Annotated in this window: 217 protein-coding genes, 2 tRNA genes and 1 pseudogene (2 of these 220 cut by a window edge); 98 read left to right on the top strand and 122 right to left on the bottom strand. The window is 54.6% G+C overall.

Features of this window, described 5'->3' with window-relative positions; genetic code table 11:
* Nucleotides 1-120 carry the end of a hypothetical protein gene (locus A3841_RS07750; RefSeq protein WP_073851721.1) on the top strand. The gene continues 543 nt to the left of window position 1, outside the view, so 120 of the gene's 663 nt are visible here — the last part of the coding sequence; the start codon falls outside the window, past its left edge; its stop codon occupies nt 118-120.
* Between the two features lie 29 nt (nt 121-149).
* Here A3841_RS07750 and A3841_RS07745 read toward each other — a convergent pair whose 3' ends face one another.
* The 5 genes from A3841_RS07745 to A3841_RS07725 form a co-directional block, all read right to left on the bottom strand.
* Nucleotides 150-710: a DUF4142 domain-containing protein gene (locus A3841_RS07745; protein ID WP_073851720.1), complete on the bottom strand. Its 561-nt coding sequence runs from the start codon at nt 708-710 to the stop codon at nt 150-152.
* A gap of 208 nt (nt 711-918) precedes the next feature.
* On the bottom strand, nt 919-1446 hold the full coding sequence (locus tag A3841_RS07740; RefSeq protein ID WP_073851719.1) for a GNAT family N-acetyltransferase: 528 nt from the start codon (nt 1444-1446) through the stop codon (nt 919-921).
* Nucleotides 1447-1469: 23 nt separating this feature from the next.
* On the bottom strand, nt 1470-3788 hold the full coding sequence (locus A3841_RS07735) for a M20/M25/M40 family metallo-hydrolase (protein WP_073851718.1): 2319 nt from the start codon (nt 3786-3788) through the stop codon (nt 1470-1472).
* An 864-nt stretch (nt 3789-4652) separates the two neighbouring features.
* Nucleotides 4653-5438 carry a TerC family protein gene (locus A3841_RS07730; protein ID WP_073851717.1) on the bottom strand — a complete coding sequence of 262 codons (786 nt, stop codon included), beginning with the start codon at nt 5436-5438 and terminating at the stop codon, nt 4653-4655.
* Nucleotides 5439-5614: 176 nt separating this feature from the next.
* Nucleotides 5615-6112, bottom strand: a complete 498-nt coding sequence (locus tag A3841_RS07725; RefSeq protein ID WP_073851716.1) for a YajQ family cyclic di-GMP-binding protein — start codon at nt 6110-6112, stop codon at nt 5615-5617.
* A 228-nt stretch (nt 6113-6340) separates the two neighbouring features.
* Between A3841_RS07725 and A3841_RS07720 the strand changes: the two genes are divergently transcribed.
* The 10 genes from A3841_RS07720 (at nt 6341) to A3841_RS07670 (ending at nt 12673) form a co-directional block, all read left to right on the top strand.
* Nucleotides 6341-6772 carry a GNAT family N-acetyltransferase gene (locus A3841_RS07720; protein ID WP_073851715.1) on the top strand — a complete coding sequence of 144 codons (432 nt, stop codon included), beginning with the start codon at nt 6341-6343 and terminating at the stop codon, nt 6770-6772.
* Nucleotides 6773-6781: 9 nt separating this feature from the next.
* Nucleotides 6782-7339 (top strand): lipocalin family protein, encoded by a 558-nt coding sequence (locus A3841_RS07715; RefSeq protein ID WP_073851714.1) that lies wholly within the window; start codon nt 6782-6784, stop codon nt 7337-7339.
* A 189-nt stretch (nt 7340-7528) separates the two neighbouring features.
* Nucleotides 7529-7741: a hypothetical protein gene (locus tag A3841_RS07710; RefSeq protein WP_073851713.1), complete on the top strand. Its 213-nt coding sequence runs from the start codon at nt 7529-7531 to the stop codon at nt 7739-7741.
* Between the two features lie 569 nt (nt 7742-8310).
* Nucleotides 8311-9654 carry an IS110 family RNA-guided transposase gene (locus tag A3841_RS07700; protein WP_073851711.1) on the top strand — a complete coding sequence of 448 codons (1344 nt, stop codon included), beginning with the start codon at nt 8311-8313 and terminating at the stop codon, nt 9652-9654.
* A 58-nt stretch (nt 9655-9712) separates the two neighbouring features.
* Nucleotides 9713-10129 carry a hypothetical protein gene (locus A3841_RS07695; protein ID WP_073851710.1) on the top strand — a complete coding sequence of 139 codons (417 nt, stop codon included), beginning with the start codon at nt 9713-9715 and terminating at the stop codon, nt 10127-10129.
* Between the two features lie 107 nt (nt 10130-10236).
* Complete coding sequence (locus A3841_RS07690) at nt 10237-10680, top strand: nuclear transport factor 2 family protein (RefSeq protein ID WP_235861323.1); 444 nt, start codon at nt 10237-10239, stop codon at nt 10678-10680.
* Nucleotides 10681-10749: 69 nt separating this feature from the next.
* Entirely contained in the window at nt 10750-10971 is a 222-nt protein-coding gene (locus A3841_RS07685) for a hypothetical protein (protein WP_073851708.1), read from the top strand.
* Between the two features lie 14 nt (nt 10972-10985).
* Nucleotides 10986-11432: a GNAT family N-acetyltransferase gene (locus A3841_RS07680; protein WP_073851707.1), complete on the top strand. Its 447-nt coding sequence runs from the start codon at nt 10986-10988 to the stop codon at nt 11430-11432.
* 60 nt (nt 11433-11492) lie between these two features.
* Entirely contained in the window at nt 11493-11960 is a 468-nt protein-coding gene (locus A3841_RS07675; protein ID WP_073851706.1) for a membrane lipoprotein lipid attachment site-containing protein, read from the top strand.
* Nucleotides 11961-12031: 71 nt separating this feature from the next.
* The gene (locus A3841_RS07670) at nt 12032-12673 is read left to right on the top strand and encodes a hypothetical protein (RefSeq protein WP_073851705.1); all 642 of its coding nucleotides are present in this window, start codon (nt 12032-12034) and stop codon (nt 12671-12673) included.
* A 111-nt stretch (nt 12674-12784) separates the two neighbouring features.
* Here the strand turns inward: A3841_RS07670 and A3841_RS07665 are convergent, their stop codons facing one another.
* On the bottom strand, nt 12785-13750 hold the full coding sequence (locus A3841_RS07665; RefSeq protein ID WP_073851704.1) for a sterol desaturase family protein: 966 nt from the start codon (nt 13748-13750) through the stop codon (nt 12785-12787).
* A 210-nt stretch (nt 13751-13960) separates the two neighbouring features.
* Between A3841_RS07665 and A3841_RS07660 the strand changes: the two genes are divergently transcribed.
* Nucleotides 13961-14287 carry a hypothetical protein gene (locus tag A3841_RS07660; protein ID WP_073851703.1) on the top strand — a complete coding sequence of 109 codons (327 nt, stop codon included), beginning with the start codon at nt 13961-13963 and terminating at the stop codon, nt 14285-14287.
* Nucleotides 14288-14337: 50 nt separating this feature from the next.
* Nucleotides 14338-15264, top strand: coding sequence for a glutamate--tRNA ligase family protein (locus tag A3841_RS07655; RefSeq protein WP_073851702.1), 927 nt, complete (start codon nt 14338-14340; stop codon nt 15262-15264).
* Nucleotides 15265-15501: 237 nt separating this feature from the next.
* On the opposite strand, the gene A3841_RS07650 is transcribed toward A3841_RS07655, so the two are convergent.
* The 4 genes from A3841_RS07650 to A3841_RS07635 form a co-directional block, all read right to left on the bottom strand.
* Entirely contained in the window at nt 15502-15999 is a 498-nt protein-coding gene (locus A3841_RS07650; protein ID WP_073851896.1) for a GDYXXLXY domain-containing protein, read from the bottom strand.
* On the bottom strand, nt 15989-17065 hold the full coding sequence (locus A3841_RS07645) for a DUF4401 domain-containing protein (RefSeq protein ID WP_073851701.1): 1077 nt from the start codon (nt 17063-17065) through the stop codon (nt 15989-15991). The genes A3841_RS07650 and A3841_RS07645 overlap by 11 nt, the downstream gene beginning before the upstream one ends.
* A complete protein-coding gene (locus A3841_RS07640; protein ID WP_073851700.1) occupies nt 17058-18029 on the bottom strand; it encodes a DUF2157 domain-containing protein in 972 nt (323 codons plus the stop codon). Before A3841_RS07640 ends, A3841_RS07645 begins: the two co-directional genes overlap by 8 nt.
* A 777-nt stretch (nt 18030-18806) precedes the next feature.
* Nucleotides 18807-19331, bottom strand: coding sequence for a DUF2911 domain-containing protein (locus A3841_RS07635; protein ID WP_235861322.1), 525 nt, complete (start codon nt 19329-19331; stop codon nt 18807-18809).
* A 219-nt stretch (nt 19332-19550) separates the two neighbouring features.
* Between A3841_RS07635 and A3841_RS07630 the strand changes: the two genes are divergently transcribed.
* From A3841_RS07630 to A3841_RS07605, 6 genes are all read left to right on the top strand, one after another.
* Nucleotides 19551-20954, top strand: coding sequence for a mechanosensitive ion channel family protein (locus tag A3841_RS07630; RefSeq protein ID WP_083610254.1), 1404 nt, complete (start codon nt 19551-19553; stop codon nt 20952-20954).
* Between the two features lie 105 nt (nt 20955-21059).
* On the top strand, nt 21060-21506 hold the full coding sequence (locus A3841_RS07625; RefSeq protein WP_073851894.1) for a PepSY-like domain-containing protein: 447 nt from the start codon (nt 21060-21062) through the stop codon (nt 21504-21506).
* A gap of 174 nt (nt 21507-21680) precedes the next feature.
* Nucleotides 21681-23438, top strand: a complete 1758-nt coding sequence (locus A3841_RS07620) for an ABC transporter ATP-binding protein (protein WP_073851698.1) — start codon at nt 21681-21683, stop codon at nt 23436-23438.
* A gap of 122 nt (nt 23439-23560) precedes the next feature.
* Nucleotides 23561-24187: a hypothetical protein gene (locus tag A3841_RS07615; protein ID WP_073851697.1), complete on the top strand. Its 627-nt coding sequence runs from the start codon at nt 23561-23563 to the stop codon at nt 24185-24187.
* 79 nt (nt 24188-24266) lie between these two features.
* Nucleotides 24267-25337, top strand: coding sequence for a hypothetical protein (locus tag A3841_RS07610; protein WP_073851696.1), 1071 nt, complete (start codon nt 24267-24269; stop codon nt 25335-25337).
* Between the two features lie 124 nt (nt 25338-25461).
* Entirely contained in the window at nt 25462-26007 is a 546-nt protein-coding gene (locus A3841_RS07605; protein WP_073851695.1) for an REP-associated tyrosine transposase, read from the top strand.
* 122 nt (nt 26008-26129) lie between these two features.
* Here A3841_RS07605 and A3841_RS07600 read toward each other — a convergent pair whose 3' ends face one another.
* Nucleotides 26130-26540: a hypothetical protein gene (locus A3841_RS07600; RefSeq protein ID WP_073851694.1), complete on the bottom strand. Its 411-nt coding sequence runs from the start codon at nt 26538-26540 to the stop codon at nt 26130-26132.
* Between the two features lie 263 nt (nt 26541-26803).
* Here A3841_RS07600 and mfd point away from each other — a divergent pair, with 263 nt between their 5' ends.
* From mfd to A3841_RS07560, 8 genes are all read left to right on the top strand, one after another.
* Nucleotides 26804-30181 carry a transcription-repair coupling factor gene (gene mfd, locus A3841_RS07595; protein ID WP_073851693.1) on the top strand — a complete coding sequence of 1126 codons (3378 nt, stop codon included), beginning with the start codon at nt 26804-26806 and terminating at the stop codon, nt 30179-30181.
* Between the two features lie 145 nt (nt 30182-30326).
* Entirely contained in the window at nt 30327-31943 is a 1617-nt protein-coding gene (locus A3841_RS07590) for a PAS domain-containing protein (RefSeq protein ID WP_073851692.1), read from the top strand.
* Between the two features lie 357 nt (nt 31944-32300).
* The gene (locus A3841_RS07585; protein ID WP_073851691.1) at nt 32301-32708 is read left to right on the top strand and encodes a response regulator; all 408 of its coding nucleotides are present in this window, start codon (nt 32301-32303) and stop codon (nt 32706-32708) included.
* 163 nt (nt 32709-32871) lie between these two features.
* On the top strand, nt 32872-33699 hold the full coding sequence (locus A3841_RS07580; protein ID WP_073851690.1) for a hypothetical protein: 828 nt from the start codon (nt 32872-32874) through the stop codon (nt 33697-33699).
* A 199-nt stretch (nt 33700-33898) separates the two neighbouring features.
* Nucleotides 33899-34327 (top strand): hypothetical protein, encoded by a 429-nt coding sequence (locus A3841_RS07575; protein WP_073851689.1) that lies wholly within the window; start codon nt 33899-33901, stop codon nt 34325-34327.
* Nucleotides 34328-34466: 139 nt separating this feature from the next.
* Nucleotides 34467-35045 carry a uracil-DNA glycosylase family protein gene (locus A3841_RS07570; protein WP_073851688.1) on the top strand — a complete coding sequence of 193 codons (579 nt, stop codon included), beginning with the start codon at nt 34467-34469 and terminating at the stop codon, nt 35043-35045.
* Nucleotides 35046-35101: 56 nt separating this feature from the next.
* Nucleotides 35102-36250: a pyridoxal phosphate-dependent aminotransferase gene (locus A3841_RS07565; RefSeq protein ID WP_073851687.1), complete on the top strand. Its 1149-nt coding sequence runs from the start codon at nt 35102-35104 to the stop codon at nt 36248-36250.
* A gap of 111 nt (nt 36251-36361) precedes the next feature.
* Nucleotides 36362-37138, top strand: a complete 777-nt coding sequence (locus A3841_RS07560; RefSeq protein ID WP_073851686.1) for an amidohydrolase — start codon at nt 36362-36364, stop codon at nt 37136-37138.
* 755 nt (nt 37139-37893) lie between these two features.
* Here A3841_RS07560 and A3841_RS07555 read toward each other — a convergent pair.
* Entirely contained in the window at nt 37894-38280 is a 387-nt protein-coding gene (locus A3841_RS07555) for a hypothetical protein (protein ID WP_073851685.1), read from the bottom strand.
* Nucleotides 38280-40511 (bottom strand): T9SS type A sorting domain-containing protein, encoded by a 2232-nt coding sequence (locus A3841_RS07550; protein WP_073851684.1) that lies wholly within the window; start codon nt 40509-40511, stop codon nt 38280-38282. The genes A3841_RS07555 and A3841_RS07550 overlap by 1 nt, the downstream gene beginning before the upstream one ends.
* A gap of 160 nt (nt 40512-40671) precedes the next feature.
* On the opposite strand from A3841_RS07550, the gene A3841_RS07545 reads away from it, so the two are divergent.
* Entirely contained in the window at nt 40672-41970 is a 1299-nt protein-coding gene (locus A3841_RS07545; RefSeq protein WP_073851683.1) for a UDP-N-acetylmuramoyl-tripeptide--D-alanyl-D-alanine ligase, read from the top strand.
* Nucleotides 41971-42198: 228 nt separating this feature from the next.
* Here the strand turns inward: A3841_RS07545 and rfbC are convergent, their stop codons facing one another.
* On the bottom strand, nt 42199-42741 hold the full coding sequence (rfbC, locus tag A3841_RS07540; protein ID WP_073851682.1) for a dTDP-4-dehydrorhamnose 3,5-epimerase: 543 nt from the start codon (nt 42739-42741) through the stop codon (nt 42199-42201).
* A gap of 140 nt (nt 42742-42881) precedes the next feature.
* Between rfbC and A3841_RS07535 the strand changes: the two genes are divergently transcribed.
* From A3841_RS07535 to ppk1, 4 genes are all read left to right on the top strand, one after another.
* Nucleotides 42882-43610, top strand: coding sequence for a SirB2 family protein (locus A3841_RS07535; RefSeq protein WP_073851681.1), 729 nt, complete (start codon nt 42882-42884; stop codon nt 43608-43610).
* A 3-nt stretch (nt 43611-43613) separates the two neighbouring features.
* Nucleotides 43614-44801 (top strand): GTPase HflX, encoded by a 1188-nt coding sequence (gene hflX / locus A3841_RS07530; RefSeq protein WP_073851680.1) that lies wholly within the window; start codon nt 43614-43616, stop codon nt 44799-44801.
* 193 nt (nt 44802-44994) lie between these two features.
* Complete coding sequence (locus A3841_RS07525) at nt 44995-45489, top strand: SixA phosphatase family protein (protein ID WP_073851679.1); 495 nt, start codon at nt 44995-44997, stop codon at nt 45487-45489.
* A 63-nt stretch (nt 45490-45552) separates the two neighbouring features.
* On the top strand, nt 45553-47670 hold the full coding sequence (ppk1, locus tag A3841_RS07520; protein ID WP_073851678.1) for a polyphosphate kinase 1: 2118 nt from the start codon (nt 45553-45555) through the stop codon (nt 47668-47670).
* Between the two features lie 869 nt (nt 47671-48539).
* On the opposite strand, the gene A3841_RS07515 is transcribed toward ppk1, so the two are convergent.
* A complete protein-coding gene (locus A3841_RS07515) occupies nt 48540-49556 on the bottom strand; it encodes a DUF6268 family outer membrane beta-barrel protein (protein ID WP_139307908.1) in 1017 nt (338 codons plus the stop codon).
* A 78-nt stretch (nt 49557-49634) separates the two neighbouring features.
* Complete coding sequence (locus tag A3841_RS07510; RefSeq protein ID WP_073851676.1) at nt 49635-53453, bottom strand: metallophosphoesterase; 3819 nt, start codon at nt 53451-53453, stop codon at nt 49635-49637.
* 387 nt (nt 53454-53840) lie between these two features.
* Between A3841_RS07510 and A3841_RS07505 the strand changes: the two genes are divergently transcribed.
* A complete protein-coding gene (locus A3841_RS07505; RefSeq protein ID WP_073851675.1) occupies nt 53841-55043 on the top strand; it encodes a Pycsar system effector family protein in 1203 nt (400 codons plus the stop codon).
* A gap of 77 nt (nt 55044-55120) precedes the next feature.
* On the opposite strand, the gene A3841_RS07500 is transcribed toward A3841_RS07505, so the two are convergent.
* Entirely contained in the window at nt 55121-55762 is a 642-nt protein-coding gene (locus A3841_RS07500; RefSeq protein ID WP_073851674.1) for a trimeric intracellular cation channel family protein, read from the bottom strand.
* A gap of 192 nt (nt 55763-55954) precedes the next feature.
* Between A3841_RS07500 and A3841_RS19980 the strand changes: the two genes are divergently transcribed.
* From A3841_RS19980 to A3841_RS07480, 5 genes are all read left to right on the top strand, one after another.
* Nucleotides 55955-56254, top strand: coding sequence for a DUF6660 family protein (locus A3841_RS19980; RefSeq protein ID WP_139307907.1), 300 nt, complete (start codon nt 55955-55957; stop codon nt 56252-56254).
* 81 nt (nt 56255-56335) lie between these two features.
* A complete protein-coding gene (locus A3841_RS07495; protein WP_073851673.1) occupies nt 56336-58522 on the top strand; it encodes a TonB-dependent receptor in 2187 nt (728 codons plus the stop codon).
* 295 nt (nt 58523-58817) lie between these two features.
* Nucleotides 58818-58889, top strand: a tRNA-Arg gene (locus tag A3841_RS07490).
* A gap of 140 nt (nt 58890-59029) precedes the next feature.
* Nucleotides 59030-60085: an ArsO family NAD(P)H-dependent flavin-containing monooxygenase gene (locus A3841_RS07485; RefSeq protein ID WP_073851893.1), complete on the top strand. Its 1056-nt coding sequence runs from the start codon at nt 59030-59032 to the stop codon at nt 60083-60085.
* Between the two features lie 163 nt (nt 60086-60248).
* On the top strand, nt 60249-60593 hold the full coding sequence (locus tag A3841_RS07480) for a hypothetical protein (protein WP_073851672.1): 345 nt from the start codon (nt 60249-60251) through the stop codon (nt 60591-60593).
* Nucleotides 60594-60667: 74 nt separating this feature from the next.
* On the opposite strand, the gene A3841_RS07475 is transcribed toward A3841_RS07480, so the two are convergent.
* Entirely contained in the window at nt 60668-61051 is a 384-nt protein-coding gene (locus A3841_RS07475) for a T9SS type A sorting domain-containing protein (RefSeq protein ID WP_073851671.1), read from the bottom strand.
* 170 nt (nt 61052-61221) lie between these two features.
* On the opposite strand from A3841_RS07475, the gene A3841_RS07470 reads away from it, so the two are divergent.
* From A3841_RS07470 to A3841_RS07450, 5 genes are all read left to right on the top strand, one after another.
* Complete coding sequence (locus A3841_RS07470; protein ID WP_073851670.1) at nt 61222-62340, top strand: NAD(P)/FAD-dependent oxidoreductase; 1119 nt, start codon at nt 61222-61224, stop codon at nt 62338-62340.
* Nucleotides 62341-62469: 129 nt separating this feature from the next.
* Nucleotides 62470-63597, top strand: coding sequence for a type III polyketide synthase (locus A3841_RS07465; RefSeq protein ID WP_073851669.1), 1128 nt, complete (start codon nt 62470-62472; stop codon nt 63595-63597).
* Complete coding sequence (locus A3841_RS07460) at nt 63572-64279, top strand: methyltransferase domain-containing protein (RefSeq protein ID WP_073851668.1); 708 nt, start codon at nt 63572-63574, stop codon at nt 64277-64279. Before A3841_RS07465 ends, A3841_RS07460 begins: the two co-directional genes overlap by 26 nt.
* 212 nt (nt 64280-64491) lie before the next feature.
* A complete protein-coding gene (locus A3841_RS20700; protein WP_262502560.1) occupies nt 64492-64617 on the top strand; it encodes a hypothetical protein in 126 nt (41 codons plus the stop codon).
* 19 nt (nt 64618-64636) lie between these two features.
* Nucleotides 64637-64843, top strand: a complete 207-nt coding sequence (locus tag A3841_RS07450; RefSeq protein ID WP_073851666.1) for a hypothetical protein — start codon at nt 64637-64639, stop codon at nt 64841-64843.
* Between the two features lie 125 nt (nt 64844-64968).
* Here A3841_RS07450 and A3841_RS07445 read toward each other — a convergent pair whose 3' ends face one another.
* Nucleotides 64969-65871: a histone deacetylase family protein gene (locus tag A3841_RS07445; RefSeq protein WP_073851665.1), complete on the bottom strand. Its 903-nt coding sequence runs from the start codon at nt 65869-65871 to the stop codon at nt 64969-64971.
* 526 nt (nt 65872-66397) lie between these two features.
* On the opposite strand from A3841_RS07445, the gene A3841_RS07440 reads away from it, so the two are divergent.
* The 3 genes from A3841_RS07440 (at nt 66398) to A3841_RS07430 (ending at nt 68580) form a co-directional block, all read left to right on the top strand.
* Entirely contained in the window at nt 66398-67030 is a 633-nt protein-coding gene (locus tag A3841_RS07440; RefSeq protein WP_073851664.1) for a porin family protein, read from the top strand.
* 170 nt (nt 67031-67200) lie between these two features.
* The gene (locus A3841_RS07435) at nt 67201-67917 is read left to right on the top strand and encodes a YceI family protein (RefSeq protein ID WP_073851663.1); all 717 of its coding nucleotides are present in this window, start codon (nt 67201-67203) and stop codon (nt 67915-67917) included.
* Nucleotides 67918-68037: 120 nt separating this feature from the next.
* Complete coding sequence (locus A3841_RS07430) at nt 68038-68580, top strand: DUF6992 family protein (RefSeq protein ID WP_073851662.1); 543 nt, start codon at nt 68038-68040, stop codon at nt 68578-68580.
* Nucleotides 68581-69452: 872 nt separating this feature from the next.
* On the opposite strand, the gene A3841_RS07420 is transcribed toward A3841_RS07430, so the two are convergent.
* On the bottom strand, nt 69453-70010 hold the full coding sequence (locus A3841_RS07420) for a type 1 glutamine amidotransferase domain-containing protein (protein ID WP_073851660.1): 558 nt from the start codon (nt 70008-70010) through the stop codon (nt 69453-69455).
* 249 nt (nt 70011-70259) lie between these two features.
* Here A3841_RS07420 and A3841_RS07415 point away from each other — a divergent pair, with 249 nt between their 5' ends.
* From A3841_RS07415 to A3841_RS07390, 6 genes are all read left to right on the top strand, one after another.
* The gene (locus tag A3841_RS07415) at nt 70260-72695 is read left to right on the top strand and encodes a TonB-dependent receptor (RefSeq protein ID WP_073851659.1); all 2436 of its coding nucleotides are present in this window, start codon (nt 70260-70262) and stop codon (nt 72693-72695) included.
* 86 nt (nt 72696-72781) lie between these two features.
* Nucleotides 72782-73966: a PepSY-associated TM helix domain-containing protein gene (locus A3841_RS07410; protein ID WP_073851658.1), complete on the top strand. Its 1185-nt coding sequence runs from the start codon at nt 72782-72784 to the stop codon at nt 73964-73966.
* 844 nt (nt 73967-74810) lie between these two features.
* Entirely contained in the window at nt 74811-75872 is a 1062-nt protein-coding gene (locus A3841_RS07405; protein WP_073851657.1) for a hypothetical protein, read from the top strand.
* A 69-nt stretch (nt 75873-75941) separates the two neighbouring features.
* Nucleotides 75942-76496, top strand: a complete 555-nt coding sequence (locus tag A3841_RS07400; RefSeq protein ID WP_139307906.1) for a hypothetical protein — start codon at nt 75942-75944, stop codon at nt 76494-76496.
* A 79-nt stretch (nt 76497-76575) separates the two neighbouring features.
* Nucleotides 76576-76854 (top strand): YciI-like protein, encoded by a 279-nt coding sequence (locus A3841_RS07395; RefSeq protein ID WP_073851655.1) that lies wholly within the window; start codon nt 76576-76578, stop codon nt 76852-76854.
* Nucleotides 76855-76935: 81 nt separating this feature from the next.
* On the top strand, nt 76936-77778 hold the full coding sequence (locus A3841_RS07390) for a sulfurtransferase (protein ID WP_073851654.1): 843 nt from the start codon (nt 76936-76938) through the stop codon (nt 77776-77778).
* A gap of 52 nt (nt 77779-77830) precedes the next feature.
* On the opposite strand, the gene A3841_RS07385 is transcribed toward A3841_RS07390, so the two are convergent.
* Nucleotides 77831-78208, bottom strand: a complete 378-nt coding sequence (locus A3841_RS07385) for a hypothetical protein (protein WP_073851653.1) — start codon at nt 78206-78208, stop codon at nt 77831-77833.
* A 269-nt stretch (nt 78209-78477) separates the two neighbouring features.
* On the opposite strand from A3841_RS07385, the gene A3841_RS07380 reads away from it, so the two are divergent.
* The 4 genes from A3841_RS07380 (at nt 78478) to A3841_RS07365 (ending at nt 81111) form a co-directional block, all read left to right on the top strand.
* A complete protein-coding gene (locus A3841_RS07380) occupies nt 78478-79092 on the top strand; it encodes a C40 family peptidase (protein ID WP_073851892.1) in 615 nt (204 codons plus the stop codon).
* Between the two features lie 252 nt (nt 79093-79344).
* Complete coding sequence (locus A3841_RS07375) at nt 79345-79899, top strand: YkvA family protein (protein WP_073851652.1); 555 nt, start codon at nt 79345-79347, stop codon at nt 79897-79899.
* A 15-nt stretch (nt 79900-79914) separates the two neighbouring features.
* Entirely contained in the window at nt 79915-80112 is a 198-nt protein-coding gene (locus A3841_RS07370; protein ID WP_073851651.1) for a hypothetical protein, read from the top strand.
* Nucleotides 80113-80370: 258 nt separating this feature from the next.
* Nucleotides 80371-81111: a M48 family metallopeptidase gene (locus A3841_RS07365; protein ID WP_073851650.1), complete on the top strand. Its 741-nt coding sequence runs from the start codon at nt 80371-80373 to the stop codon at nt 81109-81111.
* Nucleotides 81112-82084: 973 nt separating this feature from the next.
* On the opposite strand, the gene A3841_RS07360 is transcribed toward A3841_RS07365, so the two are convergent.
* The 8 genes from A3841_RS07360 to A3841_RS07325 form a co-directional block, all read right to left on the bottom strand.
* Entirely contained in the window at nt 82085-82336 is a 252-nt protein-coding gene (locus A3841_RS07360; protein WP_073851649.1) for an acyl carrier protein, read from the bottom strand.
* Between the two features lie 4 nt (nt 82337-82340).
* On the bottom strand, nt 82341-85757 hold the full coding sequence (locus tag A3841_RS07355; protein WP_073851648.1) for an efflux RND transporter permease subunit: 3417 nt from the start codon (nt 85755-85757) through the stop codon (nt 82341-82343).
* Between the two features lie 50 nt (nt 85758-85807).
* On the bottom strand, nt 85808-86959 hold the full coding sequence (locus A3841_RS07350) for an efflux RND transporter periplasmic adaptor subunit (RefSeq protein WP_073851647.1): 1152 nt from the start codon (nt 86957-86959) through the stop codon (nt 85808-85810).
* A gap of 34 nt (nt 86960-86993) precedes the next feature.
* Nucleotides 86994-88367 carry a TolC family protein gene (locus A3841_RS07345; RefSeq protein ID WP_083610251.1) on the bottom strand — a complete coding sequence of 458 codons (1374 nt, stop codon included), beginning with the start codon at nt 88365-88367 and terminating at the stop codon, nt 86994-86996.
* Between the two features lie 29 nt (nt 88368-88396).
* Entirely contained in the window at nt 88397-89029 is a 633-nt protein-coding gene (locus A3841_RS07340; protein ID WP_073851646.1) for a TetR/AcrR family transcriptional regulator, read from the bottom strand.
* Nucleotides 89030-89298: 269 nt separating this feature from the next.
* Nucleotides 89299-90042 (bottom strand): LytR/AlgR family response regulator transcription factor, encoded by a 744-nt coding sequence (locus A3841_RS07335; protein WP_073851645.1) that lies wholly within the window; start codon nt 90040-90042, stop codon nt 89299-89301.
* Nucleotides 90035-91063 (bottom strand): sensor histidine kinase, encoded by a 1029-nt coding sequence (locus A3841_RS07330; protein ID WP_235861321.1) that lies wholly within the window; start codon nt 91061-91063, stop codon nt 90035-90037. Before A3841_RS07330 ends, A3841_RS07335 begins: the two co-directional genes overlap by 8 nt.
* Nucleotides 91064-91171: 108 nt before the next feature.
* Nucleotides 91172-92014, bottom strand: coding sequence for a LiaF transmembrane domain-containing protein (locus tag A3841_RS07325; RefSeq protein WP_073851643.1), 843 nt, complete (start codon nt 92012-92014; stop codon nt 91172-91174).
* A gap of 925 nt (nt 92015-92939) precedes the next feature.
* On the opposite strand from A3841_RS07325, the gene pheS reads away from it, so the two are divergent.
* From pheS to A3841_RS07305, 4 genes are all read left to right on the top strand, one after another.
* Nucleotides 92940-93965: a phenylalanine--tRNA ligase subunit alpha gene (gene pheS / locus A3841_RS07320; protein WP_073851890.1), complete on the top strand. Its 1026-nt coding sequence runs from the start codon at nt 92940-92942 to the stop codon at nt 93963-93965.
* A gap of 121 nt (nt 93966-94086) precedes the next feature.
* Complete coding sequence (locus tag A3841_RS07315; protein WP_073851642.1) at nt 94087-94947, top strand: 3-hydroxyacyl-CoA dehydrogenase NAD-binding domain-containing protein; 861 nt, start codon at nt 94087-94089, stop codon at nt 94945-94947.
* Complete coding sequence (locus A3841_RS07310) at nt 94937-95359, top strand: QcrA and Rieske domain-containing protein (RefSeq protein WP_073851641.1); 423 nt, start codon at nt 94937-94939, stop codon at nt 95357-95359. Before A3841_RS07315 ends, A3841_RS07310 begins: the two co-directional genes overlap by 11 nt.
* Before the next feature lie 133 nt (nt 95360-95492).
* Nucleotides 95493-95566 (top strand) — tRNA-Asn (locus A3841_RS07305).
* 132 nt (nt 95567-95698) lie between these two features.
* Here the strand turns inward: A3841_RS07305 and A3841_RS07300 are convergent.
* The 3 genes from A3841_RS07300 to A3841_RS07290 form a co-directional block, all read right to left on the bottom strand.
* Entirely contained in the window at nt 95699-97414 is a 1716-nt protein-coding gene (locus A3841_RS07300) for a GNAT family N-acetyltransferase (RefSeq protein WP_073851640.1), read from the bottom strand.
* A gap of 207 nt (nt 97415-97621) precedes the next feature.
* A complete protein-coding gene (locus tag A3841_RS07295; protein ID WP_073851639.1) occupies nt 97622-98140 on the bottom strand; it encodes a hypothetical protein in 519 nt (172 codons plus the stop codon).
* Nucleotides 98141-98261: 121 nt separating this feature from the next.
* Nucleotides 98262-98636 (bottom strand): hypothetical protein, encoded by a 375-nt coding sequence (locus A3841_RS07290; RefSeq protein ID WP_073851638.1) that lies wholly within the window; start codon nt 98634-98636, stop codon nt 98262-98264.
* Nucleotides 98637-98937: 301 nt separating this feature from the next.
* On the opposite strand from A3841_RS07290, the gene A3841_RS07285 reads away from it, so the two are divergent.
* Both A3841_RS07285 and A3841_RS20260 read left to right on the top strand, forming a co-directional pair.
* A complete protein-coding gene (locus A3841_RS07285) occupies nt 98938-99552 on the top strand; it encodes a hypothetical protein (protein ID WP_073851637.1) in 615 nt (204 codons plus the stop codon).
* 200 nt (nt 99553-99752) lie between these two features.
* Nucleotides 99753-99923 carry a hypothetical protein gene (locus tag A3841_RS20260; RefSeq protein WP_170866157.1) on the top strand — a complete coding sequence of 57 codons (171 nt, stop codon included), beginning with the start codon at nt 99753-99755 and terminating at the stop codon, nt 99921-99923.
* Nucleotides 99924-99998: 75 nt separating this feature from the next.
* Here A3841_RS20260 and A3841_RS07280 read toward each other — a convergent pair whose 3' ends face one another.
* The 5 genes from A3841_RS07280 to A3841_RS07260 all read right to left on the bottom strand — a co-directional run bounded on the left by A3841_RS07280 (nt 99999) and on the right by A3841_RS07260 (nt 103770).
* A complete protein-coding gene (locus A3841_RS07280; protein ID WP_073851636.1) occupies nt 99999-100610 on the bottom strand; it encodes a sterol desaturase family protein in 612 nt (203 codons plus the stop codon).
* Nucleotides 100611-100718: 108 nt separating this feature from the next.
* Complete coding sequence (locus A3841_RS07275) at nt 100719-101225, bottom strand: shikimate kinase (protein WP_073851635.1); 507 nt, start codon at nt 101223-101225, stop codon at nt 100719-100721.
* 46 nt (nt 101226-101271) lie between these two features.
* Entirely contained in the window at nt 101272-101970 is a 699-nt protein-coding gene (locus tag A3841_RS07270) for a hypothetical protein (RefSeq protein ID WP_073851634.1), read from the bottom strand.
* Between the two features lie 28 nt (nt 101971-101998).
* Nucleotides 101999-103105: a BT_3928 family protein gene (locus tag A3841_RS07265; protein ID WP_073851633.1), complete on the bottom strand. Its 1107-nt coding sequence runs from the start codon at nt 103103-103105 to the stop codon at nt 101999-102001.
* Nucleotides 103106-103215: 110 nt separating this feature from the next.
* Complete coding sequence (locus A3841_RS07260) at nt 103216-103770, bottom strand: DUF1599 domain-containing protein (RefSeq protein WP_073851632.1); 555 nt, start codon at nt 103768-103770, stop codon at nt 103216-103218.
* 35 nt (nt 103771-103805) lie between these two features.
* On the opposite strand from A3841_RS07260, the gene folP reads away from it, so the two are divergent.
* Nucleotides 103806-104672 (top strand): dihydropteroate synthase, encoded by an 867-nt coding sequence (gene folP / locus A3841_RS07255; protein WP_073851631.1) that lies wholly within the window; start codon nt 103806-103808, stop codon nt 104670-104672.
* On the top strand, nt 104669-105511 hold the full coding sequence (cdaA, locus tag A3841_RS07250; protein WP_073851630.1) for a diadenylate cyclase CdaA: 843 nt from the start codon (nt 104669-104671) through the stop codon (nt 105509-105511). Before folP ends, cdaA begins: the two co-directional genes overlap by 4 nt.
* Nucleotides 105512-105776: 265 nt before the next feature.
* Here cdaA and A3841_RS07245 read toward each other — a convergent pair whose 3' ends face one another.
* The 4 genes from A3841_RS07245 to A3841_RS07230 form a co-directional block, all read right to left on the bottom strand.
* Nucleotides 105777-105983 carry a PLDc N-terminal domain-containing protein gene (locus tag A3841_RS07245; RefSeq protein ID WP_073851629.1) on the bottom strand — a complete coding sequence of 69 codons (207 nt, stop codon included), beginning with the start codon at nt 105981-105983 and terminating at the stop codon, nt 105777-105779.
* Nucleotides 105984-105986: 3 nt separating this feature from the next.
* Nucleotides 105987-106274, bottom strand: coding sequence for a hypothetical protein (locus A3841_RS07240; protein ID WP_073851628.1), 288 nt, complete (start codon nt 106272-106274; stop codon nt 105987-105989).
* 97 nt (nt 106275-106371) lie between these two features.
* Complete coding sequence (gene kbl, locus A3841_RS07235) at nt 106372-107568, bottom strand: glycine C-acetyltransferase (protein WP_073851627.1); 1197 nt, start codon at nt 107566-107568, stop codon at nt 106372-106374.
* A gap of 53 nt (nt 107569-107621) precedes the next feature.
* Nucleotides 107622-108683 (bottom strand): hypothetical protein, encoded by a 1062-nt coding sequence (locus A3841_RS07230; RefSeq protein ID WP_073851626.1) that lies wholly within the window; start codon nt 108681-108683, stop codon nt 107622-107624.
* A gap of 371 nt (nt 108684-109054) precedes the next feature.
* Between A3841_RS07230 and A3841_RS07225 the strand changes: the two genes are divergently transcribed.
* The 4 genes from A3841_RS07225 to A3841_RS07210 all read left to right on the top strand — a co-directional run bounded on the left by A3841_RS07225 (nt 109055) and on the right by A3841_RS07210 (nt 113477).
* The gene (locus A3841_RS07225; RefSeq protein WP_073851625.1) at nt 109055-110029 is read left to right on the top strand and encodes an NAD-dependent epimerase/dehydratase family protein; all 975 of its coding nucleotides are present in this window, start codon (nt 109055-109057) and stop codon (nt 110027-110029) included.
* Nucleotides 110030-110776: 747 nt separating this feature from the next.
* A complete protein-coding gene (locus A3841_RS07220) occupies nt 110777-111502 on the top strand; it encodes a DUF3891 family protein (RefSeq protein WP_073851624.1) in 726 nt (241 codons plus the stop codon).
* A 108-nt stretch (nt 111503-111610) separates the two neighbouring features.
* On the top strand, nt 111611-111934 hold the full coding sequence (locus A3841_RS07215; protein ID WP_073851623.1) for a thioredoxin family protein: 324 nt from the start codon (nt 111611-111613) through the stop codon (nt 111932-111934).
* Nucleotides 111935-112022: 88 nt separating this feature from the next.
* Nucleotides 112023-113477, top strand: a complete 1455-nt coding sequence (locus A3841_RS07210) for a DUF4403 family protein (RefSeq protein WP_083610250.1) — start codon at nt 112023-112025, stop codon at nt 113475-113477.
* A gap of 74 nt (nt 113478-113551) precedes the next feature.
* On the opposite strand, the gene A3841_RS07205 is transcribed toward A3841_RS07210, so the two are convergent.
* Nucleotides 113552-114313 (bottom strand): hypothetical protein, encoded by a 762-nt coding sequence (locus tag A3841_RS07205; RefSeq protein WP_083610249.1) that lies wholly within the window; start codon nt 114311-114313, stop codon nt 113552-113554.
* On the opposite strand from A3841_RS07205, the gene A3841_RS07200 reads away from it, so the two are divergent.
* Entirely contained in the window at nt 114312-115391 is a 1080-nt protein-coding gene (locus tag A3841_RS07200) for a YihY/virulence factor BrkB family protein (protein WP_235861320.1), read from the top strand. The two genes, A3841_RS07205 and A3841_RS07200, sit on opposite strands and share 2 nt — an antisense overlap.
* A gap of 822 nt (nt 115392-116213) precedes the next feature.
* Here the strand turns inward: A3841_RS07200 and rlmN are convergent.
* From rlmN to A3841_RS07185, 3 genes are all read right to left on the bottom strand, one after another.
* Nucleotides 116214-117287 (bottom strand): 23S rRNA (adenine(2503)-C(2))-methyltransferase RlmN, encoded by a 1074-nt coding sequence (gene rlmN, locus A3841_RS07195; protein WP_073851622.1) that lies wholly within the window; start codon nt 117285-117287, stop codon nt 116214-116216.
* A gap of 75 nt (nt 117288-117362) precedes the next feature.
* Complete coding sequence (locus A3841_RS07190) at nt 117363-117995, bottom strand: hypothetical protein (protein ID WP_073851621.1); 633 nt, start codon at nt 117993-117995, stop codon at nt 117363-117365.
* A gap of 108 nt (nt 117996-118103) precedes the next feature.
* Nucleotides 118104-118532, bottom strand: coding sequence for an acyl-CoA thioesterase (locus A3841_RS07185; protein WP_073851620.1), 429 nt, complete (start codon nt 118530-118532; stop codon nt 118104-118106).
* A 129-nt stretch (nt 118533-118661) separates the two neighbouring features.
* On the opposite strand from A3841_RS07185, the gene mnmD reads away from it, so the two are divergent.
* Nucleotides 118662-119348 (top strand): tRNA (5-methylaminomethyl-2-thiouridine)(34)-methyltransferase MnmD, encoded by a 687-nt coding sequence (mnmD, locus tag A3841_RS07180; RefSeq protein ID WP_073851886.1) that lies wholly within the window; start codon nt 118662-118664, stop codon nt 119346-119348.
* 251 nt (nt 119349-119599) lie between these two features.
* Complete coding sequence (locus A3841_RS07175) at nt 119600-119908, top strand: hypothetical protein (protein ID WP_073851619.1); 309 nt, start codon at nt 119600-119602, stop codon at nt 119906-119908.
* 83 nt (nt 119909-119991) lie between these two features.
* On the opposite strand, the gene A3841_RS07170 is transcribed toward A3841_RS07175, so the two are convergent.
* The 3 genes from A3841_RS07170 to bshC all read right to left on the bottom strand — a co-directional run bounded on the left by A3841_RS07170 (nt 119992) and on the right by bshC (nt 122838).
* Nucleotides 119992-120531 (bottom strand): TetR/AcrR family transcriptional regulator, encoded by a 540-nt coding sequence (locus A3841_RS07170; protein ID WP_073851618.1) that lies wholly within the window; start codon nt 120529-120531, stop codon nt 119992-119994.
* 166 nt (nt 120532-120697) lie between these two features.
* Complete coding sequence (locus A3841_RS07165; RefSeq protein ID WP_073851617.1) at nt 120698-121276, bottom strand: 5-formyltetrahydrofolate cyclo-ligase; 579 nt, start codon at nt 121274-121276, stop codon at nt 120698-120700.
* Complete coding sequence (gene bshC / locus A3841_RS07160; RefSeq protein WP_073851885.1) at nt 121276-122838, bottom strand: bacillithiol biosynthesis cysteine-adding enzyme BshC; 1563 nt, start codon at nt 122836-122838, stop codon at nt 121276-121278. Before bshC ends, A3841_RS07165 begins: the two co-directional genes overlap by 1 nt.
* Nucleotides 122839-123101: 263 nt before the next feature.
* Between bshC and A3841_RS07155 the strand changes: the two genes are divergently transcribed.
* On the top strand, nt 123102-123482 hold the full coding sequence (locus A3841_RS07155; protein ID WP_073851616.1) for a PH domain-containing protein: 381 nt from the start codon (nt 123102-123104) through the stop codon (nt 123480-123482).
* A 38-nt stretch (nt 123483-123520) separates the two neighbouring features.
* On the opposite strand, the gene A3841_RS07150 is transcribed toward A3841_RS07155, so the two are convergent.
* The 9 genes from A3841_RS07150 to A3841_RS20255 all read right to left on the bottom strand — a co-directional run bounded on the left by A3841_RS07150 (nt 123521) and on the right by A3841_RS20255 (nt 128981).
* The gene (locus A3841_RS07150) at nt 123521-123889 is read right to left on the bottom strand and encodes an endonuclease domain-containing protein (protein WP_073851615.1); all 369 of its coding nucleotides are present in this window, start codon (nt 123887-123889) and stop codon (nt 123521-123523) included.
* Nucleotides 123890-124029: 140 nt separating this feature from the next.
* A complete protein-coding gene (gene rimO, locus A3841_RS07145) occupies nt 124030-125343 on the bottom strand; it encodes a 30S ribosomal protein S12 methylthiotransferase RimO (RefSeq protein ID WP_073851614.1) in 1314 nt (437 codons plus the stop codon).
* Between the two features lie 246 nt (nt 125344-125589).
* Nucleotides 125590-126009 carry a hypothetical protein gene (locus tag A3841_RS07140; protein WP_139307904.1) on the bottom strand — a complete coding sequence of 140 codons (420 nt, stop codon included), beginning with the start codon at nt 126007-126009 and terminating at the stop codon, nt 125590-125592.
* Nucleotides 126010-126193: 184 nt separating this feature from the next.
* Nucleotides 126194-126700 (bottom strand): carboxypeptidase-like regulatory domain-containing protein, encoded by a 507-nt coding sequence (locus A3841_RS07135; protein WP_073851612.1) that lies wholly within the window; start codon nt 126698-126700, stop codon nt 126194-126196.
* A 9-nt stretch (nt 126701-126709) separates the two neighbouring features.
* Nucleotides 126710-127669, bottom strand: coding sequence for a signal recognition particle-docking protein FtsY (ftsY, locus tag A3841_RS07130; protein WP_073851611.1), 960 nt, complete (start codon nt 127667-127669; stop codon nt 126710-126712).
* A gap of 115 nt (nt 127670-127784) precedes the next feature.
* Complete coding sequence (locus tag A3841_RS07125) at nt 127785-127940, bottom strand: DUF4295 domain-containing protein (RefSeq protein WP_073851610.1); 156 nt, start codon at nt 127938-127940, stop codon at nt 127785-127787.
* 2 nt (nt 127941-127942) lie between these two features.
* Nucleotides 127943-128131 (bottom strand): 50S ribosomal protein L33, encoded by a 189-nt coding sequence (gene rpmG / locus A3841_RS07120; RefSeq protein ID WP_073851609.1) that lies wholly within the window; start codon nt 128129-128131, stop codon nt 127943-127945.
* Between the two features lie 309 nt (nt 128132-128440).
* Complete coding sequence (gene rpmB / locus A3841_RS07115; protein ID WP_073851608.1) at nt 128441-128680, bottom strand: 50S ribosomal protein L28; 240 nt, start codon at nt 128678-128680, stop codon at nt 128441-128443.
* A gap of 133 nt (nt 128681-128813) precedes the next feature.
* A complete protein-coding gene (locus tag A3841_RS20255; RefSeq protein ID WP_170866156.1) occupies nt 128814-128981 on the bottom strand; it encodes a DUF5522 domain-containing protein in 168 nt (55 codons plus the stop codon).
* Nucleotides 128982-129193: 212 nt separating this feature from the next.
* Between A3841_RS20255 and rocD the strand changes: the two genes are divergently transcribed.
* Nucleotides 129194-130435, top strand: coding sequence for an ornithine--oxo-acid transaminase (rocD, locus tag A3841_RS07110; RefSeq protein ID WP_073851607.1), 1242 nt, complete (start codon nt 129194-129196; stop codon nt 130433-130435).
* 321 nt (nt 130436-130756) lie between these two features.
* Here rocD and A3841_RS07105 read toward each other — a convergent pair whose 3' ends face one another.
* Nucleotides 130757-131713 (bottom strand): asparagine synthetase A, encoded by a 957-nt coding sequence (locus tag A3841_RS07105; protein ID WP_073851606.1) that lies wholly within the window; start codon nt 131711-131713, stop codon nt 130757-130759.
* A 164-nt stretch (nt 131714-131877) separates the two neighbouring features.
* On the opposite strand from A3841_RS07105, the gene A3841_RS07100 reads away from it, so the two are divergent.
* The gene (locus A3841_RS07100; RefSeq protein WP_073851605.1) at nt 131878-132336 is read left to right on the top strand and encodes an Lrp/AsnC ligand binding domain-containing protein; all 459 of its coding nucleotides are present in this window, start codon (nt 131878-131880) and stop codon (nt 132334-132336) included.
* Nucleotides 132337-132400: 64 nt separating this feature from the next.
* Here A3841_RS07100 and A3841_RS07095 read toward each other — a convergent pair whose 3' ends face one another.
* The 3 genes from A3841_RS07095 to A3841_RS07085 form a co-directional block, all read right to left on the bottom strand.
* Nucleotides 132401-133657 (bottom strand): pyridoxal phosphate-dependent aminotransferase, encoded by a 1257-nt coding sequence (locus A3841_RS07095; protein ID WP_073851604.1) that lies wholly within the window; start codon nt 133655-133657, stop codon nt 132401-132403.
* A gap of 192 nt (nt 133658-133849) precedes the next feature.
* A complete protein-coding gene (locus A3841_RS07090) occupies nt 133850-136270 on the bottom strand; it encodes a DUF5686 and carboxypeptidase-like regulatory domain-containing protein (RefSeq protein WP_083610246.1) in 2421 nt (806 codons plus the stop codon).
* A 64-nt stretch (nt 136271-136334) separates the two neighbouring features.
* On the bottom strand, nt 136335-137225 hold the full coding sequence (locus tag A3841_RS07085; protein WP_073851602.1) for a phosphatase PAP2 family protein: 891 nt from the start codon (nt 137223-137225) through the stop codon (nt 136335-136337).
* Nucleotides 137226-137421: 196 nt separating this feature from the next.
* Here A3841_RS07085 and A3841_RS07080 point away from each other — a divergent pair, with 196 nt between their 5' ends.
* Complete coding sequence (locus A3841_RS07080; protein ID WP_073851601.1) at nt 137422-138939, top strand: bifunctional ADP-dependent NAD(P)H-hydrate dehydratase/NAD(P)H-hydrate epimerase; 1518 nt, start codon at nt 137422-137424, stop codon at nt 138937-138939.
* Here A3841_RS07080 and A3841_RS07075 read toward each other — a convergent pair.
* The 11 genes from A3841_RS07075 to A3841_RS07025 all read right to left on the bottom strand — a co-directional run bounded on the left by A3841_RS07075 (nt 138920) and on the right by A3841_RS07025 (nt 148335).
* Complete coding sequence (locus tag A3841_RS07075; RefSeq protein ID WP_073851600.1) at nt 138920-139822, bottom strand: UbiA prenyltransferase family protein; 903 nt, start codon at nt 139820-139822, stop codon at nt 138920-138922. The two genes, A3841_RS07080 and A3841_RS07075, sit on opposite strands and share 20 nt — an antisense overlap.
* Nucleotides 139823-139976: 154 nt before the next feature.
* Complete coding sequence (locus tag A3841_RS07070; protein ID WP_073851599.1) at nt 139977-140552, bottom strand: inorganic diphosphatase; 576 nt, start codon at nt 140550-140552, stop codon at nt 139977-139979.
* Nucleotides 140553-140611: 59 nt separating this feature from the next.
* Complete coding sequence (gene pafA / locus A3841_RS07065; protein WP_073851598.1) at nt 140612-142324, bottom strand: alkaline phosphatase PafA; 1713 nt, start codon at nt 142322-142324, stop codon at nt 140612-140614.
* A gap of 173 nt (nt 142325-142497) precedes the next feature.
* Entirely contained in the window at nt 142498-143391 is an 894-nt protein-coding gene (gene atpG, locus A3841_RS07060; RefSeq protein ID WP_073851597.1) for an ATP synthase F1 subunit gamma, read from the bottom strand.
* Between the two features lie 72 nt (nt 143392-143463).
* On the bottom strand, nt 143464-145044 hold the full coding sequence (gene atpA / locus A3841_RS07055) for a F0F1 ATP synthase subunit alpha (RefSeq protein ID WP_073851596.1): 1581 nt from the start codon (nt 145042-145044) through the stop codon (nt 143464-143466).
* A gap of 2 nt (nt 145045-145046) precedes the next feature.
* Nucleotides 145047-145604 carry an ATP synthase F1 subunit delta gene (gene atpH, locus A3841_RS07050; protein ID WP_073851595.1) on the bottom strand — a complete coding sequence of 186 codons (558 nt, stop codon included), beginning with the start codon at nt 145602-145604 and terminating at the stop codon, nt 145047-145049.
* Nucleotides 145605-145657: 53 nt separating this feature from the next.
* Entirely contained in the window at nt 145658-146152 is a 495-nt protein-coding gene (locus A3841_RS07045; RefSeq protein ID WP_073851594.1) for a F0F1 ATP synthase subunit B, read from the bottom strand.
* A 152-nt stretch (nt 146153-146304) separates the two neighbouring features.
* Nucleotides 146305-146562 carry an ATP synthase F0 subunit C gene (gene atpE, locus A3841_RS07040; protein WP_073851593.1) on the bottom strand — a complete coding sequence of 86 codons (258 nt, stop codon included), beginning with the start codon at nt 146560-146562 and terminating at the stop codon, nt 146305-146307.
* A 38-nt stretch (nt 146563-146600) separates the two neighbouring features.
* Complete coding sequence (atpB, locus tag A3841_RS07035; protein ID WP_073851592.1) at nt 146601-147659, bottom strand: F0F1 ATP synthase subunit A; 1059 nt, start codon at nt 147657-147659, stop codon at nt 146601-146603.
* Between the two features lie 43 nt (nt 147660-147702).
* Nucleotides 147703-148086 (bottom strand): hypothetical protein, encoded by a 384-nt coding sequence (locus A3841_RS07030; protein WP_073851591.1) that lies wholly within the window; start codon nt 148084-148086, stop codon nt 147703-147705.
* Between the two features lie 6 nt (nt 148087-148092).
* Nucleotides 148093-148335, bottom strand: coding sequence for an AtpZ/AtpI family protein (locus A3841_RS07025; RefSeq protein WP_073851884.1), 243 nt, complete (start codon nt 148333-148335; stop codon nt 148093-148095).
* Nucleotides 148336-148641: 306 nt separating this feature from the next.
* Here A3841_RS07025 and porW point away from each other — a divergent pair, with 306 nt between their 5' ends.
* From porW to uvrC, 3 genes are read left to right on the top strand one after another with little or no spacing between them, the layout of a single operon-like run.
* Nucleotides 148642-151470, top strand: coding sequence for a type IX secretion system periplasmic lipoprotein PorW/SprE (gene porW / locus A3841_RS07020; protein WP_235861318.1), 2829 nt, complete (start codon nt 148642-148644; stop codon nt 151468-151470).
* A gap of 4 nt (nt 151471-151474) precedes the next feature.
* Nucleotides 151475-153790 (top strand): penicillin-binding protein 1A, encoded by a 2316-nt coding sequence (locus A3841_RS07015; protein WP_073851589.1) that lies wholly within the window; start codon nt 151475-151477, stop codon nt 153788-153790.
* A gap of 11 nt (nt 153791-153801) precedes the next feature.
* A complete protein-coding gene (gene uvrC / locus A3841_RS07010) occupies nt 153802-155625 on the top strand; it encodes an excinuclease ABC subunit UvrC (RefSeq protein WP_073851588.1) in 1824 nt (607 codons plus the stop codon).
* 110 nt (nt 155626-155735) lie between these two features.
* On the opposite strand, the gene porN is transcribed toward uvrC, so the two are convergent.
* The 10 genes from porN to A3841_RS06960 form a co-directional block, all read right to left on the bottom strand.
* Nucleotides 155736-156596, bottom strand: coding sequence for a type IX secretion system ring subunit PorN/GldN (gene porN / locus A3841_RS07005; protein WP_073851587.1), 861 nt, complete (start codon nt 156594-156596; stop codon nt 155736-155738).
* Nucleotides 156597-156618: 22 nt separating this feature from the next.
* Nucleotides 156619-158217 (bottom strand): type IX secretion system motor protein PorM/GldM, encoded by a 1599-nt coding sequence (porM, locus tag A3841_RS07000; RefSeq protein ID WP_073851586.1) that lies wholly within the window; start codon nt 158215-158217, stop codon nt 156619-156621.
* 53 nt (nt 158218-158270) lie between these two features.
* Complete coding sequence (porL, locus tag A3841_RS06995; RefSeq protein WP_073851585.1) at nt 158271-159074, bottom strand: type IX secretion system motor protein PorL/GldL; 804 nt, start codon at nt 159072-159074, stop codon at nt 158271-158273.
* 81 nt (nt 159075-159155) lie between these two features.
* Nucleotides 159156-160172 (bottom strand): T9SS ring complex lipoprotein PorK/GldK, encoded by a 1017-nt coding sequence (porK, locus tag A3841_RS06990; protein ID WP_073851584.1) that lies wholly within the window; start codon nt 160170-160172, stop codon nt 159156-159158.
* 229 nt (nt 160173-160401) lie between these two features.
* On the bottom strand, nt 160402-161367 hold the full coding sequence (locus tag A3841_RS06985) for a PorP/SprF family type IX secretion system membrane protein (protein ID WP_073851583.1): 966 nt from the start codon (nt 161365-161367) through the stop codon (nt 160402-160404).
* A gap of 161 nt (nt 161368-161528) precedes the next feature.
* Nucleotides 161529-162332 (bottom strand): uroporphyrinogen-III synthase, encoded by an 804-nt coding sequence (locus A3841_RS06980; RefSeq protein ID WP_073851582.1) that lies wholly within the window; start codon nt 162330-162332, stop codon nt 161529-161531.
* Between the two features lie 54 nt (nt 162333-162386).
* On the bottom strand, nt 162387-163553 hold the full coding sequence (locus tag A3841_RS06975; protein ID WP_235861317.1) for a DUF4271 domain-containing protein: 1167 nt from the start codon (nt 163551-163553) through the stop codon (nt 162387-162389).
* Nucleotides 163554-163652: 99 nt separating this feature from the next.
* Nucleotides 163653-164060, bottom strand: coding sequence for a hypothetical protein (locus tag A3841_RS06970; protein ID WP_073851581.1), 408 nt, complete (start codon nt 164058-164060; stop codon nt 163653-163655).
* The gene (gene lipB / locus A3841_RS06965; RefSeq protein WP_073851580.1) at nt 164044-164778 is read right to left on the bottom strand and encodes a lipoyl(octanoyl) transferase LipB; all 735 of its coding nucleotides are present in this window, start codon (nt 164776-164778) and stop codon (nt 164044-164046) included. The genes A3841_RS06970 and lipB overlap by 17 nt, the downstream gene beginning before the upstream one ends.
* Nucleotides 164779-164786: 8 nt before the next feature.
* Entirely contained in the window at nt 164787-165782 is a 996-nt protein-coding gene (locus tag A3841_RS06960) for a bifunctional phosphoglucose/phosphomannose isomerase (protein WP_073851579.1), read from the bottom strand.
* Between the two features lie 53 nt (nt 165783-165835).
* Between A3841_RS06960 and A3841_RS06955 the strand changes: the two genes are divergently transcribed.
* On the top strand, nt 165836-166198 hold the full coding sequence (locus tag A3841_RS06955) for a YraN family protein (protein ID WP_073851578.1): 363 nt from the start codon (nt 165836-165838) through the stop codon (nt 166196-166198).
* A 619-nt stretch (nt 166199-166817) separates the two neighbouring features.
* On the opposite strand, the gene A3841_RS06950 is transcribed toward A3841_RS06955, so the two are convergent.
* Nucleotides 166818-167714 carry a toxin-antitoxin system YwqK family antitoxin gene (locus A3841_RS06950; RefSeq protein WP_235861315.1) on the bottom strand — a complete coding sequence of 299 codons (897 nt, stop codon included), beginning with the start codon at nt 167712-167714 and terminating at the stop codon, nt 166818-166820.
* A gap of 279 nt (nt 167715-167993) precedes the next feature.
* Complete coding sequence (htpG, locus tag A3841_RS06945; RefSeq protein ID WP_073851576.1) at nt 167994-169814, bottom strand: molecular chaperone HtpG; 1821 nt, start codon at nt 169812-169814, stop codon at nt 167994-167996.
* Between the two features lie 316 nt (nt 169815-170130).
* Between htpG and A3841_RS06940 the strand changes: the two genes are divergently transcribed.
* The 3 genes from A3841_RS06940 to A3841_RS06930 all read left to right on the top strand — a co-directional run bounded on the left by A3841_RS06940 (nt 170131) and on the right by A3841_RS06930 (nt 173615).
* A complete protein-coding gene (locus tag A3841_RS06940; protein ID WP_073851575.1) occupies nt 170131-170454 on the top strand; it encodes a hypothetical protein in 324 nt (107 codons plus the stop codon).
* A gap of 178 nt (nt 170455-170632) precedes the next feature.
* Nucleotides 170633-173026 carry a TonB-dependent receptor gene (locus A3841_RS06935; RefSeq protein WP_083610245.1) on the top strand — a complete coding sequence of 798 codons (2394 nt, stop codon included), beginning with the start codon at nt 170633-170635 and terminating at the stop codon, nt 173024-173026.
* 55 nt (nt 173027-173081) lie between these two features.
* Nucleotides 173082-173615: a hypothetical protein gene (locus A3841_RS06930; RefSeq protein ID WP_073851574.1), complete on the top strand. Its 534-nt coding sequence runs from the start codon at nt 173082-173084 to the stop codon at nt 173613-173615.
* A 219-nt stretch (nt 173616-173834) separates the two neighbouring features.
* Here the strand turns inward: A3841_RS06930 and A3841_RS06925 are convergent, their stop codons facing one another.
* The gene (locus A3841_RS06925; protein WP_073851573.1) at nt 173835-174464 is read right to left on the bottom strand and encodes a YdeI/OmpD-associated family protein; all 630 of its coding nucleotides are present in this window, start codon (nt 174462-174464) and stop codon (nt 173835-173837) included.
* Nucleotides 174465-174799: 335 nt separating this feature from the next.
* On the opposite strand from A3841_RS06925, the gene A3841_RS06920 reads away from it, so the two are divergent.
* Nucleotides 174800-175312, top strand: a complete 513-nt coding sequence (locus tag A3841_RS06920) for a hypothetical protein (protein ID WP_073851572.1) — start codon at nt 174800-174802, stop codon at nt 175310-175312.
* Between the two features lie 104 nt (nt 175313-175416).
* Nucleotides 175417-175749, top strand: coding sequence for a DUF4286 family protein (locus A3841_RS06915; RefSeq protein ID WP_073851571.1), 333 nt, complete (start codon nt 175417-175419; stop codon nt 175747-175749).
* An 80-nt stretch (nt 175750-175829) separates the two neighbouring features.
* Here the strand turns inward: A3841_RS06915 and A3841_RS06910 are convergent, their stop codons facing one another.
* The 3 genes from A3841_RS06910 to A3841_RS06900 all read right to left on the bottom strand — a co-directional run bounded on the left by A3841_RS06910 (nt 175830) and on the right by A3841_RS06900 (nt 177734).
* The gene (locus A3841_RS06910; RefSeq protein WP_073851570.1) at nt 175830-176303 is read right to left on the bottom strand and encodes a GNAT family N-acetyltransferase; all 474 of its coding nucleotides are present in this window, start codon (nt 176301-176303) and stop codon (nt 175830-175832) included.
* 111 nt (nt 176304-176414) lie between these two features.
* Nucleotides 176415-177158 carry an acyl-[acyl-carrier-protein] thioesterase gene (locus A3841_RS06905; protein ID WP_073851569.1) on the bottom strand — a complete coding sequence of 248 codons (744 nt, stop codon included), beginning with the start codon at nt 177156-177158 and terminating at the stop codon, nt 176415-176417.
* A gap of 117 nt (nt 177159-177275) precedes the next feature.
* Nucleotides 177276-177734 carry a hypothetical protein gene (locus A3841_RS06900; protein WP_073851568.1) on the bottom strand — a complete coding sequence of 153 codons (459 nt, stop codon included), beginning with the start codon at nt 177732-177734 and terminating at the stop codon, nt 177276-177278.
* Nucleotides 177735-178156: 422 nt separating this feature from the next.
* Between A3841_RS06900 and A3841_RS20250 the strand changes: the two genes are divergently transcribed.
* Nucleotides 178157-178303: a hypothetical protein gene (locus tag A3841_RS20250; RefSeq protein ID WP_170866154.1), complete on the top strand. Its 147-nt coding sequence runs from the start codon at nt 178157-178159 to the stop codon at nt 178301-178303.
* 244 nt (nt 178304-178547) lie between these two features.
* Here the strand turns inward: A3841_RS20250 and A3841_RS06895 are convergent, their stop codons facing one another.
* Nucleotides 178548-180728, bottom strand: a complete 2181-nt coding sequence (locus A3841_RS06895; RefSeq protein ID WP_073851567.1) for a prolyl oligopeptidase family serine peptidase — start codon at nt 180726-180728, stop codon at nt 178548-178550.
* Between the two features lie 222 nt (nt 180729-180950).
* Between A3841_RS06895 and A3841_RS06890 the strand changes: the two genes are divergently transcribed.
* Nucleotides 180951-181607, top strand: coding sequence for a 2OG-Fe(II) oxygenase (locus A3841_RS06890; protein ID WP_073851566.1), 657 nt, complete (start codon nt 180951-180953; stop codon nt 181605-181607).
* A 108-nt stretch (nt 181608-181715) separates the two neighbouring features.
* On the opposite strand, the gene A3841_RS06885 is transcribed toward A3841_RS06890, so the two are convergent.
* Nucleotides 181716-182573, bottom strand: a complete 858-nt coding sequence (locus tag A3841_RS06885; protein ID WP_073851565.1) for a hypothetical protein — start codon at nt 182571-182573, stop codon at nt 181716-181718.
* 73 nt (nt 182574-182646) lie between these two features.
* Nucleotides 182647-183648 carry a sugar phosphate nucleotidyltransferase gene (locus A3841_RS06880; protein WP_073851564.1) on the bottom strand — a complete coding sequence of 334 codons (1002 nt, stop codon included), beginning with the start codon at nt 183646-183648 and terminating at the stop codon, nt 182647-182649.
* Nucleotides 183649-183889: 241 nt separating this feature from the next.
* On the opposite strand from A3841_RS06880, the gene A3841_RS06875 reads away from it, so the two are divergent.
* The 3 genes from A3841_RS06875 (at nt 183890) to A3841_RS06865 (ending at nt 185757) form a co-directional block, all read left to right on the top strand.
* Nucleotides 183890-184468: a LemA family protein gene (locus A3841_RS06875; RefSeq protein WP_073851563.1), complete on the top strand. Its 579-nt coding sequence runs from the start codon at nt 183890-183892 to the stop codon at nt 184466-184468.
* Between the two features lie 69 nt (nt 184469-184537).
* Entirely contained in the window at nt 184538-184975 is a 438-nt protein-coding gene (locus A3841_RS06870; protein ID WP_073851562.1) for a TPM domain-containing protein, read from the top strand.
* Between the two features lie 8 nt (nt 184976-184983).
* On the top strand, nt 184984-185757 hold the full coding sequence (locus A3841_RS06865; RefSeq protein ID WP_073851881.1) for a TPM domain-containing protein: 774 nt from the start codon (nt 184984-184986) through the stop codon (nt 185755-185757).
* Nucleotides 185758-186472: 715 nt separating this feature from the next.
* Here A3841_RS06865 and A3841_RS20245 read toward each other — a convergent pair.
* A complete protein-coding gene (locus A3841_RS20245) occupies nt 186473-186613 on the bottom strand; it encodes a hypothetical protein (RefSeq protein WP_170866153.1) in 141 nt (46 codons plus the stop codon).
* A 119-nt stretch (nt 186614-186732) separates the two neighbouring features.
* Here A3841_RS20245 and A3841_RS06860 point away from each other — a divergent pair, with 119 nt between their 5' ends.
* A complete protein-coding gene (locus A3841_RS06860) occupies nt 186733-189348 on the top strand; it encodes an ATP-binding protein (protein WP_073851561.1) in 2616 nt (871 codons plus the stop codon).
* 8 nt (nt 189349-189356) lie between these two features.
* Here A3841_RS06860 and A3841_RS06855 read toward each other — a convergent pair whose 3' ends face one another.
* The 3 genes from A3841_RS06855 to A3841_RS06845 form a co-directional block, all read right to left on the bottom strand.
* Entirely contained in the window at nt 189357-190727 is a 1371-nt protein-coding gene (locus A3841_RS06855) for a sigma-54-dependent transcriptional regulator (RefSeq protein ID WP_073851560.1), read from the bottom strand.
* A gap of 190 nt (nt 190728-190917) precedes the next feature.
* A complete protein-coding gene (locus A3841_RS06850) occupies nt 190918-191250 on the bottom strand; it encodes a hypothetical protein (RefSeq protein WP_073851559.1) in 333 nt (110 codons plus the stop codon).
* Between the two features lie 38 nt (nt 191251-191288).
* Nucleotides 191289-191684 (bottom strand): hypothetical protein, encoded by a 396-nt coding sequence (locus A3841_RS06845; protein WP_073851558.1) that lies wholly within the window; start codon nt 191682-191684, stop codon nt 191289-191291.
* A 302-nt stretch (nt 191685-191986) separates the two neighbouring features.
* Between A3841_RS06845 and polA the strand changes: the two genes are divergently transcribed.
* A complete protein-coding gene (gene polA, locus A3841_RS06840; protein ID WP_073851557.1) occupies nt 191987-194836 on the top strand; it encodes a DNA polymerase I in 2850 nt (949 codons plus the stop codon).
* A 172-nt stretch (nt 194837-195008) separates the two neighbouring features.
* Here the strand turns inward: polA and A3841_RS06835 are convergent, their stop codons facing one another.
* From A3841_RS06835 to A3841_RS20485, 3 genes are all read right to left on the bottom strand, one after another.
* A complete protein-coding gene (locus tag A3841_RS06835; protein ID WP_073851556.1) occupies nt 195009-196343 on the bottom strand; it encodes an SGNH/GDSL hydrolase family protein in 1335 nt (444 codons plus the stop codon).
* Nucleotides 196344-196358: 15 nt separating this feature from the next.
* Nucleotides 196359-197597, bottom strand: a complete 1239-nt coding sequence (locus tag A3841_RS06830) for an OmpP1/FadL family transporter (RefSeq protein ID WP_073851555.1) — start codon at nt 197595-197597, stop codon at nt 196359-196361.
* A 135-nt stretch (nt 197598-197732) separates the two neighbouring features.
* Nucleotides 197733-197888 (bottom strand): hypothetical protein, encoded by a 156-nt coding sequence (locus A3841_RS20485; RefSeq protein WP_206073067.1) that lies wholly within the window; start codon nt 197886-197888, stop codon nt 197733-197735.
* A 71-nt stretch (nt 197889-197959) separates the two neighbouring features.
* Between A3841_RS20485 and A3841_RS06825 the strand changes: the two genes are divergently transcribed.
* Nucleotides 197960-198853, top strand: a complete 894-nt coding sequence (locus A3841_RS06825) for an NAD(P)/FAD-dependent oxidoreductase (protein ID WP_073851554.1) — start codon at nt 197960-197962, stop codon at nt 198851-198853.
* 153 nt (nt 198854-199006) lie between these two features.
* Here the strand turns inward: A3841_RS06825 and A3841_RS06820 are convergent, their stop codons facing one another.
* Entirely contained in the window at nt 199007-199837 is an 831-nt protein-coding gene (locus A3841_RS06820) for a cyanophycinase (protein ID WP_073851553.1), read from the bottom strand.
* A 534-nt stretch (nt 199838-200371) separates the two neighbouring features.
* Between A3841_RS06820 and A3841_RS20240 the strand changes: the two genes are divergently transcribed.
* The 3 genes from A3841_RS20240 to A3841_RS20230 are packed head-to-tail and all read left to right on the top strand — an operon-like array spanning nt 200372 to nt 200961.
* Nucleotides 200372-200539: a hypothetical protein gene (locus tag A3841_RS20240; protein ID WP_170866152.1), complete on the top strand. Its 168-nt coding sequence runs from the start codon at nt 200372-200374 to the stop codon at nt 200537-200539.
* 58 nt (nt 200540-200597) lie between these two features.
* Complete coding sequence (locus tag A3841_RS20235; protein WP_170866151.1) at nt 200598-200762, top strand: hypothetical protein; 165 nt, start codon at nt 200598-200600, stop codon at nt 200760-200762.
* A gap of 31 nt (nt 200763-200793) precedes the next feature.
* Nucleotides 200794-200961: a hypothetical protein gene (locus tag A3841_RS20230; protein WP_170866150.1), complete on the top strand. Its 168-nt coding sequence runs from the start codon at nt 200794-200796 to the stop codon at nt 200959-200961.
* 68 nt (nt 200962-201029) lie between these two features.
* Here A3841_RS20230 and A3841_RS06815 read toward each other — a convergent pair whose 3' ends face one another.
* Together A3841_RS06815 and arfB are read right to left on the bottom strand one after the other, a co-directional pair.
* A complete protein-coding gene (locus tag A3841_RS06815; protein ID WP_235861313.1) occupies nt 201030-201614 on the bottom strand; it encodes a hypothetical protein in 585 nt (194 codons plus the stop codon).
* Between the two features lie 80 nt (nt 201615-201694).
* The gene (gene arfB / locus A3841_RS06810; RefSeq protein WP_073851551.1) at nt 201695-202108 is read right to left on the bottom strand and encodes an alternative ribosome rescue aminoacyl-tRNA hydrolase ArfB; all 414 of its coding nucleotides are present in this window, start codon (nt 202106-202108) and stop codon (nt 201695-201697) included.
* A gap of 193 nt (nt 202109-202301) precedes the next feature.
* On the opposite strand from arfB, the gene A3841_RS06805 reads away from it, so the two are divergent.
* On the top strand, nt 202302-203381 hold the full coding sequence (locus tag A3841_RS06805; RefSeq protein ID WP_073851550.1) for a site-2 protease family protein: 1080 nt from the start codon (nt 202302-202304) through the stop codon (nt 203379-203381).
* Nucleotides 203382-203443: 62 nt separating this feature from the next.
* Here A3841_RS06805 and A3841_RS06800 read toward each other — a convergent pair whose 3' ends face one another.
* The 14 genes from A3841_RS06800 to A3841_RS06735 all read right to left on the bottom strand — a co-directional run bounded on the left by A3841_RS06800 (nt 203444) and on the right by A3841_RS06735 (nt 218562).
* On the bottom strand, nt 203444-205222 hold the full coding sequence (locus tag A3841_RS06800) for a hypothetical protein (protein ID WP_073851549.1): 1779 nt from the start codon (nt 205220-205222) through the stop codon (nt 203444-203446).
* Nucleotides 205223-205231: 9 nt separating this feature from the next.
* On the bottom strand, nt 205232-205732 hold the full coding sequence (locus A3841_RS06795; RefSeq protein WP_073851880.1) for a DUF1905 domain-containing protein: 501 nt from the start codon (nt 205730-205732) through the stop codon (nt 205232-205234).
* A gap of 623 nt (nt 205733-206355) precedes the next feature.
* A complete protein-coding gene (locus tag A3841_RS06790; protein WP_073851548.1) occupies nt 206356-208509 on the bottom strand; it encodes a DUF4175 family protein in 2154 nt (717 codons plus the stop codon).
* Nucleotides 208510-210003 carry a BatA domain-containing protein gene (locus A3841_RS06785; protein WP_073851547.1) on the bottom strand — a complete coding sequence of 498 codons (1494 nt, stop codon included), beginning with the start codon at nt 210001-210003 and terminating at the stop codon, nt 208510-208512.
* A 188-nt stretch (nt 210004-210191) separates the two neighbouring features.
* Complete coding sequence (locus tag A3841_RS06780; protein ID WP_073851546.1) at nt 210192-211085, bottom strand: DUF58 domain-containing protein; 894 nt, start codon at nt 211083-211085, stop codon at nt 210192-210194.
* Nucleotides 211086-211124: 39 nt separating this feature from the next.
* Nucleotides 211125-211727, bottom strand: a complete 603-nt coding sequence (locus A3841_RS06775) for a helix-turn-helix domain-containing protein (protein WP_073851545.1) — start codon at nt 211725-211727, stop codon at nt 211125-211127.
* A gap of 110 nt (nt 211728-211837) precedes the next feature.
* A complete protein-coding gene (locus tag A3841_RS06770) occupies nt 211838-212377 on the bottom strand; it encodes a hypothetical protein (protein ID WP_073851544.1) in 540 nt (179 codons plus the stop codon).
* 79 nt (nt 212378-212456) lie between these two features.
* Nucleotides 212457-213452 carry an AAA family ATPase gene (locus tag A3841_RS06765; protein WP_073851543.1) on the bottom strand — a complete coding sequence of 332 codons (996 nt, stop codon included), beginning with the start codon at nt 213450-213452 and terminating at the stop codon, nt 212457-212459.
* Nucleotides 213453-213548: 96 nt separating this feature from the next.
* Complete coding sequence (locus A3841_RS06760) at nt 213549-214166, bottom strand: DUF4159 domain-containing protein (RefSeq protein ID WP_073851542.1); 618 nt, start codon at nt 214164-214166, stop codon at nt 213549-213551.
* Nucleotides 214167-214193: 27 nt separating this feature from the next.
* On the bottom strand, nt 214194-214442 hold the full coding sequence (locus A3841_RS06755) for a DUF2442 domain-containing protein (protein ID WP_235861312.1): 249 nt from the start codon (nt 214440-214442) through the stop codon (nt 214194-214196).
* Complete coding sequence (locus A3841_RS06750) at nt 214411-214644, bottom strand: DUF4160 domain-containing protein (RefSeq protein ID WP_073851540.1); 234 nt, start codon at nt 214642-214644, stop codon at nt 214411-214413. Before A3841_RS06750 ends, A3841_RS06755 begins: the two co-directional genes overlap by 32 nt.
* A gap of 77 nt (nt 214645-214721) precedes the next feature.
* A complete protein-coding gene (locus A3841_RS06745; protein ID WP_073851539.1) occupies nt 214722-216038 on the bottom strand; it encodes a TldD/PmbA family protein in 1317 nt (438 codons plus the stop codon).
* Nucleotides 216039-216186: 148 nt separating this feature from the next.
* A complete protein-coding gene (locus tag A3841_RS06740) occupies nt 216187-217833 on the bottom strand; it encodes a TldD/PmbA family protein (RefSeq protein ID WP_073851538.1) in 1647 nt (548 codons plus the stop codon).
* Between the two features lie 228 nt (nt 217834-218061).
* Nucleotides 218062-218562: a septal ring lytic transglycosylase RlpA family protein gene (locus A3841_RS06735; protein ID WP_083610244.1), complete on the bottom strand. Its 501-nt coding sequence runs from the start codon at nt 218560-218562 to the stop codon at nt 218062-218064.
* A gap of 348 nt (nt 218563-218910) precedes the next feature.
* Here A3841_RS06735 and A3841_RS06730 point away from each other — a divergent pair, with 348 nt between their 5' ends.
* The gene (locus tag A3841_RS06730; protein ID WP_073851537.1) at nt 218911-219819 is read left to right on the top strand and encodes a DUF72 domain-containing protein; all 909 of its coding nucleotides are present in this window, start codon (nt 218911-218913) and stop codon (nt 219817-219819) included.
* A 902-nt stretch (nt 219820-220721) separates the two neighbouring features.
* Here the strand turns inward: A3841_RS06730 and A3841_RS06725 are convergent.
* From A3841_RS06725 to A3841_RS06705, 6 genes and pseudogenes are all read right to left on the bottom strand, one after another.
* Nucleotides 220722-222272, bottom strand: a complete 1551-nt coding sequence (locus A3841_RS06725) for a M16 family metallopeptidase (RefSeq protein WP_394332889.1) — start codon at nt 222270-222272, stop codon at nt 220722-220724.
* A gap of 30 nt (nt 222273-222302) precedes the next feature.
* Nucleotides 222303-222539: pseudogene (locus tag A3841_RS20825) on the bottom strand (insulinase family protein); the annotation flags it as partial.
* Nucleotides 222540-222937: 398 nt separating this feature from the next.
* The gene (locus tag A3841_RS06720; RefSeq protein ID WP_073851536.1) at nt 222938-224275 is read right to left on the bottom strand and encodes a M16 family metallopeptidase; all 1338 of its coding nucleotides are present in this window, start codon (nt 224273-224275) and stop codon (nt 222938-222940) included.
* Between the two features lie 192 nt (nt 224276-224467).
* A complete protein-coding gene (locus tag A3841_RS06715; RefSeq protein ID WP_073851535.1) occupies nt 224468-225049 on the bottom strand; it encodes a CDP-alcohol phosphatidyltransferase family protein in 582 nt (193 codons plus the stop codon).
* Nucleotides 225050-225102: 53 nt separating this feature from the next.
* Nucleotides 225103-226476 (bottom strand): dGTP triphosphohydrolase, encoded by a 1374-nt coding sequence (gene dgt / locus A3841_RS06710; RefSeq protein WP_073851534.1) that lies wholly within the window; start codon nt 226474-226476, stop codon nt 225103-225105.
* Nucleotides 226477-226491: 15 nt separating this feature from the next.
* Nucleotides 226492-227364, bottom strand: a complete 873-nt coding sequence (locus tag A3841_RS06705; protein WP_083610242.1) for a DUF3667 domain-containing protein — start codon at nt 227362-227364, stop codon at nt 226492-226494.
* A gap of 728 nt (nt 227365-228092) precedes the next feature.
* On the opposite strand from A3841_RS06705, the gene A3841_RS06700 reads away from it, so the two are divergent.
* Nucleotides 228093-228551, top strand: coding sequence for an Hsp20/alpha crystallin family protein (locus A3841_RS06700; protein WP_206073066.1), 459 nt, complete (start codon nt 228093-228095; stop codon nt 228549-228551).
* A gap of 70 nt (nt 228552-228621) precedes the next feature.
* Here A3841_RS06700 and A3841_RS06695 read toward each other — a convergent pair whose 3' ends face one another.
* Nucleotides 228622-230686 carry the 3' portion of an IPT/TIG domain-containing protein gene (locus tag A3841_RS06695; RefSeq protein ID WP_073851532.1) on the bottom strand. 62 nt of this gene lie beyond the right edge of the window, so only the last 2065 of its 2127 coding nucleotides appear in the window; its start codon lies off the right edge, out of view; it ends in the stop codon at nt 228622-228624.

Genomic DNA, 230686 nt, shown 5'->3' with positions numbered 1-230686 from the left:
TACGACTACCTGAACGCGGTGGAGAACGGCTACTCCGAGTGCGAGGCGCGGCAGGTGGCGGGGCTGGAACGCGAACTCTTCTTCCGGATGGCCCGCAAAGCCTCCGACCTCTGGAAGTAACATCCCATACTTATACTTATACTTATACTTTACTCCCCGGCAGTTTCTGTTGAGTCTGCTTCTGCCAGCAGGTGGATTTCCTGACGCAGGTGCGCCCGCATGTCCATCAGCCAGTCACGGGTCTTGGCATCATCAGCCTTTAAAAGTGCCTCTTCATACCTGTCCAGCTGGGCATGGTGGGTGCTGATCACGAACTCCCGGAAATGTGTGTCCAGTTCCTCCCCTTCCAGCAGCTTAAACTCCAGCACCAGTCCGGTATCGGCGGCGCCCAGACTGTCGGGCAAGGGTATGTTTTCGTGTTGTTGCGCCAGCGCCTTCAGTTCCTCCAGCGCCTGTGTGTGAAATTCCATAGCCTCGGCGGCTATACTTCTGATGCGCTCGGTGGAGCTGGTTGCGGCCGCTACCCTGGCCACCTCTACCTGCAGCATGTTACTGCTGGCGGCATAATCCCAGAAGGCGGGCTCGTGTAGCAGGGTTCTTTTCTGCGGGATGCTTTCGGTAGCGGTTTCATTTGCCGAGGGCCCCTCGCAGGAGAGGGCAATCAGGAAAACGGCGGCAAGGGCAAGGGTGATGATCTTATCTAGGAGCATGTCGTGTCGGGTGCAAGTATGATCGTTGTTATACCCTATACTGCAGGCGCCGCCCCTTTAGTTTAACTCAGACCGAGATTCCTCTAAAAGTATAAACCAGGCTGGAAGGTTTGCTACATAAACCCACGGAAGGCAGGTCAAAGCATCAGCCTGAGGAAGGGCAAAAGCGCCATAGATGAAGATGCAGTGCTGCCAGCCTTTGGTCTCTCTACCCGTCTTTCAGGGACCGCTTCATCATAATGTCTGTCTGCTCATCCTGGCCCAACCTGAAAGTGTGCTTGCCGAACGCCACAAAGCCATTCTTCCTGTAGAAATTTATCGCTCTTGGATTTTCCTCCCAAACACCCAGCCATACATAGTCCAGGTTCTTCTGCCGTGCTGTTTGTATGGCTTGCTCAAAAAGCCGCTGCCCTACTCTGCTTCCATGGAATTCCTTTAGCACGTAAATCCGTTCGATCTCAAGGGCGCTGTCGTCTTTCAGTTCCGTCTGCGATTGCCCAACATTTAGTTTCAGGTAGCCGATCACGTCCGTGCCGAGCAGCGCAAAGTAAAACGCAGAACCCGGGTCACGAAGTTCAGCAGCCAGTTTTTCGGCAGAAAACCCTTCCTGCAGGTACTGTTTTAAATTCTCCTCCGTGTTTGCTGCTGAAAAGGTCTCGGAAAAAGTTTGCCTGCCAATTTTTTGCAGGAGGTCGAGGTCGCTTTCGGTTGCTTTTCTTATATCGATATTTCCCATGTTCTTGTAGCCTGACTAACCGCTTAGAAAGTATAGCTCTTGCGTACTACCGTCAGGTTACTGTCGCGGCCCTGGTCGGGGATAACGTGAGCGGGGCGGGGCGTTTTTACGAGTTGCTGCGGCAGGCCTATACTTTGGTCGAGGAGGTGCAGCGTGAGCGGCGTGTCCGGGCGCAGGCGCAGCTCCAGCGTTATCTCCTTGCTTACGGGGAGGCCATGGAAGCGGGTAAAGTATACTTCTCCCTCAGCTGTCTCGATAGGGTTTAGTTGCAGGTCCTCGCCTGCCAGTCTTATACTTCCTATCGCTCCCGGAGCTTCTGCCTGCAGCGCCAGTTCCAGGTGGGCGGCGCCACGCGGCGAATGTAGTCTCAGGACAAGGATGCGCTCCCCGCCAGCTACGGAATCCTGCAGCACCTCGGCCTGCGGGACAGGTAAATCCAGTGGTTCAGCTTTATTTTTCAGGTACTGGATGGAGGCGTGCGGGTACATCTCCGTGAGTGGCGCGGTGGTGGCGTTGGGGAAGAACTGCCGGTTCCAATCATCGGTGGCGTGGAAGCGGGAGGCCCACCAGGCGTTGCCAGAATCGGCATCCAGGTAATAGCTTACGTGGCTGTGCAGCGGCTTTTCGGCAGAAGGTTTCTCCCCGGCGATGCCCGCAAATACCAGCCCCCCGCCCAGCAGCAGGAAGAGCAGCGACAGCAGCGGTATACTTTTACGGCTGAGGGCGCGGGCCACAAAGACCAGCAGCGGCAGCAACAGCCCGGCCAGCAACAGCACCAGCAGCACGGTACCATAGGGCAGCTGCAGCGAAAAAGCCATGAACACCTGCTGCGCCATGGGCAGCAGCATAAACACGGCCGGCACGTTTGCCAGCAGCAGGATGAAAGTATACTTCGGCACCATCTCCGGGCCGCCTTTCCAGCCCAGCAGCAGCAGCGCCAACGCTCCGCCCAAACTAAACAGCAGCGGGAACAGGAGCAGGTAAGAGCCGTTGGGCATGAGCAGGTACATGGCCATCAAAAGAATGAACTGAAGTATGAACACGCCCAGCAGCAGCGAGACCATCCGTATCCAACGCAAGGCCAACCGGCCCAGGAGCAGAAAAAGCCCCAGCGCCAGAAACAGGTACGCCGCAAAAAAGGCATCGGAGCTATACAAGCCATTATGCCGGTGCGAAAAGGGCAGCTGCGCCCACACCAGCTCGTTTATCGGGTAAAAAAGAATGGTGATGGCGACCAGCAGCAGCAGGTACAGCAAAAAGCCCATCACGATGCCGCGCACTTTTACCACGCCCTGCTGCAGCGCCACGCGCACCGTTACAAACAGCAGCAGCGTAGCCAAAGCTACCCAGAGCAGGTTCAGGATGGGTTTGTAGTTAACCACCCAGGAGCCGATGGCGTTAAAAAACACCCTGTCGGGGCCCTTGGTTTGCTCCAGGGAAGCATGGGCGAAGTGGCGGGTAAGGGCCAGCAGGTTGCTGCCATGGTGCTGCAGGCTGCGCAGGCTCAGGTTCTCGGGCGCATCGGTGGCCTTGTGGTAGTGCACAAAACCATCTATAAACGCAGAGTTCAGGCCGCTGTAGCCGGCGTCCTTAAAAACCGTGAAATCGGTATCGTTGGGCATGCGGCTGTAGATCTCGTAGCCCAGGGAGCTTACGAAGGGATAGGGTGCGGCCTGCGTGTAGTGTTTGGCCACCCACCCGTTTTGCGGGCTCATCTCGAAGGTCATGCTCGGTCCCTTGTTGCCGCGGCCCTCCAGGTTCAGCACCAGCGCCGCTTCCTGTGCCCAGGGGTGCTTCAGAAAAGCGCGGGCACCGTACAGGCCATACTCTTCGCCATCGGTGAGCAGGACGATCACGTCGTGCTGCAGTGGCTTATCCTGCTCCAGGGCGCGGATAGTCTCGAGTATGGCGGCCACGCCGGCGCCATCGTCGCCGGCGCCGCGGGCGTTGGGCTGCGAGTCGTAATGGGCCATCAGCAGGATGGCCTTGCCTGTTTCACCAGTGCCTTTTAAGCGCCCGATCAGGTTGTATACATATCCCACTGTGGCGGCCCCGCCCGCTCCGTTCACGGCAGTGGTCTCCTGCACCTGCGGCTCCAGGCCCAGTTGCTCCAGTTGTTGCTGCAGGTAGTCTCGTACCCTGGCGTGCTCCACTGTGCCCATAGCGTGCGGCTGCTGCGCGATCTGCCGTACGTGCGTCATAGCCCGCTCTGCGGAGAACTCGGTGGCAGGGGCATCGGCAGGCACGGGCGCTGGCGGGGTCAGCAGCCAGAGGCTCAGCACGGACAGCCCCATCAGCGTGAACAGCAGCAGAACAGCAACAGCGGTATGGCGGTGGCGCATAGCGGGAGTAGTATAGTATGTAGCTAATATACCTAAATTCTGCAGATAAGCTGTTTTGAAGTTTAAGGTTTTGCCGCTCTTGCTCCCCTTCCCTGCTGCAAAGTATGGATCCTGTATAAGTAGAAGCTTGTAGTTGCAGCCGCCGGTGCGTGCCTTTTTATACTTTGCTTATACTTCCTCCTTCTGGCGCAAGTCTTCAGACTTGTGTCTTTTCATGATGTTGAGTCTCTGACTCAACTGGCTCGAAGAGCCATATTTTATACTTGAGTTATACTTTTATACTTCTCTGGCGCAAGCTGAAAGTCCCGGAGCATTTCGGGGCGTCCGCTTGTGCCTTGAGCCACCGCTTCCTGCTTTTTGATACAAGCTATACTTACTAGCTGCCCCTGATCCTCCAGACTTACTCACCTATAGTTGCATAGTATACTTTGGTGCTCTCAAGCCCGAGAGGGCTCGTCCTTGGGGATCGCGCTGTGTTCCCTCCTGCGCCAGGGCGCTGCCACTAGCGTGGCACCGGATCTCACAAGGCGCTCAACCCAAGGACTGGGTTCAGATTCGATAGCCGCTGCTTATTTGTCAACTCGAATGAAATGAGAGATCTCCTCAGAATTCCCGATATATCTCTCGCCCTGCTCGAGATGACAATAAAGTATAATAAGTGCAGAATTCCCCGCCTTAGACTACCGAGAACGCGAGTTCGAAGGTAGCGAGCGTAGCTCTGAGGGGTAGGGGTGGTTGGACCCGGCACTGCAAAAGCTCCCTTGTTTTTAGGAGGGTTGGGGAGGGGTGAAACAAAGTATAAAGCAGCACCGGCACCGCCTGTTGCTGGGGTGCCGGTGCTGCTTTATACTTCTCAGGGGTTGTTTACTTTACAACTTCTTCCTCCTCGGGTTCCACTATCTCGTTCTGGCGCAGGTGTACCGGTGTGGTTTTCTTGCGCAGGCGCAGGTTCAGCATTTCCACCAGCAGCGAGAAGAACATGGCAAAGTAGATGTAGCCTTTCGGGATGTGCTGGTGCAGCGCCTCTACCACCAGCATAAAGCCGATCAGGAGCAGGAAGGACAGGGCCAGCATCTTCACCGTCGGGTGCTTGTTCACAAAGTCGCTCACGTACTTGGCGAAGACCAGCATGATGCCCATGGCCAGCACCACAGCGATGATCATGATGATCACCTCCTGCGCCAGCCCCACGGCCGTCAGGATAGAATCGAAGGAGAACACGATATCGATGAGGATGATCTGGACGAGCACCTGCCCCATCGTGGCGTATGCCTTGCCTTCGGTATGGACCTCTTCCTCGCCCTCCAGCTTGTTGTGAATCTCGGTAACGGACTTAGCCAGCAAGAACAGACCACCGGCGAAAAGTATGATATCGCGCCAGGAGACGGCAAAATCCTCCTCGGTAAACGGCAGGTTGATCGAGAAGATCGGGTCGGAGGCGCTCACGATCCAGGAAATGAACAAGAGCAGGATCACGCGGAACACCAGCGCCAGCATTAGGCCGATGTTGCGCCCTTTCGCCTGCTGCTCCTTCGGCAGACGGCTCACGATGATCGAGATAAAAACGATGTTATCGATACCCAGCACCACCTCCATAAAGGTCAGCGTGAGCAGGCTTATCCAAGTATCCGGATTGGCGAAGATTTCCATAGTTTACTTAATTGCTAGTTGCTAATTGTCTATTGCTGTGGCTATACTTGTATAGGTAGTTAGCTGTTCTTCGGAGGGTTAAAAACAGTTCTGATTCGCCGCCCTAAGCGTTTTTAACGAAGCAACTTACTAAAATAAATTCCCCAACAAGCAACAAGCAACAACCAGCAATTAAATTAGCTTTTCATGTTCACGTACTGCAGCGGCATGCCTATTTCCTCGGCGTTGGTGCGCAGCAGGGCAATTACCTCCTGCAGGTCGTCGATCTTCTTGGCGGTCACGCGTATGGTCTCGTCCATCATGGCGGCCGATACTTTCAGCTTGCTGTCCTTGATGAGCTTCATGATCTTCTTGGAGGTCTCCTTGTCGATGCCGGCCTTCACCTTGATGTCCTTCTTCAGCATGGCGCCCGATTGGTAGGGCTCTTTTGTGAAGTCGAGGGCAGTGGCGTCGAGGCCCTGTTTCACCATTTTGCCGATAAGCACGTCCTCGGTGTGCTGCACGCGCATCTCGTTTTCCATGGCGATGTTGACCATGTTGTTTTTCTTGTCGAACTCGATGCTGCCCTTGGTGTCGCGGAAGTCGTAGCGGTTCAGGATCTCCTTGCGGGCCACGTTCACGGCGTTGTCCATGGTCTGCGGGTCTACCTTGCTTACAATGTCGAAAGATGCCATAGTTTTATACTTATACTTTAGAAACTGATTTACTTGATTAAGCCGACAAAGTTATTCCTTAATTGCTAATTGTTGAAGGCTGCGTGGCGGCATTGTTAAATTGTTGTATGTTGATGGAAGAATTGCTAAACTGATCTATGGTATCCGCTAAAGCCGCAACCCTTGCTGTAAAGTATAAACCGGAACCCAAACGCAGCTAACAGATCTGAAACAATCTAACGATCAGCCATGAAAATAATAGAACCCGCCACGCCCGGGCAGTTTGAGCAGTACTACCGCCTGCGCTACCAGACGCTGCGCCAGCCCTGGGGCCAGCCCGAGGGCAGCGAGCGCGCCGACGACGATGCCACCGCCATCCACGCCATGCTGGTGAGCGAGGACGGAGAGGCCCTGGGCGTGTGCCGCCTGCACCTGAGCGCGCCGCAGGAGGGGCAGCTGCGGTTCATGGGCATCCGCAGCGACCAGCAGGGCAAGCGCCTCGGCGACCTGCTGCTGCAGTATGTGGAGGCCCGCGCCCGCGCCCTGGGAGCCGAGCGCCTAACGCTGCAGGCCCGCGAAAATGCCGTGAACTTTTACCGCCGCAACGGGTATGAACTACTAGAGAAAACACACCTGCTGTTCGGCACCATTCAGCACTTCCTGATGGCCAAGCGGCTTTAACCACAAACTATGAAAAAGGAGACCAAACTACTGCTAACCGCCGGAGCCGTGCTGGCTGGCGCGGCCATACTTAGCACACGAAGCCGCAACCATGCCCCGCTCAAAACCGTGCCCCGCGTGGACCTGAACCGCTACATGGGCCGTTGGTATGAAATTGCGCGCCTGCCACAACGCTACGAAAAAGCCTGCCACTGCGTGTACGCCGAGTACAGCCTGCACCCTGGCGGGGGTTATGTGGAGGTGCAGAACGCCTGCCGCAAAGGCGGACCGAACGGAAGACTGAAGATGGCCGAGGGCAAGGGCTTTCCGGTGGAGGGCAGCAATAACAGCAAGCTGCGGGTAGAGTTCTTCTGGCCTTTCCGGGGCGATTACTGGGTGCTGGAGCTGGACCCCGACTATGCCTATGCCCTGGTAGGAGCCCCCGACCGCGAAAGCCTCTGGATCCTTTCCCGCACCCCCACCCTGGACCAGGACGTGCTGGAGCGGCTGGTGCAGCTGGCCGAACTAAAGGGGTTTCCGGTGGAGCACCTGCTGCTAACCGACCAGAGCTGCTTTACGCAAGGGTAGCTATACTTATTGATTTATACTTTAGAGCAGCTGCCAGGGTAATTATACGTTGGCAGCTGTTTTTATTTGTGCGCGGGCATCTGCAAAGTATAACGCAAGTATAAAATCTTGCAATGGCGCTACAGTAGTATTGAAAATTTCTTATATTGTTTTGCCACTATACTACTGCATCATAACCGAGAAAAGCCCATGGCACTAACCTTCCGAGCTATCTGGATGACGATCAACAAAGCACTGACCGCCATCAACTCCCTGCTGTTTATACTTGTTATGGGAAGCAGTTTGTACGACTCCAAGAAGAAGAGACATGTAAAAATCCCGCTCATAGCCAACATTATCCTGTTGCTGGTGCTGGCTACCGCAGCAGGCGCCTACCTCTGTCAGTTCTTTATAGCCAAGTAAAAGAGGATGCGCAAAGACACAGGCCCAACCGCCTTTCTTTCTCTTTTTATAACCTACCTGCTTGTTAAGGTTATGCACCACCTGATCGGGTTTGAGTATGATTTGTTCAGCGAAGGTTTACTCAACATGAAGTTTATAATTGATATTGCCTCCTGGGGTATTGTATACGCGGCAGTTTATTTCCTGCTAAGGAAGTTGCTGCCTCGAAAAGGCGCTACAACTGATTAAAAGTATGAGAAGGCAGTTTCTGATGAGAAGTATACCTCCGCACATAGTGCAGATAAGCGTATGTTTTCGTTTATCCGGTAGTGCCTGTATTGACTTGGTCAATGTTTCGCTCATCATAACTTGAGCCGCCTGTTTAAGCCTAAAAGTTGGGGAAAGAGTAAAACCAGTTACAGGAGCTTTTGCAGCAAGACCTTTCCTAACATTGAGTGGGTGAACTCTACCGGTAGTGTGGTTCTGCTGCCCCGTTAGGTTTCAAACTGGGCGATGGAGCCCGCATAGAAGAGTAAGCTGGCTGGGCGGCAGGCAAGGGCTTTTGTATTTACCCCAAAACACGAAAGCCTATGAAAAAGACCTTCACCAAAAAGAGCGTAGTCAGCCTGCCACTGGTCAATCCCAATGCGGCAGGTATCGACGTGGGAGACACCATTCATGCCGTAGCCGTGCCAGAAGGCAGGGACCTGGAATCAGTCAGGTGCTTTGGGACGATGACTTGCGATTTGGAAGCTATCGCCGCCTGGCTGCTCAAATGCGGAGTGGCCACGGTGGCCATGGAGAGCACGGGCGTGTACTGGAAACCCTTGTTCAACCTGCTCACACAGCAGGGGCTGGAGGTGTACCTGGTCAATGCCAAACAGGTCAAGAACGTATGTGGCAGGAAGAACGACGAGGATGATGCGCGCTGGATCCAGAAGCTGCACAGCTGCGGACTGCTTCGGAGCAGCTATTTGCCTGATGACGAGCAGGAAGCCCTGCGCACGCTGGTGCGCCACCGCAAAACGCTCACCCAGGACAGGAGCCGGTGCGTGTTCCGGATGCAGAAGGCCCTCGAGCTGATGAACGTCAAGCTGCACACGCTCCTGCGTGACATTACCGGCAAGTCGGGCATTGCCATTATTGAGACCATCCTGCGGGGGGAGCGAACAGCGGAGAGCTTCCTTGCCTGCGTCCACTTCAAAGTGAAGGCAGACAGGGCCACCATCCTCAAGTCCCTTGAGGGGAACTGGCGAGAAGAGCAGCTCTATCTGCTGGAGGACTGTTACATGAGCTATCAGTACCTGACCCAGCGCATCGCCGCCTGCGACGCGGCCATCGAACGGCAGCTCGAACACTACCACAAGGAGAGTTGCCCTGCGCCAATGCCTGCGTCTGAGTTCATCTCCACCAAGAAGGCCAACAGGAACAAGCCCTCGTTCAACACCTGCTCCTACCTGAAAAAAGTGCTGGGAGTAGACGTGATGGCCATCTACGGCATTAGCGACATAGCCGGCCTGGAGATCCTCTCCGAGACGGGCACGGACATGGGCAAGTGGCCGACGGCCAAGCACTTTGTCAGCTGGCTTAACCTGTGCCCCAACAACAAAATATCAGGTGGAAAGCTGATCAGCAGTACCCTAATGAAAAAGAAGCCCAACCCGGCCAGTCAGGCCTTTCGGAATGCTGCCAATGCCGTGCAGCGCAGCGACAACTGGCTCGGTGACTACTTCAGGCGGATGAAAGCAAAGGGCGGTAACAAGTATGCCACCGTGGCCACGGCTAACAAGATTGCCACCATTTACTACAAAATGGTATCTTGCCGGCAGGAGTTCAGCCCCGTGGAGTTAGCGGCATACCAGGAGAAGTATAAGCAAGTAAAGATTATGTACCTGGAGCGAAGGCTTCATGAACTCAAAAAAGAAGCTGCTTAGCAGTTATATAGAAGTTAGGTGTAATGCCGATCACTTAAAACCAAATAAAGGAAAGAACATGGTATTGACAGCATTAAGAATAAAACCAATTTTGATATTCATTATTGTTAACTCTTTACTGTTGTTAATCATCAGCAATCTATACGACTGGCAGGGGGAATATTTTATATGGGGTTCTATAGGAGTGATTATTCCTAACTTGATTTCTTTAGCGTTAGGAACTATGGCAGTCAATACATTTAAAGAATTGGTAAATAAACCTCTTTGGTTGGTTTTTATACTTGTTCTTATAAATGAAGTAGCTTTTGCTATCTATGAACGAAGAATAGTGTTTTTTGACTTAATTGAATATAAGACGCCCAAAAATATAATAGCGGTCGACAGCAACTACTATCTTATTATTTCTGCTTGTGGACTGGCATCAGCAATTGTTACTATGTTATATTCTCAAAAGTGGAAGAAGCAAAACACCTAACAAAACCTAAAGCACACCAAGACGTGCTTTAGCCCAGCACGTTGTGTGCCAGCTGGAATAGCGGAGAACAATAAAATTTCCATATAATAGTCTAAGCTGAATGATCAGTGAAAAGAAACCTTCTATTTTTAGCCATCTTCATAGCAATGATTTCCTGTAACAACCAAAACAAACCAACAATGGACACGGAAAATGTGAATTTAGTAAATCAGTACTTTGAGCATTTCAACAACCACGAGTGGGAGAAGATGGCAGGAATGTACACTGAAACAGCAGCGTTCAAAGACCCATCGCTCGGTCAGGGAATTGTGACACAGACACGCAAGCAGACTATCCAGAAGTACAGTGAGTTAAATGAAGCCTTTCCTGATTTAAAAGACAAAGTCATTCAGATATACCCTTCAGGAGAAAAGCACGTCATCGTGGAATTCGTATCGAGCGGAACAGCACCAGATGGGTCTGAATTTGAACTTCCAATCTGCACCATCTTCACAATCGAAGATGGTAAAATTATTCAAGACTTCACCTACTACGACAACTTTGAAGAATAGAAATACCCTTCCTTTAACCAGTTCTACACCGCCGGTTTCCAAAGGCTGAGCGACGGGAAGTATGAACAGGTGCGCCCCATTGCAAACAGCCTCCCGCAGGCACTGCTGGAGACAAAAAGTGGCTTTATTGGCACAACAGATACTAACTGGAGCGGCTATTACATCGAATTCGCCCGGAACGGGGAGAAGAAGTTCTGGATCTTTGATGAGAAAAGAAGGGACGTGCCGGCAGAATTCCTCCCGCTACTGGATGAGATCCAGAAACCCATCAGGCTGCTAAACGCGCAGTAGCATTTATACTTTCTATGATCCGGCCCTATACCCCCGCAGACAAACAGCAGCTTTTATACTTGCTGCGCCTCAACACCCCCACCTACTTCGCGGCGGAAGAAGAGCGCGACTTTGCCGGGTACCTGGAAAAGCACGTGGAGGATTACTTTGTTGTGGAAGAAGGCAACAGGTTAGTCGGCGCGGGCGGCATCAACTACTTCCCCGAAGATGGCCTGGCGCGAATTTCCTGGGATGTGATCCACCCCAACTTCCAGGGCAAGGGCATCGGCAGGCGGCTCCTGCAGCACCGGCTCCAGGTTATCAGAAACAAACCAAGTATAAACGCAGTCATCGTCCGGACCACCCAACTGGTGTACAGGTTTTATGAGAAAACGGGCTTTGCACTCGAAAAAACAGAGAAAGACTTCTGGGCCAAAGGCTTCGACCTGTACCAGCTGCGCATGCCGCTGGCCAAAGTATAAAGTATAAAGTATAAAGTATAAAGTATAAAAACATCACCTTAAACCATAACCTACCCCCACATGAAGAAACTTATACTTGCCCTAAGCGCCATGGCTGTGCTCACCGCCTGCGCCACCCAAAAACAGGCCACCGGCAGCAACCAGGCCATCGGCGACACCAGAACCGCCGCTGTGGCGCACCTCGACGACAGAACCTACAGGCTAACGGCGCAGACTGATGATAAAACCTATGGCTATGAACAGCAGAATGCGATAAAAGTGGGCGGCGCGCGCGAGCAGAGCGGCCCCCTGAACGAAAGGCGCTTCCTGAACGCCCTGCTGGGCCCCAACGGCGAGGCCGTGGGCTATTACCGCGAGGGCAGTTGCTGCGCCTTCGACACCCCGAACGGCCTGTTCGGCAACGCCGGCATGCTGGACCTGTACAAAGTATACTGGGAGGGCGGCACCGATACCCTGAGCCTGTACCTGAACATGTACGACGAGGGCGACCTGCTGATTCCAGTGGGGTTTACGGCCAGGAAGGAGTAGCGGGCTTGCATCTATAAACTTTTCGCTATACTTTAGGGTATACTTCCGAAAACCCTAACCCCCTGCTAATCATGACGAAAACAGCACTACCCCTGCTGGCGCTCTGCCTCCTGCTGCTCTCCGGCTGCGCCACTACCTACACCACCACGGCCAAGGTCGAAAAGCCGCAGAAGCATTACATCGGCATGCTGTCGCTGGTGGTGAACACCACCGCCGAGATCAGCCAGCTGGACTCGCTCACCTACGAGCAGCACATCCGGGGCAAGTTCAACAACCTGGAAAACCACCGGCACCGCAGGCAGCTCGAAAAAACGCTGGCCCGCAACATCGAGCAACCCAGCGCGCAGACCAGGCTGGTAAAGTCGTCGGATGTGTTTGCGATGAACACGGATATCAGCTACAGCGAGTTCCTGCAGCAAGTGCGCGCCACCGGCGTAGACGGCATCCTGCTGGTGAAGCAAAGCGCCTACTGGCACACCACCAACAGCTACACCACCGTGCACTACGAGTACACAAGCGCCACCACCGCCGACACAGAGCCCAACGCCGCCTACCATACTTACCTCATCGACCTGGACTCGCTGCAGCCGGTGTGGTACGCTAACTCCACAGTGTCGGGTATCTCCGCTGGCTTCGACACGCTGAACAACCACCTGGCCCGCTCTATTTTCCGGAAGCTGCGCAAAGACAAATTCATACTGGCCGGCTACTAAGCATTGCTATAAAGTATAAAGCGGCTGGGCAAAGTATGAGTCTCGCATAAAAAACCGCCCCCGAAGTATGAACTTATACTTCGGGGGCGGCTCTGTATTGGTTTAACTCTGCTACTGAGCCACTAACTCGGCTTGTTCTTCTTTCTGCGTAGGCGTAGCTTTCTGCTGCTGTAGCCACTCCTGCTGCAGCATTTTAGAGGTTTTGCGGCTGCCGTCGTGGCTCCAGCCCGGAGGGCCGAACACGTACATAAACTTCGCCTTCCATGATTTCACGCTGCGCACATCTTTCCAGATGTCGTTAAACTCATGGAAGTTGAGCGTGAGGGGGTCGTGCTTGGTGGGCGGGTGCAGCACCCCGAACTCCGTCTTCAGGTGCTTGTCCTTATCCATGTACGTGCCAAATAGCCTGTCCCAAATGATGAGGATGCCGCCGTGGTTGCGGTCGAGGTACTCGATGTTGCGGGCGTGGTGCACCTGGTGTACCCAGGGCGTGTTAAAGATCTGCCCGAACACCGGAATTCTGGGCACCAGCGTGGAGTGCAGGAAGAACTGGTAAATCGAGTTGAACGACATGCACAGGGCGATCATCACCGGGTTGAAGCCAAGTATGGGCATCCAGATCCAGTAAATGGGCTTGTAGAGGAAGATGGTCCAGCCGTTGCGGAAGGCCGTGCCCAGGTTAAATTTCTCGGAAGAGTGGTGCACCAGGTGCGCCGCCCAGAAAATTCTTATCGTGTGGCAGAAGCGGTGATGCCAGTAAAAGTTAAAGTCGTCGCCGATGAGGCAGAGCACCCACACCCACCAGGCCCAGCCCAGGTTCTCGTAGCCCAGGAACTCAACGCGCATCGGCTCAAAGAGCTGGTAGAACAGGAAGAACAGCCCGATCTGGTACGCTTTGGTGAGCGTGTTGAGGGCGGCGGCCCCCAGCCCCACCCACGTGCTGGCCAGTGAGTCCTTCAGGCTGTAAAGCTCCTTGTCTTCGCGGTAGCTGATATAAGCCTCGGCCACGATCAACAGGAAAAACAAGGGCACAAAGTACGTAAAAGGGTTGGGCATCTGATCGAACAGGATTTCCATAAACTAAAGACGGGGTCAAGTAAAAAATGGCGCACCCAGGAAAATCGGGCGCTGTGGAATTTTCTAAATTACGTAATTTTAAGCCTAGGTCCTATTTAAGCGGATTAGGTAAACCCTATATACGCGAAAGTAGGAGCCGAAGGTACAGTGAGTTAAGATGTCTTTTCGGGCGTCAAATTAATTCATAAAATTCACTCCTTAACATTAGCCATGGCCTTGTTCGGATTTGGTAAAAAGAAAGCTCAGCCAGCAAAAAGGTTTGAAGAGCCGCTCCATTCGGCCGTTTTCACCACCTCCTTTGTACTGGAAGAAAAGAAGCCGATTACGCACGTATCGCATGATGCTGATGATGGCGCCTGGCAGTTCTTTAGTGATGATGAGTTGGAGGATTTTGAAAGCGTTGCCAGGGTGGTAGGCCTCGGTGAAATCATAAAGCTGGACGATTCTATACTTGCGTTAGCCGATATGCCTGCAGGATACTTTGCCTACAGAGCGCGTGTTAAAGACAAGTGGATCATTCAGAAACAGGAAGAATAACCATTGTAAAAGTATAAACTCCCGGCCTTAGCAACTTTAAAGTATAACCCATGCCCCAAACGCTGAAAACCCGCATCGCCCCTACCCCCAGCGGCTACCTGCACCTGGGCAACGCGCTCTCGTTTGCCATTACGTGGGCGCTGGCGCGGCAGCAAAACGGCACGGTTATACTTCGCATCGATGATCTGGACAACGCCCGCTTCCGGCCCGAGTACCTGCACGACATCTTCGAGACGCTGCACTTTATGGGCCTGGACTATGACGAAGGCCCAAGGGATGCGGAGGATTTCCTGAAAAACTACTCGCAGCACCTGCGCCTGCCGCGCTACCATACGTTGCTGCAGCAACTGATAGAGAAGGGAGTGGTTTACGCCTGCCCCTGCTCGCGCAAGCAGCTTTCAAGTATACCCAGCAGCGCCTGCCACCTGCACAGCTGCCGCCACGAGTTACTGCCCCTGCAGCAACCCGATATTGCCTGGCGTCTCCGCATCCCCGAGGGCACTGAGGTTACCTTTAACGACCAGTTGCTGCAGACCAGCACGGTAAACCTGGCCGAGGAGATGCCGGACTTTGTGGTGCAGCGCAAGGAGGGCATCCCCGCCTACCAGATCGCCTCGCTGGCCAACGACCTGGACATGGGCATTAACACCATTGTGCGGGGCAAGGATTTGCTTACCTCCACAGCGGCGCAGCTGTACCTGGCGCAGTTGCTCAGGGCAGAGGCGTTTACAAGTATACATTTCGTGCATCACCCGCTTGTCTCAGACCCTGCTGGCGGCAAGCTCTCCAAGTCCCACGACGCGCTCTCAATCTCAGAAATGCGCCGAAGCGGCCTCAGCAGCCAAGCCTTCTGGCAAACCATCGCCCGTATGCTGGGTTGGCAGGAGGAAAGTATAACAGATGCGCAGGGTTTTTTAGAGAGGTTCAGGCTGGAGGAATTGCGGAAGATGAGCAGGAGGGAATTGCAGGCAGAGTAGCGGTTTCGCAGTGCCGGGTTCAACCACCCCTAACCCCTCCTTGTCTAAGGAGGGGAACACTGCTTTTCGTACGGCTAAATGTGAGTCTTGTAGCTGCTGCTGATGGTTATTCAACCAAGATCCTTTCAGAATGACAGTTTAATTTAACGTAGCCGGACATCCTCACCACTTTTATGAAGGGCTAGTGTGAGTATAATTCCCCGCCTTAGACAAGGAGGGGTTAGGGGTGGTTGGATATTACTTCCGCTCCGGTAGTATCAACTGCCGCTGCGCATCATACAATCCGATAAGGATGCTGTTGCCTTTCTCATCCACCTTCAGCCCGCCGTACTCTGCTGCCTCAAACACCTTGGCCTGGCCCTCCTCAAAAAAGTATGACTCAGCGCCCAGGTTGATGCTCCAGTCGCCTTTGGTATACTTGAGCAGGTGCTCCTGCGGGTGCAGCGGGGTGTCATCCTGCTGGTAACGGACCAGGTGCGCCACCTGCTGCGCATCGAGTTTTACCACGGCATAGCCTCTGGCAGGCAGCTTCTCCAACTCCTCTGTTTGGCTGATGGCGTAGCTCAGGCGCATGAAGTCGCCCTGCATGAGCGAGCGCGGGTCTACGGGGGCTAGTTTCAGCAGCACCAGCTCGCCGCTTTCCAGCACCTCCTCCTTCTCCGCTACAGAGAAATTAAACATCACCAGCAGCAGCACCAGGTTTACAAGTATGATGATCGTCCGTTTAGTCAGCATGGCGTTTGAGGTAATTGTTGAGAAGTATAAAGCCACCCAGGAACAGCAGCCCGCTCGCCACCAGCACCCCGGATTTGGAGAGCAGTGTCATGTTCAGGTCGTAGTAGTAGAGGATGATGAAGTAGACGAGCGCCAGCAAGCCCACCCAAAAACCTGGTTTGTGGCCGATGTAAAAGCTGGCCAGCAGTATAAGCAGCGCCCCCGGCACCGAAGGCGTAAGTATGAACGGCGCCAGCAAAAGCACCGCGCAAGTATAAACCACCAGCTTCGTCTTCGGGCTGAATACGGCCACATCGCGCAGCACACGGTACACGAGCAGCAGCAGGCAAGCAATCAGAATCAGGCTGGATACCCAGAAATAGGTGATGGTGGTGGAGAAAAACTTCTGGTGCACAAACAGCGCCAGCGTGATCACCAGCGAGAAGATCACACCCATCCTGACCGGGCCGAGCACCAGGGCAAAGCGGCGGGAAGCGGCGATCAGCCTGGCCTCGTTCAGGCTCAGGTAAGTAAGAATAAGGGCAAGCAGGGCGATTAACCCGTGCGCAAGCGGGTATACTTCGTGGCTGAAGATCAGGCTCAGCAGGCTCCCGTTCAGCACCAGCACCGCCAGAAACACCCCGATCGCACTCACTGAAACCCCAATAGCTACGGCCGACGCGCAAGCCAGTGCCAGCGCCGCCCCCGTGATACTATCCGTAAGCTGCCCGATGCCAACAGCCAGCAGCGCGTACCCCGTAATGTAGAGCGAAACACCGACTGAATCCACCGCGGCTTCTTTGTTCGTTCGGATCAGCCATTCTGCCCCCACCAACCCGCAGAGGCCAAGGAAGAGCATCCCTACACTGGAATTATACAGCCCAGCCGCCAGCAAAAACCCGATAAAGGTACCCATGCCCAGCAAACCACCCAGAATGGCGAGCACTTTCATGGGCACACGCTTTAGCAGTGAGGCCGTGGCGGTGTTCTCTGCTGCAATGCTGTCCCGGTCGTAGGTGAAGCCGGGCTGCTCCTGCGCTATCTCTTCCAGCAGCGTATCAAGCTGTGTGTTATCGTTTTTATCCATGCCACTGCCGGTAAAGGTTTCCGAGGTATTGTACCAGTAAAGTGATGCTGCCAATCACGAACACCGTGGCCAGCATGAGCATCAGTTCCGGCAGGCTCTCCCCGACTCTGATGATGAGCGCGGTGAAAAAACCGATGCCGCTGAAGGGGACAGCCGTGAGGTAGAACAGCTCGCGCATCCGCATGCCGTACCAGATGGCTGCACCATACATGCCGAAGCCCAGCAGGAGCGCCAGTCCGTAGTCTTCATTGAAATCCTTAAAACTGTTAAAAAGGAGCGAGATCATGCTTACTGTGATAAAGGTGATGGCCGCCATCCCCACAATTCTCGGGAACCATCGGTGCTGCACGTTTACCTTTCCTTTTGCCGCCAGTACCTCCCACACCACCACGGCCATGGCATTAAGTATAAACAGCGCATCCAGCACCAGCGCAAAGCTCCAGTACGTGGCTACCTGCTGCGTGTAAAGTATAAACGTGGTGTTGAGCAGCGCCAGAAAGATAAACCACAAGGGCTGAAAGTTGGCCACCAGCACCCACAGCACCACGCAGTAGGTCCAGCCCCAGAAAAAGTCGAAGGCGTTGGCGCCGGTCTGATAAATCTGCCCATACACGGCAAACAGCACACCCACCAGCACGGCACTGGCCGTGAGCAGCACGTTCCGGATCGTTCTGCTGAACCTGGGCACCAGCGCGGCAAAAGTGGTAGCCAACAGCAGGAACTGCAGCAGTCCCAGCTTCACGAACTTGTGCATGTCGGCCCAGTTGTAGGCGAAAAAGAAGACGACGCCCGCCAGCGTAAAACTGGCACCCGCGCCCAGCAGGAACAGCCGGATAAAGGTAGCCCAGTTGCGCGGGGTGGCGTAAAGCCCCTCGCTCCGCAGTTTGTTCTCGATACCGGCTGCCTGCCAGTTGCTGTGCCGGGCAATGCTGTAGATCAGCTCCCGGGTAATGCTTTGTCTCATAGGCCTTAGGCTTAGCAAAGAGAAAAGTACAGAAACGGCAGCTTGGAAACAATACGGGTTTATACTTTGATAATGGAGATTTTGCGGGGTAAGTGTCTTTCGTCTGGATGGGGATTTATGGGATGAACAGGATTTCTGTTGTGCCGGGTCCAACCACCCCTACCCCTCCTTGTCCAAGGAGGGGAGCCTGCTTTTACTGATGCTGAAGTATAAGTTTTATAGCATGAGGAGTTGGAGGAACATCCCCCTACCCCCTTCAAAGGGGGACTTTGGCTCCTACTCCATCAGCCGGTGCTATCGAACTGATACCCAGTCTTTGGGTTGAGCGCCTATGCGAGTTTTTCCGGTGCCCGGAGGGCATTGCGACGCAGGAGCAAAGGAAAAGCTCCCAGCGCGATGCCCGAAGACGAGCCCTCTCGGGCTGGAGAGCACCAAAGCAGGAGATGAAACTGTAGGTTTGTAAGTCTACAGGATGAAAGGTCGCTAACAAGTATAGCTTGATTCTAGTTGCGGGAAGCAGTGGCTATGAAAGACACAAACGGACACCCCGAAATGCTCCGGGACTTTCAACTTGCGCCAGGTAAGTATCTTGCGCCAGGTAAGTATAAAGTATGAATCCGCAAGTACGAAAGTAAACATCCCTATCTGGAACCGTAGAAATAACTTAAGTATAAAGTATAACCAACCTCCGGCTACAGACAAAGGCCAGTTTAAAAGCATAAAAAAAGGGCAGCCGCTAGAATGCAACTGCCCCGTTTCTTATCGTTTAGACGTACCTTACTTACTAGCCGTAATCTTTACCGGCACCTCCATATTCTCCCAACTCAGCAACAAGCCATCCTCCGTCACGTCATACTTCAGGCGCTCGTTCATCTGGCCTGATTTGCGCGGGGTAACCTTTACGCGCAGAGCATCCTCTTTCTCATCGTACTGCGTGCCCCACTGCTTGGCCTTTTTGTTGAAGATCACCGTCCAGTCCTCTTCGCTGGGCAAAGTATAAAAGCTGTAAGTGCCGGCTGCCAATTTCTGGCCTTCCACCATCACATCCTTGTCGAAGGTGACGGTGGTAGCCTCGTTGGCACCGGAGCGCCATACTTGCCCGTAAGGCACCAGGCCGCCCCAGATGTTGCGGTCCTTTACCGATGGGCTGCTGTAGTTTACCGTCACCGTGGCATCGCCTATTTTGCCGGTGGCCGTGGCTGCCGGGCTGGCCTTGGGCTTGGCATCCTGCGCATACACGCTAAAAGAGAGCAGCATACCCAGCAGCAGCATGCACATCCCCGTAAGATTTGATTTGTTCATGGTAGTATAGTTTTAGTTCAAAGGATGGATACGTAAAAATCCGCCGCAGGTATGGATTATCCCGTTGATTACCAACACGAAGTATAAAGGCTGGCCGGATATGGCAAAACGGCGCGTAGGCGTTTCATACGTACTGGTGAGGTGTACCCTGCCCTTTTCTTCCGTATAGGGAGGTTAAGGTTTAGAACGAGGCTCCGAGAGCAAGAAACACGAACGCCCATGCCAGCAGCATCCTACAACAGCAGAAACACCAGAGGCTCCGCCCGCAGACCACCGCGCAAAGCCAGCTACGGCAGCGCCCGCTACACGGCAGAAGCCGTGTCGTCTTACGGCACAGGACGCAGCAACAGGGTTACCGGCAGGCTCCGGCGTAAAGCCAGGAACCGGAGAAGGGCCACGCGCGGCTCGGCAGTGAAGGGAGCCAGAAACAGGCTGAAGAACTTCCGGCAGGCGTCTATCCTGGCCGTAGCGATCACGGGCTTCATCATGCTGCTGTTCGCACCCGGCGAGGCGGGGCTGGCGCAAGGCAGCCAGCCGGAAACCGTAGACACGGTCGCCATTATAGAGGAGGTAGCCGTGGAGGACCTGCTGACCAACGACTCCGTGGCGCAGGCCGCGGCGGCAGAAGACACGGCCACCGCGTTGTCGGGCAAGCAGGCGGCAGGCGAGGCGATAAGTGCACTGCAGGACCTCTGGGATAGCTTTTCCTACAACCTGCCCAAGATGCTGATAGCCCTTGGCATGCTGCTGCTGGCCTGGGGCGCGGTGCGGTTGCTGCGGCTGCTGCTCCACAAAGTGCTGGGCCGCTGGGAGCGCTCCAACGCCATCATCTCGCTGCTCTCGATTGCCGTGTGGCTGCTGGCCATCGGGATAGCCATCAGCGTGGTGGCCGGCGATATCCGGGCGCTGCTGGGCTCGCTTGGCCTGATCGGCCTGGCGCTGTCGTGGGCCTTGCAGACGCCGATCGAGAGCTTTACGGGCTGGCTGCTCAACTCCTTCCAGGGCTACTACCGCGTGGGCGACAGGGTGCGCGTGGGCGATGTGTTCGGGGATGTGTACCAGATCGATTTCCTGACCACCACCGTGTGGGAGATTGGCGCACCTTACCAGCCCGGCTTTGTGCAGGCCGAGCAGCCCACCGGCCGTCTGGTCACGTTTCCCAACAACGAGATCCTCACCGGCACCGTCATCAACCTGACCCGCGACTTTCCTTATGTGTGGGATGAGCTGGCCGTTGGCGTGGCCAACGAGTCGGACCTTCCACTCTCGATAGAGGTGATCGGGAGAGTGGCCGAGGAGCTACTGGGCGATTACATGGTGGCGCCTGCCAGAGACTATACAGCCTTGCTTGAGCGCGCCGGGCTGGACTACGACATCGCCGAAAAGCCGCAGGTGTTTGTCTCCATGGAGGAGTCCTGGACCAACATCATCATAAGGTACCTGGTGGGTGCCCGCGAGCGCCGCAAATGGAAAAGCGAGCTATCGCTGCGCCTTGCCCGGGAAACGGCCAGGCCCGAATACCGCGACAAGATCATCCCGGTATACCCGCGCCAGCAGCTGCAGTTCATCGACCCCAACGGCATGCCGGCTCCAACCGGTTTTCAGGGCAACGACAAAGTATAGAATTTTGCATATATCTAAAAATCAATTATATAGCACAGATTCTCTTCAGATTCGTATCGTAAGTTTATACTTCAGAACATAATGTATCACTTAAAGCTAAGAATCATGAAGAAGATATTAATTGGATTTGCCTTTGTTGGAGCTTCGGTTATAGCCGCTCAGGCACAGGATGTCGCCACGAAAGATGTACCACAGGCAGTAGCAGCCGCCTTAACGCAGCAGCACGCCAATGCCACCGACCTGGAATGGGAGATGGACGGCGCAAATTACGAAGCGGAGTTCGATGTGGACAGGATAGACCACAACGTGCTGATAGACCCATCGGGCAAGATCCTGATGTCCAAGCACGACGTGATGGAAAAAGACCTGCCCCAGTCTGTGAAAGCCGCCATAGACCAGAGCTATAAGGGCATGCGCCTCGACGATGTGGAGCAACTGGAGAAAGACGGAACCACTTATTACCAGGTGGAGCTGGACCAGAAAGGCCAGGACAAAAAAGTTGTTTTCACGGCCGATGGCAAAGAAGTGACCGATCCCGCTTACTGGGACTAACGTACAAGTATAAACAGTAAAGTATAAAAGCGCCTGGAGCCTGTGGTTTCAGGCGCTTTTATACTTTACACCCTTTCCCGCCCGCTCTGTTTATACTTCCCCAGGCCGGCGGCTGCGTGCATCTACTCCCCACAGCGTTCGTACGTATAAGCCGTACTACAAAGCCCCGCCCGCATGCGCGTTCTCTGGAACTACCTGCAGCCCCACCGCGGGCTGGTTATACTTTCGCTCCTCCTTGCCGGCATCAGCCAGGTACTGGCCCTCGTCGATCCCATCATCTTCGGGAAGATCATCGACAAATACGCCACGCCGCCCTTTACCATGACCAGCGAAGAACGGGTAAAAGGCGCCTTGTGGCTGATGCTGTTGGCCGTGGTGGTGGCCTTGCTCTCGCGTCTGGCCAAAGCGTTTCAGGAGTATTTCACTAACCTGGTAGTGCAGAAATTCGGGGTGCAGATCTTTAATGACGGCCTCAGGCAAACGCTGCGCCTCTCCTACCAGGAGTATGCCGACCAGAACAGCGGCGAGACACTCTCCATCCTGCAGCGGGTGCGCCGCGACACCGAGCGCTTCATCAACTCGTTTATCAACATCCTGTTTTCGTCTTTGGTGGGCGTGGGTTTTCTGGTGTGGTATGCGGTAACCAAACACTGGGCGCTGGTGCCGATATTTTTAATCGGGATGGTGGTGCTGGGCGGCCTGACAAGTATACTTAGCGCCAAGATCAAGACCATGCAGCGCTCCATCAACCGGGCCACCAACAAGATGTCGGGCGTGATCACGGAGTCGCTGCGCAACATTGAGCTGGTAAAGAGCCTGGGCCTGACCTACCCCGAAATACGGCGGCTGCGTGCGCACACCGAGCGGATTTTTGAACTGGAGATGGCCAAAGTAAAGCGGGTGCGCACGCTGTCTTTCCTGCAGGGAACGGCGCTCAACCTGCTCAGGCAATCCATACTTTTCACGCTGCTCTGGCTCATTTTCAGGGATGTGCTCACCACGGGCGAGCTTATCTCGATGCAGTTTATCTCGGTCAGCATCTTCGGGCCCTTGCAGGATATGGGCACGATCATACTTACCTACCGCGAAGCCGAGGCATCCCTGCATAACTTCGCCGAGCTGATGAACAAGCCTGTGGAGACACGACCAGAGTCGGCCATCGATGTGGGGCCGCTGCAGCAGCTGCGCTTCGAGGACGTGGTGTTCCGGCACAAGGGCGCCCCGCAGAACTCCGTGGACGGCATTTCGTTCGAGGCCAATACCGGCGACACGATCGCCTTCGTGGGTCCGTCGGGCTCTGGAAAGTCTACGCTGGTAAAGCTGCTGGTGGGGTTATACTTGCCCGACAGCGGGGAGATCTACTACAACGGCACGCCTGTAAAAGAGATCTGGCTGAACGAGGCGCGCCGGCAGCTGGGCTTTGTGACGCAGGAAACCAACCTGTTTTCGGGCACCATCAAAGAGAACCTGCAATACGTGAAGCCCGATGCCACCGACGAGGAAGTGCTGACCGCGATGCGAAAAGCATCGGCCACCACCCTGCTGTCCCGCTCCGAGAAAGGCATCCATTCCCAGATCGGCGAAGGCGGCCTGAAGATGAGTGGTGGCGAGAAGCAGCGCCTTTCCATTGCCCGCGCCCTGATCCGCAACCCGCGCCTGCTCATCTTCGACGAAGCCACCTCCGCCCTCGACTCCCTCACCGAAGAAGAGATCACGGCCACCGTACGGGAAATATCGGCGCTGCGCGAGCAGATCACCATCCTCATCGCCCACCGCCTCTCCACCATCATGCACGCCGACACGATTTATGTGCTGGAGCGCGGCAAGATTGTGGAGCAGGGCAACCATGCGGAGTTGGTAGAGCAAAAGGGTTTATACTACGCCATGTGGCGCCAGCAGATCGGGGAGCGCAAAGCGGAGCTGATCCGGTAGCTACCCCGGTGCCCATAGTTCCGAAAGCGCCCAGACGCCAACAGTTTATACTTTGCAACCTTCCTGTCGGCGGCATGGTATGGAATCATACTTTAAAACGGATAAACGCTAACCCGATACACATGAAACTATACGTTATAGCACCTGCCATACTTGTAGCCCTGGCCTCCTGCGGCTCCGACTCCGCCGACGGCAACTATAACCGCGCCGCCAGCGAGGAGCTGATAGAAGCGCAGGTGGATACCGACACCAAAGCCACCATCGACAGCATAGCGCAGGTAGCCGAGGAGGGCACCATTCTGCACCCGCTCCCCGACACGCTTACCAGGCTGCTGCAGCAAAGGCAGCCTAAAACCGAGGTCGCCACGCTCACCGACCAGGCCATGGCCAATAAAACGGCGCAGGTCGGCAACCCGCTCTACCTGCGCGGCAACCTGAACGGCAACAGCACCCCGGATTACGCCGTGCAGGTGCTGCAAAACGACTCCATCCACATCCTGGCCTTCCTCGACTATACCCGAAAGCCACAGGAAGTGAAGGTGGCCGCTTACCCTGCCGAGCAACTGAACGGCAACCGCTACAGCACCTTTCAGCTAAAACTGGCCCCGCAGGACTCGCTGGTGCGCAACCCGCGCCGGCAGCAGCTCACCAACCTGAAAACAGACGGTATCTCGGTGCTGGAAGACAACCGCACCACGCTCTATGTGCTGCAAAACGGCCGTTTTATACCTTTCGATGCGCAGGAGTAAAAAGTATGGCGCTGAATTTGGTAAATTGCCAGCTTCAGCGCTTTGCTTCTACCCCTAATTTACTTTTGCGCGTACCCTTATGCCCCAAACTAATAAACCTGTCCGCCAACTTACGCCCCAGATTACTTCTCCGGATAAACGAAAACTGAGCAAGCTGCAGCAGGAGTTTAACCGGAAAACGGAGCAGATCGAACAACTGAAAAAGGAGTTGGCTGCCAGGCATAAAAGTATGAACCTGGCCCAAAAGCGCATCGAAAAGGAGCTGCGGCCCATTATAGAGCAGCAGCTGGAAAAACGCGTGGAACTGGCCTACCTGCTGGACGAGGCTTACGCGCTCCCGCTCTTCAGTTACCGGGAGAAGGAAAAACTGGCCGCCCTGATCGAGAACATCACCTTCGATTTAATTGCCAACTATGAACGCCGGGATATGGTGGAGCTGCACGACAGGTACGCTGAGTTTACCTACCGGGAGAAAACGGCTCATACTGATGAAGGCGAGGAAGACCTGGATGAAAGTATGGTAGAAGAAGAGCCCGAGGCAGAAGATGAGTTGGAGGACCTGGACGATTATGAGCGCATACAGGCTGAGTTAGACAAAGAGATGGAGCGCCGGGAGCGCGAAAAACAGAACCGCCAGAAAAGCCGCAAAACCAAGGCACAACTAGCCAAGGAAGCCCAGGCGAAGGCCGAGCTCAGCAACATCAGCAAAGCCAGTCGCCGCGTGTACACCGAGCTGGCCAAGCAACTGCACCCCGACAAAGAACGGGACGAGACCAAACGCGCCTGGAAGGAAGAAGCCATGAAGCGTGTCACCCAGGCCTACCACCACGACGACTTTTTCGAGCTGCTGCGCCTGCAGATGGAGTTTATGCAGGAACAAGGCCAGCCACTGGACAAGCTGGGGGATGAACAACTTGAGTACTATGTGCAAATTCTGACCGACCAGTTAGACGAGCTAAAAACAGAGCTCCATGATTTCGTAACTGGCCCGAACGCCGGCTTTTACACCCGCTTCGGTGGCAGCCCCAAACAAATGGACCAGAAATTCAAATCGGCCAAAGAAGACCTGAACCAGGAGTTGGAGCAGCTAAAACAAAACCTTCGCACTTTGCGAGATGATCCGCAGATGATTAGGGTGCTGTTGAAGTAGATATTTATACTTTCTGATAAAATACGTCTACGGATTGTTCTACAGCCGCTCTTTCGGATTTGCAATCCGAAAGTTTTCTACTATAAGGATTTATAATCCGCCGCGAACAGCCGTACAAGCGTGCATGGGACTGAAGAACAGAATACATTCAGGTTATTTATACTTCCTCACACTAACTGTAGTAGATTGGGTGGATGTATTTACCCGTCCGACATACCGGCACATCCTTATAGATTCTCTGAGATATTGCCAGCAACACAAAGGACTGGAGCTATATGCTTGGTGCCTGATGAGCAATCACCTTCACTTAATTGCCGGAGCACAAGACGGGTACAACCTTTCGGACATACTTCGTGATTTTAAAAAGTTCTCCAGCAAAGCTGTCCTAAAAGCTATACAGGAAGAAAACGAAAGCCGTAAAGACTGGCTGCTCAACCGTTTTGCATACGCCGCAGCCAATGATTTAAAAACCAAGAACTTCAAATTCTGGCAGGACGGCAACGAGGCCAAAGAGCTACACATAAACGGGTTTATAGAACAGAAGCTGCAGTACATCCATCAAAACCCTGTAGTAGCTGAAATTGTAGCCGAGCCAGAACATTACCTGTATAGCTCTGCGCTGAATTATGCTGGCCAACCCGGGCTGCTGGATGTTATATTGCTGGAGTAAAGGTCGGATTACAAATCCTCATAGTAGGTACTTCGGGATTACAAATCCCGAAGAGCGGCGTGGAACAGGTGCTGCGAATTCACTTGCTTTTTCGGATTTGTAATCCGAAAGAACGGGGTGCACTACGCCTGAGAAAGCGGAGCTGTCAGATCTTTGATACTTGTCCGCAGTTCATCCGCAAAAGGCTGCAGTTTAAGTAAAGCCACTTCTTTTTTACCGTCCTGTGATAGAAGTATTTTAGTGCCATCCTCCAGCCAGAGGTAGCCATCAAACGAAGTAGAGACAGTCTGTGACCAAGAGCGCACCGTAGCTTGGTGAATCGTTCTGTTCTTTTTCAGGAAGATGCACTTGATGCCCGGGAAAGGCTCTTGCTGCCCTATGGTATACCCCAACACATGCACCCCAACTCTGTACGTCCCATTATACAGGTCAATTTCAAGACACTTAAAGTATAAAAACGGAAAGATACCGGCTACGATCAAGATTAGCCCCCCTACAGGCTGAGTGATGGCCAAGGCAATGCCTCCGATCATAATAACCGTAGCGCATACCTTTGTTCCGAGGCCCAAAGGCTCTGTTAACCTGTATCTGAGCAAGGGTGTTTCCATAGCACCGAAAGATATTATTTTTCTATCTTATCTCGCGTCGAAAAAAAGTAAATAACCTCCCCCTCCCCCGCAACCTTCTCCTCCTCCGTACTGTTTTCTAAAAACTGTATCTTTGTACAGAAGACTCAGCAGAACGCGACTTGGCAAAAGTCCTGTGTTCTGCCTTTGCTGTTTTGTGATAGAACTGAATGAAAATATCTGATTTTTTAGAACTGTACCGCCTCGACAGCGTCGTGCAAACCATTGCCGAGCGTTTAAAAGCCAAAGAGCCTTACCGCCTGCAGCTAAAGGGTATGGCCGGCAGCCTCGATGCCGTGATGGCTTCGGCAGTTTATACGTTACATCCGCAGCACCAGCTGTTTGTGATGCACGACAAGGAGGAGGCTGCCTATTTTTATACCGACCTCAAAAACCTGCTTGGCGAAGAGAAGGAGGTTCTGCTGTTCCCGACCTCCTACAAACGCCCCTACAGCTTCGACGATACCGAGAATGCCAACATCCTCATGCGGGCCGAGGTGCTGAACCGCCTCAACAGCAAAACCGACAAAGGCGAGCTGATCGTGACGTACCCCGAGGCGCTCACGGAGAAGGTGATCAACAAGAAATCGCTGGTGGAGAACACGCTGGGCGCAAAGGTGGGAGAGAAACTGGATACGGCTTTCCTGAGCGAGATGCTGGCCGAGTATGGCTTCGAGCGCACCGACTTTGTATACGAGGCGGGCCAGTATGCCGTGCGCGGCGGCATTGTGGATGTATTCTCGTACGCCAATGACCTGCCCTACCGCATCGAGCTCTTCGGTGATGAGATCGAAAGTATAAGAACCTTCGACCCGGACACGCAGCTGTCGGTAGAAACAAAGAAATCCATCTCTATTATCCCTAACGTGCAGACCAAGCTGCTGCAGGAGACACGCGAGGCATTCCTGGACTTCCTTCCTAAAAATACGAACCTCTGGTTCAAGGATGTGCGCCAGACGCTGGACGTGATCGAGGAGTATTTCGACAAGGCCTCGCATAGTTTTGAGAAGATGATGGCTGGTAGCGGCGGCACACAGATCGTCTCAGACCCGGAGCAGCTTTTCCAGACGCCAAAGCAGTTCAAGAAGCTGCTCGATAACTTCAATGTGGTGGAGATCGGCAAGCGTTTCCACTTTAAATCTGCCGAGGTGATACAGCTACAGGCCAAGCCGCAGCCCTCGTTTAACAAAGATTTTAAGCGGCTGGTAAAAGATTTGCACGAGCACCAGGGCAACGGTTTTGTGAACATCATCGCTACCGACTCGCCGCGCCAGATCAACCGCCTCACCCTGATCTTCGATGAGCTGGACCACGACGTGCGTTTCCAGCACCTGGGCGTTTCGCTGCGGGAAGGCTTCATCGACCAGGTGCTAAAGGTAACCTGCTACACCGACCACCAGCTGTTCGACCGCTTCTACCAGCACAAGGCCAAGGAAGGGCACTCCAAGCAAAAGGCCATGACGCTGAAGGAGCTGCGCTCGCTGCAGCCCGGCGACTACATCACCCACGTGGATTACGGCATCGGCCGCTTTGCCGGGCTCGAGAAAGTGGAAGTGGGCGGCCGCCTGCAGGAAGCCATCCGGCTGGTGTACCGCGACGACGACCTGCTCTACGTCAGCATTCACTCGCTGCACAAAATATCAAAGTATAGCGGCAAAGAGGGTGGCCCGCCAAGTATGAGCAAGCTGGGCTCTCCGGAGTGGGAGAACAAGAAGAAGAAGGTGAAGAGCAAGGTAAAGGATATCGCAGCCGAGCTCATCAGCCTTTACGCCAAGCGCAAAGCCGCACCAGGGTATGCGTACTCCAAAGATGGCTTTCTGCAGGCCGAGCTGGAATCGTCGTTTATTTACGAGGATACCCCGGACCAGGCAAAGTCTACGGAGGATGTGAAAGCCGACATGGAGCAACCGCACCCGATGGACCGCCTGGTGTGCGGCGACGTGGGCTTCGGCAAAACCGAGGTAGCCATACGTGCCGCTTTTAAAGCCGCCTGCGATGGCAAGCAGGTCGCCATTCTGGTGCCCACCACCATCCTGGCCATGCAGCACTTCCGCACTTTCCGCGACAGGCTGGAGCAGTTCCCGGTTACCGTAGACTACATCAACCGCTTTAAAACCACCAAGGATACCAAGGAAACCCTGAAGCGCGTGGCAGAGGGCAAAGTGGATATCCTCATTGGCACGCACCGCATCGTGAGCAAGGACGTGAAGTTCAAGGACCTGGGCCTGCTGGTGATAGACGAGGAGCAGAAATTTGGCGTGAAGACGAAGGATAAGCTGAAGGAGATGCGCGTGAACGTGGATACCCTGACGCTGACGGCCACGCCGATTCCGCGCACGCTGCACTTCTCGCTGATGGGTGCCCGCGACCTGAGCGTGATTGCCACGCCGCCACCCAACCGCCAGCCGGTAAAAACGGAGCTGCACGTGTTCGACGAGGTGCTGATCCGGGATGCCGTGGTAAACGAGATGAAGCGTGGTGGCCAGGTCTTTTTTGTCCACAACCGCATCAAAGACATCGAGGAAATGGCCGACATGATTCTGCGCCAGGTGCCGGACGCCAGGGTAACCTTCGCGCACGGCCAGATGGAGCCGGAAAAGCTGGAAAAGCGCATGATGAAGTTCGTGAACGGCGAGTATGATGTACTGGTAAGCACCAACATCATCGAGTCGGGCCTGGACATCGAGAACGCCAACACCATCATCATCAACCGGGCACACATGTTCGGGTTGTCGGACCTGCACCAGATGCGTGGCCGCGTGGGCCGCTCGAACAAAAAAGCCTACTGCTACCTGCTTACGCCGCCTGTGGCGGGTCTGCCAAGCGATGCGCGCAAGCGCCTGAGCACATTGGAAGAGTTCTCCGACCTAGGCGAAGGCTTTAAAATTGCCATGCGCGACATGGATATCCGTGGGGCGGGCAACCTGCTGGGCGGCGAGCAAAGCGGCTTTATCACCGACCTTGGCTTCGACATGTACCACCAGATACTCGACGATGCCGTGAAGGAACTGAAGGAAACCGAATTCCGGGAGTTGTTCCTGGGCGATAACCTGGCCGAGTTTTTAGACCCGGTGCTGGAGTGCAACATCGAAACGGATATGGAAGTGCTGATTCCGGATAGTTACGTGAGCAACATCTCGGAGCGCCTGAACCTCTACAGCAAATTAGACAGCACCAAAGACCTGGATGAGCTTGAAAAACTGCGCGCAAGTATAGTGGACAGGTTCGGGCCCTTGCCGGCGCAGGTGCAGCAGCTCGTGGAGATCGTGAAGTTAAGGTGGCAGGCGCAGCAACTGGGCTTCGAGAAGCTCACCATCAAGAAAGAGGTGATGAAGGGCTACCTGCCCAGCGAGAACAACGACAAGTACTTCCAGTCCGATACCTTTGGCAACATCCTCAAGTATGTGCAGCAGCACCCGCGCCGCTCGCGCCTGAAGGAGGCCAAAAACAAGCTGATCGTGATCGTGGAGGATATCCAAAGTATAGAGGATGCGAAGGAAGTATTTGAGGGCCTAGGGGTGAGAGAGCTGGCTTCGGCCAAACCCTGAACTACCTGATTCTCTCCTGCAACTGCCTGTTCCTGGCGCTTTTTTTATGAAAAGAGCACCAGGAACAGGCAGTTTTTTATAGCACTACCCCGTATACTATTTTTGATTTAATGATTAGGCACGAACTCCTAAAGCCGATTGCGCCATGCAATTAACCGACAATAAAACCTCTCCGGACTTCGCCCTTGTCTTCAGGGCTTTGCCTGGCCTATACCTGCTCCTGTCCCCGGAGCTAAGGGTGCTGGACGCCACCAGGCTGTATGCCGACGCATCCCACTTTAAGTTAGAGGACATTTGTGGAAAACATATCTTAGATACGTTCGCCAACAACCCGGAAAAAACAGACGAGCACGGCAAACAGAACGTGATGGCGTCTCTGCGTTTTGTCCTGGCCAACAAGAAGCCGCACATGATGCCCATCGTAAGGTATGATGTGCCGCTCGAACAGGGCGGCTTTGAGCGCAGGTATTGGCGCACATCCCACACTCCCATCCTTGATCCGGCCGGTAACTTGGTATACATCCTGCAGGAAGCCCGCGACGTGACGGCCCTGGTACTGCAGGAGCAGCTAAACGAGCAAAACAGGGAGCGCCTGTCGCTGCTGACCAACACCCTGCATGCCGTTACCTGGGACTATGACATAGAGAACAACAGGATGAGTTGGGGCGTCAATTTACAGGAGGCCTTTGGCTACTCGCCTGAGGAGATGGGCCAGCCAAACACGGGAAACACAGGCTGGTTGAGCAGGGTGCACCCAGACGATGCCGCCGCCGCACTGGAGAGCCTGCGACAGGCCGCCGAGGCCGGGCATAAGTACTGGTCCTGCGAGTACCGTTTCCGGAAGGCAAACGGCACCTACGCCTATGTGCTGGACCAGGGATACTTTGTCTACAACGACAACAACAAACCCGTCCGGCAAGTCGGCGCCATGATAGACCTGACCGAGAGCAAACAGTCGGAAAAGACCCTGAAGGAAACCAACGAACGCTTCTGGCACCTGCTTGAAAAGCAGCCCTACATGTCTTTTATGGCCGACGCCAAAGGGCGGATCACCTACTTTAACGACAACTGGTACGAGTATACCGGAATTTCGAAAGGGCAGGTAGACGGCTGGATCAATGCCGTTCACCCCGAGGACTCGGCACACGTACTTACCGCCTGGAACGAGGCGACCAGGTACGGGCATGCGTTTGAGCAGGAATACCGTATCCGGAACCATGTAGACGGGCAATACCGCTTGTTTCTGGACAGGAGCGTACCGATGTACGACGAAGAGGGCAAGGTAAAGTTCTGGATCGGCACCATGACCGATATCGAAGACCAGCGTGAGGCCCTGACCCAGGTGCAGCTAAAGGAGCAGCAATTTGCCAATATCCTGAACCTGCTGCCTGCGCACCTTTGCCTGCTCATGGGGCCCACCCATACCTGCCGTTACGTAACCCCGGGCATTTACTCCATGTATGGCAACAGGCACTACCTGGGCAAGCCTGCAAGCGAGATCTGGCCGGAAACTCAGCCTATCCATTTTACCGAGGTGTTCGACAAAGTATACCAGCAGCAGGAACCGGTCAGTTTCAAGGAGGTTCTGGTTCCCATTACCCCCAGCTACAGCGGGCCACAGAAAAATGCCTACTTTAACATACAGTTCCAACCCCTCCTCGACCCCAACCGGCACATAGAGGGTGTGCTGCTGTCTGCTGTAGAAGTAACAGCGTTGGTGGAGTGCAAGCAAAAGGCTGCTAGTTCCGGCGTGCCTGACTGACGGGGAAAGATCAAAGAACCGCTACGGCAACCGCCGTGCGCCATGTGCCACCTTGCCGGCATAAAGTTTAAACATATACCCCCCTGCTGGCTGTTACCACTTGTAGTATATCCAGGGTTCAATATTTTGCCATCGCAGGAATATAAGCTATCTTCAACACCCTATACTTTACTAACCCTACCTGTGCACAGGCACGTACTGGTTCTAAATAAACTGCTGTAGCCGGCGTTATAGTTTTAAGCCCTTTGCCTGGGATATGCTGCTGCTGTTTTTTGCCTTTGCCGTACAGCACGGGGGCAGGCGAAACCTCAGAAGTATACTTTTAAATATAATACCTACACACCATAAGTAGCCACTATGAAAGAGCTGAACACAATTCTTCTGATCGACGATGACGAAACCACCAATTACCTGAACCACCGCCTGCTCGCCCGCCTGGAGGCTGCGCCCGATATCAGGGTGGTGATGAACGGCGAAGAAGGACTAGATTACCTCGAGCACGCCTTCGCCGGTGTAGAGGGCTACCCTCGCCCTGACCTCATTTTTGTGGATATCAAGATGTCGGTGATGGATGGGTTCGAGTTCCTGGAGGAGTACCAGAAATTCACACCGGAGCAGAAAGGCGATACCGTCCTGCTCATGCTCACCTCCTCCGCCAGCTTCTACGACCTGGAGAAACTGAAAGCTTTCCCGGACGTGCGCAAACACTACTCCAAGCCCCTGGCCGAGGGCGACGTGCGCGAGATTGTGCAGGAGTACTTCTAGCCCTCGTTTCACCGGCTACGGCGGCGGCTCCCTTACCTGTAAGGGGGCCGCCGTTTTTTTGTGCCTGCCGCCCCCGGCTAACTATAGCCCCTGCATTGCCGTAAATATAAGCCCAGCCTTTTTTAGCTAACGCATTGTAAAACATTAATATAAGGATTAGGAAATGGAAAACGAACCGATGAACCGCGATAGCAGCGGGCGCAATAACCAGCAGATAGGCAAGAAACTGTACGACAAGGACCAGCAGCACCAGGGGGAGCACGCGCAGCGCTATGGCTACCGTGGTGGCCAGGGCAGCACCCGCGAGTGGGGCGAGGGCAACTTCTTCCATACCGGCCCGAACCCACGAGGCGCCCAGGATACCAATGAGCGTAAGTATGGCGAGAACTACCGGCACGACCGCAACGCCACGTATGCGCAGGGCCGCAACGCCCATCTCAGCGACCACTACGGCAGCCGCAGCGGCAGTGCCTACCGCGATGAAAGCCACTACCTGGACCATGGCAACCGCAGCGGCCAGCAAAGCATGCAGCGCCCGCAAACACCGGGAGGCTCCCTGCAGGGCAACTACAGCGACATGAACGACCGCCGAAACCAGCCCTGGAACGAGGGCCCGGGTACGCGCAGCCGTTATAAGGACGATGATTTCCGCTACGGCAGCGGCTCGCACAACTGGTATACCGAGGGCCGCTACACCCCCGACAGCGACGCGACAGCGCCATACCCCCGCGACAACCGTGGCTTTATAGAACGGGTAAAGGATACCTGGAACGATATCTGGCACTCCGATAATCCGGACTACCACCCGCGCCAGCACCACGTGAGCGGCGCAGACCGGCTGGACTCGCACAGGCGTTACGGTTCTGAGAATTACCGCGACCGCAACTACGACAGAGGCTATGAGGGAGGCCCGCGCTGGGCCGACGAAACCGACTCAGGCAACTACGATTACTACAAAGGCATCGACAGAAACCAACGCTATCGCCGCTAAACCGTATAGGCCTAGTAGATTAGGTAGATTTGGTAGTAGATTAGTTTTAGTTAGCAAAATAACAAAGCCAGCCATCCAGCTGGCTTTGTTATTTTAGGCTTTTTGCCTATCTTAAAGAGGAACATCCTCATTATCACACCGTACACCTATACACCTCCGGCCTTTCAGCGAATATTTTGTACCATTAAAGAGACGCAACATGCAGCACGAAGAGCAAGACCCAAGACACCCGCACCACTGGGAGCACCGCCAGCACCGCCGCCACCCACACCATCCGGAGCACTTCAACGACTTCAGGAGCCGCTGGGGGGAGCCCATGCCAGCCACGCACCTGCAACAGCAAGGCCACTACCCCGAAGACACTGACCGTTTTGAGCGGGAGGGAAGGTTCCACCGTGAGGAGGATTGGTTGCCAGAGCAGCAGTACCAGCCGCGCCACCCGGGCCAGCACCTGCACCGGGGCGAGCAGCGCCCTCCGCACGAGCCTGCCTGGCGCCAGCGCGACGCGCACTTCGATCCAAGCAACCAACGCGTGGAGGATCGCTGGTTCGAGGACCCGCTGATGCCGCACCCGCACCGTCGCCCACCCCGCCATTACGATGGTTTCTGGGAAGACTATGAGAATTAGCCCTGCGCTCCACCCAAAGTATAAAAGAGAAAAGCCGGCTACACCGGCTTTTGTTTTGAGACCGCTTATACTTATGAAAGTATAAAATCCTGCCCCTAAGACGCTACTCCCCTGCCCTATACTTTGTAACTTTACAGCGATGGAGGAATTGGAGAGTTTACTGCAGCAGGTACGCGCGTGCCGCATCTGCGAGGAGCACCTGCCACTGGGCCCGCGCCCTGTACTGGCGGCCAGCAGCAGCGCCAGGCTTCTGGTGGTGGGCCAGGCACCAGGCACCAAGGTACACGCCAGCGGCATCCCCTGGAACGACCAGAGCGGCAAGCGCCTGCGGCAGTGGCTGGGGCTGGAGCCGGAAGTGTTCTACGATGCCGATAAGGTGGCCATCATTCCCATGGGCTTCTGCTACCCGGGCAAAGGCAAGTCCGGCGACCTGCCGCCCCGCCCGGAGTGCGCCCTCCATTGGCACCAGCGCCTGCTTGCCCAACTGCCCCACATCCAACTCACCCTGCTCATCGGCAAGTATGCGCAGGAGTATTTTCTGGGAGGCCAGGCGAAGCCTACCTTAACCGAAACAGTGGCCAACTGGCACGAGTACCTGCCACAATACATGCCCATGCCGCACCCTTCGCCGCGCAACCAGTTCTGGCTGCGGCGCAACCCCTGGTTCGAGGCCGATGCCATACCGTATGTGCAGCAACTGGTGCAGGCTATACTTTAGAAATATCCGTATATTTAGTTTCTGTAGCACTGCAGACACCCTTTGCCAAAAGCTTTATGATAAATTATCCCTCGAGCAAACTCCCTGACGTAGGCACCAGCATCTTTACCGTCATGTCGGCGCTGGCCAGCGAGCACCAGGCCATTAACCTGTCGCAGGGTTTCCCGGACTTTAACTGCCCGGAGCCGCTGATGGACCTGGTGACCAGGTATATGCACGAGGGCTTTAACCAGTATGCGCCTATGGCCGGCATGCCACAGCTGCGCCAGAAGATCAGCCTGAAAACAGAGAAAATGTATGGCTATCAGCCTGACCCTGACACGGAGATCACCGTTACCTCCGGGGCCACCGAGGCGCTGAACGCAGCCATCATGGCGGTGGTGAAAGCGGGCGATGAGGTGGTGGTGCTGGAGCCCTGCTACGACAGCTACGCCCCGGTCATTCGGCTGTGCGGCGGCTCGCCCATTTACGTGCCGCTGGCCCTGCCGGATTTTTCGGTGGATTGGGACCAGGTGAAAAAGCGCCTCTCCTCCCGCACCCGCATGATCATCATCAACACCCCGCACAACCCTACCGGCGCCGTAATGACAAAGCAGGATATGGACACGCTGGCTAACCTGCTGGAGGGATCGGATATTCTGGTATTGAGCGATGAGGTATATGAACACATGGTGTTTGACGGGCAGCAGCACTACAGCGCCCTGCAGCACCCGCAGCTGCGCGCGCGGAGCTTTGTTATCTCCTCGTTCGGGAAGACCTACCACACCACCGGCTGGAAGGTGGGTTATGCCATAGCGCCGCCGCAGCTTACCACCGAGCTGCGCAAAATGCACCAGTTCATCACCTTCAGCACCGCCACCCCTTTCCAGCTGGCCCTAGCTGATTTTATGGATGAGGAGCGCCATTACCTGGAGTTGCCCGGTTTCTACCAGGCCAAGCGCGATTACTTTGTGGAGCAGCTGCAACAAACACGCTTTGAAGTCATTCCCTCGGCGGGCACGTATTTTCAACTGGCAAAGTATAGCGGCATTACCGATGCCCGTGACCTGGACTTTGCCAGGCGCCTGACTATTGAATCCGGCGTGGCGGCCATTCCTGTGTCCGCCTTTTACCACGACAAAACCGACAACAAGTACCTGCGCTTCTGCTTTGCCAAGAGTGAGGACACCCTGCGGGCTGCGGGCGAGAAGCTGGCTAAAGTATAAATTTTCACAAAGGATAGTTTGACAAAAGACAAAAGACTTTTCTATACTTTGCCAATATAAGTGTACGTATACTTTTGCCGATCAACGAAATACGAGTAACGAATAACGATAATGGACTTACGCGTAACCATAGTACAGACGGACCTGCACTGGCAGGATGCCGAAGCCAACAGGAGTATGTTTTCGGAGAAGCTGGCCGCCGCTGCCCCGCAGACTGACCTGATCGTGCTGCCCGAGATGTTTACCACCGGCTTCAGCATGACCCCGGAAGGCATAGCCGAGGAAGCCGACACAACTACGCTGGACTGGATGAAACAGGAGGCGCAGCGGCACCAGGCGGTGCTAACGGGTAGCGTGATGGTGCAGGAAGGGGGCCGGTTTCTGAACCGCCTCTACTGGGTGCGCCCCGACGGCACCTACGCCACCTACGATAAGAAGCACCTGTTCCGGATGGCCAAGGAGCATCATACGTACACCTCTGGCAAGGAGCGGCTGCTGGTGGAACTGAAGGGCTGGAACGTATGCCCACTGGTGTGCTACGACCTGCGCTTCCCGGTGTGGAGCCGCAACACCGACAACGCTTACGACCTGCTGCTATACGTGGCCAACTGGCCCAAAGTACGCCGCCAGCCTTGGAGCACGCTGCTGCAGGCCCGCGCCATCGAAAACCTGGCCTATGTGGTGGGCGTCAACCGCGTCGGCACCGACAGCAACGACCACGCCTACTCCGGCGACTCTGCCATCATCCACCCGAAAGGTTACCACTTACTGGAAACGGCTGAAGTGGAGGGAATCCATACTGTAACGCTGCGCAAACAGGAGCTGGAGGATTTCAGAGAGGCTTTTCCGGCGCATCTGGATGCAGATAGATTCCATTTAGAAGATTAAGTTTATACTTGCTCTGCTTACTACTTATCTGGTTTGGTATAAAGCAGGAGATAGAGCTTCATCATTACCGTGGTTTCCCTGCCCGGAAAAATTACGCTAACTCAAAAACCGCGTTTTGGCTAGTCCAAAGGAGGGGAATTTAACCTCACCCAACCCTCTCCTAAAAACAGGAGAGGGAGCTTTACGATACCGAATCCAACCACCCCTACCCCTCCTTGTCCAAGGAGGGGAGCCAGTAACTACTTTGACTAAAGTATGAGTTTTATAGCTGCTGCTTTAAAACCCCTATTGACCTATGGTCGCAAGTTTCTAACTCTCGTTCTTACCTGTCCTCAAGGGGACAATCGTAATAGCAGCGGCTATCGAATGATACCCAGTCCTTGGGTTGAGCGCCTTGTGAGATTCCGGTGCCCGTAAGGGCATTGCGACGAAGGAGCAAAGGAAGGGAACACAGCGCGATGCCAAAGAGAGTTGAGCCCTCCCGGGCTGGAGGGAGCCAAAGCCAGAGGTGCAACGGTAGGTATGTAAGGCTAGAGGATCAGCGGGAGCTAGAAAGGATAGCTTGTGTCAAGATGCGGGAAGCAGCGGCTCAGGGAAGTTACACTGAAGTAAAAAGTATAGCCTAAGTATAAAGTATGGCTTCCCAAGCCAGTGGAGTCTCAGACTCGACACCATAAAAGGACACAAGCCTGATGACTTGCGCCAGTAAAGAAAACGGAGAAACTTGGCCTCCCACCAGGTCCAGCCAAAATCAATCATACTTCCAAAAACCGGTTTACTTCCCCCACTACCTGCTCCTCCCCCACTACTTTAAACACCACCTGCGGGCGGGCAGCGAAAATGCGCTGGAGGCGTGGATGTTGCCCCTGCAACAGCACGAGTCGCTGCTTCCCTTCCTCAAACAACTCCTCGAGCAGCGGCATCAGAGAGCCAAATTCCGTAACGCTATCATCAGCCTTCATGCACACCACGGCTTTTTCGGATTCCCGGAGCAGGCGCAGGGCATAGTGTTGCACGAGTTCATCAGAACGTGTATCCAGGTCAAGAACAGAAACAGCGGGCATCCGTTGGCGCACCTGCTCCACTACTGGTTTGTGGAAAGAGGTATCTGAACTTAGATCGAAGTATAAAAATGCCTGCATCAGCGCACCATCAGTTTTATAGACGCATGACTCCCGCTCTCGGCTCCGGCACGGATGATGTAGATGCCTGCCTGCAGCCCCTGCACCGGTAGCGAATGCGTGCGGCTATACTGGCTGTGCGTGCTGCGGTACACGCGCTTACCTATCATATCAAATACCTCCAGTTGCACCGGCTCTGAAGCCTGCACTTTTACCGGCTCTTCCCGGTTGTTCTCATGCGGGTTGGGATATACTTGCAGGGTGAGTTTTTCGCCAGTTTCCGAGACACCTTTGTATCCTGCCACCTGCTCGAGCAAGTATAAACCGCCCCCTTTGGAGCCCAGCACCAGGTAGCGCTTATCGCCCAAGGGCGCTGCGGCTATACTTAGACCACGGCCGAGGCTAGTGGCCTGCACCTGCTGCGTGAGCCCGTTCTCCAGCAGCTCTGTTTCCGGTGTAAGGGTAGCATTCAGGTCCTGGGTGATGTGGCGGTAGATGCGCAGTTCTCCGCTATCGTCCGTCGTGAGCAAATCCAACTGGCCATCGCCATCAACGTCAAAGATCAGGGGGTGCAGGTATCGCCTGTCAAAGTCATAGCCAATACCGCCAAAGCTGCTGCTTTCCAATGTATAAACCGGTGCGTTGGCGGTGCCGGTGTTGCGGTAGAACTCCAGGTTGCTGGCCGCCTTGCCCAACAACATGTCCAGGTCGCCGTCGCCGTCCAGGTCAGCAAAGGCGGGGGAGTCGCCATCGGCAATTTTCAAAAGCTCCTGCTGCCGGGCAAAGTCAAAGGCGGGCGGCTGACCGGTAGCTGCCAGGTTCCGGAGCCATACAATGCGGTTGCTTCCGGCACTGTGGCCTTTCAGGGTAAGTATAAGATCCGTTCTTCCGTCACCGTTTACATCGGCGAAAGTTGGTTTTATACTATACAGCTGCCTGTTGTGCAGTTTCAGGAAATCATCGGTTGCCAGCGCAAAGGCAGGCTCGGAGGAAGTGCCTGTGTTGCGGTAAAAGCTAAGGGAGCCGCTGTAGGTGTCGTTGCGGTAGCTGGCGTCGTTGCCCACCAGCATGTCCAAATCGCCGTCGCCGTCCAGGTCGGCAAAAGCCGGGTAAGCCCCTTCGCTTAAGTCGATCATCTGGCTTTGCAGAAAATCATCCTGCGCAAACGCAAACTCCGGCTTGTCGGCAGCTCCGGTATTCTGGTAGAGCCAGGAGGAACGCTGGAAATCCATATCATGGATCTCCTCAAAAGCCTGGGTTGTCACCAGTAAATCGGGCACGCCATCAAAAGTAATGTCCTCGTAGAAAGCAGCCGGAAAAAGGTTAAAGCTGGCCGGGTTTGCAGCAGGAAAGCCTGGCAGGAAACTATCCATCCGGGCATTCTGGCGGTCGCCTTTGTTCTCCATCAGCACCAGGTTCCCGCAGGCCACACCACCCATTACCAATTCCATGTCGCCATCCCCGTCCATATCGAGCAGCAGGTGGGTGGAGCCTTCGTGACCCGAGTGCAGGGGAGCGGCTATACTTTCTCCGTGGTTGCTCCCGCACTGCTCGCCAAACTTAAACTCGTTGCAGCCATCGCATTCGGTAATGCCGCCCCACCAGTTGCTTTGCTGCTCATACACCAGCGACGCGCACGGCAAGCCCTGCTCGGCCTGCATGTTCTGGTAAAGCTCCAACCGGCTACCCTGTGCAAAATTCGTGAGCAGGATGTCCAGGTCGCCATCCCCGTCAATGTCGGTAATGGCGGGGATGTCGGTGGCGTTCATCTGCATGTTCACGCGGCCGCTCTTGTAGCGCAGCCCATCCGTCACCTCCGTAAACCGTAGCGGCTCCCCCGGCTCCTGCCGGAGCACCCGGATGCCCAGCGGCGAGTTGGTGAAAATATCCTTTAGCCCATCGCAATTGTAGTCGCGCAGCAGTGCCCAATAGGCCAGGTCGCTGGGGAACATACTTTCATACGCCGGCGCATACTTATACTTCCACTGCCCCGCCTCCTGCACGGCCAGCCAGGTGTATACTTTGGCCGTCTGCCTGTCGAAGGCGAACAGATCATCCTGCCCATCCTGGTTCAGGTCGATGGTGGAGAACTGCGGCGAATTGAGGCCACCGCTCCAGGGTTGCGCCAGTTGCCCGGAGGCAGCGGAAACCGGTATACTTTGGCTCATCCGGAAACGGAGTGGCTCCTGCTGCTGCGCCAGGACACAGGGCAGGGATAAAAGTATAAGCAGAAGCGGTAGGTATACTTTCATAGTTTTGGGGTTGGCCGCCTGGAGGGTAGCGGGTTATGTAGGTGAACGTAAGCCAGCCTGCTGTCGTTTTTAGCTATTTGGGTGTATATTGTGCCGCTATACTTTCAGTGCTAAGGCACGTAACCAAAAGCATCAGACGCAAGCTAAAATTAAGCATTTCATGCAGAACAATATCGAATTCCTATATCAAAAATACCTCGAGTGCCGCCACGTCAGCACCGACTCCCGCGCCGACCAGGACCAAAGTATGTTTTTCGCCCTGAACGGGCCAAATTTTAAAGGTGCCAAATTTGCCAAGATGGCGCTGGAGAAAGGGGCCAGGTATGCCGTGGTGGACGACCCCAGTATGGCCTCGGAGAATGTGTTTGTGGTGGAGGACACGCTACAGGCGCTGCAGGATTTGGCGCGCCACCACCGCCGCCAGCTAAGTATACCGGTCATCGGTATTACGGGCTCCAACGGCAAAACTACCACCAAGGAGTTGATACACGCGGTGCTGAGCCAGAAATTCAACACGCTTTACACGCAGGGCAACCTGAACAACCACATCGGCGTGCCGCTCACGCTGCTGCGCATCACCCCGGAGCATGAGATGGCCATTATCGAGATGGGGGCCAACCACATCGGCGAGATCGCCTTGCTCTCCAGCATCGCCCTGCCCACGCACGGCATGATCACCAACATCGGCAAAGCGCATTTAGAAGGATTTGGCAGCCTGGAAGGCGTGGCCCGCGGCAAGAGTGAGCTGTACGTGCACTTGCTGGAGCACGGCGGCACGGTGTTCATCAACACCGGCAACGAACACCTGCTGCGAATGAGCCGCCGCATCGAAAGCAAAGTAACCTACCCCGCCCCTGGCGATTTTTACCACAGCGAGCTGCTGGAGGCTTCGCCTTATGTGGTGTACAAGGATGAGGAAGGCAACGTAGTGCACACGCAACTGGTGGGCAATTACAACTACGAGAACATGGCCGCGGCCGCCTGCATCGGCAAGCATTTTGGCGTGTCGCTGCAGCAAGCAAATGAGGCCATTGCCGCCTACAGCCCGGTAAACAACCGCTCGCAGGTACTGCAGCAGGGCAGCAACACCATCATCCTGGACGCCTACAACGCCAACCCCACCTCCATGGCCGCCGCCGTACGCAACTTCGGAAGCATGAATGCCGAGCGCAAGGTGGTTATACTGGGGGATATGTTTGAGATGGGCGCTGAGAGCGAGGCCGAGCACCGCGCCCTGGGAGAAGTGGTAGCCCAGCAGCCTTTCGACACGGTTATACTTTGCGGCAAAGACATGCAGTATGCTGCCGTAGTGAAGGATAGCTTTTTATACTTTGAAACAAAGCCGGAGCTGCAAACCTGGCTGCGCAAGAACCCTATTGCAGAGAGTTTTGTGCTCATTAAAGGCTCGCGGGGAATGGGACTGGAGACGCTGGTGGAGGAGTTGAAGACCAGTGATTAGTAGTATCTAACTGACTTTTCCCGAGGCAGGATTAATAGAGATCGTTCAGTTAACAGGCTTTGTAGAGACGCAATATGTTGCGTCTCTATTTTGTTTGAACCAGGATCCGCAAGATAAAAGTATAAACAGGACTTAAGCATTCAAAGTCAGCAGTTTTATACTTGCTGACCTTAAATAGCATTAAGAGAAAAGCGCTTTAATCAGTAAAATCATACTTTATCACTAGCCTTAGAACGGCGAACTAAAGCCCTCCAGCGTCGGCAGCACCTCGTCCTTCGGCGATACCAGCGGCTCGGCGATGCCCCAATCGATACCTAGGGAAGGGTCGTTCCAGAGGATGCCTCCTTCTGTATCGGGGGCGTAAAAATCGGTACATTTGTAGAGAAAGGTCGTATCATCCTCCAGGGCCACAAAGCCGTGTGCAAAGCCTTCCGGCACGTAAAACACGTTCTGCCTTTCAGCATCGAGCACACAGGCTACATGTTGTCCGTAAGTCGGTGATTCTTTGCGCAGGTCTACGGCAATATCCAGCGCCTTGCCCGTAGTGACACGCACCAGCTTTGCCTGCGCGTGCGGCGGCTTCTGGAAGTGCAGCCCGCGCAGCACCCCTTTCTTCGACACGGACTGGTTATCCTGCACAAAGTCGGGTCTCAGCCCAAGCGGCTCAAACCACTTCATGCTGAAGGTTTCCATAAAATAGCCGCGGTCGTCGCGGAAGATGCGTGGCTGAAACTCGATCAGGCCCTCGATGTGGAAAAGTCTGTGATCCATTGCTGATTACTACAGTGCGGCAAGTTACTTATACTTTGGTACGGCCACTGGGTTTAACAAGGCGCAAGTTAGCCATTTTGCCCGCTGCATCAGAAATTTTTAATGTAATTTGCAGCCGTTCATCCAACCAAAGTATACCCATGCAAGAAACGATTGTCTTTCTGCACACGCACGTGCTGGTGGTGGTCTTGTTCCTGCTCCTGTTTGCCTACAAAACCGTACTGCTGCTGTTAAACAGGCATGAGGCACTGGTCAGGGCGCGCCGGCAAACCCGCATGCTGGATATCATCTTTGGCACGCTTATACTTATAACCGGCGGCTTCCTGCTCTTCAGCTACCAGGGCGTGCCAGGCTGGCTTATCGGGAAGGTCATACTGGTGCTGCTAGCCATCCCCTTAGGGATTGTGGGCATCAGGCGCGGGAGCAAAGTGCTGGCCAGTGTATCACTGCTGCTCTTCGGCTACATCTACGGCGTGGCCGAGACCAAAAGCCTGACCATGCAACCGCCTGCCGCTGGCCAGAACGCCACCACAGCCATAACAGCTACGCCCGAAACGGATGCTGCTGAGACGGGTGATGTGGGCCTGAGCCAATCGGCGGAGACGCAGCAGGAGATTGTGGCGGCCATGAACGAGGCACAGTTAGCCAACGCCAGGGCCATTTATACCCACCTTTGCGAAACCTGCCATGGGGCCGACGGCGCCAGGGGCTTGGGCGGTGCCACCAACCTGCAGGCAAGCAACCTGAGCCAGAACAATCGTGTACACGTAATCGAAAAGGGCCGCGGCCTGATGCCGGCCTTTGGCAGCCAGCTATCCGACGAGGAAGTGGAGGCGCTGGCCACCTATACCATGACGCTTAAAAAATAATGAATGGCTAAACAGAAATATTTCGAAACCTCTAAACCGCAGGAAACGGCCGTGCTGGTGGCCGTGCCAGGCTACCGCCAAACCGACGAGCAGACAGAGGAATACCTGGACGAGCTTGCCTTTTTGGCCGAGACGGCGGGCGCCAAAACCCTGAAGCGCTTTGTGCAGAAGCTGGACAAACCCGATGTGCGCACCTTTGTGGGTAGCGGGAAGCTGGACGAGATACAGGCTTATGTAAAGGAGCACGAGGTGGATATGGTGATCTTTGACGATGACCTGACTCCCTCGCAGGTGCGCAACATTGAGCGCGAGATGCAGATAAAGATTGTGGACCGAAGCCTGCTTATACTTGATATCTTTGCCCTGCGAGCCAAAACCGCCCAGGCCCACGCCCAGGTAGAGATGGCCCAGTACCAGTACCTGCTGCCGCGCCTCACCAACCTCTGGACGCACCTCTCCAAGCAGAAAGGCGGTATCGGTATGAAAGGACCTGGTGAGACCGAGATTGAGACGGACCGCCGTATCGTGCGCGACAAGATCTCCTTGCTGCGCGAGCGCCTGAAGAAATTTGAGAAGCAGAACTATGAGCAGCGCAAGGCCCGCGCCGGGATTGTGCGCGTGGCGCTGGTGGGCTATACCAACGTAGGCAAATCCACGCTCATGAACCTGCTCTCCAAGTCGGATGTGTTTGCCGAGAACAAGCTCTTTGCCACGGTGGATGCCACCGTGCGCAAGGTGGTGCTTGACAACATCCCCTTCCTGCTCTCCGACACGGTAGGGTTCATCCGCAAGCTGCCTACCAAGCTCATCGAGTCGTTTAAATCCACGCTGGACGAGATACGCGAGGCCGACCTGCTGGTGCACGTGGTGGATGTGTCGCACCCCTCCTTTGAGGACCACATCGCTGTGGTGAACGAGACGCTGAAGGACATTAACTCGGCGGAAAAACCGGTGCTGCTGGTGTTCAACAAGATAGACCAGTACCTGAAGCAGCGCGAAGAGGAGCTACAAGAGGAAGAGGCCGATGTGCGCCCCTCCATCGACGACCTGAAAGCCACTTACATGGCCAAAGAGCACGCGCCCGCCATGTTCATCTCCGCCACCGACAAACTCAACATCGATGCCCTGCGCGAGGAACTGCAGCGCCGCGTGGCGGAGCTCCACTACCAGCGCTACCCGAACAACGTATAGCTTGCCGGTCATACTTCAAAAAAGGCCCACCCTCTGCTCCGGCAGGCGGTGGGCCTTTGCTTTTGTGCCCTGCCTTAGCCAGTGCCGGCCCTAACCAGGCCGGCACAACTATTTACCCATACTTTCAGTAAGTAGCTAAGCCACCCTTGTGGCCGTATAAGTGGCCGCAAAAGCCCTTAGAAACAGAAACCGTATGAAGACGCTATATATTCTTAGGCATGCCAAATCGAGCTGGAAGTTTGAGGGGATCAGCGACCATGACCGCCCCCTGAACAAACGTGGCCGCCACGACGCCCCGCTGATGGGGCAGGAACTGGCCGCCCGGGGCGTGGCCCCGCAACTCATCATTTCCAGCCCGGCCGTCAGGGCCATCAGCACGGCTACGCTGGTAAGCAGGGAGCTGGACTATGACCCGGATGACATCCTGGTGGACACCCGCGTATACGGCGCCGACCGGGACGACCTGCTGGAGGTGGTGCAGCATGCCCCCGCCGAGGTAGACACCCTGCTGCTGGTGGGCCACAACGAGGCCCTCTCCGAGTTCGCCAACATGCTGTCGCAGGAGCCGATCGGGAGTTTGCCTACTGCCGGCGTGGTGGGCCTGCAGTTCAGCTGCGAGAGCTGGTTCGACATCTCCAAAGAGAACGCAACCCTGCTCTTCCACGACTTCCCGAAGAACCGCCAATAGTAGAACCGCCAAGAAATACACCCTTGCATCCCGGCCCGGGATAAAAGTATACTTTACCAAAAGATGGAAGAAAAGAAAGAAGAGAAGCTGAAGGCAAACGCAGAGCCGCCCTACATTAACCGCGAGCTGAGCTGGCTGGCTTTTAACTATAGAGTACTGCAGGAGGCCAAGGACAAGACCGTGCCCCTGCTGGAGCGCATCAAGTTCATGGCCATTTTCTCGTCTAACCTGGACGAGTACTTCAAAGTGCGCGTGGCTACCCTCAAGCGCCTGATCAAACTAAAGCCCAAGACCCGCAGCAAGCTGGACGAGGAGCCGCAGGAAACCCTGGACAAGGTGCTGCAGGAGGTGCACCGGCAGCAGGAGGAGTTCGGGCAGGTATTCCGCAACGGTATTCTGGCCGATTTGCGCAAGCACGACATCCACATGCTGACAGAGCACGACCTGAATGCAGAGCAGGAGAAATGGGTGCACGATTATTTTGAGGAGACACTGGAACCACTGCTGCTGCCCATCATCCTGGACGAAACCGAAACCCACCTGTTCCTGCGCGACCAAACGGTATACCTGGGCGTGAAGATGTGGGACCCGGCGGAGGAGAACTGCAAAGCAGAGCGTTACGCCATGCTGGAGATTCCCACCAAAAAGCATGGCGGCCGCTTCGTGAAACTGCCAACGGTAAACGAGCAGCGCTACGTGATGTTCATCGACGATGTGATCCGCTTCTGCCTGCCGAGGCTGTTCCCCAAGTATAAATCCTTTGTCGCCCATGCCGTGAAGGTCTCCAGGGATGCCGAGCTGGACATTGAGGAGGAGGTATCGGGCAGTTTGATGGCTAAAATACAGAAGAGCCTGAAGAAGCGCGAAACCGGCTACCCTGCCCGCCTACTCTACGACCCCGGAACGCCGCAGGACCTGCTGGACATGATGATGGCCCACACCGGCATTACCGAGGAGGAACTGGTGGAGGGAAGCAAGTACCACAACTTCCGCGACTTCTTTGGGTTCCCGGACTTTAACCTGCCCGGCCTGAAGTATGAACCGCAGCCCACGCTCATACACCCGCAGCTGGAGCAGGAGCCAAGTATACTTGCCGCCATGAAAGAGCGGGATTACCTGGTGCATTACCCCTACCAGTCGTTTAACTACGTGCTGCGCCTGTTCGATGAGGCTGCCCAGGACCCGAAGGTAACCGCCATGAGTGCCACGCTTTACCGCGTGGCGGATAAATCCAGGATAGCCAAGGCACTGGTGAAGGCGGCCCGGAACGGCAAGCTGGTCACGGTGGTGGTGGAGTTGAAGGCCCGCTTCGATGAGGAGTCGAACATTTACTGGGCCGGTAAGCTGCAGAAGGCGGGGGCCAACGTTATCTTCGGCATCCCCGACCTGAAGGTGCACTCCAAGCTGGGCCTTATCACCCGAAACGAGAACGGCAAACTGGTGAACTATGCCTACCTGAGCACCGGCAACTACAACGAGACCACTTCTAAAATCTACGCCGACCACGCCCTTTTCACGACAGACAAGCGCCTGACGAAGGATGTGGAGCAGGTCTTTAACCTGTTCGTTGATCGGCAGACGGACAAGAAATTCGAGCACCTGCTGGTGGCCCCCATCAACATGCGCCAGGGCTTTGTGAAGCTGATTGACCGGGAGATTAAAAACGCAAAGAAAGGCCTGCCGGCAAGTATGATTTTGAAGATGAACGCGCTGCAGGACAACCGTATGATACAGAAGCTGTACGAGGCCAGCCAGGCCGGCGTGAAGGTACAGCTGCTGGTGCGGGGCATTTGCTGCCTGAAGCCGGGCGTGAAAGGCGTGAGCGAGAACATTGAGGTGCGCGGCATCGTGGACCGCTACCTGGAGCACGCGCGGGTTTACATCTTCCACAACAACGGCGAGGAGAAAATGTACATCGCCTCTGCTGACTGGATGACCCGCAACCTGAACCGGCGCGTGGAGGTGGCCTTCCCGCTTTACCAACCCGACCTGGTGGAGCAGGTGCGCCACATCATAGACCTGCAGCTGCAGGACGACACCAAAACCCGCTCCGTGGATAACAGCTACATGAAGCCGGAAGCGCCAACCAACGTGCGGGCGCAGTACGCCTCCTACGCTTACCTGCGCGAGCTGGTGCCCTCCGGCATGGCGGCTGCCTGCGAGCCCGGGGAAAAGGAGTAGCAAAGTATAAACCCGCCTCTAAAGTATACTTTAGGAAACAGCCTGGCCCCAGCTATACTTGGTGTAGCCGGGGCCAGGCTGTTTTTGTCTTTACCCTACCGCTCACTCTCTCCTTTATCGAGAGACTCTTCTCCCAACCTCAGGAGAGGGTGTTTCCCAGCAGTACCGTATCCAACCACCCCTACCCCTCCTTAGCTAAGGAGGGGAACTCTGTAACTGCTATAACCAAAGTATAAGTTTCATAGGCGCTGTCCTCGCGCGGACAGGTCGCGACCTGTCCCTACAAGTATGAACCTACTTCTGCAGAGAAGGGAATTATACTTGTTGCTATACTTTATTGTCATCTCGAATGAAATGAGAGATCCATATAGAATCCTGAAGAGATCTCTCCCAAGGGTCGAGATGACAGTAAGGCCGAAGCTATCGAATTAGATCCCAGTCCTTGGGTTGAGCGCCTTGTGAGATCCGGTGCCACTAACGTGGCACCGCCCTGGCGCAGGAGGGAACACAGCGCGATGCCAAAGGACGAGCCCTCTCGGGCTTGAGAGCACCAAAGTATGATGTGCAACTGTAGGTTTGTGGGAACTACAGGATCAGCGGTAGCTACAAAGTATAGCTTGGCTCAGGTTGCAGGAAGCAGGGGGTAAAAGAGGCACAAGCGGACGCTTGCGCCAGGAAGAGGAAGAAGTATAAAAGTATAGCCAATAAGTATAAAGTATAGCTTTCAAGCCAGTCAGGTTGCAGACCCGATACCATCCGTAGGATACAAGCTTAAGTAACCTGCACCATGCAGAAGAGCAGATATAGGTTTATTGTATACTTCCACCAACATCGCAACTCAGGCATTATACTTGCCAGATGCGCCGCGCTTACTTCTGGGTAAACCTCCTTGGCGGAACCAGGAATATCTCCACGCCCACGTAGCCGGCCCCTGCCAGGTCATTGGTGATCAGCTCATCCCGGGAACCTACCTTATCGTAGAGGCGGTGCCTGTAGTACTGGCGGAAACCACCCTCCACGGCAAACCACAGAAAGTCGTAAATCTCGCGCTCCATGCGCAGCAGGCCCTTTATATCGGTCCGGCGAAACTCCAGGTCCTTGTACTCCGACAGCGGTGGCTCATTCACATACAGGTTATAGCTGGCTCCTTCCAGGCGGTAGCCGGCATAGAACAGGGTTTTCTCGTTGAGGTTGTACCTGACCCTGGCATTGGCCGGGAAAATGGACTCCACGCCCCAGCTCGGGTTGAAGGTGCGGTTGTAGAGGATGCCCGGGTATACCCGTTGCCGCCCGAACGTATAGCCCCACTGCACGCCCACCCCGATCACGTAATCCGGGCTCTTCTTCCAGCCATACGCCAAGTCAACGGTCCCCTTGAGGTAATCCGACACGTTGATGTCATCGCGGGTATAATCCCCATTAAGCTCGCCCTTTACCCGGATGAAGTAGAAGTTGCGCTGGTTCAGCGAGTGCAGGTACAGCAGCTGCGTGCCAATACTCTTCAGGTTCTTGTCCTCCAGGTAGCGGTACAGCGGGTAAGAGGTCGGGGTGAGGCCGTCGAAGTTAAACTCCTCCAGCTCGTAGTTGAAGCCGATCACGAGCTTGTTCTGCGGCTTGTTCATGAGCGGGGCGTAAGCCTTCACGGCGAACTTGTTGTGCCGTTCCACGCGGCCCGACCCGTCGCCTATCCTGGGGTCATCCGACTTTGAGTCGATGTCGAAGCCGGGGAGGCGCTCGTAGCGGATCTCCACGCCCTGGGATTTGCCCATGCCGCGCACGCCCGGAGAGGCAAATTCCTCCAGTATCTCTGTCTCAGAGGCTACCTGCGCCTGGGCCACAAAAAAAGGCAGCATTAAAAGTATGGTCAGTAAATTCTTAATCTTCATAGTTTTGGAGTTTATCGTATGGGGCATTCGATGGAGGCTGCCCTGGCCTCAGGTTTATACTTCCAATTCAGGTTTGAGTTAGAAAAAGAAGCCGAATTTCAACATCCACAGGTCATCATCGTCGTCATCGCCTACCGAGTAGGTGAGTGAGAGCACCGTGCGGTTGAGCAGGTCTACCCACACGCCGCCGCCATAGCCCATGTGCAGCCCCCGGAAGAAGGCGCCCTCCGGCTCCCCGTCATAATATACCCTGCCGGCATCCACATGGCCCAGCACACCCAGCTTGCCCGGCGTTAAGTATAGGTTATAGTCGAGCAGGTGCAGGCGGCCCTCGCCGTTGGCGTATACGCTGCTGCGCCCGGCATAGCGCGTGCGGCGGTAGCCACGCAGGTTCTCGGTGCCGCCCAGCGTGTTGGCTTGGTAAAAGCGGTAATCGCCTATGTTGCGCGCCGCCCCAAAACGGCCCGACCAGGTAAGCTTAAACGGGAAGTTCGGGGTGAGGTAAAAACGGAACTCGGTGCTGAGGTTAGCGAAGTGGAGCTGCTCGGCCCCCAGCTGGTGGTTGTAGCTGACGGCGTTGTACCAGCGCATGCCGATGCGCGGGTTGGCCTCGGTGCTGCCGCTGCCCAGTACCTCCAGGTTAAAGAAGGCCTTCGCCCCCAGGTAATGCTGCACCTCAAATTCCCCTGCCTCGATGTTGTACGTACCCTTTTCCAGCTGCCCCGCCCGCGCCTGGTCCACCAGAAAGTTCTCTCCCTCCGGATCCTCCACCCTGAACCGGTCATACGTCGGGCCAATACCGATCTTCACAAAGGCGAACGGCTCCCTGTAGAGCAACGCGCTCAGCGAGAGGCGCTCGTAGCGCACGCGGTAGTAGCTATTGTCCAGGTCAGGTGATTTCCGGGAGTTGTTGCCCAGCCCGTAGAAGTTGCGCTGGAACTGCGGCCCCTGCAGGTGCGCGTTCAGGCCCAGGTGCCAGAAGCCCAGCACCTGCCGCACATCGCCGGTATACCTTAGGTTGTAGGAACTGGTACGGAGGGCGTAGTTGGCCTCCAGCAGGTGCTGCGCGGCATAGGGGCTTTTGCGGAACTGCTGCGTGCGCCAAAGTATGCCTGCGCCCAGAAACACACCGTCCTCCACGTTATACTCGGCCGAGAGGCGCGGCCCCACATAGGGCAGTTTGTAGTTGTCGCGGTCGTAGAGGTTGACCTCCTCATCCGGCACGGTCTTATCCTTTGTCTCGCTGCTGAAGGTAAACTGGTTGCCCTGCTCGGTGTCATACACTACCGTGTGCTTCTTCAGGCCGCGCACGCTCGAGCTGTCGGTGATGATGTCTTCGTCCTGGCCGCCGATAATGCGCACCAGGATACTTTTGTTCACGTCGCCGGAAAGTATGAATTCATCCCGGCCACCCAGGCCGTAGATGCGCACCTCCTTGGTCTCGTCTGTCAGGAAGGTGCGGTTGTAGATCTCGGTGCGCAGCTCCCCCTCCTTGCTGGTCTTGTACCCGATCACCTGCAGCTGCTCGTCGTTCAGGCGGTTGATGAGGAAGCGCTCGTGCTTGTTGCTGCCCATGATGTCCACGTACTGCGCCAGGAAGTCGTAGTACTCGGCGGCGGCCTTCGGCAGTTGCTCGCGCCTGGCCTTCAGCTTGGCTGTTATCTCCGGGGCCGACAGTTCACGAATGGACTCGGGCCACTCCTGCACCGCCCGTTCAATCACCTCGTCGGTTATACTTCGGCGGATGTCCTCGGCTATCTGTAACCACTCCTCGCGGGTAACCTTGGAAGTAAGGGTGCGGTCCAGTGTGATGCCGCTCAGGTTCAGGCCCACCACATCCTCCATATCGTAGCCAAAGTTCTGGATGTTGCGGATGCCCCACTTGCGCGTTACCAGCCACGGCAGCACCCCGTCTGCTTTGAAGAAAGCCTGGTCGCGGTCCTCGGGCACGGGGGTGTACAAGTTCCCCTTGTCGGGCTTATCCTCCTCTACCCAGCGCCACTGTCCCTCATGCCGGTCCCAGTCGCCGATGAGCATGTCGAAGAGGCGCGCCCGCACGTACTCGCGCTGGTCCACCTCGTGGTCGTTATCCTCCATCAGCTCGTCGAGCACCTTGTCGGTTCCCACCAGGTTTTTGGCATAGCCCAGGCTGGCTGTCTTCTCGTGGTTCTCGTCGGCGTCCTCCTCCAGATAGGCCAGCGTGTTGCTGAACTCATCCTGGTACTGGCGCAGGTAAGGCGTGTTGGGGATGTAGACCAGTTCCGGGTTGGTGTGGTACACACCGGCGGCATCAGCCAGGGGTGGAATGATGAGGGCGCCATAGGGGTGTTGCGCCGATATCTGGTCCTGCAGCAGGGTGCGGGCGGCGGTCTCGCGCAGGTAGGGCGGCAGCGACATGGTCGGGTCCTTGTCCACGGTGCGCAGGCTGTACTCGGTGGCTTCGGGGGTTCTTACCTTCAGCGCTGCGGTCTGCTTTCCGCCGCCCTTCTGGTAAGGCGTAAGCCCGCCCTGCTCGTTTTTCATATCCAGCAGCGGCACCTCTACGGGCGTGGCCCACTCCTCGCGATAGTGCTGGCCCAGCAGTTTTCGCCGCAGCCCTCCGCTGCGGTAGTTGGGGTTGGCAGCCAGGGTGATGGTGCTATCGGCATAATTGGTATTGTCTCGCGGCCGCTCGCGCTCCTTGCGCGGCTTCTTGGAGTAGAGCAGCGTGCGGTACGTAATCTTGCCCGTCTCGCCCTTGCCTTCCGGCGCCCAGAACTCGGCCCATACTTCCCCGTTCTCGTGGTAAGTTGTTTTTACAAAGCCCTTTACCTTTTGGGCATAATCGGCAACGCCGGGCTTCACGTAGTCGGTCTTGCAGCCCGAGCCGCTCACGATGTGCGCCAGGTTGTTATACTTGAAGTACTGCAGCGCGTGCTCGTGGCCCGCAGCATACACAATGTTATCATACTTGTTGAAGATATCCATCAGGCCCTGGATGTAGGCCTGGTAGCGCGGGTGCGGAACGTCCTGCAGGATGCCGCCATACTTGCGGGCGAAGGGGTAAATGGAACCGATGACCGGCAGCGGCAGGTACATCCAGTTGCGGAGCATGGTGAGCGGAAAAACGTGATCGCGAAGGGTAAAGAAGCCGCCGTGCTCGCCGCGCGTCATCAGGGGGTGGTGGGCCACGATGAGGATATCGCTGCCGCTGTTCTTCTCGATGATGTCCTCCAGCTTTAGCAGCATCTCGCCCTCGGTGGCCGACTCGCAGTTGCTGTTGTCGCCGTAGGGCCTGTCGAAGGGATGCAGCCACCACTCCGAGTCCAGGGCGATCATCACCAGGTCATCGCTCAGCTTCACTTCATAGGGGCCGGGGCAGCCGTTGCCGGGCACGTAAAAATCACCGCCCACTACGATGTTCTCCTCCGTCAGGTAATCGTTCACGAAGCGCTGCTCGCGCATCACGTACTCCAGGCCACCGCGGCCGCTGTGGTTCCAGTCGTGGTTGCCGGGGATCATGTACTTTTCGCCGGGGTAGCCTTTCAGGATGTCTAGTTGGTCTTTCAGGCGCCTCTCCGACTCCTCGCGGTCATACCGCCCCTCGGGCGGCAGGCCGTTCATGTACACGTTATCGCCCAGGAAAACGGTGGTGCTGCTCTCCCCGGTCTCCATCATCATTTTGCGCATCAGCTGCAGCGAGGGCTCGCCCTTTGGGTCGGGTGCGCCCACATCCCCGATCAGGAACACGGTGTAAAGTACGTCGTTGTCAGGGGCAGGTGTCTCCTGTTCCCAGGTCAGGGCTTCGCTGCTATATTGTGGTTCTGTGGAGATACAGGCTGAGAGAAGCAGGCTCAGCAACACACACCACCCGTGGCGCACCAACAGCCGTTGTGTATGCTGTAATGGTTTGATCATAGTTTTGTTGGCTTAGTATACCTGCCGTGAGTCACCCACTGCTGCGTTTACCGCCTGGCGGATGCCCCGCAAAGTATAGCAGTACGTACGGGTGTAGCCAGAGGAGGGATTAGGCGCGGGCGTTTTCTCTCCCAAAGCACCTGCATCACTCTCCTCATTCGCAGTGGCGCCACCGGGGCGGCAGAACTGGAATTCATAAACGAGGCGGTGCCGCTTTTAGTTGTTGGCCTGCCAATTACTGCCTGATACCCCCGCCGTTACTGTTTTTCACTAACAAAATGCTGGTTTTACCGTAACCGCAGATGACCATGTGCCACACACCATGCACCTGCCGCCGGGCTCCCCTTTGTCGCTTTTTGCGTGCCTGGCGCTGCTACAAAACCAATTATGGAAGACCAGACAATTATTAAGCAAGCCGGGGAGTATGTCTTCAGGCTTTTTAAGGATAGGCTCTCGAGAAAGCTCGTTTATCATAACTACAAACATACCTTTGAGACGGTAGCCGAGGCACAGGACCTGGGCAAGCGCAGCAACCTGGCAGAAGACAAGCTGCAGGACCTGGCGCTGGCCGCCTGGTTTCATGACACCGGCTATGTGAACACCTACGACGGGCACGAGACGGAAAGCGTGCTGATCGCCACTGAGTGGCTGCAGGAGAGGCAGCATCCCCAGGAGCGTATTCATCGGGTCACGGAGATGATCATGGCCACCAAGCACGACCAGGAGCCCGAGACGCTGCTGCAGGAGCTGCTGGTGGATGCCGACATGGCCAACATTGGCAAAGACACGTTTTTCGCCACGGCTGAGCTGCTGCGCGTGGAGTGGGAGATCTTCCAGGATAAATTCTTTACCGACAGCGAGTGGGAGCAGTTCCAGATGGACTTCCTGCTCTCCACCACCTTCCATACCAACCAGGCGCAGCGCAAGTTCGCCTCGCAGCTGGGGCTGAACATACAGGAGCAGCGCAGCCGCCTGAGCAAGGAGATAGAGAAGCAGAAAAAGGAGGAGAAGAAGAGCCACAAAACGCTGGCACAGCCCAAGCGCGGCATCGAGACGATGTTCCGCAATACCTACCGCACGCACCTGAATCTGAGCGCCATCGCCGACAATAAGGCCAACATGATGATCAGCCTCAACGCCATCATTATCTCGGTGATCATCACGTATCTCAGTGCCAAAACCTCCACCGTCGGCACCGACTACACCACGCACCGCACCTTCCTTATCCCGATCAGCATTCTGCTGCTCACCACGCTGGGCTCCGTTATCTTCGCCATTATCTCGGCGCAGCCGGAGGTAACCAGCTTCACGTTCAAGAAAAAGAAGAACCAGAAGCTGGACACGCGCAACGTAAACCTGCTGTTTTTCGGCAACTTCACCAACCTGCCGCTGGATGAGTTCCAGCAAGGCATGCACGACATCATGCGCGACAAGAAATCGCTCTACAACAACATGATCACCGACATTTATTACCTGGGCGAGGTGCTGGACCGCAAGTATAAGATCCTGCGCGTTTCCTATACTATCTTTATGGTGGGGCTGGTGCTTACCGTGATGGGCTTTGTTTTTGCCGTAGCCACCGCCTCCTGACGCCGCCCCTCCAAAGTATAAAGTATAAAGCCAGCGGCTATACTTTATACTTTGGCATGCCGCTTACTGTCGGTGCGCTACCCCTTCTTCTGCGTATTGTCCAGGTTAAGAAGCGGCAGTTGTATATGGAGCTTCACGGCCATCACCCTGATGGCAATCACTGTCAGCACAGCGGCGACCTCGGTAACGGCGGGCGGGAGGCTAAGCTGGTAGCACACGAAATAGGCGAAGCCGCCGGCGATGCAGGCAAGGGCGTAGATGTCTTTCCGAAACAGCAACGGCACCTCGTTGAGCAGCACGTCCCGGATAACGCCGCCCACCGATCCCGTAATGGCGCCCATCAGGATACAGACCCAGAAGGGCAGGCCCGCATCAAGGCTTTTACCGATGCCCACAATAGTGAACAGCCCAAGACCGATGGCATCGAACAGGAATAGGGTGATGCCCCACCGCAGCAGGCTGTTTTTAAAAAGTATGGCTGCCAGAAACGCAACCCCCGTCGTGATCAGGTAGGACGCATCCGTCATCCAGAAAGGGGTGACGTCCAGCAGCAGGTCCCTGGTTGTGCCGCCGCCAATAGCCGTGACCAGCCCGATGATGTAGGCCCCAAACCAGTCGATATCCTTACCGGAAGCCAGCCTGATACCACTTGCCGCAAAGGCGAATGTCCCTAACAGGTCCAGGACATCTGTAAAATCTATTCCGGAGATAATCACCATACTTCTGTCTCTAATCGGTTTTGGCAGCCAGTGCTGCTTTCAGGTTGGGAAGTTAGCCAACGTTTTTAATTGAATCGTATGCTTTTTGAGAACTTTGGTGCTGAAGTATAAAACTTTAAAAATTGCTCCAGCCAACGGCTCCTTAAAGTATAATAGTTTGTAGGTTCAGACCACAGGCGTTACTTTTGGGGTGTGAAGGTAGTGACAGTCATACTAGCCCTGTTAACGATGGTGCTCTCGGTTTCCCCCTGCTGCGCCTCAGATAACTGCGCCACCGAGGTCAGTACCGGGCAAACGGACCGCCATGAGGACGAGGCAAACGCCTGTTCTCCCTTTTACAGTTGCTCCTCCTGCATTGGTTTCACGTTGGCAGCTACCACCATGGAAGCAGCTTCGCTTATTTCCCCGAAACACAGCCTGTTTGCAGAATTCAGGCAAGGGCACGTTCCTCAGTTTTACCATACCATCTGGCAGCCTCCCCGGCTAAGCTAATGCCACAAGCGCGACTTTGTCACTTTTTAAAGCGATGTCTTTTATCGCACTTACCTTTATTTTAGCATTAGATAAACCAGAATGAAGAAATACATCATTGTATTGCTCATCCTACTGAGCAGCACTGTGGCCTATAGCCAGCATACTTTAAAAGCCGTCATCCGGGATAGTGAGACAGCGCAACCGCTGATCGGGGCGACCGCCTCCGTGGAGGGAACAACGCTGGGCGCAAGCTCCGATGCCGCCGGCGAGCTTGAGCTAAGGGGCATCCCTGGAGGAAGGCAGGTTATCCGGTTCAGCTATATCGGATACGAAGACAGGCTCGACACCCTGCTCTTTCCGCTTGCCCAGGAAACACCGCTTACCGTTTTACTGGCGCCGGGCGGCGAGGAACTCGAAGAAGTGGTGGTGACCACCACACGCAGCAGCCGGACCATTGAAGACATCCCGACCCGGATGGAGGCCATTACGCTGGAAGAACTGGGCGAGAAAGCGAACATGAAGCCGGGAGACATCCGGATGCTCCTGAGCGAAAGCACCGGCATCCAGACACAGCAGACCTCGGCCACCAGCGCCAACGCCAACATCCGCATCCAAGGCCTGGATGGCCGCTACACGCAGATCCTGCAGGACGGCTTCCCGCTCTACTCCGGTTTCTCCAGCGGCCTGAGCATCATGCAGATCCCACCGCTCAACCTGTACCAGGTGGAGGTGATCAAGGGCAGTTCTTCCACGCTGTATGGCGGGGGCGCTATCGCGGGGCTTGTCAACCTGATCACCAAAAAACCGACGGAGGAAGGGGAGCTCAGCGTGATGGCCAACCTGACCAGCGCCAACGGGCTTGACCTGAGCGGCTTTTACGGCAAGCGGTTCGGGAATTTCGGTGTGACGGTGTTTGCCTCCAGAAACGCGAACCAGGCTTACGACCCGGCCGACATCGGCTTTTCCGCCATCCCGGAGTTTGAGCGCTACACTGCCAACCCCACCGTTTATTTCTACCCGAGCGAGCGCACGCAGCTTTCCCTGGGTTTGAATGCCTCTACAGAAGAGCGCCTGGGCGGTGATATGCGCTATATAGATGGGGAGGAAGGTGATTTATACTTTGAGCAGAACAACACGGAGCGACTGTCCACCCAGTTCAGCCTGGAGCACCGGCTGTCAGAAAAGGCGCTGCTATCGGTCAAAAATAGTCTGAGCTTCTTTAACCGGGACATCGCGGTGCCCGGTTATGGCTTTGAAGGAAAGCAGACCGCCAGTTTCAGCGAAGCGGCCTACAGCCTTACCGGCGAGAAGCATGACTGGGTGCTGGGCGCCAACCTTTGGACGGACGATTTCTCGGAGCGGAGTGCCGATGCTGTTGGGGCAAGGGATTATGACCATACTATCATCGGCGCCTTTGCGCAGAACACGTTTTCGCCGGCAGAGTGGTTCGTGCTGGAGTCCGGTTTGAGAACCGACTACGTAACGCCTTCGCCTGCGAATAAGAGCAAAGGGCTTTTTGTACTGCCAAGGGTCTCGGCCCTGTTCAAGGTAAGCGATCGCCTGACTTCCCGAATCGGCGGTGGCATGGGCTACAAAACACCCACCATCTTCACCCAGGAGGCAGAGGACATTACGTTCCGCAACATCCTTCCGCTCAATATCAGCCAAACCGAGGCAGAAACTTCCATTGGCGGTAATGCTGATGTGAACTTCAGCACCCTTATCGGGGAGGACGTCACCTTCAGCATCAACCACATGTTCTTTTACACCTACCTCCGCGACCCGCTTATCCTTACGCTGCGCCCCGACAACCTGTATGAGTTCCGGAATGCCAACGGGCACGTGGATACAAAGGGCGTGGAGACCAACATGAAGTTCGGCTACGAATGGGTAAAGCTGTTCCTGGGTTATACCTACACCGATGCCAGGCAACATTACAACGGGGAGGTGAACGACATGCCGCTCACGCCCAAGCACCGGGTAAACACGGTCCTGATGCTGGAAAAGGAAGACAACTTCCGCATCGGCCTGGAAGCCTACTATTTCAGTCCGCAACGGCTGACCGATGGTAGCAGGGGGCGCGATTACTGGATAAACGGGGTGATGCTAGAGAAAATGTTTGAGCGGTTTTCCCTGTTCCTCAACTTCGAGAACATCTTCGACACCCGGCAGAGCAAGTTTGGCAGCATTTACAGCGGCAGCATGCAAAACCCGTCGTTCCATGAGATTTACGCGCCAGTGGATGGCCGTGTCATAAACGGGGGGGTAAAGCTGAACCTCCTGTAAGCATGGTCGATGGGAAGATAGCGAGACTTTGTGCTTGTTGTAAGGAGAGCAAACAGTATCCTGAAAAATGGCGGAGCAGCTTCACTTTTACGGCTGTTCTGCCTCAGCTTATTCTGCCAATAGTACCTGTTTATACTTTACACGTACTACAGCTTTGTATGATGTGCTCAGAAAAGCTATCTTTGCTCGTCCGAAATTAAAAGCAGCTATGGCAGTGTAAGCCAACGTGTGGTGCCTCTTACGTAAACGGGCCCGAATTGCCCTGGAAAGCATGCACAAAGCCGCTCACGATCAAGGCCCTGTAGTTCAATGGATAGAATAGGAGTTTCCTAAACTTTAGATAGCAGTTCGATTCTGCTCGGGGCCACTAACCCCCTCTGTGTTGAGCAGAGGGGGTTTTTATTTTATCCTCTCCCCGGAAAACCCAAGGCAAATCACCGGAAAGTATGTACCTTAAACCAGCACGACAAGCATTGCTGCACCAGAATGCGGCAGGCACTGAAACGCATGACATACGACCTCATCATCATAGGCGGCGGGCAGAGCGCTTTGGCCTGTGCCTACTTCCTGCGCAGAACCGGCCTGAACTACCTGCTACTTGACAACCAGGAGGCGGCCGGCGGGGCCTGGCAGCATGCCTGGGACTCCCTCACCCTTTTCTCTCCCTCTGACCACAGCTCACTGCCCGGTTGGCTGATGCCAAAGTCGCGGCAGAACTTTCCTGCCCGAGAGGAGGTGATCAGCTACCTGCGCCAGTACGAGGAGCGCTACGGGTTACCGGTGAAGCGGCCGGTACAGGTGCAGACAGTGCAGCGCGGGCAGAACGGCGACTTCATACTTCAGACCACAGACGGGACCTACCGAACCAAGGCAGTGATAAGCGCCACCGGCACCTGGCAGAAGCCATACTTGCCGCCCATATCCGGCCGCGACAGCTTTAAAGGGCTGCAACTGCACTCCTCAAAGTATAAGAACCCGGAACCGCTGCGGGGCAAGAGGGTGCTGGTGGTAGGCGAGGGAAACTCAGGCGCACAGATTCTGGCGGAGGCATCAGAGGTGGCAGAAACTGTCTGGGCCACCAGCGCCGCGCCGCGCTTCCTGCCCGACGATGTGGACGGGCGTGTGCTGTTTGATGTGGCGTCGGCCAAGTACTACGCCCAGAAAGAAGGCCGTGCGTTTAAGGCTGAGAACCTGAACCTGGGCAACATCGTGATGGTGCCGCCGGTAAAAGCCGCACGCGAGCGCAACGTGCTGCATGCAGTTCACACATTTAAGGCCATGGACGAGCACGGTGTAATCTGGCAGGATGGCAGCCATGGGCAGTTCGACGCCGTTATCTGGTGCACCGGTTTCCGCCCCGCCCTGGACCACTTGGCTCCGCTGGGCATTCTTACCGGGGAAGGCAAAGTGCTTACCGATGGCACCAGGGCCGTAAACTGCCCCGCCCTGTGGCTGGTAGGCTACGGCAACTGGACAGGCTTTGCCTCCGCCACACTTATTGGGGTGGGCCGCTCGGCCAGGGAGACGGTGAAGCAGGTGCAGGATTACCTGGCGGAAGGGTAACTCCCCGCGGCTATACTTTTATACTTCGGGTGATCTGAGGGAGTTGTGCGTCACAGGTCTGCTAACAAAGTATAAAACAGTGATCCTAACACTATTATCAGGCTTTTGTAACTTTATAGCCAGAATCGCATATATACAACCAAGTATACTCTTTCCGTCACCCATGAAACTATTGCTCCTCATCACCCTCGCCGTTTTTTGCCTGAGCGCCTGCTCCGGCAAGACCGACCACGTGCAGAACGAGGAGCGGGCCACCGTAGCCAGTGAAACAGGCCAGCCGGCCCCGCTGCCGGCCGACGTCATCTATAGCACCAAGCCGCTCATCAGCGGCAAACTCTACAGCCAGCCCGACTTTGAGGCGCCCTCCGTCGCGTACTTCGACACCACGCAGCAAATTCACATTCTCGACACCACCCACGCCATGTTCGCCAAGGCCCGCATCCGGCAGGACACCATGCAGTACACCGGCTTTGTGCCAAAAACCATACTTCCGGAGCAAAAGCCATAGCTATACTTGTGGGCAGAAAAAAACGGCTACCCTTTTGCAAGAGCAGCCGCTGCTGTATATCGTAATTCCTGTTGCTATTTTATCACCACACGCCGTACGGCACTGTAGTTATCCGCCTCCAGCTTTACATAGTATAAGCCCTTGGCATGGCGGTCCAGGTTTATAGTTTTGGAAATAGTGGGCTCGGTGCGATTTATTGTTTCGCGGTAAATCTCGTTCCCGATCACGTTGAGGATGGTCAGCTCCACTTCCTGCGCCTCCAGGTTAGAAATAGAGATGGTGAACACGCCATTGCTGGGGTTCGGGTAAATGGCCACATCCTCGTCCTGCTGCAGCCCGAGCGGGTTTTTATCTGCGTGTGCCTGCTGCGCCTCCTGCACCTGCACAGGGGGGGTAGCCTGCGCCTGCACAAACAGCACAGTGAAACATGTAAATAGAGAAAGTATAATTTGTTTCATATAAATCGGTTATCGAAATTCTTTACGTAAAGTATAAGACAAAAGTCGTTCCAATATTAAAAACGCTAGCCCTATTTTTTTGTTCGTCGTTATACCCCCTAAAATAAGGATGTTCACTAAATATACACCTGCAAAGTTGGACAAAATTTATTCCTTAAAGAACTAAAGGCTTGATAAAAAAAGATGTACTGGTGATTGGCGGTGGGCTGGCCGGCTTGGTAAGCGCCCTGGGGCTGGCAAGGGCCGGGCTGCAGGTGGTGCTCGTCGAGAAAAAGGCTTACCCGTTCCATAAGGTGTGTGGGGAGTATATCTCAAACGAGGCGCTGCCTTACCTGTGCCAGATCGGCGCCCAAATCAGCACACTCAGCCCTGCCAACATCAGCCGCTTCATGCTTACATCCCCCACCGGCAACGCACTGCAGGCAAAATTGGATTTAGGCGGCTTCGGCTTGAGCCGCTACACCTTTGATAACTACCTTTTTGAGCTGGCACAGCAGCAGGGCGTGCAGTTTGTGCTGCAGCAAACGGTGCAGGAAATAAATTTTAGCAACGACGAATTCACCGCCTCCCTGTCGGGTGGGAAAAGTATAAATGCCCGGGTAGCCATCGGGGCCTTCGGCAAGCGCTCCAATCTGGACCGCCAGCTGCAGCGCAGCTTCTTCCGGGCACGCTCGCCCTACATCGGGGTGAAGTACCACGTCAGGTATGATTTCCCGCGCGACCTGATCGCCCTGCATAACTTTACCGACGGCTATGCCGGCACCTCGGCCATTGAGGACGGCAAGTACTGCCTCTGTTACCTCACCACCCGCGACAACCTGAAAAAGCACGGCTCCATACCCGCCATGGAACGGGCCATACTTTACCGCAACCCGCACCTGCGCCGCATCTTTACCGAGGCCGAGTTCCTGTACCCGCAGCCCGAAGTCATCAACGAGATCTCCTTCTCCACCAAAACCTGCGTGGAAAACCACATGCTGCTGTGCGGCGATGCGGCCGGCATGATCACGCCGCTCTGCGGCAACGGCATGGCCATGGCCATACATGCTGCCAAAATAGCCACCAACCAGGTGCTTTTATACTTTGGCGGCCACCTGACGCGGCAGGAGCTGGAGCAGCGGTATACCTTGGCCTGGAAAAAGCGGTTTGCAGGCCGCCTGCGCCTGGGCCGCACGGTGCAGCAGCTGTTTGGCGGCCCGCTGCTTTCGGAGGCGGCGGTGGGGCTGCTGAAACTGGCGCCGCCTGCTCTGCAGCTGATCATGCGGGAAACGCACGGCCGCCCTTTCTGAGCTTGCCCATATCCTATAGCCAGCCGCTTCCGTACTAAACTAGCGTGTCTCGATTGCCGTGTGCAGATCATCCGTTTCATACTTTCTCCTGAACGCGCAACACCAGTCCATACCCCGAACAGGTACTACATGAAAAGTTACATTTGCGCCATCGGCACGGCCAACCCGCCGCACAAAATACCACAAATGCAGGTGGCGGATTTCATGGCCGCCGCCCTGCAGTTCGGCGAGCAGGACACCCGCAAGCTGAAGGCGCTGTACCGCGTGTCGGGGATTGGGCAGCGCTACAGCGTGCTGGAGGATTACACCCGCCAGAACGGCGACTTCTCCTTTTATCCCAATACCCCCACCCTGGAGCCTTTTCCCACGGTGCAGCAGCGCATGGATGTATACCGGAAGCACGCCGTGGATCTATCAGAGGAAGCCATACGGAGCTGCCTGGAGCAGGCGGGGCCAACGCAGCTAAATGAACTGACACACCTGATCACGGTGAGCTGCACAGGCATGTATGCGCCGGGGCTGGACATTGAGCTGGTGGAGCGGCTGAACCTCTCGCCCTACGTGCAGCGGACGTCGGTGAACTTTATGGGCTGCTACGCCGCCTTCAACGCCATCAAACTGGCCGACGCCATCTGCCGGGCTAATCCGGAGGCAAAAGTCATACTTGTCTGCACCGAGATTTGCACCATCCATTTCCAGAAGAACCCGGAGCAGGACCACCTCGTGTCGAACGCCTTGTTTGGCGACGGGGCGGCAGCGGTGCTGATGCAGGGGCAGCCCTGCCGGCAGGTGAGCCTGGAGCTGCAGTCGTTCCACTGCGACCTGGCCCCGGCGGGCAAGCGCGACATGGCCTGGCACATCGGCGACACCGGCTTTGAGATGACACTCTCCTCCTACGTGCCCGACCTCATCAAGAAAGGCATCAAACAACTAACCGACAGGCTGCTGCAGGGGCTCAAAACCACGGTATCGGAGATTAACTTATTTGCCATACACCCGGGCGGGCGCCGCATCCTGGAGGTGATCGAGCAGGAGCTGGGCATGACCCGCCACGACAATCGCTTTGCCTACCAGGTGCTGCGCGATTTCGGCAACATGTCGTCGGCCACGGTGCTGTTTGTGCTCAAGGAACTGATGCAGACCCTGACACCGCAGGAGCAGAACGAGCCCGTGCTGAGCTTCGCCTTTGGCCCTGGCCTTACCCTCGAATCGATGTTACTCAAAGTACACTATGCACATGCTGAGGCAGCGGTCTGAGGAGCCGGAGCTGATGGACAACCTGACGCTGACGGGCGAGGAGCTGCGGCAGAACCTGGCCGAACTGGAGGTGATCAACAACTGGCTGGGCGGGCACAAGGTGGTGCTGGATGCGCTGGATAAACTGGTTACAAAGTATAAACCGCCCCGCCTGCGCATTGCCGACATCGGTTGCGGCGGCGGTGACACCCTGAAAAGTATAGCTCGCTGGGCGCGCAGCAGAAGTATAAAAGTAGAACTGGTAGGTGTGGATGCCAACGATTTTATGGTGCAATATGCCCGCCGCCACTGCAGTAGTTATCCGGAGGTGCAGGTGCAGCAGCACGACGTTTTCTCGGATGAATTCGCCCAACAGCAGTATGACGTGGTAGTCTGCAGCCTCTTTTGCCACCACTTTACGGATGCGCAGCTGGTGCGCCTGTTCCGGCAACTGCACCACCAGGCAAGTATGGCCGTCGTCATCAACGACCTGCACCGGCACTGGCTGGCTTATTACTCCATTAAGTATATCACGGCGGCTTTCTCCCGATCCTACTTAGTTAAAAACGACGCGCCGCTCTCGGTGTGGCGGGCTTTCAGGAGGCAGGATTTAGAGGAACTGGTGCGACAGGCAGGCATCGCAAAGTATAAACTGCGCTGGATGTGGGCCTTTAGGTGGCAATTGCTGCTGTATAAAGTATAAATTGTCCTTTTATATACTTCCAAGCCCTTGCAGGTGTTATCACCGGCAAGAAAATAACTGTTGCAGTACAAATGGTTGGTGAAAATACCAATACTGATAAGCAAAGTATGATTATTCCTTTTTATACTTTATTTTCAATATATTGAAAGAAAAAGCCAATGAACAAGTTTCTGCCCCTTCGACTCCATCTGTGGCTGGCACTTGCCTATACGTTGCTCGCGCTTATACTGGTTGCCAAGACAGGCACGGTGCCCACGCTGCCCGATCTACTGATCTTTCTGTTCCCACTCTTCATGTATGTCGTCCGGGTTGCCACCGGGGAGCGCCCGTCCTCGTAATATCTTCTAAAGTATACCCATGAGCAGACAAGCCGCTAACTTCTGGATTCTTTTCTCGGTCTCCGTCATTCTTTCGGCGCTGGCCATCACCATCTTCTTCAAGGCGTTGAAGGTTATCCTGATCGTAATCCTGACGCTGGCCCTGGCCCCGATTATTTACCTCCTCCTCCGCATGATCTTCCCGATTAAAAAGCGCGACGAGGACAAGTTGCGGGAGCGGGATTAGACCCGGCGAATGTCTGAATCTTTATATAGGGCCCCTACCCCAAGGATTTACAGGATGAAAGAATGCGCAGGATTGAAAGCCGGAAAAACATCTTCAAATAACTTTCTAACTCTCTAACCTTCTAACTAAAACCACAGCTGCTGCGCCAGACGAAACGTATTGGCGTGCGCCTCCACAATGTGCGCGATCTTTTCGGAGTAGCCGCCGCCCATACTTACCGTTACCGGCAGGTTGTTTTTCCGGCACAGCTCCAGCACCATGCGGTCGCGCTGTTTGCAGCCCTCGATGCTCATGCCCAGCTTGCCGAGCTTATCGGTAGCCAGCACATCCACCCCCGACTGGAAAAAGACAAACTCCGGCTCCACCTCGTCGAGCAGGCGCGGTAGTGTTTCCCGAAGTATGGCCAGGTAGGTTTTGTCGTCAGTACCCTCGACCAGCGGCACGTCCAGGTCTGATTTCTCTTTGTGGAAGGGATAATTGTGGCCGCAGTGCATGCTGAAGGTGAACACGCGCGGCTCGTGCTCGAAGATTTGCGCGGTGCCGTTGCCCTGGTGCACATCCAGGTCCACCACCAGCACCTTGTTTATACTTTTATACTTGAGGAGGTGGTTGGCGGCAATGGCGATGTCGTTGAGCAGGCAGAAGCCCTCGCCCCTATCGGTAAAGGCGTGGTGCGTGCCGCCGGCAATATTCATCCCGATGCCATATTCCAGGGCAAACAAACTGGCCTGCACGGTGCCGTTCATGATCACCACCTCACGCTGCACCAGTTGCTCCGAGAGCGGGAAGCCCGTTTTGCGGATTTCGGAGGGCGTGAGCTGCAGGCTACTTAGCCGCTCCCAGTAATCAGGATCGTGCGTGTCCAGTATAAACGGCTCCTCCAGCGGCTCGGGCGCGAATAAATTGTCATCCGTGATGGTGCCTTCGTAGAGCAGCTGCTCGGGCAGCAAGTCATACTTGGCCATCGGGAAGCGGTGGCCTTCGGGCAGGCTGTGGGCAAAAATTTCGGACCAGGCAATCTTCAACATAGCACAAAACTAACAAGAATCCCCGCTTCATGTTTAGCAAAAGCCATCAGAAAAAATGCTTGTCCTCATCCTAAAACCTAAAGAAGTTTAATCCAATTTACTTTAATTTACTAACGGCTGGTGGATAACTCCTGTAACCATTTCAGCTTAGTTGCAGATAAGCAGTTTTACGCTGTTTTCCTGTGGATAAATGTGGATAACTATGTTGATGACGCGTGTTTATCCACGAATTTATGTTAACTCCATGTTAAGAAGGGCTTCTTTTTCTGATATTTCGGTGAAATTCTGCCCAACTGGGGAAATTATCCACACTCCTGATAAATGTTGCCACACCCATCACAAGGGCTGATAGCACTTTTCCTATTCATCTTAAAGCACAAAAAAATCAGCCTCTCGCCAGCCGTGTTCCCGCCCTAAACTTTCCCAGCATTATTCCCTCCCCACGCATAACTTCTGCCGCAGAAAAAAGTATAAACCCTATATATAGCGCTATAAATAATAGGGCGCGGCATTTATACCCCGAGAGATGAAAAAGACACTTTTTGCGGCGCTGCTACTGCTTTGGTCGGTAACAGGCTTTGCACAGGACGAGACTGAGGGCCCCAACAGGTTTCTGCAGAACCACAACCTACTGAGCCGCTCGCCTAACGCAGGCATTGGTATTAAGGGCGGCGTGAACTTTGCCAGCGTGCACGGCAGCGACAAGGATAAATTCGGCGCCACCAGCAGCCACACCTCCTTCCACGCCGGGGTTTTCGCCCAATTCGGCATCAGCAACTTCTTCTCGCTGCAGCCGGAGCTGCTCTACACCCGCAAGGGCTACGAGCGCCAGGACTCGGTTTTCAGGCTGGATTACCTGGAAGTGCCGGTGCTGGCGGTGTTCAATATTTCCCGCAACCTGAGCGTGCACCTGGGCCCGCAGGTGGGCGTGATGATGTCGGTGAAGGAGGAGGACAAGGAGGTTGACCTGGAGCCCTACAACAGCTTCGACTACGGCCTTGCCGCCGGCCTGGAGGGCAGCCTGATGGAGAGGTTCAGGGTGGGCACGCGCTACGTGCACGGCCTGGGCGACCTGCGCAAGCAGGACGACAGCGGCAGTAACATAGACGAGCGCATTAAAAACGGGGTGATACAGGTGTACGTGGGCATCAGCTTCTAAGTGTTTCCCTTGTTGATAAAGGCAGCAAGAGCTCGAAGCACATTCGGGCCCTGCCATACTTTGTGGCGCGCGCTGGAAGTATAAAATATATCGTTTTGGCCTTCCGAAGCGTACGACAAGGTAAAACAGCGGCCTTTTTGGCAGCACGACATTCACCCGAGCAAACAAGTATGGGCAAGAGACTCCTACACCCCTTCCTGCAGCTGTGCCTGCTGCTTCTTGTGGCCAGCGCCTGCGACACCACCGTTAAAACCGACGAGGCGATGATTGGCGATGCCGTGGTGAAGAAGGAGCGCGCCGCGCCCACCGACACCTTTGCCATCGACACCACCCGCAGCAAGATAACCTGGATCGGGGCGAAGATGACCGGCCGCCACAACGGCGTGATTGACATAGAGCACGGCGAGCTGTACATGACCAACGGGCTGGTGACCGGCGGCAACTTGGCGCTGAACATGGCCACGGTGCGGGCAACGGACAGGACCATAGACGAGAAGAGCAACCAGAAGCTTACTGAGCACCTGCGCTCCTCCGATTTCTTCGATTCGGAGCGCTACCCCTCGGCCTCTTTCGAGCTGACCGGCATCGCCCCATACGACAGCACCGGCGCCAAGCAGGACGGCAGCACCCGCTACGACGAGCTGCGCATAAAGCACCCCTCGCACCGCATAACCGGCAACCTCACCATCCGCAGCCAGACCAGAAGCGTGTCTTTTCCGGCACGGGTAACGCTGGAGGACACGCTGCTGCGCGCCAGGGCCAACTTCAACCTAGACCGCACCAAGTGGGGCCTCGTGTACCGCTCCGACAATTCGCTGGGGGAGAAAACCATCCACCCCGAGGTTAACATTGGCCTGGACGTAGTAGGCACCCGGCGAAAACACTAGCCTGCAGCAACTTAAACCGCGGCCGGGAGGTATACGTTGCCGTGCCGCCGGCACAAACACCCGCCGCCGTATGCTAAAGCTGTTTTTTGTGCGTTCCTACTCATAAACCCCCGTTTACCTATGAGAAAACACCTCTACCTGCTCCCGTTGCTTTTTCTTGGACTCACGGCCGGCGCCCAGGCCCAGAGCCTGAGCCAACTTAACCAGGGGCAGGCGGGCACGCTGGAGACAGGTATGCTTGTGCTCGGCGGATGGGCTATCCTCAACATCCTCTTCAGTAGTTTTAAGCTGACGAAGGCTACGCGCAGCCGCAAGTACTTTTACCAGATGAACGTGTACTGGAACATCATCAACCTGCTGATCGCCAGCTTTGCCCTCTACGTTATACTTTCTAAGGACAATGCCACGCTTAGCCTTGCCGGGAGCCTGCAACTGCACGACTCGTTTAAGAAGGTGCTGTACCTGAGCCTTGGCCTGGACTTCGGGTTTATACTTTTGGGAGCTTACCTCAAAGAGCGCTCACGTGTCTCGATCAAGACGGAGCAGGTGCAGGGCTGGGGCCAGTCGATCATGCTGCAGGGCGCTTTCCTGCTGCTGCTGGATGTGGTGCTGGTAGTGCTGCTGGAACAGTATGCCGAGCCGCTTTTCCGGATGGTGCAGTAGGGGGAGTAAAGTGTAATCTATACTTTCCAGTTAAAACTTACTATTTACCCCTTCTGGCGCAAGTCTTCAGACTTGTGTCCTATAATGGTGTTGAGTTTGTAGCGCAACTGGCTCGCAGAGCCATATTTTATACTTGAGTTATACTTTTATACTTCTCTGGCGCAAGCATCCGCTTGTGTCTTCCATAGCCCCTGCTTCCTTCCTCTTGAACTAAGCTATCCTTGCTAGCTACCGCTGATCCTGTAGTTCCCACAAACCTACTGTTGCATCTCTTGCTTTGGCTCCCTCTAGCCCGGGAGGGCTCGTCCTTTGGCATCGCGCTGTGTTCCCTCCTGCCTCCGCTGCGCTACGGCTGCCCTTGACGGGCACCGGATCTCACAAGGCGCTCAACCCAAGGACTGGGTATTAGTTCGATAGCCACTGCTTTAGCGACGGAGCAAGTGGAAGTGATTTTATACTTTGCCCCTTTTGTTCTTAGTTACAAAGTCTTTCGTTCGAAATCCCCGATAGATCCCGATAGATCTCTCGCCCTGCTCGAGATGACAGGGAAGTATAACAAGTATAAATTCCTCTCTCTGAAGGAGCGGCTTTATACTTGTAGGGACAGGCCGCGACCTGTCCGCGAGGTAGCGGCTGCCATAATACTTATACTTCAGCATCAGTAACTGCAGAACTCCCCTCCTTAGATAAGTCTCGGATCCCGGACTTGTTCCGGGAGAGGGGCTAGGGGTGATTAAATAATACCACTGGCGGAGCTTCAGCCAAGTCCCCCTTTGAAGGAAACAGGAGTGAGCTACATCTCCAAAATACAAAACAAGCCGCACTTTGAAGTATAAAGTGCGGCTTGTTTCAGTTATAAAGTATAAACCGGCTTAGCGGTTGTGCTTCCCTTCGGCGAATTCTTCTACCATTTTTTTGTTAAAGGCCGGGATGTCGTCGGGGTTGCGGCTGGTTACCAAGCCCTGGTCCACCACCACTTCCTGGTCTACCCACTCGGCGCCCGCGTTTTTGAGGTCGGTCTGCAGCGTATGGTAGCTGGTCATTTTGCGGCCCTTTACTTTGCCGGTTTCGATCAGCGTCCAGGGTCCGTGGCAGATGGAGGCTACCGGCTTGCCGCTCTCCATAAATTTGTTCACAAAGCTCACCGCCTCCTTGTTGCCGCGCAGGTGGTCCGGGTTCATCACGCCGCCGGGCAGCAGCAGGCCGTTGTAGTCTTCTGCCTTCACGTCGCTCAGTTTCTTGTCCACCTTAAAAGTATCGCCCCACTCGGTGTGGTTCCAGGCTTTAATTTCGTTGTTCTTGTTTGGGGAGATGATATGCGCCTCCGCGCCTTCCTCCTGCAGGGCCTTTAGCGGCTCTGTTAGCTCTACCTGCTCAAATCCTTCTTCTACCAGTATCGCAATCTTCTTTCCTTGCAGTTTATTTGCCATTGTTAAGTCTGTTTTAGTGGTTAAACATGTCTTATGTAGCTAACGGTTAAGTACGTCTTTTGTTAACCACACCTTGCTGCTGCTTCACCCTTTAATCTTCAGCTTTGCTAATATTTTAGTAGATTTTATTTGCGGTTCTGCGAAGCTACAGCTAAGTTTGCGACACTATTTGTAATTAGTCTAAATAAACAAACTCCCATTGCAGGATAGCAGACGCACTGCAGGAGAGGCTATAAAATCAACCGCTATATGCTTAAAAAGTATACTTTACTTGCCCTACTGCTCACGCTCTGCCAGGTTGCGTGGGCCCAAAGTACCAGCTCAGTTAGAGGAAAGGTGCTCGATGGGGACGGACAGCCCGTATCCGCGGCCAGCGTGGTACTGGAGAACACCCGCTACGGCACCATGACCGATGAGGAGGGCAACTTCGAGATTAACCGCATCAGCAACGGCACCTACCAGGTGCGCGCCATACTTTTGGGCTTCGACTGCAAGCCGCAGCAGGTAACGCTGACGCAGGGCGAAACGGAAGAAATTATACTTTCGCTGCAGCAGAAAGCCAGTCAGATATCGGAGGTGGAGGTTTTTGGCGTGAGGGACAAGCAGCCCGAGAAGCTGGACGCCATCACCCGCCTGCCGCTAAAGCCGAGCGAGCAGATTCAGAGCATCTCCGTGATCTCGGAAAAACTGATCGAGCAGCAGGGCGCGCTCACCGTAATTGAGGGCGTGCGAAACGTGCCGGGCGTTTATACTTACGCTACCTATGGCGGCGTGCGGGAAAGCATCTCCTCGCGCGGTTTCCGCGGCATTCCTACCCTGAAGAACGGGGTGCGCGTGATGACCGACTTCCGCGGTGCCGGCTTCTCCACCGACATGCAGGGCGTGGAGAGCGTGCAGGTGCTGAAAGGTGCCAGCTCCGTGACCATGGGCGCCGCCACCGACCTGGGTGGCCCGGGCGGCATCGTGAACATCGTGACCAAAACGCCTAAGTTCGAGAACTCCGGTAGCGTGTCGTTGCGCGCAGGCAGCTGGGGCCTGATCCGGCCGACGTTTGATGTGCAGCGCGTGCTGGATAAGGGCAATAAAGTAGCCATCCGTTTGAACGGCGCCTACGAGAACGGCGGCAAGTTCCGTGACCATATGGACAACGAGTCGTTCTACATTAACCCCTCTTTGGAGTGGCGGCCCAACAACCGCAGCACCCTGACCCTGGAGATGGACTACTTTAAAGAGGAGCAGGGCATTGATGTGGGTACCGTGAACCTGTCGGTGGGCAACAAGGAGAACCAGATCTACGACCTGCCAGCGGAGCGCTTTTTAGGCTTTGCGTCCGATAAAACCGACCTGAAGCATGCGACCTATACCGCCCGCTATAACTACAACATCACCAACAATGTATACGTGCGCGCCGCCATCTTCAACTCCAACTACAACTACGACGCCGTGAAGTCGAACCTGTCGGCTTTGAAAGCCGATAAGGAGACGGGCGTAAACGTGGACCAGGTGAACTGGTACCGCCGCTCCATTGCGCACAACTCTTCCCGCGAGGACAACAGCACCGTGCTGCAGCTGGACCTGGTGGGCCGCAAAATCGAGACCGGCAAGATCAACCATACTTTCCAGGTGGGCGTGGACTACCGCTACATCGACCTGTTCCAGCCAACCTACAACTCTATCGCCATCGATGAGATCAACGTGTTTGATCCGGCCGCTGTGCGCAACAAGCTGCCAGAGAATGTGCCAGCCTTTGAACACACCGGCGGCACAAGGGCGTACGATTACCGCTTTGGCGCCACGTTCCAGGATGTGATCCAGTTGACGAAGTGGGCCAGGCTATATGGCGGCGTGCGCTACAGCACCAACAAAACCAGGGACGAGGGCGAGGAAAGCGCTACTACCGAGTTCTGGAACCCGCTGGCTGGGGTGATGTTCACCATCAAGGACGGCCTCAACGTATTCGGTTCCTACACCAACAGCACCAATCCGCGCTCTGCCTCGGTGGTAGACGTGAACGGCGACCCGCTGGGTGCCGAACGCATCGATCAGTTGGAGGCCGGTATCAAGTCCGAGTGGTTTAACGACCGTCTGCGCTTTAACCTGACCTTCTTCAAGATCAACAACAAAAACATGAACCTGAAAGCCTTTGCCGTGGATGAGAATGGCGTTGTGCTGGAAACCGGCTACTACACGAAAGGCGGCAACGACGAGCGCAAAGGCATAGAGGTGGAACTGACAGGCCGCGTGCTGGAGAACCTGGAGATCGTGACGGGCTACTCCTACATCGACGCGCAGTATAAGGACCACACCACCTTTGTGCCGGGCTCCGCGCCTAACAATACGCCAAAGCACACGTTTAACGCCTACGCCAACTATACGTTGAGAAACGGGCTGCTGCAGGGCCTTAACTTCGGTGCCGGCGCCTATTACCTGGGCGAGCGCCCTTACAACGACTGGACTGTGGAGGGAGTGCAGTACCACAACATTGAGCCAAACACCGCACCCTGGTACAATAAAGCCTATACTATTGTGAATGCCCAGATCGGCTACGAGTTTAAGAAGCATTGGGGCGTGCGGGCCCTGTTCAACAACGTGTTCGACACAGTGGGGTACGATGCCTACCGCAGCAACTTCATCGACAGAATACAGCCCAGAAACTTTTCCGGGGTAGTTACCTACAAGTTTTAATTAGATCGATTCCAGATAACAAAAAAGCTACCGATATTTACCGGTAGCTTTTTTAGCAGCCTCCTACTCCTACATTCCATAACACCATGAAAAAGTATACTTTAAGAAACCTGTTTAACGATGTGCACCTGTGGCTGGGCATTGCCAGCGGCCTGGTGCTGTTTGTAGTATGCCTCACGGGCACGATTTATACTTTTAAGGAGGAAGTGGAGGAGCTAATGGCCCCCGAGAAGTATACCGTGGAGGTGCCGGCCAACGCAGAGCCCATAGCCACCAACGCCCTTATCGCGGAGCTGGAGCAGGAGCTGCAAGGCCAGGTGGTAAGTATAAGTATACCCGGGGATAAAGCCAGCTCTTATAGTATAAGCGTGGCCCCTGTTGCCGCAGCGGGCGCTAAAAAGGCTGAAGGCGGCGGAAGACCGGCCACATACTTTGTTAACCCCTACACTGGCCAGGTGGTGGGAACACCCGAGAGCGCCACGGCGGAGTTCTTCACAACCGTAATGAAGCTGCACCGCTGGCTGCTTTTAGGCGATAGCGTTGGCCGCGTTATCGTGGGCGCCGCCACCATCATCTTCACGTTCCTGGTGCTGACGGGGCTGGTGCTGTGGTTCCCCGTGAAGCGCAAGAACTGGAAACAGGGCCTCAAGATCAAGACCAACGCCAAATGGAAGCGCGTGAACCACGACCTGCACAACACACTGGGCTTTTACTCCTCCATCCTGCTGCTGATCATGGCGCTTACCGGCCTTTGCTGGTCGTTTGAGTGGTACCGCGACGGGCTGAGCAGCGTGATGGGCGCCGAGGTATTTAAGGGCCGCAAAGAAAAGCCCATGGCCATTGCCGCCGCTGCCTCCACCGCCACCCCGGAAGATTACATCCAACAGGCCAACCTGCTGCTGCCCTACGCCGGCGACCTGCGCCTCTCGTTGCCAGCCGATGACACGACTGCCGTTGTGATCCAGAAAAGCCAGACCGGATTCTTTGCCCTGGCCGCCGCCGACAAGGTACAGCTCAACAAGCACAACGCCGAGCCGCTGAAGGTAGAGAAGTTCGCAGACAAACCGCTGAACAAGCAGGTCGTGGGCTTAATAAAACCGCTGCACCTGGGCAACGTGTATGGCACCTTCTCCAAGATCTTATACTTCATCGCCTGCCTCGTGGCCACCAGTTTGCCAGTTACCGGCACGATGATCTGGATTAACAAGCTGCGCAAAAAGAGCAAGCCTAAAAAGCAGGCCAGGTACGGTACTGCCCCCGTGGCGGGTTAAGTATGAGTTGAGTTAGGATAGATTGGTTTCAGCCTCTGCCACCATGTATGGCAGGGGCTTTTTTTATCATCCGTGATTTAACAGGTATAAACGCTTATAACCGTTTACATACGGATAGCCAGAAAGCGCCTTAGTTTCCCTCCCGAAGGCACGAATTAATGCCGTGCGAAACAGAAGAGCAAAGCACACAATACCAACACAAATGGCTGATTACAAACGAACTGCACCAAGCGTATTAATTTTATTGCAGCACTCTCCGGTTTATAGTATATTGAGTTTTCCAGCTGCCCTACTCTACTAATTTAAGCGCGGAAACAAAACCTCCGCACATAGTGCAGATAACCGGAATAACTCCTTATACACGATAGTTGGCGGTCATTGAAAAAACTTTTTACCAGCTGGAACGGCAAAAAAAAGAATCAGCAAGAGAAGCAGAAGTAAAAGAAAAAATCTGCTTGAGTGACTGATGGAAACCAGCAGGAGAATTGAATAGCTTAGCAGAAGTCGTGAACGCCGCCCGACTTTCATCGGCTAATGTTGCAGAAGAGGAATTGACGTTGCGTTTGAGCAAGAATTGACCAGCGACGTTTGCAAACCGACTTTTGGAATTGCGTTTTCGGCCTGTTTTTCAGAAATCAAGCCAAAACTGGACGGACTTATAAAATGAGTAAAATGCTCAAATTCCTGTTTTCGGGCTATTTTCCCAAAATCAGGTCAAAAACAGAAATAGAAAAACGCGCGGGCAAAAATAAAAGAACAACGTCCGCCAACAATGTATAAAAATCATCTCGGCCGACGGCCTTCGCCGTTTTTTATACTAGCCGTTGGGTGAAATTAGAATAAGATGGATAAAGAGAAACAAGAAGAACATTTTAGTAGTCCAAGCTGGGTCACATACCTTACGCCTTTTACTTTAATTGTACCCGATGATGAAGAACCACTCAAGGTTGAGTTAGATGAAATCAATTCTAATACATACAACCATGGGAAGTTATGCAAGATTGTTAGCTCTTTGCCAATAGACTCATTTGATTTTGAATTAATCATCTGCTATGATGGTGCACTGGCTATACCTAAATACAGTACATTCTCTGAGAAGGAAAAAGCAGTTGACTTTTTTAACAACTTATTCTGTAAAATACTACTTGGGGGAATTTATTGTGAAGCGGTAGATAGAAGAGACATAGTTAATGGAAAACTTCATAAACAGAGCTTCATCTGGCCTGTAGATTTTGGAAATAGTGCTTCTACTCACTTACATTCAAAGCTGAGAATGAAGGTCGCAAGTAATATGGATAGCATCATTCTTTCTAATCCAAATTACATAACTGTTAGCGAATTCCATAAAACAATAGATGCGGGTAATAATATACTTTCTAAAATAAATAACTTAACTCCCAAGTTTTTGGTGAGAGGGGTAACAGAAATAACATACCGGAATTGGGACTTAGTATTATCTAATTTATGGATTACTGTTGAACAATTGATAGATTTTGTATGGAATAAATTTTATCTGATAGGCACACAATATCATCCTAAACACCCAATTTCTGGAAGAATTAATTCACTTAAAAATGATAGCAGAACGTGGAGTACCTCTGTAAAACAAGAAATTATGTACCAAAATGGTATACTGGATGAAGGTATAATTTCAAAGCTATACCCTGCCAGACAAGCAAGAAACAAACTTGTTCATGAAGGTAAAGGAGTATCACAACAGATAGCTCTTGACTTGTATACTGCTGTACAACTTCTTCTTAAGAAGGCCTCAGGGCTTGAGCATATCTCTTTTCCAGATGTTGAAGAAAGTTCATGGGAATCTTTGTCAGATAAAAGCGACTTTTCCTTAGAAGACTTTCATGCTTGGAAGGAAGTGAAAATGAAAAATACACCCAACAAAGTATAGCAGTCATGCTTCGGCTGACGTCTCGCCTTCTGCTATACCAACACGTTAGGGGCAAGCATAAATAATAAAATGGGAATTACCGCTGACATAAAAAGAATAGTTCTTACATCTACAGCTTGTTTTGTAGCGTCAGCAATATACTTTTCTATTCCGAACAACAACATTAATTCATTAAGCCCATTTCTTTTTACTCTGGCTATCATCTTGACTAACACGGACAGACTTAAAATAGAATTATATAAAGCAACTTTGATAGGGTTGATACTTAATTTAGCAGTTTTCTTCATTACCGTATTATCGACAATTGGATTAGGCCATATCATGGGGAAATACTCGATTCTGTTCAGCTCCTCGATTGCGGCAGCGCTTATGTTTCTAGTAAACAGCCTTTATTTAAAAATGGGAAGTTTTAAAGTCGGATTGGCAATGACGGCGTTACTTGCCTTTTTTTCTTTACCAGTTATAGAAGGGTTAAGAATAAACTTTCCAAATTTAGATGTACCAATTGCCCTTGCTGTAGACCCTAGCTATTTCTTCATCAGTTGGCAAACTTTGGCTGGACTGGGAATTAGTATTGGGATTTGGTTAAAAATAAAAGAAATGCCTGCCCCTAACATTTTATAAAAATCATGCTACGGCCGATGGCCTTGCCCATTATTTATACTAGCCGTTACCCCAAACTATAAATCATTTACACATACCTATGTACTACATCCTTTTCTACAAAACCACCGAAGATTACCTCGAGAAACGCGGCGCTTATCGCCCCGAGCACCTGGACCTGATCAACAAAGCACACGCCAAAGGTGACCTGGTAATGGCCGGTGCCCTGGCAGAGCCTGCCGACGGCGCCGTTTTTATCTTTAAGGGCGATACCACGCAGGCTGCCGAGGCCTTCGCCAACAACGACCCCTATGTAAAGAACGGGCTGATTGTGGAGTGGCAGGTGCGCCCCTGGAACGTAGTAGCCGGCGGCGAGTAAAAGCAAAAGCAGCTGTTCCGGGCGTAGCCCTGCTATCCGGAACAGCCATACGTCAACTACAATAACCCATAAGCTAAAACTATGAAGCCCATCATTACACCACAGGAACTGGCAGCGCTCATCCAAAACGGGGCACCCATACTTGTAGACGCCCGCTCCGGCCCCACCGCCCGCGACAAGTATAAAACCGGGCACTTGCAGGGCGCGCAGTTTGTAGACCTGGAGCGCGACCTGGCTACGCCTCCGGCCAATGCAGCTGAGGGCGGCAGGCACCCGCTGCCGGATATAGCAGCGTTTGCGGAGTTTCTGGGGCAACTGGGCATACAGCCCGACAGCCATGTGGTGGTGTACGATGATGTGAGCGGGGCCAACGCTGCCGCGCGTTTCTGGTGGATGCTGCGCGCTGTGGGCCATGAGAGCGTGCAGGTGCTGGATGGCGGGTACGATGCCGCCGTGGCAGCCGGGATTCCGGTTAGCAGCCAAACGGAGCAGCCAACGCCACAACCGCCTTACCCACAACACGGCTGGCAATTGCCGGTGGCATCCGTAGAGGAAGTGGAGCAGGCGGTGCAGCACCCCGGCAAACTGGTGATAGACGTGCGGGCCGCCGCGCGCTTCCGGGGCGAGGTGGAGCCGATTGACCTGGTGGCGGGCCACATTCCGGGCGCCGTGAACATTCCCTATACTTCTAACCTCGACAGCCAGGGCTTTTACCTGCCGCAGCAGGAGCTCCGGGCAAAGTATGAAGCGGCGCTTGGCAGCCGCAAACCGGAGGAGGTGATGGTGCACTGCGGCTCCGGCGTTACGGCCTGCCACACGCTGCTGGCTATGGATTACGCCGGTCTGGAGATACCCAAACTATACGTGGGCTCCTGGAGCGAGTGGTCGAGGAGTGGCCGTGAGGTTGCCACCGGGGCAGAGTAAAGTATAAATTATTAAAGTATAAAAGACGATAGATAGGGCGGCACGTGCTGCCCTATTCTGTTTTCTTGGTGTCGATAGGCAGCGGGGCCACTTTGGGTGTGATGGCGCTGGCCGCCTTGAGGGATGGGCTCAGGTGGCGGCGGTGCTTCATGCCTTCTAAACGTGCCTCTACCTCATACTTGTTGTTGTAGTAGCCCACCCGCCACGACTCCTGGAGGTACAGCCACAGGAACCGGAATAAGCCGTGCTCCCTGAACTGGCGGATATGGCACAGCTCGTGCGCCAACCAGCCCTCGTCCTGCAGGAAGGTATCGCGGCTGACGCCGCTCAGGTGAATGGTTTTGCCCAGCACCATGGCCACGTTGTTGCTCTTGAGCACCATGCGCGCAATTCTGGCAAAAAACGAGCGTTCTACAACTTTAAAGTCCATCGGTTAACCTGAAAAATAGTACTTGCCGGGAGGCTATACTTACCTTAGTATACTACGCCGACAGCCCCTAAAGTTACCTGCCTGCGGCAGAAATTGCGCAGCGCTGGCTCTGAGGCCCTGCTTAAACATTTTATACTTAGCCAGGTATAACGTATTTTTGCACCGATCGGGATGCGCCGGCTCCCCGGGCAGCACCTGCTGCTGAAGCCGGAACCATAATTTAACGGCAGTGCCTGGCCGCTTCGGCGACCTGGAACTTGCTTCGCTCTATGAAAAAAGCAACCATACTAAGTGCCCTGGCGATCCTGTCGCTGGTGCTTTCATACTTTTACGAGGTGGCCCCGGCCAGCGAGCCCGCCCCGGAGCAGGCCAGCCTGGTGACGCCTTACGCCATCAACACTCCCGAGGACATGCTCCGGGCCATTGAATGGCAACAACCGTTGCCCGCCGAGGAAGCCGAGGAGCCACGCGAGGAGTATTACGTCAAATCGCTGGGCCTGAGGTTCCGGAACCCTGATTACCGCGCGTTGGTAGAGGCCGCCTCCAAATGGGTAGGCACCCCTTACCGCTACGGCAGCAGCAGCAAGCGCGGCGCCGACTGCTCCGGCTTTGTCACAAGCCTGTTTCAGGAGGTATACGGCATCAACCTCAGCCGCAGTTCCCGCTCCATGTTCCAGGATGTGGCCCGCGTACAGAAGGACAGCGTCCGCACCGGCGATCTTGTGTTCTTCCGCCGCAGCGCCAAAAGCCCTATCTCGCATGTGGGCATCTACCTGAAAAACAACAAGTTCATCCACTCCTCCACCAGCAAGGGCGTTATGGTCAGCTCGCTCTCGGAGCCATACTTCCGCAAGCGCTACTTCGCGGCAGGCCGGGTAAACTAGCGGCACCTTGTTTGATCCGCCCATACTTTGGGCGGGCGGCTCCTCCTCAGGATACAGCTCTTCCGCCATACAGGCAACCAAACCCGCTCCTGTCCCGCACGCTAAACCTTGGTCCTCCTCAGCTTTTTATCCTCCCAAACCATAACAATTTTATAGGGAGCAAGTATAGGAAGGTTACCGTTTGTTTACGAAAATTGCAGCCAAAATGCCCCAGGCAAACAGCGCGGGCACAACACGTATAAGCAACACAAGATGACAGAAAATAAAGGACCGGAAGGCAGGAAGGTGGCCGAGAGCCCCATATTTAAAAAGTTACTGGAGAAGGCAGAGGCTTACCTGAAGCACCCCTCAGAGATAGCCAGGCTGATAAGCGAGACCCTGAAGAAAGCCACCGCCAAGAAGGGCGTGGGCGCCATAGCCGGCGAAGTATGGGAGAACCTGCAGCTGCTTACGCGCATGCTGAAGGCTGCCAGCTCCGGCGAGTACAAGGGCATCCCTACGGCTACGCTGGTTGGCGGCGTGGCGGTGCTCATTTACTTCCTGATGCCGATAGACGTGATTCCGGACATGATTCCGGTGATTGGCCTGCTGGACGACGCCAGCCTGCTGGCCTGGTTTATGGCAAGTATAAAAACCGAGCTCGATAAGTATAAAGAGTGGGAGGCCACACGCCCGATAAGGGTAAACCCAGCAGACGCGGGGCACCACACGCCCGAGAAGCACGACGCCGATGTCTCGTTCGGCACGCCCAAGTACAGCGACCGCTCCGCCGGCGACATCCAGACCGAGACTAAACCAGGATACTAAAAACATACTCATACTATGGAAGCAAGCAAGAAAGGCAAGGACAAGAAAGCGAAAGGCCAGCAGGAGGAGGAGAACCAGCCGCAGGCGCACCACACCTCGCAGGGGCACAACACCCAGGCGCATGAGGAGTCGCAGCGGGCCGCTACCACCGACAGCAGCCGCGAACCTAAAAACCCGAACGACGACCTGCCCACCGGCGGCAACGTTCGTTAAGGCACCAACCTCACCAGAGCAGGAGCGGCAGGTCAGATAATGGCCTGCCGCTCCTGCTTTCTTGTACTTTGCTCAGCTAAAACACCTTGCACAGCAATGTTATTATTTCTGTTTTTCTTATCCTCTATCTTTAAAATATATAACAATTTAAATACATTAATTTAAATAAAAAGCTGCAAAAGCTTCTGCGTCAGTCTTTTTTTAATTGAATTATTATCTATCTTTGGCCAAAGAATTTTGTACTTTAACTTTTAGCCAGTGTCTTCATCATTCTTACGTCTTACTTCCGTCAATCTGCATATCGACGGGATCGGAAAGGTGCTGTTTGAGCGGAGCGACAAAGCTAAGCGCCTGAGCATCAGCGTCCGGCCCCTGAAGGGGGTGCGGGTAGCGGTGCCGCCGCACATCAGCTTTGAGAAAGCAGAACAGCTCATCTACACCAAGGCCGACTGGATCAAAGAGCATCAGACGCGCATGCAGCAGCAGGAGCAGCAGGTAACCGTGTATGACCACAACAGTGAGTTCAGCACCAGGTACCACGCCCTGCGTTTGCTTACCCATGCCCGCTACGACATGCGCTGCGTTATCCAGAACGGCCACATCAACGTATTTTATCCTGCTTTCAAGGAGGTCGGCGACCCGGACGTGCAGAAGTTTATCCGCAAGTCCATCGAGGAGGCGTACCGCAAGGAGGCCAAGCAGTACCTGCCGGAGCGCGTTGCCTACTTCGCCGACAAGTTCGGGTTTGAGTACCAGAGCGTGTTCATTAAGAACGCCAAAAGCCGTTGGGGCAGCTGCTCGCACACCAACAACATTAACCTGAACCTGCACCTGATGCGCCTGCCCGACGCCCTCTGCGACTACGTGATCCTGCATGAGCTGGCGCACACGGTAGAGAAAAACCACGGCCCGCGCTTCTGGTCTTTGCTGGACAGTGTTTGCGGCAACGCCAGGGCCCTCGACAAGAAACTGAAAGCCTACAGAATCTCCATCTTCTAGAAATTTGCCTATTGCGCTACTCTACTTACTTGATTTATACTTCCTGATTGAGAACAAACTGGCAACTGCCCACGAGGCTGCTGCTCAAAAGTATGACTGCGCCCTCTTTTTATAGTTGGCCGCACCATAAAAGCGCCGCAGGCTAACCTGCAGCGCTTTTTGTTTTTAGTAATATAGTTTGCCATCTCAGGTTTGCGGAGCCATGGTTTGGCTGCTCCGGGTTTTACCCCTAGTTTTACCCCTCCCCAGCCCTCCCCTAAGAACAGGGGAGGGAGCTAGTACCGGGTCCAACCACCCCTTCCCCTCCTTGTCCAAGGAGGGGAGTCTGTAATTGCTTTGGCTAAAGTATAAGTTCTATAGCTGCTGTTCTCGCGCGGACAGGTCGCGACCTGTCCCTACAAAGTATAAATCTCTCCCCAGCCCTCTCCTAAAAACAGGAGAGGGAGCTTATAGCCGCAGCTATCGAATCTGAACCCAGTCCTTGGGTTGAGCGCCTTGTGAGATTCCGGTGCCCGTAAGGGCATTGCGACGTTAGGAGCAAAGGAAGGGAACACAGCGCGATGCCAAAGAGAGTTTACCCCGATGCATATCGGGGAGCCCTCTCGGGCTTGAGAGCACCAAAGTATGAAGTGCAATGGTAGGTTTGTGGGAACTAGAGGATCAGCGGTAGCTAGTATGGATAGCTTGTATCAAGCGGAAGGAAGCGGCGACTAAGGAAGTATAAGTATGATTAAAGTATAAAGTAACGCGGATTAGGAAATCCGCAGCAGCTTTGATTCCGGACAAGGATGTCCGGAACAGCGGAATAGTCTAAGTATGGAAGTATAGCTAAAGTGTAGAGTATAGACCAGCAAGTACAGAACAGGCACAAAGTATAAGGCACACACCCTCAGCACCTTAACCCGGGCGCTAAAAGCAGAAACCCCGGAACCTGAGTCCCGGGGTTTCTGCTTGCAAGTATAAAATCTTCTGATCAGCTGGCTTTCTCTATCGTGTGGGTCGCCACAAAATCCACAAAATCACCCACGGTGTCTATCGGCACCTCATCCGGAATAGTGATCTTGAAGTTCTTCTCCAACTCCAGGATAATGTCCACCACGTCTACGGTGTCGAAGCCGAAGTCCTTCAGCATTCTGTCTGCCCACAGGCGATCCGGTTTAATCTCCTTGGTTTTGCTAATGATGCGGATGACCTCCTTCTCAATAGCGGTATCTGTTATAAGCATAGGTTTATAGTGTGTATTCTCTAACTTTTCCATTTACCTGCTGCTCCTCCAGCTGTTGCAGCCTGAGGACACGGCGTTTCTTTCTTCCGATCACTTTGTCTTTCAGCTTCTCGTTCAGCAGGTACATCACCGGCACGATCAGCAGGGTTACGATTGTGGCAAAGCTCAGGCCAAAAATGATGGTCCAGGCCAGCGGCCCCCAAAACGCCATACTGTCGCCGCCCAGGAAGAAGCCCGCCTCAAACTCCGTGAACAAAGTATAGAAGTTAAGGTTCAGGCCGATCGCCAGCGGGATCAGGCCGAGGATGGTGGCCGTGGCCGTCAGCAGCACCGGGTTCAGGCGCGTCTTGCCCGCCTCCACGATGGCCTCCTTCAGCTCCCTGCCCTCATCGATCAGCAAGTCCGTGAACTCCACAATAAGTATACCGTTCTTCACCACGATGCCGGCCAGCGCCACAATGCCCACACCGGTCATAACGACAGACATGTCCATGCCGAAGATGGTGAAGCCCAGCAGCACCCCGATGATGGAGAAAAGCACCTCCGAGAGGATGATGAACGGCTTCGACACCGAGTTAAACTGAGTTACCAGTATCAGGAAGATGATGCAGAAAGCCGCCACCAGCGCCACCAGCAGGAACTCGAACGTCTCCTGCTGCTCCTCCTGCTCGCCTCCCATACTTATCTCGAAGCCCTCCGGCGTCTCAAAGTTCTGCAGCGACTGCTGTATCTGCTGCACCACCTCGTTGGCGTTGTAGCCATTCAGCACGTTAGACTCCAGCGTCACCACGCGCTTCAGGTTCTTGCGCTTGATGCCGCCATACGTGTTGGTGTACTCCAGCGTAGCCACCGACGAGAGCGGGATCTGGCGGATGAGGCCCGAGTTCATGTCGCGGTAGGTGATGCGCATGTCCATCAGGGCGTCTATGTTCTCGCGGTAGGGCTTGGCATAGCGCACCTGTATCGGGTACTCTTCCTCATCCAGCTTAAACTTAGAGGCCTCGGCGCCAAAAATAGCCGTGCGCACCTCCTGCCCTATCTGCCCCGTGCTGATCCCCTCCCGGTTGGCCCTGTCGCGGTCTATGTTCACCACGATCTCCGGCTTGCTGTCTTCCAGGTCGGAGCGCAGTTCCTCTATGCCCCCAATCTGCTGCTGGTCCAGGTACTGCTCTACTTGCTTCGAGAGCACGATCAGGTCCTCAAAATCCTCCCCGGCAATCTCAATGGAGATCGGCTTGCCCACCGGCGGGCCGTTCTGCTCCTTATCCACCGTAATATCCACCCCCGGTATGCCTTTCACGGCCTCGCGTATGCCAGCCAGGTAATCCGTGGTCGAACTCTCGCCAGTCCGGTCTTTGTACTCCACAAAGGCAACGGTAACCTTCCCTTTGTGGGATTGTGCGGTGGTGGAGCGGTCATTCTCGTCTCCGGCACCTATGGCCACGTTCGAGATAACGGACTCCACATCGGAATTATTTTCTCCTATCACGCTGTAGATCCGCTTCTCCACAATCTTCGTCACCGAGTCCGTCACGGCCTGGTCGGTACCAATCGGCATGTTGATGTAAGTATAAACAAAGTTCGGGGCGCTGTCTGGGAAGAAGCCTACCTTGGGCGGAAACAGGAACGTGATGATAACAGAGAAGAACAGCAGAAGAACCGTTCCCGCAAACACGCCTACCGGCCGCCAGCCTACCAGCATCCAGCGCAGCAGCCTTTCGTAACCCGACATAAAGCGGGGCAGCACGCGGCCCTGGAACCCGGCGATCAGGCTATTGAGCACAAACTTGTTGAGCAGCACCAGCAACACCAGCAGCAGTGCCAGATTAGCCGTGCCATACCAGCCTGCGATATAGCCAATAACCGCCACGGCAAAGCCTATACCCGTCAGTACCCAGAAACGCTTGCTGCCGCGCGGCGCGGCCGCCTTCGCATCGTGCTTCTCCATGAAAGACACGGCAAAAACCGGGTTGATGATAAAGGCCACCAGCAGCGACGACAGCAGGGTAACGATGAGCGTGATCGGCAAAAAGAACATGAACTTGCCCACTATGCCCGGCCAGAAGGCCAGCGGCAGGAACGGCGCCACCGTGGTCAGCGTACCGGCCAGCACCGGCACAAACACCTCGCCGGCAGCCACCTTGGCCGATTTCACGACGCTCAGGTTGGAGGTATGGTAAATGCGGTGCGTGTTCTCGATCACCACGATGGCATCGTCCACCACAATACCCAGGGCCAGCAGGAACGAGAAGAGCACGATCATGTTCAGCGAGAAGCCGAACGTGGGCATCAGGATAAAGGCCAGGAACATGGAGATCGGCACCGAAAGCCCCACAAAGATGGCGTTTGTGGTTCCCATAAAGAACATCAGGATAAGGGTTACCAGCACAAAACCGATGATGATGGTGTTGAGCAGGTCGTTCAAGGTATGGCGCGTCATCTTGGACTGATCGCCGGTGAGGGTGATGTTGAGGTCACTTGGGAGCGCGGAGCCCTGCATCTCCTCTATGGTCTCGCGCACCTTGTCGGAGGCCTCGATCAGGTTCTCGCCGCTGCGCTTGATGATATTCAGGGTGATAACCGGCTCGTTGCCCAGACGCGCGTAGCTCTCCTGCTCCTCAAAGCCTTCCCTCACCTCGGCAATGTCTCTCAGCTTGATGTTGGCCCCGCCCAGCGACTGCAGCACGATGTCGCCGATCTTCTCCGGATCGGTGTACTGGCCTACTACGCGCACCGAGCGCTTGGCCTCGCCCACAGTAATGTTACCGCCCGAGATGGTCATGTTCTCACGCGCGATGGCCGTGGAGATATCGTTGAAGGTGACCTGGGCCGCCTGCATCTTGTAGAGGTCAACGTTTACCTGCACCTCCTTGTCCAGGGCGCCCACCATGTCCACGCGGGTAATCTCCGGGAAGGCCTCAAACCGATCCTGCAGTTCCTCGGCATAGTCCTTCAGCTGGTCCAGGCTATAGTTGCCCGACACGTTCACGTACATGATCGGGAACTCCGAGAAGTTCACCTCCTGCACGTCCGGCTCGCGGGTGAGGTCGGTGGGCAGGTCGGTGCGGGCCTTGTCCACGGCGTCCTTCACCTGCTGCTTCGCATCCGACACCTCCACATCCGTGTTGAACTCCACCACGATCATCGAGAAGTCCTGCATGGAGTTGGAGGTAACCTTCTTCACACCGGAGATGGCCTTTATCTCCTTCTCGATCGGGCGCGTCACCAGGTTCTCCATATCCGACGGCGAGGTGCCCTGGTAAATGGTACTCACAAACATCGTCGGGATCACGATGTCCGGGAAGTTCTCTTTCTGCAGGTTAACATAGGAGAAGATACCCGCCAGTGAGATGATAATGGTGATGATATAGATACTGGTCTTGTTATCGATCGACCAACTGGTTGGCTTAAACTCTTTCATAGTTTTATACTTTAGCGTGTTGCTTCTGCGCGGTTTTATACTTTAGGGTACTACTTCTTCGTGAGGCTGCTCTCGGCAAACACCACCGGCTGCCCCTCGTTCACGCTCTGGTAGCCTGCCGTAATCACCTTGTCTTCCGCAGCAAGGCCCTTGAGCACCTCCACGTTACCGCCGTAGCTCAGGCCTGTCTCTATCTCCTTGCGGGTGGCCACATATTCGTTTCCTTTTTTCCGGGCCACATACACATAACTCGATTTCTCGTCTTTCTGCACCAGGTTCACCGGCAGCGTCAGCACGCCCTCGTTCTTATAGTCCTGTATGCGCACCACCGCCACCATGTTGGGGCGCAGCGTGATACCCTTGCCGTTTTTCAGGCGCAGCTCCACGGTAAAGGTGCGGCTGGTCGGGTTAATGAAGCTGCTCACCACCTCCACGCTGGTCTGCACCTCCTTCTTCAGGTCCGGGAAGTATACCACCGCCTCATCGCCTTTGCTGATTTTGTCCTGGTAGGCTTCCGACACCTCGGCCACGATCTTGCCGCCCTGCAGATTCACCACCCGGATAATGCCCACGCCTGGCGCCACGGCCTCCCCGGCATTCGGAATCACCTCATCCACCACGCCGCTGATAGGTGCTTTGATGTTGAACTGGTCGCGCTGCTGTTGCAGGGCTGCCAGGCTGCGCTCCAAAGCCTCCTTGTTGTTCTTGGCTGTGAGGAACTGCATTTCGGTGCCGATCTGCTGGTCCCAGAGGTTTTGCTGCTTCTCGTAGGCTATTTTGGCCAGGTCGAGGCGGGTTCTTGCCTCCGCGATGTTCTGCTCCAGCACCTGGGCATCAATGGTGGCCATGGTCTGCCCCTTCGCCACGCGGTCGCCGCGCTCCACGCGCACGCTCGTGAGCACGCCCGGTACTTTGGCGCTCACCAACACGTTCTGCGTAAAGTCCACGCGGCCCTGCACCTCCAGGTAATGCCGGAAAGTATCCCGGGCCAGTGTGGAGACCGACACCGGCACCGTTTTCTGCTGCACGGCCACGGTTTTTCCTTCGGTCTTCAGTTCTGCCTCCAGCGCTTCTATCTGCTCCTGTAGCTGGGCCTGCTGGGTTTTCAGGTCTTCCAGTTGGGCTTGCTTATCGCTCTCGCTGCCGCAGGAGGCGAGGCCAAGTATAAGTATAAATGATGCTGTTGCTATGATTCGGTTCATGGTGTAGTGTGGTAGGATTGGTTTTTCGATAGTTTTATTTTTCAAGTAGCGTTCCGGTGGCTTTCTCCAGGTTCACCTTCGCGATGAGGGCGTCGTACATGGCGGCGTAGTAGTTGGTCTGGGCCTCGCGCAGGTCGGTTTCGGCGGTTACCACCTCCAGGTTCGAGCCCACCCCTTCCTGAAACTTGATCTTGGATACGCGCGCTATGTCCTCGGCCAGCGCCAGGTTCTCCTGCTGCGCCTTCAGCACATCCAGAGCATTAGTTAGCTCCGTGGAGGCCTGCTCCAGCTCCAGGTCTATACTTTGGCGCAGCGTCTCGAAGCCCAGCTTGGTATTTTCCAGCGTTACCTTGCTCTGCTGTATCTGGTAATGCTTGCGCAAACCATCGAAGATGGGCACCCGCAGTTGCGCACCCACGTAGCCATACTCCAGGTAGTTGCTGGTTGTGGTGATTTCTTTAAAATCGTTGCTGGCGGCGTTGTAACCATAGCGTGCATTCAGGTATAGCTTGGGCAGGTAGCCGGAGCGGATGTTGCGCATATCCAGCTCGGCGAGGCTCTGCTGCGTTTCGAGCAGCGAGTATTCGATGCGGTTGCCGTAGTCGAAGTGCTGCGGGTGCAGCTGGCTCATGTCTATATCCACCTCGTCCAGCTTATCGGTTAGGAGCACCGGCTGCTTCTGCGGCAGCCCCATCTGGAACTTGAGCAGGTTCTCGCTCAGTTGCAGCAGGCGCTGCGTTTTCTGCTGCTCCACTTTTAGATTATTCAGCTGCACGCGCAGGCGGTCTACATCCAGCTTCTCGGCCACGCCATTCTCGAACATCACCTGCGTCTGGAACAGCACGGTATCCAGGCGGATGACGTTCTGCTCCAGCAAGGCCATCCGTTCGCCGCTCACGAGCACGCTGTAATAGGCCTTGCTCACCTGTTCGGCCACCTCAATCTCGTTCTGGGCAGTGGTCTTGCGCGACAGTTCGGTATAGGTTTTTGCGGCCTTCAGACCGATCAGGTAGGAGCCATCAAAAAGCAGTTGGCTGGCTGAAATGACGGCGTTGCTGGTATAAGCTGGCGTAAAGGTAACCGGCACAAAGGTGCCTGGCTGCGGTGAGTTCGGGTCGTCGGGGTCGTTAAAGAACTCGGCCGGCAGGAAAGTCTGCTGTTGTATAAAATTGTCCCCTGCATCCAGCGTGGCGTCTATCTGCGGCAGGCCCATGGCGCGTATCTCGCCCACCTTGGCTTTGGCGCTGCGCTCCTCGTTGCGGGTGGCCTGCAGGCTGGGGCGGTTCTGCAGCGCGTACTTTATACTTTCCTCCAGGCTCAGGCGCATCGGCTCCTGCTGCTGCCCCTGCGCAAAGCCGGTTCCGTACAGGGCAAGTATGGCCAATAGCAGGTTAATCTGTTTTTTCATGTTTTATTTCGGTTGGTGGTAGGTAGTGATTATTCTTCTTCAGTTATCTGCTTGTATTCGTTTATCAGCTTGTGCCCCTTTAAGGTGGCCATGCCCAGCGTGTAATGCTCCAGCACCGCCAACTGCACATGCCGGATGTTGAACTCATGCGGGGGATATACCTCTGCGTTGAAGGGCAGCTCGATCAGGGCCAGGCGCATGCGGGCCATCACCTCCACGTCAAGGTCTTTGCGGAACAGGCCTTCCTGCATCCCCCGCTCGATGTTGCGTTTCACTATGCCCAGCATAAATTTGTTCTTGTGCTGCATCCACAGATCCCAGCTTTCGGGGTGGTACTTCTGCAGGTCGTAGAAAATGGAAGGGTGAATGATGGAGAAAACCTTCTTGGTCAGCTTCATGATCTGAAAAAGCTCGTCAACGGCGTTCTCCGCCTGGTCTACAAAGCACACGCAGTCGGTTTGCAGGGTTTTCAGGTAAGCGGTCGTGGAGTCATACACCACCTGGTCTTTGCTTTTAAACCACTTGTAAAGGGTTTTCTTCGACATGGCCAGGTGCTGGGCAATGTCGTCCATCGACACGCCTTTGATGCCACGCTGGCAGAACATATTAAAGGCGCCCTGCAGTATTTTCACCTGGATGTCGGTTCTCTCTTCTGTTTCCATACACTAGTTTGGCAACAAAACTATGGAAACATTTTTCATTTCAAAAGTTTCCATGCTATTTTTACAATCATTCAAACGCTGACTTCCATGTGATTTATATCTAGAATACAACGACTTATACTTGACACAAGCGTAGCATCAGCCGCCGGTTTTAGATCAACAGCCGGGTTCCATAGACGAACGCCTGCCGCTTCTATAGCAAAGGCAAACCATACTTACCCAAGAGGCAGACAGGCAGCACGGCAGGTTTATACTTAAAAAAATTCTGGTCAGATGCCCAGCACATTGCGCAGCTTGCTGTAGCCGCTGCGGCTCAGGGGCACGCGCACGCCGCTCTTCAGCAGGGCCACGTGGCTGTCTTTCTCCAGGGGCTCAATGCGGGTAAGTTGGGTGAGGGGGATGATGTAGGAGCGGTGCACGCGCACGAACTGCTTGGGGTCCAGCACACGCTCGTAGTAGCTCATGGTCTTCTTTTTCAGGTAGCAGCCTTCAGCAGTATGGATCTTGACGTAATCGTCGTAAGCTTCTAAGTATAAAACATCCTTCACCGGGATGATGCGGATATCGTTGGCGGCCTTTACCACGATGCGCAGCTGCTCCTCGGGCTGTTTGGCCGGCACTTCGCTCAGGTTTTCCGCGTTGGTTCCGGGTGCGTTTATACTTCGCTTCTCCAGCCACTTCTTCACGGCGGCATCAAAGCGCTGCTGACTAAAGGGCTTGAGCAGGTAATCCACGGCGTTGGCTTCAAAGGCCTTCAGGGCATACTCGTCGAAGGCAGTGGTAAAGATCACGCCCGGCGCCTGCTCCACCAGCTCCAGCATCTCGAAGCCGTTTATCTTGGGCATCTGGATATCCAGGAAGATCAGGTCGGGCTGGTGCTGCTGGATGGCCTTTATACCTTCAAACCCATCACCGCATTCCTGCTCCACTTTTATACCTGGGTGCTGCTGCAGGTACTCCACCACAATGCTGCGGGCCAGCGGCTCATCGTCTATAACTAAACATTTAATCATTTTTCTGCGGGATTTTAATGCTGGTGATAAACTGGTTTTCCTCCTGCCGCGTCTGCAGCAGGTCTTGCCGGGCATAGAGCAAGTATAGGCGGCGCTGCACGGAGCTGAGGCCGAAGCCGGTGCCGCGCCGCGGAAGGGCGGTGGCGGGGTCGTAGGGATTTTGCACCTGCAGCAGCAGCTGGTGGTCCTGGGCGGTGGCCTTTATACTGATCACGGTATCGCCCACGGTATCGTAGAGGCCAAACTTGATGGCGTTCTCCACCACGGGCTGCAGCAGCAGGGCCGGCAGGCGCATGTTCATCGTTTCATTTTGTACTTCAATGGCAGTTTGCAGGCGGTGCCCAAAGCGCACTTTCTCAATCTCCAAGTATAAGCTCAGCTGCTGCAGCTCGTCGGAGAGGGGCACCTGCTGCTGATCATCCTTGCGCAGGGTGCCGCGCAGAAAATCGGAGAGCTGCTGTATCATGGTGCGCGCCTGCTCCGGCCGGGCCACCACCAACGCTGAGATGGAGTTGAGGCTGTTGAACAGGAAGTGGGGCTGCAGCTGCTGGCGCAACGTATGGAGCTCGGCCTCGCGGGCCAGTTTCTCGGCGGCGGCCTTTCGCTGCTCGTCCTGCTGCCGCTCTAACGTATAAAACCAGAACCAGCTCAGGAGCAGGAGCAGCAGCACCATCAGCCAGGTAAACACGAAGCGCACCGCCAGCGTGGCGTCCACAAAATCCAGGTATACCACATCGCCTGCAAACAGCCTGGAAGAGATCCAGTAAAAAAGCACCATGCTGATGGTAGCCAAACCCAGACTCCAGCCCAGCAGGTAGGCGGCCTCTTTTATACTTGGCTGGTAGTAGCGCAGGCCCGTGCCCATGGCATAGCCGCCAGCCGTGAGCAGCAGGTTGGTGAGCAGCGCATCGGTCACGGCCACGTTCACGCTAAACCCCACCGACAACAGCAGCAGCGCCTGCACCGCCGCCCACAGCAGCGCCCACATTAGGTAAGCAAGTATAACCCGGCTCGGAGACATGCTTTGGAGTTAGAGAGTTGAGGAGTTAGAGAGTTAGAGAGTTAAAAAGTTAGAGAGTCAGTAATTAAACACTAATAACTAGCAACCAATAATTAACTACTCCATACTTTAATAGCTCTTGATGTTGAGGCCGCCGAAGAGGGTGGTGCCCTTCAGGATCAGGACCTTGTTTGGATCGTAGCCGTCGGGCAGCATGGGGCGCTTGTCGTCTATGCCACCAAGTATGGCCACCATCTCCGACTTTACCTGCCAGTGCGGCGGAATGATGAGCGTGGTGCCGCCAAAGATCTGCGTGGCCTCCAGAATAACCGGATGCTGCATGTCGGCCTGGCTCAGGTTCAGCTCCGTGCCCCCAAACACGCTCACCACCTCTCCTCCCAGGAAGTTCTTGGAAACAATGTTCTTCTTGATGCCCCCAAGTATGGCCGTGGCGTCCACCATGTCCTCGGTGGAGTAGGCCGTGTCGGTATAGGCATCCGTGTAGGCGCCAGGACCGGGTTGGTTGCTGTCAGGCTGGTGGGCCGCGTAGGGCTGGTACGGGGCTTCCCCACCCGGCGCTGGCGGCGCAAAGCGATGACCAAAGCGGTTGCGCGGCTTCAGCATCACCCACAAGCCAATGCCTATGAGCAGGATGGGCCAGAAGTAGATGCGAAGGTTAAAGCCCGCCACCAGGTCGTTTATCAGGAAGACCGTACCGATCAGCACCAGCACCAACCAGCCCGACTTCCGGAAGTTCTGGCGGAAGCCCACGAAAAGGCCGATCACGATCAGGAGCATCTGCCAGGAGAACATCCAGCCGGGCAGAAAGAAGATATGAAGCTTGGAGGCAAGCACAACCACGCCTACCGCGATGAGCAGCAAGCCTGCCATCACTTTGCCGCTGGAGCCACCGCGATGCTCCGGCCAGTTGTTGCCGTAGTGGCTGTTCGGGGTTTGATTTCTGTTTTCCATCGTTCCTTTTCTTTAGGTTTCTGTTGTAAAGGTACTGTAAACAGGCCCGCGCGTCCAGGGGTATTAGGCAGGGCCGGGAGAGAAGTCGGTAAGCTGCAGGTTTGCGTCGGTAAGCTACGAAGGTTAAGGTGCTTGTGCAATTTGCCGATGGTTTTGGAGGGTTATACTGCTGCAGGTTATACTTTTAGAGCCGGCTGGCTCGGAAAGTCATACTTTATACTTGAGCTATACTTTCATACTCGCGCAAGCCATACTCTATACTTTCGCTGGCGTAAGCTGAAAGTCCCGGAGCATTTCGGGGCGTCCGCTTGTGCCTTTTTATACTTTGGCTATACTTTTTATACTTGCTAGTTTATACTTTAATCATACTTCCGCTCTTTCGGATTTGCAATTCGCGTGAGCCATATTTTCATACTTTTACTTCGGCCATACTTCCACGAGTCGTTGCTTCCTTCCAATTGATACAAGCTATCCTTACTAGCTGTCGCTGATCCTCTAGTTCCCACAAGCCTACAGTTGCATTTCATACTTTGGCGCTCTCCAGCCCGAGAGGGCTCGTCCTTTGGCATCGCGCTGTGTTCCCTTCCTTTGCTCCTAACGTCGCAATGCCGCCAAGGCGGCACCGGAATCTCACAAGGCGCTCAACCCAAGGACTGGGTTCTAATTCGATAGCCACTGCCTTTTGTCATCTCGAATGAAATGAGAGTTCTCTTTAGAATTCCAGACAAATCTCTCGCTCTGCTCGAGATGACATGTGAAGGAGCAAGTAAGCTCCCTGCCCTGTTCTTAGGGGAGGGTTGGGGTGGGGTGAAAAGGAGGGGCAGGTGTGGTTGGAACTGCTACAGTAGAACTCATGTATGCCGCCTTGTAACTCAGCATGACCGAACTAGGGGCGGAACGCATCAATTTATTATCTTTGTGCATGATGGTGGAGAACATACAACAAGTAGCACAAGAGATAGAGGCGGCACCGCTGACCAGCGCTGCCGAGCTGGAGCAGTTTCGTATTGCCTATATGGGTCGTAAGGGCCGCGTGGCAGCACTTTTTGATAACCTGAAGACGGTAGCGCCGGAGCAGCGCCGCGAGGTGGGTCAGCAGCTGAACACGCTGAAGAACCGCGCCCAGGAGCGCTTTGACCAGGCGCAGGAGCAACTGGCCAGCGCCGCTGATACTGCCGGGGACACAGGCTTCGATTTTACCCTACCGACTGTACCGAACACACTGGGCACGCGCCACCCGCTCTCGCTGGTGCGCCAGGAGATCGTGCGCATTTTCGAGCGCATCGGTTTTAACGTGGCCGAGGGGCCTGAGATGGAAGACGACTGGCACAACTTCTCTGCCCTGAACTTCCCCGAAAACCACCCGGCCCGCGAAATGCAGGACACGTTCTTCCTGAGTGAAAACAAGGAGAAGCTGCTCCGCACCCATACTTCTACCGTGCAGGTACGCCTGATGGAGAACAACCAGCCGCCACTGCGCAGCATTATGCCAGGCCGTGTGTACCGCAACGAGGCCATCTCGGCGCGCGCGCACATGGTGTTTCACCAGGTAGAGGGCCTGTACGTAAACAAAGGCGTGAGCTTTAAGGACCTGAAGGAGACGCTGTACTACTTCGCTAAGGAGATGTTCGGGCAGGACACGCAAATCCGTTTCCGTCCGTCGTTCTTCCCATTTACGGAGCCTAGCGCCGAAATCGATATTACCTGCTTCATCTGCAAAGGCGAAGGCTGTAACATCTGCAAGGGTAGTGGCTGGGTAGAGATTGGCGGATCCGGCATGGTAGACCCTGCCGTACTCCAAAGCTCCGGCATCGACCCGGAAGTATACTCTGGCTTTGCCTTCGGGATGGGCATCGAGCGCATCACCATGCTCAAGTACCAGATAAAGGACCTGCGCCTCTTCACCGAAAACGACGTGCGTTTCCTGCGCCAGTTTGAGGGAGTTATTTAGTTGCTGATTGTTGGTTGCTGATTGTTAGGCTTCGCCAGCTTCAGCTTCCTTGCCGTCTGTTTAAGCAGTTATACTTGGCATTCTCTTAACAATCAACAACCAACAATTAACAATCGAAAAGATGAAGATAGAGGACATCAAAACCATAGGCGTAGTTGGTGCCGGAACCATGGGCCAGGGCATTGCGCAGATCTGCGCGCAGGCCGGGTATGCAACCATCCTGTTCGACATCAACGCGCAGGTGCTGGAGAAGGCGCAGCAGACCATCATCCAGAACCTCGACAAAGGGATTGAACGTGGCAAGCTGACCGTGGCCGAAAAGGAGGCGGCATTGGCAAACCTAATCTTTACCGGCGACACGCTGCAGCTACATTGCGATATAGCCATCGAGGCAGTGGTGGAGCGGCTGGAGGTAAAGCAAAGCATCTTTAGAGACCTGGCCGGCATCAACGCGCCCGATACCATACTTGCCTCCAACACCTCCTCTATTCCGATAACGCAGATTGCCGCTGCCGTGCCGAACCCGGAGCGCGTGGTGGGCATGCACTTCTTTAACCCGGCCCATATTATGAAGTTGGTGGAGGTGATCTCCGGTGCCGCTACCTCTCCTAAGGTAGCCCAAACGATAAAGGAGCTGGCCGAGAAGCTAGGCAAGACTGCCGTGATGGCGAAGGACTCTCCTGGCTTTATCGTGAACCGCGTGGCGCGCCATTTTTATGTGGAAGGGCTGAAGCTGCTGGAAGAGGGCGTGGCCGATGTGGAGACGATAGACAAGTTGATGCAGGCCAGTGGTTTTAAGATGGGCCCTTTTGAGCTCATGGACCTGATCGGCGTGGACACGAATTACTCCGTAACCACCTCCATGTTCGAAGCTTTCCATTATGACGCCAAGTTCAGGCCGAGCCGCATACAGCAGCAGAAAGTGGACGCCGGGCACCATGGCCGCAAGTCAGGCAAAGGGTTTTATACGTATGAGAAGTAAGCGACTGCTGCTGCCCCTGCTAGCCATACTTACCGGCGCCTGCAGCAAAGACAGCAACAACAACAGCCCTATCATTCCCTATGTGCCCGTAAACACCCAGGTCAGCATCAACAGCCAGCTTTACCCCGACCTGCGCCAGGACGGCGGTTATGCTTACCTGCCAGAGGGCTATAAAGGGATTATCGTGGTGCGCCAGAATGCCGGCAGCTATCTGGCCTTTGAGCGCACCTGCACCTACGACCCCACCAACAACTGCGTGCTGGAAGTAGACCCGTCGCGGCTATACATTACCGACCCGTGCTGCGGCTCCCAGTTCAACCTGCAGGGCCAGGTAATCGGCGGTCCGGCCATTTCGGCCCTTGTGCAGTACAGAACCTCGCTGGTGGCCTCTACGCTCTATATTTCCAACTGATTTTTTAGAATTGATTTACAGGGGCTTAAACTATTAGAAAAGATTTTTTTGAGGCCATACTTGCGTATTAAGCTTTACTGCCGTAATATTGCATCATCAAACGGCGGGAGACCGCTCTTGATACTGTCGAAATTCCTCCTTAGCTCAGTCGGTTAGAGCACCTGACTGTTAATCAGGGGGTCCCTGGTTCGAGCCCAGGAGGGGGAGCAAAAGCCACTCAGAAATGGGTGGCTTTTTTGTTTTTCACCCGCACCCGTCTGGCTGTATCACTTCTTTAGGACCAGGCAGTGGCATCTGTGATATTTTTTGAACCTTGCATCCTGATAAGTAACTTTATACTTACAGCTGCATCTGGCTGGGATTACCCGAAACCTTAGAGAAACCTGTCTGCTTCAGCGCAGCGCTTACAGATTTATCAGCGGCGATGACAGATACATAAACCGCTTCAACCCCTCCTTCCTCCACAACCTGCGTTGATACGGCTGATAAAAAAGCAACCACGCCCGCTTGCTCCATTCCGTGACAGTAAAGGCCATCGAGCACAACAGCTGCTTTGGGCAAGCCTGCCTTTTCCCCATTATTTTTAGCAGCTGGCAGTTGCCAGACACAGGCCATTAACCGCCCCTCCTTTACCCAGGTAAAGCATTTCTCTCCACCTTCAAAACGCCGCGAGCTATCGTGGATGAACTTCCCGAAAGAAACACGCCCTCTTCCGGCATCATACTCAAGCAGGTCGCGCAACTTATTAATCCCTAAGGGTATAGCACCGCCGTTATGCAAATCTGCCAGATCAATTTCAAATAATTCCATCTCATGCCTCTTGGCGTGGCTACCACCTTTATACTTCAGCGCAGCCTTAACCTGGCCTTTCTGCACCAGCCTTAATTTTTCCTGACTATTTCTCAACCAGTTCTTTATGTCTCTTTTTACATGCGTAGAGGTAATGCCTGCCCCAGCGAGTAAAAGTTTGCCCCTATTCCGGACATGCCTGTTGATAAGTTTGGTAGAGAAAGCGGCCCATCTGTCCATAATAGTCAGCTCGTATAGCTGGTCATGCGCATTAGCCAGACCCTCTTTGTAATCATGGCCCCCGGGAGTCAAGTCAAAAGCTTGGTAGCCCTCCCCGAGGAGTTGCTGCCCTAGCATCATCATGCTCACGTATCCGGGCGAAGCTCTGGAGTACCGGGGGTGATGCGTATTGATACCTGCCCCATGCACCCATTTGTTCTTGCCTTCGGTAGCAATAAGAGATGCGATGATCTTACCGTTTAGGCGCAGCAGGCTTACATGCAGTATGTTTTCCTTGAAGAGCGAGAGAAGAAACTCTTTCTTTAGCGGGTTCTTCCTGAAAGGCGCTTTGCCCAACGTGGCACCCTTCCGGAAGTCATACTGCTCGGCAAGCTCATCGAACACGGAAACAAAGGTGTCGAAGTCTGTGACCTGGCTATAAACCAGATCGCCCTGCCTCTTTAAACGGTTGCGGGCCTCCTTGAAGCGTTTCCTGCCAAAGAACCTGGCTATATCCGGGTCGTTGAAATATATGACGGGGCGCAGGAACGGACGGCTTACGTGGCGGGCGGCCCAGTGGGCATCTGTTTGTAACCATCCGAGCGGCGTGTTGGGCGGAATATACTTGAGCGTGATCTTCTGTTTTGGGAACAGCTTTCTTACTTCAGCCAGTGCCCTTCTGATAAACCTGTCATCGTCATCAGCCGCCACGAGCCAGGTATGGTAATAGGCGTTCCACCCCCCTGCAGCCGTGATACCCAGGCCTCTTACATCTCTGGCCAGCGTTAGAAGGCCAGTAAGCCGGCCATTGTGTTCCTCTTTTACCACGATTGGCATGTGTTTCTGCCCGTACACTTTATACCACACGCTCACGAACTCCTTGCTCTGAAAAACCGTGGCCCATGGGCAGGCGTCGTACAGGCCCGTCCAGCCGGATAAAAACGCATCGTCTGACAGGAGCCTAAGCACACTTTCGCCAGTTATAACTTCTACGCCGGATGCCCTTAGTGTCTTAGGGCCTACGTGGCTGACAATATTCTCTTGCATAGCTCGCTGACTTTACCAATAGGAGGTGAACAGTAGTAATATCCAGGCTAAATGATATTAAAAGCTATACGAAACATACTTATATTTAGATTATTTAAAGATCAATTTGAGTCTTTATTTTTAAGGGCTGAGATACAAATGCCCGCAATAGAAAAGGACCGGAAGCATGTCTCCCGGTCCTTTCCAAAGTATGGCTTAAGCTTTAAGCTAAGCTGAAACAACCTTCTCAGAGGCTGCGCCAGCCGGGGAAGCCTCCGCTATACTTGCACTGATTAGGCTGCTCCACTTCTGGGCGAGCAGCATCTCACCGCTTAGCATGATGCTTACCTCTTTGTTATAGAACTCCAGGCGCACTTCGGCGTGCTTTGGGTTCCGCGGCGCAAGCCGAAGCTCGATCAGGTCGAATACCTTGGTTCCGTTCACGTCCCTGCTCTCGCTGCTTACTGTGCTCTTTTTAAAGTCAGCCAGGTGTAAGAACAGCTTTTGCTCCTGCACATCATCCTTCCTTAAATAGAGCAGTTTTTTCTGCCCCTCGTCGAGGCCTATGGCGTAGCGGTCGTTCCAGAGCTCATGCTTTGTAAGCCTTGCCTGCTGCTGCTCGGCCAGGGCCAGGAACTCAGCCGAGGCCTCCCCGGTTTTCTGTTTCTGGTTGCGCTGGAGATACATGATCGGTACAATAAAAACCACCAGGGCAAGGCATGCTATTACTATTGTTGTTAAATCCATTTTGATATTTCTTTACTGGCAAAACATGCCATAGCGGCGCACGCAGCAAGTTTTTGCTGGCGCCCGTACGGCTTAAACTGGCTGAGGCGCACTCAGCCCAGGTCAGGAAATATAAAACGGATTACCAGAAATAGTGGGAGGGGAAGATGATGTCGCCGATGGTCAGGCTCCGCTGAATGCACTTTGCGTACAGGATATACCGCGAGGCAATGGCCTGCACCCTTAACTCAAAGGCATACGGGTTGGCAGCAAGGCCGCCGATGTGGCTTCTGGAAGGCGGGGCCGGAAAGCTGTTCAGAACATGTAGCTGCTCCTCTGCCCGCTGCAGCCCCACATACTTGTGCAGCTCGTTGCCTGACAAGCTTTCCGGGGAATACTCCCCCTCTACAGCCTGCGGCAACGAATAAAATGCGCTCCCGCTACTGCCCACGCTGGGGCCGGCAAAAGCAAGCACAGCGGAGAAGAGCAGCAGAATGTATCTTACAGGGCTTTTCACATTACAAAGCTACAAGGTTCAGAATCAATTGCATCACGTAGGCAAGGGATTATTTCTTGGACCGGTTCCTATACTTTACGCCCCATCCGCCGCCGCTTCCTGCAGCCGCAACCGCACATCAGTATAAAGTATAAAACCCGCCAAGCCTCCACAGGCTGCAAGTATAAACATGGTGCCAGGCGCACAGGACTAACACGGGCTTTAAAGTATAGTTCGCGAAAAAAATCCCGCACCGGCACAATACTATATATAACTTAATTAATATATTTGAATCCATCATCAATCCTTAAACCATACTAATATGAAAACACTCTTTACACTTGTCTTGCTGTTTTGCGGCACCATCGTTTTTGCACAGGATTTCCAGCAGGCCAACGTGCTGTTCGCCGATGGCAAGGAACTGACAGGTTTGGTGAAGGCATCATCGGTTGGCGAGAAAAGCATTATGTACAGGGCAGCCGAGGCGGGCTCTAAAAACGAGAAGATCAGCAGCAGCGAACTGAGCAGGATCTATTTCACCCTGGACTCGGCAGCGTATGAACCGGTGTACCTGATGTTTAACGGCAAAAAAAGAAAAGAGCCAACCTGGGCGCAGAAGCTGATGGAAGGGCCGGTTTCGCTTTACGCGAAGGGCTCCAGGATGAGCTTCCAGCGCAGCGGCTTTAACCACAATGTGGACGACATCAGCTTTTTCACAAAGCGCACCGATGAGGCGGGGGCCAGCATGGTAGGCATGTACTTCAGCTCCGGCGCCATCGGCATCAACGTCAACAGGACGTTCCGTAAACTGGCTGGCGAGTACTTTGCCGACTACCCCGAGCTGGCCGCCAGAATAGAGAATAAGGAGTTTGAGATTCTGGAGATTCCGGCTGTTGTTACGGCTTACAACGAGTGGAAGACAGGCCAGCAGAACTAAGTTACCCTTACAAGTATAAATAAGAACAGGCACCCGAAAACCGGGTGCCTGTTCTTATTTATACTTGCGCCGCTGCTCCCCTGCTAACCTTTTCCGCTGATTTACAGTAGTTATAGATGGCGATACTATCATATATTTAGCCCTGGCCGTAGTATTGCCATACTTGCATAAGGCCAGCGCATGCACTAAAGTATAAAACTATGAAAAATATAAGACCATACCTGATGGCAGTGCTCGTGCTGCTAACCTTTACCATGAGCAGCTGCGAGGTGATAGGAGACATTTTTGAGGCCGGCATGTGGACAGCGCTGGTCATTATCGTGCTGATCGTGCTGCTGATCACCTGGCTCTTCCGCAAGTTCAGAAGGTAAACCAGGTAAATGCCACACAAACGAAAAGGAGCCCCCTCAAAGGGCTCCTTTTCTGCGTTTTATACTTTGCTGGCCTTATTTGTTAGCTCGCTTCGGCATGGTGCCCAGGATGTAGTCCCAGAGCGGCATTGACACGCCAAAGGCGGCCTCGGGGTCTTTGTAGTGGTGGATGCTGTGGTTGATCCAGAGCTGCTTCAGGAAGTTCTTCGGCGGCGGGTACGCGTGCACCACGTAGTGCACCAGCAGGTACATGGCGTAGCCAAAGAGCATGCCGGCCACCACGCCAAACACAAACGTGCCGAAGATCACCTTAAAGATAAAGAAGAAAGCGGAGGCATAAAGTATACTAACTACCGGCGGCATAGCCAGGCGCTTCTTGTCTTTCGGGTACTCGTGGTGGTTGCCGTGGAACAGGTACTGCAGGCGGGCCTTCAGCGGCGTGTCGGTGTCCATGTGGAACACGTAGCGGTGCGCCAGGTACTCGAGCAGCGTAAAAATAAACCAGCCCAAGAAAAAGAAACCGATTGCCTCAAAAATGCTGATAAAGCCGTGGGTGATGCCATAGTAGATCAGGCCTGTGGCGATAACCAGGAAAATGGTAATGGGTACGGCAATGTGCGTTCTGGTCATCTTCTCCAGAATCGGGTTCTTGAAAAGCTGTGCGCTTCCTTTGTGATTAGGTTTCATAGTTAGATTTTGCTGTATCAGTTAACGCTGCAAAACTACTTAATATTTTAAAGTCTGCCCGAACGGGCTACAGGCTACACGTGTAATGCTATTAACGAAGTGTATCTGCTATTGGTTGAGCAGGCGCAGCAGGCTTTGGGCAGCGGTGTTGGCGCCGGCCAAAGTATACGTTGCGCGTTCGTAGAACTGCTTTCGGTGGGTTAATGTTTCGGTGAGGTATAGATTTAATTCTGCGGGGCTTTTGCCCGTCAGCAGCGGGCGCTCCTGCAGCCCGTGGGCTAACAACCTATGCGCCAGCTGCTCTACCGGCACATCCAGGTAGAAACTCGTACCGTGTTGGTTGATGTATTCGATGTTATTAAAAAAGCAGGGGGCCCCGCCTCCGGTAGAGATCACGGCCTTATCATACTTTTGCACCACCTCCTCCAGCGCCTGCCGCTCCAGCTTCCGGAAATGCTCCTGCCCGTACTGCTCGAAGATCTGGTTTATACTTTGTCCCTGGCGCTGCACCAGGTACTCGTCCAGGTCCACGAACGTATAGCCGAGCTGCCCGGCCAGTTGCCGGCCCAGCGTGGTCTTGCCACTGCCCATCATGCCTATCAGGAAGATCCGCATTGGTTTTAAGTATAGATTGTGATGCTAACAGTAAACGCAGCTGTAGCTAAGAGATCCATAGCATCGTACGCTCAGATATCCTCCAGCGCCCATTCATGTTCTCAAACTCTATCAATTCTCCCTTTCCGCACTTTGTGCCACAGATGAACTCGTAGTACAAAACTCCTTTGTTCCGCTGCTTATTCCATTGAATTTCGGAAAAGCTGACCTGCCCGATGGCATCCTGTTGCTGCTCAGGTTCCAGTTCCCAAATTAACTCAGCGCCCTCTAAAGAACCGATTTTGAAAGTACAGGCCTGAAAATCAGAAGCGCTATACTCTAGTTGAGGATCATGCAGACGCAAAAACACAGTGCTACTGTCCGCATCATACTTTCTCAACATCTGCCTTATAGGACTGTCTGCCCACTGCCTTTCCCAAAGCCCAGCATTAAACTCATCGAACACATATTTATGATGATTCTTGTAGCTAATATAGATCGTCTTAAGCCCTGACGTATCGTTTGCCACCTCTTGCTTCAGCTCCTGCAGTCTCGCATTGCTCGCATTAAAGGCAGCTACAGAATCCGGGTCATTAAGTTTATCTAACACATCTTTCAGCTCTTCCGCCTTCTCTCCGAGGTACAGGTAATAGAATTCGTTTTCTACCAGCTCAATGAGCAGGTCATTGTAGACTTGTAGCTGCGGGTCGCTCGTTTCGTACTCGCATCCTTCATACGTTACACTCTCCTCTCTACAGGAAGCCAACGTAAGTATAAGCACAACAAGAACCAGCCTATATCTCATCCGTCGAAACCAACTCCTTTACCTCCTCAATATCCGGCGTATCGTTGTGGTGCCATTTGCCTTTCACGGTGCCGTCCTGCAGCAGCACCAGGCCCGGGCTGGAGCGGATGATGGTCTTGAGCACGGTGTCGTCGCCGAAGTAGTAGGGCACCGCCAGGTTCACCTCGTGGCGGAATTTCTCGAAGTCAGCAGCGCTGTTGCTGGTTACCACCAACGGCGTAATGCCCGCTGCCTCGGCCGCCTTCACCAGTTTGTTTATGTCGCCCATGTTCTCCTGCTGGGTCTTGTCCACGCGCTGCACGATGATCAGCAGTTTCTTGCCCGTGAGCACTTCCTGCGTATGGTCGCCCTCGTCGTTCCAAACGTTGAAGTCGGTGATTTTGGGCCCGGCCTCCGGGTTGATGGCCACCATCGCTTTGTACGTATAGGTGGTATCCATCGGGTAGTCCTCAAACTCCTCGTCCTGCCCGTTTTTGGTCATGATGTACTTGTAGCGCAGCGGCTCCGACGGTTTCATAAGTGTCGGGATGTTGTTGCTTACCTTATAGGCTCTAAAGTCGATGTAGGGCAGGTGCTCGTAGGCGTACCAGCCCACCGCCACCGACAGCGCCGCCGTGATAATGGTGATAATGGCCCCTGAAGAGGCGCGCAAGAACGGCTGCAGGTACTGTTGCGTGAACAGCAGCACCACGATCATCACCAGCAAGACGATATCCTTCGTGAACGACTCCCAGGGTGTAAGCTTAATGGCGTCGCCGAAGCAGCCGCAGTCGGTTACCTTGTTAAAGTAGGCCGAGTAGAAGGTAAGGAAGGTGAAGAACACGATCATGACGAGCAGCAGCCACAGCACCGCCTTAAGTTTGAAGCGCACCAGCAGCGCCACGCCCAGCACGATCTCGGCTGCGCTCAGGAAGATGGACAGAAACAGCGAGTAGGGCTCGAGGCTCTTGAAAAACGGGGCAATGTCAGTCGAGAATACCTCGAAATACTCCTCCAGCTTAATCGCCGTGCCCACCGGGTCGTTTATCTTGATCAGACCTGAGAATATGAACAGCACGGCCACAAACAGCCAGAAAATATTACTTATGAACTTCATCAACCTTGGGAGTTAGAAAGTTAAAGAGTTAGAAAGTTAAAAAGTTTGGGAGTTTAAGAGTTTTTACCTGTACCCATTCCCACTGCTGGTGCGTGCTTGCAGCCCGTACCTTAGTTGACCTTCTCCGCAAAGCCCGACTTGATGAGCGCAAACACAGCGTAGTTGATCATGTCGCGGTAGTTGGCCTCCACGCCCTCCGAGATCAGCGTCTGCCCCTCGTTATCTTCTATCTGCTTGGTGCGGTAGAGCTTCATCAGGATAATATCGGTGATGGAGCTTACGCGCATGTCGCGCCAGGCCTCGCCGTAGTCGTGGTTCTTGGCGTTCAGCAGCTGGATGTTCTCCTCAATGTGGTGGCTATATTCCCGCTCCACCTCCTCGGCTGATAGGCTCAGCGGGGCGTCGGCAGGCAGGTTGAGTTGCATCAGCGCGATCACGCTATAGTTGATGATGCCCACAAACTCGCCGTTGATATCGTCGGCCACCAGCTGCTTGCCCTTTTCCTGGATGGAGCGGATGCGCTGGGCCTTGATGAAAATCTGATCGGTGATGGAAGGCAGCCGCAGCACACGCCAGGCGGTGCCGTAATCCTTGGTCTTCTTCACGAAGGTATCCTTGCAGCGCTGTACTACCTGATTATATTCCTGCAGTGTTTGACTAATCAACTTTTTAGCTTTAATTTTAAAAATAATTGACCCAGATGCCAACATTGGAAGCGAAAGATACGCTTTTTAAGAAAAAATCCACACTAAACTGTCGCGGAAAGCTGCTCTCGCTGGAGGTGCCGCTCGTGATGGGCATCCTCAACCTTACCCCCGACTCCTTTTTCCCGGGCAGCCGCCTGCGCTCCGCCGAAGAGGCCGTGCGCAAGGCAGAACAAATGCTGGCCGATGGCGCTGACATACTGGATATTGGCGGCTACAGCACCCGCCCCGGCGCGGCCGAGGTTTCTTCGCAGGAAGAACAGGACCGCATTCTGCCAGCCATTGAGGCCATACACCACAGCTTTCCGGAGGCCATTATTTCCGTAGATACGTTTCGGGCCGATGTGGCCGAGGCAAGTATAACCGTCGGAGCGCACATCATCAACGACGTTGGCGGCGGCTTATTGGACGATTCCATGTTCGGGACCATTGCCCGGCTGCAAGTGCCTTACATCTTAATGCACATGCGGGGAACTCCACAGACCATGGCAAGCCTTACAAAGTATGACAACCTGGTGGTAGACGTGCTGGACGAGCTGCGGGTGCAACTCGCCAGACTGCAGGAACTCGGCGTAAAGGACGTGATTCTGGACCCGGGCTTCGGGTTTGCTAAAACCGTGGAGCAAAACTTTGAGCTGCTGCGCCACATGGAGGATTTCCGTATCTTAGGCCTGCCTGTACTGGCCGGGCTCTCGCGCAAGTCCATGGTTTACAAGTCGCTGGGCATACACCAGGCCGATGCCCTGACGGGCACAATAGCTGTGAATACGGTGGCGTTGATGAAGGGTGCCGACATTTTGCGGGTGCACGACGTAAAAGAGGCTAAGCAAACTATCATACTTTTAGAAAAGACTAAACTTTGATTTTTTTATTCAGCATAGGGTTTTTAGAGATCGGATGGACCGAGATAATCGACATCCTGCTCGTTACGGCGCTGCTGTACCAGTTGTACAAGCTCCTGACGGGCAGCGTGGCGCTGAAGATCTTCCTGGGCCTGCTGTCGGTATACCTTTTATACTTGGTGGTGCGTGCCGCGGGCATGGAGCTGCTCACCATTATACTGGGGCAGTTCATGGGCGTGGGCGTGCTGGCCGCCATCATACTTTTCCAGCCCGAGATACGGCGCTTCCTGCTGCTGATCGGCAAAACCACCTCCCTTAACCACGACCGTTTCTGGGGCTTTGCCTGGCGCCGCGAGCAGAGCGAAAAACTGAGCCTGACGCCGTTCATCGAGGCCGCCAAATCGCTGGCAGGCAAGAACACCGGCGCCCTCATCGTGTTTGCCAAAAGCTCTGAGCTGAAATACTACGCCGAGTCGGGTGATTTGATTGATGCCGTGATATCGAAGCGCCTCCTCCTCTCCATCTTTAACAAGCATAGCCCGCTGCACGACGGCGCCGTTATCATCTCAGGTAACCGCATCAAAGCCGCCCGCTGTATCCTTCCCGTTTCAGAAAACCAGGAGATCCCGGCCTCCATGGGCCTGCGCCACCGCGCCGCCATCGGGCTTACCGAGATCACCGACAGCATTGTGCTGGTGGTATCTGAGGAAACGGGGCAGATTGCTCTGGTGCGTAACGGTGAGGCTTACCGCAACCTTTCCTCCGCCGACCTGCGCGTCAAGCTCAACCAGTTCCTGTTCGACACCGACCAGAAGCCAGCCGTGGCCCCCTCCGAGAAGCCGGTTAGCACCACAGTGTAGATATGCTTTATACTTTATAGAGAAGAGTTTATCGAAGCTCCCGAACAAACCAGAACAGGCGGTAGCAGCGTGTAAGTATAAAGAGTGGCAGGCCCTGATGCAGCAAGCACAAGCGAGTCTAAAGACTCGCCGCCTACTGCGCGCCACCGGTTTGATACAGGCGCCAGGCATTTATACTTTCTAACTTTTTAACCTTCTAACTTTCTAACTGTAAAGGCGCAACGTATAGCGTCTCTATAACTCCCAAACTCCCCCAACTCATACTTTACAGTCTGCCCTCCCGCCGGTACCACACCAGCCAATAGGCGGCAATGCCGAGCGCCGGCACCAGCCAAAGTATAGCCATCCAGATAAGGCGGGAGCCTACCGGGTAATCAGACTTGAAGATGAGGTGGATAAGGGCCACGGCCACCAGCAGGTAGTTCAGCGTGACCAGCAGGAAAATTTCGGGGTTACGTGCGAGCAGCTCCATGGGCTAAAACAGGATTTCGCTTACAAACCACACCAGGTACAGCAGCGCCGGCGCCAGCAGCAGCAGGATGGTGCCCAGGTTTACGCGGGTCCACTGCGGGTTCAGCAGCATGCTCAGGTACGCCTCCACCGACAGCAGCAGCGCGAAGTAGAAGGCGATCTGCAGCAGCGTGTACACAATGTCGGCCTCCCCGCGCAGCCCCGCCGTGGTATAGGCCAGAAACGAGATCACCATCCACGACAAAACTGTCCCTACCAACACCTGCCCCGGCTTTATCCTGATGTTATTCATACTTCTGATGTGTCCTGAGTTCGGTACAAGGTATAAAAAAATAAAGCCACTCCCATGGCAGGAGTGGCTTTTCTATACTTTGAGAATGGGTTTATACTTACTTAATCACGCCCAGTTCTCTGCCCACTTCCACGAAAGCGGCGATACACTTGTCGATGTGCTCCTTGTCGTGCACGGCCGACAGCTGCACCCGGATGCGGGCCTGGCCTTTCGGCACCACCGGGTAGTAAAAGCCTATCACGTAAATGCCTTTGTCCAGCATGCGGGCGGCGAACTCCTGCGCCAGCGGGGCATCGTAGAGCATCACCGGCACAATCGGGTGGTCGCCTGGCTTAATGTCGAAACCGGCCGCCGTGATCTCCTCCCGGAAATACTTGGTGTTCCACTCCAGCTTGTCGCGCAGCTCGGTGGTAGAGCGCAGCATGTCCAGCACCGCAATGGAGGCACCCACGATTGACGGGGCCAGCGAGTTAGAGAACAGGTACGGGCGCGAGCGCTGGCGCAGCATGTCGATGATCTCCTTGTGGCCTGACGTGAAGCCGCCCATCGCGCCGCCCAGGGCTTTACCCAAGGTGCCCGTGATGATATCGACCTTGCCCATCACGTTGTGGTACTCGTGCACACCGCGGCCAGTCTTGCCCATGAAACCGGTCGAGTGGGAATCATCCACCATGATCAGGGCATTATACTTATCGGCCAGCGCCACGATCTTATCCAGCTGGGCTACCGTGCCATCCATGGAGAAGGAACCGTCCGTCACGATGATGCGGTGCTTGGTATTGGCAGCAACAGCCTCCTGTAGTTTCGCCTCCAGGTCGGCCATGTTGTTGTGCTCGTAGCGGAAACGCTGCGCCTTGCACAGACGCACCCCGTCGATGATCGAGGCATGGTTCAGGGCATCGGAGATGATGGCCGATTCGGCATCAAACAAAGGCTCGAATACCCCGCCGTTGGCGTCGAAGGCGGCGGCGTAAAGAATGGTGTCCTCGGTGCCGAGGAACTCGGATATCTTACGCTCCAGCTCTTTATGGATGTCCTGGGTGCCGCAGATAAAGCGTACCGAGCTCATGCCGTAGCCGTGTGTGTCGATGGCGTGCTTGGCCGCCTCCACCACCTTGGGGTGCGCCGACAGGCCCAGGTAGTTGTTGGCGCAGAAGTTAAGCACGTGGTGCATTTGCGTGGTATCGATGTCAGCGCCCTGCGGCGTGGTGATGATACGCTCCTGCTTATACAATCCTGCCTCCTTTATCTCGGCAAGCTGCTGTTCTAAGTCTGGTTTTAAGGTCTCGTACATAGTTTCGTTTATCGTTATTCGTTGCTCGTTGTTCGCTATTCTGAAAGTATGATCTACAGGCCGGTGGCGTCGCCGGTCTCATCGGGCTTTGCCGGCGGCCTGCGCATGACGGGCCGTGGCCTCGGGGGCTTTGGCTGCTCCTCTTCCTGCGGCTGCTCTGCCTCTTTTTCAGGCGGATTTATACTTGTACTTTCTGCTTCTGATGCCTCCATAGTCGGTTTTTGCAGCGCTACCGGTCGTTTGATCACCGGTCGTGGGCGCAGAGGTTTTGGTGTATCTTCGCCGGCAGGTGCAGGTGCCTCCGGTTTACGTTGCTCCTCCTTCGGCGCCTCTTCTTCTGGCTGCTGCAGCGCTACCGGCCGCCTGATCACCGGCCTCGGGCGTGGCGGCTTTGGAGCTGACTCCACGGTTGGCGGCGCCGGTGTTTCTTCAGGCTTCGGCTCCTCCTGCGGCTGTTGCAAGGTCGTCGGCCTTTTCATCACCGGGCGCGGCCTGGGCGGTTTAGGCACCTCCGTTTCCGCTGCCGTTGGTTTTATACTTTCTTCTGATGCAGTGGCAGCATTTCCCTCGTCCGGTTGCTGCAGCGCCACCGGGCGCTTTATCACTGGCCGCGGGCGTGCAGCCGGTTTCGCAGCCTCAGCGGTTTCCGGCTTCTCTATACTTTCTGTATCCGCAGGCTTCGGTATAACCGGCCGTTTAACCACTGGCCTTGGGCGTGCCACAGGTTTAGCTTCTTCTGCTCCTGCTGCTGCCGGCTTTACGGAGGATTCACCCTCCGCAGGCTTTTGCACAGCGGCAGGTCGGCGCACCACCGGCCTTGGTTTTGGCATACTTTCTTCGGAAGCCGCGGCTTCTTCGGCAGCCGGTTTGGGCGCCATGGCCCTGCGCACGGCGGCCGGACGGGCAGCAGCGACTGGCTCCGGCCTAGGGATGTCTGCCTCGGCCAGGTGGTAGCGCAGGCGCACATCGTTCAGCACCATCTTCACCTGCACCAGGAAGCTGTTCGGGTGCATTTGGGCGTACATCTCCTGCCAGGCCGCAAAGCGCCCCGGATCAGCCGCCTCAAAGGCCGGCTTGCTTATCCGCTTCTTAACCAGGAACTCCTCAAATGTCATACGTTGCAGGCCTTCTGTGCGCAAGTTACGTTTTCGGGCTCAAATTGGCTACCTGTGCGCTGCTTTGTGCCGGCATCCCTACAAATATAAGAAAATCCGCTTGCCGCGCCGGGCAAAGGTTACCCATACTTTACGCGGGGTTATCTAATCGTTAAGTCTGCCCCGGCCCCTTTCACCCGCCCTAAAGCTGGCTTACCTTTGTTGCCAAGGTGAAATAAAAGTTAGTTAAGATTAGGTTGAGGAGAGGCCGCGGACCCAGAGTCTGCGGCTTCTTTGTTTTATACTTGCTGCCCGCAAAAGCTTTCTTGGTAAGTATACTTTCAGGATTCTACTGAATTCGGTTACTTTGTGCATAGATTTTTAAATTCGCTATGGCAAACACAAGTGACACGGTATTAGTGATTGGTGCCTGCGGGCAGCTGGGCTCTGAACTAACGATGGAGCTACGCAGGATGTACGGGGATGCAAACGTGGTGGCGGCAGACATTTCGGCACCCAAGCAAGCCGATTTGCGCGAATCAGGCCCTTTTGAGAAGGTGGATGTGCTGGACTCCAACGTGCTGGCCGGGCTCGCCTCGAAGTATAAATTCAAGCATATTTACCACCTGGCGGCCGTGCTCTCGGCCACCGGCGAGAAGAACCCCAAGTTTGCCTGGAAGCTGAACATGGACGGCCTCTTTAACGTGCTGGACCTGGCCCTGAAGCAGAAAGTGGAACGTGTGTACTGGCCCAGCTCCATCGCTGTGTTCGGGCCGAGCACGCCGCGCCAGCACACCCCGCAGCAAACCGTGATGGACCCGAATACCGTGTACGGCATCAGCAAGCAGGCCGGCGAGCGCTGGTGCGAGTACTACTTCCAGAAGTATGGCCTGGACGTGCGCAGCCTCCGCTACCCCGGCCTGATCGGCTACAAGGCCCTGCCCGGCGGCGGCACCACTGATTACGCCGTGGATATTTACCACCAGGCGCTGGAGAGCGGCAAGTATGAATGCTTCCTTGGCGAGGACACCTACCTGCCGATGATGTACATGCCGGACGCCCTGAAAGCCACCCTGGACCTGATGCACGCCCCGGCAGAAAGTATAAAAGTGCGCGACTCCTACAACCTGAGCGCCATGAGCTTCTCCCCGAAAGAGGTCGCCACCGCTATTAAAAAGCACATCCCTGGGTTTGAGATCACCTACAAACCCGACTCGCGCCAGCAGATCGCCGACTCGTGGCCGCAAAGTATAGACGACAGCGCCGCCCAGCAGGACTGGGGCTGGACACCAACCTATGACCTGGACGCCATGACCGGGGACATGCTGGTGAACCTGAAAAAGATGAAGCAGGAGCAGGCAGTATAAACTTGGCCCTGAAAGTACAAACCACAGGAGAAGGCGGTGCAGCAGCATCGCCTTTTCTTTTGTATGGGTTTGGCTTTCGCTGGCGCAAGCGTCCGCTTGTGCCTTTTTATACTTGCTGTTCCGGACATCCTTGTCCGGAACCTCTCTGCTGCGGATTTCCTAATCCGCGTAAGCCATACTTTATACTTGGACTATATTTTATACTCCCATAGCCACTGCTTTCCGCAACTGGAACCAAGCTATTCTTACTAGCTGCCGCTGATCCTCCAGACTTACTCATCTACAGTTTCATCTCTGACATTGGAGCTCTCAAGCCCGAGAGGGCTCCCCGATATGCATCGGGGTAAACTCTCTCAGGCATCGCGCTGGGAGCTTTTCCTTTGCTCCTACGTCGCAATGCCCTTACGGGCACCGGAAAAACTCGCATAGGCGCTCAACCCAAGAACTGGGATCAGATTCGATAGCTAAAGTCTTTGCTACAGAACGTATATAACTCCCCTCCCTGTAGGGGCCAGGGGTGGGTTCATACTTGTAGGGACAGGTCGCGACCTGTCCGCTCTATGTCAGCTGCCATGAAATTTATACTTCAGCTAACTCGGGTGCAGAGCTCCCTCGCCTGCTTTTAGGGAAGGGCTAGGAGAGATATGTGGTGAAAGCGCAGTTCTGAGGCAAACCCAAGGTAGGATACCCCACTATTCTGTCCCTAGCAACATCCTGGTCATCCTTAAATCCCGTAAACCTTGGTCTATGATCGTAAACCAGATACCTGAGGGCTGGGAGGTGATTTACCAGCAGGCGCACGGCATACTGGCCGCCGAGCTGGCTTACCGGCTAAGGCCGGAGCTGCAGTGCGCGCACTGGGTGGAGACCCTGGTGGCCATCGCCAACCACGACAACCGCCAGCGCACCTGGCGCGGCAAGGACGGGCTGACACCTGCCGGCGCTCCCGCCGATTTCATGCTGCAGCCCAACACCCTGGCGCAGGCCAGGGCGCTGATGCATGCTGTGCGCTTCCAGGGGCGCTGGGTGGCGCTGCTCACCTCCCTGCACATGAGCTACCTCTACGAGGGTCGGCGCGGCGAGCGCAAAGCCACCGACTCCTTCCTGGACGAGCAGCAGGAACTGCAGAAAAGTTGCCTCAAAAGTCTGGGCATCTCTCAAAAACAAGCTGCCCAGGCATACGCCCTCATGCAGTGGTGCGACCGCCTCTCGCTTATACTTTGCCGCAACGAACTTCCTGCCGATGAACGCGCACTGGAGATAACCACCGGCCCCGATGGGAAACCATACTTTGTGAAGCAGGTGCAAACCAGGGCGGTACACGTGGAACCCTGGCCTTTCGCGCAAAAAGAGTTTGAGGTGCAGGTGGAGTATAGGGTGCTGACGCAGCTACAGTATAAAAATGATAAGGAGCTGGCACAGGCGCTGCATCAGGCTGAGGTGAAGTATAAAAGGTGGAAGCTGCAGAAATAGTACACTATGCCATACTTGCCTGCCCCTGAATATCTATTCTAACCCATATTCTTAAAAGCACGTCCATACTTCTCTAACCAGTGGCGCCACTGAAGAAAACAAACCAGGATGGTAACAGAATCAAACGACGACGAGCTAAGGAAAATAATATTCGAGCGGGATAAGGTAATTGTGAAATTTACGGATAAGGACTGCCCGGTGTGCAAGCTGATGGAGCCCAAGTACAGAAAGATCGCCGAGGAGCCTATGTATAGTCCGGTTTCGTTCCTGCGGATGGATGCGAAGGAGAACCCCGTATCGAGCCGGGAGGTGAGGATGAAGGGAACGCCGTTTTTTGCCACCTACCACAACGGCACCCTGGCCGACTGCGGCATTGCCGCCACCGAGGAAGAGCTGCGCGAGATGCTGCAAAAGCTGCTGCAACTTTCCTGACCTATCTATTTTTTCGGAACGACCTTTGCCCTGTAGCTGTTAAGGAAAACCTGTGCTACCTTGCGCCGCTTTTTTAAACAGCTAAAACGTGATCCTAAAGACTTTCCGCACACTGCCCGTACTGCTTCTGCTCGTGGCCTCGGGCTTTGCCCTGCCCGGCTGCTCCAGCACCGAGCAACTCGACCCGGCTGCTCCTGCCGCCACTGCCGCGGCGGTTCCTGTGTACAGGCCGCAACTTTCGTCGGTTACCGTGCCCGTGTCCATCTCCGTGGCTGCCCTGGAGGGCCGGCTGAACCAGGAGATCGCCGACATCCTCTACAAAGACACCAACCTGCAGGACGACAACCTGGCCATAACTGTGGCCCGGAACGGCAACCTGCGCATGCGCGCCGACAAGGACAAAGTATACTTCTCGGTGCCGCTGCGCGTCTATGCCAAAGGTCGCTGGAAATGGGACCCGTGCAAGATCTGTCCTTCCATCGACAAGACCGAGGACACCACCTTCGACATGATCATCAACACCGAAAGCAAGATAGGGCTGACCGAGGATTACAGGATCAACACGATTACCAGCGGCGACTTTGAGTGGGGCGCCACCAAGCCTGTGATCGAGCTGGGGCCGCTGCGCATCGGCCTGGCCCGCTTTGTGGAGCCGGCGCTGCGCCAGCAGATGAGCAACATCTCCAGGCAGCTGGACAAGGAACTGCAGAACCGCCTGGACGTGAAAAAGTACATCGCCGAGGCATGGCAGCAGCTGCAGCAGCCCGTGATGCTGAACAACGACCTGAACGCCTGGCTTACCGTAGTACCGCAGGAGATACGCATGGCGCCGCTGCAAGGCCACAACGGCACCCTGAACACCCGCCTTGGCATCACCTCCTACATCACCGTCACCACCGACGGCAAGCCGCAGGTGCAGGTAAACAAGCTCCTGCCCAAACTGATCGTGGACAGCCGCATGAGCGACGACGTGCAGATAGGCCTGACGGCCAGCATACCGTACGCCCGCGCCAGCAAAATGCTGCAGGAGCAGGTGGCCAAACAAACCTATACGTTCGACGGGGGCAAGAGCGAGATAACAGTGAACGAAGCGGCCATAACGCCCGGCGGCTACCAGCTGGTGCTGATGCTCGACGTGAACGGCAAGACCAGGGCCGGCATCTTCACCAAAAAGATAGAAGGCAAGGTATACCTGCGCGGCACACCCTACTACGACGCCGAAACCGCCTCCATCCGCGTACGCGACGTAACCTACGACCTCGACACGAAAGACAGGATACTGAGCACCGCCAGCTGGCTGGCCCAGAACAAGTTTGAGGAGATGATACAGCAGCAGGTAAGCATACCGGTGCAGCACGAGCTGGAGAATGCCCGCAGCATGCTGCAGGCCACGCTGGATAAACAGGGCCGTGTGCACGAGTCGGTGCTGCTGCGCGGAAGTATAAACCACATCGCCCCGGATAACCTGTACCTGACACAGGAGGGCATCAAAGCCGTGGTAAACGCCAGAGGCACGCTAACCGCCACGATAGATAAGCTGTAGCTGCGTATCACGTAGCACGTATCAGGTAGCATGATTTTTTGAATGGAGTCGTGCTACGTGATACGCCCTTATCCTCAAAGTTTCTCGATAGGCGTGGGGCTGTTGAACACGTTGTCCGGCACCTCGGCTGGGGCGGCTATGTCGGTCAGTTTGAAATCGCCCTGGGAGTTGCTGCGGTCGGAGGCCAGTTTTATACTTCCGTAATCTTTGTAATCGCCCCAGCGACGGGTAAAGGAGGGCTCGGCATCCTCTGCGCTTCGGAAGAAGGCCCACTGCGTTACCAGCCCCTGCTCCTTATCCATCCATAGTTTATACTTGTTCTGCGGCGTGAGGCCCACCTGCGCAAAGGTCATCTCCAGCACATCGGCCGGGGCGCCGTCCATGGTTTGCTCCTCGCCCACATACCGTAGCGTTACGCCGGGGTCCAGCAGCTTAAAGGGCATCACGAGCCAGTAGGAATTATTTATCCAGAGGGCGTAGGCACGCTCCAGCAGCTTCTGTTTCTCCTCCGGGTCCTGCAGCTCCTGGCCGTCCACGTATACTTTCCCGTCCTTGGTGTCGGTGTTGATGATGGCCACGAGGCTGTCCTGCTCCCACCGGAAGCGATTCTGGTGTTTGTCCCATACCTGGTACTGGTCGTTGAAGGTCCAGGCAAGGTAGCGGGTGTCGTTCCAGCCCTTTTCTCCGCCCATGTTTTCCATCACCTCCCGGGCTATACTTTTGGCTTTATCGCCGGGACTTTGGGCGCAGCCCGATAGTAGCAGGCAGAGAAACAGGAACAGCGGTTGGAGGGGAATTCTTAGCGGCATCGGGCTATACGTTACGTTCGCTCCCATGTACGGAATTATACCCGCGCAGGATGCTGCCGCGGCGCTGTGGGCGGGCGCTCTTCAACCCATTACGGGCGTGCTGCGTAGGTTAAAGCCACAACAGAAACTGACGACAAGCCCTATGCCCAAGTATACTTTATCAGGAATTTTCCAGCTGCTGAAGTCCTCCGTGGACGGTTTTCTCGAGGCCAACTCCCTGCGGCTGGCGGCGGCACTGGCTTTTAACGCTATTTTCTCTATCCCGCCGCTGCTGCTCATCATCATCAAGGCGGCCGGTTTTTTCTTCGGCGAGGAGGCCGTATCGGGCCAGCTGGAGGCGCAGGTGTCCACGGCCATCAGCCATGATGCCGCCTCCGAAGTAGAGAACATGGTGCAGAATGCCAGCACGCAGGAGTCCACGGGTTGGGCCATGTGGGTGGGCATCGGCACGCTGGTGTTTGCCTCCACCACCTTCTTTGTCACGCTGCAGCAGTCGCTCAACAGCGTCTGGAACCTGAAGGTGAAGCCCACCAGCGGCATCCTGCGCATGGCAAAAGAGCGCGTTTTCTCCTTCGGGCTGATCCTGAGCATCTCGCTACTCATGCTTATCTCCTTCGTCATCAGTGCGGCTATCTCGGTGCTGAGCGGCTACATTTCCGACATGCTGCCCGGCGTCGGCTACTGGGTAATCAAGGCGCTCGATTTTATCATCTCCATCGGTTTGATCACCCTGCTGTTCGCGCTCATCCTGAAGTACCTGCCGGATGCCAACATCCGCTGGAAGGACACACTGATCGGGGCGCTGATCACGGCCGTACTTTTCACCGTCGGCAAGTTCCTCATCAGCTGGTACATCGGCACCTCCGACCCCGGCTCGGCCTACGGTGCGGCGGGCTCCATCATACTTATACTTGTCTGGATCTACTACTCCTCCATGATCGTGTTCTTCGGGGCCGAGTTCACGCAGCAGTATGCCCATAAGTATGGCCAGCGTATCACGCCAAAGGCACATGCCGTGTTTGTAGAGGAGCGTGAGGTGGTGGACAGGCGCGAAGAGCGCAGGGGCACCGGCAGGCCAAAGGCCGAGGGCAGGTTTGAGGGGTGATATTCGTTATTAGTTGTTAGTTATTAGTTGTTCGATAAGGAGCTGCCGTAAATGCATCGCCTTTGCCTCAAGTGATTGCCTGCAGTGCCGGTTGCAACCACCCCTGCCTCTCCTTAGCCAAGGAGGGGAGTCTGTAATTACTTCTGTTGAAGTATGAGTTGCATAGCTGCTGTTCTTGCGCGGACAGGTCGCGACCTGCCCCTACAAAGTATGAACCCACCCCTAGCCCCTCCGAGGAGGGGAATTTATACTTGCTATACTTTATTACATTGTCATCTCGAGCAGCGCGAGAGATCTATCGGGAATTCTATAGAGGTCTCTCCCATAGGTCGAGATGACAATATTAGCCGTAGCTATCGAACTGATACCCAGTTTTTCTGTGAGGCGCCGGGGGTAGGGGCCCTCTTATGCGAGTTTTTCCGGTGACGAACGGAGTGAGGCAGCCCGAGGCACGAGGGCAGGAAAAGCTCCCAGCGCCAAGCGGGAAAACGAGCCCTCCCGGGCTGGAGGGAGCCAAAGCCAGAAATGAAACTTTAGGTTTGTAAGACTGAGGATCAGCGGAAGCTAGTAAGTATAGCTTGGATCAAGTTACGGGAAGCAGCGGCTCAGGGAAAGTATGGCTCAAGTATAAAAAGGCACAAGCGGACGCTTGCGCCAGGAAAGTATAAAGTATAGCCAAAGTATAAAGTATGATTTAGAAGTAAAAGACACGAGTTACAAGCCAACGGAAGTATAACCACCCAGGTACTGCTATAAAGTATAAACCCGGCTTCTGCAAGTATGCGCAGAAACCGGGTTTATACTTTGACTGATGTTTATACTTTACACCGGCTGCTTTTCCTTTACAGCCAGCTGGCCGCAGGCCGCGTCGATGTCCTTGCCACGGCTGCGGCGCACGTTTACCTGCAGACCACGGTCGGCCAGGTAGTAGATAAACGCTTGCAGGCGGTCGTCGTCGGTGTTTACGAAATCGGCGTTCTCGATCGGGTTATACTCGATCAGGTTGATCTTGCAGGGAATGATCTTGGAGAAGCGCAGCAGTTCCTCGGCATCCTGCAGCGTGTCGTTGAAGTTATCGAATACGATGTACTCGTAGGTTACCTTGCGGCCGGTTACCTGGTGGTAGTGCTTCAGGGCGTCCTTCAGGGCCTCCAGCGAGTTGGTCTCGTTGATGGGCATGATCTGGTTACGCTTCTCGTCGTTGGCCGCGTGCAGCGAGAGGGCCAGGTTAGCTTTTACGCCATCATCGGCCATTTTCTTGATCATCTTGGCAATACCGGCCGTGCTCACCGTAATACGGCGGGCGGCCATGCCCAGGCCGTCGTGCGCGGTGATGCGCTCGATGCTTTTCATCACGTTGGCGTAGTTGAGCATCGGCTCGCCCATGCCCATGTACACGATGTTGGTGAGCGGCTGGCCATACTGCCGCATACTTTGCTCGTTGATGCGCACCACCTGGTCGTAGATCTCGGCGGCATCGAGGTTGCGGACGCGGTCCATGTAGCCGGTGGCGCAGAACTTGCAGGTAAGCGAACAACCCACCTGGCTGCTCACGCAGGCCGTTTTACGCTCGTCATGCGGAATCAGCACGCCCTCCACAATGTTGCTGTCGTAGAGTTTGAAGGCAGATTTGATGGTGCCGTCCTGGCTCAGCTGCTCGGTGGCTACCTGCACGGCGTTAATGGCAAAGTGTTGCTCCAGCTTCTCGCGCAGGGCCAGGCTTACGTTGTTCATCTCCGCAAACGACTGGGCCGCATGCTTCCAGAGCCACTCGTATACCTGCTTGGCCCGGAAAGGCTTCTCCCCGTTCTCCACGAGCCAGGCCTTCAGGTCGTCGAGCGACATCTTACGAATATCTTTCTTAGTTAAAACCGGAATATCTGCGATCAAATTCATACCACAAAATTACAAAAATCATCCGGCTTTAGTTTCAATCTTTGCCTTTACTTCAGGAGATCTTAAGTAGCTCCTTTATCTGGATGATTTTATACTTACTTCTTTGGGTTGCTGGGAGGCTGAGGGAGTCGTGGTGGAGGTGGTAACGGTATCCCTTTGGTGTCTGGGTTTGGAGAGTTTGGGTTTGAGGGCGGATTGGCTGGTCTCTGTTCTTTGGCCATTTGATTCATTAGTTTTTATATTAAGTGAAGCAAATATGATGAGTAGCAATATTCCTATACAAATAGCAATATAAGCAAAATAGTTAAAGCTGTGCATTTTACTCTCTAGCCTCCTAGTCATCTCTACATGTCCTCCATACATTGAAACGGCTTCCTCTATCTCAGTGGCTTCTCCCATACTTGCCGCAACATCCATACGATCAATTATGGTATCTATAGAGCTTATTGACTTCCGATGAGCTTCAAGCGAATATAAGTGAGCTGAAAGGCTCAGTAATAGAGTAGCACCGAGAAAGGCCCATGCAAAAATCAAGAGGCTAGGGTAAATAGGGTCTTCACCTCCAAGCTTCTCCACGAATGCCATAGACAGCGCTAGAGCACCAGAAGAAATCAGAATCAATGTCTTATCGAAAGCTTCACTACTTTTCAGTAGCCCATCGCTTAGCTGCTTTTGGTATCCAGCAAAAAAATCACGTGTGTTTTCCATCTCAAGAAGTTAAACATATAAATATATACAAATTTAAATGTGCTAACTCCTTAATTCCTTCTCTAACTAAAAGTGGTTGAGCAAACTAATTGCTTGGGCTACGCGCCTTTAGCAATTAGTTTCAATCTTAGCCTTTACTTCAGCGGGCAGGGGCATTAGTTTGCGCTCCTGGTAGTTAAAGCACAGCATGCCGGTCTTGGCGCGGGCCACTTCCTTGCCATTCTGGTTCGTGATGTGGTAGGTGATGTCGAAGCCATACTTGTGCAGGTCGTCGAAAGCCATACTTATACGTAGCACGTCGCCGTAAAAACCCTCGCCTTTGTACGCTATCGCCACATCGGCCATGATCATACTTGCCCCTCCTATACTTAATTCGCTCCAGCCGAAGTGGCCGAGCAGCTGCATGCGCGCCTCGTGCATAATGGAGAGCAGGGCATCGTTGCCCAGGTGGTTGCCGTAGTTCAGGTCGGTTACGCGCACAGGAATGGTGGCCGTGAAATGGGTATGGGCGGGGATGTCTACTTTTACTCGTGCCATAGGGTAGGGGCTGCCGGAATTGAAAGCCTATACTTCCGCCCCGGCTTATATAATTTTACTAAATTCTGATTATGATATATTGCGGCCACACGGCAGTAATGCGTACCTTTGCAAGGTAACACAAAAAGCATGCACCTCGAAATAAGACAGACGAAAGACGGCTCCAACACCCTTTACGTGCCCGAACTCAACGAGCACTACCACTCGGTGCACGGGGCCCTGCAGGAGTCGCAGCATGTGTTCATAAAGCATGGCCTGGAGCATGCGCTGGAGCAGAAGAAGGACCTGAAAATATTGGAAGTGGGTTTCGGCACCGGCCTGAACGCCATCCTTGCCTTCCCGTCTGCGCTGGCCAGGAAGGCCTTTATCCAGTACGACACGCTGGAGAAGTACCCGCTAACAGAGGAAGTGGTGCAGCAACTGCACTACGAGAACATCATCCTGAACCCGGAGCTATACGCGTATTTCCTGAAGCTGCACGCGGCCCCCTGGAACGAGCCCGCCGAGATTATCCCCTACTTTACGCTGCAGAAGATGCACGAGTCGCTGGAGGAGTATGTGGCGCCGAACTCCTACTACGATGTGGTGTTCTTTGATGCCTTTGCCCCCGAAAAGCAGCCCGAGCTATGGTCTGACGCCATGTTCGAGAAGCTGTACAAGGCCATCCGGCCGGGTGGCACTCTGGTTACCTACTGCGCCAAAGGCTCGTTTAAGCGCAGCCTGAAGGCCGCCGGCTTTGTGGTGGAGGCCCTCCCCGGTCCTCCGGGCAAGCGCGAGATGACGCGCGGCCTGAAGCCCCTGCCAGCCGACAGGTAACCGCTGCACCTGCCCTGATATTCAAATAGTTATAATACATGTTGCACTATTCTTCGGCCCCACAACACGCCTCGTCAGCCTTGCCGGGGCATGTCCTGTTTTTCTTTACGATTGTCTGCATCGAAGATGAACCTAATTTAAAACGGAATGGTTAGGAACTAAATTGCACTTTTTTGTAGGTGCCATACTTTGAAATTTCAAATAAAGCCCTACATTGCGCTATAGAAAAGTATCCCCTAATCGTTCACCATATGAAAAGCTTACTTAGAAAAGTATCTTCGAGCATCATCAAGCCATTTCTTCCTAAATATGAAGTGGTTTGCACCTCTTACCAGGTAATCCCGGGGCACCCGGTAAATGGCAACCAGCAAAAGCACACCTTTGAGAAGGGCGCCTCTGCAGAAGCCAGGAAATTTTACGTAAAAGTGATCAACTCCGACATGACCCGGACCATGGCCCCGGTGGAGGTACACCTGAAGCGCCGCGGCAGAACCATCGAGAAGAGAAACTTTGGCCCCGTGGAGGAGCTGAAGAAGTTCAACATCGTCTACAAAGGCTAAGCACCACTGCAAGACACTAACAGAAGAGCCTCCCGGCGCAACCGGGAGGCTCTTCTGTTCTATAACAATGCTTGAAGTATACGTTAGCCCTGTTTGATAAACTTTGCCTTTGTCAGGTCCAGCATTTTGGTGAAGTGCGTCTTGTCCTCGTGGGTGAGGTAGGCCCTCCAGAGGCCCTCCACCAGCAGCATGAGGATCTCCGTCTCCAGTTCCGGCTCTTTATGGCCCAGCTTGCGGAACGCCTCTACCAGCTTTGCCTTCACCGAGTTAAGGTAGCGCTGGTGATGGCGCTGCGCCACCTCCTCGTCCACCATGCGGAACTGCATCCGCCAGAAATCACGCTCGTCCTCCACCAGCTTCTGCGGCATGTCCAGCACGTTACTGATCAGCTTGGCGGGGTCGTTCTCCTCCACCGATTTCTTGCTCCTCTCGGTAATGCGCCTGTAGCCGGCCTTCACAACCGCTTCCAGCAGGTTCTCCTTGCTGATGTAATGCTTAAATATAAGGCCTTCCGATACGCCGGCAGCTTTGGCGATCTGGCTCGTGGGAGTGGCATCGTACCCTTTTTCAGCAAAGAGGTTTAATGCGGTGTCTAGGATGATTTCTTTTTTGGTCTTGGCCATGGTCTTACTGTATAGCGGAATATGCACAGGTATGGCAGGTTCAAGCGCATTGACATGCACCTGCGCCTGGGCGAATTACAAAAGTACGATATAGCTGCTTAAAAAATAAGCATTTACAAATGATACCTCTATATCTGTACTCTTTTTCTTTTTAATCTGCCTGTTGTTATACTTCCCTGCGCCACATCCCCTGTGGCATCACCACCGCATCCAGCGGCACGTCAAAGGGATTGGGGTCGGCAATGCGTTCCACGGGAGGCTCTAAGGAAAGGCCAATTTTAAGCACATCGGGGCGACAGTCAGCCAGGAAGCGGTCGTAGAAGCCTTTGCCGTAGCCTACGCGCTGGCCGGCCTTGTCAAAGGCCAGCAGCGGCACCAGCACCACATCCACTTCGTGGGCATGGATGATGTGGGCGTTCTGCGGCTCGGGGATGCCCCATGGGTTTTCTACCAGCACGGCCTCGTCAGTCAGGTGGTGGTGGGTAAGGATATTTTGCTCCGCATCGGTTACCGGCACGGCCACGCGCACCTTAGGATGCTCCTGCCGCAACCGCTCAATCAGGAGCCAGGTATTGACTTCGTTGTTCTTGAGGATGGGCAGAAACACATGCACCGTTTGCCCGGGCCGCAGCGGAAAATGCGCAAAGAACTGTTCAGCGATGCGCAGGCTGCGCTGCTGCACTTCTTCCACAGGCAGAGCCCGGCGCTGCCGCAGCATCAGTTTGCGTAACTCTGCCTTCTGCATTATACTTCCTCCAGGATGGTGAACTTAAACTCCAGCGGATCGAAAGCCTCTACCAGCGCCGGTATAAAGTCGGGGTTGTTCGTCTGGTAGGTGAGCAGGTTGTCCTGGCGCTCCTGCAGGCTGCCGCCCGGGAAGAGTTTCTCCTTCAGGTTCTCCAGTTGCTTAAAGGTTTGCTCATGCTTGCTGTCGCGGGCTTTGGAGAGCTTTTTCTCCAGCATGTGCAGCGAGTTGGCGGCTTTCTGCGCCTCAGCTCCCACGGCTTTCACCAGGGTCGGATCTATACTTTCGGCCAGCTTCTCTACCTGGGCAAAGGCGGCGGCCAGGGCCTCTCGCTGCGCCTCCAGGCTGATCTCCTCCTCATGCAGCTGGCCCGACAGCTGCTTTTTCAGCTCCTGGAAATTTTGGAACAGATCCTGCGGCTCCAGGCCCAGCTTGTGCATGCGGCTGGCGTTGCTACGGCTAATGTAGAGGGCCGAGTTGCGCAGCATCAGCAGCGGGAAAGTTACGTTATACTTTTCGAACAGCTGCTTGAGCTGGAACCAGTAGGCCACCTCCGCACCGCCGCCAATGTAGGCCAGGTTCGGAAGTATACGCTCCTCGTAGAGCGGACGAAGGATCACGTTCGGGCTGAAGTGCTCCGGATGCTCCTGTGCCTCCTGCAGCATTTCCTCTAAAGTATAGCTCAGGTCGGTGTTGAGCACGTTATACTTGTCGCCTTCCTGCACGATGCGCTCGCGCAAGCCATCTGTCAGGTAAAACAGGTTGATTTCGCGGGAGTATACCTGCGGCTTATAGCCCGCCTCCTCCAGTTGTTGGCTGGTCTCCGTCACCAGCTGATGCGACAGCTGCTCGGTCAGTTCCCGCTCCACTACCGGCATCAGCGCCTTTTTCAGTTCTCTGTGGTCGCCATCTATACTTACCAGGCCATACTCCCCGAACAAGGCGTGCGTGATGGCGCGGGTGGCGTCTGCCAGGTTTTTGCTGTTGCGGTAGGCCTCCTCAAACACCGGGTAGGCCTCCGGCAGCTCCTCCAGCAGTTGGGCCATACTTTCGGTAGAGAACCTACCCACAGCGCCGGTCTGCTCGCTCTCCCAGGTATACTTCTTTCCGAAAAGGTTAAAGTAGTTGATCTCGGCAAAGTCGTGGTCCTCGGTAGCCATCCAGTATACCGGCACAAAGGTATAATCCGGGTACTGCTGCTGCAGCTGGCGGCAAGTATTTATGGCCGTGATGATCTTATAGACAAAGTACAAAGGGCCGGTGAAGATGTTGAGCTGATGGCCCGTGGTAACGGTGTAGGTGTTGGGCTGGCGCAGCAGGTCGATATTTTGCTGCACGCTGGGGTGAATCTCGGAGAGGGAAGTATACTGCTCCTGCAGCGCCTGGTGCAAGGTCTGGCGTTGCTCCTGGCTGAAGCTTTTCTCCTTCAGTTGGGCGCCAAAAGCCTCTACGGTCGGGAAGCGGTTGTAAAATGGCTGTAGCTGCGGGCTACAACAAAGGTAGTCGGTTATGGTCTTGGAGAAGGCGCCGGTGGCGGCGTAGTCTATCTTGGTGATCTTCATGGTTTGTACTTCCATCTGCAGTGTGGCGGTGGGTTTAGCCCTTTTAACAGTTTAGCCCGAAATGTGTTGCAGCTAATTTATACTTTGCTGCAACAACACAAAGTAACGCTTTATTTTCTTTACTGCTTCAGGCAACCAGGACTTTGCTCTGGGACAGGTTAGCTTATACTTTGCTGATGCCCTGCTGGGCATGCGATTTTATACTTTATACTTACCGATGCGCCCGCTCTACGTACAGTAGGTGAAATCTATACTTTATACTTATGGGACTATTAAGCGGTATGATGGGACACGCCTCCGAAGTGTCTATCGAGAAACTGGCAAAGGAATTTCAGCCGATCCTGATCGACGACGAGCGCATCGAGCGGGCGTATAAACTGATCCGGGACATGCTCGTGTTCACCAACAGGCGACTTATACTTGTCAACAAGCAGGGTCTGACCGGCACCAAGACCGACTATCAAAGTATACCTTACAGCAGCATCAAAATGTTCTCCAAAGAGAGCGCCGGCATCGGCGACCTGGACGCTGAATTAAAGATCTGGCTCACCGGCGAGGATCAGCCCACCATCAAGCAGGACTTCCGGAAAGGGGACAATATCAACGAGGCGTACCGGGTGCTGAGTAAGTATGTGCTGAAGTGACCTCCCCCTGCCCCCTCCTAAAAACAGGAGGGGGTGGTTCAGCTATTTTTGAATAAGGCAGCTATCTTTTGTAGCACCTCTTCCGGCTGCTCAAAAATCTCACTGTTTCTGATGCGGATAACTTTGTAGCCCAGATGCTGTAGCTTTTCGTCGCGCACTTGGTCATTTGCGATGGCTTCGGGTGTATCATGCACAGAGCCATCTACTTCTATGATCATTTTCTCAGAGGCGCAGTAGAAATCCACAATGTAGCTGCCGATGCTATGCTGCCTCCTGAACTTCCGGCCACCTAACCTATGCTTCCGTAGCAACCTCCACAGTTCCTCTTCCGCAGGAGTCAAGTTATTTCTCAATATAGATCGCTCTTGTCTTAGGTTAGAGATACTATGCAACTGATCTTTCCGCATATTTTATACTTTGCCAGCAAACATTAACTCCCAGTACTTATGTTCCCAAAAGCAAAAGCCTTTCTCTATAATAGAGAAAGGCTTTCTTCAAAAAATATCTTTACACCCCCTCCTGTTTTTAGGAGGGGGCAGGGGGAGGTCTACACGACCACCTCGCCATACAAATCAAAATCCGAAGCATCGGTGATCTTCACGTTGGCAAAGTCGCCGAGGCGTACGTAGTTGCTGTCGGCTGGCACGAGTACCTCGTTGTCTACCTCCGGGGAGTCGTACTGGGTGCGGCCCACAAAATAGCCGCTCTCTTTGCGGTCGAAGAGCACTTTATAGGTGTTGCCTATTTTCTCCTCGTTCAGCTCCACCGAAATGCCCTGCTGCAGCTCCATGATGGCGTCGGCGCGCTCCTGCTTCACCTCTTCCGGCACGTTATCCTCCAACGTATAGGAGTGCGTGTTATCCTCGTGCGAGTAGGTAAAAATGCCCAAGCGGTCGAACCTGGTTTCCTCTACCCAATCGTAGAGCTCCTGGAAGTCCTGCTCCGTTTCGCCCGGGTGGCCAGCGATCAAAGTGGTACGCAGGGCGATGTCCGGCACGCGCTGGCGGATCTGGTCTACCAACTCAATGGTACGGCGCTTACCGATGCCGCGGCGCATCGACTTCAGCATGTTGTCGGAGATATGCTGCAGCGGCATGTCCAGGTACTTGCAGATATTCTCACGCTCGTTCATCACGTCGAACACCTCCATCGGGAACTGCGATGGGTAGGCGTACTGCATCCTGATCCAGTCTATACCTTCCACATCCGAAAGGTTCCGCAGCAGATCAGCCAGCTTGCGCTCGCCATAGTGCTGCAGGCCGTAGTAGGTCAGGTCCTGGGCAATCAGGATAAGTTCTTTCGTTCCCATACTTGCCAGGCGCTTTGCCTCGCGCACCAAATCCTCGATCGGGCGGTCTACGTGCTTGCCGCGCATGAGCGGGATGGCGCAGAAGGAGCAGGGCCGGTTGCAACCCTCGGCAATTTTAAAGTATGCGAAGTGCGAAGGCGTGGTCAGCAGGCGCTCGCCGATCAGTTCATGCTTGTAGTCGGCCTCCAGCGTTTTAAGCAGGCGCGGCAGCTCCAGCGTACCAAAGTACGCATCCACCTGCGGTATCTCCTGCTCCAGCGAGTCTTTGTAGCGCTGCGACAAACAGCCGGTTACGTACAGCTTGTCGATCTGGCCGGCCTCTTTGGCGTCGGCATAACGCAGAATGGTATCGATAGACTCCTGCTTGGCGTTATCGATAAAGCCGCAGGTGTTCACGATAATGATGTTGGAATCGTCGTCCTCAGACTCGTGCGCCACCTCAAACTCGTTGGCACGCAGCTGCCCCATCAACACTTCCGAGTCCACCAGGTTTTTAGAACAGCCCAGTGTCACTACGTTTACCTTATCTTTTTTGAGTGATCTTACTTTCACCTATGTATATTTTTAATGAAATGCGCTACACCTGATAAAAACCCTTGTCGGCTAACAATGGTTCGTTTTACCAGCCTGCAAAGGTACAACATGTTTGGCTAATAAATGAAAACCGGCAAGCAACTGATTTGTACATCTTTATTCAGATCATAGCGCCTTCAGGCCAGACAGGTCTTGTGGCAGCAGCAGAAAGAATGGTACATTGGGTTACTGGCGTGTTTGCATCACGGCTCCAGGCAAGCTGGCTTAGTTTTCTGCCTTGCCTGCTTTAGGCACGGAAGTACGCTGCATCGTTCGGGAAAACCACTCCCGGGCAGCAGTCCGGTCTTTTACCAGTTCAATGGCGATGGGCAACCGGTAGGTGGTAATGAGCAGCGAGATGACTTGGAGCAAATTATTGTCCCAGAGGTAATCCGGCGATTCCAGGATGGCGATATGCTTGAGGGGCGTGTGGGGGATGTGGTGGATAAAGCTCTGAATCACTTCTTCGGTTAGCACACCACCGGCAGGTAATCCGGAATCGATGATCAGATGCGATACTTTTTGCTGCTGAATGGTAGTGAATAAGTAGACGACTGTTTGCAGGAACCGGTCCGACTCTACGCTAAGGTCATCCGACCAGGATACCTGCAGGATGCCTTTCGCTTCATCGTGGGCCAATTCCATTAAGTCATACCTGGTTACACCCATTCAGCCGATGTTCTAAAACGAGTTCTAACTTAATTAAAATTTATCTAAACCTGCTTGCGTTGCACCGTTTTCCTGAAGCTCTTCCTGGCAACTATTTTATACTTGTAGCAGCACTCCCCTTCTGGCAGTTGTCTGGCGCAGGCGATGTCATACTACCGGCCTAGTAACTTGCCTGGTAGTTGATCAGAAACTCTACGCTGGTAACCTGCCCCTGCTGCACCTCCACCGGGTTGATGTTCATTCCGCCATCATAGATACTGGCAAACAGGCCCTTTTCCTCCTTGGAGAAAAGGCTGTAGGTGCCGGGCTTCAGGCTAACCGCAAAGTTGCCGTTTGCATCCGTTACAACCTGCGTCACTAAAGTAGTCTGAATGCCGGTGTGAAAAACACCCTCTGTGGTTTGGGTCTGGCTGGCGTTAGTGAGTTCGTAGACATAGAGCGTGCGTTGAATGCCCCTTCCTTTGCTGGGTGGTGCGTCCGGCGAGGGCATCTGGTTGCCCGATACCCAGAGCACCTGTCCGCGTATACCTTGTGCTACGGGAGCTTGCTGCTCCTGCACCTGCTTTGCCTGTTCCTGGCTTTCCATCGGGTCTTGCGTGTTTTGATGGGTTTGGTTGGCGCCGTTGCACTGGGAGAGCAGCAGCGCCAGCAGCAGGAACTTAGCCATGGCTATACTTTATTTGCGGGAGAAGAACGAGTCCACGAATTGCTGTTTATCAAACAACTGCAGGTCCTCAATTTTCTCACCCACGCCAATGTACTTCACCGGGATCTTAAACTCATCCGAGATACCGATCACCACGCCGCCTTTGGCCGTTCCGTCGAGCTTGGTAATAGCCAGTGCCGTTACGTCGGTGGCTTTGGTAAACTCGCGGGCCTGCAGCAGGGCGTTCTGGCCGGTACTGCCGTCGAGCACCAGCAGCACCTCATGCGGCGTGTCTGGTGTTATTTTCTGCATCACGCGCTTGATCTTAGAGAGCTCGTTCATCAGACCCACTTTGTTGTGCAGGCGGCCGGCGGTGTCGATGATCACCACGTCGGCGTTCAGCTCCACGCCTCGCTTCACAGCGTCGTAGGCCACAGAGGCAGGGTCGGTGTTCATGCCGTGCGAGATAACCGGCACACCCACACGCTCGCCCCAGATAATAAGTTGGTCCACGGCGGCGGCACGGAAAGTATCGGCAGCGCCCAGCACTACTTTTTTACCAGCCTTATGGAATTGCGAGGCAAGCTTACCAATCGTTGTCGTTTTACCTACACCGTTCACGCCTACCACCATAATTACGTATGGCTTGATACCGGTAGGCAGGTCAAAGTTTGCTCCATCTCCGGCTTTGTTTTCTTCCAGCAGGGCGGCTATCTCCTCGCGCAGGATGTTGTCCAGCTCGTCGGTGCTCACGTACTTGTCGCGGGCCACGCGCTTCTCAATGCGGTCGATGATCTTCACCGTGGTCTCCACCCCCACATCGGCATGCACCAGGATCTCCTCCAGCTCGTCGAGCACCTCCACGTCCACGGTGGCTTTGCCCATGACGGCTTTGCTTAGCTGACCGAAAAAGTTGCTCTTGGTTTTCTCGAGGCCTTTATCCAGCGATTCTTTTTTCTTCTCTTTGCTGAAAAAGTCAAAAATTCCCATGCCGGTTTTTTTGATGTAGGGTGAATGCTATCTCACTGATACGGTAATATACTAAAAAAGTCCCGGTAAAGGGACTTCTTCATGTTATCTATCTATCGATGTAGAGTAGGCTGTCTTATTTTTTGGATAGGAACTCCTGTACTTTGTCAACAGGCACCATCTCCTCTTTAAAGCCGTAAGCACCAGTTTTTGGAGACTTCACAGCTTTGATCACTTTTGCCCAGTCTTTACCTGTAGCGGTTTTTAGGGTTGCAACTACCTTCTTAGCCATGGTTATTTAATTTCTTTATGTACAGTAACTTTTTTCAACACAGGGTTATACTTCTTCAGCTCAAGGCGCTCGGGAGTATTCTTTCTGTTTTTGGTAGTGATGTACCTTGAAGTTCCAGGCATGCCAGTAGCTTTATGCTCTGTGCACTCCATAATCACCTGGATTCTATTACCTTTTGCTTTTTTAGCCATCTCGACAGTAATTTTTTATTTAGGACTGCAAATATAAAAGCTTAAATCTCTAATTACAAACAATGTATAAATTTTCTTGTGGAGCCACCCTCCGGCGCTTCACAGAATTTACACTTGCTGCGGGGTGTTGCCTCTTCTGCCACAGAAGAAAGGGCAAAGGTCAAAAAAAGAGCAACGGAGGAAAGCATCTACAGCTTCTCTCCGTTGCCGATGTTTTATCTTAAAGTACCAGATGGCTTTCTCCGGCTGTGCCTGTTGCCGCGGCGCCGTGAGGCTACCGCCGCCGGCGCGGCCGGAAACACAGCACTACTAGTACAGGATGTAACCTTGCTCTACAGCCTTCTTCAATACCGCAGTGATACCATTTTTGTTAATGGTTCTCAGTGCAGAAGTAGAAACTTTCAGCGTTACCCAAGCATCCTCTTCCGGGATGTAGAAGCGCTTCTTCTGGAGGTTCGGATAAAACTTACGCTTCGTCTTGTTGTTAGCATGCGAAACGTTATTACCTACCTGTGGTCTTTTACCTGTTAAGTCGCAAACTCGTGCCATCTTGTATTCTTTTCTGGTTTAATCAATAGGGGTGCAAATATCTATAAAAAGATACACAATATCAAACTCATAGCTAAAATTTTACTTTCGGCGTGTAGAATCTGCCTCGCGTTGCCTGCCCCGGTAACATGTTTTATACTTTCTTCTGCGCTGCCGCCACCTTTTCGTGAAAGCCGTAGGGGCAGTGTTTGCAGGCGTTTTTGCAGCAGTAGCCGCGCTTGAGCAGGTAGTTTGCCGTCAGCACCATCAGCCCCTGCCGGTTGAAGTAAAAGTCCTCGCCCTCTGTTAACTTCTGCGCCACCGTTATACTTTTCTGTTACGCAAAGGTCGGCATTTATACATTCCGGACCAAGCCCGCCCATACTTTGCCGGCCCGGTGGGATGCCGTAGGCCTGCCTTTGATTTTGAAGTGGGGCGGAAATGTGTAATTTTGACAACAATAAAGCACATATGCGGTAATAATGGTAAGCGGCCACGCTGCCGTTCTCCGGTAACATCTGATAATAGAAAACTATGAACACGCAAACCATCACCTCCAGCCAGCAGGCAATCGATACCGAACACAAGTATGGCGCCCACAACTACCACCCGCTGCCCGTGGTGCTAAGCCGCGGCGAAGGGGTATACTTATGGGATGTGGAAGGCAAACAGTACTACGACTTCCTGTCGGCCTACAGCGCCGTGAACCAGGGCCACTGCCACCCCAAGATCGTGGGCGCCCTGACAGAGCAGGCGCAGCAGCTCACGCTCACGTCACGCGCCTTCTACAACGACAAGCTGGGCCTGGCCGAGCAGTATATCTGCGAGTTGTTTGGCTACGATAAGGCGCTGTACATGAACTCCGGTGCCGAGGCCGTGGAAACGGCCATTAAGCTGGCCCGCAAGTGGGGCTATACCAAAAAGGGCATCGCGCCACACAACGCCGAGATCATTGTGGTGGAGCATAACTTCCATGGTCGCACCACGGGCATCATCTCCTTCTCCACCGACCCCGACTCCACCAAGGGCTTCGGGCCGTACATGCCGGGCTACAAGGTGATTCCTTACAACGATGTGGAGGCGCTGGAGCGTGCCCTGAAGGAGAACCCGAACGTATGCGGTTTCCTGGTGGAGCCGATCCAGGGCGAGGCGGGCGTGGTGGTGCCGGACGAAGGATACCTGGCCAAGGCGCACGCGCTGTGCAGGGAGTACGACGTGCTGCTGATGACGGACGAGATACAGACCGGCATCGGGCGCACCGGCAAGCTGCTGGCCAGCTACTACGACGATGTGAAGGCCGACATACTTATACTTGGCAAGGCGCTCTCGGGCGGCGTGCTGCCCGTTTCCTGCGTGCTGGCCAACGATGAGATCATGCTCTGCATTCAGCCGGGCGAGCACGGCTCTACCTTCGGCGGCAACCCGCTGGCCGCCGTGGTAGCCATAGCCGCCTTAGAGGTGATCAAGGACGAGAACCTGACGGAGAACGCCAACAGACTGGGTGAGCTGTTCCGGGAGCGCATGCAGCGCCTGATAGACAAGCGCCCGGAGCTGGTGACGCTGGTGCGTGGCAGGGGGCTGCTCAACGCCATCATCATCACCCCGACACCGGATGGCCGCACCGCCTGGGATGTGTGCGTGGAGCTGAAGGAAAAAGGCCTGCTGGCCAAGCCAACCCACGGCGACATCATCCGCTTTGCGCCACCGCTGGTGATGACCGAGGAGCAGTTGCAGGAGTGCTGCGACATCATTGAGGAGGTGATCCTGAATTTCTAACGTATACACCATTGCAAGTATGAAAGGCAGGGGCTACGGCTTCTGCCTTTTTTGCTTCCGGTTTTCGTTGCCTCACACTTTGGGCAGGCCTTAGGGCCTGGCGGTGCAGGAGCTGCATAAGCCAAAGTATGGCTGCGGTTGGGAAAGTATGAATCGGTGCCCTCTAATCACCTCCCCACCAAAGCAGAAAGGCCTGCAGCATCTCAGCAGCAGGCCTTCACATCGTCTTAAACCATTCGGTTACCTTACAATTCGCAGGATCATCTGCATTATCGCTATTGTCATCCATATCCTATTCATTTAAGCATACATTAGCGCGTGTTAGAAAATGGCCTCGGCAAAAGGCTTGCGCGAGAACACGGTTACCTCGTTCACGTCCTTTAGGCGGCAGATAAAGCGGGTCATGCGCTCCACGCCGAAGCCTCCGCCGGCTGTTTTTGGGATGCCGCCTTCTTTGGCCACCTCCAGGTAATGTGCAAACGCCTGCTGGTTGGTGCCAACCTCTGCCATGCGCTTCTTGATCTGGCGATACTCGTGCTCACGCTCCGCCCCGGACAGTCCTTCGCCAAAGCCCTCGGGCCAGATCATGTCGTAGTTCAGGTAGGTGCCCGGCTTCTTCGGATCCTCCTTGTCGTAGAACTCGCGCTTGTGGTTCAGCAGCCAGAACGGCTCCGTAGCCTCCTCCGACTTGATCTGTTCGTAGTCAGGGCCCAGGGCGGCCTCCAGCTTTTCGGTACGGCATACTTCCCACTTCTCATACTGCGGCAGCAGCTCGCCACGCAGCTCAAGTATAAGCTCAGGCAGCTCCTCGTTCAGGCGGCGGAACACGAAGTTCACCAGCTCCTCCATAAACTCCATCACAAAAAAGCGGTCCTTGCCCTTAAATTCGAAGTCGATCTGCGTAAACTCGAACAGGTGACGGCCGGTGGCGGCGCGGTCAGAGAACTCCAGGCGCACGTTCGGCGACACTATGTAGAGGCTGTTGAGCTCGGGGTTCATCAGGGCCAGCTGCTTGTGAAAGATCATGGACTTGGTGAGGCTCCAGCGCTGGTCGGCATAGCCAATGGAGGCATCTACCACGCTGTTGCCCAGCGGGTCGGTGATCGGGGAGAGCATGAGCGGCATGAGCTGCGTCAGGCCCTTGCGGAACATGAAATCATGGGCGGCGCGCACAATGCCCTGCTGCACTTTCAGGATCTTGGGCAGCGATGCCCGGCTCAGGTGGCTTACGGTGTCATCGAGCACCGTAGATTGCGTAAGTGTTACTTCTTCTGTCATTTCTTTGCAATTTTGTTAAAGAATTATAGCCTTTTACATCACAAAGATAATTACAGTTACTCTAATATGCGAATTTGTCAAAAAATATTTTCTTAGGTTGATATATTTTCAAAGATATAGTCTTATCTTTGTGATTATGTTAACAGCAGCACGTACAGGAGCCTATGAATTACGAAATTGATAACCTGGATAAGCAGATTTTGCGCCTGCTGATGCAGGACGTGACCCGCGCCTACACCGATATTGCCAAAGAACTGAACGTTTCGGGCGGCACGATACACGTGCGGATGAAGAAACTGACGGAGATGGGGGTGGTGAAGGGGGCCCAATTGCTGGTGAACCCCTCAGCGGTGGGCTTTGATATCTGCGCGTTTATCGGGGTGTTCCTGGAGAAAGGGTCGGAGTATAAGGAGACGGTGGAGAAGATGCGCGACATCCCTGAGATCGTGGAGCTACACTATACCACCGGCGCCTACAGCATGTTTGCCAAGATCGTGTGCCGCGACACCAAGCACCTGCGCGAGGTGCTGAACGAGAAACTGCAGTCTATAGAAGGCGTGCAGCGCACCGAAACCCTGATCTCGCTGGAGGAAAGTATAAACCGGCAGATCAAGATCGAGTAGCGGGTAAAAAAATAGAGACGCCGGTTAGAGCGTCTCTACAAAGTATAAATTCGGTTAATCCTGCTTATTTCAACTGCTGCAGGGCCTCGCGCAACCTGCCCACCGAGGCTTTGATATCCTCCAGCGAGGCGCCTCCTACCGAGAGCCTGAACCAGTTCAGGTCTTTGCCTGAGCCGAAGGCCGAGAACGGCACCACAGCCAGTTTGGCCTCGTGCAGCACATAAAACGTGATGTCCTGGCTTGTCTCCAGCACCTTCCCATCCGGCGTGGTCTTACCCGCCAGGTCGATCTTGGCCGAAAGGTAAATCGCCCCCATCGGCTCAATGGCATCCACGGCAAAACCCTCCGCTTTCAGCTCCTGGAAGCCGTTGTATAAGGTGTTCAGGCTCTCCTGTACCTTCGGCTTAAACTCGTTCATAAACCCATCCACCGCCTTCGGATTTTGTAAAAACTCAGCCATGGCCATTTGCTCTGCCTTAGGCGCCCAGGCGCCTACGTGACCAAGTATGGACTTCATTTTGTCCATCACGACCGCCGGGCCAAACGCATAGCCTACGCGCACGCCGGTGGCGGCAAAGCACTTGGAGGTACCGTCGATGTAGATGGTATAATCGCGCATGTCGGGGCGCAGGCTCACCGGGTCGTAGTGCTCAGCGTTGCCAAAGGTCAGCATCCAGTAAATCTGGTCGTAGAGCAGGTACAGCGGCTTTTCGCCTTCACTGCGGCTGCGGTTCTCCTCCAGCACCAGGTCACATATCTCCTCCAGGTCTTTCTTGGAGAACATCGTACCGGTTGGGTTCAGTGGCGAGCACAGGGCCAGCATGGTAGCGCCTTTCAGGTGCGGCTTCACGTCGGCGGCAGTCGGCATAAAGTTGTTCTCCGGCCGCGTCTTCACCTCCACCGGCGTGGCGCCAGACAAATGGCAGTAGTGGTTGTTGTTCCAGGAGGGAGTAGGGTATACCACCTTATCGCCCGGGTCTACCAGGGCCAGGTACGTGGCGTAGATGAGCGGGCGGGAGCCTCCGGCCACCAGGATATCACTCTCCGGGTACGTAAGCCCCAGGCGCTCCTGCGTGAAATTGACTACCGCCTTGCGCAGCACTGCCACGCCGTTGGCAGGCGGGTAGTTGGTGTGCCCCTGCTCATAGGCTTTGGTGATGCCTTGCCGCAGTTCCTCCGGAATCGGGTAGATGCTCGGGTTAAAGTCGCCGATGGTGAGGTTACAGATGGGCTCACCTTTGGCTATCATTGCGTTCACCTCGCCGGCTACCCGAATAATCTCGGAGCCGATCAGGTTTTGCGCCATTTTAGAAACTGTCATGCTGTTATATTCTGAGTGGAAAGAAGGAGCTGCAAAGTTATGGATTTATACCTTAGCACGCGTTATACTTTATGATTTCGGTTATTACCCATCTACTTTACCAACATAGTTACACCATTAATAGCTTATCGTTGCTTAATTTTCAATTCCTGTTTTAGTTTATACTTTATACTTCCATACTTCGCACATGGCCTAAAACAGCAGGCTCACGGTGAGCTTTATACGGAGATTGTCGCGGGAGTTTTCCAGGGCGTAGGGGCCGTACCGGTAAAAGGCGCCCACGCCCACCCCGCTGAACGGGGAACTGATGATACTGTTTAGCAAGAGCCCCGACTCAAAATAGCCCTTGCGCATACTTCTGAAGGCCACTTCCGTCAGCTCCTGCAGCGGCTCCTCCATACTTCCGATGCCGATGTTGGTGACGGCCACCAGGTCCGGGGCGAAGAAGCGGGTGTTGAGCAGGCGTTTTCCAAAATTCTGGGAGAAGAAAAGGGCGGCGTACCGGTCGGTGAAGAACTCGTAAGGGTACATCGTCTCGAAGCCCTCGCTGGTGTAGAGCTTATAGTCGCGGTTATTGCTGCCGTAGCCGTTGTAGCGCGTTACCAGCGGGGCATTGCCCTCTACCAATCCGCCCGAAAGTATAAAACTGCTCTCGCCGAAAGTACGGTGGCGCAACAGGGTCCTCAGCCGCAGGTCATACTTGTGATAGCCGTAGTCTCCGTCCAGAAAACCGTCCAGGCTACGGGTGTACTGTAGCCACAGCACCGGCTTGCTCTCCCCTGCCATGGGCACCAGGCGGTTAAACTGCTCCATGTACTTCTCGCCCGGGGCATAGCGCAGCCCCACCACCGCCTCCGTGAGGTTAAAGCTGGGCACAGGTTGCCCCTCCGGCTGCAGCAGCGTTGGCCGCCGCTCCTCCTGCCGCAACTGCGCGCTGGCCTGCAGGTAACGCAGCACGCGGCCCTGCAGGTTTATACTTTGGTGGGTGGTATAATCCATGTCGGTGAGGAGCGCGCGCCGCAGGTTACCCAGCAGGCCGTAGCCTTCTTCAAAAGCGAGCCGCCGCCCGCCAGTCTCCAGCACATCCTTAAAGTATGCGGCTTTTAGCTGCAACTCCAGCGGCTGGTAAAGTATAACCGAGGCATCGGCGCCATACTTTGCCCTGCGGTCCTTGAAGGCATAGCCCCAGTAGCCGCCCACCTTAAACCGCTCCGACAGCCGGTCGTTGGTGTAGGCCCCCATCCCCAGGCGCATCCCCTCAAAAGCACTTACCCGCAACAGGCGCCGCAGGTCCAGGCTGATGACGCCAATGGGAATCTGCCGGGCCATGAGGTATTCCATCGTGCGGATGGTGCGGTCCAGCTTGCGCTCGCGGCCCACGCTGTCGAGGCGCTCGTAGGTGCGCTGCTCCAGCTGCGTGAGCGAGTCGGGGCGGTAGGCCTGGAAAAAGCTGTCGGGTTGGCGGTAGGCATCCGGCTGCTGTTTCAGGGCCACCACGCCAAACTCAGAGCGGCGCAGGTTTGGGTTCAGGTTAATGTTGGTGATATAGGTGCGCATGTGCGCGTAAGGCTGGTGCCCGTTCAGGCTAAGCTGCGGGATGGTCAGCTCCACGTCCAGTTCTGTGGGGAACCACTGTTGCTGCGGCCCCACCCGCTCGAAGCGCTGCTGCAACTGTATGTTGCGTTTATCGTCATCTCCCGCCGAGCCGGCCAGCACGTTCTGCACGGCCCAGCCGTTGCTGTTGATGTAAAGCAATCCTTTCAGCCCTTCAAAGTTCTTACCCTGCTCGGGCTCAAAAGAGATGATGAAAATACTGTCCTGCCCCTGCACCACTGTCTCCTGCAGCACAAAGTTATACTTGCGGGTGCTGCCCGGGCTTAAGGGGCTCAGGTAGCGCTTGCCAAAGAACACCGGCAGGTCGTCATAAACGGAGAACTCACGGGCCTCGGCGGCCACCAGGCCAAAGCTCGGCTGCTGCAACCCCGACACGCGCGTGGCCAGGATGGTTTCCCTGGTGAGGTCGGGCTGCAGAAAGGCGTAGTCGGTGATGCTCTCCAGCAGGAAGAGGTGCTGCTGGCCCAGCAGGTTGCGCATTTTCAGGTAAGCCGAGTCACGTTTAGTCAGTTGCAGGGTATCGCGCAGCTCCTGCTCCCCCACATCAGTGGCGGTAAGTATGAATTTGTTGTAGGTGCGGTAAGTATAACTGCTGAGATTTTGCAGGCGGTGCCGCGCGCGGTGTTGCGTGGCCAGCCGGATGATGCGGTGCGCCGGGTTCTCGCCGGTACCCAGCACCACCACTTCCTGCAACCGCGCCGCCGTGGGCTGCAGCTGCACGTTTATACTTTCCACGGAGTCCGGGTAGATGATACTGGGCAGGTACCCCACGTAACTGAAGCGCAGGCTGCGGATCGGTTGCCGGTGGCGCAGGCTGTACTCGCCCTCCAGGTTGGTGGTGGTGCCCGTCTCGCCCTCGTTGGCCACGATACTGACAAAAGGCAGGCGCTCGCCGGTGGCCGCATCGCGCACCACGCCCTGCACCTGCCGCACCTGCGCCAAGGCATTGCCGGAGAGCAGACACAAGTATAAAAGTATAAGACAGCGGACGTATGGCATCGGGTAAAGATAAAAAGAAAAGGCGCTACTCCTGCAGCGCCTTTCTCTCTTCGTAAAGTATGGCTTAAAAGGTTACATGCAGCCCCACACCCGGGCTTCCATTGGGCAATACGGTGGGCACCACCATCGTGTTCAGGCCTTTGTCTTTGGCAAATTTGTCGTGCAGCCAGTATACCGTGTTCACCGACAGAATCCCGACGCCGGCCCCGGCCAGCACATCCGCCATCCAGTGCTCGTTATTCATGACGCGCAGCACGCCCGTACCGGTGGCAATGGCATAGCTGCCTACGCTCACCCAGGGGCTCTTGTGCCGGAACTCCTTATCCACCACCGTGGCGATGGTAAAGGCGTAGGCCGTGTGCCCCGACGGGAAGGCTGTGGGATCTCCGTTCGGGCGATCGATGTCTGTCAGTTTCTTCGCGGGCCATACCAGGGCAGAGGTCAGGGCGCCGGAGGCGATCAGCAGCTTTGTCTGCCGCCCCACCTCGTGGCGGTTCTGCGAGGAGAAGGCGTTGAAACCGTAAAGGTAGGCCAGCGGCACGAAGAAAACATAGTCGTCTACTTTGGTGGCAAAATCCGGGGCGTGCTTGTTGCGGGCGTCGCGGGCATCAAAGCTGCTAAAGAGGCCGTTGTCCTGTATCGTATAAATACCCAGGCCGATGAGGGTGGCCGCCGGGATCACGGCGCGCTTCAGGTAGCGTTTGTTCTCGCCCTCCCGCAGCTGCGCCTCCGTGAAAGGGTGCTTCTGGCCCGGGTAAATGGTATCGCCGGCCGCCGTGATGATGGCCTCGTTCTGCAGGTCACCCCCCTGGGAGGTATCGGCAGCGACAGAAAGGCCGGTGTCCGTCAGCACATGGGCACTATCCTTCTTTATACCTGGCTGCTGCGCCAGCACAGGGTTTGCCAGCATCACCAGCCCAAACAGAAAAGTGGTTAGTTTATTCTTCAGTTTCAATTTCTATACTTTGGTTTAAGTTGAGCAATAGCTAATAAACGGCGTTTTAATATTTTTTGTGCCACAGCCGCTGCTTTTTTACAGGTGGGGATGTATGCGCCCGGTAAAGTATGGAGCCGGTAAAACCAACCGCAACACCCGCAACCGAAGCACCGCCACAAAGTATAAGTAGACGTACCCAACACCGCTGTTCCACATGAAAATCCTCACTGCCGCCCAAACCCGCGAAGCCGACGCCTACACGATCCGTGAAGAAGGCATCTCCTCCACCGACCTGATGGAGCGGGCAGCGAAAGCCTTTACCGGCTGGTTTGAGAATAAGTTTCAGCCGGGCGCGGAGGTGCATATTTTCTGCGGCCCCGGCAACAACGGCGGCGATGGGCTTGCTGTGGCGCGCCTGCTGCACGAGCGGAAGTATAAGGTGCAGCCATACTTAGTAGGCGATATCTCCAAGGCCTCGGATGACTTTAACGTGAACCTGAAACGCCTGCCGCAGGCGCTCTCCCCCATCCACGTGGAACAGGAGAGCGCCATACCTGAGTTTAACAGCGATGCTTGTGTAATCGACGCCCTTTTCGGCACCGGGCTGAACAGGGCGGTTACTGGTTTGTATGGCCAGGTGATCGAGAAACTGAACAGCAGCGGCGCCACCATCACCGCAATCGACATCCCCTCCGGCCTCTACGCCGACAGCCAGACACCTGACGAAGGGGCTGTGATCCGGGCAAGTTATACGATCAGTTTTGAGCTGCCCAAGCTGGCTTTTCTGCTGCCCCAGCACGAACCATACGTGGGCGAGTGGCACGTGGTGCCTATCGGGCTGAGCCAACAGTTTATCGCGGAGGTAAAGTCTGATTTATACTGTACCCAGCAGGAGGATGTACAGCAACTGCTGAAACCCCGCCGTAAATTCTCGCACAAGGGCACCTACGGGCATGCGCTGCTGCTTTGCGGGGGCTACGGCAAAATAGGGGCTGCCGTGCTGGCCGCCCGTGCCTGCCTGCGCAGTGGCATTGGCCTGTTAACGGTGCAGGTGCCGCAGGCAGGCTATCCTATACTTCAGACGGCCGTACCCGAGGCCATGACCCTGACCGACAAGAACCGCAAGCACCTTTCGGAGCTGCCGCAGGAGATGGAGAAGTACAGCGTGATCGGCATCGGTCCGGGTATCGGCACAGAGCGTGTCACTAAAACGACCATCGGTCAGCTGCTGGCCACGGCTTCGTTTCCCATCGTTATAGATGCGGACGCCATTAACCTGATTGCATCCAGCGAGAAGCTGAAGGGGCAACTCTACAAAAGGAAGCTTATTTTCACGCCGCACCCCAAGGAGTTTGAGCGGCTGGTGGGCAAGGTGAAGAACGACTATGACCGGCTGCAGCACCTGCGCGAGTTCTGCCTGGAGTACGGCTGTTACGTGATTCTGAAAGGCAGCCACACCGCGGTGGGCACGCCGGAGGGCAAAGTATACTTTAACACCACGGGCAACCCCGGCCTGGCCACCGGCGGCACCGGCGATGTGCTGACGGGTATCATCACGGCGCTGGTGGGGCAGCAGTATACGTTGGAAGAGGCCTGCCGGATTGGCGTGTTTGTGCATGGTTTGGCCGCCGACCTGGCCTTGCAAACTATAGGCGAGATCAGCATGACGGCCTCTGATGTGATAGATTCTCTGCCCAGTGCTTTTCTGCACCTTACCCAGCCACTGCCGTAGCCAGCAGCACCAGCCCCGCGTGCAGCAGCATGGCGCCATCGGCCAGTATAGCAAAGTATACCCGCGGCCGGTTCTCGGCAGAGCGCCATACTATAACGGCCGCCCCTATGGCACTGACCAGGAGCGCCCAAAGTATGATTCCACGCTCCCCGCTTGCCAGCACCACCCCTATGTACAGCAGCAGCAGCCCCAGCGACAGCAGCTTGGTCCTGCGCACGCCTATCCACCCCGGGAAAGTAAGGGTTTTGGTATCGAGGTCGTACGTATAGTCGCGGATATCGAAGAGCAGGGCGAGGGCAAGTATAAACAGGAAGCGTCGCAGAAACAGCCACAGGGTCTCCGGCTGCCATACGTCCATCCCCCCGTCCAGCAACGGGAACATGGCCGTTACCACCGCCCACACATAAGCGATCAAAAACACCTTCAGCAGCGGCACACTGCGCAGCGGCTTTACCCGCCGCCGCTTGTAGAGCATCGGCACCGTGTAGCCCACCGAGATCACCGCCAGGTGCAGCACAAACCACAAATCTATCCGCAGACCGGACCAAAAGTATACCCCCGCCGCCACGGCTATACTTAATAGGCCCAGCACCGCCAGTTCTTTTTTGTATCGCTGGCTCCAGACGGTGTCGCGCCTGTTTATACTTTGGTTTGGCCTGCGGAGTATACTTTGCACGCTGCTGAGGTTGTAGGTGAACAGGGTGGCCAGGAACACAAACAGCGCCATCGCCCACGACACCGGCAGCCCCGCCAGCAGGTAGGTTTCCACGGTAAGCGCGAAGCCGCACAGCGAGATAAAGACACTGCTGTACAGCAGCGCCTCCAGCAGCCTGTTTGGATGGCGCTCCGCCTCTCTTATGCCGATGTCTCTGTTCACGTTCATCTACTCTGCAAGTACGCAACAAATCCCCCGCGAATCAAACACGTTTTGCTACGGCTCTGAGGAGGCGCTTTATACTTTGCTCCGGTACTACCTGAAAAACAAAAGCCCGGCTCGGGTTACCCCAGGCCAGGCTTTCACAGGAAAAGTAATAGGGTTAAAGCGTTTGCTCTTTTCTGGAGGGCTCGCCAAAGGTAGTGTTGTAAAGCTCTATGCTCTCCTGGATGATCCTGTAGGCATGCTCACGACCGAGGAACTGCTCCACGATCACCTCCTTGTTCTCCAACTTCTTGTAATCCTCGAAGAAGCGGCGCATCTCCAGCAGCGTGTGCGGCGGCAGCTCCGAAATATCGTTGATGTGGCGCACCGACATGTCGTTGTAGGCCACGGCAATGATCTTGTCGTCCTCCTCGTTGTTATCGATCATCTGCATCACCCCGATCACCTTGGCGTCGATCAGGCACATGGGCTGCACGTCGATCGAGCAGATCACCAGTATATCCAGCGGGTCTTTGTCGTCGCAGTAGGTCTGGGGGATAAAGCCATAGTTGGCGGGGTAGTTCACCGATGAGAAAAGCACACGGTCCAGCTTCAGCATACCGCTCTCCTTATCCAACTCATACTTCGCCTTCGATCCCTTCGGGATCTCAATGATAGCCGTTACCACTTCCGGCGATGCGTCGCCGTAGCTTACACTATGCCAGGGATTGTTCTTGTCCTCTGTATTCTCCATATTCAACATTAATTTTAAGGGCGCCGTCAATCATGTTCTCTTCTTCAGGCGCTATGGTTTTATTTCATGTATTCTTGCAAAGGCTTGCCCACGCTTCCGTTCGGCTCCTGAATGTATAGCCAGGCTGCCAGCGTGGCCGCAATGTCTGCCACCTCCGCCTGCGCACCGCTCTCGCCTGCCTCTACTTCCCAGCCGTACCATATCAGCGGCACGTGGGTGTCGTAGTTGGCCTGGGAGCCATGCGTGGTGCCTTTCGGCTCTTTGCCGTACCCCTCGAACCAGCCTGGCTCCAGCAGCAGCACCACGTCGCCGGAGCGCTTCGGGTTGTAGCCGTTCTCCACGCGGGCCATCATGCCGGTGCCCCAGTTGCTACTCTGCAGGGTAGTGGCCGCCACAGCGCGCATCACGCCATCAATGCGCAGTACGTGGTTTGCCACCCGCTGCTGCACGTCTGCCATATCCAGCTGTTTGCTTTCGATGACGGCTCTGTTCAGGTAGATCTGCTGGTTCATGTAGCGCTCCACCCAATCGGCCTTGCCATAGGTTTTATCCAGGTAGGCATCCACGGAGTCACGCACGGCGGCAGATGACCCCACTCCTGCCGGTACTTTCATCTCCTGCAGGAAGGCAGGCACGTGTGCGGCGCCGTGGTCGGCTGTCAGGAAGAAAAGTACCTCACCCTTCCCTACCTCGTTTTCTATGGTGCTGATCAGTTCCGCCATCTCGCGGTCCAGGCGCAGAAACACGTCCTGTGCCTCTATCGAGTTTGGCCCGAAGGAGTGCCCAACATAATCCGGCGTAGAGAAGCTTACGGTCAGGAAGTCTGTCACTTCATCTTTCCCCAATTCCTCCCCTCTCAGGGCGGCCAGGGCAAAATCCTTGGTAATGGTGTTGCCGGCAGGCACTGAACGGATCAGGTCAAAGTCCTTCCCTCTGATGGCAGGGACATTGTGCGGGAACACCGGCTTCTTCTCGCCTTTCAGCGCTCTTTCCCATGGCATGTCATCGGCGGTGCTCTCGGTATACTCCTCTATAGGCAAGAGTGTTTCCCAGGGCTGGCTCAGGTACTGGTCCGCCAGCTTGCGGTTGTTAAACTCCTGCACCCACTGCGGGAGCTGCTCGTGGTAATACGTACTCGTGATCCAGTTGCCGCTCTGCGAGTCGAACCAGTAGGCACCATTGGCCAGGTGACCGGCCGGAAGTATGGATCCCCTGTCTTTCAGGGCCACACCCACCACTTTGGACTGCTTGTTTGTGGCCAGGCGGAGCTCATCGGTAATGGTAGTGGTCCTCAGGTTAGCCGGCGACATTAAGCCCGCGTTGGAGCTGCTACCCACGGTTTGCACGGTAGTGTCCTCAACGCAGTAAACGTCTTTCTTCTGATTCCGATCGTACCAGTTATTGCCGATTATCCCATTAATCGCCGGCACGCTTCCTGTGTAGATGGAGGCATGGCCGGGACCGGTATAGGTCGGCACGTAGCTATACTGTGTGTTCTTGAAGTTAAAGCCCTGCGACAGCATCTTCTTGAAGCCGTCGTTGCCATACTTGCTCCAGTAACGGTACAGGTAATCGTAGCGCATCTGGTCCACCACAATGCCTACCACCAGCTTTGGCCGCTGCATCGGGGCTTCCACTGCATTCAAATTCCCGTTCTTGCTGGATGCGACGGGCGCGTTGGGTGTAGTTCCGGTACAGGCGCTTAGCAGCAGCACAGCGGCTACCGTAGCTTTTGCCCATCCCAGTGACGTCAATAACTGGTTGTATCTCATTCTACTATAGTTCGATTTCTACAAATATAGTAAGTACACTTTACTATTGCGCCCCGTTCTGCGTCGCAACGCTTATTTTATAGTTTGATAACGGATGTATTCCAAGGCCCATTAAAAATAAGCAGCGCCCACTTGTACCGGTGGGCGCTGCTCCTGAACTCTTTTGTTCTTGCTTATTTTGAAGCTAAGGCCTCTGCACCACCAACAATCTCAAGAATTTCCTTCGTGATGGCAGCCTGCCTCGTCCTGTTATACGTCAGTTTCAGCTGCTTCAGAAGCTCCCCGGCGTTTTCCGTCGCCTTGTCCATGGCCGTCATACGGGCACCGTGCTCCGAAGCATTGGACTCCAGCACCGCCTTGTAAACCTGGATCTTCAGCGATTTGGGGATCAGCTCCTCCACGATCTGCTCCTTCGATGGCTCGAACGTATAATCGATCAGCGCCATCTCCGCGTCTGCCTGCTCAGCCGGTTTCTCCTCAATAGGCAGGAACTGCTCCTGGCGCACGATCTGGGTTGCCACGTTCTTAAACTCGTTATACACTAAGTCTACCTGGTCGAACTCCCCGGCCACAAAGCCAGCCATGGCACGCTCCGCGGCAGTACGCACCGCGTCGAAGGACAGGGTGGCGAAAACGTTGCTGTAGTCCCCTATCACATTGTAGCCTCTCTTGCGGAAGGCATCCAGTCCCTTGCGGCCAATAGCCAAGATGGTTACGTTACCGGCTTCGAACTGGCTTTTATACTTGCCGGTTACCAGCGCCGTCACGCCTTTTACAATGTTGGAGTTAAAGGCACCCGCCAGACCACGGTCAGAGGTTACCGCAATGATCAGCACAGTGTTTACCACGTCGCGCTTTTCCGCATAGGGGTTCGTTACCGATCCCTCGGCCATAGACGACAGGTTCGTCAGGATGCCGCTCAGGCGCTGTGCGTAAGGGCGCATCCGCAGTATGTTGTCCTGGGCACGCCGTAATTTAGCAGCCGACACCATTTTCATGGCTTTGGTAATTTGCTGCGTCGACGAAATCGACGTAATGCGGCCTCTAACCTCTTTTAAACTTGCCATATATTTATGCTATGAGCAAAAGCCAAAGGTTAGAGGCGCATCGCCTCCAACCCCAGCCTCGTTACTTAACGTCTATTTGTTGTACTTAGCAGAAGTTTCCTTCGCCACCTGCTTGATAACGCCAGTTGTCTCGTCATCCAGCTTGCCAGCTCTCAGCGCTTTCAGCACGTCTGCATGCTGGGCACGCAGCGTGCGCAGGAAATCCTTCTCAAAGTTTCTCACCTCCGTTACCGGAACGTTGTCCAGCAGGCCGTTTGTGGCAGCGTAGATAGTGGCTACCTGCTCCTCTACCGCTACCGGCGAGTACTGCGCCTGCTTCAGAATCTCCAGGTTGCGGCGACCACGCTCAATTGTCAGCTTCGTAGCGGCATCCAGGTCGGAGCCGAATTTCGCGAAAGCCTCCAGTTCACGGAACTGCGCCTGGTCCAGCTTCAGGGTACCGGCTACTTTCTTCATTGATTTGATCTGCGCAGAACCACCCACACGCGATACCGAGATACCCACGTTGATGGCTGGGCGGATACCAGCGTTGAACAGGTTTGTCTCCAGGAAGATCTGTCCGTCCGTGATCGAGATCACGTTCGTTGGGATATAGGCAGAAACGTCACCAGCCTGCGTCTCGATGATCGGAAGGGCCGTCAAAGAACCACCGCCTTTCACCAGGTGTCTGATAGAGTCCGGCAGGTCGTTCATGTTCTGAGCAATCTCATCCGATGCGTTGATCTTCGCAGCACGCTCCAGCAAGCGGGAGTGCAGGTAGAATACGTCACCTGGGTAAGCCTCACGCCCTGGCGGACGGCGCAGCAGCAGGGACACCTCACGGTAAGCCACCGCCTGCTTGGAAAGGTCGTCATATACTACCAGTGCAGGACGGCCGGTATCACGGAAGAACTCCCCGATGGCAGCACCTGTAAACGGCGCGAAGAACTGCATGGGAGCAGGGTCAGCGGCAGAAGCAGCTACCACTACCGTATAGTCCATGGCACCACCCTCTTGCAGGGCCTTCACCACCTGGGCTACCGTAGAGGCTTTCTGGCCAACGGCTACGTAAATACAGAAAACGGGCTCGCCTCTTTCGTAGAACTCACGCTGGTTCAGGATCGTGTCGATCGCAACCGCTGTCTTTCCTGTCTGGCGGTCACCGATGATCAGTTCACGCTGGCCACGGCCGATCGGAATCATGGAGTCGATCGCCTTGATGCCCGTTTGCATGGGCTCGTTTACCGGCTGACGGAAGATAACGCCCGGCGCCTTACGCTCCAGGGGCATTTCGTACAGTTCACCGGAAATCGGACCTTTACCGTCTATCGGCAGACCCAGTGTATTCACCACGCGCCCAATAATGCCGTCGCCTACCTGGATGGAAGCAATGCGATTTGTTCTTCTTACGGTGGCGCCCTCTTTAATCTCGCTGTAGTCGCCGAGCAATACGGCACCCACGTTGTCCTCCTCCAGGTTCAGAACAAGTGCCTGCAGGCCGTTCTCGAACTCTAAAAGCTCACCAGACTGAGCCTTGGAAAGGCCATAGATTCGAGCGACACCGTCACCCACTTGCAGGACAGTGCCTACTTCTTCCAGTTCCGCCTCGGTACGGAAGTTAGACAGCTGTTCTCTTAATATGGCTGATACTTCGTCAGGTCTTACTTCTGCCATGATTATAGTTTATTAATGTATGGGTTGTCTTTAAATTGATTCTTCAACTTGCGAAGACTGTTCCTCACAGAGTTGTCGATTTGTTTATCTCCTACACGCAGTACAAACCCTCCGATCAAAGAGGGGTCCACGCGTTCTACCAGCTCAATGCGCTTGCCTGTCTGGGCTACCAGTTTCTGGCCAAGCTCATCGCGCAGGGCAGGTGTAAGCGGCACGGCAGAAACCACCTCGGCGCTCTGAATGCCCTGCAGCACGCGGTACTGGTCCTGAAAGGCGGTTGCCACGGCATCCAGTATGGCTTCCCGGTTTTTGCGCGCTACCAGGATAAAGAAGGCGAGCGTCATCTCGTTCACCTTGCCTTTAAACACCGCGTTGATGATCGCCAGCTTCTTATCTGACTTTACGACCGGGTTTTGCAGCAGCAGCCTGAAATCGCGGTTCTGGGAAACGACCTGCGAGAACAGTTGCATGTCTGCGTGTACCTGCTCGAGCACGTTTTTCTCCGCAGCCAGCTCAATCAGCGACTTCGCGTACCTGGAAGCAACTCTAATATCTGACATAGTGCTTGTTTATAATGTAGCGGCACTGCCGGGGCAGCCGCGTGTATACTTTGTTAGTTAAGCGTTACTTCACGGATGTAGTCCTGCGCCAGCGCCTGTTGTGCCGTCTTGTCGCTCAGCTCTCTTCTCAGGATCTGCTCAGCGATCTCCAGCGACAGAGAGGCAGCCATGTTCTTCACCTCCGTGATGGCGGCACGCTTCTCGTTCTCGATGGCCTCACGGGCCTGGGCGATCATGCGGGCACCCTCTTCGTTTGCCTTCTGCTTGGAGGTCTCCACAATGTTGTTGGCAGCCTCTGTCGCCTCATTCAAAATCTTGTCGCGCTCCATACGGGCCTCTGCCAACAGCTTCTCGTTATCAGCTTTCAGCGCCTGCATCTCCAGCTTCGCTTTCTCCGCCGCGCTCAGGGCGTTCTCGATCGAGGCCTCGCGCTCATGCAGGGCACTCATGATCGGCTTCCACGCAAACTTACCGAGCAGGAACAGCACGAGCAGGAACACTACCAACTGCCAGAAAATCAGACCAATACCAGGGGTTACTAATTCCATCGTTTATGTAAGTTGAATATTAGGTTCTTATAAAACGGCCATTTTGGCCGCTACTTAACTATATCAGAACTATAAGTTTGACCTCATCGTCTGGGCCATGCGCCCAGACGTGAGATCAGATAATGTTAGCTTGTTACTTTCAGAAAAAGTAATTAAGCAATAGCGATCAGAAGACACACTACCACACCGAACAGGCTTACACCCTCGATCAGAGCGGCAGAAATGATCATGGCAGTCTGGATTTTGCCACCAGCCTCTGGCTGACGGGCAATAGATTCCATAGCTGAGCCACCGATACGACCGATACCAAGACCAGCGCCAAGGGCAACCAGACCTGCACCGATACCGGCACCCATGATACCAAGACCAGCGCCTTCAGAAACAGCTTGAAGCAGAATTGCTAACAACATAGTTATAGTTATATATAGTTAAAAAAATAAAATTCTGATTAATGATGGGTTCCGTCGCCGAAGCCCATGTCATCCACGTGGTCATGTTCTTCTACCGCACCGCCAAAGTACATGGCAGAGAGCAGCGTGAAGATATAGGCCTGCAGCAGGGCCACAAACAGCTCCAGGAACATCATGAAGATAGAGAAAGCCACGCTTAGCGGAGACACTGCTAAACTCTCAAAAATAAAGATCAAGCTAAACAGTGACAGGATGATGATGTGACCCGCCGTGATGTTGGCGAAAAGACGAATCATCAATGAGATAGGCTTTGTTATAATACCCATTAACTCAACAGGAATCATTATCGGAGCAAGCCACGCAGGAACTCCAGGCGTTGCAAAAATATGCTTCCAATAACCTTTGTTACTGCTAAATAAGGTAATGAACAGCGTAAGGAGCGCCAACACCATTGTCACAGCAATGTTACCGGTCAGGTTAGCGCCGCCCGGCATCAGGCCCAGCAGGTTGTTAAACCAGATAAAGAAGAACACGGTGAGCAGGTACGGCATGTAGCGCTGATACTTCGGACCAATGTTCGCTTTTGCAATTTCATCACGTATAAAGACAACGATCGGCTCGAAGAAGGACTGTATGCCAGAAGGAGCTGCTTTCGGGTTGCTTTTGTAGCGGCCCGCGATCACGGAGAAGATCACCAGCAGTAGCACCACGCTTAAAAGCATAGAAGCCACATTTTTTGTAATAGACAGGTCAATCAAAGATGGATCAAACCAAGAAGCAAACCCCTCATGAACTATGGGCTCCCCGTTGGCATCTAATTTATAAATGCGCCCATGGTCCAGCGCGTACCCGTCGTAAGGCACTGTCTCGTGGTCCTCGTTGTAGAAGTTGTGAGAAGAGAACACCTTAAACTCACCATTGTCTACCAGTATAACGGGCAGGTACACCACCGCACCGTCTGCAAAATGCCATATATAATCATCCGCGATGTGGTGCGTGATCATAGCGCCTGGCTCAAACTCGCCGCCCTCCGCAGGTGCCTCAGCAAAAGCGTTCAGCGTAAGGAAAGAAAACAATAGAACGAATAACCTCTTCATTAAGAATGATTTAGAAGCAATATATTACAAGCAGAACCTACCGTTAATCCTGCCCTCTCAAATGCGGGCGCAAGTTAGCCAACAAACTGTAAATTTCAAACCCGGTAAACAGGAAATATAACGCAAAGAAGTTGAAAACGAACTGCAACCTGCCCTCCCGGAAGAACCATATGTAGAGGGCCACCACCCCAAGGCTCAGCACCACCCGGAACCCCATGGAGGCGAAATAGTACACCTGGAAGTTTTCAGGGTCGTTTTTATGCCCCAACTGCGTGAGGTAGTAGGTAAAACCGGTGATAAAGACGAAAAAGGCGAGTATGTACCATATATACCTGTGCAGCAGGGTATAGCCTGTAAACTGCAGCAGCACGCCTGTTATCACACAAAGTATGGCCGTCAGTATGGCCAGGTTTCGAACAAACTTCACGCGGGGTTATTTTTTGTTGATGGATAAGATGGTCAGGACCATGGTGGCGATAACGGCCGTCAGCAGCAGGCCGATGGTAAACCAGGGCTTGTCGTTGCCCACCTTGTCATCCAGCCACTGGCCGGCAAAGGCGGCCAGCACCAGCGCCCCGATCATCTGAAACGCCAGGCCTGAGTACTTCACGTACGGCTTCATACTTTCCTGCACGCGCTGCGCAGGCTTCTGCTCTTTTTCCGGATCGTTTTCCATGTGCTTCCGCTTTTGCAAAGTTACTCCTTTTTACGGGCTTATACGCCTAGGCAGTACAACATCGGCAAAGTATACCTCGCCTGAAACCATTTGGATTTTTGTATAGTTCAATAGCTGGCTTCAAACGGGCTATATGCTTAACTATCCGATGATTATTGTATTTTTGTAGACAGCCCTGAACGTAATAACTTGAGGAGGGTTGCTGCCACGCTGTTACGGCAAGCCAGGCTATACTTTTAGCCGCCGCGAAAACGTTTATACTTTATATCTTATAAGGAGCACCCAAACCTGCTGCACACCATCGCCTTGAATAAGAAACCGCTGCACATATTATTTATACTTGCCGGGCTGTTGCTGGCGGCATGCTCCGCCGAGCGCAACAATCCGCTCAGCAAAACCTACCACAATACCACCGCCCGCTACAACGGGTATTTTCTGGCCAAGGAGAAGATGCGCCTGCTGGAGGAGCAGTTGCAGCAGCAGACCGTGTACGACTACAGCCAGGTACTCCCCATCTTCCCGCCCCTCGACACCGCTACCGCCACAGCCCTGGCCGCCGACCTGGAGGACATCAAGAAGAAAGCCTCTTTCCCGATACAGTACCACTCCAACAGCAAGTGGGTAGACAACAGCTACGTGCTGATTGGCCAGGCCAACTTTTACGAACTGAACTTTGAGGAGGCGGTGCGCACCTTTAAGTATGTCAACGCCAACGGCAAGGGCAAAGACGAGCGGCACGAGGCGCTGGTATGGCTGATGCGCTCCTTTATTATACTTGGTGAGATGGAAAACGCCCAGCAAGTATCGGAGTTTCTGCGCAAGGAGCGCCTGAACAAGGCCAATGCCCGCGAGCTATACTTAACCCGCGCCCAATACCACCGCCTGCAGGGCGACACAGCCCAGGTGATCGAGAACCTGGCGCTATCGCTGCCCAACTTCGAGGAGAAGGACGCGGAGTCGCGGGTGCGCTATACGTTGGGGCAACTCTACCAGCTGACGGGCCAGAACAAGGAGGCCGACAAGCAGTACAGCAAGGTGCTGCGCAACAACCCGCCCTACGACCTGGGCTTCTTCAGCCGCCTGAACCTGGGGCAGGTAACCGAGCTGGCCGATAACAACGACATCGAGCGGATAGAAGGCTACTACCAGAAGCTCCTGAAGGACGAGAAGAATAAGGAGTACCGTGACAAAATATACTATGAGATGGCGCGGTTCGCACTGCGCCAGCAGCACTACGACAAGGCGTTGGAATACCTGAACCAGTCGCTGCGCACGCCGGGGAACCTGCCAAACCAGAAAGCCTATAGTTACGTGCTGGCCGGCGAGATCTATTTTGAGAACCTGAACAAGTATGAGTTAGCCGCCGCTTACTACGACAGCGCCGTGCAGGTGTACCCGCAGCAGGCCATACAGTACGAGGCGGTGGCAGAGCGCCGCGATATCCTGGCTGACTTTGCCCGGCAGTACACCACCATCCAGATGCAGGACAGCCTGCAGCGCATCGCTAAATTACCGGAGGCGGAGCGCATGGCATTTCTGCAACAGCTGGTGCAGCGCGAGGAGGAGGAAAGAGTGGCCGCCCTGGCGCAACAACAGGAGCAGGTGCAGCGCCAGGAGCAGGAGAGCCGCCGCAATCCGTCCCGCAACAACAGCAACGAAACCTTCGGCACCAGTGATGCCGGTGGTGTGTGGTATTTCGACAACCCCTCAGCCATGGCCACGGCCCGCGCCGAGTTTACCCGCCGCTGGGGCGACCGGCCCAACCAGGACTTTTGGCGCACCCGTACCCGGGGCGAAGCCGGAGAACAGCCGGCACCAGTGGCCCAGGCGCCTGAACCTATAACGGAGCCCGAAGCGGAAGTAAGCCCTGAAGTGCGCATGCAGGCCCAGGTAGAGGCCTACCAGCAGAACCTGCCGCTGACCATTGCCGCGCTGCAGCAGTCCGAACGGATGGTGGAGGAGGCGCTTTTCCGCCTGGCAGTCATCTACGCCCAGAACCTGCAGGCACCACAGGAGGCGATCGCCACTTATGAGCAGTTGCTGCAACGGTTCCCGCAGACATCGCACGCCGCCGAAGCTTACTATAGTTTATACTTGCTCTATGGCCGCGCCGGCAACCAGGAGCAGCAGCAGGCCTACTATACCAAGATAAAGCAGCAGTTCCCGAACACCACCTACGCCCGCCTCCTCGACGACGAAGGCTTTATGGCCAAAACCGCGGCGGAGAACATCAAGGTGCATGCCCTCTACGACTCGGCGTACGCGCATTATGAGGCGCAGGAGTATAAACTGGCCGTGGAGCAGCTCCGCAGTATCACGGCGCAGTACCCCTTCAACGATATTCAGGACAAGGTGATGTTTTTGGATGCCATGGTGGCCGCCCGCACCGAGAAGCCGGAGGTGCTGCGCGACAAGTTGAACCGTTTTAAAAGAGAGCACAAGGGCAGCCCGCTGGTGAAACAGGCCGACAAGCTGCTGGCCACTTACCAGGAGTTGGAGCAGAAGAACCAGTTGCGTGCCGAGGCTCCTGCCCCCCCGAAGCCCAAAGAAAAAGCGCCTGCATTGACACCGGAGCAGAAAGTTAGCACAGAAATTGCACAGGCAACTGCATCGGCCGCCAGGGCCACCCCGGTTTTACCTCCTGTAGCCACGCCGCAACCGGCAGACACCATGCAGCCGGCAACAGCCGCTGCAGACACGCTGGCGCAGCAGGAAGAGGAGCAGCAGGCGGCCATGGATTCCTTACTGGCAGATCCGGCGGCAGACCCAATGGCCTATTCTGCAGCACCCGACTCGGCCTTTTATTTTGTGCTGATCTATCCAAGCGATGCCAAGGCCTTTGCGGACATGGCGCAGAAGTATGAGAAGTATAACAACATGTACTATAAAAAAGAGGAACTAACCCTGGACACGCTGGACTTCGGGGGCGGCAAAACCATGCTCGTGGCCCGCTCCTTTAAAGATCCGCAGTTGGCATCCTCCTATAACATCAAACAAAAGGCTCCGCAGGCGCCGGTAGGTAGAATTAGAGGCGTAGATTTCATTACCTTTGTTATCTCTTCTGCCAATTACCGGAAATTCATACAGCGGAAGGACCCCGACGTTTACCTGACCTTCTTCAAAGACAATAATTAATTCCATGACTACGCGTCAAAAGACCCTTACTCCCAAAAGATCCTTTTACCCAAAAGTTGTATCGGTGCTGTGGCTGCTGTTTATCGGTGGCTTCGCGGCTTTCATACTTTATATCTACGCGGTAAGCATCAACTTCCTGAATTTGTTCGGGGAAATGCCCGACCTGCGCACGCTCGAGAACCCGAAGAGTGAGGTTGCCTCGGAGCTTTACTCTGCCGATAACCAGTTGCTGGGCAAGTATTTCCGCGAGAACCGCACACCGGTGGAGTATGAGGAACTGCCGGATAACCTGATCAACGCCCTTGTTGCCACTGAGGACATCCGCTTTGAGGATCACGCCGGCATCGACCCGCAGTCGATGGTGCGTGTGGCGGCAGGCATCATCACCGGCGATCGCAAGGGCGGCGGCAGTACCTTAACCCAGCAAGTGGCCAAAAACCTGTTCGATACGCGAAGTGACGAACTGAACAACGGCCTGTTGAACGATATAACAGGCTTGCGCATGCTCATTCTGAAGACAAAGGAGTGGATTATGGCCGTGAAGCTGGAGCGCTCTTATACCAAGCGCGAGATCCTGACGATGTACCTGAACACGGTGGATTTCGGCTCCAATGCCTTTGGTATCAAGGTAGCGGCCAAGACCTTCTTCAATAAAAAGCCGGAGGAGCTAAAGGTGCAGGAGTCGGCAGTGCTGGTGGGCCTGCTGAAAGCTCCTTCTAATTTTAGCCCAAAGTTTGAACCTGAGAACTCCAAGCAACGCCGCAACACTGTTTTGGCTCAGATGGTCAAGTATGGCTTTATGACCGATGCGGAGTTTAATCAACTGAAGGAAGAGGACATCGTGCTTGATTACCGGGTGGAGAGCCACAACATCGGCATGGCCCCTTACTTCCGCACCGAGGTGAGCAAAGACCTGCTGCAGTGGTGCCGCGAGAACGGCTACGACCTCTACGCCGACGGCCTCCGAATCTTCACTACCATCGACTCCCGCATGCAGAAGTATGCCGAGGAGGCTGTGGCGGAGCACATGAAAGACCGCCAGAAAGTCTTCTTTGAGCACTGGAAGGGCCGCAACCCCTGGGTGGATGAGAATATGCGCGAGCTCAAAGGGTTCCCTGAGATGGCCATCAAGCGCACCGACCGTTACCGCCGACTGAAAGCCCGCTTCGGGGAGGACACGGACTCCATCAACTACTACCTCAACAAGAAAGTACCGATGACCATCTTTACCTGGGATGGCGAAAAGCAGGTGGAGATGAGCCCGATGGACTCACTCAAGTACTACAAGCATTTCCTGCAGACTGGTTTTATGGCCATGGAGCCGCAGACGGGGCATATCAAGGCCTGGGTGGGCGGCATCAACTACAAGCACTTTAAGTATGACCACGTGAGGCAGGCAGCGCGCCAGCCGGGCTCCACCTTCAAGCCGTTCCTGTACACGACAGCTATCGAGAACGGCTACCCGCCTTGCTACGAGGTGCTGGACACGGAAAACTGCATCCCGCTGCCGGACGGCAAGATGTGGTGCCCGAATAACGCCAACAACAAGTTCAGTGGCGAGAAGTATACCTTGCGCAAGGCACTGGCCGAGTCTGTGAACTCTATCTCTGCCTTCCTGGTGAATAAACTGGGGGCTCCGGCCGTGGCCCAGACTGCCCGCCGCATGGGCATCACCACCAAGCTGGACGAAACGCCTGCCTTGGTGCTGGGTACCAGCGATGTGACCTTGTTTGACATGGTAGGCGCCTACGGTACCTTCGTGAACGGCGGAACCTGGGTGCAGCCCAACTACATCACCCGCATCGAGGACAAGCATGGCAACGTTGTGGCGGAGTTTGTTCCCAAAACGGTGGAGGCCCTTAGTGAGGAAACTGCCTATACGATGGTGCACATGCTGAAAGCGGCGGCTGAGCCGGGCGGTACTGCCTACTATGGCCTGCGCTTCCGCAATGGCCTGAAGAATGAGATGGGCGCTAAGACCGGTACCAGCCAGAACTACTCCGACGCCTGGTTTATGGGCATCACCCCTGACCTGGTGGCCGGCACCTGGGTTGGTGGCGAAGACCGCTCTATCCACTTCCGCACGATTGCGCTGGGGCAGGGCGGCAGGCTGGCCATGCCGATCTACGGCTCCTTCATGCAAAAAGTGTACAACGATAAATCGCTGGATGTGTCAAAAGAGCCTTTCCCTAAACCTTCTATGCCTTTATCGGTAGAATTAGATTGTGAAAAGTATAATCGTGGCGTTCAAATTGACTCGGCGCAGCAAGACGAGTTCCTGAACATACCAACCGAGATTGACCTGGACGCAGAGATCTAATTCCTATCCATATGCCAGCGAACGAGAAGCTGAAGGAGAAAATAGCGCACCTGCCGCACAAACCCGGCATCTACAAGTTCTTCGACGAGCAGGGCATTATCTATGTGGGCAAAGCGGTTGATATCCGGAAACGCGTCAGCTCCTATTTCAACCGCTCTACCCAACATAATAAGAAGACCCTCAAGCTCGTCTCGCAGATCAGGGACATCGAGTTTACTATTGTAGACACGGAGGCCGACGCCTTTCTGCTGGAGAACAACCTCATCAAGCAGTACCAGCCCAAGTATAACATCCTGCTGAAGGATGGCAAGACGTACCCCTATATCTGCATTCTGAACGAGCGCTTCCCGCGTGTTATCACTACCCGCAATAAAAAAAATGATGGCTCGCGCTACTTTGGCCCTTACCCGAGCGGCACGGCCATGTACGTGGTCCTGGATTTGATCCGGACGCTTTACCCGCTGCGCACCTGCACCTATAACCTCTCTCCGGAGAACATCGCCGCAGGCAAGTTTAAAGTATGCCTGGAATACCACATCGGCAACTGCAAAGGCCCCTGCGAGGCTCTGATGGATGAAACGGAGTATAACGCCAACATTGCTCAGATCAAGAACATACTTTCGGGCAACCTCTCGGTAGCCAAATCATACTTTAAGGAGCACATGGCCGCCGCCGCCGCGGAGTACCAGTTCGAGCTTGCCCACAAGTATAAGACGAAGCTGGATATGCTGGAGGATTTCCAGGCCAAGTCCACGGTGGTAAGCAACACCCTGACCAACATTGATGTTTTCTCCATCACCAGCAACGAGCAGTGCGCCTTTATCAACTACCTGAAGGTGATGAACGGCTCCATCATACTTACACAGTCGCTGGAGCTGGAGAAAAAGCTGGATGAGGACGACGCCGACATACTTGCCTCTGTGGTGGTGCAGCTGCGGCAGGAGTTCGAGAGCACCTCGCGCGAAGTGATCTCGAACATTGAGCTGCAGCTTCCGCTAGATAACATTACGGTGACCTACCCACAGATCGGGGATAAGAAGAAGCTCCTGAGCCTGTCGCTGAAGAACGCTTTATACTTGCGCAAGGAGCGGGAAGGGCGGCAGGAAAAGAACAAGGAGCTGAGCGGGCAGCGGGAGCTGCGCGTGCTGGAGACATTGAAAAAAGACCTGCGCCTCACGGAGTTGCCCCGTCAGATTGAGTGCTTCGACAACTCCAACTTTCAGGGCGACAACCCCGTGGCCTCTATGGTTTGCTTTAAGAATGGCAAGCCCAGTAAGAAGGATTACCGCCACTTCAACATCAAAACCGTGGTAGGCCCCGACGATTTTGCCTCAATGTATGAGATTGTGACCCGCCGCTACCGCCGCCTGCTGGATGAGAACCAGCCCCTGCCACAGCTTATCGTAATCGATGGGGGCAAAGGCCAGCTTGGTATGGCTGTGAAGGCGCTGCGCGATCTGGGCATCTACGGTCAAGTGGCTGTAGTCGGTATCGCGAAGCGTTTGGAGGAGATTTTTTACCCCGGCGACAGCCTCCCGCTCTACATCGATAAGAAGTCAGAGTCATTGAAGCTCATCCAGCGCCTGCGCAACGAGGCCCACCGTTTTGCCATCACCTTCCACCGCAGCAAGCGCGACGCCGGAACGCTTAAGACGGAACTTACGGATATCAAGGGCATCGGCCCTTCTACGGCAGATGCCCTGCTGCAAAAGTATAGATCCGTTAAAAAGCTGCGGGATTTAACCTTGGATGAGCTTTCGGCAGAAATCGGTAAAGCCAAGGCGGCTATACTTTATGCCCATCTGCACGCTCCGGTAGAGGGCAAGCAAGTATAAACCATACTTCCGGCTTTGTCCAAAGTATACTTTTACTTTCTCTTACCAAGTATAAAAAGAAAAAGGAGACTCATTTGAGTCTCCTTTTATATTGCTTGATGCTGTATTGCTTAGTAGCTCCACAGGCTATACTCATATTCTATGAGTGCTTCCAGTGCATCTTGTGCAGCTAGCAGGCCTTTTTTGCCACCACCGTAGATCGAGGCCAGGTTTTGGTCGCCTGGATTGGAGATCTTGGTGATGTAGGAGCTGAACAGCCAGAGGTCAAATGCGTCAGCCAGGTTCTTGTGCTGTGCATCATTCTGTGCGTTGTACCAGATAGCTGTCTCCGGGTTATTGCGGAACAGTGTCACCAGGTCGCTCATCTTAAAGCTTGCCACATTCTGCTCAAAACCCAGTGGGTTTAGCGTAGACGGCACTTTAATGCTGATGGTCTGGATATCGTGGTACATGCGCGAACGCTTTTTATCGAACACCACGTTCTCCTTCAGCTCCAGCAGGTATAGCTGCTTCGGAAAATACTCATTGCTTACAGGAGCAGCTTCTGTGGTTCCGGTAGACGAACCCAAGGCTTCACCCCAGGCATCCTCCTCCTCTTCCACTTCGCCGAAACCAGCTGCAAGTTCCTCCTCGCTCAGGCCTCCCTCTGCCTCTTTCGGGGTCAGGTTCTGCATGAATTCTTCACGCGTGATAGGCGTGCTGACAGAGTCGCTTCTGTAGGCAGTAAGCTCACCACTTTTCACGGCCTCTATAATCACCTTTGTGATCTCTCTGTTTTCAGAGAACAGTGGCTTGTTCTGCTTCTCGCGCAGGTCAATTTTACGCCATACCGTTTTCTTGAACAGGATATCCGACTCAGGAATAGGCCTTGCTGATGGGTTGCTTTCAGTAGTGTTTGATACCTGCTGGGCCATGGCTCCTACAGACAACATTAAACCGGCTGCTACACCTATTGCTTTAACTAATTTCATACTCCTTGTAAGCTTCTAAATGTTAATTTAAAGGAACCTGGAAGTTCGGTGTTCCCACGTTCACGTCCACAGCCTGGCCTTTGTAGTTCAGGCGCTTTACATCCAGCACCTCTATCACTACGCGGTCGCCTTTGCTGGCTTTGGCCGCAAAGCTGGTCAGGTTGGCAGTAGGTCCGCTAAACTCTCCCTGGTCTACTGGCTGGTTGCCGCGCACCAGGTAGGCTCTCCACTTGGTTACTCTATAACGTGCCTCGTTAGGTAATAATTGTTTGAAGCCTTCTTCCGCCACAGCCTGTATTTCCACAGCTCTGAAGGATTGGGCCGGTACGCCCCGCTTCACATCGATCGGCTTTCCGTTTACCAGTGCCACAAGCTCTGGTTTCGGGATCGGACGCACTTTGAATTTCTCAGAACCGATGGCGTTGCCGCCGCTGCTCACGTTGATGGTTACCTCGGTACCGCTAGGAATGATGGTTACTTCGCCTTTCTTTGCTCCTTTGATGGCCGTGCCACCATTGGCGCTAAAGCTTGGATCGTATACCGCGCCCAGCGCTGGCACCTGAATGTTCAGCTCGTTAGCGCACTGGAAGTACAGCGCCTGCACAGAAGCAGACTGCACCTGGATCACAGGCTTGGCAACTACGTACTTCTCCGTTACAGTGAACGTAGTGTCTCTGCCATTCTGGTTTATGGTTACCTTACCAGTCCATGTCTGCTCAGAGTTGCCATCAGCATCGTAGTTTGAGGCCGAAGCTACGAACTCTACTTTACCCATGCCGTTCTCTACTTTAACAGGCTTACCCTGGAAGGTCATTTTAGGCGTGATGTTGTCAGAAGAGGCAGCGATGAACATGTCAGCTGAGTATTTTGTACCAGCTGCTACCGTTTTAGACTCGGCGCGGGCCATGGCGAAAATTTTCTCAAACTTGATGATGTCGGCACCTACCTGCTGAGCAAGTTTCTGCAGCACATCCGCCTCATACTTCAAAACCTCTGCTTCTTTCTGAGAAAGAACTGCCAGGGCAGCTACCATGGGTGTCTCCTCAAAGTTCAGCTGCGCGAAGTCTTTACGTTTCTGCGCCGGGTCATTCTGTGCTACCGGATCCTCTTTGCCACTCAAGGCAAGCTTTTGCGGAACCTGCTCATTGTACTGGCGCAGGAATTTGGCATAGTCATTCAGCTTTTGCTCCAGCTCGTATCCTTTACCGTTGTTCTTGCTTGCCGCACCAATCATGTTCATGGCCACGATATCATTGCCTTCCGGCTGCTTATATCCTGTGCCTTCATCATTCATTCCTCCAGACTTCTCAATCAGCATCTTACGCAGATCCTGGATATAAGAAACCATTTGGCTTGTCTGATTACGTACTTCCTGTGCTGTTTTCAGCACGCGCTGGTCATTGGCAGAAGGGTTCTTGTTTTCTGCAATGGCAGCCTGTATGTTCGATACGACCCCGGCGTTATCTGTTACTGTTTTTCGGTTCACAGTCTGCAAAGACTCATCCAGGAACTGAAACTTTAACAGGATCGCCGAGCTCACGTTAAGGGCCAGAAGTGCGGTCAGTACAAGGTACATCATACCGATCATCTTCTGCCTTGGTGTCTCTTTTCCTCCAGCCATTTTATACTATATTAACTGTGTTTTCTTTAGATAGAACTTATTTAAACTGGAAATTAGCCTTTCATGGCTGACAGCATGTTGCCATACACCGTGTTCAGAGAGTGTAGGTTTTGCGTCAGGCGAGAAACTTCCTGCTTAAACTGTTCTGTATCTTTGCTGGCGTCTGTAAGGTTCTCCATGGCCATGCTCAGGTTGCCATAGAATTTGTTCATGGCCTTCAGGTGGTTGTTGGAATCCTGAAGCTCCATCTCGTACACTGCATTCAGAGCACCCAGGTTGCGGGTCATGCCCTGTATCTGCGTATGGTACTCTTTTGCATCTGTAGCAGAAACCGCCATCTGGGAGATAGCATCCGCTGTGGTAGCGTACGCGCTGTTGATCTGATCCAACTGGCCGGCGGCAGCACGTACACGCGTGGTGTACTCCTCTGTAGCGGCAGCGGCATTGCTCATGTCAGCCATGCTCGCAGCAGTTTCGCTCAGGCGGTTAAGGCCAAGGCCAAGTTGGTTTATTGTTTCCGGCGTAATGTCAGCATTACGCATCATTTCGTCGAGTTTACCAGTTATGGACGGTCCACCAGCTACGGCGCTTGTGGCAGGCACGAGGCCCTCTCCGGCGAAATCATCAGCAAGTTGTGGGTATACCCTGGCCCAATCCGGCTCAGCATGCTGCGGCTGGAACGCACTCAGGAAAAATATAACTGCCTCTGTGCTCAGACCAAGGATCAGCATTAAGTCGGCGCCTGGCCAGTGCTGGATCTTGAACAGCGCACCCACAATTACGACGGCAGCACCAATACCATAGATTTTTGGCATCAAAACGTCGAACAAGAAACTGCGACCTTTAGCTTTGCTCATTTTGTTTTCTAATTAAGTAGTGAACGATTGATTAAAAGGATAAATGGGGGATTGGGAATAAAAATGTTTGATTGTTTACTATTAAAACTCTCTGCCTGAGGAACGTCCCAGGTAAATCATCGCGTTACGGAAACCGATGTAGGATCTGGCGGAGTCCTGGAATTCGAAGTTACGCGTTCCTGTCTCCAGGAAGTAGGCGATATCTTTCCAGGAGCCTCCTCTTACCACTTTGCGTGGTTCGTTGTCGTCGTTGTAAACCGGGTTCAAATCCCAGGTAATCGGAACAGTAGCATCAGAATAGGCATCCTCGCACCATTCCGACACGTTTCCGGCCATATCATACAGGCCGAAGTCGTTCGGGAAAAACTGCGCTACAGGGGCCGTATAGGTAAAGCCATCGCTGTAGTAGTCGCCGCGGCCCGGCTTAAAGTTGGCCAGCAAACAGCCTTTGGCGTTGCGCAGGTAAGGGCCACCCCACGGGTAAACAGCCATATCACGGCCGCCACGGGCTGCATACTCCCATTCTGCCTCAGAAGGCAGGCGGAACTGCGGCATGGGTGCACGGCCATCCTCGGCGTTTGCCTGGTTTTTGTGCTTGGTGCGCCACTCACTAAAGTACTTGGCGGCAAACCAGTCCACCCCCACCACAGGGTAGTCATCAAAGGCAGGGTGCGAGAAGTAGTACTCCATCAGCGGGTCGCCCATGTGGTACGTATAGTCTTTCACCCATACCGTAGTATCCGGATACAGATTGCTCATCACATGCTCCTCACCCAGCACATCCAGCGAGTCTTCCATCATCACGTTAATGAACTGACGGTACTCGTTGTTGGTGATCTCGGTCTCATCCATGTAGAAGCCACCAATCGTCACTTGCTTGTTTAAGTTTGCCATAGATGCCGCTATGTCCTGGTCAGCCTGGCCCATGTGGAACGTACCGCCCGGGCAGGCCACCATGCCATAAGGCACTTCCTGCGGATTGTACTCTGGTCTGTCCTCGGCACCTACAAGATCTCCTTGCGGCCCGCGTCTCATCCCACAGCTTGCAAGCAGTACCACCGCCAATGCGAAGGAAGACAGCTTAAGTAGTTTATTCATGATGACTGTTAAAAAGTAAATTTTCTGTAATAGATTTTAGCACACTTCTACGAGTGTAGCAAATATATGAGAATTAGGAATAAATAAAAAACAATTCACTACAACACCTTTTTTAATTTTTTTAACGCGTTAAGGCATTGATTATTATTGTGATGTACAAGTATTTTTTTGTGCACTTTTTTAAGAATAGGCCCTAAAAGTAAAAAAGCAATTACAATTATCAACCATCTTACCGCGTAAAAAAGTAGCGGGGCGTTCTTACAGGTGGCTTAAACCGCACTACCGGCTCTGGCAGGCGGTAGTTCACCATCACCTCGTGCGAGGTGGCAGCCTTGGCGGCTTTATGAAAGGTGGTTAAGTCCAGTGCATATCCTACCCGTAGCGCATTATCCTGAAACAGAGATACTCCCACAAGGGCACTAACAGCTTCTTCGTGCCGATAATTCACTCCGGCCCAATATTTTTCCTGGTAGGTTACCCGCCCCCCCGCATCGAAGGAGAACGTCTCGGTGTCGTGCTTGAGCAGGACGGTGGGGGTAAGGACCAGATCGTTGTTTAGCGGCATGTGGTAACCAGCTGTCAGGTACATGTGGTTTTCACCCAGTAGCGTTCCTTTTCCGGTATTGGTGGAGTCCGCAAACTCATACTCTGCCTTCCGCAGGTTGGTAACGCTGCCGCCGGCGTAAAATGTCTCTGACTCGTACCACACACCCGCGCCCAGGTCGAATTTTGTGTCCTCGCTGTTGAACGGCACATTGGGGTCGCCCTCGTCGATGGCGCGGTAGCGGCCCTTCTTATAATTGTTCACATTGCCCTGCACCCCCAACCCCAGCTTTCCTGTCTCGCCTACCTTAATATGAAAGGAGTAGGAGAGGGCCGCCGTGAGAATGGTGGTGTTGGCTATCTTGTCGCGCATCAGGTTCAGGCCCACACCGCCGTGCAGCAGCCGCACCGGCGCATGGGCCGAGAGGAAGAGCGTCTGCGGGGCGCCGCCGTCGTCGAAGGAGGCGTCGTAGCCCAGCCACTGGTAGCGGTAAAGAGACATAAACTCCGGCCGGTTGGTGATGCCCGCGTAGGCGGGGCTCAGCTGCATGCCATTAAACCCATAGTGGGTGAACTGAGGTTGCTGTTGCGCAAAGGCGCCGGGTGCAGCCATCAGGAGCACCAGCAACAAGACGGGTAGAAGCTTTTTCATAGGCTGCGGCAAGAAGGCAAGGTTAAGGTGAGCTATTTAGGACAGAACGCTTTTCAAATATAGCTATTAAACACTAAAACGCAAATGCCCCCTGCGTAGCGCAGTGCCGGCGTTTGCGTTTTAGATAGTATGCAAAAAAGGCTTAAAAGTTGCGTTCCGAACTATTTTTTTGCCTCCTGCATCTGGTTCTGTATGTATACTTCTATGGCGCCGGTCATGGATGGCGCATTGGGGTGCGGCGCTTCAATGTCCAGCTCCAGGCCCGCGTCGCGCACGGCTTTGGCTGTGGTTGGGCCAAAAGCGGCAATCCGCGTGTTATTTTGCTTAAAGTCCGGGAAGTTAGCAAACAACGAAGTGATTCCTGAAGGACTGAAAAAGGCGAGGCAGTCGTAGGTCACGTCGTCCAGGTCAGACAGGTCGGCGGCAACGGTTTTATAGATGATCGCCTCCGTGTGCTTGATCTTGTTGGCCTGCAGGAACTCCGGGATATCGTCTTTGCGGATGTTGGAGCAAGGGAACAGGAAGTTCTCGTTCTTGTGCTTCTTGATCACCTCGAACAGGTCCTTAGCCGTTTTCTCGCCCACAAACAACTTGCGCTTGCGCAGCGTGATGTACTTCTGCAGGTAATAGGCTGTCTGGTCAGAGATACAGAAGTACTTCATGTCGGCAGGCATCTCGATCTTGCTCTCCTGGCAGATGCGGAAGAAATGGTCCACGGCGTTGCGGCTCGTGAAGATCACGGCTGTGTGCGAGAGAATATCCACCTTATCCTTGCGGAACTCCTTGTACGGAACCGGCTCCACCTCTATGAACGCCCTAAAGTCAACCTTAATCCCATACTTCTCCGCAATAGACAAATAGGGGGAGTTGTCGGTGGTTGGCTGTGGTTGGGTAACCAGAATACTCTTAATGGGAATCTTGTGTCTTTCAGGGTTCGCAGAGCCCTTTGCTTTGCTTTCAGCCATATTAAAAAATCATGCTTTTAAGTTCGCCTGCTGCAATACCCGCCGTAATCTTGCTTAGAAATTAAAAACAATCAGCTCCAGCATTATCGCCAGCGGAATCACTTCTGTGGCGCAAAGGTACGAAAATAAATGCAAATTTATCACCGAGGCTTTCTTATTTACGGCGTAAAACACGCGCAGTATCGTGATAACCAGTAACAATGCCACCGCCAGACTCGAAATAAGCAGGATTGTCTCGGGCATCATCATGTTCAGGGAGAGGTAGAGCAGCATCACGAGGGGCAGGAACAGGCCCATAAACAGCAGCGAGCGCAGAAACTCGCGGTACTGCAGCTGCACCAGGCTCCCCAGCCCGAACACAAACGCCATCACCTTCAGGAAAACATACTTCAGCAGCACGATGCCGAAGATCAGCAAAGTATAAAACAGGATCTTGGTGGTAATGTCGGCCTCGGAGACCGGGAAAAGGCGGTTAAACAGCCGCACGTGCTGCACATTGGTATGGATGGCGGCAATAAGCAGGGCCATGGACAGCGAGAAGGCCAGCACGAACAGCATGTTGGAAACGGCCCCCACGGGTTTCCCCACCGAGTAAAGCCCCTCCGTCGGGCTGGCGTGCAGAAAGCGGTTGAGGTCGAACTGGCTCTTGAAGTCGGCGGGGTAGCTGACGCGCAGCAAACCGTAGATCAGCCCGATCATCAGCATAAAAAGGATGAAGGCATTTTGGTTCACGTACTCCCGCATCTGCACCGAAAAGGGGCGCTGCCCGTTCTCCTGCCTGGTGTCGGCCACCAGGGGCACGTTGCGGAAGGTCTTTACGTTTGGCTGCTGCGCCGGGTGCCACACCGTGAGCAGGTACTTCCCTTCCACGGGCTCCGTGCCGCCGCTATACTTCGCTAAGTTTAACGTATAATTTGCGGTGGAGTCGGCCTTAAAGATGAGCCGGTTGTTGAGGAACAGGCACAGGTCGCGGGGGGCGGCAAAGGCAATGTTGAAGGGCTGCGCCTGCGTGATGGGCAGCCACTGGTGCAGGGCGTTGTAGCGTGCGTGCTGGCTTGCCACGTACGGCACCAGCTGCGTTCCCTCCTCCGGCTGCACCAGCCAGTTGCCCGTGATGGTGTTCTTCTGCTCCAGCGGCAAGACCTGCCCCTGCACAGGCACCTGCCATACTATAAAGAGCAGCAGAAAAATGAAGTTATACTTGGGGAGCGCTCTGTGCACGGCGTTCAGGGGTTTACTGGGTTAAGCTGGTAAAATGGGAGCCCGTTGGACGAGGCTGCAGCGGCTGGTTTATACTTTTATACTTCCGCAGCGCCTGGTTCAGGAGTGCAGCACGCCCTCCAGTTGCAGCAGGCTTATCTCGATCAGGTTATCCTCCACGATGGAGTCGGGCACGAACACGAAGCGCTTGTCGTAGATCTGGCGGCCGATGTAGTAGCTTACCCAGTACTCGTTATTGATGTGGAAGATGGCCGGGTCGATGGGCTCCACCTGCACGAAGCTTTTGGCCTCCACGTGCTCGAACATGTGGCGCAGCACCGATGTCTTCACTTCCTCCCCGTCCACCAGGCCGTAGCCCTTAGAGGCCACCAGCACGTTCTCCACCGGAAAGTTATTGTAGTTGAGCAGGTATACGCTCCAGGCGGGCTGTTCGGCAGTGGTATCGACGGTCCTGGCAACAGCCACCGCAATGCTCTCTACCGTCCCGAAATCAATGTCCTTCTTCATGCGCAGCAGTTGTGATATTGGCCCCGAACAAGGCGCCCAGGTGCTTTAACAGTTTCTCCTCTACCTCGGCCAGCGGCACCTCATGCCCCAGCTCTTTGGCCAGCGAAGTTACGGCTTTATCAGAAATCCCGCACGGCACAATGTTATTAAAGTAATCCAAATCGGTGTTGATGTTGAAGGCGAAGCCGTGCATGGTTACCCAGCGGCTGCACTTCACGCCCATGGCGCAGATCTTGCGCGGGTTGCGCTGCTCCTCGTGGTCGAGCCACACGCCGGTAAGTCCCGGAATGCGACCGGCGGCAATACCATAGTCTGCCAGCGCAAGTATAATCGCCTCCTCCAGGAAACGCAGGTACTTGTGGATGTCGGTGAAGTAGTTCTCCAGGTCCAGGATGGGGTAGCCCACGATCTGGCCCGGGCCGTGGTAGGTAATGTCGCCGCCCCGGTTGATCTTGTAGTAGGTGGCGCCTTTGGCCTGCAGGCCCTCCTGGTTCAGCAGCAGGTGCTCCTCGTGGCCGCTCTTGCCCAGCGTGTACACATGCGGGTGCTGGCAAAACAGCAGGTAATTGGGCGTTGGCACCTGCGCGTCGGGTGCGGCGGCGCGGTTCTGCACCTTAATAGCCAGGGTGGCGGCGAAGAGCTTGTCCTGGTAGTCCCACGCCTCTTGGTAGTCGATCAGCCCCAGGTGCTCAAACTGTATGTCGGTATTCTTTTGCACGTTATACTTTATACTTTGGAAAGTTCTACTTTCAGGTAGTTAATGTTATCAGTTGTGTTCGGGTCCACCTTGTTCAGCCCGGCCAGGTAGAGTGATACCCAGTCGAAGAGGTGAATGAGGTAGAGCATCTGCTCCAGCAACGTGGCCCCCATGGCCTCCACCTCCAGCACATCCTGCACCTGGCGCTCCAGCACCGGCCTGGCCAGGGCCATGCGCAGTTGGGCGCGTGGGTGGTCGTACCCGGTTTTGATGTACAAAACAGCCAGCTTCCCGAATAGTTCCGCCGGTTGCTGCCAGCCCTCCACCTCGTTGTGGCTCGCCTCGGGCAGCACGTTTACATGGGCCAGTTGCTTGGCGTTGGTGTTGAGCTGCTGCTGAAAGCGCAGCGCCACCGGCGCCAGGGCATCACAGGCATAAAGTATGGGCAGCCTGCCCCGCAGCGAATTGGCCAGGGCGCTGGCCTGTACTTTTATACTTCCGGCCTGCTCCTCCAGCAGGTTTATACTTTGCCCGAGCTCCGTTTTAAAGGCATCATCCAGAAGCCCTGCATAATGCAGCAAGTATAGCTGTTGCACCAGCGTGAACCCCAGGCAGGCGCGCGGCTGGCCTGCATCCGAAGGGATGACGATGTGCGGCATGCTGTTGGCCTGCGCCGTGCGGAGCATCTCCCCACCCGAGGTTACAAAGGCCACCGTGGCCTCCGCCTTCATGGCCTGCCGCACCACCGAAAGGGTTTCCTCGGTATTCCCGGAGAAGGAGGAAGCGATGACCAGCGTATCGGGACCTACAAAAGCCGGCATCGTGTAGCTTTTCTGCACCACCACCGGCACCTTTAGCTTATCGGCTACGTAAGCCTGCAGAATGCTGCTGCAGATGCCCGATCCGCCCATTCCGGCCAACACCACATTATTATACTTTGGGCCGGAGAAAGTAACGGCGGCGCGTTCCCCGATCTCCAGGGCGTGGCGCAGCTGCCGGGTAAAGCTTTCGATAAGTTGTTTCATAGTTGCTAAAGTTGGCGTAGCAGCCTTAGCTGCCCGCAAAGTACACGTTTTATATGGCTTCTCAAATAAGCAAGCACCTCCACACCGGGCAGCTGGGCGAAAACCACGCCGCCGCTTTCCTGCTGGGCCAGGGCTACACGATCCTGCGGCAGAACTACAGGTATAAACGCGCCGAGGTAGACATCATTGCGCAGAAAGACGAGCTGCTGGTGTTTGTGGAGGTGAAGACCAGGGCCTCTAATAGGTACGGGTATCCGGAGGAGGCGGTTAATTACAGGAAGGAGGCGATGCTGCTGGGCGCGGCCGAGGAGTTTATACTTCAGCAGGAGTGGCAGCATGAGGTGCGGTTCGATATCATCTCGGTTACCTTAACCTCCCCGCCGGAGATCCATCATATTGAGGATGCGTTTTATTGAGGTTATACTTGTACTTGCCCCAGCCATACTTCTATACTTGGCTTATACTTTTACACCTGCCTTTCATGGTGCAAGCCTTCAGACTTGTATCCTACCTTGGCGTAGGGTTTGCAACCCGACTGGATTGAAAAGCCATATTTTATACTTGGGTTATACTTTTATACTTGCTGGTTTATACTTTCCTAGCCGCCGCTTCCTTCCACTTGAAACAGGCTATCCTTGCTTACTTCCGTTCATCCACGGCTTTACAACCTGCTCGTTTCATTTCTGGCTTTGGTGCTCTCAAGCCCGAGAGGGCTCGCCTTTGGGCATCGCGCTGTGTTCCCTCCTGCGCCAGGGCGCTGCCGCATGCGCGGCACCGGATCTCACAAGGCGCTCAACCCAAAGACTGGGATCAGATTCGATAGCCACGGCTATTTGTCATCTCGACTTTCGGGAGAGATCTCTATAGAATTCCGGGTAGATCTCTCGCGCTGCTCGAGATGACAGGTGAAGTAGTAAGTACGGCTCCCCGCCTTAGACAAGGAGGGGTAGGGGTGGTTGGATTCGGTACTGCAGAGCTCCCTCCCCTGTTTTTAGGGGAGGGCTGGGGTGGGGTTATACTTGCAGCGGCAGGCACTTATTTACTACTCGCCTGCGAACGCTTATCGAACTTACCGCGCTCGTAGATGGGAGTGGCGTGGCGGTCATATTCCCTGATCAGGTAGGGCTCGTGCGGTGCATCGTAGGCAGTTTTGGGGTACTGATATTCGTAGCGCCGGCGGTTCCGGAAGTCGTAGTAGTTGACCCAGACGCCCACTTTGCGGCCTTTCTCATACTGCCCGCTCCACTCCAGTTGCCCGTTCTCATAGAATCTGTAATACGTACCCTGCACATCCCCATGCTCGTAGGGAATCACCTCCTTTATCTTTTTGGTATCGCCGTAATACGTTACCACCGCATCGCGCAGGAAGCCCTTTTCATAGTGCTCCTTGTCTACCAAGGTATGGTCCTCGTTGTTGCGGTACTTTTCCCAGCGCAGGTGCTTGGTGCCCACGTAGAAGTAACCTTCCTCCACCACCTCGCCGTCCAGCGTCTTCTTGTAAGGGCCATGCAGCACCTTGTAGCGGTCGGTGTCGGTTACGGCAGCGCCGGAGCGGGCCAGCTTGCGCTTGTCGGTATCGTAATAATACTTGAGCGGGGCGTATGGGTCGGGCTCCTGGTACTCGGGCAGGTAGCCGAACGTCTCAACAGTTTCCTTGTAGCGGCCGCCGCTCTTGGTGTAGCCGCGCTTTATCTTGTAGCCCAGAAACTCGCGCTTGCTGTGCTTGGCCTTGCGTTTCTTCTTTTTCTCCTCGATCTCCTCTTCCAGCGGGTTGCGGGTCTCTACGGTAGGCTGGGTGGTGTCGGCGGAGGCCAGGGCATCAGTTTTTGCATGGCTTTCCTCCTTCAGGCGGGCCATGTCCAGGTTGTAGTCACTGTTCCACTGGGGCTGGCCGCAGCTGCCCAGGCTTAGCAGTAAAATCCCTATCCACAAAGTATAAACCGAGCTTTTCAATTTCGAATTGTTCTATTGTTTCGTGGTTAAATTGTTAAACTGTTCAAGGGATGCTCTTAGTATACTTTCGCCCTTCCACGGGAAAACCAGCAATTTAACACTTAAGCAATTTAGCAATTATAATATAAGTATACGCACCAACGCCCCTATAACTATGCCTGCGCCGGGTAAGTTTCATTTATACTTTGGGGTGAGTCAAAAGCAAAAAAGGCAGCGCCCACATGGGCACTGCCTTAGCTGTTAGGCATAAAAAAGGTACTACTCGTTTGTCATCAGCTCGAAGCTGCGCTTCACAAAGCTGGTAAGCGCCGCGCCCGACAGCATGTTCTGCGACAGCAGGGCCAGATCGAAGGCCTGGCGCGCCAGCTTGCTCTTCTCCTCGGCCTTGAGCACGCGCTGGTTCAGCGGGTGGTTGGCGTTGATGGTCACGTTGTAGGTATCCGGCATGTCGCCCATAAACATCATCCCGCCACCGCCGGAGCGGCTCATGTCCTTCATGCGGCGCATAAACTCGGGCAGCGTGATCACCACCGGCGCATCGTCCGGGGCCAGCGGCGCTACCTCCACGTGCATGTGCTGGTTGCTGATGGCCTCCTCGTATACTTTCTTCAGCTCCTCCTTCTCCGTGTCATTCAGCACACTTTCCTTCGTTTCGTCCTTCTCCACCAGCTTGTCAATGGTTTCGGAGTCCACGCGCTTAAGGGTGGTTTTCTCCAGCTTCTGCTCCAGCAGGCCGATAAAGTGGCTGTCGATGACCGAGTCGAGCTTGAGTACGTCGTAGCCGCGGCTTTGGGCCGCTTCCACAAAGGCGTGCTGCTTCTCGGCATCGGAAGTATACAACAGCACCAACTGCTCGCTTTTGTTCGTCTGGTTGGCCTGCACCAGTGCCTTGTACTCTTCTATGGTGTAATACTTGCCCTCCGTGCTCTGCAGCAACACAAAGTCCTTCGCTTTTTCATAGAACTTGTCATCGCTCAGCATGCCATACTTTACAAACACGCTGATGTCGTCCCAGTTCTTCTCAAAGGTCTCACGGTCTTTGCGGAAAATCTCTGCCAGCTTGTCGGCTACCTTTTTGGTGATGTAGGTGTTGATCTTCTTCACGCTGGCGTCGGCCTGCAGGAAGGAGCGGCTCACGTTGAGAGGAATGTCCGGCGAGTCGATCACGCCGTGCAGCAACATCAGAAACTCCGGCACCACGTCCTTCACCTCGTCAGTAATAAACACCTGGCGCGAGTAGAGCTGGATCTTGTTGCGCTGGATCTCGAAGTCGTTCTTGAGCTTGGGGAAGTATAAAATGCCCGTCAGGTTAAACGGATAGTCCACGTTGAGGTGAATCCAGAACAGCGGCGGCTCCGAGAAGGGGTACAGCTCTTTGTAGAACTCCTTGTAATCCTCGTCTTTCAGATCCGATGGCTGCTTGGTCCAGATCGGGTTGGGGTTGTTGATGGTTTCGCCCTCAAACTCCACCGGCACGGGGAGGAACTTGCAGTATTTGTCCAGGATGGTGCGGATACGGGCGGTCTCCAGGAACTCCTCCGAGTCCTGGGCCACATGCAGGATCACGTCCGTGCCGCGCTCGGCGCGCTCAGCCGATGTGATGGTAAACTCCGTGCTGCCATCGCAGTCCCAGCGGGCGGCCTCAGCGCCCTCCTGGTACGATTTGGTGATGATCTCCACGCGCTCGGCCACCATGAAGGCCGAGTAGAAGCCCAGACCAAACTGACCGATGATCTGGTCCTTGTCGGCAGAGGCGTCCTTGTAGCGCTCCACAAACTCGGTGGCGCCCGAAAACGCGATCTGGTTGATGTACTTCTTGATCTCCTCAGCCGTCATGCCCAGGCCGTTGTCGGAGATAGTGATGGTTTTGGCCTCTTTGTCCACGGCCACTTTCACCTTTAGCTCGCCCAGTTCGCCTTTATACTCGCCGATGGAGGAGAGGCGCTTGATCTTCTGCGTGGCGTCCACGGCATTGCTCACCAGCTCGCGCAGGAAAATCTCGTGGTCGGAGTACAGGAACTTCTTGATGATCGGGAAAATATTCTCGGTGTGGATGGAGATATTACCTCTTTCTTCCATTGTCTATTCGTTATATGGTTAAGGTTGATCTGTTACGGATGCTATACTGGAGCGGTGCTTTCAAAACCTGTTCCAGAGCGCCAGGGAGTGACAGGATGGCAGGAAGCATCGGATAAAACTACCGCCGCGGCAGAGTTTTATACTTACCGGGCTACTTTATACTTCCTCAAACTAAACCTTTTTACCCGGATCGCATCTAACCCTCCGCAGCACCCCAATTTATACTTGTGCGTACAGGACAAGTATAAACAGGGAAAGGCTCTAAATGCAACATTGTAGAAAATAGTTATATCTTTGTTTTTGTTTCAAGGCCAACGTGCACCGTTATCTCCAACATATCGCCCTTGCGCTGCTCCTGCTCTTCAGCAGGGCCATGGTGCCCGATGAGCTGATTCAGGAGCTGCACCCGCACACGCACACGGTGCACACCGACCACTGCGACTCCCACGAGGCGCAGGTAGGCATGAAACACAAACACTGTCCCGTAGAGGACGTGTTCAACTCGCCCTACCAAGGTGAAACGCTCTCCCTTCGCTTTACAGCCATTACCCACACTGCTGTTTATGCCGGTATTTATACTTGCAGCTGGCAGGGCAGCAAACCTTCCTTATACTTTCTTCGCGGCCCGCCGTTGGCCTGATTTCAGCTGAACCGCACGGCTCAGCCTATACTTTGTAAAGTATAACTGCGGCTCGTGCCTACCTTTCCAGACCTATTTTACAAGCCCTAACAGGCCCGCTTCTGCCATTGGCGCAGCGGCTGCCGCAGCGGGGCCCATCCGCTTTAGGCTATACTTGGTGTAGCCACCAAATTTATTATTGCTGAAATTAGAAGACGTGCTGAAGACGAAAACCCTATTTCTTACGCTGGCTTTACTGGCATGGCAGGCACCGGCATTACGGGCACAATCCCTGCCTGGGCCGGTGCCTGAGGATGCCGAGCAGGACTGCGGCCTGACCCTCTCGGGCAAGGTGCTGGACCACGACACGCGCGAGCCGCTGATCGGGGCCACGATTTACTTACCGGAACTGGACCGCGCCACCATGTCTGATGAATATGGCAACTACCATTTCCACCAGGTATGCCGCGGTGCCTATACGCTGCAGGTAAAGTATGTGGGCTATGAGGAAGAGCAATTCGCCGTCAGGCTTTCCGCCTCGCTTGCCCGCGACCTGCCATTGCACGCCGACGCCCGCCTGCTGCGCACCGTGGAGGTGACCGGGGAGCACCTGCGCGCGCAGGCCCAGACGCAGCAAAGTATAAGCGGCCGGGAACTGGAGCAGACGCGCGGCCTGGCGCTGGCCGAGACGCTCAAAGGCATCGCCGGCGTAACCACGCTGCAGACCGGCCCCACCATTTCCAAGCCGGTTATCCACGGCCTGCACAGCAACCGCGTGCTGCTGCTCAACAACGGCGTGCGCCAGGAGGGGCAGCAGTGGGGGGCCGAGCACGCGCCGGAGATCGACCCTTTTATCGCCTCGGAGATGAAGGTGATCAAAGGGGCGGCCGGGGTGCGCTACGGGGCCGATGCTATTGGCGGGGTGGTGCTGGTAGAGCCCAAGGCGCTGCCCACCACACCCGGCGTCCGCGGCGAGGTATACTTGCTGGGCAGCACCAACAACCGCCAGATGGCTACCTCGGCCACGGTGGAGGGCAACTTTGAGAAACTGCCGCCGCTGAGCTGGCGCCTGCAGGGTACGCTGCGCAAGGCCGGTAACGCCAAAACGCCGGACTATTACCTGGAGAACACCGGCCTGCGGGAGCAGAATTTCTCGGCGGCGCTAGGCTATGATAAGGAGACGTATGGCGCGGAGCTGTTCTACAGCCGCTTCAGCACGGAGTTGGGTGTGCTGCGCGAGTCGCACATCGGGAATGTGCAGGACTTGATGTACGCCATTGAGCGGGGCAGGCCCAGCAACGCCGGTAACGCCGAGTTTACGTATGCCATCGACCGTCCGTACCAGGACGTGCAGCACGACCTGTTCAAGGCCAAGGGCTTCTGGCAGTTGGGCGAGGCGGGCAAGCTGGAGTTTGTGTATGGCTGGCAGCGCAATCTGCGCCAGGAGTACGACATGCGCCGGCGCGTGAGCCAGGCCCCAACCTTGCAGCTCACCCTCAACACCCACACCACCGAGGTCACTTTTGAGCACAAGCCGCTGGGGAATGTAACGGGCCTGGTGGGCATCAGCACCATCTACCAGAAAAACACCTACCGCTACAGCGATTTCCTGCCATACTTTACCGGCACCACGGCGGGCATCTTCGCCACCGAGACGTGGAAGAAAGACCGTCTGCAACTGGAGGCAGGGCTGCGCTACGACTACAAGCACCTGCAGGTGAAAAAGCTGGAGAACAACCGCGAGCTGATCAAGCCGGAGTATGCGTTCAATAACTTCTCCGGCACACTGGCGGCGATGTATGATGTGGGCTACCACCTGACCTTCGGTCTGAGCGCCACCTCTGCCTGGCGCGCGCCGGGTGCCAACGAGCTCTTCAGCGAGGGCGTGCACCACAGCGCGGCCACTTACGAGAGCGGCAACCCGGATCTGAAGTCGGAGCAGGCCTATAACCTGGAGTTTTCGGTGGATTATTTCAGCAACCCGCGCCTGAACGGCACGCTGAGCCTGTACCACAACTACATCCGCGACTACATTTATCTGGCCCCACAGCCGGAGCCGGTACTAACTATTCGCGGTGCTTTCCCGGCGTTTGCGTATACCCAGGCTGATGCCACGCTTTCCGGCGTGGACCTGAGCTGGGATTTCAAGCTCGCAACGGGCTTGGTACTGGACTCGAAAACCTCGCTGCTGTATGCGCGTAACCTCGATACCAACGATTACCTGATCTACATGCCGGCCAACCGCTTCGACAACAGCCTGCGCTATGAGTTTTCCTCTGGTGATGGCGGCAAGCTAACGGATGCATACTTGTCGGTGGGTGGGGTGTATGTGGCGAGACAGAACCGTGCTCCCGAGAAAACGGAGCAGGACTTTGCGCCGGCACCGGAGGGCTATTTCCTGCTGCAGGCGGAGGCGGGCACTACCATCCATTTGGGCAAGCAGCCGATTGAGGTGGGCATAACCGGGAACAACCTGCTGAACACCGTGTACCGCGACTACCTGAACAAGCAGCGTTACTACGCCGATGAGCTGGGCCGAATGCTGCTGCTGCGCGTGCGGGTGCCGTTCGATTTCAGCAACTCAAAAAAATAAGTATCATTTATATATGGAATATCGTATAGTTATGCATTCTACAAAAACCCTTACCATGAAAAAACTATTTAGACCTTATCTTACCGCATTCTTATTAGGCGCACTGCTTATCTCCACCTCCTCCTGCGGCGACGATGACGATCCGGATCCAATCAAAGAAGAGGAAAATATCACCTCGATGACACTGACGCTGGAGCCAGTTGCAACAGACAAGGGCATTCAGACAGCTACGGCTACTTTTACGGCTGGCAGCAAGCCAACGCTCAGCCTGGTTCCGAACACGCAGTATAACGCCACCATCACCTTCAATGATAAAATAGAGGATGAGATCAGGACAGAGGCGGAGGACCACGAGTTGTTCTTCGATGCTCCGGAGAACGTGCTGGTGGTGCAGAAAATCCTGCCGGATGACTTTGACAACAACGACCGCCCCGTAGGCTTACAGACCAGAATGCTCTCAGGGAATACCGGTTCTACCGGCTCGCTGAAGATTACGCTGAAGCACCAGCCCGGCCTGAAAACCGACGAAAGCGATGTGACTATTGGCGAAACGGACATTGAGGCTACTTTTACGGTGAACGTTCAGTAGCAGTACTGGCTATATAAAAGTATGAAGAGGCGCCGTTCGGTTGAGCGGCGCCTCTTCTTTTATACTGTATAGTTTTTATACTGTATAGTCCAAGTTGCCATTAACCCACCCCTAACCCCTCCAAGGAGGGGAATCAAATTACACCTACAGGAATTCCCCTCCTTGGAGGGGCGGGGGTGGGTTTAACTTACAGCGAAGTAATAAAGCTTGACTTGGTCTTTATACTTTCCTTTTAGCCATCTCCTCCACGGTTTTGGCGATGCGGCGGGTCCGGGTTTCGGGCCTTTTAGCCTCCAGCACCGCCACCACATGCTCCTTGCGGTGGGTAAAAGCCATACTTTCGAACGCCTCCAGCAGCCCCGCCTCCTGCAGCGCCTCCTTCAGGTCGTCGGGTAGCGCCACTGTTTTAGCTTTTCTGTCGATGCCGGGCATATCCACTCCGAACGTGGAGGGCTGTTTGCGCGCTGCCTGCGGCCTGAACCGCAACGCCGACCATACCTCGTCTACGGCCACCTGCCGCACCGGCTCGTACTGCATCTGGGCCATCACCTGCCAGCCGTTGTCGCGGGTGAGGTCTGTTTTGATGCCGGATGATTTCTTGGGGTAGGCTATCCAAAGTATACTTTCGGGCTGCAGCAGCGCCACGGCCTGCGGGGCCAGTTGCGCCAGCTCGGCGGCACGCTGCACAAACAACAGCACGGCTGCATAGGAACCTATACCTGGTGCTTCATCGGCTCTTGTAAAAGTATGGTCTTCGTGCTGCAGCGCTTGGGCCACCTCGTCCGGGGCTTGCAACAGCAGCAGGCACTGCTCTTTCTTAAGCTGTAGTTTCTTTCCGAGGTCTGCCATCGTAGCGTATAAATCGAGGTGGATAATCCTGCCTAAACTACTACAAAAGTTGCACTCCTGCACCCGAAGCGGGCATTTTTAAAGTGGCCGCCTCCATCCTATAACTTTATACTTCCGGACAAGTATAAAGTATCGCTACGCATCACAGCCGCTCGCCCTATACCTCTCCACGGCCTGCAAAAGGCATATTCAGAAGATTTCCTAACACAGGGACAACATTAATCTAACCTGCATAGTATAACTAAATATAGTTAAAAACATATTTAATAATATATATGCCTATGTTTAGAATTTCTACTTCTGTTATTTCCGTTTTAAACCGAGTTGCTTTGTGCTTGCTGCCAGTGCTTTTTATGGCTGCCTGCTCTGCCCACGTGGAGCGCGAGACAGACAAGAAGCAGCAAGACACTACCGTGGCTGTGGTGGCATCCAAAAAGGTGCCCAGCGTTACGGTGGCTTCTTTCCAGAACCAATCCGATGAGGTTTATTTCGACCTGATTGCCAATACCTCCAGCTGCCTGGGCGAAGACCTGTGGTTTGGGGGCAAGCTTGAAAGCCAGAGCAAGGCGCTCCTGGCAAACTCAGGAGACATTACGCAGCGGAGAGTATACCGCGTTACCGAGCTCACCGCCACCGGCCTTAACAGCAACAACAGCTACAAGGTGGACAACAACGCCAACACGCTGCGCGCGGTGGTAAACGAGAAGGGCGAGATCTTTCTGCAACTGAGCCAGGGGCAGCTGCAACTACTGCCGCAGGCCAACGAAGAGCCACTGGTGCTGGCGTATCAGCCAAACCCAAACGATGGCTACTACGATGGCACCATCGGCCGCTGGAGCTGCAAGTAAGGTTTAACCACCTTTAAATAACAAGAGGGGCCCGTGCCGGCAAGGTGCGGGCCCCTCTTTTATACTTTCGGCCATAACAACCGGGATTTTCGTATTTTTGTAGTATGATATTGTATAACGAGACCCTAAGTATAGATAACACCGTGGCCGACGAGTGGCTACAGTGGATGCAGGAGGTGCATATTCCGGCCGTGATGGGCACCGGTTATTTCCTGGGCAACCAGATCAGCCGCCTGATGCACGAGGTGGCCAACGATGGCACTACCTATGCCGTGCAGTATACCTGCCGCAGCCTCGAAGACCTGGAGGAGTACCAGCGCGAGCACGCCCCCGAAATTGACCTGCGCCACCACACGCGCTACCAGGGCAAGTACGTGGTTTTCCGCTCGATGCTGGAAGTAGTGGCCCGTGATGTGGAGCGCAAGGGAGGGGAGTAAAGTATAAAGGGCCAGCGGTTTTCTGAGGCCGCTGACCCTTTATACTTATACTTATACTTATACTTATACTTTATGCCGCGTTAAGGGGCATACTGCCGTATCTGCTCCTCGTTCAGGCTGCAGTTGATCCACTCGCCGTCCAGGGCAGCGCCAATCTTCCTGTAAAAGGCGATGGCCGGTTCGTTCCACTCCAGCACCTGCCACTTAAAGCGCTTGGCGCCCGTATCCTTCGCCTCCTGCGCCACCGCGTTGAATAGTTTCTTGCCGATGCCCGTGCGGCGCAGTTTTTCCGTTACCACCAGGTCCTCCAGAAACAGCATCCTGCCTTTCCAGGTGGAGTAGGCCGTATAGTATAACGCGATGCCCACGACGCCGTCCTCGTTCTCGGCCACAAAAAACTTGTAGATCGCGTTCTCGCCGAAGCCGTCGCGCTCCATCTCCAGCAGCGTGTTGGTAACCTCATCCGGCGCCCGCTCATATACCGCCAGCTCCTTTATCAGCGCATACACCTGCGACAAATCGTCTATCGTTCCTTTTCTTATCTGTATGTCCATTTTAATTGTTGAATTGCTGCATTGTTGATTGTTTGAATCAGAACTGCGGGGATTAGCGGGATATTCAGGATTAAAATTCACTCATGCGCTCATGCACTCATTCAAAATTCCCTAACTCCAAACCGTTCTGGCCTGCACCAGTTCTTTGCCGCTCTCCTGGCTGGTGAGTCGGTGCAGATAAGTATGGCCGTCCGCACCAGCAGGCGCTGCCGCAGACACCACGGTATCACCGAGTATACTTTCGGCTTTAAAAATGATGTCCACCTGCTGCAGCTGCTTTTGCTCCAGCAGGTGTAGCGGCAGCGTGTCCAGCGCCCATTGCAGGTAGCGGGTGTTGGTTACGTGGCGGTTCAGATCGATGTCGTGCCAGCCCACCGGCATCTGCTGCTCGTGCTGCGCCTCCTGCAGTTGCGGCAGCTTGCCCTTGGCAAACGGAAGCGGCTCGCTACCGGGCACCACCTCCACCTCCAGAATGAAATCGGGCACCGACACAAGCTGTCGTTTCACCACGTCCATCACCAGCCACACGCTGGTGGCCTGCCCCAGCAGTTCCCGCTCCTGGTTGTAAATACGGAAATCGCGGTGCAGAAATACGCGTTCCCGGCCCGAGGCCCAGGTTTCCACGGCAATTTTATCGTTGTGGCCAGGGTAGCGGAACATCTCTACGCGCATGCGCTGCAGCACCCACGTCAGCCCTCGCTCCAGCAAATCGTACATCGAGATGCCCAGGTCGCGGGTATTCTCCCAGGCAGCCTCCTGCATGTAGCTCACCAAAGCCGGCATGGTAGCCTGCCCCCGGTAGTCTATCTCGCTGGAGCGGACGGTAAACGCGCTTTCCCCTGCCCTTGATTTCATGCCTTCGTTTATACTTGTTTGCAAGGCTAAGGTACGTAAGAATCGTGGTAGCTGCCACCAAAAAACAAAGCACCTTCTTTGGCAGAAGGTGCCGCTGTCATACTTTCCTCAGGCACACTAAAGCTCCAGGCTCGTTACCCCGGTAGCCAGCATCACCAGCGATACGGCGAACAGCACCAGGAACAGCAGCAGCATGATCACCATAAACTTGAACAGAATTCGGAGCCTGCCGATGGCCTTGCCCACCTTCTGCCGGCTCCGTTCCTGCACCCCCTGCTGCATGCTGGCGGCAAAGTTGTAGAGGTACAGCGACGGGAAAAAGTATACCAGCGCCACGAAACCGTACACCACCAGCGTAAAGCCGGAGAGGCCCACGTCAGCCGCACGCTCCTCCATGCCCGGCGACTTCAGCATCTGCTGCATAAACAGCCCGAACAAAAGTATAAACCCTGACAGTATGAACCCCAGCACCGCCAGCACTTTCCCCCATTTGGCTGTGTCGGAAAGGCTTTGGAGCAGGCTTACGTCCAGGTAAAGTTCGTTGGGGCTGGTATTGTTGTCTTGTCTTGAGACCATGGGCGGGGTTTTACTTTATAGTTGTATCTAAATATACTAGAAATTATATACCGGTGATAGGCGTGCTCGGGTTTCGTTTTAGCTGGAACAAAAATACTCCATGCTACCGCAGGCTGACAGCTTCGGCACATTTCGGGGCGTGCGCCTATGCCTTATACTTGCATAGCCGCTGCTTTCTTTCGTTTGACACAAGCTATCCTTTCTAGCTGCTGTTCATCCTATAGTTCCCACAAACCTACTGTTTCATTTCATACCTTGGTGCCCTCCTAGGCCGGGAGGCCTCGCCTTCGGGCATCGCGCTGGGAGCTTTTCCTGCCCTCGTGCCTCGGGCTACCTGCGGCACCGGAAAAACTCGCATAGGCGCTCAACCCAAAGGCTGGGATCATTTTCGATAGCCGCTGCTTTCTGTCATCTCGAATGATATGAGAGATCTCTATAGAATTCCCGATAGATCTATCGCCCTGCCCGAGATGACAATAAAGTATAGCAAGTACAGAATTCCCCTCTCGGGAGAGGCCAGGGGTGGTTCATACTTTGTAGGGACAGGCCGCGACCTGTCCGCGCGATAGCGCCTGCTATGAAACCTATACTTTGGTAGAAGCAAGTATAGCTCCCTCCCCTGTTTTTAGGGGAGGGTTGGGGAGGGGCGAAATTCCCCTCCTTGGACAAGAAGGAGTTAGAGATGGAGTATACTTATACTTCAGCGCCCTCTTTGGGAAGTGCAGGAGCAGATCTTCAAAATCCACCAACAAAAAAGCCGCGCCACCTGAGACAGGCGGCGCGGCAGAAGTATAGTTGGCAGACCTATACTTACTATTGATTTTGTTGATACGGGTTCACGCCCATGTTCTCGTAGATGAAGGCGTAGGTATCGGCATACTCCTGGATCACGAGCGAAGTGGGTTTACCGGCACCGTGGCCCGCGCGCACATCCACCCTGATTAAGTATGGGTTGCCCGGAGCGCCCTTATCCTGCAGCTCAGAGATGAACTTGAACGAGTGCGCCGGCACCACGCGGTCGTCGTGATCAGCGGTTTTTACCAGCGTGGCAGGGTATTTTACACCTTCCTTGATGTTGTGCAGCGGCGAGAAAGTATACAGGTTCTTAAACTGCGCCTCGTCCTCCGAAGAGCCGTACTCCGGCACCCATGCCCAACCGATGGTGAACTTGTGGAAGCGCAGCATGTCCATCACACCTACCGCAGGCAGGGCTACTTTGGCCAGCTCCGGGCGCTGCGTCATAAAGGCACCTACCAGCAAACCACCGTTAGAGCCGCCGGCCACCGCCAGTTTCTCAGAGGAAGTATACTTCTGGTCGATCAGGTACTCGGCTGCGGCAATAAAGTCGTCGAACACGTTTTGCTTGTTTGGCGTCATGCCAGCCTTGTGCCAGTCTTCGCCGTACTCGCCGCCACCGCGCAGGTTAGGCATGGCGTACACGCCGCCATTCTCCAGCCACAGCATGTTGGCAATGCTAAAGCTTGGCGTCATCGAGATGTTGAAGCCGCCGTAGGCGTACAGGTAGGTTGGGTTGGTGCCATCCAGTTTCAGGCCTTTTTTGTGCACGATGAACATTGGAACCTTGGTACCGTCCTTGGAAGTATAGAACACCTGCTTCGTTTCAAAGGCATCGGTATCCACGTTCACTTCTGTCTTGCGGAACTGCGTTACCTTGTTGTTCGGCACGTCGTAGCGGTAGATGGTGGGCGGGTAGGTGAAGGACGTGAAGGTGAAGAACACCTCCTTATCGCTCTGCTTGCCGTTAAAGCCGCTCACCGTGCCCAGCGTGGGCAGTTCCACGGCATTCAGCTGCTTGCCGCTCTGGTCAAACACCACTACCTGGCTTGTAGCGTCTTTCATATAAGTCGCAATAATGCGGCCGCCCACGGCAGACACGCCCTGCAGCACGTTCTCCGACTCCGGCACGATTACTTTCCAGTTCTGCTCCTGCGGTTTTTTCGGGTCGATCATCACCAGGCGGTAGCGCGGCGCGTTCTTGTTGGTCATTACCAGCAGCTGGTCGCCGAAGTTATCCACCACATTGTACTCGCTCTCGAAGTTATCCACAATTGGCTTGATCGTAGACTTCGGATCCTTCAGGTCTTTAAAGTATAACGCGTTAGCCCCGCTCGCCCCCTCCGACACGTTCAGGATCAGGAAGCGCTCGTCGTCGGTGGTCTGGCCGTAGAAGTTGCGCAGCGCGTTTTGCTTGTCCTCATACACCAGTTGGTCCTGGCTCTGCGGCGTACCTACTTTATGGTAGTATACTTTGTGGTACTCGTTCTTATTGGCCAGCTTGTTGCCCTCGGTGGGCGCGTCGTAGCGGCTGTAGAAGAAGCCGTTGCCGCTCCAGCTCGGACCCGAGAACTTCACCCACTCCAGCTGGTCGTCCAGCTTTTTGCCGGTGGCCGTTTCCATCACGTGGTAAGTGTTCCAATCGGAGCCGCCGCTGGAGGTGCCGTAGGCCAGGTACTTGCCGTCCTTGGAGAACTGCAGCGCCGTCAGGGCCACCGTGCCGTCATCGCTTAGCTTGTTCGGGTCGAAGAACACCTTTGGCTCTGCCTCCAGGCTCTCCTGCACGTACAGTACGCTCTGGTTCTGCAGGCCGTCGTTCTTAAAGAAATAGTACTTGCCGCCCTCTTTAAACGGGGCGCCATACTTGGGGTAGTTCCAGATCTCGGTGAGGCGGTTCTTTATCTCGTCGCGGAAGTCGATGCTGCTCAGGTAGCCCTGCGTTACCTCGTTCTGCTGCGCGATCCACTCGTCCAGCTCCTCGTCGTGCTCTTCCTGCCAGCGGTAGGGGTCAGCCACCTTTGTGCCGAAGTAATCGTCTATATGGTCTACTTTCTTGGTGTCAGGGTAATTAAGCGCCTGCTCGGTGGTGGCGGTTGTCTCTGTCGTCATGCCTGTGGCAGTTGTATCGGTTTGGGATGAGGTGCAGGCCGACACAGCCGTGAGGCCGCCGGCCAGCAGAAATACAGTTGTCTTTCTCATAAGTGCTTTGTGTGGTGTTTTGTTTTCGGGTTTGATAAAAACCGACGAGACAAGTTACGAAAAATATGCCATAATGTGCTCCCGGCCACGCTTGCTGCAACGTGCGGTAATTTATAGATCAGCTTGAAAAAATACTGGCGGCACCGGTATACAAGCAATTTAATTTGCGTTTACTTTTGCAGGCTTTTCTCCTGACACTGAGACAAGTATAGCATTTTACAGATGATAGAGAAAGAGTTAGAGGAAAAGCTGCTACTCAAGTATGAGCAGATCGCCGACAGGCTGTCGGAGAAGGGATACGCCATTATCGACAACTTTCTGGAGCCGCAGCAGGTGCGTAACCTGCTGGAAGTGCTCGCACACCACAAGGAGCAGGGTGGCTTCAGGAAAGCCGGCATCGGCTCTGCCGACCGGGTGGTGGTGGACAAGGAGGTGCGCGGCGACTATATCCGCTGGATCGAGCCATCAGAGGCCTTGCCACCCACCCAGGTATTCCTCGACCGCATGAGCGACCTGCTGCGCTACATTAACCGCACTTGTTTCCTGGGCCTGCGGGACTACGAGTTCCACTTCACGGTTTACCCGCCGGGCACCGTGTACCAGCGCCACATCGACCAGTTTAAGGAAAGCGACCACCGCCGCCTCTCCTTTATCTGCTACCTGAACGAGGACTGGCTGCCCGAGCACGGCGGCAACCTGCGTTTATACTTGCCCCAGGAGGATGGATCCGAAGAGGAAGTGGATATCCTGCCCATCGCCGGCCGCCTGGCCTGCTTCCGCGCCGATATGATCCCGCACGAGGTACTGGTTGCCACCCGCCACCGCTACAGCCTCACCGGCTGGATGCTGGACCAACTGAACGAGCTGACGTTTTTGTAAAGACTTCCCACGACCTCGCGGCGTCCGGAGGTCCCGCGAGCGTCTTAATTATTACCATGTAACGTGCTGGTGCAGCCGAGCATAAGGGACTTTGCCATTGATCGCTTTTTACCCTTTCTTCTTATTAAAGTTTAACTTGTACTGTAAGCTCAATCCGCCTATCAGGGAGTATAACCGGATTTTTTCCTCCGATTTGATGAAGGTTCTTGTTTCGGTTGTGCCTTCATAGGTGGTATGCGTATCCGTTCGCGCTACAGATGGGGCGAGTAAAGGGATGGCCACACCTAACTGCGCGTTTATGTTTATCCCATAAAGCGTGTAGCCTGCACTTATGGCAGGGTCCGCAGTTAAGCCTCTAAGGTTTTCATAACTGCTCCTGGTAGAAGCGTAATAGGTATCGTAAAAGCTGAAATCTGTGTACCGTGCATATGAAACCCTTAGTCCAAGCCCATACTCGCCTTTCGGCACTCTTTTACCCGCATTAAACTGCCCGAACACGCTCCAGTATCGCGCCTCCGTGGCTTCTCCATCCGTATCGCCTTTAAAGTGCCAGTAATTGTCAATCCTGGTTATACCTGTCCCCACATAAGCCTCTACTATGGGGAACTCCGCATTTTCCGTCCTGGTAAAATAACCCAGGCCGCCTTTGATGGCATAATCATTCCTGTCAACATCATACCTGTCACCCATAATGCTTAGCCTTTTCTTCGTGCCATGGTCGAAGGTCGCAGCAGAGAACAAGGCCAGCTTATCTGTAAAAGCATAAGAGAGGTTAAAGTCATAGCCACCACCCCTGCCAAAAGAAAGATGCAACTGGTTTTTCTGATCGTGAAGCGGGATTACGAGTGATTTGGGCGTATAGAACTCTTTTTGTGCAAGAAGCTTGTTTGGAAGCAGCGCAACACCGGCAATCAGGAAAGCATACCGCAGTAGCCGTAAATACAAAACGCCTTTGCACCTGTTCATATAGCTATGGTTTAAGTTACATACAACGGCTTTTATAACAGATACGCGCAGGAACTACGCACGCTGCCGGGGCTTACTGCCCGAAATTGATCTCGGTACTGTCGCCAATGTTGAGGCTGTGGCTGAAGCCTTTGAAGGAAGCGTCGCTGCCGATAATGGAGTCGTGCATAACGGCCAGGCGCAGCTCGGAGAAAGAGCCGATGATGGAGTTGCTCAGTACGCAGTTGGTAATGGTGGTATTATCGCCGATGGCTACGTTAGGGCCGATGATGGAGTTGGTGATCTCGCAGCCCTCGCCTATACTTACCGGCGGGATGATGATGCAGCCGGGGCAGAGTGTGCTGTAGTCGCGGTCGCGGAACCTGGGGCGGGCCAGCAGCGTGGCGTTTGCCTCCAGCAGCGTCTCCTTGCGGCCACAGTCAAACCAATGGTCCACGCTCCAGGGCACCATTTTCTCGCCGCTCTTGATCATGTGCATCAGGGCATCGGTGAGGTGGAACTCGCCCTGGGTTTTTACGTCCTCTGTTATGATGTGCTGCAGCGAGGCGATGAGTTTCTGCGGATGCATGATCTTGTAGAGCCCCACCAGCGCAAAGTTCGACTTCGGGATCTTGGGTTTCTCCACCACCTTCACCACAAACTCATCGTGGCCCATCTCGGTAACGCCGAACAGCGAGGGCTTGGCTACCTTCTTGACGCCCAGCACCGAGTAAGGCGCCTTTATGATGGCCTCCAGGTCCACGTCCACAATGGCATCGCCGAGCATGATCAGGATACTTTCCTCCTGCTCGTAGGTATGGCGCGCCACCCACAGGGCATGCCCCAGCCCCTCGCGCGGCTCCTGCACCACAAACTCGGCCCTGGCCTGCGGGTACTTCTGCCGCACGTAGCGCTCCACCTTCTCGCCCAGGTACCCGATAATGAACACGAAATCCTGTATACCCGCCTCCAGCAGTTTGTCTATGATATGGCCCAGAATGGTGTTATCGGCCACAGGCACCAGCGACTTGGGCTGCGTGTGCGTGTGCGGCCGAAGCTTTGAACCAACGCCAGCTACAGGTATAATTGCTTTCATTCACTATGCATTTACTGCAATATATTGATTTTATCTCATAAAGTAAACGCTGCCAGGCGGTAGCGGCGTATAAAAACGGATAATATTTGCCTGCCGCGGCGGCTCCTGTTGTCCCATAAACATAGCTGCTTGTTAATTTTTACATATTTACTGCCCTTGTCTAACAAGCGTTTGTTAAATTCGTACTCATATCGCCTTGCAGGCACACAAAAGCGTATAGTTCAAACATATACTTAAAACCATGAAAAGACTGTTTTTTTACCTCATTGGATTCGTGATGATCAGCTCCCTGTCCTCGTGCGGCTATAACACGATGGTGCAGAAGGACGAGACGGTGGAATCGCAATGGGCCAACGTGCAGAACGCCTACCAGCGCCGCGCCGACCTGATCCCGAACCTGGTGAACACGGTAAAAGGAGCCGCCAACTTTGAGCAGGAGACCCTCACCGCCGTGATAGAAGCGCGCGCCAAGGCCACCAGCGTCAACATCAGCCCCGATAACCTGACACCCGAGAACATAGAGCGTTTCCAGCAGGCGCAGGGCGAGCTGAGCGGCGCGTTGAGCCGCTTGCTGGTATCCGTGGAGCGATACCCGGAACTGAAGGCGAACCAGAACTTCCTGGAGCTGCAGGCGCAGCTGGAGGGCACCGAAAACCGCATTGCCGTAGAGCGGCGCAAGTTTAACGAGACCGTGCAGGACTATAACTCCTATATCCGCTCCTTCCCGCGCAACCTCATAGCCGGCATGTTCGATTTCGAGCGCAAAGGCTATTTCGAGGCAGAAGCCGGCGCCCAGCAGGCTCCTACGGTGGAGTTTTAATTGCTGATTGTTAGTTGCTGATTGTTTTTTCTGAGCACTAACAACAATTAACTATCAACAATCAAACCTATGCCTAGAGACATCATAACTCCTGCTGATGAGCAGAAGATAATGGCAGCCATACAGGAAGCGGAGCAGCAAACCTCCGGCGAGATACGGGTACACGTGGAGAGCAACTGCGATAAGGATGTGCTGGACCGCGCCACCGAGGTGTTCGCCGAGCTGCACATGCACCAGACCGAGCTGCGCAACGGGGTGCTGTTTTACATCGCCCTGGAGGACCACCAGTTTGCCGTACTCGGCGATGCGGGTATCAACGCCTCGGTGCCGGATCACTTCTGGGAGGACATTACGGCCGAGGTGATAAAGCACTTTAAGTATAAGAAGTATGCCGAAGGGCTGGCGCAGGGCGTACGCATGGCCGGTGAGCAGCTGAAGGCCCACTTCCCCTACGACCGCCAAGGCGATACCAACGAACTAAGCGACGACGTCTCCTTCGGAGAATAAGCATGTCTATGAAGCACTTATCCCTTTCCCTATACTTCTGTTTTCTGAGCCTGGCAGCCTTTGCGCAAAGCAGCGATTTTCCGCCCAAGCCTAACCGCCTGGTGAACGACTACGCCGACATGCTTTCGGCCCAGGAGGAGCAGGCGCTGGAGCAGAAGCTGGTGAACTATGCCGACACCACCTCCACGCAGATCGCAGTGGCGCTGGTTACCTCTATCGGCGGCTATGACCCGAACCAGTATGCCGCCGAGCTGGGCGAGCTGTGGGGCGTGGGCGGCGGCGAGTATGACAACGGCATTATCATACTTGTAGCGAAAGAGGAGCGCACCGTCACCATTCAGACCGGCTACGGACTGGAGGAGTATATTCCGGACGCTATCGCCAAGCGCATTACCGAGCGCACCTTAAAGCCGGCCTTCTCGCAAGGGCAGTTCTACCAGGGCCTCGACCAGGCCACCAGCCTGATCATTGAGTTGGCCAGCGGTGCCTACCAGGCCGATCCATCCCAGCTAGGTGAAGGCGAGGAAGGACCATCGTTGCTGTTCATCATCATACTGGTGATCGTGGTGGTGTTTATACTTTCGCGGATTGGCGGAGGTGGCGGCGGACGTGGCGGCAGACGCTACGCCCGAACTTTCGGCGGCCCTGTCATTATTCCCGGCGGCTTCGGCACCTTCCGCTCCGGCGGCGGCATGTTTGGCGGCGGAGGTGGGGGCGGGGGAGGCTTCGGCGGTTTTGGCGGCGGCGGCTTCGGCGGGGGCGGCGCCAGCAGCAGTTGGTAAAGTACAAAGCAGGATATAAAGTATAACCGGCCAGTGGCAAAGTATAGATTTTGCCACTGGCCGGTTTTTGTTTACTGCCTCTGGCGCAAGCGTCCGCTTGTGCCTTACAAAACCCACCCCTAGCCCCTTATACTTGCTCATGCTGCTGCAAATGTACGAAGCCGCGTTCTGCAGTACCGAATCCAACCACCCCTATCCCTCTCCCGGAACAAGTCCGGGATCCGAGACTTAGCCAAGGAGGGGAACTCTGTAACTACTTTGGCTAAAATATAAGTTTCATAGGCGCTGTCCTCGCGCGGACAGGTCGCGACCTGTCCCTATAAAGTAAAACCCACCCCAACCCCTCCAAGGAGGGGAATTCTGTACTTGCTATACCTTATTGTTATTTCGAGCAGGGCGAGAGATCTAGCTGGAATTCTAAAGAGATCTCTCCCAAAGGTCGAGATGACAGTAAGGCCGTAGCTATCGAATCTGATCCCAGTTTTTCTGTGAGGCGCCTAGGCGAGTTTTTCCGGTGCCGAACGATAGTAAGGCATTGCGAAGTCAGGAGCAAAGGAAAAGCTCCCAGCGGGAAAGAGTTTACCCCGAAGCATTTCGGGGAGCCCTCCCGGGCTGGAGGGAGCCAAAGCCAGAGATGAAACGGTAGGCTCGTAAGCCTGGAGGAACAGCGGTAGCTAAAAAGTATAGCTTGTGTCCAGATGCAGGAGGCAGTGACTCAGGGAAGTATAAATCGGCAAGTATAAAAGTATAGATCGAAGTATAAAGTATAGCTCAAGTATAAAAAGGCACAAGCGGACGTTTGCGCCAGGTAAGTATAAAGTATAAAGTATAAATCGGTAGGTATAAGCCAAACCAAACCTCCTAAAAACCATAAACCCCCCCAAACCGGCACCCTTCTGTAATCATTTCTGTTGTAATGGCGTTATAAGGACCAAAGCCACCTGCTGGCATTGCGAAAAACTGTATTTTAGCTTCATGAAGATATTCGGGGATAGCATTAAAACCAAGGTGGTGGTGGGCTTTACGCTGGCACTGAGCATCGTGGCGGCAGCCATCTACCTCACCTACTCCAGCTTTACCAAACTGCTCGACTCCGTGGAAATGCTCTCGCAGCCAAACCGCAAACTGGTGGAGCTGCAGCAAACCCTTTCCACCATTGCCACCGCCGAGAGCGCCATCCGCGCCTATACCCTCACCACCAACGAGGAGCATTTTAAAGCCTACCTGGGCCACCTCGACACCATCCAAAGCCGCATAGACTCCCTGGAGTACCTGATGCAGGACAGCCCCGGCGAACTGGCGCAGGTAGACTCCATCTCGGTGCTGCTGCAGGAAAAGCACAAGAGCCTGGACCTGTACGTGTCCCTGAAAAAACAGCAGAAAGAGCATACCTACTCTGGCAAAGCCATGCGCCAGATCGCATCCACGGCCAGGCAGAAGCCGCTCTCCACCACTATCCATAAAAGCACCACCACCACCATCTCCGACCGCCTGAACCTGAACGGCACGGACGAGGAGGTAAAAGTGGCACCACCGCCGGTAGAAGAGCCGGAGGACAAAAGGGGCTTCTTCGGAAAGATATTCACCAAAAAGGAAAAACCAACAACCGAGCTCCCGCCGCCGCCAAAGGTTATCATGCCGCAGCTGCAGGTAAAGCAGGAGGTAGAGATAGATACCAGCATAGCCAATGTACCGGTTGCTTCCCTGAACCAGGTGCGCCGCATTCTGCATAACGTACAGCGCGAAGCCGATGAGCAGGCGCGAAAGCTGCAGGCCAGGGAACTGGCCCTGCTGCAGCAGGACAAGCAGGTAATGGACCAGATCCGGGCCATGATGCACGAGATGGAGCGCCACGAGCAGGAGAAGGCCGAGCTCAACTCTGCCGAGGCACGCCAGGTGGCCCAGGAGACATCCACCATTATGCTGGCCATAGGCTTAGTGGGCCTGGGCAGCGGCATTGCGTTTATCCTCCTCATCCTCCGCGACCTTACACGCAGCAACAACTATAAATCAAGGCTGATAAACGCCCAGAAGGAAGCCGTGAAGCTGGCCCGCGCCAAAGAGGCCTTTGTGGCCAACATGAGCCATGAGATGCGCACGCCGCTGAACGTGGTGCTGGGCTTTACGCAGCAATTGCGCCATACCCCGCTGCAACCCGAGCAGGCAGAGCACCTGCAGGCCATCGACGGGGCCGGCCAGCACCTGCTCCACATCGTGAACGACGTGCTGGACCTCTCCAAGATGGAGGCGGGCAAACTGCAGATAAACCATACTTCATTTAGCCTGCGCCAGCTCCTCACACAGGTAGAGCAGGCTTTCGCCCTGAAGGCATCCAGCAAAGACATACAGCTCAGCCTCAGCGTTGACGCCACCATTCCGGATAACCTGAGCGCCGACGCGCTGCGCCTGAAGCAGGTGCTGTTCAACCTCGTGGATAATGCCATCAAGTTTACCCACCAGGGTAAGGTGCATGTGGATGTGCGCCTGCGCAGCCGCCGCCGTAGCCGCGTGGCCTTAAGTATAGCGGTGGCTGATACGGGCATTGGGATACCGCAGGAGCGCCTGCAGCACGTGTTTGGGGAGTTTAACCAAGCCGATGATTCCATCCTCCGCAAGTATGGCGGCACCGGGCTGGGACTGTCGATCAGCAAAAAGCTGGTGGATATGCAGGGCGGCACGCTCTCTGTAAATAGTGCGGCCAACGAGGGAACCACTTTCACCGTCGTACTGCCAATGCAGGTATCGCAGGAGGAAGTACCCGCTGCACAGCCCGAAGCTGCGCCTTTACCGATTTCATTCAGAGGGCTTAAGGCCCTGGTGGTGGATGATGACGCCTACAGCCGCACCCTTTGCAACCTGATCCTGGGTCGTTGGGGCATGCAAGTATACTTGGCCAACGATGGACAGGAGGCGCTGGACCTGGTGCAGCAGCACTCGTTCGACATCGTGCTGACGGATATCCAGCTGCCGGGCATGAGCGGCAAAACCGTGGCCCGCAACATCCGCAAACTCGACAAGCAGGTGCCGATCATCGCGCTCACGGCCAATATCCTGAGCAACGACGCCGGCTTCTTCAGGAACTCCGCCATTACAGGCCACGTGCTCAAGCCGTTTACAGAACAGGAACTGCACCAGAAGATAGCCGAAGCGCTGCCTGATGAGCCTCTGGCGCCGGCAGGGATGGAAAGTCCCGCCACAGAGACGGAAGTTACACCCAAGGCAGCGAGGTTGTATGATTTGAGTGAGATGCGCCTGTTCACGGGGGATGACCACCAGGCATTGGCCGCTGTGCTGGAGGTACTGGTGCAGGACCAGGAACAGAACCTGGAGCAGTTGCGACAAGCGGCTGACGTCCAGAACTGGGAAGCGGCTGGCAACATGGCACACAAGATGCTGACTGCCTTCAAACACATGAAAGCCCATACGGTAACGCCTTACTTAATGCAACTGGAGCAGGTGCTGCACAACGGGCAGCAGGAGGGTATGGTACTACAGCAAGTCGTGGAGGCCGTGCAGCCGCAGGTACAGCAGGTGTTACAAGCGCTGGAGCAAGAGTTGCAAAGTATAAACGAGATGGCTGAGGCCGGCTGAGCCGCTAATTAAATCTCGATGTTATAGAGCTTCAGTTTGTTGTAGAGCGTCTTGCGGTCTATGTTCAGCAGGCGCGCAGCTTTGGACTTGTTATACTTCACGCGCTCCAACATGGCCATGATCATCTCACGCTCGTTGCGCTCATTTATACTTTTAAGGTCGGTTTCCATCGGGTCAACCGCAGAAGTATAGCTTACCGAAGCCTGTTGTGCCGGTGCAGGCGCATAGTTCACGATCTCCTGCGGGAGCTCCTGCAGCGTCACAAACTTAGACTTGGCCAGCAGCACGGCGCGCTTCACCACGTTCTTGAGCTCACGCAGGTTCCCTGGCCAGTTATACTTTAGCAGCGCCTCCTCGGCAGCCACGTCAAACCCCTCCACCTGCTTCTCCAGCTCGTGGTTTGCCTGCTGCAGAAAATGATCCGCGAACAGCACCACATCGCCATCGCGCTCGCGCAGCGCCGGTATGTTGATTTTGAACTCGTTGAGGCGGTGGTATAGATCCTCCCTGAACTGCCCATTGGCCACTGCCTGCACCAGGTCTTCGTTCGTGGCGGCCAGTACGCGCACGTCCACATCCTGGTCGGTGGTGCTACCCAGTTTGCGCACTTTGCGCTCCTGCAGGGCACGCAGCAGCTTTACCTGCACCTCGTAAGGCAGGTTGCCGATCTCATCCAGAAACAGGGTGCCGCCCTCAGCAGCCTCGAACTGGCCTTCCTTGTCTTTCTGGGCGCCCGTAAAGGCTCCTCGCACATACCCGAACAACTCGCTGCCCGCCAGTTCCTTCGACAGTGCGCCGCAGTCTATGGCAACGAAGGGCTTGTTGTGGCGCTTGCTCTGCTGGTGTATCATGCGGGCCACGTACTCTTTGCCCGTGCCGCTCTCCCCTTCAATAATCACAGAAAGGTTGGTAGGGGCCACCAGCGAGATAAACTCCTCAATCTGCTCGGCCTGCGCACTCTGGCCACGCACAAACTGCAGGCTACCGGCCTGAATGGCGGCCTCTTGCTTTGGCTCTGCTTTCTTAGCCAAGGCGTTTTTAATGACCAGCAGTGTCTCGTCGGGGTTGATGGGCTTGGTGATGTACTCAAAGGCCCCCATTTTAATCGCTCTTACCGCCGTGCGGATGTCAGCATAGGTCGTCATCAGGATAACGGGCACCTCCTGCGTCAGCACGCGTATCTGCGTGAGCAGCTCCAGGCCGTCCTTATCCGGCAACCGGAAGTCCGTCAGGATCAGATCGAAGCTTTGGGCCTTTAACTGCCGAAGCCCATCGTTTGCGGTGTAAGCAGTGGCTACCTCATACTGCTGGCGCTGCAAAAAGCCCCTCAGCATCAGGCAGAAAGCTGGATCGTCATCAATCAGAAGTATTTTAGGCATAGTTGGAATCTCCGTGTTACTACCCGCCGGGTGATGCAGGAAGCTATTAGGTAACGATTTTACCCCCCTTTATGTTCTACCCGGCCGATAATCTGCCAATATAACTCCTTTTTCGGTGGACTTAAAACAGGACAGCCCCCGTCTCGCAACGGGGGCTGTCCTGTAGATTATATATAGTGTTTGTGGCTTACTAGCTTTCTATCTTCTTGCCAGTCTCGTCGAAGCGAACCACAACCGGCTGCTCTTCGCCGTTAACAAACTGTACCTCGTAGGTAGCCGGGGCTCCTTCTTCGGCACCCTGTACCTTGTAGGTCTCGCCCAGTGTCAGGCCCTGGTACTCCTCACCTGTTGTGATGGCCTTCTTCACGGCATCCGGGAGTTCATCGGGGGCGACTTTCTGCTTACCGTTCTGTGCCTGCTCCTGTTGGGCAGGCTGCTGGGCATTTTCAGTGGCTACTTCCTGCGCCTGGGCTGTAAAACCAACCAGGGCAAAGGCAAATGCTAATACGCTTATCTTTTTCATAATTATGAGTTTCTAGGGTTAATAAATAATGGAAAGGGTTACTCTTTTACTTCTCCTGCCGCCTCAGCTGCCGCAGCCTGTGCTACCGGCTTTCCGGTCTCATCGAAACGGGCTACCGCTTTCTTCTGCTCAGCGTTCGTGAAGAAGATTTCGTACGTAGACTTGGCTTCAGCACCGGCTGCCGCGTCTGGGGCTACTTTGTATACTTCACTTACCTGCCAGTCTTTCAGGGCGTCGTTCTGCAGCGCCTGCTTCACGCCCTCAGGCAGCTCCTCTTGCGTGATCTGCTGCTTGTTAGCATCCTGCTGTGGCTGCACCTGCTCTGACTGTGGTGACTGCTGGGTAGAAGGGTTGGTTTGTGTTTGTGCTGTTGCTTCAGTTGATATAAGTCCGAATGCCGCGAAGGCAAACGCTAGTACAGTTACTTTTTTCATGGTGTTAGTTCAGTTTATAAATTCGTTCTGTTCTGCCATTCCCTTATGAGATAACTGTGCCAGAAACCCCAAACACCCGCAAGCATCTGATTATCAATACCAATTCATGCTTAAAAATTTTATTCCCGGATTTGTTGTTTTGCTGATATTTTCTACAGTTTGTAGAGAAGCGCCCGCAGGCTGTATCGTAACAGGGGCAGTGGCGGGCCAGGCTAACCCGCCGGGTAGGGTTAAAGTATAAACCTGCAGGCGCGGCCCACGGCTGTGCCACGCATTAGCCCGAAATTGACTAAATTAGCCCCATGAGCGAACCACGAAAGAAACTTTTCCTGCTAGATGCCCTGGCATTGATCTACCGCGCACACTTTGCCTTCAGCAAGAACCCGCGCATCAACTCAAAAGGAATGAACACAGGCGCCGCCCTTGGCTTTACCAACACACTGGTAGAGGTCCTGCAGAAGGAGCAGCCCACCCACATTGGTGTCGCCTTCGACTCGGCCGCCAAAACCTTCCGCCACGACAGCTTCGCCGACTATAAAGCCAACCGGCAGGCCATGCCAGAAGACATCTCGCTGGCAATACCTTACTGCAAGAAGATCGTGGAGGCCTTTAACATTCCGGTACTCATCAAGGACGGCTACGAGGCCGACGACATCATCGGGACGCTGGCGCAGAAGGCTGAGAAGGCCGGTTTTGATGTGTACATGATGACGCCCGACAAGGACTACTGCCAGCTGGTAACGGACAATATCTTCCTTTACAAGCCGGCCTTTATGGGCAACGCCATTGAAGTATGGGATGTGCAGAAGGTACTGGATAAGTGGGAGATAGAGCGCGTGGAGCAGGTGATTGACATACTTGGCCTGCAGGGCGATGCCGTGGACAACATACCGGGCATACCGGGTATCGGCGAGAAGACGGCTAAAAGCCTCATCCAGCGCTTTGGCACCGTGGAGAACCTGCTGGCCAACACCGACCAACTAAAGGGCAAGCAGAAAGAGAACGTGGAGAAATTCGCCGACCAGGGCATGATGTCGAAAGAGCTGGCGACCATTCATTGCGATGTGCCGGTTGCCTTTAACGAGGAGGGCCTGCATTACGACGGCCCGAACGACGAGCAGATAGCCGAGCTGTTTGCCGAGCTGGAGTTCCGGCAGCTGACGCAGCGCGTGCTGGGCAAAAGCCTGGGCGAAACGGCTGTTGCCGCGCCTGCGGCAGCCAAGGCCGGCAGAAGAGGCAAGGCCGCGGCGGCTAACCAGACCTCGCTTTTCGGTGCCCCCGCCCCTGCGGCAGAGGCAGGGGTGGCAGCGGACACCATCCCGGCCTCCATGCAAAGTATAAAAACCACGCTGCACGACTATCACCTCATCAACACGCCGGAGCTGCGCCAAAGCCTGATTCAGTACCTTTTAAAGCAGGAGGAGATTTCCTGGGATACCGAGACCACGGGCATAGATCCGATCACGGCCAGGCTGGTGGGCATGTCGTTCTGCTACCGCCCCGGCGAGGCCTACTACGTGCCGGTGCCGCCTGATGATGTAAAGGAGGCGCAAAGTATAATCGACGACTTCAGGACAGTGCTGGAGAACCCGAACATCTCCAAGATCGGGCAGAACATCAAGTATGACATCCTGGTGCTGAAGAAGTATAAGGTAGAGGTGCAGGGGCCGATATTTGATACGATGCTGGCGCATTACCTGCTGGAGCCCGAGATGCGCCACAACATGGACGTGCTGGCTGAGACGTATCTCAACTACAGCCCGGTGCCCATCACCGACCTGATCGGCCTAAGGGGCAAGAACCAGAAAACCATGGCTGACCTGGAGCCGGAGGAGGTAGCGGACTATGCCTGCGAGGATGCTGACGTAACGCTGCGCCTGAAGCTATACTTTGAGCCACTGCTGCAGGAGCAGGGCCTGATGAAGCTCTTCCGGGATGTGGAGAACCCGCTGGTGCAGGTGCTGGCCGACGTGGAAAACGAGGGCGTAAGTATAGACTCCGGGGCGCTGGCCGATTTCTCCACGCAGCTCGAGAGCGAGATCATCACCATAGAGAAACGCATTTTCGAGATTGCCGGAACGCAGTTCAACATCGGGTCGCCCAAACAGCTGGGCGAGATCCTGTTCGACAGGCTGGAGCTGCACGGCAAGTCCAAGATCAAGAAAACTAAGACCGGGCAGCACGCCACCGGCGAGGAAATCCTGTCGAAACTGGCGGGCGAGCATGAGATCGTCCGGCTGATCCTGGATCACCGCCAGCTCACGAAGCTGAAATCCACTTACATCGATGCGCTGCCGCAGCTGGTGTGCGAACTGGATGGCCGCGTGCATACTTCCTTCAACCAGGCGGTGACGGCTACCGGCCGCCTGAGCTCCACTAACCCGAACCTGCAGAACATCCCGATCCGGACGGAGCGCGGGCGCGAGATCCGAAAGGCCTTTGTGGCCCGCGACAGCAAGCACCAGATCATCTCGGCCGACTACTCGCAGATAGAGTTGCGCATCATGGCCGACTTCAGCGGTGACCCGACCATGAAAGAGGCTTTCAAGAACGGGCTGGACATCCACGCCTCCACGGCCAGCAAGGTGTTTCATGTGCCGCTGGAGCAGGTGGATAGCGAGATGCGCCGCAAGGCCAAAACTGTGAACTTCGGCATCATCTATGGCATTTCGGCTTTTGGCCTGGCAGAGCGCCTGGGCATTGCGCGCCGCGAGGCCGCCGATATCATTGAGGCCTACTTCCACGAGTTCCCGGCCGTGAAGGAGTACATGGATACCACTATCGAGAAAGCGCGTGAGCTGGAGTACGCCGAAACGCTTCTGGGCCGCCGCCGCTACCTCCGCGACATTAACTCGCGCAACCAAACCATCCGCGCCTTTGCCGAACGCAACGCCATCAACGCGCCTATCCAGGGTACCGCCGCCGATATCATCAAGATCGCGATGATCAACATACACGATTACCTGCGCCAGGAGAAGCTGCAAACCCGCATGATCCTGCAGGTGCATGACGAACTTTTGTTCGATGCCCCAAAAGAGGAGATCGAGATCGTGACGCCAAAGATCGTGGAGCTGATGACTAACGCTCTGCCGCTGAGCGTGCCTATGGAAGTTGGCCTTGGCGTTGGCGACAATTGGCTGGAAGCGCATTAAGGATCAGGATCTGATAGGATTGTTGGATGAATAGGATGTTCTGCAGTATAAAGCAACTGCACTAGTTGCCCTACTCCTACCGTGCATTTGAACATGCTAATCCTGATTCAGACAAACAAAAAAGCACCTCCTTTGGGAGGTGCTTTTTTGTTGATTTATACTTTCAGGAAGCTTACTTACCTGGGAATTGGATAGCGCGGTACTGTGTTACGTCTACCGTAGGGACATTAGCTTTATATGTTGAGTTAATCGTTTTGATAAGCTCGTTGGCAACAATGGCATACCCCCTCGGAGTTGGATGGATGCCGTCCAGCGAGAACAGGTTCCCCGTCACAAATACCGGAGCATAAGTAACCTCATCAAGCTTAAAGCCTCCTTTGATAGATTCGAAAAAGGCATTGGCATCCCACATTGCAAGCCCCTTATCCTTAGCGGTAGCTCTTATTATGTCGTTGAAAGCTACGGTATGCTCCATAATTTCCTTCACCTCTGTCTCATCCAGGAAAAACTTATCCGGGAGCGGTTTCTTAGAGCCATAGCCTCTCGCAGCAATGGAGTCCAAGGCCGTTAAAAGCACATATTCTGTTGATTTAATCTGTCGAACACGTGCTGGAACGGAAGGATCGCTTACTACTAACGGGTTAGGGCCTACCTTAAATGTGATCCCCAGGGCGCCACTACCATAAGCAGCATTCAGCGAGTCTGCCTGCCCCTGCCTTGTAAGCGCTAGAGCATTATAAGGCACAGTTGTGAAGAAGGGGACTGCTGTTACATTAGGGATAGTGATCAGCACACCTTTGGCATCATTGGCTGTAAGCGTAGCAACCATGTTCTTATAGATATTGCCAAACATAGCTGGATCAGTCAAGTTGCTCAACGGACTTGCTGGAGCTCCTCCGTCTGTAGCATAGCCGAGCACATCATTATTGCCAAGCCACATGGTAAAGAAAGTGGGATTTGACTCCGCCACTTCCTGGAAGTAAGGCTTTGTTCCAACTTCTGCCGGCTCTAAAAGTCGCTCATAATAGGGGTTAATAGCCCCATACTCTTTCATGGCACTTGTTAAAACTGAGATGCCAGGCACGCCCAGGTTTTGTACGGGCTGAGTGTACTTTGTAAGAGCAGGCCCTCCAGGCAATGTAGTTCCTTCTCGTACGGCTGCACCTGGCACTGGCTTGATAACTGGTCTTCCGTTTATAAAGTCCGCAAATGTGAGGTACCCACTACCGCTTGCCTGGCTTTCTTCGAAGAGAGGTTGCGTAAATTCTCCACCACCTACAAGCTTGAATTGCTGTGCAAGTATAGCCGGATATGAATTAAGTTGAGCCTCACGATAAAGGCCCCGATCTTGATAGCCTGCAGTCAGAGAGTTACCTACAGCCACGTACTTTTCAAGATTTATATCCCCCTTCGATGGCGCGGTGCCATCAATCTCCGGGTCGCAGCTTGTAAGTAGTACGCCGGCAAAAAGCGCCAGCATACCGGATTTATACATAAAGTTTTTCATGTGCTTCAGAAGAAATTAGAATGAGAAGTTGAGACCAACACCAGGGATGTAGGCGATTGACTTGAACGTGCCGCCAATACCGTTAGACTTGTTAGCCAGGTCGGTGCGCTCTTTCTTGTTGATGTACAGGAAAGAGGCATCAAGGCTGATATTGTCGGAGATGGTATAGCCCAGGCCAACGGAAAGGCCGCGCGAATCGGCATCCGGCGTTTCCGGGGTCAGATAGCCATCCTGCACAGGCGTTTTATCGAGGTAAGCACCGCCACGAAGGGCAAGGGCATCTGTAACCATATACTCAGCACCTATACGGTAGATAAAGGCATCCTCGTAGTTACGCTCGTTCACGGAGGAGGTATTGCCCGCAACAGGCTTGGTAAAGTCGAACTGCAGGCGTTCGTAGGCACTCCAGGACACACGGCTTATGTCTGCGGCCAATGTCAGCCTTTCGGTCGGTGTAAAGCCTACACCAAAGCTAAGCGTGGCAGGCATGGGCAGGGAAGCGGAGAACTGTGTGCCTGGCTGGAAGTTACCTGAGGCGGCCGCAGGTATGTTAGAGAAGGTCACGTCGCCATTCTCCAGTTCCATCTTTACTTCGGAGCGGTAGTTCAGGCCCAGCGACAGCTTATCGGAAGGTTTAAAGAAGATACCAGCGTTAAAGCCAAAGGCCGTGTTCGCGCCACCGTCCAGTTCAATCTTTCCTTCCTGGCCATTCTGGCCCTGCACCGGAAGCGTTTTCTGCAGGTTTACGCTGCCAAAAGCCAACACCAGGCCGGCACCCACACCTAATTTATCTGTAATCTGGTAGCTAAGGGTAGGCTGCACAAAAATAGCCTGCAGCGAGAGTTCGTTCAGACCAAAGCGGCCCGGCCACTCATCACCCCACCTTACCGTACTACCGAAAGGGGTGTACACCCCGATACCCGCCTTCAGCTTATCATTTATGCCGTATACCGCATACACCTGGAAGGGTGTCTTTACGGGGTTGTCCACCTCTGCCTCCGCGGTGCCCGGCTCCAGTGCCCTATACGCAATTTTAGAAACCAGTGCACTTGCCCCAATCGTTACCCCATTCTCCTGCAGGTAGCTCATGGCACCCGGGTTAAAGAAGATGCTGGATGTGCCTGTCTGGATACCGGTACCGGTGTGGCCCATGCCTATCTGCCGCTGGCTGGCCAGGTTCACCTGATAGCCGCCCGCCATGGCTGACGCCGAAAGAAGCGTGCCACCTAGTAAGGCTAAAATTCTGCTTTTCATAAAGTCTAAATTATTTAATGTAGGGTGATAATTGCTCTAAACAAATATATGTTTATTCCATCGGCTCACAATGCTTTTTCAAATATTTTTAAGAATGGGTCGAAAAGCAAGTATGGCCATGCCAGTCGTGTGGATCTACCGCTGTTCAGCCCACTTTCCATCACACCCAAAGTATAAATCCGTACCTGCCGCGGCCATACTTTCAAAGGCATCCAGCTTCAGCGAAGTATAAACTGGCAAATGCTTGCCGCCACTGCCAACAGGCGGGGCGGCCGCGGAGAAGTATAACATTATCCCGCCACAGGCACTATCTTATTTGGCTGCCCTGCGTTTAAGAAACTCCTGAACTGAAAACGAACAAGATGTACGATGTAATCATAATAGGCGGCGGACCGGCAGGGCTGAATGCTGCCATGTTGCTGGGCCGCTCGCGGCGCAAGGTGGTGGTGTTTGATAGTGGTGAGCCCCGCAACCGCTGGTCGCAGAGCATGAACGGCTTTTTGTCGAGCGATGGCATGAACCCGCGCGACTTTATACAGAAGGGCCGGGCCGAACTGGCAAAGTATGCGGTGGAGCTGGTGGATGTGGTGGTAGAAAGCGCCACCTATACCAAAGGCGAGTTTGTGGTAAACGATGTGGACGGAAATGTGTACCGCTCACGCAAGCTGCTGCTGGCCACAGGCCTGAAAGACAAACTGCCCGAGCTGGAGGGGGTGGAGGAACTCTACGGCAAAAGCGTACACCACTGCCCTTACTGCGACGGCTGGGAAAGCCGCGACAAGGCCATTGCCGTCTATGGCCGGGAGCGCAAAGGCATAGGCCAGGCCCTGGCCATGAAGAACTGGAGCGACGACGTAACCCTTTACACCGACGGCACCGACAGCCTGCGCCGCGACGACCTGGAGCTGCTGGAGCGAAACGGGGTGAAGGTGCAGAAGGAAAAGATCATGCGGCTGGAGGGCAAGAATGGCATGTTGCAGTACATTGTGCTAAGCAACGGCGAGAAGCGTCCGCAGCAGGCTATGTTCTTTTCGTTGGGTGCTAAGCAGCAATCAGACCTGGGTGAGCAGTTGGGCTGTGAGTTTACCAACAAAGGCGTGATCAAGACCAGAAGACTACAGCACTCCAACATACCGGGCCTGTTTGTGGCCGGCGACGCCGCCCGCGACATGCAGATGGTCATCGTTGCCGCCGCTGAAGGCGCCAAAGCCGGCGTAGCCATTAACATGGAGCTGCAACAGGAGGACAGGAAGTGATGGGAGTTTAGGAGTTAGAGAGTTAGAGAGTTTGGGAGTTAGAAAGTATGGGAGCTGGGAATGGTGAAGAGGTATCGCTCCGAATAAGCAACTCTCCTTTTTTGCGAAACGCTCTTCTGAGGCTATACCAACTATACAGCTAAACCTCCCTTGCTACACAACCTCCTCGCTCGGCTCCTGCGGCACGGCCTGGAAGAGGCGCTCGCGCAGGCAGTAGCGATAGCCATGCACCAGCAGGTGCATCTTCAGGTTCTCCACGGCGATAGGTTCGTTCTCGCTCACCTCGTTGGTGTTGGAGAACCGGATCTCGCTGGCATCTATGATCGTGACCACGCCCGGCCCGAATACCTCCACCTGGTCGCCTTCCTTGATGATGATACCCGTCTCCTCGCTCAGCCCGATGCCTATGTACTCGGGGTCGTGAGCGACGGCGTGCGCCAGGCGGCCAAAACGGCCCCGCTCGGCAAAGTGGGTATCAATGTACACATGCTTGATGAAGGAACAGCCCTCGGTAGTCTTCATTTCGCCTTTTATGAGCGAGTAGTGGCCGTAGCCGTCGTAGATCATGCTGTCGGACATGATGGCGGCGCCGGCGCTGGTGCCCGAGATGATGATGTTCTCGGTGCGGTAGCGGTGGCGCATGAGCCGCAGCAGCTCGGTGCCGTTCAGGAAACTGGCCAGCCGCACCTGGTCGCCGCCGGTAAAAAACACCACATCGGCCTGGCGGATGCGCTCCAGGTGCTCGGGCGTGTCGGCAGGGTTCTGCTCGTCTATATGCATAAAGTGGGCATTGGTGCAGCCCAGTTCCTCAAATGCCTCCTTATAAGCCTTGCCCGAGTTTATGGCATCCAAAACCCGGGGTGTAGCCGAGGCTATCACCTCTACGCGGGAGCTCAGGCTGCACACCTCCGACCTGATGAGCCTGATCAGGCCCTCGTCATCCCCTCCTCCCAACGCTATCAATGTTCCTTTTACTGGCCCCATAGGTACTTTTACACTTAAACTGCCTTCTTATACTATAGAAATTAGCAGGAGGTTGATTTGTTTCGGCTGTCTTTGCCGCACCCGGCACCTATAGCACTGATTTACAGCCTAAAAACAAGCGCGGCGCGTATGTGGCCGTGATTTATACTTGCGGCCCGGCGCTGCCGCGGCTCCCGCCCCTCGCCTTGGTAGATCCGAAGCATCTGTTGGAGGGTTTATACTTCCGGGTCATCTGCCTGAGGCAGAAAGCCTGTCCTGCTCTCTATCAGCCAGGCAGGGGCTGCGGGAGAGGCTAAAAAACTGTCCGGTGGCGTACAGCAAAGTGTTCGACAGCGGACAGTTTTTATACTTTATAATACAGGATTTAAAGTGTAATCATCTGTTACATAGCCAGTTATGCAGTTTGGCACATAACATGTAATACCCCAATCAGAAATAAAAATATTTATAGCAGCCCAAGCAACCATATGCCTCCAGCCGCTATCTATTAAGTCAGAAATGGTAAAGAAACTAAAACAATTAATACCTACTACTATGAAAATCGTAATCGTAATCCTCGCATTAATGACTGGCATGGGAGCCTCCATCAAAAAGTCGGCTGAAGAAATGGAGCAGGCACAGAAGCGCCTCGAGCTGAACGAGTACAGGCACTACCCAAACCTGCTGCCAGAGGTGGAAATCGTCGCTCCGGCGCTGAAGTAAGGCTCCGCCATCAACCAGCACCCAACCTATACTTTAACTACCTAACCTAAATAAAACCATGAAAATCGTAATCCTAATCTTCGTTATCCTGCTGGCTGTTGGCGCCACCATCAAGAAATCTGTCAGCGAAACCAAAGAAATCAGTGAGCGCCTGGAGCTGAACGAGTATAAGTCGCACCCCAACCTGCTGCCTGTGGTAGAGGTGGTGGCCAACCGCGCCTAAGTCCGGACGAATCAGCAAAAGAAACGAAACTATGAAAATCCTGTTCCTGATCGTCGCCATACTTGTGAGCCTCTACCTTGCCGGCAGAGATATCTTACGGCCCATGACGGATTCCCCGGCCCAGGTGGCTGCGCGCCAGCAGCTGCTCGCCGCTGCTACCCCTGCACCAGCCTCAGCCTATACTTACACCATAGGCTGAGGCCTCTGGTTCTCCCCTCCCATTATAAAGTATAAGTATGCGCAGGCGCTAAAGGCATAGGCGTCCGGCTACTGGTTGTCCTTTTTCTTGAAGATATCGAGGATGCGGGGTTGCTGCTGCTGCTGCTCCTGTTCGCGGTTCTTCCTTCTTCTGTCATCGTCATCGGCTTTCCTGCCAAAGGGCCACAGCTTCTTTTTCTCCTTTTTCTCCTTCACGATAACATAGCGTATCGAGACGCCGGAGGAAAGGTGCACCCAGTCGTCGTGGTTGATGTGCACGGCCGGCTTCACGTCGGCGGAGAGCAGGAACGGCAGCCCGTTGACCTTGTACTCCACCCCCAGAATGGCGTCTACGCCCGTGAAAACGCCGCTGTCCTTCAGGTTACCGATGTGCCCGCCCGCACCCAGGTAATAGTTAAAGCGCTTGCCCAGGATGGGGCGGTGCCACTCGTAGAGCACGGTGCCGCTGTATTCGCGCGAGCCTACCTGCACTATACCTTCCAGGGTGCCCCGCTCGTGCAGCTTCTGTTGCAGGCTTACGCCAAAGCGGTCGCTCTCCAGGCGCACGCCGGCCGCTGTTCTATACTTCTGGGCCTGGGCGGCCATACTTAGTCCGCACACAAAAATCATCAACAAGAGTAATCTCTTCATCATAAATAAGGGTGAAAAATTCTGATGCCGCAAATATCTTACCTAACGCAGCGGGAGCAGGGGTATTGCCACAGCGGTTGCTGCTAGAAGTCGCCCCGGAAGCCGCGGCTCGCCTTTTTGTCGGCCTGCTTTTTCTTGCCCTCCAGGCGGCGGCGCACACTGGAGCGGGTGGGTTTGGTGGCTTTGCGCTTTTTTTGCCGGGTGAGCGCCTGCCGCAGCAACTCGTAAAAGCGCTGCACGCACAGTTCCTTGTTCTGCAGCTGGCTGCGCTCGGTCTGGCACACCACCTGCAGGTAACCCTCGCTGTTGATGCGGTTGCCCAACTTCTCCTGCACCAGCGCCTTCTCCTCCTCAGTCAGCAACTCGGAGCTTTCCACCTGAAACCGCAGCTCTACCTTGGTGTTCACCTTGTTCACGTTCTGCCCGCCGGCCCCGCCGCTCCGCGATGCCTGAAACAGCAGTTCCCGCTCCAACCCTCTCTCTTTTAAGTTTGCCATTTCCTCCGGATTTATACTTTGTAACCTGTGCGGCGTTTACGGGCAGCAGCGGCTAAAGCTACGCATCCGTTCCCAAAAGTATGAAAAAACATGCGTGGCACCTCGGTTTATACTTCGGGGCGGGCCAGGGGAGCTGCGTAAACATTCGGCTGGCGTGCTGCGTTAATTGACTGAGAACTAAAGTATAAAGCCGATGAAATGGTCGCTGAACCTGGGCAGGGTGGCAGGTATAAAAATACTGGTGCACTGGACGTTCGTGCTCTTGCTGGGGTGGGTGGCCCTTACCGAGGCGCAGCGCGGCAGCGACGTGCCAACGATATTGCTGGCCATCGGGTTTATACTTGCCGTGTTCCTCTGCGTGGTGCTGCACGAGCTGGGCCACGCCCTCACGGCCAAGCACTATGGCATCAACACCAAAATGATCACGCTGCTGCCCATCGGGGGCGTGGCCAGCCTGGAGAAAATGCCGGAGAAGCCCAAGCAGGAGCTGCTTGTGGCCGTGGCCGGACCGGCCGTTAACGTGGTGATTGCGCTGCTGCTGTGGCTGGTGCTGCCCTCGCTGCAGGACGTGCCCACCGAGGAGTTTTTCCTGCGCATCACGCCGGGCAACTTCCTTTACCTGCTGCTTTTTGTGAACGTGGTGCTGGTGCTGTTCAACGCCATTCCCGCCTTCCCGATGGATGGGGGGCGCGTGCTGCGGGCGCTGCTGGCCTTTAAGCTGGGGCGTGTGCGGGCCACGCAGATCGCGGCCAACCTGGGGCAGTTGCTGGCCATCTTCTTTATTTTTATCGGCTTTTTCTACAACCCGTTCCTTATCCTGATTGGGGCCTTCGTGTTCTTTGGCGCTTACTCGGAGAACATGGTGGTGCAGCACCTCGATTTTCTGCGGGGCCACAGCGTGCGCGAGGGCATGATGACCAATTTCGTAACCTTAGCCCCTTCCGATACCGTGCGCGATGCCCTGAACAAACTGCTGACCGGCTCGGAGCATGAGTTTATTGTGGAGCAGGAGGGCGTGGTGGTGGGCACCCTGACGCGTTCCCAATTGATACAGGCTGTGAAGGAAGAGCAGATGGACACCCTGGTAAGCAAGGTGATGTCGGCGGAGGTGAGGACCTTTAGCGTACAGGACAAGCTCTCCGACGCCTATACCGAGCTACAGAAAACCCGCGTGCCCCTTTACCCCGTGCTCGAGAACGGTCGCCTGGCCGGCGTTATCAACACCGATAACATCAACGAGTTCATCATGATCAAGTCGGCACTGACGCAGTAGTAGTAGTCGTTGATAGTTATTCGTTATTAGCCCCAAAATGTGGCTGCAGCATTGCTATCGGCCTAAAACTTCTCCTCCAGCCATAGAAACCCGCTGCTCAAAGCAAACAGCACAAAGAACCAGATCAGCGGCAACGGCTCTTCTTTATAGGCCACAGCAACTTCGATAGAATTTATACTTTGCTGGGCGATAAAGGCCTGTGTAGCTGCGCGGCGGGTAGCTATACTTTCGAACGCCCAATCCGAGGTATCCTGCACAAGGAAGAAGTAAGGCGCAGCGTCGGCAGTTTCCACTTTGTACCAGCCGCTGTGGCGGGGCCAGAACGTTCCGCTATACTTTTCAGGTTGATAGAGGTGCTGCGCCAGCGGCAGAGTTATACTTGTAGTGTCGGTTATACTTGTAACAGAAGCTGTGGGCACTGTAATGCCATCCGAAGTATAATCGGTGAAGGTAAGTATAACCGGCTTGCCGGGCTGCGGCACCTGCGGCTTTTCGAGTTGCCAGAACTTTTCTTTTACCTGCTCTTTGGCGATGGCCGATAACAGGGAAGTCCAGTAGCTGGCGTATACATCGCGTTTGCCCTCCAGTTGCCACGGGAAAGTTTGCGGCACCAGGCTGAGGGCTACTTTTCCCCAGCCGGCACGTTTTGCTCCTGCCAGTACCTGATCCCCCTGCTCAGCTACTAAACTGGTTGTAGCCTCACTGTTATTCAAAGTATAAGGGGCAGCGTTTATACTTGCCGCTGCCTCAGCCCAGGTGGCGCGGGTGATGCGGGTATCCTGTTGCGAGACTCGCTTGCTCCTGAAATCGGTAAAGAAAGCCGTACTGCGGTTGGTGACAGGGGCAGCGGCAATCGTCAGCACGCCTAGCCCATCCTCCGACACAGCTTTTTGCAGGGCATTTCTTTCGGCGGCACTCATTTGTTGCAGCGCCTGGGGCTCGGTAATCACCACATCAAAGGCTTGCAGCAATTTAGGCGTGATGCGGCTAAGGTCGGTGCGGGGCGTGTTGAGCCACTCGCTCTGGCTCAGGTCTTTGCTGATGGTAGTGCGCAGGGCCACCCGGTGCTGCAGCTCCGCCAGGTGGTTTTTCAGGAATTTGAATTCGAAGTTAGGGGAGGAGGCCAAGAGCAACACGCCCAGTTCCTGCGGTGCGTTTACCTGCAGCGGGACCTGCCCCAGCGTATCGGTGTTAGCCAGCAACGTATAAGTATAGCGGCCTTGTACTTTGGGAATATAGTGGAGGCGGAACGTATGGGTACTATCGGCAGAAAGTTCTACCGAGTCCTGTGCCTTGCCAGCTGCGTGCAGGTATAGCTTTATACTTTCTGCTCCGGATTCATACTTGCCAGCCACTTCCACGGCCTCGCCCAATTTTATACTTTGGGGCCAGCTCACAGACTGAACCCCGGGCGGGGCGGGCGTAAGATGGGGCTGCAGCTGCAGGTGCTTTAGTTGCTCCAGTTCCTCGGCTGCTAACCCATAGCCCAGCAAATGCACTGTCTGCAGTCCCGGTTGCCGTTGCTGCAGTTCTACTAAGGTGTGTATGGCCTCACCCTTCTCCGCAGCGGTTTTATAAGTATAGACTGTAGGTTTTGCTTCCAGCTTTTGCAGCAGGTCCGATAACGTATCCGCCTCAAACCCATCGGTTAAAAGTATAGCCGTGCCGGGGCTGATGGCCTGCTGCATTACGGGCGGAAACACCAGCAGCACCAGGCTCAGGCCGGCCACGGCGCTGGCCAGCAGCCGCCACGTCAGCCGTTGCCGGTTTGGTCGGCGCCAGGCCAGCCACAGGAGCAGCAGGACCACGGGTATCGCTATAAGCCAGGTTAATTGCATCATATGTGTTCTTTAGCGCGGGGGCAGGCCCAGCATGGCCCGGAAATTCTCCTTGCCCTCCGGCAGCTTTTTCAGGTTCTCAATTAAAGTAATGGCCCGGTCCACGCGCAGCTGCGGGCTCTTCACCGCCGACACATGGTGGAGCATGTAGCGTTGCATGCCGGGTTTGAGCAGCAGAAAGCGCCTGTTGCCTTCCTCATCCTGCTGCAGCAGCTCCTCTATTTCAGCAGGTACTTCGGTACCGTACACGCTATCGTCTTTCTCCAGCATCACTGTTACCTCGTCGTGCAACTTTACTCCCAGCTGCTGCATGCGTTTTTTGCTGATGCTGATGTAGGCCCTGCCTTCGCCCAGTGCCATCAAACCGCACTGAAATTTCAGTTGGCCGTTGACGGTGCAGATCAGGCGGATGTTAAGCGTGCCCAAGGCCTGCACCACGTCCTGCGGCACTTCCAGGTAGTGCATGCCGGGGAGGTGTTGGAGTAAGCCGATATGGGTTCGGAACTGAATCATACTTTTATCATCGTTTCTTTGCTTCTCTCCTGGCGCAAGCATCTGATTGTTATTTTTACCTTTTCTCTGGCGCAAGTCTTCAGACTTGTGTCCTGCTATGAGGTCAAGTTTACAACTTGACTGGCTCGCAGAGCCATACTTTATACCTGAATTATACTTCCATAGCTACCGCTTCCTTCCACCGGAACTAAGTTATACTTGATAGTTGCTGCTGATCCATAGCCTTACAACCTTAATTGTTTCATTCCTGACTTTGGCTCCCTCCAGGCCGGGAGGCCTCGCCTTCGGGCATCGCGCTGGGAGCTTTTCCTTTGCTCCTGCGTCGCAATGCCCTCCGGGCACCGGAAAAACTCGCATAGGCGCTCTTTGTCGAGGGCCCCTACCCCCACCCAAAGGCTGGAATCAGATTCGATAGCCACAGCTGACGGAGCTTGAACCAAAGTCCCCCTTTGAAGGGGGCAGGGGGATGTTTCTACAACATACCTGCTATAACACTTATACTTCAGCACTAGTAACTACAGGCTCCCCGCCTTAAATAAGGAGGGGTCAGGGGTGGTTGGACCCGGCACTGCCAAACTTTCTAACTTCCCAACTCTCAAACTCTCTAACTCCCAAACTCCAGCTCACTCCACCCGCTTCCTATACTCCTCCGCCAGCTTGCTTCGTACAGCCTGCCCCGGTTGCGGCGTTTGTTTTGCCGGAGGCAGCAGTTCTGCCCAGGCCCGTTCTGCTGCCGTTAAGCATGAAGCACATAGCTTTTTGCCAGCGCTTACTTCTGCTATCAGCTGCCGCACGTCCTGCAGCGCCTTTAGGTTCTTGCCTGAGTTGCTCAAGGCATGCTCCGCCAGCTCCTGACCGGCTTTTTCCAGCAGCTGCGCATCTGCAGGCCTATACTTACCCGACTGTTTATACTTTGCCAGCCAGGTTAGGGCAGCGCGCGTGTTTGGCAACGCCTGTTGCTTGTCTATACTTTGCTGCCCGCTTAGCGGCGTGATCTTGTGTAGTTCGCCCGTCAGGCGAAGCTCCGGCTCTTTTAGCGGTGGCGCCTCAAAGCCGGTTTTGGCCACGTACGCCCGCTGCGACTGCTGCACATCCTTCAGCATCCGCAAAGCTTTGTACTCGAAGGGCAGAGCTTCTTTGGGCTTATGGGTGCGCAGCCGTAGTTCCGCTTCCCACATCTGCGCCAGCGCGCCTTTCAATTTTGCCTTGATAGCTGGTTCAAACAGCGTGGCAGCCTCTTCCATATCATGTTTGTGCAGGTAAGGGTCCAGCAGGGCCTCGGGGCTGTTCTGGTTCTCGAACTCGGGGTGGTCATGGCCGTCGCCTTCGTAATGTTCTTCGCCTTCGGGGATGCCGCCTCCCGGGCCAATGCCGCTCTCAAACTCCTCGCCCAGGAACTTGCCGTAGCGCAGGCGCAGCAGCTTCTGGTCTACCCCAATGTTGTTGGACCGCTCCTCAAACTCAGCCCGAGGGATACTTTTCTGCTCTTTTAGCAGCTTCTCGGTGTCGATGATGATCTGGCGCTGGCTGCGGAAGTACTCCGGCACCGGATTCACACCACCCGTCATGTCAAAGGAATTATCAACGATGGTCGTGTCCTCGATCTGCACAAAGTAGGTTTCAGAGCGGGTGTAGCCGTGGTGATGGTCCCAGGCCTGCAGGTAAAAGTATAGCTCATCGCCAAAACTCATGCCCAGCTGCTGCAGATCCAGCGTTTGGTTGATGCTGTAGCTGCGGTTGTTGCCGCTCAGGTGCAGTTTAATTTTCTCTTCCCGGAACTTCACGGCTTCGCCACTGCCTTTAGCCACCGTGGCGATCATGTTGGCTTCGCGGATGCCGTAGTCGTCGGTGAGGCTGGCCTGCAGGGTGACGCGCTGCGGCTCTCCCAGCCGGATCTCGGTATACTCCTTTGGCTTGCTGATCTGTATGGCCGGTGCCTCGTCGGGGATGATCTCCAAGGTATAAAAAGCGGATTTTTGCCCGTTCAGGTGGATGGTGTAGAGGCCAGGTTCCGTGAAGCTGCGCGAGAAAGTATAGACTTCCTTTCCTTGTTTAGAACTTTGTGGTGGCTGCTCGTTCACTTCCAGCTGCAGGCGTGCAGGTTTGTTGGTGCGGATGCGCCAGGTAACGGTGGCGCCTTCCTCCACACGCAGGTTCGGGCTTTCGGATTTATAGGCTCCTTTGCCAGTGTAGCGGGGCGGCGTGACGGTGATGTCTATACTTTGGATCTGTGCGGCGGTATCGACAGCGGCCACCGGAGCCTCCGGGAACTCAACCTGTATACTTTCTGCCTTGGGTGTGGTGAGAGCTGCCGCCGGCAAGTATAAGATCCCAATGGAGAGCATCATCGCCAGGCCCAGGAAAGTATAGGTGGCGGAGCTACGCAGGGTGAATGTTTGCTGCTGCTCGGGATGAAGTTCCTGGAGCGTTGCTATGACGCGCTGCTGCTGCAGCCGCTGCAGCAGGTTCTGTGGCTCCTGCAAGAGTAGTTCGGTGCTGTCCTCGAGTTGCGGGTACTGCCGGTTCAGGTGACGCGCCACGTGCTGCAGGTTTATCTTTGAAGTCGATCTCCAGCGAAGTATAAAGTATAGAACAGCGGACAGAAGTATGACAAAGGCCGTTACAGCCAGCAAGGGTGCCCCGAACTGCCAGCGCCAAAGTATGGCCACCGCCACGAGCACAGCCGCCAGCGCCTGCAGGGCATAGAGTCCCAGCTTCGCCTGCACATACTGCCTGCGAATCCGCTGTAAGATAGGAATGCTCTCTGCTGTGGCCATTTATAGGTTGCTGCGCCGGCTGGCGATGATTCTCTCGATTAAAAATAAGACAAAGGCCGCTAAAACAATCCACTTCAGCAATGGAGTTTGCGCCGTTTTAGCGGCACTTGCGACCCTCGCCTCTACCCAATTTTCTGGCAGCAGTTGTTGCTCGTCCAGAGCACGAAAATCATGGATTGTCTGTGCTTGCGGCAAAAGCAGTGGCAAAAGTAGCTCCGGTAGCTGCGCGCTCTGGCCCAAGTCGCTCCAGGCCGGTGAAAAACCGCTCCGGAAAGTATAGACTTTGCCTCGGCCAATGTTCTGGAAGTATAGCAAAGCCTCACCCTTTGCTGCCGTCCATTCCTGGCTTTGCTGCTGTGCCTGTGGTTGGCTAAGCTGGTGTACTTTTATACTTGTGCCGCCTATTCCTGTAAAGCTGGTTTTTATACTTTCAGGTTTTTGCCCCTGCTGTACCCATACTTGTAATCCTTGCTTTACCTGCTGATTTATACTTTCAGGCAGCGGTTCGCTACGCAACCAGAAAAGCCAATCCGTACCTAAGGTGTCAGCTCTAATTTGGATGGGTAAACTAGTGTAGCTACTGATGGCCTGCAACGCTGCTCTTAAGTAGGGCACCTCTGCCTGTTGCGCCTCATCCGAAAGTATGGCAACCTGAAGCGGCTCGGTCTGTACTTTCACTTTGCTGCTGTTGCCGGAGATGGTAACCTGTAGCGAGTCTTGCTGGCGTTGTAGCTGTAGTTGCTGGCTGCCTGCCAGGTTTATACTTTGTGCCGAGGCGGCTGTTTTATACTTGCTATAGCTGGTGCCCTCGCGGGAGCTGTGGCCAAGTAGAAGCAGCAAGCTGTCGGGTGAGGCCTGAACGGCTGCCTGCAGCCAGGTTATACTTTTATCGGTAGACACTGGAATCCAGCGAATGTGTCGGGGCATTGCTTCAGGGCGGATGCCAGCAAAGTACTGCTGTTGGTCTGAAGTAAAAAGCAACACACTGTCCTGCGGCAATTTATACTTTGCTGCCAAGGTCGGCAGCAGGCTCCAGTAGTTATACTTACTCGCTACTGTGCTGTCCTGCGTGCGATTGCTCATCTGCTGCCATACTTCCTGGGGGATCTGCTCGAGCTCAGGAGTATAAGTATGTAACGTATAGCCGCGCTGCAACAGTGAGTCGATGGTGGGTATGATGGGCTCCAGGGCGGAAGTATAAAGCAACTCTTCGCCTACAATTATCGCCTTTGCTCCTTTTTGCTTTTGTGCCTGATGCTGCCAAACCGGTTGCGCCAGCGCCACGGCCAGTAGTATAAGTATGCCGCAGCGCAGCACCAGCAGCCAGAAGCTACTCAGCTTTATACTGCTCCACCGGTTACTCGCCGAGGCCTCCAGCCAGCGCAAGCTACCCACCTTCACCGTCTGCCCCTGCCGCTTGTTCCACAGGTGAATGGCAATCGGGATCAGTATAGCCGACGCTGCAAAAAGCCAGTATGGTGCGAGGAAAGTCAAGGGAGTATGGGAGTTAGAAAGTTAAAAAGTTAGAAGGTTAGAAAGTTGTTTTTGCTGTCATTCTGGAAGAATCTTGGTGGCCAGGTTCGATGGCTTAATCTCCCTTCGAACAAGATCCTTTCAGGATGACAGGGGAGCGTTATCTTGAATTTGGCAATTCACTCAATCACTCATTCGCCCATTCAAAATTACCCATACAGCAGCCGTTTTTGCAGAAACGTCCTCAGCGCCTTATCCAGCGGCTCGTCGGTAACGAAGCGGTCGTAGGCGATGTGGCGGTTGCGCATGTCTTTTTCGATGTCCTGCAGCCACTCTTGTTGCTTGGCTAAGTATAACTCCCGTTGCGAAGCGCTGCTTACCTGTAGCGTTTGCCCCGTTTCCAGGTCCTCGAAGGTGAGGGTGCCGGTGTAGGTAAAGTCCAGCTCGTTGCGGCTCATCAGGTGCGCCAGCAGCAGCTCGTGCCCCTGGGCGCCCAGCTTGTAGAGCAGGTCTTTTATCTCGTGCCCGTGCTCATACAAATCCGACAGGAAAACGGTGAGCTCCTTCTGCCGCCTGTCGGCAAAAAGGTTGGCGGCTACCTCCATGCCCGGAAACTTACCCTGCGGTTTTACCTCTGCCAGCTGGTGCCAGAAACGCTGCAGGTGCATGTTGTCGGAGCGCGGCGTGAGGTTGATGAGCTGGTTTTCGTGCAGCACGTACAGCCCCACCGCATCGCCCTGCGTGGTGGCCAGGTAAGCGAGCGAGGCCACCAGGAACCGTGCGTACTCCATTTTGCTCAGGCCGTTCACGTCTTCATGCGCCATCGAAGCGCTGCCATCAAGTATAAACCGTACCGTAATGTTGGTGTCTACCTCGGCCTCGCGGATGTAATAGCGGTCGGAGCGGGCAAACATCTTCCAGTCGAGCTGGCGCAGGTCGTCGCCGGGCTGGTAGCTGCGGTACTGGCTAAACTCCAGTCCCGCCCCACGTCGCAGACTCTGGTTTTGCCCCGCCAGAAAGCCCTCCACCACCGTTTTAGCCAACAGCGGCAGGTCTTTGATGGTAGCCAGTACCTTCGGGTCGATGAATTTGTGGGTAGTCAAGGGTGGAGATTAAAGGTTTATTTCTTTCTAACAAAGTGTTTACCTCATGAATGGGATAGCTGGAACATAGCTACTTTTCAGCCCTTTTTTACTTCTGATCACATTCATTATAATGAGGCTGATGTTATACAAACAAAGTAATAACACAATGCTTGCCTCTATAGAGAATGTACTTAATAGGCTAATTGCCACATCCAAAGCAGATACGTCCCATATCCAATACTTGCCTCCACTCCATACCAGCAGTAGAGCATAGATTAGAAGGGTAAAGGTTATTTCAAAGTTAATCAGCTTCTTTCCTGTATCATCAACACCTTTAATTTTATCCTTTTTTAGGATCCACATCACTATTGGTATTATTATTCCTAATAAAGGGTGGAAAATAAAGCTCAGACCTGAAAGGTTTAACACAGTTAAATAGCCTTTATCCTCAGTAGGCGCCCATTCTAAAATATCATCAGGGTTCACCTTCAATGCTTGTGTAATTTTCCTGAGTGAATCCCCATGTGGCACTGTTTCTCCTTTCTCAATTCTTTGAACTGTCCGCAAGCTCAACGCAGATTCCTCCGCCAGTTGTTCTTGACTAAAGCCCCTCCTTTTTCGGAGCGCTTTGATCTTTGATGCCAGGTTTTCTTTGTCCATTTTGATTTTATCTAAAGTCCATGAGCAAAGATCATTTATTATTGTTTTAGCCCTTGCGCCAGTACCACGTCATGTTTATGACATTTGTGCCAAAATGCTTTTAATACCACCTACACCAAACTCTGCCGCAACTTCAAGCCCGCCAACTCTGCTTCTATAGCCGCTTCATCCAGTATAACATCCACTCCGCCAATCAACTCTTTGCGCACCTTTAGCATGTACTTCCGGGCGTCGGTGTAGAACACGATGGCGGCGTCATAGTGGATGGTTTCGCCGGACTCCTGGTTCCAGTCCTGGTACACTTCTATCATGAACACCGGCGCCGACAGCACCTTTATCTCCGAGTGCCTCCCCGACTGCAGCAGCTTCTCGCAGCGGAGCGGCATTTTGCTTTCTTCTACTTCGAAAGTGTAGTAAGTGGTAGAGGATTTGTCGGACAGTCTATAGTCGGCGCTGATGTTGATAAAGCTTTGGTCCTGCTTGTTCTTCGTCAGGCCCAACGCAAACTCCGGAGCCCAGTACAGCACCTTGTCAGCGGTGGCGTGTACTTTTATACTTTCGGTAAAAAAGTAGCAGATCCGTTCCCCAACCAGCCGTTTCAGGAGCTGTGTGCCCGCCTCCGTTAGCCTTATATTTTCTATCTCTTCCATCTGTATATGCTTTCGGATCTATCCTCTGCTATAGCATGAATTCTCCCCTTGAGGGGAGAATTTACACTAACATACTATCCTACACCAATACCGCCTTTGGCAGTTTTATGCTTTGCAGCAACTCGTCTACTACTTTATCCGGCGTGATGCGCTCGGCTTCGGCGGCAAAGTTTACCAGCACGCGGTGGCGCAGCACGGGATAGGCCATGATTTTGATATCATCCGCAGTAACCGCAAAACGGCCGTGCAGCAAAGCTCTGGCCTTAGAGGTAAGAATAAGGGCCTGCCCTGCTCTAGGTCCTGCGCCCCAACGGCAGTAGTTTCTCACGAAATCTATACTTGTGCTATCGGGGCGGGTGGCGCGTACGAGGTGGTTTACAAAGCCCAAAAGGTCTTCGTTTATACTTACCTCGCGTACCAACTGCCGCAGCATGAGCACCTCTTCACCATTAAGTATGGATTGTACCTGTGCTTGCCTGGTGCCGGTGGTGCTGGAGAGTATGTTTAGCTCCTCCTGCTCAGTGGGGTACTTTATTTTGATGAACAGCAGGAAGCGGTCGAGTTGCGCCTCCGGCAGCGGGTACGTGCCGGCCTGCTCGATCGGGTTTTGCGTGGCCAGCAGGAAGAAGGGCTTAGGCAACGTATAGGTTTTGCCGGCATACGTTACCTCGTGCTCCTGCATAGCCTCCAGCAGGGCAGCCTGTGTTTTGGGTGGCGTTCGGTTTATCTCGTCGGCCAGCACGATGTTGGAGAAGATCGGGCCTTCGTTGAACTTGAAAAAGCGCTTGCCGGTGGCGTGGTCTTCTTCCAGCACCTCGGTGCCCAGAATATCGGTTGGCATCAGGTCCGGCGTGAATTGAATCCTGCGGAAGCCCAGATCCATAGCGTTGCTGAGGGTGCGTACGAGCAGCGTTTTGGCCAGACCCGGCACGCCTTCCAGCAAGCCGTGTCCGCCGGCCATCATCGTGATGAGCACCTCGTCGAGCACTTCCTCCTGACCCACGATCACTTTCTGTATTTCCTGCTTGAGCCGGGGCAGCTTTGCCAGCAGGTGTTTTATGTCTTGCTCTGTCATTCCTAATGAATAATGATGAATGAATAATGAGTAATTGGTATGGAGTAATGAATAAGACATGATTGCCGGTTATTAATCATTATTCATTAAAAATTACTAACTAGTTAAAGCGTACATGATGATGTTGACGCCAAACTTGGTATTATCCTCGGCCAGCCAGCGCTTGTTCCGGAAGTCGTAGTCCCACTCGCAGCCGTAATCTTTGTTGCTGTAAAGTATGGCTATGCGTCCATTCACTTCAATGGCTTTCAGGTAGTCGTGCACCAGGTCATCGCCCCAGCCGTTCAGCTCAAAGCTGGTCGTGGGCGGGCCTTCCTCGAAGGTGAAGAAGCTGCGGTAAAGCTTGTGGTTGTTCGGGATTTTTTTGAGCGCGCCATTTCCAAATATCTGCCGCATCTGCTCCTCAAACGACTTGGCAAAGAGCCCATCGATGTCGTGGTTGCAGTCGTCTACAAACACAAAGCCGCCGTTCTTCACATAAGTCTCGAAGTTCTGCCGCTCTTTCTGGTTAAACTGCACCAGCTTGTGCCCACTCAGGTAGCTGAAGGGGTAATTGAATAGCTCCGCACTCTCCAACGAAATTACCTTCTCCTGCTCGTTTACCGGCACCGTGGTGTACTGGATAAGCGAGTGTAGCAGGTTGCTCGGCATACGCGGGTCGGTATCCCAGTTGCCGGAGCGGTATTGCAGGCGTACGAAGGTAAAAGGAGGCACTTAGGAGAGTTATGAGTTTAGAGTTGTCTACAGAAGGCCCGCAATTGAAAGATCTTCGTCCAGTTTTTCCCAATGAACGCCAATGCCACCACCAATCAATCTCCAATCCATGCGTTCTGACTCAGATGCATCGCGAAGTACGGGGAACCATTCCAGGGGTACGCCTACTTCCCGGCCATCTGTTAAGAGCACATACATTTTGGCATCTGTAAACCATACTTTTTGTGCCTGCGGTGTAGACTTACTAGCTAAAATACTCATGCCATTTTTGCTCAAAGAGTGCTTTGTTTTCTATTACTAATTTACGGAGTTCATTCAGTTCCTTTGCATTGAATGCGTAAGAACTTGCTAACTCAACTGGCTCTAACCAGTATTTTGCATAAGCTTCTGCCTTCTCGACATGTATATGTGGTGGCTCATTTCCTTCATTACTAAAAAAGAAGAACCTGAAACCCAGTATGCGAAGTATAGTAGGCATTATTTATCATCAAGTATGAAAATGAATGCCGCATACAGCTGGCTGCAGGCGGCATTCAAAGTATAAATCTTCAGCAATTATACCGCATCTGAAAGGCTTGTGAACGTAAAGTCACGCACCTTCATAGGCGGGATCAGGCTGCCGTTGATGCGTTGCGGCTTGCCCAGGGCCTCCAGGTTGTTAAGCATGATAATCGGACTCTCGTTGAAGCGGAAGTTCTTTACCGGATACATGATCTTACCATTTTCGATGTAGAAGGTACCGTCGCGGGTAAGGCCGGTGTAGAGCAGCGTTTGCGGGTCTACAGAGCGGATGTACCACAGGCGCGTGACCAGGATACCACGCTTGGTGTTCTTGATCATGTCTTCGATAGACTGGTTACCGCCTTCCATGATCATGCCGCCGCCGCTTGGCAACGACTTAGCGCCGGTCTTCTGTGCCCAGAAAAGTGAGTTAGACAGGTTTTTGACCACGCCTTTCTCGATCCAGGTTGTTTTCTCACGCGGACGACCATCGCCTGCAAAAGGCGACGAAGGAATTTCCGGGTGCGCCGGATCAGAGTATACCGTGATGCGCTCATCTACCAGCTTCTCACCCAGCTTTGTTTTACCGCCGGGCTTGCTCAGGAAACTGCGGCCTTCTTCGGCATTACGCTGGTCAAGCCCCCGAAACATCCCTTGCAGCAGGTCTATAGAAGCGGCTGGCTCCAGAATAACCGTATACTTGCCTGGCTCCAGTGCCCGGGCGTTGCGCGAGTTGGCGGCCTTTTCGGCGGCTATCTGCGAGGCCTTGGCCGTGTCCAGCTTGCTTACGTCCGAGAAATCCTGGGTTACGTAGCCTGAGCCGGTGCCGTCGTCGGTACGCATGGTCACCGAGAAATCCAGGTAGGTAGAGGGATGGTAGGCAAACAGGCCCTTGTTGTTCATTTTAGCCGTGAAGCTATCGTAGTGCTCCAGGAAGCCGGCTGCCGTCAGGCCTTTGTCGGTGGCGGCCTTTATACTTTTAGCGGCGGCGTCGGCGCGGTAGGCCGGGTCTATTTTGGCGGTGGAGCTGAAATGGGCTTTGGTGGTGATGTACTGCTGCGGGCCGAGCAAGGCTACATACTCCGGGCTCTCCGGCGCCAGCCGCGCAATCTCCTCCGAGCGGCGGATCACCTTCTCCAGCGAGGCATCATCAAACTCGTTGATAGTGGCCACGCCGGAGCGCTTGCCAAACCGGGATTCTACGGATAGGGAAGTGTTCTCTTCCGCCCCGCTGGTAGACACCTCGTTGCGGGCATAGCGGATGTTGCCGCCTGCATTGCCGCCAAGTGTCACCTCACACTCATCGGCCTTGGAAAAACCCAGCGCCTTTTTAAGTATCGCCTGAGCTTCCTCTTTACTTAATATTGCCATTTTTAGATTGTTAAGAGTTGAGAGTTATGAGTTAAGGGAGTTAGAAAGTTAAAAGGTTAGAAAGTTAGAGAGTGAGGAGCTGTGAGCGCAACCAATCTCTGACATATCCACTTTTAACTATTAACTTTTAACTCTAAACTAAAAATCGCTAGATTTTTCTTGCCGTGTTGATCACGTTCACGCCGTTAAAGCGGGTGTGGGCCGAGCCATGCGATACCGCACTTACCTGGCTGGGCTGGCCTTTTCCGTCGAAGAACGAGCCGAACAGGCGGTAGTCGCTCTCGTCGCAGGAGCCGGCGCAGGAATTCCAGAATTCCTGCGTGTTGCTCTGGTAGGCTACGTCCTCCAGCGGGCCTACTATTTTGCCTTTGCTGATCTCGTAGAACACCGTGCCGCCGAACTGGAAGTTGTAGCGCTGCTGGTCGATAGAGTAGGAGCCGCGACCGGCGATGTAGATACCTTTATCCACACCACTTATCAACTGATCCACATTCTTTTTCTCCTTGCCCGGCGCCAGCGATACGTTTGGCATGCGCTGGAACTGCACCGAGCTCCAGTTGTCGGCGTAGCAGCAACCGTGCGATTCTTTTTCGTCGATGATGTGCGCCTGGTCGCGGATGGCCTGGTAGTTCACCAGCGTACCGTCTTTGATCAGGTCCCACTGCTTGGTTTTCACGCCTTCGTCGTCCCAGCCTACCAGGCCAAGCGAGCCTTTCTGCGTTTTGTCGGCAAAGATGTTCACCTTGTCAGAGCCATACTTGAAGTTCTTCGACTTCCACTTATCCAGCGTGGCAAAAGAAGTACCGGCATAGTTGGCTTCGTAGCCCAGCACGCGGTCCAGCTCCAGCGGGTGCCCTACCGATTCGTGGATGGTCAGGCCCAGGTGGTTGGGGTCAAGTATAAGGTCATACTTGCCAGCGGCTACTGACTTGGCGGTGAGCTTCTCTTTGGCCTGTTTGGCGGCCAGGGTAGCATCTTCCAGCATATCGTAGGCGTAGCGGTAGCCCATCAGGCCTGTGCCCTCCGGTCCTTTTATCTTTTCACCTGCTTTCGGGACCATGTACTCCCAGCCCATCCCCATCGGGGCGCTAAGGGCCTCGCGGGTTTTAAACTTGCCGGAAGCTTTATCCACCACCGTAACGGTAAAGTTCGGCCAGATGCGGTGGATGTCCTGGTCGATGTAGGAGCCATCGGTGGAGGCGAAGTACTTCTGCTCGTTTACCTGGAACAGGGCCGAGTTCACGAAGTTGGCACCGTTCTCCAGCGCCTTGGCGTTGGCAGCCAGCAACAGATCTGCTTTCTCGCCTACTGGTACTTCAAAAGCGTTCTTCTCGATAGGGGTTTTCCAGCTTACCTCGCCAAATCCCTTTACAGGCGCCAGCTTTACCGGCTCTTTCTGCAGTTTGGCGTTGGCTTTGGCAATGGCTACGGCTTGCTCAGCGGCCTTGGCAATGCCTTTATCCGATACATCGGAGGTGGCGGCAAAGCCCCAGGTGCCGTTGGCCAGCACGCGCACGCCCACGCCGTACGATTCGGCATTCACGATGTTCTGCACCTGCTTCTCGCGGGTAAACAGGTACTGCTGCAAATAGCGGCCAATGCGCACGTCGGCATAGGAGGCGCCCTTCGATTTGGCCGTGTTCAGCGCTACGTCGGCCAGGCGCTTCTTCAGCGCTGTATCCACGGTCTCCAGCAAACGCTCCGGCGATACCGCATCGCCGAAGACCGGGATGGACGGCAACATCAGGCCTCCCAGCCCCAGGGCCGATAGTTCAAGGAAATTTCGTCGTTTCAAAGTGAATAAGGTTAGGTAAGTATAAAGGTTCTGTTTCGGTATCTAAGTATAGCGATTCTGTTTTACTTCTCAAAGTATAAGTATGGCGTATCGGCTCAACGACAGGATTTTCCGGATGAAGCAGGCATACTTTTAGACAAAACCGGGCTAAATAACAAAAGCGCAGCACCCTTGCAGGCACTGCGCTTAACGCGGTAATTTGATCCAGTAAATTAAAAAACTCTTGCCTTACCTTGCGCTAAGCCATCTGCCGGTATCCATACCAGCGCCGAGCTTGTTCTCAGCATAAGACGGCACCTCGAAAGAGAAGCCAACGGCCGTGGCAATGTCTGCCTTGGATTCCAGCACCTCCACCTTCACATTACCAATTCCCTGGCTGTGGAAGTCGAGTTCCTGAGCGGCTGCCTCCGACACATCAATGATGCGGTCGCCTACGAAGGGGCCCCGGTCGTTGATGCGCAGGATGACCCACTCGTTGTTGTCGAGGTTGGTTACCTTAACCACCGTGCCGAAAGGGAGGGTTTTGTGGGCAGCGGTCATGTCGTTTTTGTTGTAACGCTCGCCACTGCTGGTTTTTCTGCCGTGGTAACGGCTGCCGTACCACGATGCCTCGCCCTGCTGTACTTTCGCCAGGCCGGCATTGTTGTTTAGTGCAAAAGTTGGTTGGCTAAAGCCGATAAATAGAAAAATAGCTACTAAAAAAATAAAGCACTTTCTATTATGATCCATATCACTTAATAGTTGGTGAAGCCGCAAAATTACGGAATTTGTTTTTAAACGAGCCCTTTTACGCCGTTATTGCCCGGAGAGCGTAGGGGGATATGGGCAGGAGGGGCAAATTTGGCCTGGGTCAGGTAATGCAGAAATCGCCTTTTATAGCACGTATGGCTATATTTTCATGTGTTACAGGTATAGAAAATAGCCTATAAAAAATAATTAAAACTTTTCTTCCAGTCAAGCCGGTTTGCCCCTAATTTCAACCTGATTTTACGGAGTTTTGATAACGATGACGCCGCAGACTGTGCTACTTTTGCCATTGCCGACGGGATGCACGTATAGCAATTAAAAGCATAAAGTATGGACTTTGGAAAGCTGGCCGACATCAGCCGCGCAGACTTCACGCTGCCTCCCAACCACCCCGACACGCTGCCGCTGCTGCAGCGTTCCGGCTCTTACCTGAAGCCGCAGGTATACGTGGGGCTGCCCGTGTGGGTGAACAAAGCGTGGGTGGGCAAGTACTACCCGGCCGGGATGCCTGAAAAGGAATCTTTGCAGTGGTACAGCCGGCAGTTCAACACCATCGAGCTCAACAGCACGCACTACCACATCCCCAGCCCCGACACCATCGATCGCTGGCGTAACATGGTGCCGCGCGGGTTCAAGTTCTGCCCCAAATTCCCGCAGCTCATCAGCCACGAGGCGGCCCTGCGCAGTACGCAGGACGTAACCGCGGCTTTTTGTGCGGCCATTGCCGGGCTCGAAGACAAACTGGGCGATGCTTTTCTGCAGTTGCCGCCCTACTTTGCGCCCAACCAATTGCCCAACCTGGAGGCTTTCCTGGCTTTCATCCCCGAAAGTATACCCATCACCGTAGAGCTGCGCCACGAGGGTTGGTTTGTGGATAACATAGCCAGCCTGGAGCTTTTCGAGGTGTTGGAGAAGTATAAAGCAGGCACCGTGCTGACCGATGTGGCCGGCCGCCGCGACGTGCTGCACATGCGCCTGACTACTCCCTCGGCCATGATGCGCTTTGTAGGCAACAGCCTGCATCCGACAGATTACACCCGCATCGATGCCTGGGTGGAGCGCCTGAAAGAATGGTTCGACAATGGTTTGCAGAAGCTATACTTTTTCGTGCACGAGCCGGATAACACGCTGGCCCCGGAGCTGGCCACTTACCTCATCGAGAGGCTAAACAAAGTATGCGGCTTTGACCTGAAGCCTCCGAAGAAGATTGTACAGCCGGTACAGGGGGAGTTGTTTTAGATAACCCCACCCCAGCCCTCCCCTAAAAACAGGGGAGGGAGTTCTGCAGTATCGAGTCTAATCACCCCTGATTCTCTCCCGAAATAAGTTCGGGATCCAAGACTTGGCTAAGCAGGAGAGCCTGTAGTTGCTATTTTTTGTCATCCTGAAAGGATCTTGTGGGCAGGGAGCTAAAGCCGGGGCTATTGGTAAAGTGTAGTTTTCATAGTTGCCGGATCCAACCACCCCTGCCCCTCCTTATCTAAGGAGGGGAGCCTGCTGTTACTGCTTTGGCTGAAGTATAACTTTCATAGCCACTAGTATCGCGCGAACAGGTCGCGACCTGTCCCTACAAGTATAAACCCACCCCTAGCCCCTCCAAGGAGGGGAATTTTCAGCAGATGATTACATCCCCCTACCTCCTTCAAAGGGGGACTTGGCAGAAGTTACATGAACAGCAGCTATCGAATTGTTTCCAGCCTTTGGGTTGAGCGCCTATGCGAGTTTTTCCGGTGCCGAACGCTAGTGAGGCAGCCCGAGGTACGAGGGCAGGAAAAGCTCCCAGCGCGATGCCCGAAGGCGAGGCCTCCCGGCCCGAGGGAGCCAAAGTATGAAATGAAACAGTAGCTTATGTAAGTCTGGAGGATGAACAGCAGCTAACAAGTATAGCTTGATTCAAACAGAAGGAAGCAGGGGCTATGCAAGTATAGCCGGGAGAAGTATAAAATGTGGCTTTTCAAGCCAGTCGAGTCAGAGACCCGACACCATCGTAGGACACAAGTCTGGAGACTTGCGCCAGGGAGATGGCTAAGAAAGTATAAAACCATTTTTAACGGGCTTCCCCAGCCAAACAGGGAGAAAACAAAAAAAGCGGCTACCCTAACAAGAGCAGCCGCTTTATACTTTACCACCAAGTATAAAACCTACAGCTTAAATGTATCGTCGCTTAGGTTCTTGTTTACCTCGATGGTCTTCACTTCCGCCTTGATCGACTGCGGGCCTACTACGGTTTCCACTACATGCGGGAACTTCACGCCGTTAACCTCTTTGTAGTTGCTGTAGGTTTTGGTCTGGGTAATGGCGCCTTGCGGCGTTTCCAGGCTGTTTACCTCTTTCAGGCGCAGGCCGGTGTCCTTGGCAAAGTAGTGGGTCGCTTTCTGGCCGTTTGGCTGCTTCACTTCCACAGCATAAGCCTGGGTGCCATCCACATCCTCCACGCCCGTTAACTTGGTTTCGATGCCCAGCTTCTCGTACAGCAGTGCCGGGAACAGGTTGGCCTCCAGTTTCTGCGTTGCCAGCTGCTCTTTCGGTATCTCCTGATTCACACCTTGCATCGGGGCTTCTAGTTTACCTTTGTCGCCGTTGATGATTACGCGCTGCATGGGGCTGTTGTTCATCAGCACCTGCACCAGGAATTTATCGTTGCCTTTCTGCTGCTGCGTAAACACCAACTTCATGCCTTGGATGGTGGCGCTGCTCGTCACGCTGATGTCCTTTAGTTTCTCGATGTTGGCCTTGCCACCGATTGCCTGGATATAGTCGTTAATTACTTTCTCAGCAGTTAAGCCAGCCGGAACGCCCATAGCCGCACGGTCCACTTTCTCGCCCATCGTGTTGTAGTAGGTGATCTGGCTGTCGTCCTTGTCGAACTTCTTCAGCTTGTCGGATATTTCAGAGGCATTGCCTACGGCCAGCACGTACATTTTACCCGGGTTAATGTACTTCTGCGCCACGCGCTGCACATCCTCTGCCGTTACGGCCTCCACCTTTTTCAGGTAATTCGGGTAGTAATCGGCTGGCAGGCCGTAGCGGGCCGTGTTGATAGCGTAAACCGCTACCGTAGCCGGGTTCTCCAAGCCGCGGCCGAAGCTGCCCATCATGTACGCCTTCGCGTCCTGCAGCTCCTCCTCGCTCACGCGCTCGGTGCGGATCTTGTTTAGCTCAGTCATAAACTCTACCACGGCGCTGTCGGTAACGGCGTTGCGCACATTGGCGTTGGCGTTAAAGCGGCCAAGTATCTCATCCGAGTTGATGGAAGAGTAGGCGCCATAGGTATAGCCGTGCGTTTCGCGCAGGTTCTGGAACAGGCGGGCATCCATGCCTCCGCCCAGGATGTTGTTCATCAGGGAGGCCGCCACGGCATCTTCTGCTCCTGGCTTCATATCCACCGGGTTGGTAAGTATAAGCGAGCTTTGCACCGAGCTTGGGCGGTCCACGATCACCACCTGCGTTTGCTCCGGCTGCTGCGGCAGCTCATACTTTACTTCCTGCACATCACCCTTTTTCCACTTGCCAAACGATTTTTTCAGGAGCTTTTTCATCTCCTTTTCCGTCACGTCGCCTACCACGGCCAGATAACCGATATTGGGTTTATAGTACGTGTTGTAGTAGTTCTGAATGTCCTCCAGCGTAAAGTTATCCACCGTCTCCTCGGTCATCAGCTCCCCATACGGGTGGTCTTTGCCATACAGCACCAGGTTGCGGGTGCGGCCGGCGATGGCGTCGGGGTTATCCTTGGCCTGCGCCAGGTTGGCCTTCATCTGCTTTTTGATCTTGTCCAGCTCCTCCTGCGTGAACTTGGGGTTCAGCAGGGCGTCGGTGGTCAGATCGAGCAGGGTAGGCAGGTGCTTTTTTAACGAGGAGGCGCTGAAGCCGGTAGCAGAGAAGCTCAGGTCGGCCCCGATAAAGTCTACCTGCTCGTCGAACTGGTCTTTGGTGCGGTTGGCGGTGCCGGTGCGCATCATCTGGCCGGCCGCCTGTACGTAGCCTGCCTTGTCGCCTTCCAGCACCGGGTCGCGATCCAGCACCAGCGACAGGGACACCACCGGCAGTTTGTGGTTTTCCACCACGTATACTTTCAGGCCGTTTTTCAGGGTGAAGTGCTTATACTCGCCCAGCTCAATTTTAGGCGCCGGGCCCGGAGCCGGAGGCGTGGTTTGCTGCGCCTGCGCCGGCATTACGCTTACCAAGGCCAGCGCCAGCAGGGCGGTACTATATAGTTTCTTTATCATGATTTCTCGTTGATTATACTTTGACAATGGACGGTTTGACAATGGACAAAAGACTGTTTGAAAGTATAATCCCTCTTTTGTCTTTTGTCATAGAGTCTTTTGTCCGAATCATCTTTTGTCCAAAATTCCTACTTTTTTGCTTCCGCTGATTTTGGCAGGTAATGTAGCACGACGCGGTTGGTCTTGGTGAGGTACTCCCTGGCCACGCGCTGGATGTCGTCTTTTGTCACGTTCAGGTAGCGGTCCAGCTCCGTATTGATCAGGTTGGCGTCGCCGAAGTATACATGGTAGTTGGCCAGGCTCTCGGCACGACCCGCCACGGTGCTGTTCTGCTGCACAAAGCTGCTTTCCACCTGGTTGCGGAGCTTCTGGAATTCCTGGTCTGAGAGCGGCTCCGTTTTCACGCGCTCCACCTCGGCGTCCATGGCTTGCTCCAGGTCGGCCACCTCCACGCCCATGTTGGCAATGGCAAAAGTCAGGAACAGGCCCGGGTCTTCGGTCGGGAAGGGGATAGAGGCGGCAGCCACGGCTTTCTGCTGTTTGTCTACCAGCGCTTTGGGCAGGCGGGCACTCTCACCGCCGCTCAGCAACGTGGTCAGCATCGACAGGGCATAGTAATCCTCAGTGCCCTGCGCCGGGATATGGTAAGCCTGGATAACGGCGGGCAACTGGATGTTGTCATATACCGTTTTGCGGCGTTCTTCTGTCTGCTTTGGCTCTGTAATGTTAGGGCGAGGGATCTCTTTCGTACCTTTCGGGATGCTAGAGAAGTACTTCTCGATCATCTTTTTGGTGTCTTCTATGTTGATGTCGCCGGCCACGGAAAGGGTAGCGTTATTGGGCACATAGAAGGTCTTGTAGAAGTCGCGGAACTCCTCGATGGTGGCGGCATTCAGATCCTCAAAAGAGCCGATCGGCATGAAGCGGTACGGGTGCTTGGTATAGGCCAGCGAGAACACATTCTCGCCCATCGAGCCATAAGGCTGGTTGTCGATGCGCTCACGCTTCTCTTCCTGCACCACCTTACGCTGCGTCTCTACGCCAATTTCGTCTACTTTGGCGGCCCTCATGCGTTCGGCTTCCATCCATAGCCCCAGTTCCACCTGGTTGGACGGCAGCAGCTCGTAGTAATACGTGCGGTCGAAAGAGGTATTGGCGTTCAGCGCGCCGCCGGCTTTCTGCACCAGCGAGCTATACTCGCCGCGGCCAATGTTCTCGGTGCCTTCAAACATCAGGTGCTCAAAGAAATGCGCAAAGCCCGAGCGGCCTTTCACTTCGTTTTTGGAGCCGACATGGTAGAGCACCGACACCGCCACGTTAGGCGTGGACTTGTCCTGGTGCAGGATCACATGCAGGCCGTTCGGGAGCGTGTACTCCGTAAACTCAATCTTGTTGCCTTTGCTTTGCGCCATCGCCGACAGGCTGGTAACGCACCACAACAGGCAGAGGATAAACTTGCTTTTCATGGGTTTTTGTTTGTTTTGAACAAGGGTAGATGGGGCTGATCGCCTCATATTGCAGCTGTGCTACAAGGCCTGAATTTAGTGCGAAAGCCGGGAACATGCGAATCCGGGGCCGCCTCATTTTAGGGCATTCTACAGAGATAAGCAGCACCAGGATGAAACCAACTTTTTTATAGACGAACCGAGAGGGATGATTTATTCGCCCTGCAGCAGCCAGTACAGCCCCTTTACATTGCTGCGCCTATCTGGCAGGAGCCCTACCAGGATCAGCTCCTCCAGTTCCCCAAGTATAGCCACTGCCATGGCCAGGTAAAAAAGCCCCTCCATAAATCCGAACAGGAAAAGGCAGAAGTAGAAAGCTCCCAGAAGTAGAAAGGAAACCTTGTCGAGGTAGGTATGAAAGCTGCTGGGCTTGCCGTAGCGGAACATAGAGAAGGCAAGCTCCACAAAGTATAACCCCACCAATATACTCAGCAGTACGGCCTGCTTTTCCAGGAACTCAGGTTTGAAGATGAACAGGCTCGCCAGCATGAAGGGCACGGTGAGCAGGTCGCCATAGGAGTCGAGGCGGGCACCGCGCCCGCTCTGTTGCCGCAACCAGCGCGCCAGCAAGCCATCCAGAACATCGGTGGCCAGACTCACCGCCAGAAGCAGCAAAAAGGGGGTTTGTTGCCTGCTCAGCAGCGTGTATAGAAGCAAAGGTACGGCCAGCAAGCGGTATACCGAGAGCCAATCCTGCAGCCGGTAAGACTTAAAGTTAAACAAAGGCTGATCCATGCGCTGAACCTTAATGAGTTAGCTCATACGCAACAGAATTAAATAAGGATATTTTAGTACATCCTTGGTAACTCAATACCCTTTATTTTGCGGTATAGGCCCAAGGCCGCCTGATCGGTGAGGCTGGTCACGAAGTCGCAGATGTGTAGGATGCGCTCATAGTCGGTGGCCTCACCCGGCAGATCCAGATAGTGGGGCGGAATGAGTGCGCCCAACTTACGGTGATGCTTCGACTCAGGCCTGAAAACAGCCTTTATACCAGCATCCAGCAAACCACCTAGGACCTCAAAACCGGCGGCCTCTATCTCCAGCACCGGGCGGTTCTGGTAAATCAGCCGGATAGACAAATCCTTGATCTCATCCAGTACCGGCTTGCAGCTCACCTCGTTGATGAGTGGCTTATCGTACGTGCCGGCCAGCATGGCCTCCTCGTGCTGCAGAAAAATGGCAGTGGTTTCTTCTATCAATTTGTTGATAATACGGGCGCGCAGGTAGCCGATCTCCTCTTTCCAGTCATAAAAGGTGAGGCTGGACTTGCGGTTCGGGTCGTCGTTGAGGATCTGGCGGAGCAGGTCTATACCTTGTTCGTGCGGCACGAGGCCCAGTTTCAGGCCATCTTCAAAATCGATGATGCGGTAGCAGATATCGTCGGCCGCCTCTACCAGGAAGGCCAGCGGGTGGCGGTGATAGAACACCTCTTCCCCGTTTCCTTTCTTCAGCAGCCCCAACTCCCGGGCAATGGTATTAAACCATACTTTCTCTGTCTGAAAGAAGCCATACTTCTTTTCACTCGTATTCTTAGTGCCAGCCACTTTAGGCAACGACTCCTTTGGGTACTTGGTGAAGGTGGCCAGTGTAGTATAAGTCAGGCTGAGACCGCCGGGCAGGTTGCAGTGGGCCGGGTAAGTATAGGTAAGCACCCGGAAACCGGCAGCGTTGCCCTCGTAACTGTATAAGTCTGCTCTTTCGGCATCCGTCAGGCTTTGTAGGTAGGGTTGTGTCTCGTCGCGCTGGAAATAGGCGGAGATGGCATCCTCGCCGGAGTGCCCGAAAGGCGGGTTGCCAATGTCGTGGGCCAGGCAGGCGGCCGCTACCACATCCCCGAAGTCCGCCTCCTGAATGTTTTTTTCCTGCGCCAGCACGGGATTTCGCTCCAGGATGCTTTTGCCCACGATGCGGCCCAGCGAGCGGCCTACCACCGATGCTTCCAGGCTGTGTGTGAGGCGGGTGTGCACGAAATCGCTTTCCGGCATGGGCATTACCTGCGTCTTGTTCTGCAGCCTCCTAAAGGCCGAGGAAAACACAATGCGGTCGTAGTCCCGCTGGAACTCGCCCCGCACCGACTCATCTAGATTATACTTTTTATCGGTGGTCTCGAAGCGTTTTTTGGAGATCAGTTTGTCCCAGGTAAGTATGGATTGCGGCATAGGGGGAAGTATAAATTAGCTTAGCAGCAGGCTTACCACCACGTTTCCGAGGAGGGCAATGGCCAGGCAGAACATGTAAAGAAGCGAAACAGGTATGAACTTAAGCAGCGTTTGCAGGTACGATTGCTTGTACACACGCATCATGGCAAGGTAACTATAAACCGCCGTAATCAGCGGCACCAGAAGGAAAATGGCCGCACTTTGGGGCAAAAAGAACTTCAGCGCCAGGTAAATCATGAAAAGGATGAAAAAGAAGCAGTGCACATGAATCGAGAACATCAGGTGCTCCACGTAGTTGCGGCGCAGTTTCCGGTAAAACAGGTAGAGCAGGTACCCGAACAGCGGCATGAGCAGGAACATCAGAAAAGAGGTGTTGTGGATCATTTTCTCGCGCAGCAGCTTAGTATCCACGTTTTCGCCGCGCGCCTTCTCCACCAGTGCCCCTATACTTGCATCCATCTCCTGCGCGGCCAACCTGGCGCGCACAGAGTCCAGTTCGGCCAGCGCCTCCCTTTCCTCCGGGTCCAGCTGCTCCAGCCTGTCCTTGTCATTTAAATTCACCTCCATGGTGTTGGGGCTGATGGCCAGCAGGAAGAAGAAGACCAAGCTGATGAACACGTACAGCCGGAACGGCGGCACGTAGGAGGCGCGCTGCCCTATGTTGAATTTCTCGGTGAGCAGGCCGGGTTTGAACAGCAGGTACTTCAGGGTAAGCCAGAACTTGGCGTCATAGTGCAGCGTACCCTCCAGAAACTCCTCCACCAGATGCTTTACCGGCACGTTCAGGTCGTGGTTCTCCTGGCCGCAGTTGGGGCAGTAGTTGTTCACCTCCTCAAAAGTATAGCCGCAGTTAGGGCACTGCGTAAACTTGCGTCGTTTCTTTTCCATAGTTGGCAACCTGGCAGAAAGGAGTCTTCCAATCTTGCCCAAATATACTTTTATCCCTATAATATTACCAACCGCGCCCTTTGTAACACCGCCTGCACCATATTTTTCTGCCTGTGGCCACCACTTCTTTAATGGTATAACATATTTTTTTCAGAGGCCGATGTGACAAATGGTCCCTTTCCCGCTAACGAAAAAACACCTTTAAATTCTTTAAAGCCGCTTTCCCCTTCACAATTACAGGTGAAACCCCTTTTTCCTGATGTTACAAAAGGGCCTCCAAATACCTTGTGTTATATGGCTTGGATCTACACTTTTGTAGCATCGTTCACAGTCTTTCCAAGCTTAGAAAACCCTTAATGCTCTAAAACCTCTTTAATAATGGCAGGTATACCGGGGCAGTAGTTTCTTCCATGTGCTACGCTCAAGTATAACAGGTGCTATTACCTGAAAAGGCAGGCAACAGCTAGTTTCCCCAACTACATGTTGCCTGCCTTTTTGCTTTTATCCGCCCCGGCACTGTCGTTTTTAAATCCATCCTCCTACTTCCGTACCCTGGGCGAGCATACGTGCATTTTAAGTGAACTGCCCCGTCCTGGGCTACTAACACGCCTTCCACAACACAACGTATACGATACCCGCTCGTAGAAATGGTAAAAGCCAAAGTTTTAAGGTATAAATTCAGTTAACAAACTTAAACGTAGTAGGAGGAATAAATTATGGCAAACTCAATGACAAGGAGAAACAGGGGTAGCATGGCTCCGGCCCGCTCCGTATTCTCCGATTTCTTTAGCGATGTGGACCGCTTCTTCGAGAATGACATGTGGGGAATGCCCTCACGCATGGGCCAGCAGATGATGGCCAACGTGCCCGCCACCAACATCCGCGAGAACGAGAAGGACTTCAGCATTGAGGTAGCTGCCCCGGGCATGCGGAAAGAGGACTTCAACATTGACGTGAATGAGGGCATGCTCACGATCAGTTCAGAGCGGGAGGAAGAGAAAAATGACGAGCAGGAGAACTATACCCGCCGCGAGTATAACTACAGCTCCTTCAGCCGCTCCTTCCGCCTGCCGGAATCCGTGAGGGAAGACGACATTAAGGCCAGCTATAAGGACGGTGTGCTGCATGTTTCCGTTCCCAAGGGCAAGGACAAGGAGAAACCAACCCGCAAGATCAAGATCGATTAAAAGAACGGCAAGTATAAAAACGGCAGCGCCGGGGCAGTAAACCCCGGCGCTGCCGTTTTTATACTTGCCGCTACAGTTTCAGTAGTCGTTCCGTACCGTTTCTGTTGCCTTCCTTCCACCTCAGGAAGTATATACCGGCGGCCAAGCCCTCCAAGCTGATAGTATAGGCGCTGGTGCCGCTGCTGAAGCTGACGGCATACTCCCGTACCGCCTGCCCCTTGGAGTTGTAGAGCTGCGCCTTCATGGTAGTGCTGCGGCTAACCAGGTAGCGCAGGGTTACCCGCGTGTCTTCCCCGGCTACAGGGTTGGGGAAAAGCTTTAGTACGCGGAGGTCGGCCGGGTTCACCACGAACACGCGGGGCGAGAAGCTGCTCTCACTGTTGCCGTACTCCACCTCCAGCCTGTAATAGGATTGTTCGCGCAGCGGGTCCGGGTCGGTGAACGTGTAGAGCAGGTCGGCATCGCTCGGGCCTTTGGCGGCCACACTGCCTACATCCTCCCACGTCATGCCGTCGGGGCTGCGCTGCACGGTGTAGCTTACCACCCGCTTCTCGCTGCGGCTCGTCCAGTTTAGCTCCACTGCGTTAGTTGGGGTAAACGCTGCGTCCAGGGTAAGTATCTCAGGTGCCAGATTGCACTCGCCGTTCGGGTTGGGAATCATGGGTGCTACGCCACAGATATTCTCCCCGGCGCTTTTGTCCATCACCAGCTGCGCCCCCCGGATATCTGGCGAACTCAGGCCGCGCTCTAGGCGGGCAAACTCAATGGCGTAGAACATGACGGCGCGGGGGACATTGACGTGCCCCAGCTGGTGCGCGTGGCCCAGCTCATGCAGCATCACCGTCTCAAAGTCGAATTGCTGCCCGCCGGGGCCGCCGGGGCCGTACTGCCAGTCAATCTCACTGTTGATCTCCATATCAAACTCCGTTACCCAGAACAGCGTGTCGCCGGTACCGTTGTTGGCGCAGCCTTCGTAGCGGCTGATGGTTCGCGCCAGCACCGACTCGCCCACCGTGCTCTGCGAGGCAAACCGAGCCACCGAGGACCCATCGTCTGAGGCAGTGTTGATGGTCGTAAGTCCTCCCAGCCTCCAGTTGATCTCCGACACGCACACCCACGTGTTTACCGCCCTGCGGAAGCCCTCCTTGGCAGCCAACCGGGAATCCATACTTTCGGAGTACAGGATGGTGTACCCGCCGGCCCCGTTCTGGTCGGTAAGTATAGGCTTGAAGGATCTCTCGTTAAAGTCGATGTTCGAGTAGGCGAACTCCAGCTCGATGCGGCCGATGGAGGTGAAGGAGCTGCCGTCGCTGGTGGTTACCCGGATGCGCCCGGAGCCTGCCGTTCCTTCGTCCTGCATTACCGAGGGAATGTACATGGTGATGCGCGTGTTGCTCCAGGAGATATACTCTGAGGGGAGCGGCTTTACGTAGGTCTGGCCACCATCATCGGCATTGGGAAACTCCACGGCGCCATTCCCGCGGCTGCTGCCGAAGCCTGAGCCGGTAATGGTAAGAACGGTGCCGGTGCCCGCGCTGGCTACCGTCGGGGAGAAGCCGGTGATCACCGGGGCTGCGGTGGCTTGCTCCTGCTTCTGCCCGTTCTGCACAGAGGTGGCCTTCAGTTTCTGGTTTTCGGAGATGGTGCGGAACTGCTGCCCGGTCTTCTCGCTCACGGCCTTATAGAGCTCCTGCACGCTGCTGTAGTTCTCGAAAACGCCGCTTGCGCTGCGGTTTTCCACATCGTAGCGCACAAAGCCCTGCTCGCTGGCGTAGGCGCGGGTGCTCAGGGGCAGGTTGCCGGGTGTGCGCTGCAGCATCTGCTGGCGCTTCAGGAAGAACAGGCCCTGCTGCCCCGTTTTCAGTTTTAGTGCCGTAGAGAAAACGTGCTTTTTCAGGCCGACCGCGCCGCCCTCCGTAATCACCTCGATCAGCTCTGCCTGCACCTCGCCCTTAAAGGACTTGTATACTTTGATGATGTTGGAAGTATAGATATTCTCCTGGCGGGCGTCCCAGAAAGACTCCTGCCGCACCACTTCACCCTCTATCACCATTTCGGCCTGCTGCACCCGCTCCTGCAGCGAGAGCGGAACCATGTGCTGGGTATCTGAGGCAGCGGCGGCAAAATTGAGCAAA

It is taken from the genome of Pontibacter flavimaris, assembly GCF_001907195.1.
In the GTDB taxonomy this organism is placed as follows: domain Bacteria; phylum Bacteroidota; class Bacteroidia; order Cytophagales; family Hymenobacteraceae; genus Pontibacter; species Pontibacter flavimaris.
The sequence above is the reverse complement of the archived record's forward strand: the minus strand, read 5'-3'. Positions and strand labels throughout refer to the sequence as shown.

Coding starts and splice junctions, on each gene's coding strand:
- A3841_RS06925 (WP_073851573.1), bottom strand. CDS start 174,464: ATGGCAGACCTCGGAAAGAAACTACAGCTTAAGAAAGAGCAGTGCCTG.
- A3841_RS07135 (WP_073851612.1), bottom strand. CDS start 126,700: ATGGCTAAGTTCCTGCTGCTGGCGCTGCTGCTCTCCCAGTGCAACGGC.
- A3841_RS07460 (WP_073851668.1), top strand. CDS start 63,572: ATGCACATGCTGAGGCAGCGGTCTGAGGAGCCGGAGCTGATGGACAAC.
- porL (WP_073851585.1), bottom strand. CDS start 159,074: ATGAGCAAAGCTAAAGGTCGCAGTTTCTTGTTCGACGTTTTGATGCCA.
- A3841_RS07435 (WP_073851663.1), top strand. CDS start 67,201: ATGGGCAAGAGACTCCTACACCCCTTCCTGCAGCTGTGCCTGCTGCTT.
- A3841_RS06815 (WP_235861313.1), bottom strand. CDS start 201,614: ATGATGAAGAGATTACTCTTGTTGATGATTTTTGTGTGCGGACTAAGT.
- A3841_RS07565 (WP_073851687.1), top strand. CDS start 35,102: ATGATAAATTATCCCTCGAGCAAACTCCCTGACGTAGGCACCAGCATC.
- A3841_RS06895 (WP_073851567.1), bottom strand. CDS start 180,728: ATGAGAAAGACAACTGTATTTCTGCTGGCCGGCGGCCTCACGGCTGTG.
- A3841_RS07325 (WP_073851643.1), bottom strand. CDS start 92,014: ATGGAAAACAGAAATCAAACCCCGAACAGCCACTACGGCAACAACTGG.
- dgt (WP_073851534.1), bottom strand. CDS start 226,476: ATGCCGCAATCCATACTTACCTGGGACAAACTGATCTCCAAAAAACGC.
- A3841_RS20250 (WP_170866154.1), top strand. CDS start 178,157: ATGAGAGATCTCTATAGAATTCCCGATAGATCTATCGCCCTGCCCGAG.
- A3841_RS07485 (WP_073851893.1), top strand. CDS start 59,030: ATGACATACGACCTCATCATCATAGGCGGCGGGCAGAGCGCTTTGGCC.
- A3841_RS07240 (WP_073851628.1), bottom strand. CDS start 106,274: ATGAATAACATCAGGATAAAGCCGGGGCAGGTGTTGGTAGGGACAGTT.
- arfB (WP_073851551.1), bottom strand. CDS start 202,108: ATGGCAAACTTAAAAGAGAGAGGGTTGGAGCGGGAACTGCTGTTTCAG.
- A3841_RS07715 (WP_073851714.1), top strand. CDS start 6,782: ATGAAAAAGGAGACCAAACTACTGCTAACCGCCGGAGCCGTGCTGGCT.
- A3841_RS20485 (WP_206073067.1), bottom strand. CDS start 197,888: ATGTTATACTTCTCCGCGGCCGCCCCGCCTGTTGGCAGTGGCGGCAAG.
- A3841_RS07070 (WP_073851599.1), bottom strand. CDS start 140,552: ATGGAGAATACAGAGGACAAGAACAATCCCTGGCATAGTGTAAGCTAC.
- A3841_RS07215 (WP_073851623.1), top strand. CDS start 111,611: ATGGTAACAGAATCAAACGACGACGAGCTAAGGAAAATAATATTCGAG.
- A3841_RS07385 (WP_073851653.1), bottom strand. CDS start 78,208: ATGGACTTTAAAGTTGTAGAACGCTCGTTTTTTGCCAGAATTGCGCGC.
- A3841_RS07165 (WP_073851617.1), bottom strand. CDS start 121,276: ATGCAGAAGGCAGAGTTACGCAAACTGATGCTGCGGCAGCGCCGGGCT.
- A3841_RS07655 (WP_073851702.1), top strand. CDS start 14,338: ATGCCCCAAACGCTGAAAACCCGCATCGCCCCTACCCCCAGCGGCTAC.
- A3841_RS07200 (WP_235861320.1), top strand. CDS start 114,312: ATGTACGGAATTATACCCGCGCAGGATGCTGCCGCGGCGCTGTGGGCG.
- A3841_RS07375 (WP_073851652.1), top strand. CDS start 79,345: ATGACAGAAAATAAAGGACCGGAAGGCAGGAAGGTGGCCGAGAGCCCC.
- A3841_RS07140 (WP_139307904.1), bottom strand. CDS start 126,009: ATGGAATTGGCCCACGATGAAGCGAAAGGCATCCTGCAGGTATCCTGG.
- rpmG (WP_073851609.1), bottom strand. CDS start 128,131: ATGGCTAAAAAAGCAAAAGGTAATAGAATCCAGGTGATTATGGAGTGC.
- A3841_RS07440 (WP_073851664.1), top strand. CDS start 66,398: ATGAAAAAGACACTTTTTGCGGCGCTGCTACTGCTTTGGTCGGTAACA.
- A3841_RS07300 (WP_073851640.1), bottom strand. CDS start 97,414: ATGCAAGAGAATATTGTCAGCCACGTAGGCCCTAAGACACTAAGGGCA.
- A3841_RS07605 (WP_073851695.1), top strand. CDS start 25,462: ATGGGACTGAAGAACAGAATACATTCAGGTTATTTATACTTCCTCACA.
- A3841_RS06970 (WP_073851581.1), bottom strand. CDS start 164,060: ATGAAGAAGGACATTGATTTCGGGACGGTAGAGAGCATTGCGGTGGCT.
- A3841_RS07570 (WP_073851688.1), top strand. CDS start 34,467: ATGGAGGAATTGGAGAGTTTACTGCAGCAGGTACGCGCGTGCCGCATC.
- A3841_RS07155 (WP_073851616.1), top strand. CDS start 123,102: ATGGGACTATTAAGCGGTATGATGGGACACGCCTCCGAAGTGTCTATC.
- A3841_RS07545 (WP_073851683.1), top strand. CDS start 40,672: ATGCAGAACAATATCGAATTCCTATATCAAAAATACCTCGAGTGCCGC.
- A3841_RS07480 (WP_073851672.1), top strand. CDS start 60,249: ATGAAACTATTGCTCCTCATCACCCTCGCCGTTTTTTGCCTGAGCGCC.
- A3841_RS06845 (WP_073851558.1), bottom strand. CDS start 191,684: ATGAAAAAAGTAACTGTACTAGCGTTTGCCTTCGCGGCATTCGGACTT.
- A3841_RS06730 (WP_073851537.1), top strand. CDS start 218,911: ATGGACTTTGGAAAGCTGGCCGACATCAGCCGCGCAGACTTCACGCTG.
- A3841_RS07450 (WP_073851666.1), top strand. CDS start 64,637: ATGAGCAGACAAGCCGCTAACTTCTGGATTCTTTTCTCGGTCTCCGTC.
- A3841_RS07285 (WP_073851637.1), top strand. CDS start 98,938: ATGAAAACACTCTTTACACTTGTCTTGCTGTTTTGCGGCACCATCGTT.
- A3841_RS07095 (WP_073851604.1), bottom strand. CDS start 133,657: ATGACAGTTTCTAAAATGGCGCAAAACCTGATCGGCTCCGAGATTATT.
- A3841_RS06885 (WP_073851565.1), bottom strand. CDS start 182,573: ATGAACAGGTGCAAAGGCGTTTTGTATTTACGGCTACTGCGGTATGCT.
- A3841_RS07675 (WP_073851706.1), top strand. CDS start 11,493: ATGAAGAAACTTATACTTGCCCTAAGCGCCATGGCTGTGCTCACCGCC.
- A3841_RS07645 (WP_073851701.1), bottom strand. CDS start 17,065: ATGGATAAAAACGATAACACACAGCTTGATACGCTGCTGGAAGAGATA.
- A3841_RS06985 (WP_073851583.1), bottom strand. CDS start 161,367: ATGAAAAAGCTTCTACCCGTCTTGTTGCTGGTGCTCCTGATGGCTGCA.
- A3841_RS07225 (WP_073851625.1), top strand. CDS start 109,055: ATGGCAAACACAAGTGACACGGTATTAGTGATTGGTGCCTGCGGGCAG.
- A3841_RS06865 (WP_073851881.1), top strand. CDS start 184,984: ATGAAGCACTTATCCCTTTCCCTATACTTCTGTTTTCTGAGCCTGGCA.
- A3841_RS07505 (WP_073851675.1), top strand. CDS start 53,841: ATGGAAGACCAGACAATTATTAAGCAAGCCGGGGAGTATGTCTTCAGG.
- A3841_RS07335 (WP_073851645.1), bottom strand. CDS start 90,042: ATGATTAAATGTTTAGTTATAGACGATGAGCCGCTGGCCCGCAGCATT.
- A3841_RS07575 (WP_073851689.1), top strand. CDS start 33,899: ATGCAGCACGAAGAGCAAGACCCAAGACACCCGCACCACTGGGAGCAC.
- A3841_RS07515 (WP_139307908.1), bottom strand. CDS start 49,556: ATGAAGATTAAGAATTTACTGACCATACTTTTAATGCTGCCTTTTTTT.
- porN (WP_073851587.1), bottom strand. CDS start 156,596: ATGAAATTAGTTAAAGCAATAGGTGTAGCAGCCGGTTTAATGTTGTCT.
- A3841_RS07475 (WP_073851671.1), bottom strand. CDS start 61,051: ATGAAACAAATTATACTTTCTCTATTTACATGTTTCACTGTGCTGTTT.
- A3841_RS07495 (WP_073851673.1), top strand. CDS start 56,336: ATGAAGAAATACATCATTGTATTGCTCATCCTACTGAGCAGCACTGTG.
- A3841_RS06770 (WP_073851544.1), bottom strand. CDS start 212,377: ATGGAAGAGATAGAAAATATAAGGCTAACGGAGGCGGGCACACAGCTC.
- A3841_RS07415 (WP_073851659.1), top strand. CDS start 70,260: ATGCTTAAAAAGTATACTTTACTTGCCCTACTGCTCACGCTCTGCCAG.
- A3841_RS07045 (WP_073851594.1), bottom strand. CDS start 146,152: ATGGAATTAGTAACCCCTGGTATTGGTCTGATTTTCTGGCAGTTGGTA.
- polA (WP_073851557.1), top strand. CDS start 191,987: ATGAGCGAACCACGAAAGAAACTTTTCCTGCTAGATGCCCTGGCATTG.
- mnmD (WP_073851886.1), top strand. CDS start 118,662: ATGCACCTCGAAATAAGACAGACGAAAGACGGCTCCAACACCCTTTAC.
- A3841_RS07205 (WP_083610249.1), bottom strand. CDS start 114,313: ATGGGAGCGAACGTAACGTATAGCCCGATGCCGCTAAGAATTCCCCTC.
- A3841_RS07610 (WP_073851696.1), top strand. CDS start 24,267: ATGCCCCAAACTAATAAACCTGTCCGCCAACTTACGCCCCAGATTACT.
- A3841_RS07220 (WP_073851624.1), top strand. CDS start 110,777: ATGATCGTAAACCAGATACCTGAGGGCTGGGAGGTGATTTACCAGCAG.
- A3841_RS07330 (WP_235861321.1), bottom strand. CDS start 91,063: ATGTCTCCGAGCCGGGTTATACTTGCTTACCTAATGTGGGCGCTGCTG.
- A3841_RS07725 (WP_073851716.1), bottom strand. CDS start 6,112: ATGGCATCTTTCGACATTGTAAGCAAGGTAGACCCGCAGACCATGGAC.
- A3841_RS06800 (WP_073851549.1), bottom strand. CDS start 205,222: ATGATGCAATTAACCTGGCTTATAGCGATACCCGTGGTCCTGCTGCTC.
- A3841_RS07525 (WP_073851679.1), top strand. CDS start 44,995: ATGAAGACGCTATATATTCTTAGGCATGCCAAATCGAGCTGGAAGTTT.
- A3841_RS20230 (WP_170866150.1), top strand. CDS start 200,794: ATGAAAATCCTGTTCCTGATCGTCGCCATACTTGTGAGCCTCTACCTT.
- A3841_RS07405 (WP_073851657.1), top strand. CDS start 74,811: ATGGATAAAGAGAAACAAGAAGAACATTTTAGTAGTCCAAGCTGGGTC.
- A3841_RS07315 (WP_073851642.1), top strand. CDS start 94,087: ATGAAGATAGAGGACATCAAAACCATAGGCGTAGTTGGTGCCGGAACC.
- A3841_RS06705 (WP_083610242.1), bottom strand. CDS start 227,364: ATGGAAAAGAAACGACGCAAGTTTACGCAGTGCCCTAACTGCGGCTAT.
- uvrC (WP_073851588.1), top strand. CDS start 153,802: ATGCCAGCGAACGAGAAGCTGAAGGAGAAAATAGCGCACCTGCCGCAC.
- A3841_RS06870 (WP_073851562.1), top strand. CDS start 184,538: ATGCCTAGAGACATCATAACTCCTGCTGATGAGCAGAAGATAATGGCA.
- rocD (WP_073851607.1), top strand. CDS start 129,194: ATGAACACGCAAACCATCACCTCCAGCCAGCAGGCAATCGATACCGAA.
- A3841_RS07560 (WP_073851686.1), top strand. CDS start 36,362: ATGGACTTACGCGTAACCATAGTACAGACGGACCTGCACTGGCAGGAT.
- A3841_RS07510 (WP_073851676.1), bottom strand. CDS start 53,453: ATGATCAAACCATTACAGCATACACAACGGCTGTTGGTGCGCCACGGG.
- atpE (WP_073851593.1), bottom strand. CDS start 146,562: ATGTTGTTAGCAATTCTGCTTCAAGCTGTTTCTGAAGGCGCTGGTCTT.
- A3841_RS07310 (WP_073851641.1), top strand. CDS start 94,937: ATGAGAAGTAAGCGACTGCTGCTGCCCCTGCTAGCCATACTTACCGGC.
- A3841_RS07265 (WP_073851633.1), bottom strand. CDS start 103,105: ATGAAGTTCATAAGTAATATTTTCTGGCTGTTTGTGGCCGTGCTGTTC.
- A3841_RS07695 (WP_073851710.1), top strand. CDS start 9,713: ATGGTATTGACAGCATTAAGAATAAAACCAATTTTGATATTCATTATT.
- pafA (WP_073851598.1), bottom strand. CDS start 142,324: ATGAGATACAACCAGTTATTGACGTCACTGGGATGGGCAAAAGCTACG.
- A3841_RS07390 (WP_073851654.1), top strand. CDS start 76,936: ATGAAGCCCATCATTACACCACAGGAACTGGCAGCGCTCATCCAAAAC.
- A3841_RS07625 (WP_073851894.1), top strand. CDS start 21,060: ATGAAGAAGATATTAATTGGATTTGCCTTTGTTGGAGCTTCGGTTATA.
- A3841_RS07680 (WP_073851707.1), top strand. CDS start 10,986: ATGATCCGGCCCTATACCCCCGCAGACAAACAGCAGCTTTTATACTTG.
- A3841_RS20260 (WP_170866157.1), top strand. CDS start 99,753: ATGAAAAATATAAGACCATACCTGATGGCAGTGCTCGTGCTGCTAACC.
- A3841_RS06765 (WP_073851543.1), bottom strand. CDS start 213,452: ATGACAGAGCAAGACATAAAACACCTGCTGGCAAAGCTGCCCCGGCTC.
- A3841_RS06860 (WP_073851561.1), top strand. CDS start 186,733: ATGAAGATATTCGGGGATAGCATTAAAACCAAGGTGGTGGTGGGCTTT.
- A3841_RS07745 (WP_073851720.1), bottom strand. CDS start 710: ATGCTCCTAGATAAGATCATCACCCTTGCCCTTGCCGCCGTTTTCCTG.
- A3841_RS06795 (WP_073851880.1), bottom strand. CDS start 205,732: ATGATTCAGTTCCGAACCCATATCGGCTTACTCCAACACCTCCCCGGC.
- A3841_RS06875 (WP_073851563.1), top strand. CDS start 183,890: ATGAAAAGACTGTTTTTTTACCTCATTGGATTCGTGATGATCAGCTCC.
- A3841_RS06700 (WP_206073066.1), top strand. CDS start 228,093: ATGACAAGGAGAAACAGGGGTAGCATGGCTCCGGCCCGCTCCGTATTC.
- A3841_RS07355 (WP_073851648.1), bottom strand. CDS start 85,757: ATGAAAGAGTTTAAGCCAACCAGTTGGTCGATCGATAACAAGACCAGT.
- A3841_RS06735 (WP_083610244.1), bottom strand. CDS start 218,562: ATGGATCATAATAGAAAGTGCTTTATTTTTTTAGTAGCTATTTTTCTA.
- A3841_RS07105 (WP_073851606.1), bottom strand. CDS start 131,713: ATGACAGAAGAAGTAACACTTACGCAATCTACGGTGCTCGATGACACC.
- A3841_RS06745 (WP_073851539.1), bottom strand. CDS start 216,038: ATGGCAATATTAAGTAAAGAGGAAGCTCAGGCGATACTTAAAAAGGCG.
- A3841_RS06980 (WP_073851582.1), bottom strand. CDS start 162,332: ATGGCTGAAAGCAAAGCAAAGGGCTCTGCGAACCCTGAAAGACACAAG.
- A3841_RS20235 (WP_170866151.1), top strand. CDS start 200,598: ATGAAAATCGTAATCCTAATCTTCGTTATCCTGCTGGCTGTTGGCGCC.
- A3841_RS07295 (WP_073851639.1), bottom strand. CDS start 98,140: ATGGATTTAACAACAATAGTAATAGCATGCCTTGCCCTGGTGGTTTTT.
- A3841_RS06910 (WP_073851570.1), bottom strand. CDS start 176,303: ATGGACATACAGATAAGAAAAGGAACGATAGACGATTTGTCGCAGGTG.
- A3841_RS07395 (WP_073851655.1), top strand. CDS start 76,576: ATGTACTACATCCTTTTCTACAAAACCACCGAAGATTACCTCGAGAAA.
- A3841_RS06775 (WP_073851545.1), bottom strand. CDS start 211,727: ATGGACAAAGAAAACCTGGCATCAAAGATCAAAGCGCTCCGAAAAAGG.
- A3841_RS07640 (WP_073851700.1), bottom strand. CDS start 18,029: ATGAGACAAAGCATTACCCGGGAGCTGATCTACAGCATTGCCCGGCAC.
- pheS (WP_073851890.1), top strand. CDS start 92,940: ATGGTGGAGAACATACAACAAGTAGCACAAGAGATAGAGGCGGCACCG.
- A3841_RS07730 (WP_073851717.1), bottom strand. CDS start 5,438: ATGGAAATCTTCGCCAATCCGGATACTTGGATAAGCCTGCTCACGCTG.
- porK (WP_073851584.1), bottom strand. CDS start 160,172: ATGAATAAACTACTTAAGCTGTCTTCCTTCGCATTGGCGGTGGTACTG.
- A3841_RS06930 (WP_073851574.1), top strand. CDS start 173,082: ATGAAAAAACTATTTAGACCTTATCTTACCGCATTCTTATTAGGCGCA.
- A3841_RS07590 (WP_073851692.1), top strand. CDS start 30,327: ATGCAATTAACCGACAATAAAACCTCTCCGGACTTCGCCCTTGTCTTC.
- A3841_RS07340 (WP_073851646.1), bottom strand. CDS start 89,029: ATGGAAACAGAAGAGAGAACCGACATCCAGGTGAAAATACTGCAGGGC.
- A3841_RS06850 (WP_073851559.1), bottom strand. CDS start 191,250: ATGAAAAAGATAAGCGTATTAGCATTTGCCTTTGCCCTGGTTGGTTTT.
- A3841_RS07015 (WP_073851589.1), top strand. CDS start 151,475: ATGACTACGCGTCAAAAGACCCTTACTCCCAAAAGATCCTTTTACCCA.
- rfbC (WP_073851682.1), bottom strand. CDS start 42,741: ATGGATCACAGACTTTTCCACATCGAGGGCCTGATCGAGTTTCAGCCA.
- A3841_RS07535 (WP_073851681.1), top strand. CDS start 42,882: ATGCAAGAAACGATTGTCTTTCTGCACACGCACGTGCTGGTGGTGGTC.
- A3841_RS06855 (WP_073851560.1), bottom strand. CDS start 190,727: ATGCCTAAAATACTTCTGATTGATGACGATCCAGCTTTCTGCCTGATG.
- kbl (WP_073851627.1), bottom strand. CDS start 107,568: ATGTACGAGACCTTAAAACCAGACTTAGAACAGCAGCTTGCCGAGATA.
- A3841_RS07465 (WP_073851669.1), top strand. CDS start 62,470: ATGAAAAGTTACATTTGCGCCATCGGCACGGCCAACCCGCCGCACAAA.
- A3841_RS06830 (WP_073851555.1), bottom strand. CDS start 197,597: ATGAAAAGCAGAATTTTAGCCTTACTAGGTGGCACGCTTCTTTCGGCG.
- A3841_RS07665 (WP_073851704.1), bottom strand. CDS start 13,750: ATGGAAATCCTGTTCGATCAGATGCCCAACCCTTTTACGTACTTTGTG.
- A3841_RS07150 (WP_073851615.1), bottom strand. CDS start 123,889: ATGCGGAAAGATCAGTTGCATAGTATCTCTAACCTAAGACAAGAGCGA.
- A3841_RS07125 (WP_073851610.1), bottom strand. CDS start 127,940: ATGGCTAAGAAGGTAGTTGCAACCCTAAAAACCGCTACAGGTAAAGAC.
- A3841_RS07075 (WP_073851600.1), bottom strand. CDS start 139,822: ATGAACGTGAACAGAGACATCGGCATAAGAGAGGCGGAGCGCCATCCA.
- A3841_RS06835 (WP_073851556.1), bottom strand. CDS start 196,343: ATGAAAAACTTTATGTATAAATCCGGTATGCTGGCGCTTTTTGCCGGC.
- atpG (WP_073851597.1), bottom strand. CDS start 143,391: ATGGCAAGTTTAAAAGAGGTTAGAGGCCGCATTACGTCGATTTCGTCG.
- A3841_RS07660 (WP_073851703.1), top strand. CDS start 13,961: ATGGCCTTGTTCGGATTTGGTAAAAAGAAAGCTCAGCCAGCAAAAAGG.
- atpB (WP_073851592.1), bottom strand. CDS start 147,659: ATGAAGAGGTTATTCGTTCTATTGTTTTCTTTCCTTACGCTGAACGCT.
- A3841_RS06790 (WP_073851548.1), bottom strand. CDS start 208,509: ATGGCCACAGCAGAGAGCATTCCTATCTTACAGCGGATTCGCAGGCAG.
- porM (WP_073851586.1), bottom strand. CDS start 158,217: ATGGCTGGAGGAAAAGAGACACCAAGGCAGAAGATGATCGGTATGATG.
- A3841_RS07615 (WP_073851697.1), top strand. CDS start 23,561: ATGAAACTATACGTTATAGCACCTGCCATACTTGTAGCCCTGGCCTCC.
- A3841_RS07230 (WP_073851626.1), bottom strand. CDS start 108,683: ATGACATTTGAGGAGTTCCTGGTTAAGAAGCGGATAAGCAAGCCGGCC.
- A3841_RS07635 (WP_235861322.1), bottom strand. CDS start 19,331: ATGAACAAATCAAATCTTACGGGGATGTGCATGCTGCTGCTGGGTATG.
- A3841_RS07190 (WP_073851621.1), bottom strand. CDS start 117,995: ATGGAAAACACACGTGATTTTTTTGCTGGATACCAAAAGCAGCTAAGC.
- A3841_RS07420 (WP_073851660.1), bottom strand. CDS start 70,010: ATGGCAAATAAACTGCAAGGAAAGAAGATTGCGATACTGGTAGAAGAA.
- hflX (WP_073851680.1), top strand. CDS start 43,614: ATGGCTAAACAGAAATATTTCGAAACCTCTAAACCGCAGGAAACGGCC.
- A3841_RS07630 (WP_083610254.1), top strand. CDS start 19,551: ATGCCAGCAGCATCCTACAACAGCAGAAACACCAGAGGCTCCGCCCGC.
- A3841_RS06955 (WP_073851578.1), top strand. CDS start 165,836: ATGGCTTCTCAAATAAGCAAGCACCTCCACACCGGGCAGCTGGGCGAA.
- rlmN (WP_073851622.1), bottom strand. CDS start 117,287: ATGAATTTGATCGCAGATATTCCGGTTTTAACTAAGAAAGATATTCGT.
- A3841_RS06825 (WP_073851554.1), top strand. CDS start 197,960: ATGTACGATGTAATCATAATAGGCGGCGGACCGGCAGGGCTGAATGCT.
- A3841_RS07720 (WP_073851715.1), top strand. CDS start 6,341: ATGAAAATAATAGAACCCGCCACGCCCGGGCAGTTTGAGCAGTACTAC.
- A3841_RS07360 (WP_073851649.1), bottom strand. CDS start 82,336: ATGCTTATAACAGATACCGCTATTGAGAAGGAGGTCATCCGCATCATT.
- A3841_RS07185 (WP_073851620.1), bottom strand. CDS start 118,532: ATGGCACGAGTAAAAGTAGACATCCCCGCCCATACCCATTTCACGGCC.
- A3841_RS07650 (WP_073851896.1), bottom strand. CDS start 15,999: ATGCTGACTAAACGGACGATCATCATACTTGTAAACCTGGTGCTGCTG.
- bshC (WP_073851885.1), bottom strand. CDS start 122,838: ATGAAGATCACCAAGATAGACTACGCCGCCACCGGCGCCTTCTCCAAG.
- A3841_RS06820 (WP_073851553.1), bottom strand. CDS start 199,837: ATGGGGCCAGTAAAAGGAACATTGATAGCGTTGGGAGGAGGGGATGAC.
- A3841_RS07400 (WP_139307906.1), top strand. CDS start 75,942: ATGGGAATTACCGCTGACATAAAAAGAATAGTTCTTACATCTACAGCT.
- htpG (WP_073851576.1), bottom strand. CDS start 169,814: ATGGAAGAAAGAGGTAATATCTCCATCCACACCGAGAATATTTTCCCG.
- ppk1 (WP_073851678.1), top strand. CDS start 45,553: ATGGAAGAAAAGAAAGAAGAGAAGCTGAAGGCAAACGCAGAGCCGCCC.
- A3841_RS07025 (WP_073851884.1), bottom strand. CDS start 148,335: ATGGAAAACGATCCGGAAAAAGAGCAGAAGCCTGCGCAGCGCGTGCAG.
- A3841_RS07735 (WP_073851718.1), bottom strand. CDS start 3,788: ATGCGCCACCGCCATACCGCTGTTGCTGTTCTGCTGCTGTTCACGCTG.
- A3841_RS07410 (WP_073851658.1), top strand. CDS start 72,782: ATGAAAAAGTATACTTTAAGAAACCTGTTTAACGATGTGCACCTGTGG.
- A3841_RS07170 (WP_073851618.1), bottom strand. CDS start 120,531: ATGGCCAAGACCAAAAAAGAAATCATCCTAGACACCGCATTAAACCTC.
- A3841_RS07580 (WP_073851690.1), top strand. CDS start 32,872: ATGGAAAACGAACCGATGAACCGCGATAGCAGCGGGCGCAATAACCAG.
- A3841_RS07430 (WP_073851662.1), top strand. CDS start 68,038: ATGAGAAAACACCTCTACCTGCTCCCGTTGCTTTTTCTTGGACTCACG.
- atpA (WP_073851596.1), bottom strand. CDS start 145,044: ATGGCAGAAGTAAGACCTGACGAAGTATCAGCCATATTAAGAGAACAG.
- A3841_RS20240 (WP_170866152.1), top strand. CDS start 200,372: ATGAAAATCGTAATCGTAATCCTCGCATTAATGACTGGCATGGGAGCC.
- A3841_RS06890 (WP_073851566.1), top strand. CDS start 180,951: ATGATAGAGAAAGAGTTAGAGGAAAAGCTGCTACTCAAGTATGAGCAG.
- A3841_RS06900 (WP_073851568.1), bottom strand. CDS start 177,734: ATGGTCTCAAGACAAGACAACAATACCAGCCCCAACGAACTTTACCTG.
- A3841_RS07550 (WP_073851684.1), bottom strand. CDS start 40,511: ATGAAAGTATACCTACCGCTTCTGCTTATACTTTTATCCCTGCCCTGT.
- A3841_RS07700 (WP_073851711.1), top strand. CDS start 8,311: ATGAAAAAGACCTTCACCAAAAAGAGCGTAGTCAGCCTGCCACTGGTC.
- ftsY (WP_073851611.1), bottom strand. CDS start 127,669: ATGGGAATTTTTGACTTTTTCAGCAAAGAGAAGAAAAAAGAATCGCTG.
- A3841_RS07380 (WP_073851892.1), top strand. CDS start 78,478: ATGAAAAAAGCAACCATACTAAGTGCCCTGGCGATCCTGTCGCTGGTG.
- A3841_RS07345 (WP_083610251.1), bottom strand. CDS start 88,367: ATGAAAAAACAGATTAACCTGCTATTGGCCATACTTGCCCTGTACGGA.
- A3841_RS07740 (WP_073851719.1), bottom strand. CDS start 1,446: ATGGGAAATATCGATATAAGAAAAGCAACCGAAAGCGACCTCGACCTC.
- A3841_RS06915 (WP_073851571.1), top strand. CDS start 175,417: ATGATATTGTATAACGAGACCCTAAGTATAGATAACACCGTGGCCGAC.
- mfd (WP_073851693.1), top strand. CDS start 26,804: ATGAAAATATCTGATTTTTTAGAACTGTACCGCCTCGACAGCGTCGTG.
- A3841_RS07500 (WP_073851674.1), bottom strand. CDS start 55,762: ATGGTGATTATCTCCGGAATAGATTTTACAGATGTCCTGGACCTGTTA.
- A3841_RS07670 (WP_073851705.1), top strand. CDS start 12,032: ATGACGAAAACAGCACTACCCCTGCTGGCGCTCTGCCTCCTGCTGCTC.
- A3841_RS07350 (WP_073851647.1), bottom strand. CDS start 86,959: ATGAACCGAATCATAGCAACAGCATCATTTATACTTATACTTGGCCTC.
- A3841_RS07600 (WP_073851694.1), bottom strand. CDS start 26,540: ATGATCGGAGGCATTGCCTTGGCCATCACTCAGCCTGTAGGGGGGCTA.
- A3841_RS07710 (WP_073851713.1), top strand. CDS start 7,529: ATGGCACTAACCTTCCGAGCTATCTGGATGACGATCAACAAAGCACTG.
- A3841_RS06805 (WP_073851550.1), top strand. CDS start 202,302: ATGAAATGGTCGCTGAACCTGGGCAGGGTGGCAGGTATAAAAATACTG.
- A3841_RS06750 (WP_073851540.1), bottom strand. CDS start 214,644: ATGCCTACTATACTTCGCATACTGGGTTTCAGGTTCTTCTTTTTTAGT.
- A3841_RS07100 (WP_073851605.1), top strand. CDS start 131,878: ATGAATTACGAAATTGATAACCTGGATAAGCAGATTTTGCGCCTGCTG.
- rpmB (WP_073851608.1), bottom strand. CDS start 128,680: ATGGCACGAGTTTGCGACTTAACAGGTAAAAGACCACAGGTAGGTAAT.
- A3841_RS07245 (WP_073851629.1), bottom strand. CDS start 105,983: ATGGAGCTGCTCGCACGTAACCCCGAAATTTTCCTGCTGGTCACGCTG.
- A3841_RS07280 (WP_073851636.1), bottom strand. CDS start 100,610: ATGAAACCTAATCACAAAGGAAGCGCACAGCTTTTCAAGAACCCGATT.
- A3841_RS07555 (WP_073851685.1), bottom strand. CDS start 38,280: ATGCAGGCATTTTTATACTTCGATCTAAGTTCAGATACCTCTTTCCAC.
- A3841_RS06905 (WP_073851569.1), bottom strand. CDS start 177,158: ATGAAATCAAGGGCAGGGGAAAGCGCGTTTACCGTCCGCTCCAGCGAG.
- A3841_RS07445 (WP_073851665.1), bottom strand. CDS start 65,871: ATGTTGAAGATTGCCTGGTCCGAAATTTTTGCCCACAGCCTGCCCGAA.
- A3841_RS07275 (WP_073851635.1), bottom strand. CDS start 101,225: ATGCGGATCTTCCTGATAGGCATGATGGGCAGTGGCAAGACCACGCTG.
- A3841_RS06960 (WP_073851579.1), bottom strand. CDS start 165,782: ATGAAACAACTTATCGAAAGCTTTACCCGGCAGCTGCGCCACGCCCTG.
- A3841_RS07090 (WP_083610246.1), bottom strand. CDS start 136,270: ATGCCATACGTCCGCTGTCTTATACTTTTATACTTGTGTCTGCTCTCC.
- atpH (WP_073851595.1), bottom strand. CDS start 145,604: ATGTCAGATATTAGAGTTGCTTCCAGGTACGCGAAGTCGCTGATTGAG.
- A3841_RS07080 (WP_073851601.1), top strand. CDS start 137,422: ATGAAAATCCTCACTGCCGCCCAAACCCGCGAAGCCGACGCCTACACG.
- A3841_RS07370 (WP_073851651.1), top strand. CDS start 79,915: ATGGAAGCAAGCAAGAAAGGCAAGGACAAGAAAGCGAAAGGCCAGCAG.
- A3841_RS07585 (WP_073851691.1), top strand. CDS start 32,301: ATGAAAGAGCTGAACACAATTCTTCTGATCGACGATGACGAAACCACC.
- folP (WP_073851631.1), top strand. CDS start 103,806: ATGCCAACATTGGAAGCGAAAGATACGCTTTTTAAGAAAAAATCCACA.
- A3841_RS06720 (WP_073851536.1), bottom strand. CDS start 224,275: ATGAAAAGCAAGTTTATCCTCTGCCTGTTGTGGTGCGTTACCAGCCTG.
- A3841_RS06715 (WP_073851535.1), bottom strand. CDS start 225,049: ATGGATCAGCCTTTGTTTAACTTTAAGTCTTACCGGCTGCAGGATTGG.
- A3841_RS07620 (WP_073851698.1), top strand. CDS start 21,681: ATGCGCGTTCTCTGGAACTACCTGCAGCCCCACCGCGGGCTGGTTATA.
- A3841_RS07175 (WP_073851619.1), top strand. CDS start 119,600: ATGAAAAGCTTACTTAGAAAAGTATCTTCGAGCATCATCAAGCCATTT.
- A3841_RS06880 (WP_073851564.1), bottom strand. CDS start 183,648: ATGAAAGCAATTATACCTGTAGCTGGCGTTGGTTCAAAGCTTCGGCCG.